The 225933-nt window shown below is 71.3% G+C and carries 201 protein-coding genes and 11 pseudogenes (1 of these 212 only partly in view); 103 read left to right on the plus strand and 109 right to left on the minus strand.

Going from position 1 to position 225933, the window contains the following annotated elements; all coding sequences use genetic code 11:
• The first annotated feature begins 265 nt into the window (after positions 1-265).
• The gene (locus ABTY98_RS22575) at positions 266-781 is read left to right on the plus strand and encodes a site-specific integrase (RefSeq protein ID WP_352222723.1); all 516 of its coding nucleotides are present in this window, start codon (positions 266-268) and stop codon (positions 779-781) included.
• Between the two features lie 161 nt (positions 782-942).
• On the opposite strand, the gene exaC is transcribed toward ABTY98_RS22575, so the two are convergent.
• The 7 genes and pseudogenes from exaC to xylB form a co-directional block, all read right to left on the minus strand.
• On the minus strand, positions 943-2466 hold the full coding sequence (gene exaC, locus ABTY98_RS22580) for an acetaldehyde dehydrogenase ExaC (protein ID WP_352222724.1): 1524 nt from the start codon (positions 2464-2466) through the stop codon (positions 943-945).
• 95 nt (positions 2467-2561) lie between these two features.
• Entirely contained in the window at positions 2562-3854 is a 1293-nt protein-coding gene (locus ABTY98_RS22585) for a GAF domain-containing protein (protein ID WP_352222725.1), read from the minus strand.
• A 52-nt stretch (positions 3855-3906) separates the two neighbouring features.
• Positions 3907-4512, minus strand: a complete 606-nt coding sequence (locus tag ABTY98_RS22590; RefSeq protein ID WP_352222726.1) for an N-acetylmuramoyl-L-alanine amidase — start codon at positions 4510-4512, stop codon at positions 3907-3909.
• A 48-nt stretch (positions 4513-4560) separates the two neighbouring features.
• Positions 4561-5004 (minus strand): annotated as a pseudogene (locus ABTY98_RS22595) (acetamidase/formamidase family protein); the annotation flags it as partial.
• On the minus strand, positions 4902-5489 hold the full coding sequence (locus ABTY98_RS22600; RefSeq protein ID WP_352222727.1) for an APC family permease: 588 nt from the start codon (positions 5487-5489) through the stop codon (positions 4902-4904). The pseudogene ABTY98_RS22595 and the gene ABTY98_RS22600, both read right to left, overlap by 103 nt.
• A 251-nt stretch (positions 5490-5740) precedes the next feature.
• A complete protein-coding gene (locus tag ABTY98_RS22605) occupies positions 5741-6949 on the minus strand; it encodes an ROK family protein (protein ID WP_352222728.1) in 1209 nt (402 codons plus the stop codon).
• A 66-nt stretch (positions 6950-7015) separates the two neighbouring features.
• Entirely contained in the window at positions 7016-8461 is a 1446-nt protein-coding gene (xylB, locus tag ABTY98_RS22610) for a xylulokinase (protein WP_352222729.1), read from the minus strand.
• Between the two features lie 195 nt (positions 8462-8656).
• Between xylB and xylA the strand changes: the two genes are divergently transcribed.
• Together xylA and ABTY98_RS22620 are read left to right on the plus strand one after the other, a co-directional pair.
• Positions 8657-9823, plus strand: coding sequence for a xylose isomerase (gene xylA, locus ABTY98_RS22615; RefSeq protein ID WP_352222730.1), 1167 nt, complete (start codon positions 8657-8659; stop codon positions 9821-9823).
• A 184-nt stretch (positions 9824-10007) separates the two neighbouring features.
• Positions 10008-10586 carry a hypothetical protein gene (locus ABTY98_RS22620; protein WP_352222731.1) on the plus strand — a complete coding sequence of 193 codons (579 nt, stop codon included), beginning with the start codon at positions 10008-10010 and terminating at the stop codon, positions 10584-10586.
• Here ABTY98_RS22620 and ABTY98_RS22625 read toward each other — a convergent pair.
• On the minus strand, positions 10572-10991 hold the full coding sequence (locus ABTY98_RS22625) for a hypothetical protein (protein WP_352222732.1): 420 nt from the start codon (positions 10989-10991) through the stop codon (positions 10572-10574). The genes ABTY98_RS22620 and ABTY98_RS22625 overlap by 15 nt on opposite strands.
• A 464-nt stretch (positions 10992-11455) precedes the next feature.
• On the opposite strand from ABTY98_RS22625, the gene ABTY98_RS22630 reads away from it, so the two are divergent.
• Entirely contained in the window at positions 11456-11638 is a 183-nt protein-coding gene (locus tag ABTY98_RS22630; protein ID WP_181809683.1) for a tail-anchor membrane protein, read from the plus strand.
• Between the two features lie 50 nt (positions 11639-11688).
• Here ABTY98_RS22630 and ABTY98_RS22635 read toward each other — a convergent pair whose 3' ends face one another.
• Positions 11689-12531 carry a hypothetical protein gene (locus ABTY98_RS22635; RefSeq protein WP_352222734.1) on the minus strand — a complete coding sequence of 281 codons (843 nt, stop codon included), beginning with the start codon at positions 12529-12531 and terminating at the stop codon, positions 11689-11691.
• A gap of 144 nt (positions 12532-12675) precedes the next feature.
• Positions 12676-12972 carry a hypothetical protein gene (locus ABTY98_RS22640; RefSeq protein ID WP_352222735.1) on the minus strand — a complete coding sequence of 99 codons (297 nt, stop codon included), beginning with the start codon at positions 12970-12972 and terminating at the stop codon, positions 12676-12678.
• Positions 12973-13149: 177 nt separating this feature from the next.
• Here ABTY98_RS22640 and ABTY98_RS22645 point away from each other — a divergent pair.
• Positions 13150-13383: pseudogene (locus ABTY98_RS22645) on the plus strand (alpha/beta fold hydrolase); the annotation flags it as partial.
• Here the strand turns inward: ABTY98_RS22645 and ABTY98_RS22650 are convergent.
• Positions 13380-13979: a class I SAM-dependent methyltransferase gene (locus ABTY98_RS22650; protein WP_352222736.1), complete on the minus strand. Its 600-nt coding sequence runs from the start codon at positions 13977-13979 to the stop codon at positions 13380-13382. The pseudogene ABTY98_RS22645 and the gene ABTY98_RS22650 sit on opposite strands and share 4 nt — an antisense overlap.
• Positions 13980-14129: 150 nt before the next feature.
• Here ABTY98_RS22650 and ABTY98_RS22655 point away from each other — a divergent pair, with 150 nt between their 5' ends.
• From ABTY98_RS22655 to ABTY98_RS22675, 5 genes are all read left to right on the plus strand, one after another.
• Positions 14130-14903 (plus strand): MHYT domain-containing protein, encoded by a 774-nt coding sequence (locus ABTY98_RS22655; RefSeq protein ID WP_352222737.1) that lies wholly within the window; start codon positions 14130-14132, stop codon positions 14901-14903.
• Positions 14904-14951: 48 nt separating this feature from the next.
• Positions 14952-17462: a sensor histidine kinase gene (locus ABTY98_RS22660; protein ID WP_352222739.1), complete on the plus strand. Its 2511-nt coding sequence runs from the start codon at positions 14952-14954 to the stop codon at positions 17460-17462.
• Positions 17459-17896, plus strand: a complete 438-nt coding sequence (locus tag ABTY98_RS22665; protein WP_352222740.1) for a roadblock/LC7 domain-containing protein — start codon at positions 17459-17461, stop codon at positions 17894-17896. The genes ABTY98_RS22660 and ABTY98_RS22665 overlap by 4 nt, the downstream gene beginning before the upstream one ends.
• A 16-nt stretch (positions 17897-17912) precedes the next feature.
• Complete coding sequence (locus ABTY98_RS22670) at positions 17913-18326, plus strand: DUF742 domain-containing protein (protein WP_352222741.1); 414 nt, start codon at positions 17913-17915, stop codon at positions 18324-18326.
• Positions 18327-18553: 227 nt separating this feature from the next.
• A complete protein-coding gene (locus ABTY98_RS22675; protein WP_352222742.1) occupies positions 18554-19159 on the plus strand; it encodes a GTP-binding protein in 606 nt (201 codons plus the stop codon).
• 3 nt (positions 19160-19162) lie between these two features.
• Here the strand turns inward: ABTY98_RS22675 and ABTY98_RS22680 are convergent, their stop codons facing one another.
• A complete protein-coding gene (locus tag ABTY98_RS22680) occupies positions 19163-19591 on the minus strand; it encodes a PPOX class F420-dependent oxidoreductase (protein WP_352222743.1) in 429 nt (142 codons plus the stop codon).
• 95 nt (positions 19592-19686) lie between these two features.
• Between ABTY98_RS22680 and ABTY98_RS22685 the strand changes: the two genes are divergently transcribed.
• Both ABTY98_RS22685 and ABTY98_RS22690 read left to right on the plus strand, forming a co-directional pair.
• Entirely contained in the window at positions 19687-20100 is a 414-nt protein-coding gene (locus ABTY98_RS22685) for a roadblock/LC7 domain-containing protein (protein WP_352222744.1), read from the plus strand.
• 127 nt (positions 20101-20227) lie between these two features.
• Positions 20228-21157 carry a DUF6397 family protein gene (locus ABTY98_RS22690; RefSeq protein WP_352222745.1) on the plus strand — a complete coding sequence of 310 codons (930 nt, stop codon included), beginning with the start codon at positions 20228-20230 and terminating at the stop codon, positions 21155-21157.
• On the opposite strand, the gene ABTY98_RS22695 is transcribed toward ABTY98_RS22690, so the two are convergent.
• Positions 21094-21960 (minus strand): acyl-CoA thioesterase, encoded by an 867-nt coding sequence (locus tag ABTY98_RS22695; protein WP_352222746.1) that lies wholly within the window; start codon positions 21958-21960, stop codon positions 21094-21096. The two genes, ABTY98_RS22690 and ABTY98_RS22695, sit on opposite strands and share 64 nt — an antisense overlap.
• Positions 21961-21994: 34 nt before the next feature.
• Positions 21995-24508, minus strand: coding sequence for a DEAD/DEAH box helicase (locus ABTY98_RS22700; protein WP_352222747.1), 2514 nt, complete (start codon positions 24506-24508; stop codon positions 21995-21997).
• Positions 24509-24653: 145 nt separating this feature from the next.
• On the opposite strand from ABTY98_RS22700, the gene ABTY98_RS22705 reads away from it, so the two are divergent.
• Complete coding sequence (locus tag ABTY98_RS22705; RefSeq protein WP_352222748.1) at positions 24654-25448, plus strand: metal-dependent hydrolase; 795 nt, start codon at positions 24654-24656, stop codon at positions 25446-25448.
• A 17-nt stretch (positions 25449-25465) separates the two neighbouring features.
• Here the strand turns inward: ABTY98_RS22705 and ABTY98_RS22710 are convergent, their stop codons facing one another.
• The 6 genes from ABTY98_RS22710 to ABTY98_RS22735 form a co-directional block, all read right to left on the minus strand.
• Positions 25466-25726: a type B 50S ribosomal protein L31 gene (locus ABTY98_RS22710; protein ID WP_352222749.1), complete on the minus strand. Its 261-nt coding sequence runs from the start codon at positions 25724-25726 to the stop codon at positions 25466-25468.
• Between the two features lie 60 nt (positions 25727-25786).
• Entirely contained in the window at positions 25787-26257 is a 471-nt protein-coding gene (locus tag ABTY98_RS22715; protein ID WP_352222750.1) for a DUF5709 domain-containing protein, read from the minus strand.
• Between the two features lie 195 nt (positions 26258-26452).
• Positions 26453-28234, minus strand: a complete 1782-nt coding sequence (locus tag ABTY98_RS22720; protein ID WP_352222751.1) for an ABC transporter ATP-binding protein — start codon at positions 28232-28234, stop codon at positions 26453-26455.
• Complete coding sequence (locus ABTY98_RS22725) at positions 28231-30078, minus strand: ABC transporter transmembrane domain-containing protein (protein WP_352222752.1); 1848 nt, start codon at positions 30076-30078, stop codon at positions 28231-28233. Before ABTY98_RS22725 ends, ABTY98_RS22720 begins: the two co-directional genes overlap by 4 nt.
• A gap of 972 nt (positions 30079-31050) precedes the next feature.
• A complete protein-coding gene (locus tag ABTY98_RS22730; protein WP_352222753.1) occupies positions 31051-33042 on the minus strand; it encodes an N-acetylmuramoyl-L-alanine amidase in 1992 nt (663 codons plus the stop codon).
• A gap of 227 nt (positions 33043-33269) precedes the next feature.
• Complete coding sequence (locus tag ABTY98_RS22735; protein ID WP_352222755.1) at positions 33270-34796, minus strand: M1 family metallopeptidase; 1527 nt, start codon at positions 34794-34796, stop codon at positions 33270-33272.
• Positions 34797-34926: 130 nt separating this feature from the next.
• On the opposite strand from ABTY98_RS22735, the gene ABTY98_RS22740 reads away from it, so the two are divergent.
• Together ABTY98_RS22740 and ABTY98_RS22745 are read left to right on the plus strand one after the other, a co-directional pair.
• On the plus strand, positions 34927-36522 hold the full coding sequence (locus ABTY98_RS22740) for a peptide-N4-asparagine amidase (RefSeq protein WP_352222756.1): 1596 nt from the start codon (positions 34927-34929) through the stop codon (positions 36520-36522).
• 169 nt (positions 36523-36691) lie between these two features.
• Positions 36692-38044, plus strand: a complete 1353-nt coding sequence (locus ABTY98_RS22745) for a cation:dicarboxylate symporter family transporter (RefSeq protein ID WP_352222757.1) — start codon at positions 36692-36694, stop codon at positions 38042-38044.
• Between the two features lie 75 nt (positions 38045-38119).
• Here ABTY98_RS22745 and ABTY98_RS22750 read toward each other — a convergent pair whose 3' ends face one another.
• Complete coding sequence (locus ABTY98_RS22750; protein ID WP_352222759.1) at positions 38120-38572, minus strand: MarR family winged helix-turn-helix transcriptional regulator; 453 nt, start codon at positions 38570-38572, stop codon at positions 38120-38122.
• Positions 38573-38667: 95 nt separating this feature from the next.
• Here ABTY98_RS22750 and ABTY98_RS22755 point away from each other — a divergent pair, with 95 nt between their 5' ends.
• A complete protein-coding gene (locus tag ABTY98_RS22755) occupies positions 38668-40572 on the plus strand; it encodes an ABC transporter ATP-binding protein (protein ID WP_352222760.1) in 1905 nt (634 codons plus the stop codon).
• A gap of 99 nt (positions 40573-40671) precedes the next feature.
• A complete protein-coding gene (gene mltG, locus ABTY98_RS22760; RefSeq protein WP_352222762.1) occupies positions 40672-41580 on the plus strand; it encodes an endolytic transglycosylase MltG in 909 nt (302 codons plus the stop codon).
• A 12-nt stretch (positions 41581-41592) separates the two neighbouring features.
• On the opposite strand, the gene ABTY98_RS22765 is transcribed toward mltG, so the two are convergent.
• Positions 41593-42669, minus strand: a complete 1077-nt coding sequence (locus tag ABTY98_RS22765) for an NAD(P)-binding domain-containing protein (protein ID WP_352222763.1) — start codon at positions 42667-42669, stop codon at positions 41593-41595.
• A gap of 125 nt (positions 42670-42794) precedes the next feature.
• On the opposite strand from ABTY98_RS22765, the gene ABTY98_RS22770 reads away from it, so the two are divergent.
• Positions 42795-43223: a secondary thiamine-phosphate synthase enzyme YjbQ gene (locus ABTY98_RS22770; RefSeq protein ID WP_352222764.1), complete on the plus strand. Its 429-nt coding sequence runs from the start codon at positions 42795-42797 to the stop codon at positions 43221-43223.
• Between the two features lie 325 nt (positions 43224-43548).
• Here ABTY98_RS22770 and ABTY98_RS22775 read toward each other — a convergent pair whose 3' ends face one another.
• On the minus strand, positions 43549-44289 hold the full coding sequence (locus tag ABTY98_RS22775) for a class I SAM-dependent DNA methyltransferase (RefSeq protein WP_352222765.1): 741 nt from the start codon (positions 44287-44289) through the stop codon (positions 43549-43551).
• A 147-nt stretch (positions 44290-44436) separates the two neighbouring features.
• Between ABTY98_RS22775 and ABTY98_RS22780 the strand changes: the two genes are divergently transcribed.
• Positions 44437-45672, plus strand: coding sequence for a DUF4241 domain-containing protein (locus tag ABTY98_RS22780; protein WP_352222766.1), 1236 nt, complete (start codon positions 44437-44439; stop codon positions 45670-45672).
• 8 nt (positions 45673-45680) lie between these two features.
• Here the strand turns inward: ABTY98_RS22780 and ABTY98_RS22785 are convergent, their stop codons facing one another.
• From ABTY98_RS22785 to ABTY98_RS22795, 3 genes are all read right to left on the minus strand, one after another.
• Positions 45681-46607 carry a helix-turn-helix transcriptional regulator gene (locus tag ABTY98_RS22785; protein ID WP_352222767.1) on the minus strand — a complete coding sequence of 309 codons (927 nt, stop codon included), beginning with the start codon at positions 46605-46607 and terminating at the stop codon, positions 45681-45683.
• 120 nt (positions 46608-46727) lie between these two features.
• On the minus strand, positions 46728-46910 hold the full coding sequence (locus tag ABTY98_RS22790; protein ID WP_352222768.1) for a hypothetical protein: 183 nt from the start codon (positions 46908-46910) through the stop codon (positions 46728-46730).
• Between the two features lie 160 nt (positions 46911-47070).
• Positions 47071-47463 carry a DUF5997 family protein gene (locus ABTY98_RS22795; RefSeq protein ID WP_352222769.1) on the minus strand — a complete coding sequence of 131 codons (393 nt, stop codon included), beginning with the start codon at positions 47461-47463 and terminating at the stop codon, positions 47071-47073.
• Between the two features lie 83 nt (positions 47464-47546).
• Between ABTY98_RS22795 and ABTY98_RS22800 the strand changes: the two genes are divergently transcribed.
• The gene (locus tag ABTY98_RS22800) at positions 47547-48320 is read left to right on the plus strand and encodes a LysR family substrate-binding domain-containing protein (RefSeq protein WP_352222771.1); all 774 of its coding nucleotides are present in this window, start codon (positions 47547-47549) and stop codon (positions 48318-48320) included.
• A gap of 430 nt (positions 48321-48750) precedes the next feature.
• Here the strand turns inward: ABTY98_RS22800 and ABTY98_RS22805 are convergent, their stop codons facing one another.
• The 4 genes and pseudogenes from ABTY98_RS22805 to ABTY98_RS22820 all read right to left on the minus strand — a co-directional run bounded on the left by ABTY98_RS22805 (position 48751) and on the right by ABTY98_RS22820 (position 51471).
• Entirely contained in the window at positions 48751-50193 is a 1443-nt protein-coding gene (locus tag ABTY98_RS22805) for an MFS transporter (protein WP_352222772.1), read from the minus strand.
• A gap of 305 nt (positions 50194-50498) precedes the next feature.
• Positions 50499-50909 (minus strand): annotated as a pseudogene (locus ABTY98_RS22810) (LamG-like jellyroll fold domain-containing protein); the annotation flags it as partial.
• A pseudogene (locus ABTY98_RS22815) lies at positions 50872-50979 on the minus strand (HAD hydrolase-like protein); the annotation flags it as partial. The pseudogenes ABTY98_RS22810 and ABTY98_RS22815, both read right to left, overlap by 38 nt.
• A gap of 15 nt (positions 50980-50994) precedes the next feature.
• Positions 50995-51471 carry an Lrp/AsnC family transcriptional regulator gene (locus ABTY98_RS22820; RefSeq protein WP_352222773.1) on the minus strand — a complete coding sequence of 159 codons (477 nt, stop codon included), beginning with the start codon at positions 51469-51471 and terminating at the stop codon, positions 50995-50997.
• Between the two features lie 214 nt (positions 51472-51685).
• Between ABTY98_RS22820 and ABTY98_RS22825 the strand changes: the two genes are divergently transcribed.
• Positions 51686-53173, plus strand: a complete 1488-nt coding sequence (locus ABTY98_RS22825) for an FUSC family protein (RefSeq protein WP_352222931.1) — start codon at positions 51686-51688, stop codon at positions 53171-53173.
• On the opposite strand, the pseudogene ABTY98_RS22830 reads toward ABTY98_RS22825, so the two are convergent.
• A pseudogene (locus ABTY98_RS22830) lies at positions 53171-53281 on the minus strand (DNA-3-methyladenine glycosylase I); the annotation flags it as partial. The gene ABTY98_RS22825 and the pseudogene ABTY98_RS22830 sit on opposite strands and share 3 nt — an antisense overlap.
• Positions 53282-53594: 313 nt before the next feature.
• On the opposite strand from ABTY98_RS22830, the gene ABTY98_RS22835 reads away from it, so the two are divergent.
• Positions 53595-54626, plus strand: a complete 1032-nt coding sequence (locus ABTY98_RS22835; protein ID WP_352222774.1) for a lactonase family protein — start codon at positions 53595-53597, stop codon at positions 54624-54626.
• A 60-nt stretch (positions 54627-54686) separates the two neighbouring features.
• Here the strand turns inward: ABTY98_RS22835 and ABTY98_RS22840 are convergent, their stop codons facing one another.
• Together ABTY98_RS22840 and ABTY98_RS22845 are read right to left on the minus strand one after the other, a co-directional pair.
• A complete protein-coding gene (locus tag ABTY98_RS22840; protein ID WP_352222775.1) occupies positions 54687-55613 on the minus strand; it encodes a sirohydrochlorin chelatase in 927 nt (308 codons plus the stop codon).
• A 142-nt stretch (positions 55614-55755) separates the two neighbouring features.
• A complete protein-coding gene (locus ABTY98_RS22845; RefSeq protein WP_352222776.1) occupies positions 55756-56796 on the minus strand; it encodes an N-acetylglucosamine kinase in 1041 nt (346 codons plus the stop codon).
• Between the two features lie 226 nt (positions 56797-57022).
• Between ABTY98_RS22845 and ABTY98_RS22850 the strand changes: the two genes are divergently transcribed.
• Both ABTY98_RS22850 and ABTY98_RS22855 read left to right on the plus strand, forming a co-directional pair.
• Positions 57023-57700: a uracil-DNA glycosylase gene (locus ABTY98_RS22850; protein ID WP_352222777.1), complete on the plus strand. Its 678-nt coding sequence runs from the start codon at positions 57023-57025 to the stop codon at positions 57698-57700.
• A 219-nt stretch (positions 57701-57919) separates the two neighbouring features.
• Positions 57920-58345 carry a hypothetical protein gene (locus ABTY98_RS22855; protein ID WP_352222778.1) on the plus strand — a complete coding sequence of 142 codons (426 nt, stop codon included), beginning with the start codon at positions 57920-57922 and terminating at the stop codon, positions 58343-58345.
• Positions 58346-58393: 48 nt separating this feature from the next.
• On the opposite strand, the gene ABTY98_RS22860 is transcribed toward ABTY98_RS22855, so the two are convergent.
• Entirely contained in the window at positions 58394-59467 is a 1074-nt protein-coding gene (locus ABTY98_RS22860) for an alkene reductase (protein WP_352222779.1), read from the minus strand.
• Positions 59468-59580: 113 nt separating this feature from the next.
• On the opposite strand from ABTY98_RS22860, the gene ABTY98_RS22865 reads away from it, so the two are divergent.
• Positions 59581-59958, plus strand: a complete 378-nt coding sequence (locus ABTY98_RS22865) for a MerR family transcriptional regulator (protein ID WP_352222780.1) — start codon at positions 59581-59583, stop codon at positions 59956-59958.
• A gap of 154 nt (positions 59959-60112) precedes the next feature.
• On the opposite strand, the gene ABTY98_RS22870 is transcribed toward ABTY98_RS22865, so the two are convergent.
• Genes ABTY98_RS22870 through ABTY98_RS22890 form a run of 5 tightly spaced genes read right to left on the minus strand, consistent with a single transcriptional unit; the run spans position 60113 to position 65433 of the window.
• Positions 60113-61321 (minus strand): MFS transporter, encoded by a 1209-nt coding sequence (locus ABTY98_RS22870; protein ID WP_352222781.1) that lies wholly within the window; start codon positions 61319-61321, stop codon positions 60113-60115.
• Complete coding sequence (locus ABTY98_RS22875; protein WP_352222783.1) at positions 61321-61869, minus strand: GNAT family N-acetyltransferase; 549 nt, start codon at positions 61867-61869, stop codon at positions 61321-61323. Before ABTY98_RS22875 ends, ABTY98_RS22870 begins: the two co-directional genes overlap by 1 nt.
• The gene (locus tag ABTY98_RS22880; RefSeq protein WP_352222784.1) at positions 61866-63035 is read right to left on the minus strand and encodes a type III PLP-dependent enzyme; all 1170 of its coding nucleotides are present in this window, start codon (positions 63033-63035) and stop codon (positions 61866-61868) included. Before ABTY98_RS22880 ends, ABTY98_RS22875 begins: the two co-directional genes overlap by 4 nt.
• Positions 63032-64351: a DUF6271 family protein gene (locus ABTY98_RS22885; RefSeq protein ID WP_352222785.1), complete on the minus strand. Its 1320-nt coding sequence runs from the start codon at positions 64349-64351 to the stop codon at positions 63032-63034. The genes ABTY98_RS22880 and ABTY98_RS22885 overlap by 4 nt, the downstream gene beginning before the upstream one ends.
• Positions 64333-65433, minus strand: coding sequence for a phytanoyl-CoA dioxygenase family protein (locus tag ABTY98_RS22890; RefSeq protein ID WP_352222786.1), 1101 nt, complete (start codon positions 65431-65433; stop codon positions 64333-64335). Before ABTY98_RS22890 ends, ABTY98_RS22885 begins: the two co-directional genes overlap by 19 nt.
• 282 nt (positions 65434-65715) lie before the next feature.
• On the opposite strand from ABTY98_RS22890, the gene ABTY98_RS22895 reads away from it, so the two are divergent.
• Together ABTY98_RS22895 and ABTY98_RS22900 are read left to right on the plus strand one after the other, a co-directional pair.
• Positions 65716-67227, plus strand: a complete 1512-nt coding sequence (locus ABTY98_RS22895; protein WP_352222787.1) for a glycoside hydrolase family 3 protein — start codon at positions 65716-65718, stop codon at positions 67225-67227.
• A 108-nt stretch (positions 67228-67335) separates the two neighbouring features.
• Positions 67336-68805: a glycoside hydrolase family 76 protein gene (locus ABTY98_RS22900; protein ID WP_352222788.1), complete on the plus strand. Its 1470-nt coding sequence runs from the start codon at positions 67336-67338 to the stop codon at positions 68803-68805.
• 153 nt (positions 68806-68958) lie between these two features.
• On the opposite strand, the gene ABTY98_RS22905 is transcribed toward ABTY98_RS22900, so the two are convergent.
• The gene (locus ABTY98_RS22905; RefSeq protein WP_352222789.1) at positions 68959-70044 is read right to left on the minus strand and encodes a WD40/YVTN/BNR-like repeat-containing protein; all 1086 of its coding nucleotides are present in this window, start codon (positions 70042-70044) and stop codon (positions 68959-68961) included.
• 273 nt (positions 70045-70317) lie between these two features.
• Between ABTY98_RS22905 and ABTY98_RS22910 the strand changes: the two genes are divergently transcribed.
• Together ABTY98_RS22910 and ABTY98_RS22915 are read left to right on the plus strand one after the other, a co-directional pair.
• On the plus strand, positions 70318-70911 hold the full coding sequence (locus ABTY98_RS22910; RefSeq protein ID WP_352222790.1) for an Rv1733c family protein: 594 nt from the start codon (positions 70318-70320) through the stop codon (positions 70909-70911).
• 221 nt (positions 70912-71132) lie between these two features.
• The gene (locus tag ABTY98_RS22915) at positions 71133-71672 is read left to right on the plus strand and encodes a GNAT family N-acetyltransferase (RefSeq protein ID WP_352222791.1); all 540 of its coding nucleotides are present in this window, start codon (positions 71133-71135) and stop codon (positions 71670-71672) included.
• Between the two features lie 116 nt (positions 71673-71788).
• Here the strand turns inward: ABTY98_RS22915 and ABTY98_RS22920 are convergent, their stop codons facing one another.
• Together ABTY98_RS22920 and ABTY98_RS22925 are read right to left on the minus strand one after the other, a co-directional pair.
• Positions 71789-73768: a HEAT repeat domain-containing protein gene (locus tag ABTY98_RS22920; RefSeq protein ID WP_352222792.1), complete on the minus strand. Its 1980-nt coding sequence runs from the start codon at positions 73766-73768 to the stop codon at positions 71789-71791.
• A 128-nt stretch (positions 73769-73896) separates the two neighbouring features.
• Positions 73897-75558 carry an acyl-CoA dehydrogenase family protein gene (locus ABTY98_RS22925; protein ID WP_352222793.1) on the minus strand — a complete coding sequence of 554 codons (1662 nt, stop codon included), beginning with the start codon at positions 75556-75558 and terminating at the stop codon, positions 73897-73899.
• Between the two features lie 71 nt (positions 75559-75629).
• Between ABTY98_RS22925 and ABTY98_RS22930 the strand changes: the two genes are divergently transcribed.
• The 3 genes and pseudogenes from ABTY98_RS22930 to ABTY98_RS22940 form a co-directional block, all read left to right on the plus strand.
• Positions 75630-76385 (plus strand): PaaX family transcriptional regulator C-terminal domain-containing protein, encoded by a 756-nt coding sequence (locus ABTY98_RS22930; RefSeq protein ID WP_352222794.1) that lies wholly within the window; start codon positions 75630-75632, stop codon positions 76383-76385.
• A gap of 194 nt (positions 76386-76579) precedes the next feature.
• Positions 76580-77857 (plus strand): lanthionine synthetase LanC family protein, encoded by a 1278-nt coding sequence (locus ABTY98_RS22935; RefSeq protein ID WP_352222795.1) that lies wholly within the window; start codon positions 76580-76582, stop codon positions 77855-77857.
• Between the two features lie 171 nt (positions 77858-78028).
• Positions 78029-78211 (plus strand): annotated as a pseudogene (locus ABTY98_RS22940) (SGNH/GDSL hydrolase family protein); the annotation flags it as partial.
• Here ABTY98_RS22940 and ABTY98_RS22945 read toward each other — a convergent pair.
• Both ABTY98_RS22945 and ABTY98_RS22950 read right to left on the minus strand, forming a co-directional pair.
• Positions 78212-79570 (minus strand): nucleobase:cation symporter-2 family protein, encoded by a 1359-nt coding sequence (locus ABTY98_RS22945; protein WP_352222796.1) that lies wholly within the window; start codon positions 79568-79570, stop codon positions 78212-78214.
• Positions 79571-79697: 127 nt separating this feature from the next.
• Complete coding sequence (locus tag ABTY98_RS22950; protein ID WP_352222797.1) at positions 79698-81044, minus strand: FAD-dependent oxidoreductase; 1347 nt, start codon at positions 81042-81044, stop codon at positions 79698-79700.
• A 186-nt stretch (positions 81045-81230) separates the two neighbouring features.
• Here ABTY98_RS22950 and ABTY98_RS22955 point away from each other — a divergent pair, with 186 nt between their 5' ends.
• The gene (locus ABTY98_RS22955; RefSeq protein WP_352222798.1) at positions 81231-81767 is read left to right on the plus strand and encodes a DUF6214 family protein; all 537 of its coding nucleotides are present in this window, start codon (positions 81231-81233) and stop codon (positions 81765-81767) included.
• Here the strand turns inward: ABTY98_RS22955 and ABTY98_RS22960 are convergent, their stop codons facing one another.
• A complete protein-coding gene (locus tag ABTY98_RS22960) occupies positions 81768-82451 on the minus strand; it encodes a TetR/AcrR family transcriptional regulator (RefSeq protein WP_352222799.1) in 684 nt (227 codons plus the stop codon).
• A gap of 136 nt (positions 82452-82587) precedes the next feature.
• Complete coding sequence (locus ABTY98_RS22965; protein WP_352222800.1) at positions 82588-83310, minus strand: HAD family hydrolase; 723 nt, start codon at positions 83308-83310, stop codon at positions 82588-82590.
• A gap of 49 nt (positions 83311-83359) precedes the next feature.
• Here ABTY98_RS22965 and ABTY98_RS22970 point away from each other — a divergent pair, with 49 nt between their 5' ends.
• The gene (locus ABTY98_RS22970) at positions 83360-83578 is read left to right on the plus strand and encodes a hypothetical protein (protein ID WP_352222801.1); all 219 of its coding nucleotides are present in this window, start codon (positions 83360-83362) and stop codon (positions 83576-83578) included.
• A gap of 212 nt (positions 83579-83790) precedes the next feature.
• Here the strand turns inward: ABTY98_RS22970 and ABTY98_RS22975 are convergent, their stop codons facing one another.
• The 3 genes from ABTY98_RS22975 to ABTY98_RS22985 all read right to left on the minus strand — a co-directional run bounded on the left by ABTY98_RS22975 (position 83791) and on the right by ABTY98_RS22985 (position 86092).
• Complete coding sequence (locus ABTY98_RS22975; RefSeq protein WP_352222803.1) at positions 83791-84459, minus strand: phosphatase PAP2 family protein; 669 nt, start codon at positions 84457-84459, stop codon at positions 83791-83793.
• 56 nt (positions 84460-84515) lie between these two features.
• The gene (locus ABTY98_RS22980) at positions 84516-85451 is read right to left on the minus strand and encodes a M56 family metallopeptidase (protein WP_352222804.1); all 936 of its coding nucleotides are present in this window, start codon (positions 85449-85451) and stop codon (positions 84516-84518) included.
• Positions 85452-85546: 95 nt separating this feature from the next.
• The gene (locus ABTY98_RS22985; protein ID WP_352222805.1) at positions 85547-86092 is read right to left on the minus strand and encodes a DUF5134 domain-containing protein; all 546 of its coding nucleotides are present in this window, start codon (positions 86090-86092) and stop codon (positions 85547-85549) included.
• A gap of 196 nt (positions 86093-86288) precedes the next feature.
• Between ABTY98_RS22985 and ABTY98_RS22990 the strand changes: the two genes are divergently transcribed.
• Positions 86289-87944, plus strand: a complete 1656-nt coding sequence (locus ABTY98_RS22990) for an FUSC family protein (RefSeq protein ID WP_352222806.1) — start codon at positions 86289-86291, stop codon at positions 87942-87944.
• Positions 87941-88489, plus strand: a complete 549-nt coding sequence (locus ABTY98_RS22995; protein ID WP_352222807.1) for a MarR family winged helix-turn-helix transcriptional regulator — start codon at positions 87941-87943, stop codon at positions 88487-88489. Before ABTY98_RS22990 ends, ABTY98_RS22995 begins: the two co-directional genes overlap by 4 nt.
• Before the next feature lie 36 nt (positions 88490-88525).
• On the opposite strand, the gene ABTY98_RS23000 is transcribed toward ABTY98_RS22995, so the two are convergent.
• Positions 88526-89290 (minus strand): VOC family protein, encoded by a 765-nt coding sequence (locus ABTY98_RS23000; protein WP_352222808.1) that lies wholly within the window; start codon positions 89288-89290, stop codon positions 88526-88528.
• Between the two features lie 77 nt (positions 89291-89367).
• A complete protein-coding gene (locus ABTY98_RS23005; protein WP_352222809.1) occupies positions 89368-89760 on the minus strand; it encodes a VOC family protein in 393 nt (130 codons plus the stop codon).
• A 125-nt stretch (positions 89761-89885) separates the two neighbouring features.
• Here ABTY98_RS23005 and ABTY98_RS23010 point away from each other — a divergent pair, with 125 nt between their 5' ends.
• Positions 89886-90425: a GNAT family N-acetyltransferase gene (locus tag ABTY98_RS23010; protein ID WP_352222811.1), complete on the plus strand. Its 540-nt coding sequence runs from the start codon at positions 89886-89888 to the stop codon at positions 90423-90425.
• Between the two features lie 22 nt (positions 90426-90447).
• Here ABTY98_RS23010 and ABTY98_RS23015 read toward each other — a convergent pair whose 3' ends face one another.
• On the minus strand, positions 90448-91131 hold the full coding sequence (locus ABTY98_RS23015) for a glycerophosphodiester phosphodiesterase (protein ID WP_352222812.1): 684 nt from the start codon (positions 91129-91131) through the stop codon (positions 90448-90450).
• A 413-nt stretch (positions 91132-91544) separates the two neighbouring features.
• Here ABTY98_RS23015 and ABTY98_RS23020 point away from each other — a divergent pair, with 413 nt between their 5' ends.
• From ABTY98_RS23020 to ABTY98_RS23040, 5 genes are all read left to right on the plus strand, one after another.
• Positions 91545-92942 (plus strand): DUF6421 family protein, encoded by a 1398-nt coding sequence (locus ABTY98_RS23020; protein WP_352222813.1) that lies wholly within the window; start codon positions 91545-91547, stop codon positions 92940-92942.
• A gap of 38 nt (positions 92943-92980) precedes the next feature.
• Positions 92981-93739 carry an SDR family NAD(P)-dependent oxidoreductase gene (locus tag ABTY98_RS23025; RefSeq protein WP_352222814.1) on the plus strand — a complete coding sequence of 253 codons (759 nt, stop codon included), beginning with the start codon at positions 92981-92983 and terminating at the stop codon, positions 93737-93739.
• Entirely contained in the window at positions 93736-94806 is a 1071-nt protein-coding gene (locus ABTY98_RS23030) for a threonine aldolase family protein (RefSeq protein WP_352222815.1), read from the plus strand. Before ABTY98_RS23025 ends, ABTY98_RS23030 begins: the two co-directional genes overlap by 4 nt.
• 85 nt (positions 94807-94891) lie before the next feature.
• On the plus strand, positions 94892-95485 hold the full coding sequence (locus ABTY98_RS23035) for a transglutaminase domain-containing protein (protein WP_352222816.1): 594 nt from the start codon (positions 94892-94894) through the stop codon (positions 95483-95485).
• Positions 95486-95495: 10 nt separating this feature from the next.
• Positions 95496-96197 (plus strand): B3/B4 domain-containing protein, encoded by a 702-nt coding sequence (locus tag ABTY98_RS23040; RefSeq protein WP_352222817.1) that lies wholly within the window; start codon positions 95496-95498, stop codon positions 96195-96197.
• A gap of 3 nt (positions 96198-96200) precedes the next feature.
• On the opposite strand, the gene ABTY98_RS23045 is transcribed toward ABTY98_RS23040, so the two are convergent.
• Positions 96201-96929 carry a lysophospholipid acyltransferase family protein gene (locus ABTY98_RS23045; protein WP_352222818.1) on the minus strand — a complete coding sequence of 243 codons (729 nt, stop codon included), beginning with the start codon at positions 96927-96929 and terminating at the stop codon, positions 96201-96203.
• 186 nt (positions 96930-97115) lie between these two features.
• On the minus strand, positions 97116-97532 hold the full coding sequence (locus ABTY98_RS23050; RefSeq protein WP_352222819.1) for a DUF4395 domain-containing protein: 417 nt from the start codon (positions 97530-97532) through the stop codon (positions 97116-97118).
• A 105-nt stretch (positions 97533-97637) separates the two neighbouring features.
• On the opposite strand from ABTY98_RS23050, the gene ABTY98_RS23055 reads away from it, so the two are divergent.
• The 4 genes from ABTY98_RS23055 (at position 97638) to ABTY98_RS23070 (ending at position 100801) form a co-directional block, all read left to right on the plus strand.
• The gene (locus ABTY98_RS23055; protein ID WP_352222820.1) at positions 97638-98060 is read left to right on the plus strand and encodes a thioredoxin family protein; all 423 of its coding nucleotides are present in this window, start codon (positions 97638-97640) and stop codon (positions 98058-98060) included.
• A 209-nt stretch (positions 98061-98269) separates the two neighbouring features.
• Positions 98270-98779: a flavin reductase family protein gene (locus ABTY98_RS23060; RefSeq protein WP_352222821.1), complete on the plus strand. Its 510-nt coding sequence runs from the start codon at positions 98270-98272 to the stop codon at positions 98777-98779.
• Positions 98780-98997: 218 nt separating this feature from the next.
• Positions 98998-99786 carry an electron transfer flavoprotein subunit beta/FixA family protein gene (locus tag ABTY98_RS23065; RefSeq protein WP_352222822.1) on the plus strand — a complete coding sequence of 263 codons (789 nt, stop codon included), beginning with the start codon at positions 98998-99000 and terminating at the stop codon, positions 99784-99786.
• Between the two features lie 52 nt (positions 99787-99838).
• Positions 99839-100801 (plus strand): electron transfer flavoprotein subunit alpha/FixB family protein, encoded by a 963-nt coding sequence (locus ABTY98_RS23070; protein ID WP_352222823.1) that lies wholly within the window; start codon positions 99839-99841, stop codon positions 100799-100801.
• A 58-nt stretch (positions 100802-100859) separates the two neighbouring features.
• On the opposite strand, the gene ABTY98_RS23075 is transcribed toward ABTY98_RS23070, so the two are convergent.
• Positions 100860-101810 (minus strand): endonuclease/exonuclease/phosphatase family protein, encoded by a 951-nt coding sequence (locus ABTY98_RS23075; RefSeq protein WP_352222824.1) that lies wholly within the window; start codon positions 101808-101810, stop codon positions 100860-100862.
• 210 nt (positions 101811-102020) lie between these two features.
• On the opposite strand from ABTY98_RS23075, the gene ABTY98_RS23080 reads away from it, so the two are divergent.
• Complete coding sequence (locus ABTY98_RS23080; RefSeq protein WP_352222825.1) at positions 102021-103325, plus strand: DUF6986 family protein; 1305 nt, start codon at positions 102021-102023, stop codon at positions 103323-103325.
• Positions 103326-103551: 226 nt separating this feature from the next.
• Here ABTY98_RS23080 and ABTY98_RS23085 read toward each other — a convergent pair whose 3' ends face one another.
• Positions 103552-104349 (minus strand): hypothetical protein, encoded by a 798-nt coding sequence (locus tag ABTY98_RS23085; protein ID WP_352222826.1) that lies wholly within the window; start codon positions 104347-104349, stop codon positions 103552-103554.
• Positions 104350-104356: 7 nt separating this feature from the next.
• The gene (locus tag ABTY98_RS23090; protein WP_352222932.1) at positions 104357-105406 is read right to left on the minus strand and encodes a LacI family DNA-binding transcriptional regulator; all 1050 of its coding nucleotides are present in this window, start codon (positions 105404-105406) and stop codon (positions 104357-104359) included.
• Between the two features lie 222 nt (positions 105407-105628).
• On the opposite strand from ABTY98_RS23090, the gene ABTY98_RS23095 reads away from it, so the two are divergent.
• A complete protein-coding gene (locus tag ABTY98_RS23095; RefSeq protein ID WP_352222827.1) occupies positions 105629-106585 on the plus strand; it encodes an ROK family protein in 957 nt (318 codons plus the stop codon).
• A gap of 68 nt (positions 106586-106653) precedes the next feature.
• On the opposite strand, the gene ABTY98_RS23100 is transcribed toward ABTY98_RS23095, so the two are convergent.
• Positions 106654-106992 (minus strand): hypothetical protein, encoded by a 339-nt coding sequence (locus tag ABTY98_RS23100; protein ID WP_352222828.1) that lies wholly within the window; start codon positions 106990-106992, stop codon positions 106654-106656.
• Between the two features lie 348 nt (positions 106993-107340).
• On the opposite strand from ABTY98_RS23100, the gene ABTY98_RS23105 reads away from it, so the two are divergent.
• The 7 genes from ABTY98_RS23105 to ABTY98_RS23135 all read left to right on the plus strand — a co-directional run bounded on the left by ABTY98_RS23105 (position 107341) and on the right by ABTY98_RS23135 (position 115270).
• Positions 107341-107532 carry a hypothetical protein gene (locus tag ABTY98_RS23105; protein WP_352222829.1) on the plus strand — a complete coding sequence of 64 codons (192 nt, stop codon included), beginning with the start codon at positions 107341-107343 and terminating at the stop codon, positions 107530-107532.
• Positions 107533-107677: 145 nt separating this feature from the next.
• Positions 107678-108718: an NUDIX hydrolase gene (locus ABTY98_RS23110; protein WP_352222831.1), complete on the plus strand. Its 1041-nt coding sequence runs from the start codon at positions 107678-107680 to the stop codon at positions 108716-108718.
• 256 nt (positions 108719-108974) lie between these two features.
• A complete protein-coding gene (locus tag ABTY98_RS23115; protein WP_352222832.1) occupies positions 108975-110792 on the plus strand; it encodes an ABC transporter family substrate-binding protein in 1818 nt (605 codons plus the stop codon).
• Positions 110793-110864: 72 nt separating this feature from the next.
• On the plus strand, positions 110865-111851 hold the full coding sequence (locus tag ABTY98_RS23120; protein WP_352222833.1) for an ABC transporter permease: 987 nt from the start codon (positions 110865-110867) through the stop codon (positions 111849-111851).
• Positions 111844-112764 (plus strand): ABC transporter permease, encoded by a 921-nt coding sequence (locus ABTY98_RS23125; protein WP_352222834.1) that lies wholly within the window; start codon positions 111844-111846, stop codon positions 112762-112764. Before ABTY98_RS23120 ends, ABTY98_RS23125 begins: the two co-directional genes overlap by 8 nt.
• Before the next feature lie 341 nt (positions 112765-113105).
• On the plus strand, positions 113106-114221 hold the full coding sequence (locus ABTY98_RS23130) for an ABC transporter ATP-binding protein (protein ID WP_502994325.1): 1116 nt from the start codon (positions 113106-113108) through the stop codon (positions 114219-114221).
• A complete protein-coding gene (locus ABTY98_RS23135) occupies positions 114218-115270 on the plus strand; it encodes an ABC transporter ATP-binding protein (protein ID WP_352222837.1) in 1053 nt (350 codons plus the stop codon). The genes ABTY98_RS23130 and ABTY98_RS23135 overlap by 4 nt, the downstream gene beginning before the upstream one ends.
• Here ABTY98_RS23135 and ABTY98_RS23140 read toward each other — a convergent pair.
• From ABTY98_RS23140 to ABTY98_RS23150, 3 genes are all read right to left on the minus strand, one after another.
• The gene (locus ABTY98_RS23140; RefSeq protein WP_352222838.1) at positions 115243-116298 is read right to left on the minus strand and encodes a protein kinase family protein; all 1056 of its coding nucleotides are present in this window, start codon (positions 116296-116298) and stop codon (positions 115243-115245) included. The genes ABTY98_RS23135 and ABTY98_RS23140 overlap by 28 nt on opposite strands.
• 10 nt (positions 116299-116308) lie before the next feature.
• Positions 116309-117031: an MBL fold metallo-hydrolase gene (locus tag ABTY98_RS23145; RefSeq protein WP_352222840.1), complete on the minus strand. Its 723-nt coding sequence runs from the start codon at positions 117029-117031 to the stop codon at positions 116309-116311.
• Positions 117032-117092: 61 nt separating this feature from the next.
• Positions 117093-118448 carry a dipeptidase gene (locus tag ABTY98_RS23150; RefSeq protein WP_352222841.1) on the minus strand — a complete coding sequence of 452 codons (1356 nt, stop codon included), beginning with the start codon at positions 118446-118448 and terminating at the stop codon, positions 117093-117095.
• Positions 118449-118658: 210 nt separating this feature from the next.
• Between ABTY98_RS23150 and ABTY98_RS23155 the strand changes: the two genes are divergently transcribed.
• Entirely contained in the window at positions 118659-119945 is a 1287-nt protein-coding gene (locus ABTY98_RS23155) for a geranylgeranyl reductase family protein (protein WP_352222842.1), read from the plus strand.
• Here ABTY98_RS23155 and ABTY98_RS23160 read toward each other — a convergent pair.
• Positions 119935-120384, minus strand: coding sequence for a nitroreductase family deazaflavin-dependent oxidoreductase (locus ABTY98_RS23160; protein ID WP_352222843.1), 450 nt, complete (start codon positions 120382-120384; stop codon positions 119935-119937). The genes ABTY98_RS23155 and ABTY98_RS23160 overlap by 11 nt on opposite strands.
• Before the next feature lie 202 nt (positions 120385-120586).
• Between ABTY98_RS23160 and ABTY98_RS23165 the strand changes: the two genes are divergently transcribed.
• Positions 120587-121279 (plus strand): TetR/AcrR family transcriptional regulator, encoded by a 693-nt coding sequence (locus ABTY98_RS23165; protein ID WP_352222844.1) that lies wholly within the window; start codon positions 120587-120589, stop codon positions 121277-121279.
• Positions 121280-121385: 106 nt separating this feature from the next.
• On the opposite strand, the gene ABTY98_RS23170 is transcribed toward ABTY98_RS23165, so the two are convergent.
• Positions 121386-122489: a medium chain dehydrogenase/reductase family protein gene (locus tag ABTY98_RS23170; protein WP_352222934.1), complete on the minus strand. Its 1104-nt coding sequence runs from the start codon at positions 122487-122489 to the stop codon at positions 121386-121388.
• A gap of 243 nt (positions 122490-122732) precedes the next feature.
• On the opposite strand from ABTY98_RS23170, the gene ABTY98_RS23175 reads away from it, so the two are divergent.
• The 3 genes from ABTY98_RS23175 (at position 122733) to ABTY98_RS23185 (ending at position 125419) form a co-directional block, all read left to right on the plus strand.
• Entirely contained in the window at positions 122733-123386 is a 654-nt protein-coding gene (locus ABTY98_RS23175) for a TetR/AcrR family transcriptional regulator (protein ID WP_352222845.1), read from the plus strand.
• A gap of 96 nt (positions 123387-123482) precedes the next feature.
• On the plus strand, positions 123483-124757 hold the full coding sequence (locus ABTY98_RS23180; protein WP_352222846.1) for a sensor histidine kinase: 1275 nt from the start codon (positions 123483-123485) through the stop codon (positions 124755-124757).
• A complete protein-coding gene (locus ABTY98_RS23185; protein ID WP_352222847.1) occupies positions 124754-125419 on the plus strand; it encodes a response regulator transcription factor in 666 nt (221 codons plus the stop codon). The genes ABTY98_RS23180 and ABTY98_RS23185 overlap by 4 nt, the downstream gene beginning before the upstream one ends.
• Here ABTY98_RS23185 and ABTY98_RS23190 read toward each other — a convergent pair.
• Both ABTY98_RS23190 and ABTY98_RS23195 read right to left on the minus strand, forming a co-directional pair.
• Positions 125380-125664 (minus strand): DUF6332 family protein, encoded by a 285-nt coding sequence (locus tag ABTY98_RS23190; RefSeq protein WP_352222848.1) that lies wholly within the window; start codon positions 125662-125664, stop codon positions 125380-125382. The genes ABTY98_RS23185 and ABTY98_RS23190 overlap by 40 nt on opposite strands.
• 71 nt (positions 125665-125735) lie before the next feature.
• Positions 125736-127220 (minus strand): MFS transporter, encoded by a 1485-nt coding sequence (locus tag ABTY98_RS23195; protein WP_352222849.1) that lies wholly within the window; start codon positions 127218-127220, stop codon positions 125736-125738.
• Positions 127221-127306: 86 nt separating this feature from the next.
• Between ABTY98_RS23195 and ABTY98_RS23200 the strand changes: the two genes are divergently transcribed.
• Positions 127307-127699 carry a MarR family winged helix-turn-helix transcriptional regulator gene (locus ABTY98_RS23200; protein WP_352222850.1) on the plus strand — a complete coding sequence of 131 codons (393 nt, stop codon included), beginning with the start codon at positions 127307-127309 and terminating at the stop codon, positions 127697-127699.
• A 9-nt stretch (positions 127700-127708) separates the two neighbouring features.
• On the opposite strand, the gene ABTY98_RS23205 is transcribed toward ABTY98_RS23200, so the two are convergent.
• From ABTY98_RS23205 to ABTY98_RS23215, 3 genes are read right to left on the minus strand one after another with little or no spacing between them, the layout of a single operon-like run.
• Entirely contained in the window at positions 127709-128443 is a 735-nt protein-coding gene (locus tag ABTY98_RS23205) for a maleylpyruvate isomerase family mycothiol-dependent enzyme (protein ID WP_352222851.1), read from the minus strand.
• A 60-nt stretch (positions 128444-128503) separates the two neighbouring features.
• Positions 128504-129208, minus strand: coding sequence for a CPBP family intramembrane glutamic endopeptidase (locus ABTY98_RS23210; RefSeq protein ID WP_352222852.1), 705 nt, complete (start codon positions 129206-129208; stop codon positions 128504-128506).
• A gap of 17 nt (positions 129209-129225) precedes the next feature.
• The gene (locus tag ABTY98_RS23215) at positions 129226-129681 is read right to left on the minus strand and encodes an arginine deiminase family protein (RefSeq protein ID WP_352222853.1); all 456 of its coding nucleotides are present in this window, start codon (positions 129679-129681) and stop codon (positions 129226-129228) included.
• A 121-nt stretch (positions 129682-129802) separates the two neighbouring features.
• Between ABTY98_RS23215 and ABTY98_RS23220 the strand changes: the two genes are divergently transcribed.
• Positions 129803-131548: an alpha/beta hydrolase gene (locus ABTY98_RS23220; protein ID WP_352222854.1), complete on the plus strand. Its 1746-nt coding sequence runs from the start codon at positions 129803-129805 to the stop codon at positions 131546-131548.
• A gap of 129 nt (positions 131549-131677) precedes the next feature.
• Here ABTY98_RS23220 and ABTY98_RS23225 read toward each other — a convergent pair whose 3' ends face one another.
• On the minus strand, positions 131678-132829 hold the full coding sequence (locus ABTY98_RS23225; RefSeq protein ID WP_352222855.1) for an MFS transporter: 1152 nt from the start codon (positions 132827-132829) through the stop codon (positions 131678-131680).
• Positions 132830-133089: 260 nt separating this feature from the next.
• Here ABTY98_RS23225 and ABTY98_RS23230 point away from each other — a divergent pair, with 260 nt between their 5' ends.
• From ABTY98_RS23230 to ABTY98_RS23240, 3 genes are all read left to right on the plus strand, one after another.
• Positions 133090-134331, plus strand: a complete 1242-nt coding sequence (locus ABTY98_RS23230; protein WP_352222856.1) for a serine hydrolase domain-containing protein — start codon at positions 133090-133092, stop codon at positions 134329-134331.
• 51 nt (positions 134332-134382) lie between these two features.
• Positions 134383-134649 carry a PfkB family carbohydrate kinase gene (locus ABTY98_RS23235; protein ID WP_352222857.1) on the plus strand — a complete coding sequence of 89 codons (267 nt, stop codon included), beginning with the start codon at positions 134383-134385 and terminating at the stop codon, positions 134647-134649.
• 182 nt (positions 134650-134831) lie between these two features.
• Positions 134832-135227: a luciferase domain-containing protein gene (locus ABTY98_RS23240; protein ID WP_352222858.1), complete on the plus strand. Its 396-nt coding sequence runs from the start codon at positions 134832-134834 to the stop codon at positions 135225-135227.
• Positions 135228-135267: 40 nt separating this feature from the next.
• Here the strand turns inward: ABTY98_RS23240 and ABTY98_RS23245 are convergent, their stop codons facing one another.
• Positions 135268-136047, minus strand: coding sequence for a DeoR/GlpR family DNA-binding transcription regulator (locus ABTY98_RS23245; RefSeq protein ID WP_352222859.1), 780 nt, complete (start codon positions 136045-136047; stop codon positions 135268-135270).
• A 122-nt stretch (positions 136048-136169) separates the two neighbouring features.
• Between ABTY98_RS23245 and ABTY98_RS23250 the strand changes: the two genes are divergently transcribed.
• Together ABTY98_RS23250 and ABTY98_RS23255 are read left to right on the plus strand one after the other, a co-directional pair.
• Positions 136170-137063 carry an SIS domain-containing protein gene (locus ABTY98_RS23250; RefSeq protein WP_352222860.1) on the plus strand — a complete coding sequence of 298 codons (894 nt, stop codon included), beginning with the start codon at positions 136170-136172 and terminating at the stop codon, positions 137061-137063.
• 2 nt (positions 137064-137065) lie between these two features.
• On the plus strand, positions 137066-137926 hold the full coding sequence (locus tag ABTY98_RS23255) for a class II fructose-bisphosphate aldolase (RefSeq protein WP_352222935.1): 861 nt from the start codon (positions 137066-137068) through the stop codon (positions 137924-137926).
• Here ABTY98_RS23255 and ABTY98_RS23260 read toward each other — a convergent pair.
• Complete coding sequence (locus tag ABTY98_RS23260; RefSeq protein ID WP_352222861.1) at positions 137913-139043, minus strand: methyltransferase; 1131 nt, start codon at positions 139041-139043, stop codon at positions 137913-137915. The two genes, ABTY98_RS23255 and ABTY98_RS23260, sit on opposite strands and share 14 nt — an antisense overlap.
• A gap of 68 nt (positions 139044-139111) precedes the next feature.
• On the opposite strand from ABTY98_RS23260, the gene ABTY98_RS23265 reads away from it, so the two are divergent.
• Positions 139112-139762, plus strand: coding sequence for an alpha-ketoglutarate-dependent dioxygenase AlkB family protein (locus tag ABTY98_RS23265; RefSeq protein ID WP_352222862.1), 651 nt, complete (start codon positions 139112-139114; stop codon positions 139760-139762).
• A gap of 136 nt (positions 139763-139898) precedes the next feature.
• Positions 139899-141134, plus strand: coding sequence for an ROK family protein (locus tag ABTY98_RS23270; RefSeq protein ID WP_352222863.1), 1236 nt, complete (start codon positions 139899-139901; stop codon positions 141132-141134).
• A 61-nt stretch (positions 141135-141195) separates the two neighbouring features.
• Here ABTY98_RS23270 and ABTY98_RS23275 read toward each other — a convergent pair whose 3' ends face one another.
• From ABTY98_RS23275 to ABTY98_RS23290, 4 genes are read right to left on the minus strand one after another with little or no spacing between them, the layout of a single operon-like run.
• Positions 141196-142137 (minus strand): phosphotriesterase family protein, encoded by a 942-nt coding sequence (locus ABTY98_RS23275; protein ID WP_352222864.1) that lies wholly within the window; start codon positions 142135-142137, stop codon positions 141196-141198.
• Positions 142134-142718 (minus strand): DUF4865 family protein, encoded by a 585-nt coding sequence (locus ABTY98_RS23280; protein WP_352222865.1) that lies wholly within the window; start codon positions 142716-142718, stop codon positions 142134-142136. Before ABTY98_RS23280 ends, ABTY98_RS23275 begins: the two co-directional genes overlap by 4 nt.
• A 43-nt stretch (positions 142719-142761) precedes the next feature.
• A complete protein-coding gene (locus ABTY98_RS23285) occupies positions 142762-143160 on the minus strand; it encodes a (R)-mandelonitrile lyase (protein WP_352222866.1) in 399 nt (132 codons plus the stop codon).
• Positions 143161-143165: 5 nt separating this feature from the next.
• Positions 143166-143720, minus strand: coding sequence for a TetR/AcrR family transcriptional regulator (locus ABTY98_RS23290; RefSeq protein WP_352222867.1), 555 nt, complete (start codon positions 143718-143720; stop codon positions 143166-143168).
• Between the two features lie 206 nt (positions 143721-143926).
• Between ABTY98_RS23290 and ABTY98_RS23295 the strand changes: the two genes are divergently transcribed.
• Both ABTY98_RS23295 and ABTY98_RS23300 read left to right on the plus strand, forming a co-directional pair.
• A complete protein-coding gene (locus tag ABTY98_RS23295; protein WP_352222868.1) occupies positions 143927-144217 on the plus strand; it encodes an SHOCT domain-containing protein in 291 nt (96 codons plus the stop codon).
• A complete protein-coding gene (locus ABTY98_RS23300; RefSeq protein WP_352222869.1) occupies positions 144207-144410 on the plus strand; it encodes a hypothetical protein in 204 nt (67 codons plus the stop codon). Before ABTY98_RS23295 ends, ABTY98_RS23300 begins: the two co-directional genes overlap by 11 nt.
• Before the next feature lie 45 nt (positions 144411-144455).
• On the opposite strand, the gene ABTY98_RS42385 is transcribed toward ABTY98_RS23300, so the two are convergent.
• Positions 144456-145115, minus strand: coding sequence for an ATP-binding protein (locus ABTY98_RS42385; RefSeq protein WP_502994321.1), 660 nt, complete (start codon positions 145113-145115; stop codon positions 144456-144458).
• Between the two features lie 183 nt (positions 145116-145298).
• Positions 145299-145622 (minus strand): hypothetical protein, encoded by a 324-nt coding sequence (locus ABTY98_RS23310; RefSeq protein WP_352222870.1) that lies wholly within the window; start codon positions 145620-145622, stop codon positions 145299-145301.
• A 357-nt stretch (positions 145623-145979) separates the two neighbouring features.
• Here ABTY98_RS23310 and ABTY98_RS23315 point away from each other — a divergent pair, with 357 nt between their 5' ends.
• The gene (locus ABTY98_RS23315; protein ID WP_352222871.1) at positions 145980-147107 is read left to right on the plus strand and encodes a PLP-dependent cysteine synthase family protein; all 1128 of its coding nucleotides are present in this window, start codon (positions 145980-145982) and stop codon (positions 147105-147107) included.
• A gap of 398 nt (positions 147108-147505) precedes the next feature.
• Here the strand turns inward: ABTY98_RS23315 and ABTY98_RS23320 are convergent, their stop codons facing one another.
• On the minus strand, positions 147506-147985 hold the full coding sequence (locus ABTY98_RS23320) for an SRPBCC family protein (protein WP_352222873.1): 480 nt from the start codon (positions 147983-147985) through the stop codon (positions 147506-147508).
• A gap of 51 nt (positions 147986-148036) precedes the next feature.
• Positions 148037-148867: a DeoR/GlpR family DNA-binding transcription regulator gene (locus tag ABTY98_RS23325; protein ID WP_352222874.1), complete on the minus strand. Its 831-nt coding sequence runs from the start codon at positions 148865-148867 to the stop codon at positions 148037-148039.
• 293 nt (positions 148868-149160) lie between these two features.
• On the opposite strand from ABTY98_RS23325, the gene ABTY98_RS23330 reads away from it, so the two are divergent.
• On the plus strand, positions 149161-151470 hold the full coding sequence (locus ABTY98_RS23330) for a hypothetical protein (protein ID WP_502994322.1): 2310 nt from the start codon (positions 149161-149163) through the stop codon (positions 151468-151470).
• Here ABTY98_RS23330 and ABTY98_RS23335 read toward each other — a convergent pair whose 3' ends face one another.
• The 4 genes from ABTY98_RS23335 to ABTY98_RS23350 form a co-directional block, all read right to left on the minus strand.
• Positions 151471-153909, minus strand: a complete 2439-nt coding sequence (locus ABTY98_RS23335) for a right-handed parallel beta-helix repeat-containing protein (RefSeq protein ID WP_352222875.1) — start codon at positions 153907-153909, stop codon at positions 151471-151473.
• A 173-nt stretch (positions 153910-154082) separates the two neighbouring features.
• Positions 154083-154688 (minus strand): Rv1733c family protein, encoded by a 606-nt coding sequence (locus ABTY98_RS23340; RefSeq protein ID WP_352222876.1) that lies wholly within the window; start codon positions 154686-154688, stop codon positions 154083-154085.
• A 423-nt stretch (positions 154689-155111) separates the two neighbouring features.
• Positions 155112-155936, minus strand: a complete 825-nt coding sequence (locus ABTY98_RS23345) for an MOSC domain-containing protein (protein WP_352222877.1) — start codon at positions 155934-155936, stop codon at positions 155112-155114.
• A gap of 42 nt (positions 155937-155978) precedes the next feature.
• Complete coding sequence (locus ABTY98_RS23350) at positions 155979-156434, minus strand: DUF6643 family protein (protein WP_352222878.1); 456 nt, start codon at positions 156432-156434, stop codon at positions 155979-155981.
• 276 nt (positions 156435-156710) lie between these two features.
• On the opposite strand from ABTY98_RS23350, the gene ABTY98_RS23355 reads away from it, so the two are divergent.
• Positions 156711-158063 carry a TerD family protein gene (locus tag ABTY98_RS23355; protein ID WP_352222879.1) on the plus strand — a complete coding sequence of 451 codons (1353 nt, stop codon included), beginning with the start codon at positions 156711-156713 and terminating at the stop codon, positions 158061-158063.
• A gap of 15 nt (positions 158064-158078) precedes the next feature.
• Here ABTY98_RS23355 and ABTY98_RS23360 read toward each other — a convergent pair whose 3' ends face one another.
• Positions 158079-159272 (minus strand): glycosyltransferase, encoded by a 1194-nt coding sequence (locus ABTY98_RS23360; RefSeq protein ID WP_352222880.1) that lies wholly within the window; start codon positions 159270-159272, stop codon positions 158079-158081.
• A gap of 39 nt (positions 159273-159311) precedes the next feature.
• Between ABTY98_RS23360 and ABTY98_RS23365 the strand changes: the two genes are divergently transcribed.
• Positions 159312-160103, plus strand: coding sequence for a glutamate racemase (locus ABTY98_RS23365; protein WP_352222881.1), 792 nt, complete (start codon positions 159312-159314; stop codon positions 160101-160103).
• Positions 160104-160192: 89 nt separating this feature from the next.
• On the plus strand, positions 160193-160750 hold the full coding sequence (locus ABTY98_RS23370; protein ID WP_352222882.1) for a hypothetical protein: 558 nt from the start codon (positions 160193-160195) through the stop codon (positions 160748-160750).
• Positions 160751-160830: 80 nt separating this feature from the next.
• Here the strand turns inward: ABTY98_RS23370 and ABTY98_RS23375 are convergent, their stop codons facing one another.
• Positions 160831-161859: an O-antigen ligase family protein gene (locus tag ABTY98_RS23375; protein WP_352222883.1), complete on the minus strand. Its 1029-nt coding sequence runs from the start codon at positions 161857-161859 to the stop codon at positions 160831-160833.
• 184 nt (positions 161860-162043) lie between these two features.
• Between ABTY98_RS23375 and lnt the strand changes: the two genes are divergently transcribed.
• The 4 genes from lnt (at position 162044) to ABTY98_RS23395 (ending at position 167139) form a co-directional block, all read left to right on the plus strand.
• Positions 162044-163657 carry an apolipoprotein N-acyltransferase gene (gene lnt / locus ABTY98_RS23380; protein WP_352222884.1) on the plus strand — a complete coding sequence of 538 codons (1614 nt, stop codon included), beginning with the start codon at positions 162044-162046 and terminating at the stop codon, positions 163655-163657.
• Between the two features lie 67 nt (positions 163658-163724).
• Positions 163725-164204 carry an NUDIX hydrolase gene (locus tag ABTY98_RS23385; protein ID WP_352222885.1) on the plus strand — a complete coding sequence of 160 codons (480 nt, stop codon included), beginning with the start codon at positions 163725-163727 and terminating at the stop codon, positions 164202-164204.
• A gap of 54 nt (positions 164205-164258) precedes the next feature.
• On the plus strand, positions 164259-165071 hold the full coding sequence (locus ABTY98_RS23390) for a 3-hydroxybutyrate dehydrogenase (protein WP_352222886.1): 813 nt from the start codon (positions 164259-164261) through the stop codon (positions 165069-165071).
• 76 nt (positions 165072-165147) lie between these two features.
• Positions 165148-167139, plus strand: coding sequence for a helix-turn-helix domain-containing protein (locus ABTY98_RS23395; RefSeq protein WP_502994323.1), 1992 nt, complete (start codon positions 165148-165150; stop codon positions 167137-167139).
• A gap of 27 nt (positions 167140-167166) precedes the next feature.
• Here ABTY98_RS23395 and ABTY98_RS23400 read toward each other — a convergent pair whose 3' ends face one another.
• From ABTY98_RS23400 to ABTY98_RS23415, 4 genes and pseudogenes are all read right to left on the minus strand, one after another.
• Positions 167167-168540: an MFS transporter gene (locus tag ABTY98_RS23400; protein WP_352222887.1), complete on the minus strand. Its 1374-nt coding sequence runs from the start codon at positions 168538-168540 to the stop codon at positions 167167-167169.
• 145 nt (positions 168541-168685) lie between these two features.
• Positions 168686-169126, minus strand: a pseudogene (locus ABTY98_RS23405) (restriction endonuclease); the annotation flags it as partial.
• 324 nt (positions 169127-169450) lie between these two features.
• Positions 169451-170719 carry a S53 family peptidase gene (locus ABTY98_RS23410; protein WP_352222888.1) on the minus strand — a complete coding sequence of 423 codons (1269 nt, stop codon included), beginning with the start codon at positions 170717-170719 and terminating at the stop codon, positions 169451-169453.
• A 447-nt stretch (positions 170720-171166) separates the two neighbouring features.
• A complete protein-coding gene (locus ABTY98_RS23415; protein WP_502994324.1) occupies positions 171167-172210 on the minus strand; it encodes a PucR family transcriptional regulator in 1044 nt (347 codons plus the stop codon).
• Positions 172211-172467: 257 nt separating this feature from the next.
• Between ABTY98_RS23415 and ABTY98_RS23420 the strand changes: the two genes are divergently transcribed.
• The 3 genes from ABTY98_RS23420 (at position 172468) to ABTY98_RS23430 (ending at position 179995) form a co-directional block, all read left to right on the plus strand.
• Positions 172468-172881, plus strand: a complete 414-nt coding sequence (locus ABTY98_RS23420) for a hypothetical protein (RefSeq protein WP_352222890.1) — start codon at positions 172468-172470, stop codon at positions 172879-172881.
• Positions 172882-172970: 89 nt separating this feature from the next.
• A complete protein-coding gene (locus tag ABTY98_RS23425) occupies positions 172971-175037 on the plus strand; it encodes a flotillin family protein (RefSeq protein WP_352222891.1) in 2067 nt (688 codons plus the stop codon).
• Positions 175038-175117: 80 nt separating this feature from the next.
• Positions 175118-179995 (plus strand): DNA repair ATPase, encoded by a 4878-nt coding sequence (locus ABTY98_RS23430; RefSeq protein WP_352222892.1) that lies wholly within the window; start codon positions 175118-175120, stop codon positions 179993-179995.
• A 292-nt stretch (positions 179996-180287) separates the two neighbouring features.
• Here the strand turns inward: ABTY98_RS23430 and ABTY98_RS23435 are convergent.
• Positions 180288-180599: pseudogene (locus tag ABTY98_RS23435) on the minus strand (CBS domain-containing protein); the annotation flags it as partial.
• A gap of 183 nt (positions 180600-180782) precedes the next feature.
• Between ABTY98_RS23435 and ABTY98_RS23440 the strand changes: the two are divergent.
• From ABTY98_RS23440 to ABTY98_RS23450, 3 genes are all read left to right on the plus strand, one after another.
• Positions 180783-181400, plus strand: a complete 618-nt coding sequence (locus ABTY98_RS23440; RefSeq protein ID WP_352222938.1) for a TerD family protein — start codon at positions 180783-180785, stop codon at positions 181398-181400.
• Positions 181401-181542: 142 nt separating this feature from the next.
• Complete coding sequence (locus tag ABTY98_RS23445; RefSeq protein ID WP_352222893.1) at positions 181543-182631, plus strand: PP2C family protein-serine/threonine phosphatase; 1089 nt, start codon at positions 181543-181545, stop codon at positions 182629-182631.
• A gap of 34 nt (positions 182632-182665) precedes the next feature.
• Positions 182666-183205, plus strand: a complete 540-nt coding sequence (locus ABTY98_RS23450) for a MarR family winged helix-turn-helix transcriptional regulator (RefSeq protein WP_352222894.1) — start codon at positions 182666-182668, stop codon at positions 183203-183205.
• An 84-nt stretch (positions 183206-183289) separates the two neighbouring features.
• On the opposite strand, the pseudogene ABTY98_RS23455 reads toward ABTY98_RS23450, so the two are convergent.
• The 4 genes and pseudogenes from ABTY98_RS23455 to ABTY98_RS23470 all read right to left on the minus strand — a co-directional run.
• A pseudogene (locus ABTY98_RS23455) lies at positions 183290-183962 on the minus strand (DUF4142 domain-containing protein); the annotation flags it as partial.
• A 227-nt stretch (positions 183963-184189) separates the two neighbouring features.
• Positions 184190-184435, minus strand: coding sequence for a hypothetical protein (locus ABTY98_RS23460; RefSeq protein WP_352222895.1), 246 nt, complete (start codon positions 184433-184435; stop codon positions 184190-184192).
• A gap of 104 nt (positions 184436-184539) precedes the next feature.
• Positions 184540-186219: a chloride channel protein gene (locus ABTY98_RS23465; protein ID WP_352222939.1), complete on the minus strand. Its 1680-nt coding sequence runs from the start codon at positions 186217-186219 to the stop codon at positions 184540-184542.
• 297 nt (positions 186220-186516) lie between these two features.
• Positions 186517-187917, minus strand: coding sequence for an APC family permease (locus tag ABTY98_RS23470; protein WP_352222896.1), 1401 nt, complete (start codon positions 187915-187917; stop codon positions 186517-186519).
• A gap of 304 nt (positions 187918-188221) precedes the next feature.
• Here ABTY98_RS23470 and ABTY98_RS23475 point away from each other — a divergent pair, with 304 nt between their 5' ends.
• Positions 188222-189508 (plus strand): FAD-dependent monooxygenase, encoded by a 1287-nt coding sequence (locus ABTY98_RS23475; RefSeq protein ID WP_352222897.1) that lies wholly within the window; start codon positions 188222-188224, stop codon positions 189506-189508.
• Positions 189509-189955: 447 nt separating this feature from the next.
• On the opposite strand, the gene ABTY98_RS23480 is transcribed toward ABTY98_RS23475, so the two are convergent.
• The 5 genes and pseudogenes from ABTY98_RS23480 to ABTY98_RS23500 all read right to left on the minus strand — a co-directional run bounded on the left by ABTY98_RS23480 (position 189956) and on the right by ABTY98_RS23500 (position 197217).
• Complete coding sequence (locus tag ABTY98_RS23480) at positions 189956-190477, minus strand: hypothetical protein (RefSeq protein WP_352222898.1); 522 nt, start codon at positions 190475-190477, stop codon at positions 189956-189958.
• Positions 190478-190613: 136 nt separating this feature from the next.
• Positions 190614-190871: pseudogene (locus ABTY98_RS23485) on the minus strand (sensor histidine kinase); the annotation flags it as partial.
• 5 nt (positions 190872-190876) lie between these two features.
• Positions 190877-193204 carry a GH92 family glycosyl hydrolase gene (locus ABTY98_RS23490; RefSeq protein WP_352222940.1) on the minus strand — a complete coding sequence of 776 codons (2328 nt, stop codon included), beginning with the start codon at positions 193202-193204 and terminating at the stop codon, positions 190877-190879.
• Positions 193205-193516: 312 nt separating this feature from the next.
• Positions 193517-195394: a CocE/NonD family hydrolase gene (locus ABTY98_RS23495; RefSeq protein WP_352222899.1), complete on the minus strand. Its 1878-nt coding sequence runs from the start codon at positions 195392-195394 to the stop codon at positions 193517-193519.
• Between the two features lie 584 nt (positions 195395-195978).
• Positions 195979-197217 carry a L,D-transpeptidase gene (locus ABTY98_RS23500; protein ID WP_502994327.1) on the minus strand — a complete coding sequence of 413 codons (1239 nt, stop codon included), beginning with the start codon at positions 197215-197217 and terminating at the stop codon, positions 195979-195981.
• Between the two features lie 790 nt (positions 197218-198007).
• Between ABTY98_RS23500 and ABTY98_RS23505 the strand changes: the two are divergent.
• Together ABTY98_RS23505 and ABTY98_RS23510 are read left to right on the plus strand one after the other, a co-directional pair.
• Positions 198008-198348 (plus strand): annotated as a pseudogene (locus ABTY98_RS23505) (oxidoreductase); the annotation flags it as partial.
• Between the two features lie 758 nt (positions 198349-199106).
• Positions 199107-200723 (plus strand): glycoside hydrolase family 27 protein, encoded by a 1617-nt coding sequence (locus tag ABTY98_RS23510; RefSeq protein WP_352222901.1) that lies wholly within the window; start codon positions 199107-199109, stop codon positions 200721-200723.
• A gap of 112 nt (positions 200724-200835) precedes the next feature.
• Here ABTY98_RS23510 and ABTY98_RS23515 read toward each other — a convergent pair whose 3' ends face one another.
• Complete coding sequence (locus ABTY98_RS23515; protein ID WP_352222902.1) at positions 200836-200967, minus strand: hypothetical protein; 132 nt, start codon at positions 200965-200967, stop codon at positions 200836-200838.
• A gap of 62 nt (positions 200968-201029) precedes the next feature.
• Positions 201030-201761, minus strand: a complete 732-nt coding sequence (locus tag ABTY98_RS23520; RefSeq protein ID WP_352222903.1) for a DUF4232 domain-containing protein — start codon at positions 201759-201761, stop codon at positions 201030-201032.
• 185 nt (positions 201762-201946) lie between these two features.
• On the opposite strand from ABTY98_RS23520, the gene ABTY98_RS23525 reads away from it, so the two are divergent.
• The gene (locus ABTY98_RS23525) at positions 201947-203257 is read left to right on the plus strand and encodes a helix-turn-helix domain-containing protein (RefSeq protein ID WP_352222904.1); all 1311 of its coding nucleotides are present in this window, start codon (positions 201947-201949) and stop codon (positions 203255-203257) included.
• A 436-nt stretch (positions 203258-203693) separates the two neighbouring features.
• On the opposite strand, the gene dacB is transcribed toward ABTY98_RS23525, so the two are convergent.
• Positions 203694-205019: a D-alanyl-D-alanine carboxypeptidase/D-alanyl-D-alanine endopeptidase gene (gene dacB, locus ABTY98_RS23530; protein ID WP_352222905.1), complete on the minus strand. Its 1326-nt coding sequence runs from the start codon at positions 205017-205019 to the stop codon at positions 203694-203696.
• Positions 205020-205350: 331 nt separating this feature from the next.
• Here dacB and ABTY98_RS23535 point away from each other — a divergent pair, with 331 nt between their 5' ends.
• Positions 205351-205554 (plus strand): hypothetical protein, encoded by a 204-nt coding sequence (locus ABTY98_RS23535; RefSeq protein WP_352222907.1) that lies wholly within the window; start codon positions 205351-205353, stop codon positions 205552-205554.
• Positions 205555-205589: 35 nt separating this feature from the next.
• Here ABTY98_RS23535 and ABTY98_RS23540 read toward each other — a convergent pair whose 3' ends face one another.
• Positions 205590-207413 (minus strand): sigma-54-dependent Fis family transcriptional regulator, encoded by a 1824-nt coding sequence (locus tag ABTY98_RS23540; RefSeq protein ID WP_352222908.1) that lies wholly within the window; start codon positions 207411-207413, stop codon positions 205590-205592.
• Between the two features lie 321 nt (positions 207414-207734).
• On the opposite strand from ABTY98_RS23540, the gene ABTY98_RS23545 reads away from it, so the two are divergent.
• From ABTY98_RS23545 to ABTY98_RS23585, 9 genes are all read left to right on the plus strand, one after another.
• Positions 207735-209378 carry a ferritin family protein gene (locus ABTY98_RS23545; protein ID WP_352222909.1) on the plus strand — a complete coding sequence of 548 codons (1644 nt, stop codon included), beginning with the start codon at positions 207735-207737 and terminating at the stop codon, positions 209376-209378.
• Between the two features lie 66 nt (positions 209379-209444).
• On the plus strand, positions 209445-210467 hold the full coding sequence (locus ABTY98_RS23550; protein WP_352222910.1) for an FAD-binding oxidoreductase: 1023 nt from the start codon (positions 209445-209447) through the stop codon (positions 210465-210467).
• 44 nt (positions 210468-210511) lie between these two features.
• Positions 210512-211642, plus strand: coding sequence for an aromatic/alkene monooxygenase hydroxylase subunit beta (locus tag ABTY98_RS23555; protein WP_352222912.1), 1131 nt, complete (start codon positions 210512-210514; stop codon positions 211640-211642).
• A complete protein-coding gene (gene mimD, locus ABTY98_RS23560; protein ID WP_352222913.1) occupies positions 211639-211992 on the plus strand; it encodes a propane 2-monooxygenase effector subunit MimD in 354 nt (117 codons plus the stop codon). The genes ABTY98_RS23555 and mimD overlap by 4 nt, the downstream gene beginning before the upstream one ends.
• Before the next feature lie 20 nt (positions 211993-212012).
• A complete protein-coding gene (locus ABTY98_RS23565; protein WP_352222915.1) occupies positions 212013-213017 on the plus strand; it encodes an amidohydrolase family protein in 1005 nt (334 codons plus the stop codon).
• A complete protein-coding gene (locus tag ABTY98_RS23570) occupies positions 213014-213730 on the plus strand; it encodes an iron-sulfur cluster assembly protein (protein ID WP_352222916.1) in 717 nt (238 codons plus the stop codon). The genes ABTY98_RS23565 and ABTY98_RS23570 overlap by 4 nt, the downstream gene beginning before the upstream one ends.
• Positions 213727-214752 carry an NAD(P)-dependent alcohol dehydrogenase gene (locus ABTY98_RS23575; RefSeq protein ID WP_352222917.1) on the plus strand — a complete coding sequence of 342 codons (1026 nt, stop codon included), beginning with the start codon at positions 213727-213729 and terminating at the stop codon, positions 214750-214752. The genes ABTY98_RS23570 and ABTY98_RS23575 overlap by 4 nt, the downstream gene beginning before the upstream one ends.
• A gap of 138 nt (positions 214753-214890) precedes the next feature.
• Positions 214891-216543, plus strand: a complete 1653-nt coding sequence (gene groL / locus ABTY98_RS23580) for a chaperonin GroEL (protein ID WP_352222918.1) — start codon at positions 214891-214893, stop codon at positions 216541-216543.
• Between the two features lie 14 nt (positions 216544-216557).
• Positions 216558-217898 carry an Nramp family divalent metal transporter gene (locus tag ABTY98_RS23585; RefSeq protein WP_352222919.1) on the plus strand — a complete coding sequence of 447 codons (1341 nt, stop codon included), beginning with the start codon at positions 216558-216560 and terminating at the stop codon, positions 217896-217898.
• Positions 217899-218018: 120 nt separating this feature from the next.
• Here the strand turns inward: ABTY98_RS23585 and ABTY98_RS23590 are convergent, their stop codons facing one another.
• The 6 genes from ABTY98_RS23590 to acs form a co-directional block, all read right to left on the minus strand.
• Positions 218019-218285: a hypothetical protein gene (locus ABTY98_RS23590; RefSeq protein WP_352222920.1), complete on the minus strand. Its 267-nt coding sequence runs from the start codon at positions 218283-218285 to the stop codon at positions 218019-218021.
• Positions 218286-218366: 81 nt separating this feature from the next.
• A complete protein-coding gene (gene fabG / locus ABTY98_RS23595) occupies positions 218367-219197 on the minus strand; it encodes a 3-oxoacyl-ACP reductase FabG (RefSeq protein ID WP_352222921.1) in 831 nt (276 codons plus the stop codon).
• Positions 219194-220258 (minus strand): alpha/beta fold hydrolase, encoded by a 1065-nt coding sequence (locus tag ABTY98_RS23600; protein ID WP_352222922.1) that lies wholly within the window; start codon positions 220256-220258, stop codon positions 219194-219196. The genes fabG and ABTY98_RS23600 overlap by 4 nt, the downstream gene beginning before the upstream one ends.
• Positions 220255-220602 (minus strand): hypothetical protein, encoded by a 348-nt coding sequence (locus tag ABTY98_RS23605; protein ID WP_352222923.1) that lies wholly within the window; start codon positions 220600-220602, stop codon positions 220255-220257. Before ABTY98_RS23605 ends, ABTY98_RS23600 begins: the two co-directional genes overlap by 4 nt.
• Positions 220602-221807: a beta-ketothiolase BktB gene (gene bktB / locus ABTY98_RS23610; RefSeq protein WP_352222924.1), complete on the minus strand. Its 1206-nt coding sequence runs from the start codon at positions 221805-221807 to the stop codon at positions 220602-220604. The genes ABTY98_RS23605 and bktB overlap by 1 nt, the downstream gene beginning before the upstream one ends.
• Positions 221808-221854: 47 nt before the next feature.
• Positions 221855-223825, minus strand: coding sequence for an acetate--CoA ligase (gene acs, locus ABTY98_RS23615; RefSeq protein ID WP_352222925.1), 1971 nt, complete (start codon positions 223823-223825; stop codon positions 221855-221857).
• A 239-nt stretch (positions 223826-224064) separates the two neighbouring features.
• Between acs and ABTY98_RS23620 the strand changes: the two genes are divergently transcribed.
• The 3 genes in view from ABTY98_RS23620 to ABTY98_RS23630 are tightly spaced (each overlapping or abutting the next) and all read left to right on the plus strand, a layout consistent with a single transcriptional unit that may run on beyond the window.
• Complete coding sequence (locus ABTY98_RS23620; protein WP_352222926.1) at positions 224065-225138, plus strand: sensor histidine kinase; 1074 nt, start codon at positions 224065-224067, stop codon at positions 225136-225138.
• Positions 225135-225911 carry a LytR/AlgR family response regulator transcription factor gene (locus tag ABTY98_RS23625; protein WP_352222927.1) on the plus strand — a complete coding sequence of 259 codons (777 nt, stop codon included), beginning with the start codon at positions 225135-225137 and terminating at the stop codon, positions 225909-225911. The genes ABTY98_RS23620 and ABTY98_RS23625 overlap by 4 nt, the downstream gene beginning before the upstream one ends.
• Positions 225908-225933 carry the start of a hypothetical protein gene (locus ABTY98_RS23630; RefSeq protein WP_352222928.1) on the plus strand. It continues 322 nt past the right edge of the window, so the window shows 26 of its 348 coding nt (coding positions 1-26); its start codon is at positions 225908-225910; its stop codon lies beyond the right edge, outside the window. Before ABTY98_RS23625 ends, ABTY98_RS23630 begins: the two co-directional genes overlap by 4 nt.

The following is a 225933-nucleotide window of genomic DNA, read 5'->3' on the forward strand; positions in this document are numbered from 1 at the left end:
CATGCACTGGCACCGCTGGCGCACCCGCCACCAAGTCCGAGCCCGAACCAGCCACTACCGCACCCGCGCTGCCCGCGCTCACTCACCGTGAAACCGCCGGCTGTAGTACTAGGTACTTCGGCTGCTCGAGGCCGTTGCTCGCCAGCGGGGGCGGGGTCCTCATCTTGAAGCATTCTTCGGTTGCATGTACTTCGCGGCTATGCGGCCAGCTGAGGTCATCCACCTTCGGATCGATCAATGCCACTTGCCTAAGACGGGATGGGGGATGCTGAACCTCTCGGGCGGGGTTGTCACGTCTGGCAAGGACTGGACCGACGACGGTGAGGTGCACGAGGTGCACTCGCTCAAGCGTCGTGCGGCAAGCGCGACGCGGCCTGTTCCCATCCCACCGCAGTTCGTGCGCATGCTGCGTGCCCATGTGAATCGGTTCGACGTGGCATCTGACGGTCGGCTCTTCCGGAACCAGGCTGGTAACTACGTGGACGCTGCCGCCTACGGCATCACGTGGGCACGGGCCCGGGAATATGCCCTGACTCGTACTGAGCGCTCTTCTCGCCTGGCCAAGCGGCCTTACGATCTCCGGCATGCCGGGATCTCGTTCTGGCTCTACTCCGGAGTGGACCCGGCCGAGTGCGCCCGCCGCGCCGGCCAGAGCATCGAGGTTCTCTTCCGCCACTACGCCAAGTTCCTTGACGGCCTTCGAGAGCAGGCGAACCGTCTCATCGAGCAGTCCATGAACGAGTGGCAGCGCGTCAGTCAAGGTGACGTACCCGAGCGCTGAACCAGGGTTTGGTCCGTGACTGGTCCGGAGGCACTGGTCAGGAGGGGTGCAGTCGTGGGAGGAATTGGGAGTTAGCGCGCAAGCCGGGCTCGGTCGAGGGTGGCCTGAGCGAAAGGCGCCTGACGGTTGAAAGCCCTGGTCAGGCGCCTTTCTTGGTGTGTCTAGAAGAATCCCAGCTTCTTCGGCGAGTACGACACCAGAAGATTCTTGGTCTGCTGGTAGTGCTCCAGCATCATCTTGTGGTTCTCGCGGCCGATCCCCGACTGCTTGTAGCCGCCGAACGCCGCGTGCGCCGGGTACGCGTGGTAGCAGTTCGTCCACACCCGGCCCGCCTGGATCGCGCGGCCCGCGCGGTACGCGGTGTTGGTGTCGCGGGTCCAGACGCCCGCGCCGAGGCCGTACAGCGTGTCGTTGGCGAGCTTGATCGCGTCGTCGAAGTCGTCGAACGACGTCACCGACACCACCGGGCCGAAGATCTCCTCCTGGAAGATCCGCATACGGTTGTCACCCTCGAAGACGGTCGGCTGGACGTAGTAGCCGCCCTTCAACTCGCCATCGCACTCGACGCGTTCGCCGCCCGTGAGGATCTTCGCGCCCTCCTGCCGGCCGATGTCCAGATAGGAGAGGATCTTCTCCAGTTGGTCGTTGGAGGCCTGCGCGCCGATCATCGTGTCGGTGTCGAGAGGGTGGCCCGGCTTGATCTGCTGGGTGCGGGCGACCGCCGCCGCCATGAACTCGGCGTAGTGGCCGCGCTGGACGAGGGCCCGGGACGGGCAGGTGCAGACCTCGCCCTGGTTGAGCGCGAACATCGTGAAGCCTTCGAGGGCCTTGTCCCGGAAGTCGTCGTCGTGCGCCCAGACGTCGTCGAAGAAGATGTTCGGGGACTTGCCGCCCAGTTCCAGGGTGACCGGCTTGATGTTCTCCGAGGCGTACTGCATGATCAGCCGCCCGGTGGTGGTCTCCCCGGTGAACGCCACCTTCGCCACCCGCGGGCTGGACGCCAGCGGCTTGCCCGCTTCCACACCGAAGCCGTTGACGATGTTCACCACGCCCGGCGGCAGCAGGTCCGCGATCAGACTCATCCAGTAGTGGATGGAGGCGGGGGTCTGTTCGGCCGGCTTGATGACGACGGCGTTGCCGGCGGCCAGGGCGGGCGCGAGTTTCCATGTCGCCATCAGGATCGGGAAGTTCCACGGGATGATCTGGGCCACGACCCCGAGCGGCTCATGGAAGTGGTACGCCACCGTGTCGTCGTCGATCTCGCCCAGCGAACCCTCCTGCGCGCGGATCGCCCCCGCGAAGTAGCGGAAGTGGTCGATGGCGAGCGGGATGTCCGCGGCCAGCGTCTCCCGCACCGGCTTGCCGTTCTCCCAGCTCTCCGCGACCGCGAGCGGTTCGAGGTAGGCCTCCATCCGGTCGGCGATCTTGAGGAGGATGTCGGAACGCTCCGTCACCGACGTACGGCCCCAGCCCGGCGCTGCCGCGTGCGCCGCGTCCAGCGCCCGCTCCACGTCCTCGGCGGTGCCCCGCGCGACCTCGGTAAACGGCTGTCCGTTCACCGGCGACGGATTCTCGAAGTACTGCCCCCGGGCCGGCGGCACGTACTCGCCGCCGATGAAGTGGTCGTAGCGCGCCTGATAGGAGACGATCGCACCCTCGGTGCCGGGTGCCGCGTAACGGGTCATGGTGGCCTGCCTCCTCGCAGATGCGCTGCCCGCCGTTGGGCAGCTCCGGCGCGCAGGCTAGAGAAGCGAACGTTGCCCCCACGTTGCACCGCAGGTCAGCGCGCGGGCACCGCCAACTCGGACTCCAGCGCGGTCAACCGGCTCCGTACGACCGCCGTCGGCCGGACCGCCGCGAGGGCCCGCCACACCTCGATGTCGTCGTCGCCCCACGGAGCGTGTGCCCAGTCCGCGAGCAGATCGGGGTCACGGTGCGCGATCAGCGCTGCCCGCAGACCGTCCGCCAGCCGCTGCCTGAGCAGTACGACCGCGGGCGCCTGCGAAGCGGGCAGCAGCGGACCCGGGTACGCGGTCATGGCCGCCGCCACCGCCTCCGCCTCCAACCGCCGCTCGACGACGGTCGCGTCGCACTCGACCGGAGCGGTCAGCCGGTACGGCCGGGAGGCGAGCAGGCCCGGGCCCAGCAGCCGCCGCAGCCGGGTCAGTTCGGCCCGCAGTGTCACCGGTGTCACCGACTCGTTCTCGTAGAGCGCGCACAGCAGCTCGTCGCCGGTCAGCCCCTCCGGGTGGCGGGACAGCAGCACCAGCAGCTCGCTGTGCCGGCGGCCGAGCCTGATCCGCCGGCCATCCAGGCGGAGTTCGGCCTCGTCACGGCCGAGCGCCGTCAGCGCGGGCGCCGCGTCGGCGGGCGTGGGCGGATCCAGCAGCGCCAGCTGCGACTCGGCGGCCCGCGCCACCGCCTGGACGAAGCCCAGGCTGTGCGGATGCGCCAGCCGGTCGCCACCGGTGATGTCGACGGCGCCCAGCAGCCGCCCGGTGCGTGGATCGTGCACCGGTGCAGCCGCGCACGTCCACGGCTGCACCCGGCGGATGAAGTGCTCCGCCGCGAACACCTGCACCGGACGGTCCACGGCCACCGCCGTCCCCGGCGCGTTGGTGCCGACCGCGGTCTCCGACCAGCGCGCGCCCGGCACGAAGTTCATCCGGTCCGCCCGGCGCCGGGTCGCCGGATCCCCCTCCACCCACAGCAGTCTGCCGTCCGCGTCGCACACCGCCAGCAGATGCTCGCCGTCCGCCGCGAACGTGCCCATCAGCTCACGTACCAGCGGCATCACCCTGGCCAGCGGATGCTCCGCCCGATAGGCCCCGAGATCGCCGTCCGTCAGCTCCACCCGCGCCGCACCGTCCGGTCCTACCCCGGCCCGTGACGAACGCCGCCACGACTCGGCCACCACCGACCGCACCGGGCGCGGCACGGTACCCACCGTGGTGAACGTCTCATGCGCCCGCCGCAGCACCCGGACGCGCTCGGCAGGGTCGGCGCCCGGCTCCAGGGCCACCCACGGATCGGTCAACTCGGCCTCCCCGGACGGCGATGCGGCTGGGGACATCGTCACTCGGGGTGTCCGCGCCGACAACCGTTTCGACCACTCTCACTCGCTCTCACTCCGAGGACTGGCCGACCAGTCTCATGTAGCGGGCCCAGTCCCAGTGCGTGCCCGGATCGGTGTGGTCGGTCCCCGGCACCTCGACATGGCCGATGATGTGGTCGCGGTCCTTCGGGATGCCGTATCTGTCGCAGATCGACGCCGTCAACCGTGCCGACTCCGCGTACAGGGCGTCGGTGAAGTACTCGGGCTTGTTCACCCAACCCTCGTGCTCGATGCCGACACTGCGTGTGTTGTAGTCCCAGTTCCCCGCGTGCCAGGCGACATCCGACTCCCGGACGCACTGCGCCACATGGCCGTCGGCCGAACGCACCAGATAGTGCGCGGAAACCCGCTTCTTCGGGTTCTGGAAGATGGACAGCGTGCCGGCGTACGACTGCTGTGTGACATGGATGATCACCCGGTCGATGTCGTACTCGTCGGGACGCTGGGCCGACGTGCGGTTCTCACCGCTCGCCGCCTGCCACTCGGCCTTCGGATAGTCGACGACTCCGGTCTGCGCGCCGGCGCGGCTCTCGGGGAGCAGCGCGTACGGGAGGGCGGCGAGGGCCGCACCCTTCAGGAGCAGTCGCCTGCTGGGGAGCGGTCGTGCCCTGTCCATGGATGAGGTGCCTTTCGGAAGCGTGCCTGAAGCATGGGGGAGTCGTGGTCAGCGGCGCAGGGCCGCGGCCGACTCGCGCAGCCGCGCGTGCAGTCCGCGGTAAGTCTCGCGCGCGGGCAACCACTCCTTGCGGAGCTTGGCCGCACACGTGTAGTTGGTGTCGCACACGTTGGCCAACGGCGATTCCACCGTCTGAGTGGCGTACTGGTAGGCGTCCATTTCGGCGAACCCGTAGTCGCGCACCAGCCACTGCACCAGGTCGAGCTGGGATATTCGGAAGGCGTCCTCCAGGGGGCGCGCCGACCCCGTCGAGACGATGTGCGTGTCCGACTCCAGCCGGGGCCACGGCGTCGCGAGCCCCTTCAGGAGCTCGACGATCACCACGGTGTTCATCGCGCACTCGACGGCCACGCCGCAGCTCTCGCCCTCGCCCTGCCGGGCGTGCCCGTCGCCGAGACTGAGCAGCGCCCCCGCGATCTCGAAGACCCCGAGGACCGTCCCGAAACGCGCCGAGGCTCGCACCCCAGATACCCGGTGACGGCTATGACGGCGGCACCGGCGAGCGACCACGGCCACCACAGATCCGCCGGCCAGGAGGCCCACTCGTCATGCAGGGTGCCCGCCGCGGTGAACCCGAGCTGGAGCAGCAGCAACGGCGGTACCAGCGCCTCCACGAACACATGGCCCCAGCCGACCAGGAACCCCACGGCCGGACGCAGTCCCCGCGCCGCATACGTGGCCACGGAGCCCGCCGCCGGTAATTCCCGAGCCGGCTCGGCCACACACGACGCGGTGAACAGGCAGGCCACCAGAGCGATTACCACCGCCAGCGGCAGACTGCCCCCGGCGAAGGCCGCCCCTGACGGAATGGACGCGGCGACAGCGGCGGCAGGCGCCATCGCCGTGATGCTCTGGAACAGAACCTCCCGCAACCCGACCGCGTCCCGTCGCAGCCCTGCGGTCACCTCTCCGGCCATACACACCCCCCGACGTGCGTGAACTCATCGGTCCCACGGACCGCCTCGCGTGAATCACGGTACGGCGCTTGCGGGTTGGGCAGAAGGGCGCCGAGTGATTCCGTGGACGGGGCGGCGGTTGTGGAAAACCTTGCCACCCGAACGGGTGAGGCAAGAAGCGCGGGCGCCCGGCCGGCCGCGGACAGCCGCTGGTCGGACGGGCCTCGGACCGGTGGGGAAGCCAGCCCTCAGACCGGTTGGTCAGTCGGCCCTCAGACCCGTTCCGCCACCTTCGCCGGATCGTCCAGTACGGCACGGACCACCGAGTGGGCGGCGCCCAGCAGGGGGCCCTGAGGGCCGAGTCGGGAGACGGTGACCGGGCAGGCCGGGCCGGTGGTGCGGTCGGCCAGTTCGGTCATCAGGGACGGGAGGAGCCACGGGGCGAGGCCGGCCAGGGCGCCGCCGAGGACCACCGACTCGGGGTCGAGGAGGTTGACGGCGCCGGTCAGCGCGATGCCCAGGGCCGTACCGGCGTCGTGCAGGGCGCGCCGTACCCCCTTGTGGTCCTCGCCAGCCTGCTGCGCGAGCAGGCCCACCGCGTCCTCACGGGGTTCGAGACCGGCCGCGCGCAGCACCGCCTCCTCACCGGCGTACTGCTCCAGGCACCCGCGTCCGCCGCAGGCGCAGCGCGGCCCGTCGGGGTGGACCGGCACATGGCCGAGCTCGCCCGCGAAACCCCGCTTCCCGCGCAGCAGCTGGCCGTCCACGACGACCGCGGCGCCGATACCGATCTCCGCGGAGACATGCAGGAAATCCGGTGGGGTGGCGTCACCGAGCCACAGCTCCGCCAGGGCACCGAAGTTGGCCTCGTTGTCGACCGTCAGCGGGAGGTCCGCGGGCAGCAGCGCGCCGAGGTCGGTGTCGTGCCAGTCGAGGTTCGGGGCGTGGACGACCGTGTGCCCGTCACGGGCCACCAGGCCGGGAACGGCGACCGCGAGACCGGCAGGCCACAGACCGTCCCGTTCCGCCTCGGCCACCACCCGCCGGACCAGCGCGGTCAGGTCCTCGAGCACCGGCCGTGGATCCCGGCCCCGGTTCGTGCCGTGCCGTACGGCGCGTGTGCGTATCTCGCCGCGCAGATCCACCGCGCACACGGCGAGATGGTCGACCCCGACCTCCGCGCCGATACCGGCCGGCCCGCGCCCGCTCACCGCGAGCGCGGAACCCGGCCGTCCGACGCGGCTGGGCCGCTCGGGGCCCAGCTCCTCCAGGAGGCCCCAGCGGATCAGCTCGTCCACCAGGGTCGACACCGCCGCCCTGGTCAGACCGATGCGCGAGGCGACCGCGGCCCGCGACAGCGAACCCTCGTCACTGACCGCGTGCATCACGCGCGCGAGGTTGCGCCGGCGCATGCCCTGCTGGGTGTCCGGCAGGGCGCGGCCGGTCGCCGTGGGGCGGGCCTCGTGCAGCGGTGCGGTCATGCCTCCATCAATCCTCAGTCCCCTGGAAAGTTCCCCGGGCGGTCCTGCGACCGGCGTCCCGCCCGGTCAGCGGTCCTCCGGTGCCCGCTCCAGCAGTGGGGCCGCGTCGGAGAGTACCCCGGAGATCCTGTCCAGCGTCGCCGCGTCCCGCTCCACCGCGTCCAGCACCGGCCCCGCGGCCGTGTTCCAGCGCCGTGCCACCGCCGCCGGGTCCTCGCCGGTCAGCAGCCCGGCCGCCTGCGCGGCGGCGCCGAGGGCGACCAGCTCCTTCGCCTCGGGCACCTGCACCGGGCGCCCCGACAGCCGCCGTACCGTCTCCTGCCAGGCCCGGCCCCGGGCGCCGCCGCCGATCAGCAGCAGCGGCGTGGTCCGGTCGGCGTCCTCGTCGAGCACCAGGTCCAGGGCGCCGAGCAGGGCGTGCACGGCGCCGTCATAGGCGGCCTGCAGGAGCTGACCGGCGGTGGTGTCATGGCGCAGGCCGTGCAGCAGACCGGAGGCGTTCGGCAGGTTCGGGGTGCGCTCGCCGTCCAGGTACGGCAGCAGGGTGACCGAGGTGCCGGGCTCGACGGCCTCGCGGTCCAGGCCGAGCAGCGCCGCGACCCAGTCGACCGCCAGGGTGCAGTTCAGCGTGCAGGCGAGCGGCAGCCAGTCGCCGTGCGCGTCGGCGAAGCCCGCCACGGTACCGGTGGGGTCGGCGGGACGGTATTTCGAGACCGCGTACACCGTGCCCGACGTGCCGAGGCTCAGCACCGGGGTGCCCGGACGCAGCCCGAGCCCCAGCGCCGCCGCCGCGTTGTCGCCCGTACCGGGCGCGACCAGGGTGCCCTTGGAGAACGGCAGCTCGTGGCTGTCCCGCACGGTGCCGGCGACCTCGCCGGGGCGGACCATCCGGGGCAGGAACGCCGGGTCCAGGCCCACGTGCGCAAGAGTCTCCTCGTCGTACGCCTCGGTCGCCGACGCCCACCAGCCGGTGCCGGACGCGTCACCGCGGTCGGTCGTGCCCTGCCCGGTGAGGCGCTCGGTGAGGTAGTCGTGGGGGAGTCGTACGGCCCTGGTCGCGCGGACCGCCTCCGGCTCGTGCTCCGCCAGCCAGGCCCACTTGGTGACCGTGAACGAGGCGCCAGGAACACTGCCGGTGCGCTCCGCCCAGGCCTTCGGGCCGCCCAGCTCCTCGATCAGCCGCCGCGCCTGGGGCGCCGAACGGACGTCGTTCCACAGCATGGCCGGCCGCACCGGCTCGCCCCGCTCGTCCAGCGTGACCAGACCGTGCTGCTGCCCGCCGATCGACACGGCAGCCGCCTCGTGCGCCGCGTCCCCGCACTGGCGCAGCGCCTCGCACAGCGCGTCCCACCACTGACGCGGATCGCTCTCCCGGCCCGCGCCGGAGGACACGGTGTGCGGCGCCTGACCGCTCGCCACCACCTGGCCGGTGGACGCGTCGACCACCAGCGCCTTGGTGGACTGGGTGGACGTGTCCACGCCGACGACGAGCGGACCCTCGGCTGCTGACATCGGGCTCTCCCTTTTCCGCGGCTCGCGGTTGACCTGCAGTTTTCCCGGTTCGTCGGGGTGTCGCGACCCGGATTTCGTCCCTCGGGGCCATGGTGACCCTTCCCAGGGATGCGTCGGCATACTAATTTGTAAACGGCCATGACGAAATAGCCGGCAGACAGCCAGCAGCACAGTCACCAAGCAAGGAGTCGCGGCATGAGCTTCCAGCCCACCCCCGAGGACAGGTTCACCTTCGGCCTGTGGACCGTCGGCTGGCAGGGAAGGGACCCGTTCGGTGACGCCACCCGCCGCGCCCTCGACCCGGTCGAGACGGTGCAGCGCCTGTCCGAACTGGGCGCCTACGGTGTGACGTTCCATGACGACGACCTGATCCCCTTCGGGTCCTCCGACACCGAGCGCGAATCGCACATCAAGCGCTTCCGCCAGGCCCTCGACGCGACCGGCATGACCGTGCCGATGGCCACCACCAACCTCTTCACCCACCCGGTCTTCAAGGACGGCGCGTTCACCGCGAACGACCGTGACGTCCGCCGCTACGCCCTGCGCAAGACCATCCGCAACATCGACCTGGCCGCCGAGCTGGGCGCGAAGACGTACGTCGCCTGGGGCGGCCGCGAGGGCGCCGAGTCCGGCGCGGCCAAGGATGTGCGCGTCGCTCTCGACCGCATGAAGGAGGCCTTCGACCTCCTCGGCGAGTACGTCACCTCCCAGGGCTACGACCTGCGCTTCGCCATCGAGCCCAAGCCGAACGAGCCCCGCGGCGACATCCTGCTCCCCACCGTCGGTCACGCGCTCGCGTTCATCGAGCGCCTGGAGCGCCCCGAGCTGTACGGCGTCAACCCCGAGGTGGGCCACGAGCAGATGGCCGGCCTGAACTTCCCGCACGGCATCGCCCAGGCGCTGTGGGCGGGCAAGCTCTTCCACATCGACCTCAACGGCCAGTCCGGCATCAAGTACGACCAGGACCTGCGCTTCGGCGCCGGCGACCTGCGCGCCGCATTCTGGCTCGTCGACCTCCTGGAGAGCGCCGGCTACGAGGGGCCCAAGCACTTCGACTTCAAGCCGCCGCGGACCGAGGATCTCGACGGTGTGTGGGCCTCCGCCGCCGGCTGCATGCGCAACTACCTGATCCTCAAGGAGCGCACGGCCGCCTTCCGCGCGGACCCGGAGGTCCAGGAGGCCCTGCGCGCCTCCCGTCTGGACCAGCTGGCCCAGCCGACGGCCGCGGACGGCCTCCAGGCGCTCCTCGCCGACCGCACGGCCTTCGAGGAGTTCGACGCGGACTCGGTTGCCGCGCGCGGCATGGCCTTCGAGCAGCTCGACCAGCTGGCGATGGACCACCTGCTGGGCGCCCGGGGCTGAACGCCTACGCGCGCGTGGGGGCCGCTCTCGGAGCGAACGCCCGCACGCGCGCGTGTCGTTGCCGGTACCCGCTCGACCGGTTCGCGAGGGAAATGCTCCGGAATCGTGCGGTCCGTTGCATGAGTCCGTATCAACTCCCACGTGGGGCTCGCAGGATGACCGGTGCGCGGTGACTCTTGGCGGTATGGCCATGCCACCCGTACCGCCACGCCCGCCCGGCCCGCCGAACGGCCCCCCGCCTCCGGACGGGGGCTACGACCCGCCTCCGTACGGAGGTTTCGGACCACCGTCGGGAGAGGGCTTCGGAAAGCCTTCGGACGACGGACACGACCGGCGTCCGCATGGCGGCTCCGGGGCGCCCGCACACGACGGCTACGACCCGTCCACGCAGGGTGGCTTCGGCGCTCCGCCCGGGGACTACGACCCGCCCACCGCCGTGGGCTGGACGCCTGCGCAGCCCCCGGAGCCGCCCCGCCCGCGCAGGGGCCCGCTGTTCGCCGTACTGGCCGTGCTGGTGGCCGCCGCGGCCGTCGTTTCCATCGTCCTGATGGCGTCCGGCGGCGACGGCTCACCCGGCGACAAGTCCAACACGAGCAGCCCGAGCGCCTCCGCCTCGTCGCGGCCCTCCTTCAGCCTTCCGACGGAGCTGCCCAGCAGTCTGCCCTCGCGACTGCCGAGCGAACTCCCGTCGGACTGGCCGTCCCAGCTCCCCGGCGAACTACCCAGTGGTCTGGACTCGTTGCTGCCCTCACTGCTGGGGTGAGTCCAGCCGACTACAACTCACTACAGCCCGTCGGGCAAGGGTGGGGGCCGGGACCCAGGCCCAGACCGAGGTAGTCGGGGAGCACCGTGGCGAAGCCGGCCGCAGCGTAGTCAGGGCGGCGGCCTGGCCCCAGACATCCGCCGAGACGGAGGCGACATCGCTCTTGAACAGTTCGGTGCCGTGGGTGAACGACACGCTGCGCAGACGCCGTTCACCGTTGCGCGGCAAGGCCAGCAGCCCGCTCGCGATCGTGACCCGGCCGTCGGGGTCGACCGTGCGGTACACGATCCGGAAGGTGTCCAGGCCGTAGCGGACGGCGCCGGTGTCCCAGGCCCCTTCCTCGTCCCCCGACAGTTCGGCGGCGACCTGCCGGGCGGTCAGCGTCCGCAGGTGCTCGACGGACACGAGCTCGCCTCGCGACACGTCCGCCCCGGCCCTCGTCGGCGCGACGACGGAGGCCCGCGGTGCCCCCGATCCCTGTGCGACCACGGCTGTCGCGCTCCTCGCAGTCAGCGCCACCGACACCGCGGAATCACCAGTATCCTGCTCATTCGCTTCATACCGTGACCGTACGAATCCCCGGTGCCACCGGCCATCCGGCCAACCGGCCTGTGCGAGTGGGGTTTTCCGCAGGACCGGCAATCGTCGTCCGCAGGGCCGGCAACCGGGGAACAGCCCGTCCCCCCCGACAGTCGTCCGGGAGTGACTACGCTGAGAGCGGGACGGCTTCACAACCTGTTCGACTCGGTCTCAGGGACCAGTAGGGGTCGCTCGTCAGGGATGTCTCAGGGTCGCGGTCCGGAACCGCGGGAGGCGCCGGCCCGTTTTCAGATCAGAGAGCGGCAGTGGCCGCGAAGGAGGCGTCGCTGATGTCGAAGAACGCGAAGATCGCCGCAGGAGGTGTGGCGGTCGGGCTCATCCTGCTGATATGGCTGCCCTGGTGGGTGACGTTCCTGATCGTGGTCGGCGTCCCGGTGGCCGCCTACCTCACCCTCGACCCCTCGCAGCGGCGCAGGCTGCGCCGGGTGACACGCAAGGAGATCGGCCGCTGAGCCGCCCGCCCGAGGCCGCGACCCCCTGGCGGGGTGCGGCCCGGGAGGGCTCACAGGGGCCGTACGGCCATCTTGTCGAGTGCCTCGAGGAGGCCGGGGAGCTCGGGACCCCGGCCGACGGGCAGGACCTCGCCGGGCTCGTCGTCGAGGAGCACGAAGGCGATGTCGTCGGTGCGGGCCACCATCGACCAGCCGGGCCCGTCGGCGCGCAGCGTACGGGCGTCGCCCGGAGCGAACGACGAGCGGACCCGGCCCAGCGGCGGAGGCGTGTCCACATAGGCCCGCGCCTCGGTCAGGACGCGCCGGATCCCGCGGTGGCCCTTCGGGGCCGCCTCGCCGTCCTCGGGGGCCTTCTCGGCGGCTTCCGGGGCCTCGTGCGCCGGTGCCGGGAAGTGGTCGTCGCCGATCTGCTCCCGCCAGACCGCCCACTGAAGGGCGATCTCGTCCGCACCCAGCCGTCGCTGCGCCGGGCCCCAGGAGCTGGTGTCCGGCGGGGTCAGCGGGACACGGTTCGCCATCTCGGGGCCGGGGTCGTGCGGGGCGGGCACGTTCGGGGCCGCCACGGCGACCGCGAGCGGCCAGCCGGGCAGGGCGGCGACCACCGTGCGCTCGTCCGGGGAGAGGTCGTGCTCCATGCCGCAGTCCCAGGACGCGATAGCGACGGCGACCAGCGAGACGTCGTCGACGACGACCGTCCAGCGTGCCCCGCCGCCGTCCTGGCCGAGCACCAGGCCGTAGCCGTCGGCCCGCGGCGCCAGCTCCAGTGCCGCGCAGGCCTCCGGGTAGTCGTCGCCCAGCACGCTCGGAAACTGCGCCGGCGTCAGCAGCACCGCTGTGAGCACGTACAGCGCCTCGTCCGCGGCGGCGAGGGCCCCCTCGTCCGTCCCGGCCATGCCTGCCTCCCCAGTCGTTCGTCCAACGGCGCGCACCCTAGTGTGACCGGAAGGCCGTTGTCACGACTGTCACGACCGGCCACCACACGCGGAGCTGCAGTTTTCCACCGGGAAGGGACGAAACGACCTCGGCGGGAGCGAACTTCAGGCGACCGGCAGCCCGAGGAGGTCGCGCGCCACCGTCCGCGGTGACTCGTCGCGCTCCCGCGCCAGCGCGACGACGGCACGGCAGGCCAGTTCGCTCACCCCGAACGACAGCGCCTCCGGCGACACCCAGCCTGCCGCCTCCTCGATCCGGTCCTGGTCGTCCGCCGCGCGCGCCGCGACATAGGCGGCCGCGGCCTCGAACAAGTTGTGCGCACGCCTCTCACGTCGCTCCGGCACCGCCGCGCCCCCGGTGCCACGAAGCCTGTCTGCGTACTTACGCATACGGTCGAACATGCTGGCCACCTTCCCCCTGTCGGCTGTCGCTTGCGAACATTCGTCTTCCTCTACCGAACGTAGGGTTGAAGTCCCGGCGACAGAAGAGGGCACCGACGGGACGCCTCAGCCGGCCTCGGCCTCAAGTGACGCGACGGTGGTGCGCAGCCAGGCGAGTTCGGCGCGGCTCGTGGCGCGCGCGCTCTGCACCGCAGCGCCGTGGGCCTCCGGCGTGGCTCGGATCCTGTCATGCGCACCTTGCTGGAGGGGCTGACGGTCGACCGTGTCTACCTCCAGGGCGAGCTCAGCGGTGAACTCGCCGGGCGGGACCGGCTGGAGGCGTCCGGAGTGCGGGTGGTGACGGTGCCCGGCGCCGGGCACAACATCATGTTCGACCGTCCCGACGCCTTCGCCGCGGCGGTCGTCGGCTAGCCTCCGCGGACCGCCAGCGCGAGGAATCGGGTGTCGTCGTCCGTGTACGAGGCCATGCGCCAGCCCGAATCGGCCAGCAGTGGGCCGAGGTTGCCCTCAGCACGCAGGTCGTCGGCTGTGATCCGCCGTCCCTGGCGCGCCGCCAGAGCGGCCCGGCCGATGGGATGGAACAGGGCGAGGGTGCCGCCGGGTCGGACCACGCGCGCCAACTCCCGGAGATTCTGCGCGGGCCGGGGCAGGTGAGCGATCAGACCCGCGGCGAACACGGCGTCGAGGGACTCCGAGCGCACCGGCAGCGCCGCGACGTCGGCGAGCAGCAACCGCCCGTCACGGTGTCGGCCGGCCCGCACGGCGGCCTGGAGCATCGCCGGGGTCAGATCCATCCCGAGGACCGCGCCCGAGGGCCCCACGGCCGCGCGCAGCGGCGGCAGCGCGCGCCCCGTGCCGCAGCCCGCGTCGAGCACCCGGTCACCCGTGCGCAGCCCCAACTCGGTCACGGCCGCCGCGTACGCGGGACCGTCGTCGGGGAACTTGCTGTCCCAGTCGGCCGCTCGCGCGGTGAAGAACTCCTGGACGTGCGTGTGGTCATCGCTCATGTTCCGCATGTTCCCTCACCGTCAAGGAGGACGACCCTGCGCGCATGTTCGAGCCGGACGCGATCGTTCCGGCACATCTCCGAGTCATATTGCAACACCTTTCGAAATGCGCCCCCTTTGTGCTTCCGTGCCCCCTAGCGTCCCTTGGCCATGGGACACCTGGACCACGCCACCTTCGGCTGGCTGACCCCCGTGCTGTCGTACGTCATGGCCTGCATAGGCGCCGCACTGGGGCTGCGCTGCACCGTCCGCGCGCTCGGCAGCACCGGCCGCTCGCGCCGCAACTGGCTCCTCACCGCCGCCTCCTCGATCGGCACCGGCATCTGGACCATGCACTTCGTCGCCATGCTCGGCTTCGGTGTCAGCGGCACCGACATCCGCTACGACGTGCCGCTGACCATCCTCAGCCTGCTCGTCGCCGTGATCGTGGTCACCGCCGGCGTCTTCGCCGTCGGCTACAGCCGCGACCACAACCGAGCACTTCTGCTGGGCGGGCTCACCACCGGTGTGGGCGTCGCCAGCATGCACTACCTCGGCATGGCGGCCGTCCGGCTGCACGGCGACGTGCACTACGACCCGATGCTTGTCGGGCTCTCCGTGCTCATCGCCGTGGTCGCCGCCACCGCGGCCCTGTGGGCGGCGCTGAACATCAAGTCACCGGTCGCCGTCACCATCGCCTCCCTGGTCATGGGGGCGGCCGTCAGCAGCATGCACTACACCGGAATGTTCGCGGTCAGCGTGCACGTCACGCCCTCCGGCACCCCGCTGCCCGGGGCCACTGCGATGCAGTTCATCTTCCCCCTCGCCGTGGGCCTCGGGTCCTATCTCTTCCTCACCTCGGCCTTTGTCGCACTCTCGCCCACGGCCGGGGAGCGCGAGGCGTCCGCCTCGGCCCAGCGGCCCGTCACGAGCGCCGCACGCTGACCCGGCCCGGCCCCGCGGCGCCCCGACCCACTCCCGAGCGAGGAGTCCATGCGTACACCCCGTAGGACCCCCACAGCAGGCCCGCAGACACCGTCCCCGCGGCCCGCACGCGGCCGCCGCGCGCACGCCGGACCACCCGCCGACGAACCGGTCGACGACGTCCTCGGGACCGCGGCGGCGGACAACGCGCCCACGCCCCCCCGAGGCTGGCGGATCCGTCCCCGCACCGTGCGGGCCAAGGTCGTCTGCCTGCTCATGGTGCCGGTCATGTCCCTGCTCGCCCTGTGGGGGTACGCCACGGTCACCACCGCACAGGAAGTCTCCCGGCTGCGCCAGTCCCAGCGCGTCGACGCCGCGTTGCGAACCCCGGTCGCCGACGCCGTGGCCGCGCTCCAGGCCGAGCGCACCGCCGCGGTCCGATACGCGACCGAGCCCACTGCCGAACAGGCCGGCGACCTCAAGGCCCTCGGCGCGGACACCGACCAGGCCGTGGCCGAGCTGCGGCTCGGCAAGGACAGCACCGTCGCCGACAGCGAGGAGCTGCCCGCCGGTGTCGCCCAGCGCCTCCAGACCTTCGTCACCGGTGCCGATCGGTTGCGCACGCTGCGGACGGCGGTGCGCAGCCGCGGCGCCGGCTGGGAGGAGACCTACGGGCGGTACACGCAGACCATCGCCATGGCCTTCGCCGTGGACGGCGCCCTCACCGGCGTACAGGCCGACGACATGGGCGCCGACGCGCGCGTGCTGCTCGAATTCTCCCGCGCGGGCGAGGCGTTGGCACAGGAGGACGCAGTCCTCGCCGGAGCCCGGCTGGCCGGCGGCCTCGACGGCGAGCGACTGCGGCTGTTCACCGGTGCCGTCGACACCCGCCGTGTCCTCACCGACGCGGCCGCCGCCGACCTGCCCGGCGCACAGCGCACCGCCTGGCGCCGGCTCGCAGGCGGCGACGACTACACCGCGCTGGGCGACGCCGAGGACAAGATCCTCGCAAGCGCACCCGGCGCCAAGGCGGTCGACGCGGCCCCGGAAGCGACCTGGAGCACCGCTCACGCGCGCGTGCAGGACGGAATGCGAGCTGTCCAGACCGGTACGGCACAGGCGGTCGCGGGCCGGGCGGATCCGTTCGCACGCGGTCTGCTCACCCCGGCCGGAGCCGCCGTCCTCCTCGGCCTCCTCGCCGTGGCCGCCTCGCTCGTCATCTCCGTACGCATCGGACGCGGCCTCGTGGTCGAGCTGGAGAGCCTGCGCAACAGCGCCCTGGAGATCGCCCGGCGCAAGCTCCCCGAGGCCATGCGCAGACTCCGGGCCGGCGAGGAGATCGACATCCGCGCGGAGGCACCCTCGGGGCCGCCCGCGGAGGACGAGACCGGACAGGTGGCGGAAGCCCTCGGCACCGTGCACCGTGCCGCCCTGCGTGCCGCCGTGGAGCGCGCCGAACTCGCAAGCGGCATCTCGGGTGTGTTCGTCAACCTCGCCCGCCGCAGCCAGGTCCTGGTCCACCGCCAGCTGAGCCTGCTGGACAGCATGGAACGCCGCTCCGACGACCCCAACGAACTGAGCGACCTCTTCCGCCTCGACCACCTCACCACCCGCATGCGCCGCCACGCGGAGAGCCTGATCATCCTCTCCGGGGCGGCCCCCGGCCGGGCCTGGCGCCTGCCGGTCTCCCTGACCAACGTCGTCCGGGCCGCCGTATCCGAAGTCGAGGACTACGCGCGCGTGGAGGTACGCCAGTTCCCCGAGGCAGCCGTCGTCGGCGCCGCTGTCGCCGACCTCACCCATCTGCTCGCCGAGGTCGTGGAGAACGCCGCCCAGTTCTCACCGCCGCACACGCGCGTGCGCATCACCGGGGAACCCGTGGGCAACGGCTACGCCCTGGAGGTCGAGGATCGCGGACTCGGCATGGGTCAGGAGACCCTCGCCGAGGCCAACCGGCGCATCGAGCAGTCCGAGGCCCTCGATCTGTTCGACAGCGACCGGCTCGGCCTCTTCGTCGTCAGCAGGCTCGCGGCCCGACACGACATCAAGGTGCATCTGCGCACCTCCCCCTACGGCGGTACCACCGCGGTGGTCCTGCTGCCGAAAGCCCTGCTGCACGGTGGCGCGGCGGAACGATCCGGCCGTCCGGCGGCCGGCACCGAACAGGCACCGGAACGCGAGTACGCGCGCGTGCCCGGCGCCGCCCTTCCCCAGGCCGCCCCCGCCACCCGGCCCGCTCTCGCCACCACCGCCCACACCTCCCCGCACCAGGCGCCCGAGCCACCACCCCCCGGAGTCACGACCTTGAGGCCGCACCGCCCGCCGCACGACTCCGAGCCCCGCGACGACGACCTGCCCCGCCGGGTACGCCAGGCGAGCCTCGCCCCCCAACTGCGCGATCCACGCACCGAGGAACCCGCGCCCGCCCGGCGACGGGACGAGCGCACCCCCGAACTCGTCCGCGACCGCATGGCGGCCTACCGCGACGGCTGGGCGCGCGGCGGCGGCAGGCAACCCGGCTGCGGAGCCACCCCGGAACCCGAAGAGGGCACCGACAGCACCGAAGGAGACCGCGCATGATCCAGGACCCGAGCATGAGGCCAGACCGGCCCTCCGGCGAACTCGACTGGCTGCTGGACGACCTGGTGCTGCGCGTCGACGAAGTACGGCATGCCGTGGTGCTCTCCAACGACGGCCTCGCGGTCGGCGCCTCGACCGGCCTCAGACGTGAGGACGCGGAGCACCTCGCCGCCGTCGCCTCCGGCTTCAACAGCCTCGCCAAGGGCACGGGACGGCACTTCGGGGCGGGCGGGGTGCGCCAGACCATGGTCGAGATGGACGACGCCTTCCTCTTCGTGGCCGCCGCCGGCGACGGCTCCTGCCTCGCCGTACTCACCGCCGTAACCGCCGACATCGGCCTGGTCGCCTACGAGATGGCACGCCTGGTCAAGCGCGTCGGCGAGCATCTCTACACCGCGCCCCGGGTCGCCGCCCGGCCGCCCGCCGCCGGATGAGCCGGAAGCGTCACCGATGACCGAGTACACGACCGACGCCCCGCGCGATCCGGGCAGCCAGTGGTACGACGGCGAGGCCGGGCCCCTCGTCCGCCCCTACGCCGTGACCGGCGGTCGCACCAAACCCGGCCCCACCGGAGTGCGGTTCGACCTGATCGCCCTGGTCACACTCGACCCGGGCGCGCCCGGCGCCGACGGCGACACCGCGCTCGGCCCCGAACACCGGGCGCTGATCGACCTGTGCCGGGTGGAGACACAGTCCGTCGCCGAGCTCGCCGCCGGCGCCGACCTCCCCGTGGGCGTGGTCCGGGTGCTCCTGGGCGACCTGCTGGAACTGAGCTGCGTCACCGTGAGCCGACCGGTGCCCCCGGCCCAGCTTCCCGACGAACGGATTCTGCGCGAGGTCATCGCGGGATTGCGGGCACTGTAGATGAGCATCCGGAACCAACCGGACGCGCACCGGTCAGATCAGACGCGTTACGGTCCTACCGCCCCCGACGGGACCGCAGTTGTCATGATGCTGGCTTCGCGTCCCGAGTGCACGGGGCACACAGGGCGCACCGAGTGGTGTCCCGCGCATTCCGGGCCACGGGCCGCCGAACATCCCGGACCTCCAGAGCATGCCGACCGCAGCCGGCCCTCCCGAGAGAAGTGATCATGGTCTCCGAGTACTCCGAGCCCGCCGCCGACGACACGTCGGCCATGGCGCTCAAGATATTGGTCGCCGGCGGCTTCGGTGTCGGAAAGACGACCCTGGTCGGCGCCGTCAGCGAGATCCGGCCGCTGCGCACCGAGGAAATGCTCAGCGAAGCGGGCCAGCTGGTGGACGACACGGACGGCGTGGACCAGAAGGTCACCACCACCGTCGCCATGGACTTCGGCCGCATCACCATCCGCTCCGGACTCTCCCTGTACCTCTTCGGCACCCCGGGCCAGGACCGCTTCTGGTTCCTCTGGGACGAGCTGTCGCAAGGAGCACTCGGCGCCGTCGTCCTCGCCGACACCCGCCGACTGGAGGACTGCTTTCCGGCGGTCGACTACTTCGAGCACCGGCACATCCCGTTCGTCGTCGCTGTCAACTGTTTCGTCGGCGCCCGTAGCTACGGCGCGCACGATGTCTCCCGGGCCCTGGACCTGGACCAGGGCACGCCCGTGGTGCTGTGCGACGCCCGTGACCGGGACTCCGGCAAGGAGGTGCTGATCCGGCTCATCGAGTACGCCGGGCGCATGCACACCGCCCGGCTCCTGGACTCGGTGGGCTGAGTCTCAGCCCGTGAGGTCCTTGAGCGCCACCACCTTCTCCACGGTGACACGGACCAGCAGCTCGCCCGGGACGCCGTTGCGGGCGCCGAACTCCTCCGCGCGCTCCTCTCCCATGTAACGAGCCGCGATCCTGGTGGCCGCATCACGCAACTCACCCGGTTCCTCGGACAGCCGGGCGTGCCCGTTCAGCACCACGAAATGGAAGGGGGGCCGGTCGTCGTCCACGCAGAAGGCGACACGCCCGTCGCGGGCGAGATTGCGCCCCTTCACGGTTTCCTTGCCGGTGTTGAAGACCAGGTCGTCCCCGTCCAGCAGGAACCAGACGGGGGCCACATGCGGGCTGCCGTCGGCGTTGACGGTGGACAGCTTGCCGGTGCGGGTGCCGTGCGAGACGAACCCCCGCCATTCCTCGTCGGTCATCTTCTGTGCCATGTCCCCATCCTCCTTGCCCGGACGCCGGTGGTGGGGAAGGCTGGCGGGGAGATCCTCCAGCCAGGGGGAGACGGCACACGGGGAGACGTTACGACATGGCGCAGAACCAGGGACTCGGCTGGCTGCTCGACGACCTGACCGAGCGTGTGGAGCACGTACGGCACGCGCTGGTCCTGTCGAACGACGGGCTGGTCACGGGAGCGAGCACGGGCCTTCGCCGGGAGGACGCGGAGCATCTGGCCGCCGTCGCCTCCGGGCTGCACAGCCTTGCCAAGGGCTCAGGACGCCACTTCGGCGCGGGCCAGGTACGCCAGACGATGATCGAGTACGACGACGCGCTCCTGTTCGTCACCGCCGCCGGAACCGGCAGCTGTCTGTGCGTGCTCAGCGGCGCGGAGGCGGACATCGGCCGGATCGCCTACGAGATGACACTGCTCGTCAACCGCGTCGGCGAACACCTCGGCGTGGATGCCCGGCAACCGGAGCGTTCCTCAGTAGTCGACCTCTGACCTGCGGGTTCACCCTCTGCTGCGGAGTTATCCACAGGCCCGCCATCAGATCCGCGGGAGCGGCTACGGTCTTTTCCACGGCGAGCGCACCGGGCGCGAGCCACCCGCTCCACGGGGGAGAACGACCATGTCCACCAACACCATCGCCCGACCCCGCCCGCTCACCTGCACGTTCAGCCGCGCCGCCCGTGAACTGGGCCTCAGGCGAGGCGAGTTCGACCTCGCGGTGCATCTTGGCCGGATCCGCACGGTGCCCGACGAAGGCGGCGGAGGCCGTCGCGTGCCCCGGGCCGAGATCGTGCGGCTCCAGACCCAGGCCGAAGCCCTCCGCGAGAGCGTGCGAGTTGTCGGTACGACCCAGGGCGCGGCCCTGATGGAGATCCCGGCGGGCAGGTTCACCCGCTTCGCGAAACTCGGCCTGGTGACTCCCGTAACCTGGTACCCGAACCGCTATCGGGCCGTGGTCTGGCTCTATCTCGCCGAGGAGCTACGGCAGTTCGCGGCTGACGAGAAGAACGCACGCCTGCTCACCGGCCGTACGCCCGAGGAGTTGCGTGACCGTCTGAGGGCGGGAGCGGACCAGCGGGCTCGCAACTGGCGCGGACGCCACTGCGGTTTCCTGCTGCGGGGGGCGGACGGCCCGTGGGAGCGGGCCGGAGTGGTGGCCGGCTTTCTGGACCCCGGGGAGATCGACGACGCGCTGACGAACGCCCACGAGCGAGCCTACGTAAAGGGCTTCCGGCCGGCTCCGCCCGCCCACGGCGCACCTGGCTCGCCTGCCGCGCTGCTCGCCGAGGAGCTGATGACCGCGGACGAGCCGGACGAGATCGAGTGGTTCCGGAACGACCTGGCACGGGCCGTGGCGGAGGCCCGCACGTTTCACCCCGCGCCTCGCCCTGCCGAGCAAGCGCACCCCCCTGCCATGCCATCGCAGCACCCAGTACCGGAGCGACCGGGGCATCCGCGCGGCCTGCGCGGCTGGCTGCGTCTGTACTACAAGGCCCGGAACAGCCCCTCCTGGACGACCGACACCAGCAGCCGCCCCTCCAGGTCGTAGACCTGCCCGCGGGCCAGGCCCAGGCCACCCGTGGCGACCGGGGACTCCTGCTCGTACAGGAACCACTCGTCGGCGCGGAACGGGCGGTGGAACCACATGGCGTGGTCCAGCGAGGCCATGTCGAAGTTCCGTGGCCCCCACAGGGGCTCGACGGGGACCCGCACCGCGTCCAGGAGGGTCATGTCGCTGGCGTAGGTCAGCGCGCAGGTGTGCACCAGCGGATTGTCACCCAGCGGACCGACGGCGCGCATCCACACGGCGCTCCGCGGCTCGGCGCCCGCTATCTCCTCGGGATTCCAGCGCAGCCGGTCGACGTAACGGATGTCGAAGGCCTGGCGGCGCGCCATCCGCTCCAACTGCTCGGGCAGCTCGCCCAGATGCTTGCGGATCTCCTCGGCGAGCGGCGGCAGCGACTCCGGGTGCGGCACCTCGCGGGCCGGCGGCAGCTGATGCTCGAAAGCTCCCACCTCAGGCTTGTGGAAGGAGGCGGTCAGATTGAAGATCGTACGGCCGTGCTGCACGGCGGTGACCCGGCGCGTCGTGAACGACCGCCCGTCCCGCACCCGTTCGACCTGGTACACGATCGGCACGCCCGGCCGGCCCGGGCGCAGGAAGTACGCGTGCAGCGAGTGCACCGGGCGGTCGCCCTCCGTGGTGCGGCCGGCGGCGACCAGTGCCTGGCCCGCCACCTGGCCGCCGAAGACCCGTTGGATGGACTCCTGGGGGCTGCGGCCACGGAAGATGTTGACCTCGATCTGCTCCAGGTCGAGCAGGTCGACCAGTCTCTCGGCCGGGTTCGTCATGGGTGGTGTTCTCCTGTGGTCAGAGCGGGCCGGGTCAGAGCTGGCCGACATCGGTGACACGGACGACCGCGCGGCCCTCGGCGTCGGAGGCCGTCAGGTCGACCTCCGCGCTGATTCCCCAGTCGTGGTCGTCGTTGGGGTCGTCGAAGATCTGCCGGACGAGCCACAGCCCGTTCTGCGGCTCCTCCTGGATCACGAGCAGCTTGGGACCACGGGCGTCGGGGCCGGTGCCCAGGTCCTCGTACTCGTCCCAGTACTTGTCCATCGCCTCGCCCCAGGCGTCGGCGTCCCAGCCGGACTCCGCGTCCATCTCGCCCAGCTCGTCGACCTGGTCGAGGGCGGCCAGCTCCACCCGGCGGAAAATGGCGTTACGGACCAGGACCCGGAAGGCGCGCGCGTTGGCGGTGACCGGCTTGACCTCGTCGGCCTTCTCCTGGGCCTCCTCGGCCGTCATCTCCTCCGGGTTGGCGAGCTGCTCCCACTCGTCCAGCAGACTGGAGTCGACCTGGCGGACCATCTCGCCCAGCCACTCGATCAGGTCCTGGAGATCCTCGGACTTGAGGTCGTCCGGGATGTTGTGGTCCAGCGTCTTGTACGCGCTCGCCAGGTAGCGCAGCACGATGCCCTCGGTGCGGGCCAGCTCGTAGAAGGACACCAACTCCGTGAAGGACATCGCCCGTTCGTACATGTCCCGGATCACCGACTTCGGCGACAGCGGATGGTCGCCGACCCAGGGGTGGCTCTTGCGGTAGGTGTTGTACGCGTGGAAGAGCAGCTCTTCCAGGGGCTTCGGGTAGGTGACGTCCTGGAGGCGCTCCATGCGCTCCTCGTACTCGACGCCGTCCGCCTTCATCGCGGCCACCGCCTCGCCCTTCGCCTTGTTCAGCTGGGCGACCAGGATCTGCCGCGGGTCATCCAGCGTGGACTCGACGACGGACACCATGTCGAGGGCGTACGAGGGCGATTCGGGGTCGAGGAGTTCGAACGCGGCGAGGGCGAACGTGGACAGCGGCTGGTTGAGCGCGAAGTCCTGCTGGAGGTCGACCGTGAGGCGGACGATGCGACCGGTCGGGTCCGGCTCGTCGAGCTTCTCCACGATGCCGCCGTCCAGGAGCGAGCGGTAGATGGCGATCGCCCGGCGGATGTGCCGCAACTGCTGCTTGCGCGGCTCGTGGTTGTCCTCCAGCAGGTGGCGCATCGCCTCGAAGGCGTTGCCCGGGCGGGCGATGACCGACAGCAGCATCGTGTGCGTCACCCGGAAACGCGAGGTCAGCGGCTCCGGCTCGGACGCGATCAGCTTCTCGAACGTGGTCTCCGTCCAGCCGACAAAGCCCTCCGGCGCCTTCTTGCGCACCACCTTGCGCCGCTTCTTCGGGTCGTCGCCCGCCTTCGCGAGCGCCTTCTCGTTCTCGATGACGTGCTCGGGCGCCTGCGCGACCACCAGGCCGGCCGTGTCGAAGCCGGCCCGGCCCGCCCGGCCGGCGATCTGGTGGAACTCACGGGCGCGCAGGGTGCGCACCCGGTTGCCGTCGTACTTGGTGAGGGCGGTGAACAGGACCGTGCGGATGGGCACGTTGACGCCCACGCCCAGGGTGTCGGTGCCGCAGATGACCTTCAGCAGGCCGGCCTGCGCGAGCTTCTCGACCAGGCGCCGGTACTTGGGGAGCATGCCGGCGTGGTGGACGCCGATGCCGTGCCGGACGTACCGGGAGAGGTTGCGGCCGAACTTGGTGGTGAAGCGGAAGTTGCCGATCAGTTCGGCGATCTGCTCCTTCTCCTCCTTCGAGCACATGTTGATGCTCATCAGCGCCTGCGCCCGCTCCACCGCCTGCGCCTGCGTGAAGTGCACGATGTACACCGGCGCCTGCTTGCTCTCCAGCAGTTCGGTGAGCGTCTCGGTGAGCGGGGTGAACTTGTACTCGTAGGAGAGCGGCACCGGGCGGGTCGCCGAGCGGACCACCGAGGTGGGGCGGCCGGTGCGGCGGGTGAGGTCCTCCTCGAAGAAGGAGACGTCGCCGAGGGTGGCGGACATCAGGATGAACTGCGCCTGCGGAAGTTCGAGAAGCGGGATCTGCCAGGCCCAGCCGCGGTCGCCCTCGGCGTAGAAGTGGAACTCGTCCATGACGACCTGGCCGATGTCCGCCTGCTTGCCGTCGCGCAGGGCGATGGAGGCCAGGACCTCGGCGGTGCAGCAGATGACGGGCGCGTCGGAGTTCACGGAGGCGTCGCCGGTGAGCATGCCGACGTTCTCGGTGCCGAAGATCTTGCAGAGCTCGAAGAACTTCTCCGACACCAGCGCCTTGATCGGCGCCGTGTAGAAGGTGACCTCGTCACGGGCCAGCGCGGCGAAGTGCGCGCCAGCGGCGATCATGCTCTTGCCGGAGCCGGTCGGTGTCGACACGATCACGTTCGCCCCGGAGACCGCCTCGATCAGCGCCTCCTCCTGGTGGGGATAGAGCGTGAGACCGCGCTCCTGCGCCCAGGACTCGAAGGCTTCGTACAGGGCGTCGGGGTCGGCGGTCGGCGGCAGTCGATCGATGAGGGTCACGCACCCATCTTGCCTGGCCCACCCCCCGAGGGGGGAATCGGCTGCGAGCCCGAAGATCAAGACCCCTATGCTGTGTCGCCGACGGAGCGTCATCGCACCCGGTCAACTGGACAGCGGTATACGAGGAATGGGGCGGACAGCGGCCATGATGGGACCAGCACACTCACTGTCGGGAGCCGCTGCCTGGCTCGGCGTCGGAGCCGCGGCCGCCGCGGCCGGGCATGGGATGCCCTGGCCGGTGCTCCTGGTCGGGGCACTGATCTCCGCCGGCGCCGCACTCGCCCCGGACCTCGACCACAGGGCCGCCACCATCTCGCGCGCCTTCGGACCGCTGTCGCGCTGGCTGTGCGAGATCGTGGACAAGCTGTCGTACGCCGTCTACAAGGCGACGCGGAAGCCGGGCGACCCGCGCCGCTCCGGCGGCCACCGAACGCTGACCCACACCTGGGTGTGGGCGGCGCTGATCGGCGCGGGCTGCTCGGCCGCCGCGATCCTCGGCGGCCGCTGGGCGGTGCTGGCGATTCTCTTCGCGCACATGGTGCTGGCCATCGAAGGCCTGCTGTGGCGAGCGGCCCGCGGCTCCAGCAGCGACGTGCTGGTGTGGCTGCTGGCGGCGACCAGCGCCTGGATCCTGGCGGGCACCCTGGACAAGCCGGGCAACGGCTCGGACTGGCTGTTCACCCAGCCCGGCCAGGAGTACCTGTGGCTGGGGCTGCCGGTGGTGCTGGGAGCGCTGGTGCACGACATCGGGGACGCGCTGACCGTCTCCGGCTGCCCGATCCTGTGGCCCGTCCCGATCGGCCGCAAGCGCTGGTACCCGCTGGGCCCGCCGAAGGTGATGCGGTTCCGCGCGGGCAGCTGGGTCGAGCTCAAGGTGCTGATGCCCGTGTTCATGGTGCTGGGCGGCATAGGCTGCGCCGCCGCCCTGAACGTCATCTGACCGCGGGGTCCACCGGGTCAGCCGGTCTTCCCCGAGCCACCGCCGTAGCGTCGCTCGAACGCGGCGACGCGGCCCTCGGAGTCCACCGTGCGGGCCTTTCCGGTGTAGAAGGGGTGGCTCTCGGAGGAGATCTCCACGTCGACCACCGGGTAGGTCTGGCCGTCGTCCCAGTCGATGGTCTGGTCGCTGGTCGCGGTGGACCGGGTCAGGAAGGCGTATCCGGCGGCGCGGTCGCGGAAGACCACGGGGTGGTAGTCGGGGTGCTTGTCCTGCTGCATGGCGGCTCCTCGGACAGGGCGGACAGGGCGGACAGGGCGGTCGGGCAAGGGGGTCCGGCGTCAGCCGTAGGTGATGTCCTCGTCGACGATGTGCATCGCGGCCTCCTCGGCGGAGGCCCCGGCGCCGTCGATGCCGACGTCGGTGGCGACGAGACCGTTCTCGTCGTCCTCGTGGGTCCCTTCGTCGGGTGCCACGAGGCGGCCGGAGCGCAGATCGCCGACCTCGTTGTCCAGGAGTTCTCCGTCGCTGCCCTGGCAGTCGCCGATGCCGTCGCCGTCGGGGGCGGCCGGATCGGGCAGTTCCTCGGCGAGCCGCTGGTCCAGGGTCTCGCCCCGGTGGCCCTCCGCCGCCGTCACCCCGGTGTGCTCCACGGCCCACGGCCGCTCGGGCGGCGACCAGCCCCGGTCCAGGGGATCGCTGACGCCGTCGGACTCCAGCGTGTCCTCCACGTCGAGCAGTCCGGTGTCCTCGCGGATCTCGGATCCGTCGGGCTGGTAGACGTCGTCCCCCCATCCGTCGGCGGTGGTCACGGCTACCTCCAGGGAGTGAGGCGGCGGTCCGAGGGGCGGGCCGCCGGCACGCGCGGCACGGGTCTCACACGCCGCGAACCCTGCGGTTCCCGGCCCGTCCCCGAACCGGTGCCGCTATCCAGCCTTCCACCCCTGCTCGTACCCGCGCAACGGCACGGGGCGCGACCTGCGGCGCGCACCCCGTGCCGAGGCCCGTCACCCGTGCCACGACCGCCACAGCGCCGCGTAGGCACCGTCGGCCGTCACCAGCTCGTCGTGGCTGCCGAGCTCGCTGATCCGGCCGTTCTCCACCACGGCGATGACGTCCGCGTCATGGGCGGTGTGCAGCCGGTGGGCGATGGCGACCACGGTGCGGCCGTCGAGGACCCGGGCCAGGGACCGTTCCAGGTGGCGGGCCGCGCGCGGGTCGAGGAGCGAGGTCGCCTCGTCCAGGACGAGGGTGTGCGGGTCGGCCAGCACCAGCCGGGCCAGCGCGATCTGCTGGGCCTGCGCCGGGGTCAGCGTGAGGCCGCCGGAGCCCACCTCGGTGTCCAGGCCCTGCTCCAGGGCCCGCGCCCAGCCGTCCGCGTCGACGGCACCCAGGGCCGCCCACAGCTCGGCGTCCTCGGCGCCGGTCCGGGCGAGCAGCAGGTTGTCACGCAAGGAGCCCACGAAGACGTGGTGCTCCTGGTTGACGAGGGCGACATGGGAGCGGACCCGTTCGGCGGTCATCCGGGACAGCTCCGCGCCACCGAGGGTGATCCGGCCGTCGCGGGGCGCGTAGATGCCGGCGAGCAGCCGGCCCAGCGTGGACTTGCCCGCGCCCGACGGGCCGACCAGGGCCAGCCGGGTGCCGGGCGCGACCTCCAGGGAGACCGCGCGCAGCACGTCGACGCCCTGCAGGTAGCCGAAGCGGACCTCGTCCGCGTACACCTCCCGGCCCTCGGGAGCCAGCGAGGCGTCACCTGCGTCGGGTTCGATGTCCCGGACGCCGACCAGGCGGGCCAGCGACACCTGGGCGACCTGGACCTCGTCGTACCAGCGCAGGATCAGGTTGACCGGTTCGACGAGCATCTGGGCGATGAGCGCGCCCGTCGTCAGCTGGCCGACGTCGAGCCGGCCGTCGAGGACGAAGACACCGCCGATCATCAGCACAGAGCCCAGCACGACGGTGTGGGTGGCGTTGACGGCCGGGAAGAGCACCGACCGCAGCCACAGCGTGTAGCGCTCCCATGCCGTCCACTCCTTGACCCGGCGTTCGGACAGGGCGATACGCCGGGCGCCGAGCCGGTGCGCCTCTACGGTGTGCCCGGCGTCCACGGACTCCGCGAGGGCGGCGGCCACCGCGGCGTACCCGGCGGCCTCGGAGCGGTAGCCGGAGGGCGCCCGCCTGAAGTACCAGCGGCAGACGACCACCAGGATCGGCAGGGCGAGCAGCACGGTGGCGGCCAGCGGCGGCGCCGTGACCACGAGACCGCCGAGCAGCAGCACGACCCACACGATGCCGATCGACAGCTGAGGTACGGCCTCCCGCATGGCGTTGGCGAGTCGGTCGATGTCGGTGGTGATCCGGGACAGCAGATCGCCCGTGCCCGCCCGTTCCAGGACGCCCGGCGGCAGCCCGACGGACCGGACGAGGAAGTCCTCGCGCAGGTCGGCCAGCATCCGCTCGCCGAGCACGGCACCCCGCAGCCGGACCTCGCGCACGAAGACCGCCTGGACCGCGAGCGCGAGTACGAACAGGCCGATGGTCAGGCCCAGATGGAGTTCACGGGCACCGTCGGAGACCCGCTCGACGAGCCCGCCGAGCAGGTACGGGCCGGCCATGGAGGCGACCACGGCCACCGTGTTGACCATGACGAGGGCGGAGAAGGCCCGGCGATGCCGGCGGAACAGTTCGGCCACGTAGGCGCGCACGGTCGAGGTGGCGCCGACGGGCAGGGTGGTGGCCGTCGTCGGGGCCGCCGGGTCGTACGACGGTGGTGCGACGCCGATCATGCGCTTTCCTCGATCTCTTCCAGCGCGCCGCTTCGCAGCGCGGCCTCTTTCTCCTCGACCGCGCCGCCTAGCAGCGCGACGTCTTCGTCCCTCGGGTTCCGTAGGGCGGCCTCGTCGTCCGTCTCCCGGGTCACCATCGCCCGGTACCGGGGTTCGGTGCGGACCAGTTCGCGGTGCAAGCCGACCGCCCCGACCTCGCCCTCGTGGACGAGGACGACCCGGTCGGCCCGGTCGAGCAGCAGCGGTGAGGAGGTGAACACCACGGTCGTCCGGCCGGACCGCACCTCGCGGATTCCCTCCGCGATCCGCGCCTCGGTGTGCGAGTCGACGGCGGAGGTCGGCTCGTCCAGGACGAGCACCTCGGGGTCGGTGATCAGCGACCGGGCCAGCGCGAGCCGCTGGCGCTGGCCGCCCGACAGGGAGCGGCCCCGCTCGGTGATCCGGGCGTCCAGCGGGTCGGAGACGTCCAACGAGCCCTGGATCAGGGCCTCCAGGACGTCGGCGCACTGGGCGGCGGACAGCGCGTCCTCTGCTCGCACGGCGCCGGAGGCCGGCACGTCGAGCAACTCGCGCAGCGAACCGGAGAGCAGCACCGGGTCCTTGTCCTGGACGAGCACCGCGGTGCGGGCGGTCTCCAGAGGCAGTTCGTCGAGCGGCACGCCGCCGAGCAGCACGGAGGCGGCGGCCTCGGCGGGGTGGCCGCCCAGCCGTTCGGCGAGGTGGCCGGCGGCGTCGGGGTCGCCGCAGACCACGGCGGTCAGCCGGCCCGCGGGTGCCAGCAGACCGGTGTCCGGGTCGTACAGGTCGCCGTCCGGCACCGCGCCCGCGCGCGAGCCGCCGGTGTCGGTGGCCCGTTCCAGGGAGAGCACCCGGGCGGCCCGTTTCGCCGAGGGGCGCGAGAAGGAGTACGCCATGGCGATCTCGGTGAAGTGCTGCAACGGGTAGTTGAGGATCATGACCGAGCTGTAGACGGTGACCAGTTCACCGACGGTGACGCGGCCCTGCCGGGCGAGGTGGACGCCGTACCAGACGACCGCGATCAGCAGCAGCCCCGGCACCAGCACCTGGATGGCGGCGATCAGGGACCACATCCGGGCGCTGCGCACGGCGGCCCGCCGCACCTCCTGGGAGGCACGGCGGTACCGGTCGAGGAAGAGGTCCTCGCCGCCGATGCCACGCAGCACGCGCAGCCCCGCCACGGTGTCCGAGGCCAGCTCGGTGGCCCGGCCGGCCTTCGCACGCTGGATGTCGGCGCGCCGGGTCGCCCGGGGCAGCAGCGGCAGCACGGCCAGCGCCACCAGGGGCAGCCCGGCGGCGACCACCCAGCCGAGCGCGGGCTGGTAGAAGAGCAGCCCGACGCCGACCACGACGACCGTCAGCGCGGCCGCGGTGAACCGGGAGACAGCCTCGACGAACCAGCCGATCTTCTCGACGTCGCCGGTGGAGACGGCGACGACCTCGCCGGCCGCCACCCGCCGGGTCAGCGCCGAGCCCAGCTGGGCGGCCTTGCGGGCGAGCAGTTGCTGGACGCGGGCGGCCGCGGTGATCCAGTTGGTGACGGCGGCGCGGTGCAGGAAGGTGTCGCCGACGGCGATCGCCGCGCCGCACAGCACGAGCAGACCACCCGTCAGCGCCAGCCGGGTGCCGGAGCGGTCGACGACGGCCTGGACGGCGAGCCCTACACAGAAGGGGAGCGCGGAGACGGCCACGAAGTGCAGCACCCCCCAGGCCAGCGCCTTGAGCTGGCCCCCCAGCTGATGTCGCCCGAGCCACCACAGGAATCGGGGACCCGAGCGTGCGTCGGGCACGCCCGGATCGGAATACGGAAGATCTTGAATCTGCATGACGTCCCAGTGGCTCGTGTCGGGGGGAAGGTGGCGACAAGCCGTGAAAGGTTCGCGTCGGAGCGTGGTCGAAATCAAACGGTTTTCCCCGGCGGTCAGCGAAATCCGCTGTCTTCAGGCCAGGGGCTTGCCGCCCAGCACGCCCTGGATGTCAGGAAACTAGATCAATGAGCCGGTATGTGATGTCAGGATGACCGGGTGCAGATCAAGAGCGTTCGGCGTGCGACCGTTGCGACGGCGGTGGTGCTCGGAACCCTCCTGGCGACCCTGAGAGCGTGCCGGGGGACCGGACAGCGGCGGCGGTGCGAAGGGTGGCGCCCAGGGGCCGCCCGGCACAGCCGAGGCCGGCCGTCCCCGTCGGCGCCCCGAGCGCGCTGCCAGGCGTCGGCGAGCGGCTGCACGCGGAGATCCCTGCCGACTCCGGTCAGGTCCTGGCCGGGTACGGCGAGGGCGAGGACTCGGCGGACTCCACGGTCGTGCTGTACGGGCTGCAGGACGACGGATGGCGGCCGGTGGGCAGTTGGCTCGCGCACAACGGGCGGAACGGCTGGACCACCGATCACTACGCGGGCGACGGACGCAGCCCGGTCGGCGTGTTCACCCTCACCGGCGCGGGCGGTGTGCTCCCCGACCCGGGCACCCGGCTCTCCTACACCCAGGGCGAGGACGTCTACGCGCCCCCGTACTACTGGGACCCGGCGCACCAGCACGACTTCGACTACGTCGTCGCCATCGACTGCAACCGGCTGCGGGGCGCGCCGTCGCACGACATCACCCGTCCCTGGGGCGCCGAACGGGGCGGTGGCATCTGGCTGCACCTCGACCACGGCAGCGGCACTTCGGCCTGCATCGGCCTCTCCGAGGAGGCCATGAGGTTCCTGCTCCGCACGCTCGACCCGGACCGCGATCCCGTGGTGGTGATGGGGGACAGGATGGACCTGCCGGCCTGGCGAGGCCCCGGGCGCCGTGGGGTCACCGGCCGGCGGGGCCGGGCTGTTGCTCGGGCGCACCCGCCGAGCCGGCGCTCGCGTGCACCAGGTCCACGTCGTTCGCCCGGACGTAGGCGAGCCGGTGGCCGAACTGGATCTCGTAGTACCTCTCCTGGCCCAGGACAACAGGCTGGGGCAGGTCGGAGAAGGACGACCTGTCGACGTAGGAACTGCCGACGCCGGACTGCGTCACATACCGCTGGCCCGCCCGGAGGCTGTACGGGAGCGGCGAGTCGGCCTCCTCCTCCATTCCCTCCGGGTAGGCCTCCTCCTCCGGCAGGGCACGCCCGTACACCGGGATCTCGTCCAGGCCCTCCTTCGGCGTCACCATGCGTCCGCTCGCGCCGACGGCCGTCGGGTGCTCCTTGGGGTTCTTGAACCAGGCCTTGTTGCCCTGGTACCAGATCGCCGTCCACTCGCCGCTGCGGTCGGCGACGGCGAAGGTCTGTCCGGTGGAGACACGCGAACCGAGGTCGCTGACGTCCTCCGTGGACTCCTCGCCGTCCGGCCTGCGGCCCGGGTCCTGGATCAGCGGGGCGTCCTCGGCCGGTGCGGTGTGGAGACGGACGGCGCTGGAGCCGTGCGGCTGGCACCGCTTTCCGGCACCCTCGCACCCGGTGTACCGCGGCTTGTGGGTGGCGTAGTCCGGCAGGATCATCACCACGTCGCTGTCCGGTCCGGCCGTGGCCTTCAGCGGCGCGCCGAGCAGGTCGAAGTAGTGCCGCCAGTCCCAGAAGGGGCCGGGGTCCTCGTGCATCTCGGGGATGCTGTCGCCGGTCGGAGCCGGCACGTTGTCATGGCCGAAGATGTGCTGCCGGTCGAGCGGGACGCCGTACTTCTTCGCCAGGAAGCGCACCAGACGGGCCGAGGACCGGTACATCTGCTCCGTGTACCAGGTGCCCGGGTGGGTGAGGAACCCTTCGTGTTCGATGCCGATCGAGCGGGCGTTGACGAACTTGCTGCCGGAGTGCCAGGCCTCGTCCTTCGTCCTGACGTGCTGGGTGACATGGCCGTCGCTGGAGCGGACCGAGTAGTGCCAGGACGCCTCGGTCGGGTCCTGTACGGTCTTGAACATGTTCGGCAGCGTCGACTCGGTGTCGTGGATGACGATGTAATCGATCTTCTGGTCCCGGGGCCGGTCGGCAAGGTCGTGGTTGCCGTAGTCGCCGTCCTCGTCGATCTCCTCGTACGGCGCGGCCAGCCAGTCGCAGGCCAGTTCGGGAGGGCACTCGACCTCCTTGGGCCGTGGTGAGACCTGTGGGCCGGGGTGCGGGCTGACTCCGGGCATGGCGGGGAGCGTGACCTCCTGCCCCTCGGCGGTGGTCCGGTGTGCTCCCCGGCGGATCAGGGTGAAGACGTCGTTGGCGTACGTCGTCGCCGAGGTGACGTCAGGTGTCCCGGGGAAACGTTCCACCGCCTGCCACCAGGCCTTCGGGTCGTTGCTGAGCGGCTTGCCGAGCTGCCGTTGGGCGGAGGCCAGCAGGGCCGCGCCGCCGCGTACGTTGGAGGTGGCGTCCGTCCGCAGCTCCGCGGCCGGGACCTTGATCAACCGTGCGGCGCGGTCCAGGTCCGCCGGCTGTACGGCGTGGCCGCCCGAGGCGAACACCGTCCCCGCGAGCTGGCTGTTCTTGCGGCCGTTCGGCGCCGGCGGGGCCGCCGCCGGTGCCGGGGCGCGGCCGCGGGCGGGCTCCACCAGGTGCATCGGCCCGTAGCCGCCCGCGACGCTGGGGGTGCCCGGGTGGGAGTCCCAGCGCGACTGCATGTAGGACACGCTCATGAGCACACTGCGCGGCACATGGAACTCGCGCGCGGCATCGGTGAAGGCGTTCTGCAGGCGCTGGTCATCCGCCTCGTCGGCGCCCGACGCCGGGAGGATCAGCAGCGGTGGCAGCAGCGCGGCCGTGGCGAGCAGACAGGCCGTCAGGCGGCACGTCCGCAGGCCGCCGGGCACACGTGGGGCGACAGTTCTTCTCATACCGGAGGGTCTCCAACCGCTTGCTGAGGGTCTCCAACCACGCTCGTCGCAACCAGGGCAAAGGGATTGCCCTTAACGTCACCCCTCGTACGTTTCCGTGTTCTGCGCGGCACGGCGCGCCGAACGTCAACCGGGTGGACCAGCGGTCCGGCAGAGGCCACCCGGTCGGCGGCAGCGGATCGACATCCGGGGGGCGGCGTCGCGGGCGAGCCACACACCGTCCGGACTCAGTCCTCGACCGGGTCCACCTGCCAGTCGGGATGGCCGGGCATGGGTGGGGTCTTCGGCCCGTACAGCCAGGGCGTCAGAAACGGCGTCAGATCCTCGCCCGCGACCTCGGAGGCGAGCGCGACGAAGTCCGTGGTGCCGGCCGCACGGCCCCGGTACCTGTTCACCCAGGTGTGCTCGATCCGGTCGAACGTTTCGTCACCGACCTTCTCCCGCAGGGCGTACAGCACCAGCGCCGAGCCGTCGTACCGCATCACCTTGAAGAGTGTCGGCTCCGTCGGCTCGGCGGGGGCTCCGTCGTCGTGGCGCCACTGGTCGTGCTGCTCGTACGCCGCCCGCATGGCGTCCTCCATGCCGACGCCGCCGTGCTCGGCGGAGTACAGCCGCTCGTAGAAACGGGCATGACCCTCACTCAGCCACAGGTCGGACCAGCGCCGGATGGCGACGCTGTCCCCCGTCCAGTGGTGGGTCAGCTCGTGGACCAGATTGCGTTCGGCGTCGACCTGGTCGCCCAGCAGGTCGTCCTTCGGTACGACGGAGAGCGACTGCGTCTCCAGCGCCACCGGCAGATCGGTGTCCCCGACCAGCACGCCGTAGCGGCGGAACGGGTACGGGCCGAGCCGCCGTTCCAGCCAGGCGAGGTGCTCCGGGGTGAGCGAGCGGTCGGCCTCGGTCTCCGCGACCAGGCCGTCAGGTACCACGTCCCGGACGGGCAGTCCGCGCGGGCCCGTGCTGTCGACGAACGCGAATCTCCCGATCGCGACCTGAACCAGTTGTGCCGCGATGGGCTCCTCGGAGTCGTACGTCCAGCGAACGCGTCCGCCGGGCCGCTGGACGCGGTCGACGAGCCGGCCGTTGGCCGCCGCGCGCAGCCCCGCGGGGGTGGTGATGCGGAAGGTTACCGGCGCCCGCAGGCTGGGGTGGTCGTCGACCGGGAAGACCAGCTTGGCGCCGTCGGGCTGCAGACAGAGCAGGGTGCCGTCGGCGGTGGGCACCCAGCCGTACTCCCGGATCGCGTCGCCGCGCTGCCGACGCTGGGTGGGGTCGGCGGTGTAGGTGACGCGGACGGCGAAGGTGCTGCCGCGCGGGATCGGTCGGGCGGGTGTGACCACGAGTTCGTCGCCGTCCCGGACGGCGGCGGCCGGCGCGCCGTCGACGGTGACCTTGTGGAGGGTGTTGCCCGCGAAGTCCAGGTCGAAGCGGGACAGGGCCTGGGTGGCGGTGGCGCTGATGGTGGTGCCGGCCTCGAACGGCGTCTCGGGCGCCCGCCAGTCGAAGTCGAGCGTGTAACGGCGCACCGTGTAACCGCCGTTGCCGTCCAGCGGCATCAGGGGGTCGCCGATGCCCGGTGCGCCGGGGGCCGGGGCCGAGGCAGGGCCGGAGGAGGCGGCCGAGGGGCCGGGGGCGGGGGAGTCGTGGTTCCGGTGCGGGAGGCCGGCGAGCACGGCGTCGCAGGTGAGGGCGACGGCACCGCCGAGGGCGAGGGCGAGGGCCGTGCGACGGACGTGAGCGGTCGTGATCTCCATGGGAGCACTGTGGCAGCAAGATCCGCTTATAGCATCATATGTGCAGCCGGTGTGCGTCCGCACGGGTCAGGGGGTGGTCGGCCGGTCTCCCCGTTGCGGCCGGCGGTCAACTCCCCGTAGAACACCGGCCATGAGAAGACCGATCGTCATGTCCATGCTTGCCGGGGCGACCCTCCTGGCGAGCGCGCTCCTTGGTGCGGGTGCCCCCGCCGCCGTAGCCGCCGACGTCCCGGCGGAGTTCGGCACCGACTGGCACGACCCGGTGACCGCCGCCCCGCCGGTGTCCGTGCCCAAGGGTGCCAAGTCCTGCCAAGTCAACCTGGCCCAGGCCCAGTTCCGTGACTTCACGCCGTACAGCGGCACCTATACGCCACCCCAGGGCTGTGGCGACCGGTGGAGCAAGGTGGTGCTGCGGCTCGACGGCAAGGTGAAGGGCCGTCAGTACGACCGGCTCGGCTATCTGCACGTCGGAGGCGTCGAGGTGCTGCGCACCTCCACCCCCGAGCCCTCGCCGGACGGCATCGAGTGGCACGTGGAGAAGGACGTCACCCGCTACAGCGACACCTTCCGCGGCGCGCAGGACGTCGAGATGCTCATTGGCAACGTCGTCGACGACACGTACACCGGCGTGATCGACGTCAAGGCCACGCTCACCTTCTACGAAGGACGCCCCCGGGCCACCGTCCCCGACAAGGTGCTCACCCTGGACCGCGGTACCACCCTCACCACCCCGCGCAACAGCGAGCGCATCGTCGCCGAGGTGTACGCCACCGGATCCGGCGGCGGTTGCGAGGAGTTCTGGTATCTGACGGTGGCCGACTTGGCGTCGTACTCCTGCAAGGCGGACAAGGGACCCTACCGGGAGGTGCAGATCAAGGTCGACGGCCAACTGGCCGGAGTCGCCTCGCCGTTCCCGAACGTATGGACCGGCGGCTGGTCCAACCCCTTCCTCTGGTACGTCGTTCCGGGCCCCCGCGCCTTCGATGTCAAGCCGATCGAATACGACCTGACGCCGTTCGCCGGACTGCTCGACGACGGTCGCCCACACCAGGTCGAGGTCTCCGTCGCCGGGGTGCCCGAGGGTCAGGCCGGCTGGAGCGCTCCCGTGAACGTGCTGGTCTGGCAGGACGCGCACCGCGCCCACGTCACCGGGAAGCTCACCGAGGCCAAGGCCTCCGAGCCCGTCAACTCCTCGGTTTACACACCGGGTTCGGGGGAGTACCGGGTCGACACCGACGCCGGGCACCGGCTCACCGTCTCCGGATACGTCGACACCTCGCACGGCAGGGTGACCACCACCGTCAGCCGGACACTGGCCAACACCTCGGCGCACCGCTGGAACGACGGCGAAACGACCGACGCGCTCGACGCCACCTGGACGGACGACCAGGACGTCACCGTGAAGGCGGGTGGCGCGCCCCGCGCGACGCGCACTCACCGGACGTACACGATGAACGGCGCCACCACCATCGGCACCGACAACCGGCTGCGTACCCAACTCACCCTCGGCGACCGGGCGGCGGTCACCGGGCCCGCGGGCGGCTGGTCGCGACTGGACGACACCTACCGCGGTGACGCGACGTACACCCTCGATGTGCCGCGCGACCAGCGGCACGCGGTCGGCACGTCGAGCGAGCGCTACCGGCTGTACGGGCCCGGCGGGTGCTACGACCGTTCGCTGGCCACCGAACAGGGGGTGCTGACGGAGGATCGCAGCGGCTGCTGAGCCGAGTTGTGTGCGACGCGTCACCCGGCACGTGATTTACACGGCTGATACACGGTGGTTTCGGAAAGGATCAAGAAGGCCTCAAGAGTGATCGACACGGAAACCGCTTTCCGTATCGCAGAAGTCCCGCTCGGCTTCGGCGAGTCGACGCCCCCCTCCAGGAGTGCCCGTGCCGCAGTCCGTACCGTCCCTGCCGCGACGCGTCGCACGCATACTGCGTACCCCCCTCTTCGCGCAGGTCGCCTGCGCGATCGTGCTCGGAATCGTCGTCGGGAAGCTGTGGCCCGGCTTCGCCTCGGACCTTCAGCCGCTCGGCGACGGTTTCACCCGGCTCATCAAGACGATCATCTCGCCGCTGGTGTTCTGCGTGGTCGTCGTCGGCATCGCCAAGGCCGGTGACCTGAGGGCCTTCGGGCGGATCGGGCTCAAGGCCCTGGTCTGGTTCGAGGTGGCGAGCACGCTCGCGCTGGTCATCGGGCTGGTCGCCGCCAACGTCGTCCAGCCCGGCTCGGGGATGCATGTCGACCCGGCCGCCCTCAGCGCCAAGGCGGTCGACGCGAAGACGGGCGGCGGCTCGCTGCCCTCGACGACCGAGTTCATCCTCGACGCGCTGCCCACCAGTTTCATAGGCGCCTTCGCCGAGAACTCCCTGCTCCAGGTGCTCGTCCTGGCCTGCCTGGTGGGTGCGGCCCTGCTCCACCTCGGCCACACCAAGGTGCCGCAGGTGCTGTCGGCCATCGAGCAGGCCCAGGAGATCATCTTCGCGATCGTCGGCTTCGTGATGCGCCTCGCCCCGATCGCCGTCTTCGGCGCGATGGCCGTCCTGATCGGCCAGTACGGCCTCGGTGTCATCGAGACCTACGCCAAGCTGATCGTCCTGTGCTACGCGGCCGCCGCCCTCTTCGTCGCGCTCCTCGCCGTCGCCCTTCGGACGGTCACCGGGCTGAGCCTCTGGAAATTCCTCCGCTACATCCGTGAGGAGATGCTGCTCGCGCTCGGGACCGCCTCCACGGAGTCCGTGCTGCCGCGAGTGATGCAGAAGCTGCGGAGGGCCGGCGCCCGCGACGACGCCGTGGGCCTGGTGCTGCCCACCGGGTACTCCTTCAACCTCGACGGCGCCTCGCTCTACCTCTCCATCGGCACCCTGTTCATCGCCCAGGCCGTGGGTGTCGACCTGAGCCTGAGTCAGCAGATCACCGTGGTCCTGGTGCTGATGCTCACCAGCAAGGGCATGGCCGGCATCCCCGGCTCGGCCTTCCTGGCGCTGTCCGCGACCGCCTCCTCGCTCGGGGCGATCCCGGCCGGTGCCGTCGCCCTGCTGCTCGGGGTCGACCGCATCATGGACTCGATGCGTGTCGTCACCAACCTGCTCGGCAACTGCGTCGCCGTCTTCGCCGTCTCCCGCTGGGAGGGCGCGCTGGACGTCGAGCGGGCGAAGAAGGTGCTGGGCGGTGAGGTCGCGGTCACCGAGGCCGAGATGCCCGCGCAGGCGCCGGCCAGGGAGCCCGTGTCCGAAGGCTGACGTACAGAAGCAAAGCGGCTCCCCTCCGGAATCCCGGAATCCCGGAATCCCGGAGGGGAGCCGCTTCGTCAGGTCTCAGCAGCGCTTCGTGGCCGCCGTCCCGTCGACCAGTGTGTCGAGCAGGCCGCCCAGCACCTCCCGCTGCTCCTGCGACAGTGGAGCCAGGATCTCCTCGGCGGCGGACCTCCGCGCCGCCCGCAGTTCGCGCAGGGTCTCGCGCCCCTCGTCCGTGATCTCGATCCGGGTCACCCGGCGGTTCGTCGGATCCGGCACCCGGCACACCTTGCCGCTCGCTTCCAGGCCGTCGACCAGCGTCGTCACCGCGCGCGGCACTACCTCAAGTCGTGAGGCGAGGTCGGCCATGCGCGGCGGGGTCTCGTAGTGCGCGAGGGTGCGCAGCAGTCGAGACTGGGCCGGGGTGACGCCCAGATCGCGCGCCTGCAGATGGTGCTTCTGGATCCGCCACACCCGGCGTGTGAGGCGTAGCAACTGCTCGGCGAGCGGGCCGTCGGAGTCGGGGGTGCTCATACGGGAACAATATCAGGACTATGTTCATTGTGAGTATAGGTAACAGTGAGCTATGCTCCGTCAGTCCGTACACACCACACCCATCCGTAGGAGCCATGCCCCGAGACGAGATCAACTGGACCCCCGACGGCACTTCGGCCGGGCAGCCCCGCCAGGTGCGCCGCATCCTCGCCCTCTTCCGTCCCTACCGCGGCCGGCTCGCGATCGTCGGCCTGCTGGTCGGCGCCGCCTCGCTGGTCTCGGTCGCCACGCCCTTCCTTCTGAAGGCGATCCTCGACACCGCGATCCCGCAGGGCCGCACCGGACTGCTCGGCCTGCTGGCGCTGGGCATGATCCTCAGCGCCGTTCTCACCAGCGTCTTCGGTGTACTGCAGACGCTGATATCGACCACCGTCGGCCAGCGCGTCATGCACGACCTGCGCACCGCCGTGTACGGCCGCCTCCAGCGCATGTCGCTCGCGTTCTTCACCCGCACCCGCACGGGCGAGGTCCAGTCCCGCATAGCCAACGACATCGGCGGGATGCAGGCCACCGTCACCTCGACGGCCACCTCCCTGGTCTCCAACCTGACCAGCGTGGTCGCCACGATCGTCGCGATGATCGCTCTCGACTGGCGGCTCACCATCGTCTCGATGGTCCTGCTCCCGGCCTTCGTGTGGATCAGCCGCCGGGTCGGCAACGAGCGCAAGAAGATCACCACCCAGCGCCAGAAGCAGATGGCCGCAATGGCCGCCACGGTCACCGAGTCGCTCTCCGTCAGCGGCATCCTGCTCGGCCGGACCATGGGCCGCGCCGACTCGCTCACCTCCTCCTTCGCCGACGAGTCCGAGCAGCTCGTCGACCTGGAAGTGCGCTCGAACATGGCCGGCCGCTGGCGCATGGCCGTGATCACGATAGTGATGGCCGCGATGCCCGCCGTCATCTACTGGACCGCCGGCATGGCCCTCCAGCTGGGCGGCCCGCAGATCTCGCTGGGCACCATCGTCGCCTTCGTCTCCCTTCAGCAGGGCCTGTTCCGCCCGGCCGTGAGCCTGCTGCAGACCGGCGTCCAGATCCAGACCTCGCTCGCCCTCTTCCAGCGCATCTTCGAGTACCTCGACCTGCCCATCGACATCACCGAGCGGGACGAGCCGGTCCACCTGGACCGGGTGAAGGGCGAGGTGCGCTTCGAGAAGGTCGAGTTCCGCTACGACGACAAGAGCGGGCCCGTCCTCGACGGCATCGACCTCACCGTCCCGGCCGGCGGCAGCCTGGCGGTCGTCGGCCCGACCGGCGCCGGCAAGTCCACGCTCGGCTACCTGGTTCCCCGGCTCTACGACGTCACCGGCGGCCGGGTCACCCTGGACGGCGTCGACGTCCGTGACCTGGACTTCGACACCCTCGCCCGCGCGGTCGGCGTCGTCTCCCAGGAGACGTACCTCTTCCACGCCTCGGTCGCCGACAACCTGCGCTTCGCCAAGCCGGACGCCACTGACGAGGAACTCCACGCTGCCGCCCGCGCGGCCCAGATCCACGACCACATCGCCGCACTGCCCGACGGCTACGACACCGTCGTCGGTGAACGCGGTCACCGCTTCTCGGGCGGTGAGAAGCAGCGGCTGGCCATCGCGCGCACCATCCTGCGCGACCCGCCGGTCCTCATCCTCGACGAGGCGACCAGCGCCCTGGACACCCGCACCGAACACGCCGTACAGGACGCCATCGACGCCCTGTCGGCCAACCGGACGACCGTCACCATCGCCCACCGGCTGTCCACGATCCGCGGCGCCGACCAGATCGTCGTCCTCGACTCCGGACAGGTGGCCGAACGGGGCACCCACGAGGAACTGCTCGAACTCGACGGACGGTACGCGGCGCTGGTGCGCCGGGACGCCCGAGTGGAGACGGCGGGGGAGCAGCCGGCCGGAACCGGCGAGGCGGCCCAGTGGGAGTCGGCGAGACGGCCGGGGCGCCGGCGGGGCGACCGGGAGCGTCAGTGGGTGACTCCACCGGCAAGCTGAAGTCGGCGAGCTGGAGTCGGCGAGCTGGAGTCGGCAACGTGGAGCGGACAAACTGAAGATATGCCGGGTTTGTAGCGGTACGCGGGCTAACGTGCCTGCATGCAGACGAACACTCCGCCACGGAAACCGATCCGGCGGAACGCGATCCGACCGAGGTCGATTCGACGGAAGACGATCCGGCTGACGCGCCGCGGCAGGCTCCTCCTCGTTGCCGCCGGCGTCGTCGTGGCGGGCGCCGCCGTGACGGTGCCGCTGCTGTCCCTGGTCCACGGCGCGCCCGCCGGGCCCGCCACCCTGGTCATCCCGGAAGGCTGGCGGGCGTCCCAGGTCTACGACGCCGTCGACAAGGCGCTCGACCTCCCCGTCGGCAGCACCAAGAGGTCCGTCGGCACCGCGGGCCTGCACCTGCCCGGCGACGCCGGGGGCAACCCGGAGGGCTATCTCTTCCCGGCCACCTATCCCCTGGAGAAGGGTGCGACCCCGCAGTCCGTGCTGCGGTTCATGGTGGACACCGCCAACCAGAGGTTCGACGGGGCGCCCGTCGCGGCCGGTGCGCAGCGCAACGCGCTGAATGTCCACCAGGCGGTGACCATCGCCAGCATCGTCCAGGCCGAGGCGGCGGACAAGGCCGACATGGGGAAGGTGGCCCGGGTCGTCTTCAACCGGCTGCAGAGCGGCATGCCGCTGCAGATGGACTCCACCCTCAACTACGCCCTCAACCGCACCACCGTCGACACCACGCTGAACGACACCCGTATCGAGAACCCGTACAACTCCTACCAGCGCATGGGTCTGCCGCCCACCCCGATCGACAACCCGGGCGAGGACGCCATGCGTGCCGTGATGAACCCGACGCCGGGCAACTGGCTGTACTTCGTCACGGTCAAGCCGGGGGACACGCGGTTCACCGCCGACTACGCGGAACACCAGCGCAATGTCGCCGAGTTCAACGCGGTGCGTAACAGCAAGGGCCCGCAGTCGCAACCGGTCTCGCAGCCACCTCGCTGATCCAAGGGGACGTCATGCGGCCATCGGCTCCCCTGCGAGCAGCCGCCTGATGTCCCGGACGGCTTCGCGGCCCGCGCGGTTGGCGCCGACAGTGCTGGCCGAGGGTCCGTACCCCACGAGGTGGACCCGCGGATCCGCGACCGAACGGGTCCCTTCGACGCGGATCCCACCGCCCGGCTCGCGCAGCCGCAGCGGCGCCAGATGGTCGAGAGCGGCGCGAAAACCAGTCGCCCAGAGGATGACGTCGACGTCGGTATGCCGGCCGTCGTGCCACTCCACCCCGTCCGGAGCGATGCGGTCGAACATCGGCTGCCGGTCCAGGACACCGTCCCTCAGGCCCTGCCGGATGGCATCGTTGAGAGGCAGCCCGGTCACCGAGACCACGCTTCTCGGTGGTAGTCCCTGCCGCACCCGCTCCTCCACCAGCGCGACCGCGGACCGGCCCGCGCCCTCGTCGAAGGGCCCCTCACGGAAGACCGGCGGCCGCCGGGTGACCCAGAGGGTGGCGGCCGCGTACGGGGCAAGCTCCAGCAGATGCTGGGTGCCGGAGGCCCCACCGCCGACGACCACCACCCGCTTCCCGGCGAACTCCGCGGGCCCGGCGTACTGCGCGGTGTGCAACTGTCGCCCACGGAACGTCTCCTGGCCCGGATAGCGCGGCAGGAACGGCCGGTCCCAGGTGCCGGTGGCGTTGATCAGCGCCCGTGTCGACCAGTCCCCGGCGTCCGTCTCCACGAGCAGCCGTCCGCCGTCGCCCTCGCGCACCGCGCGGACGTTCACGGGCCGCCGTACCCGCAGGTCGAAGGTGCGCTCGTAGGCCGCGAAGTACTCACCGATGACCTCGGCGGACGGTCGCGCCGGGTCGGCCCCGGTCAGCTCCATGCCCGGCAGTGCGTGCATCCCGTGGACCTTGCCGTACGTCAGCGAAGGCCACCGGAACTGCCAGGCGCCGCCCGGGGCGGGGGAGTGGTCCAGGACCACGAAGTGGCGGTCCGGCTCGAAGCCGGTGCGCCGCAGGTGATAGGCGCTGGACAGACCGGCCTGACCAGCGCCTATGACGACTACATCGACCTCGCGCACGTTGTTCACGCTTCTACCAACAGGGTGCCGGGCGGGGATCTTCCCGCCCCGGTCGCTCGCACCCGCGGCCCGGTGGCCCGGCGGATGGGCGGATGGGCGGATGGGCGGATGGGCGGATGGGCGAGGATGAGGGCATGTCGGATGCCTTCACCACACGAGTGCTCCAAGTCGCCACCGGGACCCGCGAGCGGGTCGTCGACCTGACCGCCGACTGCGAGGCCTTCCTGCGCGAGGCCGCGGCCGGCCGTGACGGCCTGCTGAACATCTTCACGCCGCACGCGACGGCCGGGATCGCCGTCATCGAGACCGGCGCCGGCAGCGACGACGACCTGCTGGCCACCCTGCACACCCTGCTCCCCGCCGACGACCGCTGGCAGCACCGGCACGGCAGCCCAGGCCACGGCCGCGACCACGTCCTCCCGGCGCTGGTGCCCCCGCACGCCACCCTTCCGGTGATCGACGGCCACCTGGGACTAGGCACCTGGCAGTCGGTGTGCCTGGTCGACACGAACAAGGACAATCCCGAACGAAAGGTGCGTCTCTCCTTCCTTGCGGGCGCCTGATCCCGGCCGTCCGGAATGGCCAGGCCAGGGCCGGACGAGGACGGCGTCTCACCCGACCGGTACAAGGGGAACTCGGCTCTCATCGACCTGTCGTGAAGGCGCGCACGCTGAGCCCTTCCACCCCGAGTCACCGTGTGACGGGCTGTCCGCGCCTGGGTCTCCGGGTCCGGAGGCGAGATCCGTGCCGCCGCCGGCCTCGATCAGCCAGGACAGCGAACCGCTGCCGAACGGCCATCCGGCGGGGGCGCTTGCACCGAGCCGCCACCCGGCTCAGCGGTCAATCGTCACCGGTCCCTTCCGCTGTCGGGCCGAGAGCCGGGATCCGCTACGCCGGCCTGCGCCAGACGGAGATGTGTTTCGTCGAGTCCTGTGCGAACGGGGAACCGTCCCAGTCGGCGACCCTACGCTCCAGTTCGAGCCCCGCGATCCTGGCCATCAGATCCAGCTCGGCCGGCCACGCGTACCGGTGCCGGGAGTCGCCGCGGCGGTAGCGGCCGTCCTCGCCGTCGCGGGTGAGGTGGTGCGAGACGAGGATCTGCCCGACCAGGTCGAAGGTGTCGAAACCGATGTGCCCCGCGGAGACGTCGAACGGCACCGCGACCTGGCCGGGCGGCAGCAGCCGCAGCGGTGGCAGGCCCAGCTCGATCACGAACCGGCCGCCGGGCGCCAGATGCCGGGCCGCGTTGCGGAAGCACTCGACCTGCTCGTCCTGCGTGAGCAGGTTCGAGATCGTGTTGTAGACGAGATAGACCAGGGAGAACTCGCCGGGCACGGTGGTCGTCGCCATGTCCCCGATCACCACCGGCAGCGTCCTGGCGTCGACCTTGCGGCGCAGAACGGCCGCCATGTGCTCGGAGAGCTCGATGCCCACCACGGGCACCCCGCGCTCCCGGAGCGGGACACCGACCCGGCCGGTTCCAATGGCGAACTCCAACGCCCTGCCGTCTCCGGCGAGTTCGGCGAGGAAGTCGACGGTCGGCCCGAGCACGGCGGCCGAGGTCATCCCGGTCTCCTCGGCGTCGTAGCGGTCGGCCTCGGCGCGGCTCCACAGCTCACTGCTCGTCATGGGCGGCCACTCTGCCGGGCGGCCGGCGCCGTCGTCCACGCAATTTCCCGGCCCCCAGGGCTCCTCGAACCGCTGTTGTCAGTGGCGGTCGGTACGGTTTTTCCACAGCGGTCGCACGGACGGATCACGGCGGATCGGGTGGGGAACATGACCATGGTGGACATCTCGTACGCGGAGGGCTGGGATGCCGAGACCCGCCGCGCGTACCGGCCGCTCTCGGCGGCGGGGGCACGGCGGCGGAACGACGAGGGCGAACCGTATGTGGTGATCCACCGGGAGCCGGGACGGCCCGAACCCGTGGCGGTGTACCTCGTGGCCTGGTCCGACCACCACGTCGGGCACTGGATGTACGACGAGTCGGGGCGCCGCACCCGCGAGTACGACCTGCGGCTGCTGGAACCGGGCCGTCTGTTCGTACGGCAGGTCGTGGAGCGGCGCTACGCCACACCGGACCAGCCCGACCGGGCCCGCGACGCCTGGCGGACCACGCTCAATCTGACGCCCGGCGACAAGGCCGAGTACATCGTCCAGGAACAGGCCGATGCCGGCTCGACCCGGCACGGCTGGAGGGAACTGCCGGAAGCACAGTGGTGGATTCCCCGGGAGGCCTTCGGCGTCGGTACCGCCCGTGGCCGGGACGAGTCCCCGGCTGCCGATCCGGACGGGACCGGCGACGGACCGGAGCCGCCGGCATCCCTGTGGAGAGCGCCCCGGCCGTACCGGCCGGAGTTCGATGTGCAGGAACTCCTCAAGCCGGGCAACCGGTTCGCCTGCGACAGCTTCGTCACCGAGAACGAGGGCGAGGTGACCGTCGACCGGGTCGAGGACGTCACCACGCTCCGGGTGCCCAGCGGCCGGCTGGTGGTCGCCGACCCCTTGACCGGCACTCCCAGGGAACTCACCGAGCGTATCCCGCCCGGGGAATACCCTCTGCAGACGGCCGTGCTCGTCGGCGAGGGCGATTACCACGGTGAACCCTTCGCGGTGTCGGAAGAACCCCTGATACGACTGCTCATCTCCGACGAACCGGCGGTCACCTGGGAGTTGGGACTCGGGGAGGGCGAGGACCCCCGGCTGCTGCTGGACGGCCATGCCTACGGATTCGGCACCGACGCGGCACAGGGCTCTTTCGCCGACGCCTCCGGCTGGGACACGCTGGCCGGGACCTTTCGGCGCTACTTCGACGGGGACGGCGACGGCGGAGTCGAGGAGGTCAGGACCGGCACCCTGCGGGTCGCCGACGAGAAGACCGGCGGCGACCTGGTGACCTTCTGCACCGGGGGCGACGGAACCTGGTCGGTGTGGCTGGGCCGGGCGGCCTCCGGAGACGTGGTCTCCATCGTGGTGCCCACCGGCTGGCTCTCGGACTACCGGCCTTTGTGATCCTCCGGCTACCGGCCGTCGTGATCCTCCGGTGGCCGCCTGCTGCCCTGTAGCTGCCCGCGGCCCGGCGAACGTCCATGGCCCGGCGGACGCCTTCTGCCCTCCGACCGGTCGGGTGCGGGTACCAGGCCCAGGCGCTGGGCGTGCAGGACCGTGCTGAGACGGTCGCGGGTGCCGAGTTTGCGGTAGATGTTCTCGACGTGTTTGTGCACCGTGCGGGCCGAGATGCCCAGACGCCGGCCGATCGCGTCCGCCGTCAGGGCGTCGGTGAGCAGGAGCAGGACGGTGAGTTCACGGGGCGTCAGCGCGCAGTCAGCCGCGATTTCCTCCGGCTCACCGGCGTTCGCGGCCAACCTGCGCCACTGTTCCAGCAGTTGGCGCTGCTGTTCCACGGCGGCGAGCAGCGGCTGGGCGCGCTCGGCGGTCCGTAGGTGGTCGTCGGTGAAGTCCGCGCCGGAGCGGTAGACCAGACAGCCCGTGATCGGCGCGACCGTCCCGGGCAGCGGGAGCGCCAGGACCTGGTCCAGGTCCAGGGAACGGCCGAGGATCCGCGCGGTCTTGCTCGCCTTCCAGGCCTCCCGTGCGAGCTGACGGGCCGTGACGGGGGCACGGCCGAGGCCGGCCGCGTAGTGGTGGGCGAACGGGTAGCCCGAGCGCAGCACGCTCAGTGCCTCGTCGCCGAGCCGGCCCAACTCGGCGGCGGCAGCGGCCGACATACCGAGTGTGCCCTCGCCCTCGTTCCAGTCGTCCAGCTTGTAGATCAGCGTCTCTCCGCCGCACAGGTCGGCCAGCGCGTCGGCGAGCAGTGGCCACAGCCGTTCGGGCTCGCGCTCGTTCAACGCGGCCACGGCCAGCCCGGTGAGGCGTTCGTAGGCCCTGTCCAGCCGGTGTGACACGTGTTCCTCTCTGCCCTTGCCGTACGCAGTTATACGCATACCCACACGACAGCCCGCTGTCGCATGCTTCAACCGGGCACCGAGATCGGGTCCGACGACTCCGGTGATGAGGGCCGCCGGCACGGGGGAGTGGCGGCCCACATCCGGTCGTCGGCCCGGTCACCCGTCCCAGGCCGCGGCGCACAGCGCACGGTCCACCTCGTCCGCGTAGCGCGCCGCGGTCATCCAGGCCCGGGCGAACCGGCCCGTGTCCGCCGGAAGCGGCCGGGCGAAGGCGTCGCGTGAGCGTTCCGCCGCGGCGGCGAGCAACCCGTCGAGGATATCGGCCGCAGGGGAGACCACTGACAACGCCCTTCGCGGTCCTCAACGACGGGCGAAAAGCACAGTTCAGCGGGGGCAGCGGGGATGGCTGAGAGGCGTACGGCGAGGTACGGGAACGGCCCCGGTCCGCAGGCGGTCACGCCTGGACCGGGGCCGTAGGAAGGTCACGTGGGCGAGGACCTCAGCCCTGCCCAGCCTCCTTCTCCCGCATCAGGTTCTTCAGGCGCGCGCCCTCCTTGCGGACCTCGGCCTGCGTGGCGCGCTCCTTCTCCAGCCACTCGGGCCGCTCGCGCTTGAGTTCCTCGATCTGCTCGGTGGTGAGCGGCTCCGTCACCCCGCCGCGCGCCAGCCCCGCGATGGACACGCCCAGCTTCTCCGCGACCACCGGACGCGGGTGCGGCCCGTTGGCCCGCAGCTCGCGCAGCCACTCGGGCGGGTCGGCCTGGAGCTCGGTCAGCTCGGCGCGTGAGACGGCACCCTCCTGGAAGGCGGCGGGCGTGGCGGGCAGGTACACACCCAGCTTCTTGGCCGCGGTCGCGGGCTTCATCGTCTGGGTGGTCTGGTGCGAACTCATGAGGTCAAGGGTATCGGCCGGGTACGAAAGCGCCGACCACGGCCGATGCGGGGCCGCCGCCCCCGGCCGGTTAACCTGGCCTGGTGACAGGCTCGGAGGAAACACCGTCGTTCCGGCTCGCGTACGTCCCCGGCGTGACGCCCGCCAAATGGGTACGGATCTGGAACGAGCGCCTGCCCGACGTCCCCCTCAGCCTCCACCAGGTCACCGCTGCGGAGGCGTCCGACATGCTGCGCGCGGGCGACGCGGACGCCGGTTTCGTGCGGCTCCCGGTGGACCGTACGTTCTTCAGCGCGATCCCCCTCTACACCGAGGCCACGGTGGTCGTCGTACCCAAGGACCACGTGATCACGGCGGCCGAGGAGGTCACCGTCGCCGAACTCGCCGACGAGGTCGTCTTCCACCCTCTGGACGACGTCTTCGACTGGGAAGCACCGCCCGGCGAGCCCGCCTTCGAGCGCCCGGCCACCACCGAGGACGCCGTCGAACTGGTCGCCGCCGGCGTCGGCCTCCTGGTCGTCCCGCAGTCGCTGGCCCGTCTCCACCACCGCCGGGACCTCACCTACCGGCCGCTCACCGACGCCCCTCAGTCGACCGTGGCCCTGTCCTGGCCCGAGGAAGCCACCACGGACCTGGTCGAGGACTTCATCGGCATCGTCCGCGGCCGCACGGTCAACAGCACACGCGGCCGCCAGCCCGAACAGACGCCCCAGGAGTCGCGGGCCTCGCAGTCGCAGCCCAAACGGCCGCAGAAGGCGACCGCGGCAAGCCGTGGCGCACAGGGCCGGGCCGGCGGACCCAAGCGCACCCAGTCCGCCAAGCCCGCGAAACGCGGAAAGCCCCGCCGCCGGTCGTAAGCCACGAGTCGTAAGCCACGAGTCGTAAGCGCCGTGCTGTAACCCGGAAGCCGCAAGGCGGCAAGGCACACGCCGAGGCCGGGCCCCATGCCCGTTGCCCGCTCCCGGTCCGCTTCCGCGCGCCCCGATCGCCTCCCCGGATCCTGCACGACCGGTTCCCGGCCCACCAGGGCCGCCATCAGCAGCTGGTCGAGCGCCTTGGCCTGATGGGGTGCGTTGCCCGGCGGAACCACCGCGTCCACGGCTAGGATCCGCCCGCCCGGCGCCACGCACCGAGCCGGAGCCGCCGCGGTGTTCCAGTCCGCGGGTCTGAAGCTGTCGAAGGTCGTGCCGACGTCGACCGTGCTCTCGGTGATGGAAGCGGTGGCCGCCCAGCAGATCCCGGGCCAGGCCTGGCAGGCACTGGGCCAGGTCCGGCGGCAGCCGGGGCTCAGACGTCCTCCGGCTCCTTCGACCGCTCGCGCAGATCGGCGACCGCAACACACAGCGCCACCAGGATGAACCCGACGGACGTGAGCAGGCCCAGCTGGAGAGCCTCGGTGGCCGGGCCGCGGTTCGCGAGGTGGGCGAAGTACACCGAGCCCACCACGGCGATCCCGGCCGCCGAGCCGAGGCGCTGGCCGGTCTGCAGCACCCCGCCGGCCGCGCCGGCCCGCTTCACCGGGACGCGGGTGAGCGTGAGCGTCGTGTTGGGGGAGACCGTGAGACCGGAGCCGATCCCGCCGACGATCATCGGCACCGCCGCGGCCCACCCCACGCTCTCCAACGGCACCAGCCGCACCACCGCGACGATCCCGAGCAGCCCCAGCGCCACCCCACTGAGGCCGATGACGATCAGCTTGCGCCCATGGCGCACCACCAGCCGGCCCCCGAGAGCGGCACCGACCGCCGAGGCGGCCGCGAACGGCAGCACCGTGAGACCGGAGGCCAGCGCGCTGTATCCGGCCGCGTTCTGCAGGAACAGGGCGAGGACGAAGAAGACCGTGGTGAAGCCCGCGAAGTAGGTCAGGCTGATCAGCGCGCCGAGGGTGAAGGACCGCAGCGAGAACAGGTTCAGGTCGACCAGGGGCGCCCGTCCGAGCCGCCCCTGCCGCCGCTCCCATGTCCAGAACAGGCCAAGCAGCACTCCGCCCACCGGCAGCAACGCCCACTTCAGCCGCCCGGTCCACTGCTGCTCCTGCACCAGCGGCAGCATCAGTGCGAGCACACCGGCTCCGAGGAGCATCACCCCGACGGGGTCGAACTCCTCCCGCCGGCCCGGCGATCCGGGGAACCGGGGCAGCAGCCGCAGCCCCGCGAAGAACGCGGCGACGCCGATGGGCAGGTTGACGAAGAACACCCAGCGCCAGCCGTCGCCGGTGCCGACCGCGTCGATGATCAGACCGCCCGCCAGCGGGCCCACCGCCGTCGAGACCCCGATGACACTGCCGAGCAGACCGAAGGCCTTGGCCCGCTCGGCGCCCTGGAACATCTGCTGGATCAGTCCCGAGGTCTGCGGGGCCACCATGCCCGCCGCCGTGCCCTGGATCAGCCGGCACACCACCAGCCAGTCGGGGCTCGCGGCGAGCCCGCAGGCCGCCGACGCCACCGTGAACACGGCCAGGCCGAACAGGAAGGCCTGGCGCCGCCCGTGCATGTCGCCGAGCCGGCCGGCCGGGACGAGCGCCAGCCCGAAGGTCAGGGCATAGCCGGAGACCACCCAGGCCTGGGCGGCCTCCGTCGCGCCCAGCCCGTGCTCGATCGAGGGCAGTGCCACGTTCACGATCGAGGTGTCGAGCAGCGAGATGAAGCCGGCCGCCAGACACACCCCGAGCGCCCGCCACCGCCGGTCCTCGGTGGCCGGTAGCTGTGGCTTTGCCCAGGTCGTGGTCATGCGGCCACGCTATGCAGCCATCACGGACATCGCACGACCGGCGGAGCGAACGGCTGGCCGCACTGACCCTTCCGGGTGACAGCGTGGATACCAGCGACCGTACGAACCCGTCCACCCGATGTCAGCGCGCGTACGACGCCTTTCCCGCTGTGGCCACGATCCGGTCCCCGTCGGCCCGGCCAGCAGCCCTCCCGCCACCCACGCGGCCACCACCGCCCGCACCCGCGCCAGCAGCGCCCGCTCGTCGTGGAACGGTGCCCCGGCCCAGACCTCGTCCAGCAGCGAGCCGCCGTCCGGCTTCGCCGGGTTGGCGACCCCCGAGTCGAGGCCCCCGAACACCACCATGGGTTCTCCGGATAGGCCGCGAGGAATCCCGGGTGACCGGGCCCGCCCCAGGTCCTGCGCAGGGCGGCGTCGAGGCCGCGTCCCGGGGCGTCCGCGAGCGTCGAACCCGACGTCTCGCCGAAGGTGTACGAGACCAGGTCGCCGCTCAACGCCCTTGACCACACGTCGAAGCCACCGAAGGCGCCGGCGAAGACGGGGTCGGCGGAGTAGTGGGAGCGGCCGAGCCAGTGGTGGGCGAGGGTGCCGAGCGCGGCCGGGGTGAGGGACATGGCCGTGTTGCGGGCCACGGCCGTGCCGTTGACGTACAGCGTGCCGGTGCCGTCGCCGATCGCGGCCGTGTGCGGCCAGGGTCTGCCGGGTCGCCTCGTAGTAGTTCGGCTCGCTGTCCACGAGGGTTCCGTCGAGATCGAAGATGACCGAGAGGCCGCCGAGATCGCTCATGGGACCAGGATGCCGTTACGCGCGTGCCGCCCGGCCGATGGATTCCACCAGCGGCAGCAGCCGGTGCGGAACGCGCTCGCGCAGGGCCACCTCCGTGCGGGTGCGAACCACGCCCGGCAGGCTGATCAGCTTCTGGATCACGTCCTCCAGGTGCGCGTTGTCCCGCGCCACCACCCGGGTCAGCAGATCACCGCCGCCCGTGATCGAGAACGCCTCCACGATCTCCGGCACGGCGGCCAGCGCCTCCCCCACGTCGTCCAGATGGCCCTGGGTGACCTCGATGTGCACAAAGGCCAGCACCGGGTGGCCGAGTGCGGCCGGGGAGAGGGAGGGGCCGCCGCCGATGATCACGCCGTCCCGCTCCAGCCGGTCCAGGCGGGCCTGCAGAGTGCCCCGGGCGACACCGAGGACCCGGGCGTACTCGCGCACGCTGGTGCGCGGCTGCTCAAGGAGCAGCCGAAGAATGCGGGTGTCGAGCTCGTCCACGGTCACGGCGTACGACTGTACCAATGGCTCATGGCCACTCCTTGCCGAGCTGGACCACTGGCGTTCCAAGCGGAGTGAGGCCTGGGACAAGAGTAGACCAATGGCCCAGTGAAATCGGAGACACTTGAGCCAGTCGCTCCGGCGATGCTCTCATGTGTGGTGTCGATGGCGCTGCGGACCCCGCGGCGCCATTTCTGTGCCGTCCGTGAGAGGGGAAGCAGTGCTGAAGAGGGCGTTCACGGCTCCGGACCCGGGGCGGGTGCGGCTGCGCTTCGCCGCACGGGCCGTGCTGGGCATCGGCCTCGCCGTCGTGCTCTGCGGGCTGGCCGGACACTCCGTCACGGGCGCCGTCGCCGGGGGGCTCGCCGCGCTGCTCGCCCTGTTCACGGTCGCCGACGCCACCGTGCGCGGGCAGGCCGTCACCACCGCGCTGCTGCCCGCCGTGGGCCTGCCGGTGCTGGCCGCCGCGGCCGGGCTGCACGACGCGCCCGTCGCACGGGACCTGGTCTTCCTCGCCGTGGTCGGCGCGGGCGTGTACGCGCGCCGCTGGGGGCCGCGCGGTCACAGCCTCGGCGTGTTCGCGTTCATGACCTACTTCGTGGCCCAGTTCCTGCACGCCACGCCCCGACAGCTGCCCGAGCTGTACGCCGCCGTCCTGCTGTCCGTGCTCAGCGCGGCCACCGTGCGCTTCGGCCTCTGGTGCTACGAGCGCCACCTCCCCCCGGCGCCGGTACCCGCCCCGCCCGCCGGCACCGGCCTGGCCCGGGTGACCACCCGGCAGGCGGTCCAGGCGACCGCGGGCGCGGGTTTCGCGCTGGTCGTCGGTCAGGCGGTGTCGGGTCAGCGCTGGTACTGGGCGGTCGGCGCCACCTGGTGGATCTTCGTCAACACCGCCTCGCGCGGCGAGACCCTGGTGAGGGGCTTCCGGAGGGTCCTCGGCACGGTCATCGGCATCGCGCTCGGCCTGCTCGTCGCCGTTCCCGTGCACGGCGCCCCCGTCCCCACCGCCGTCCTGGTGTCGGCGGCCGTCTTCGGCATCTTCTACTCGGCCGCCGTCTCCTACACCTGGATGATGCTCTGGGTGACCCTCCTGGCGGAACTCCTCTACGGCCTCCTCGGCGTCCTCACCCCCGGCCTCCTGGCGCTCCGGCTCACCGAGACCGGAGTGGGCGCCCTCGGCGCCGGACTCGCCGTGCTGTTCGTACTGCCGGTCACCACCCACCTCACCACCGACGCCTGGATCCAGCGCGCCCTGCGCTGTGTCCACGCCTGCACGGCCGAGGCCGCCGCCCGGCTCGCGGGGTCCGCCACCGCCGACCCGGCACCCCGGGTGGCCGAACTGGAGCAGCTGCTCGGCCGGGTACGGCTCTCGGTCGCACCCCTCGTCCATCCGCTTACCCCGATGCGCGGCCGAAAGCGCCGCGCCCGACGGGTCCTCGCCCTGCTCGACGACTGCGCGCGGGAGGTCCGCGGCCTGGTCGCCGTCGCCGCCGACCCCGAGGCCTCTCACGACGCCCGGCTGGCCGCCGCCTGCTGGCGCGTGGAGGCGGCCGTGGAGGCGCTCACCCGGGGCTCCGCACGCATCACCGGCCCCACCGATCCGCCCACCGAGCCCGCCCTGGCCCATCTGCACGGCCTGGAGCGCGCCCTGGCCGAACTTGCCGAGCCGCTGCGCGCACCCTCGGGCTCACCCCTGGTCGGCGCCTGAGAGCTTTTCGATACGGAAGTCGGCGAACGCGGCCCGGAAGCCGGGGCTGCGGCGGAGGATCGTGATCCAGGAGGGGCCCGGCTGGAAGGCCTCCAGGCTGAGGCGTTCGTCGCAGGCGGCCGCCGCGACCGACGCCCGCCATGTGTCCACGCTGATGACGATGTCGGGTGCGAAGCGCCGTCGTGTGGCTCAGCCGGCCGGCCCGAGCCGGAGGACCGGCCGTGACCGGCGGAGCGGTCCTGGCAGGGCCGGACGGCAAGCTGCGCTGCCCCTGGGACCTGTCGCTGAATCATTGCGCCTGCTGCGCCCGGGCGGCCTGACGCGCCGCCCCGGAAGTCTTGGTCTAGACCGCAAACTGCTACCGTCGGCCCCGGACTGGCTCGTACTGACTCGTACCGGCTCGTATGGAGAGGGGACACCGGTGACAGACGGCGGCAGGCGGCGGAGGGCGTTCATCGGGTCGTTCACGGCGGCGGGCGGGCCCGGCGTCGTCACGGCGGCGGTCCATTCACGCAGCGGCGCCCTGGCCCTCCTGGAGAGCGTTGACGGCATCCCCGACCCGTCGTATCTCGCGCTCGCGCCCGGCGGGCACACCCTGTACGCGGTCAGCGAGACCGCCGACGGTGCCGTGGCCGCGTACCACGTCCACGACGACAAGCCACGGCTCGCCGGACCGCCGGTCCCGGTCGACGCCAGCGGCCCCACCCACCTCAGCGTCTTCGACGGTCACGTCCTGACCGCCAACTACGGCTCCGGCAGCGTCAGCGCCGTCCCCGTCCGGCCCGACGGCACCCTCGCGGGCGCCGCCTCCGGGGTGCTCCGGCACAGCGGTTCGGGCCCGCACGAGCGCCGCCAGCGCGGCCCGCACGCCCACCAGGTACAGCCGGACCCGAGCGGCCGCTGGGCGGTCAGCGTCGACCTCGGCACCGACTCGGTCCGGGTCTGCACCCTGAAGGACGGCACCCCCGCCGTCCACCGCGAGTTCGCCCTGCGTCCCGGATCCGGCCCCCGCCACCTGGCCTTCCACCCCGGCGGCCGGTACGCCTACGTGGTCAACGAACTCACGCCCACCGTCACCGTCTGCCGCTGGGACGCCGACACCGGCGCTCTGAAGCCACTGGCCGAGACCCCGGTGCTGCCCGGCGCCCCGGCCGGCGACGCCTACCCGTCGGGCATCGTCGTGTCGCCCGACGGCCGCTTCGTCTGGACGGCGACCCGGGGCGAGGACGTCCTGACGACGTTCGCGGTCGACGAGGACCAACTGCGTCTCACGGCGACGGTCCCGTGCGGAGGCCACTGGCCGCGGGCGCTCATGGAGTCCGACGGCTTCCTGTACTCGGCGAACGAACGCTCCGGCGACATCACGTGGTTCGCCGTCGACCAGGAGACGGGCGTACCGCGTTACGACGGCTCGGTGGAGGTCCCGGCAGCGTCCTGCATCGTTTTCGACTGAGACCGCGTGCGGCGACGGGCCCCTTCCAGGAAAGGACCCGTCAGGACACACACGCCGACCTCAGCGCACCGGCGCACCCTGTGCCTGCTGCGGAGCGATCCCCAGCGACGTCGTGTACTTGGCCAGCGCCAGCTTGCCGATCGCCGGATACGGTCCCAGCGGCTCGGCGGTGGCGCACCCCGCTTCCTCGGCGGCCGCTGCCAGCAGGCCACCGTCGATCTCGGGACCGATCAGATACGGCGCCAGTGCCAGCTGCTGCGACCCCGAGCCCCGCAGCTGCTCCGCGACGGAGGCGATCGAACCCTCCTGGTCCAGCGCCGCGGCCATCACCGGCACGGCCAGGCGGGCGGCGAGCAGCATGCCGGTGATCCCGGCGGCCTGTACGGCCTCCTCGCCGCCCACGGAGGCGAGGATGATGCCGTCGGCGGCCGTCGCCACGGTGAACAGGCGGGCGCGGTCGGCGCGGGCCAGGCCGGCCTCCGACAGGCGCACGTGCAGCGCCTCGGCGAGCAGCGGGTGCGGGCCGAGGACATCGGTCAGGTCGGCGGCGACCCGGCTCTCCATGACGGCCTGGCGCACTTGGCGCAGCAGTGCGCTGTCCGGACCGGCCAGCAGCGGTACGACGACCGCCACCGGGCCGTCGGGCGCCTTGACGCCCTCGACACCGGCGGCGACGGCCTGCTCGTAGCGGGCGGCGCGCCCCTCCGCCGCACCGGTGAGCACGGACTGGAGGGTGGGGAACTCCGCGTCGTCCCCGTCCAGGTACCCGATCCGGGCGTCCAGGCCGGGCAGCTCGGAGCGGGCGATGCTCACGACCTCCTCGGCGAGGCCGCGCGTGGCCGCGCTGGGCCTCCCCGGCACCGCGAGGACGAGCGCGGGCGCGTCCTGGGGAGCCACCAGCGGCTCGGGTCGGCGGTGCCGCCCGGGCTGGCGAGGTCGCGGCATTCGTACTGGCAGGCCGGACGCGGGCCCAGTGGGGGAGCTCATGGCGACGCATGTTACTGGCTTATTGGGCTCCCCTGTTCGGGGAGGGTGCACGTGAGCGGTATCCGTCCGGTTTTGTCTGATGAGTTACGCATGATTCGGGGGTGATCCCGCCACCTGTCGAACACTTCATGTCCTAGTCGGATCAATCACCTTTTGTGTGCGCCACGCAGAGCAGCCTTGTGTCACCCGGAAGAGTGAGCCGTCCGGTGATCAGATCACTTGCGACGCGTACCGCTCCGTGCAGCGGATCGCCCTCTGCCGGAACCAGCCGTGCCTGCGGCAGCAGTCTCGCCAACTCCTCGGCCAGCGGTACGACAAGCGGGTCGCCCAGCTGCAGAAGGCCGCCGGTGAGGGCGACTCTGGGCTCACCGGCCGTCGGGCAGACGGCGGCGGCCGACTCGGCCATGTGCCGGGCCGCCGCGCGCAGGATCCCGGCCGCGACCGGGTCGTGTGCGGCGCAGTCCGCGACCTGCGGGGCGAAGGAGGCCAGTACGGCGGGCCGGTCGGCGCGCGGATAGAGCTGCCCGGGCAGTCCGGCCAGCGGCCCGAACCGCTCCTCGGCGCGGGCCCGCAGAGCGGCCGAGCCGCCGTCCCGCCCGTCGAAGGCGCGCAGTGCCGCCTCGAGGCCCGCCCGGCCGATCCAGGCGCCGCCGCCGCAGTCGCCCAGCAGATGCCCCCAGCCGTCCGCCCGCCGCCACCCGGTCAGATCGGTGCCGATCGCGATCAGCCCCGTACCGGCGGCGACCACCGCGCCCGGGCGCGGGCCCAGGGCCCCGACGTACGCCGTCACGGCGTCGGCGGCCAACGCGACGGTCCGCGCGCCGAGTTCGCGGGCCAGCGCGCCCGGCAGTTCGGCCCGCAGAGCGTCGCCGAGACTGGCCAGCCCGGCGGCGCCGACGACGACCGTCGTCACCCCCTCCAGCCCGTTCTCACCGATCAATGCCCGCGCCATGGGCAGCAGTTGCTCCAGCAGATGCCCGGGATCGATACCCTTCGCACCCGTACGCACCGGCTCCCGGGACTCGCGCGGCACCGACGGCGCCCGCCCCGGCAGGCCTACGACGGCCCGCAGCCCGGAGCCGCCGGAGTCGACGGCGAGAAAGCCGGCCCCGGAGCCGCCGGAATCGAGAGGGGCGACGGCGGGACTCTCCGCGCCACGGCCGTCGCCGTCCTCTCCGCTCATGGCCGACGCCAGTAGGCCGACATGGGCGAGGGGCGACCGTGGCGGAGCGGCTTGGTCACTGGATCCAACGGGGCTCCCCTCCTTCCCGGTGACCGGCGGCGCGATCTCCCTGGACCGGCTCGATGACCTTGATGAGGAGGAAGAGTAGCGCCGAGGACGGTGTCTGCGCGTGGGAGGCTTCCGCGGCTGTGCGGAAGCCCCGCGTGTGCCAGTAGGGTGACGCTCTGTGGCACCACGACCCTTGCATGAACTTGTTGAGGCAGGCTGGGCGAAGGCTCTTGAACCTGCGGCCGAACGTATCGCCGCGATGGGGAACTTCCTGCGGTCCGAGATAGCGGCCGGCCGGACCTACCTTCCGTCCGGAGCGAATGTCCTGCGGGCCTTCCAGCAGCCCTTCGACGACGTGCGTGTCCTGATCGTCGGCCAGGATCCCTATCCCACGCCGGGGATGGCCATCGGGCTGAGTTTCGCGGTCTCGCCCGAGGTGCGTTCGTTGCCGGGCAGCCTCGAGAACATCTTCCGGGAGCTGAACACCGACCTGGGGCTGCCCAGGCCGTCCAACGGCGACCTCACCCCCTGGACCCAGCAGGGTGTGCTCTTGCTGAACAGGGCACTCACCACGGCTCCGCGCAGTCCGGCCGCGCACCGGGGCAAGGGCTGGGAGGAGGTCACCGAGCAGGCCATCCGGGCGCTGGCGGCGCGTGGCAAGCCGCTGGTGTCCATCCTCTGGGGGCGTGATGCCCGAAATCTGCGGCCGTTGCTCGGGGAGCTTCCGGCGATCGAGAGTGCTCATCCCTCGCCGATGTCGGCGGACCGCGGTTTCTTCGGTTCGCGTCCGTTCAGTCGGGCCAACGACCTGCTGGTGCGGCAAGGGGGGCAGCCGGTGGACTGGCGTCTGCCGTAAGCCGTGGTGCGTGTGATGGCCCGGAGGACGGCGGCCGTTCGGCCCACTCCCGTCCGGCGCGGGCCTCGCGCGTACGGCCCCGCAGCCGGATCGGGTGGTGACACCGGCTGCGCTGCCGAACTGAAATCGCGGTACCGCCGACGCCTGTGCCCTTGCGGTGCCCGCGGAGGGACCGGTGCGGAGTGCGTGTAAAACGGGATCCTGGAGGAGGCGACGAACGTGGCCGAGGGCGGCATGTGGCACTTCGGCTTCTTCATGGCCCCCAAGGTGCCCGAGATGCTCTTCGACGGGCGCGAACTGGAGTTCATCACCGCCACGTTCACCGCCATGTCGACCCCCGGCACCTTCAGCCCCGAGGACCTCGCCTATGCGGAGTCCTACAGCGGGCGGGAGCGGCTCCGCGGTGGCTTCGAGCACTGCCGCGCGCTCCCCGAGGACGGGCGGGAGAACCGCACCCTCCTGGCCGGCCGGCCACTGCCCATGCCCGTCCTGGCCATCGGCAGCGCACACTCCGGCACGGCCGCCGCGCAGGCCCTCGGTCCCCACGCGGACAGCGTGCAAGGCAAGGTTGCACCGACGGGACACCTCGTCGCCGAAGAGGACCCGCACTGGTTCACCAGGACCGTCACCCACTTCCTCGCCTGACCCCCGAGCGCCACGGCCGAGGTCAGAGGCAGCGGGGAGCGGAGGTTGTCAGGCCGTGTGCTGGTAGGCCGGGTACGTCAGATATCCGGCGTCACCCCCCTGGTAGTACGTGGCCTCCTCGACGGGAGCGATCGGGACACCGGTGCGCAGGCGCTCGACCAGGTCGGGGTTGGCGATGAAGCCGCGGCCGAAGCTGATGAGTTCGGCCCCCAGCCCGAGCCAGTGGTCGGCGTCGGCCCGGCCGGCCTGCTTGGGACCCATGGGAAGCACCGGGTTCATGATGAGGGTGCCCGGCCAGGTACGGCGCAGGCCGACGAGTACGTCTTCGGGGGCGGTGGCCGTCAGATGGACGTAGGCCACGTCGAGGCGGGCCAGTTCGGTCAGGAGGGCGGTGTAGAGCTCGGGGACATCGCCTTCCTCGACGCCCCAGAACGTGCCGCCCGGGGAGAGACGGATGCCGGTCCTGGCCCCGCCGACCGCCTCGACGGTGGCCGCCACCGCCTCGACGGCGAACCGGATCCGGTTGGTCACCGAGCCGCCATAGCGGTCCGTGCGGAGATTGGCGTTGGAGGAGAGGAACTGTGAGATCAGATAGCCGTTGGCGCCGTGCAGTTCCACGCCGTCGAATCCGGCGTCGACGGCGTGCCGGGCCGCCTGGGCGTACGACCGGGTGTGCTCGGGCACTTCGGCGGTGTCCAGGGCGCGTGGCGTCGGCGCGGGCTGGGGCCCGGTCGGGGTGAACACCTCGCCGACGGCGGGGACGGCCGAGGGACCGACCGGCTGCGTTCCGGTCGTGTCGGGGTGCGAGACCCGTCCGCTGTGCATGATCTGGGCGAAGATCCGGCCGCCGTTGGCGTGTACGGCGGCGGTCACGGGGCGCCACGAGGCGACGTGCTCGTCGCTGTGCAGTCCTGGCGTACCCGGATTCGACTGCCCGACCAGACTCGGCTGCACCCCCTCGGTCACGATCAGTCCGGCCGTCGCCCGCTGGGCGTAGTACGTCGCCATCGACGGCGTGGCCAGTCCGCCGGCGGCGGCCCGGACCCGTGACATCGGGGCCATCACCACCCGGTTGGGCAGCCTCAGTTCGCCGAGCTGGTAACTGTCGAAAAGGGTCGTCACGTCAGGACTCCATCGCGATCCACCGTGCCCGGCTCTCGGGCACGGCAGTTACGCTAAAACCTCACATGGATGTCAGAGGCAAGGCCTGTGTCGCAGGTCATATAGGGGGCGGTATGCGTATCGGAGAACTCGCGTCGCGAACGGGAGTCAGCGTCAGGTCCCTGCGTTACTACGAGGACCAGGGGCTGCTCAGCAGCTCCCGCAGCGTCAGCGGGCAGCGGCACTACAGGGAGGAGGAGGTCGAGCGGGTGGCGTTCATCCAGCGGCTGTACGCCGCGGGTCTGTCCAGCCGCACCATCGCCCAACTGCTGCCGTGCGTCGACGCGCCCAGCGAGGAGAACTCGGACGCCGCACTGGAGCGGATGGCACAGGAACGCGACCGGCTCTCCGAGCACATCGCCGACCTCATACGCACCCGGGACACCCTCGACGCGGTGATGGCCTCGGCCCGAAAGCACCGGGAAGGACTGCGGCCGGCAGTGGTCCGGTGATCGAGCAGCGTCCGGGCCGGTCGTGGGAGGCTGGGCGGACGTGCCGGAGGCCTCGGGCGCGGCTTCCGTGGATCGTCGGGGGAGAGACCGACGCAGTCGGTGCCGAGGCGCGTGAGCAGGTCCAGAAGCCGGTGTCCGATGAGGCGGCCCTCGGTCAGCCCCCGGCCGGCGTCCAGCGGATGCGCGTACTGGCCAGCGAGACCACGAGCGCCGCTGCCGCGACGACCGCCAGTCCCCACACCAGGCTGCTCGAGTTCGCCACGAACCCGATGAGCGGTGGCCCGGCCAGCAGGCCCGTCGTACCCATCGCGGCGACCAGGGCCAGCGCATCCGAGCCCTGTTTCGCCGCGGCCACATAGACGCACGGGGTGACGGCCGCACAGCCCAGCCCGACGCAGGCGAACCCGACGAGGGCCGCCGCCACGCCCCCGCTCACCAGGGCGAAGGCCAACCCTGCGGCGGCCAGCGCGCTGCCCGACAGGACGACCCGTCCGTCGCCCCAGCGGGTGCGCCAGCCGTCGGCGAAGAGACGGGCCACCACCATCATGCCCGACACCACGGCGATGCCCGTCGGCGCCAACTCCGCGGAGGCGTTGGCGACTTCCCTCAGGTAGAGGGCGGACCAGTCGTTCATGGCGCCCTCGGTCACCGTGCCGAACGCCATGGCGCAGCACATCCAGAGCGTCATACGGGACGGCAGGCTCCATGCGCCGCCGCTCTTCCTCTCCTTGGCGGGCTTCCCCTCGGCGGATGCGGCGGATGCGGCGGATGCGGCGGATGCGGCGGACGCGTCCTCGTCGAGCAGACCGGGGCGCGCCACGGCGGCCAGCAGGACGAGCAACACGGCGGCCACACCGAAGTGCACCGCCACCGACGAGGTCGCCGCGTTCATGCCGGAGGCGAGGAGGGCCGCGAGCAGGGAGCCGGCACTGAACGTCGCGTGCAGTCGGGCCATGGCGTTGCGTTCGTACCGGGTCTCCAGGGCCGCTCCCTGCGCGTTCATGGCCACGTTCAGGCATCCCACGAACACCCCGTCGGCCAGCATGACCAGCAGGGCGACGGGATAGTCCGGCGCCGCGGCCAGTGCGACCAGCAGCACGGTCAGACAGAGGGCCGACAGCAGCGCCAGCCGTGCCGAGCCCAGCCTCTTCGTGAGCACCGGCACCAGCGGGAACGACGCCACGGCACCTATGCCCGCGGCCATCAGCAGAACCCCCACCTCGGCCGCGGTCAGGCCGAGGTCCGCCTTGAGGGCGGGTATCCGTGAGGCCCAGGTCGCGTACTGGAAACCGAGGGAACAGAACAGTGCGGCGATGGCCAACTGGGCGCGGTGGAAGGGATCATGGACACGGAACACGCACATCAACTCGCTTGGTCGACTCGGCCGTCGCCTCGGGCATGGAGACGGGACATGGAGCGGGACATGTAGACGGCGTTCGCGCCGTAACCGCCCGGGGAGATCCCCGGGTACGCGGTGAATCCGCGCGCCGACCAGAACGGCTCGCTACGGCCGACGGCGATCAGCGAGATCCGCTCGAACCCGCGCGAACAGGCGGTCAGCGTCAGGTGGTTAAGGAGCCGCTGGCCCAGTCCCCGGCCGCGCAGCCGCTCCGTGACCACGATGTCGTGCAGGTGCAGATTGCGCGCGGAAGGCGAGGGCAGCACAGCCACCTCCGTCCGTTCGAGGTCCGGGTATCCGAAAGGCGGATACGGCAGCGCCAGCAGGTACCCGGCCGGCACCGAGTCGGCGTCCAGGACGAAACACGTGTCCGGCGCCGCGTCCGCCCGGGACCGCAGCGCCGCGCGTCCCTCCGACAGGCCGAGTGCCGTGTAGGCACGGGACTCCATCGCGACGATGGCGTCCCAGTCGGCGTCGGTGATGGGGCGTATGCGTATCTGTTCGCCGCTCATGGTCGTCCCCCGCCCGTGCAGACGTACGGGAGCGGGTCGAAGCCGTTGAACCCCTGGGTCGTGTAGCTGATCGCGTAGGCGCCGCTGGACAGCACCCAGACCGGATCTCCCGACGCCAGATCCACGGGGACCTGTACGAGACCGTGCTCATGGGGGTAGGCGTCGTCGCTGTCGCAGGTGGGACCCGCGACCACGGCCGGGACGGACTCGGCGTCACGGTGCGTGGGGAAGACGAGCCGGTACTGCAAGGCGTCCATCTCGTACAGGCCGTTGAACTTTCCGCAGCTCAGGAAGAGCCAGTACTGCGGCTCGCCGTCGGGCCGCCGCCGCTTCGACAGCCTCGCCACATGGGCCCGGATGACCCCGTGGTCGGCGACGAGGTGGCGCCCCGGTTCCATGACGAACCCGAGGTGCTCGCCGTGGACCTTCCTGAGGTGGCGCATGCCCTCACGGATCACGGCGAAGATCTTGTCCAGCGGGGGGTCCAGCGGCGTGCCGTAGCGGTCGAGGTATCCGAGGGCCGGCAGACCGCCGCCGAGGTTGACGTGATCCAGCAGGATCCCTCGCCGGCCCAGGGCGGTCAGGACGTCCGCCAGGCGCTCGACGGCGCTGTGCCAGGCGTCGGCCGTCATCTGCTGGGAGCCGACGTGCACGGACAGCCCGGCGGGGGTCAGTCCCTTCTCCCGCGTCGCCGCGAGGATCCGCACCGCATCCGCGGGCGCGCAGCCGAACTTGTCGCTGAGCCCCCACAGCGCCCCTTCTCCGCCGGTCGCCAGCCTGACGAACACCCGGGCTCCCGGAGCGTGGGCCGCGATCGCCGCCATGTCCTCCAGGCTGTCGGTGGCGAAGTCCCGGACCCCGAGCCGGTGGGCGGCGGCGATGTCCCGGTCCGACTTGACGGTGTTGCCGTAGTGCATCCGGTCGACGGGCACGCCCGCGCGCAGCGCCTGCTCCAGTTCGCGGGGGCTTGCCCCGTCGACTCCGGCGCCCTTCCCCGCGAGGCACGCGAGTACCTCGTCGACCGGGCAGGCCTTCATGGCGAAACGGATGTCAACGCCGGGCAGTTCACGCCGCAGCCGGTCGTAGCCGTCCTCGATTCCGGCCAGGTCGAAGACGATCCGGTCCTCGGTGGCGCCTTCCAGCACGGTGGTCAGGGGTGATCTCACCGCTGCTGCCCGGGCGTCGCAGGGACGGAGGTGAGTCTCGCCGCACGCACCAACGGTTCCCAAGCCTCCGTCAGCAGGGCGAAGTCCTCGATGTCGCGGCGCGCTTCGTCGAGGAGCCGTTCGCGGCGCTGCCACAGGAGATCGGCGAACTCGGCGTATCTCCCGCCCAGTTTCCGGTAGGCCGAGTCGAGGACGTCCAGCCGTCGGACGTTCTCACCCGGATCCAACCGGGCGCTCTCCCGCGCCAGCCGGACGACGGCGGACGCGCGCACCTGTCCTTGGTCGCCGACCAACTGCGCATCCGTGCGGGCCATTTCGGCGTAGATGAAGTTGAAGTAGAGCATGGACAGAAGGAACTTGACGAAGCGCAGCTGGTAGGCGATCAGACCCGAGTCGGTCCTGCGCTCACCGGTGTAGAAGTTGACGATGTTCCGGTTGTGCAGGACGCCCGGCAGTGCGGCGTCGTGGACCAGGTGGATCAGGAAGTAGTCGCTGCCGATCGTGTCGGTCGCGGGCGGCAACGGCACGCGTTCGTGTACTCCGTGGAAGCTGATGTTGCACATGTCCACGCGCATGGGATCGACCAGGGCCAGCGTGGAGTGATCCGCGGTGAAGGCGGCCGAGCCCGCGCCTCGGAAGGACTCGTCGACCAGTTGTCGCCTCTGCTCGTCGGACCAGTCGCCGGGCGCCCACAGACCGACCACCTCGTGGTAGACGGCGGGGTCGATCCGGAGTATCTCGCCGATGTCCACGGACAGTTCACCCACGAACGAGCTGCCCACCATCGCGACCCGCTTGTTCATGTGTTCGGCGGCCAGCGCATTCTCGGTGACGTCGTGCGCGGCGTCGGTCGCGCGCCTGCCGAGCGACAGGAGTTCGTGGTGGACGGGGAAAACGTTGTCGCCGTTCACGACCTGATAGCGGCTGTCGGAGTCCCTGCGGTGGACGGACTCGCAGCCGAGCGCGGCGGCGATGAGGAACGCGCGGTTGGTGCAGGCGCCGTAGGAGACGCCGGCCGGGAGCATCAGGTCCAGCAGCAGATCGGGCTTCATGACTCCGGCCCGCTCGATCAGCCGCCGGAGAAAGTCCCGCTGCCGGTCCTCGTCGAGATGGTGTGCGACGATCCGCGGATCGCCCGGGATGCGGCGCACGGCCTCGGCATGTTCCGCATGGACCGGTGGGGTGCAGGAGTCCAGGATCAGCAGGTGCACCTCGATGTCGAAGTGCTCGGCCGCGTACGCCGCTTCCTCGGCAACGGCGGCGATCGTCGCGGAGCAGGCTCTGTTGGTGGGCAGGGTCAGACAGATTCGGCGCATGTCTCTTCTCCGACCGGTATCTCTCCTCCGACCGGCTCAACCGGCTCGAGCGTCTCGTCGGGTTCCGTCCCGTGCCAGGACGTGCGGCCCAGCAACTTCGCTCCCAGGTCGGAGAGTTCGGCCCGGCCGTACCGCAAGGACTCGTGCCGGGTGGCGTCGCCGAGCAGCGTCGGGTTCCAGTCCGGTGTACTGAGCGTGCGCCATGACTCGATCCGGGAACGCCTGAGCGCCTGGTGCGACTCCAGCGCCGGCATCATCGACAGGTACTGGGCCGCACGCACCGCCCCGTCGGAGGTGTTGGGCGCCACGCCGTGCGCCAGCAGGCCGTTGAAGATCAGCAGATCGCCGGCCTCGAGTTCCGGTCGCACCACGGGGAACTCCGCACGGTCGATGCTGGGCCGGATCGGGTCGCGGTCGTCGGGCTGGAACGCCTTCCACTGGTCGAACCGCTTGAACAGCTCGGGGCAGCACTGGAATCCGCCGAGTTCCGGCCGGGTGTCGGTCAGGGCGATGATTCCCTGGACCCGCTGCGGCAGCACCCCGAGGGTGGTGTCGACATCCCAGTGGAGCTCGATGTCGAACCCCTCCTGCGTGCTCGGGATCAGCGCCCGGTCGCGGTTCTTGATGTTCGGCGGGTTGAGGTTGAGCCGGTCGAGCGTCACCCACAGCTCTTCGCAGTCCCACACGTCGACGAACGCGTCGTAGACGCGCTGCGTCTGGCGGCTGTCCCACAGGAGCTGGTGGTGGTAGGCCTCGACGAAGCCGTAGATGTGCAGTTCCCGGTCCAGGTCCGAGCGGTATTCACGGTCCTCGTACCAGGTCTCCGGACGATCGGGGTCGAGACCCTGGAACTCCCAGGCGAAGTCCAGCAGCCGACGGGCCGACGAGGCGGGGATCGCCTCCTTCACCACGACGTATCCGTAGGTCTGCCAGAAGGCGAAGTCCTCCTCGGAGAGGACTCTGAGGGGGCGGGTCTTCTGCAGGTCCCGCAGGGGTGTCTGGGCGAGATAGGTCTCGCCGTCCGAACTGAAGTAGGGGAGGTTCGACGGGGCTCGATGGAGATAACGGTCAGTCGTGGGCATGCGGTGCTCCAGACCTCGATCTCAGGTGGCGGCGACCCCGACCGGGTCACCAGATGCGCGGAGCGAGGGCGGTGGTCGTTCCCGCAGGGTCACTGCACCACGTGACACACCAGCCCCGGTTCGAACTCGCGCAGCCCTAACTTGGACTAGACCATCTCGCTATGTCAAACATGGCAGTTGAGGGCGTGTTTTCGTCAAGAAGGCGGAAATCGAACCCACTTGACACGAGCGGTTAGCCTGAGCGGAGACTCATTGGTCTGTACCAACAGAAGGGCACGCTCGATGGTCTCCAGCACACACGGCAAGGGCCTGCGGCGACTTGCGCTCTCCGTCCTGCAGCCGGGGTTCGTGGGCACCGACGCGCCGGACTGGGTGCTGCGCGACATCGGTGACGGGCTGGCCTCGGTCGTGCTCTTCGCCCGGAACATCGTCTCGATCGACCAGGTCGCCCGGCTGACCGGCCGACTACGCGCGGAAAACCCCGAGTTGGTCATCGCGATCGACGAGGAGGCCGGCGACGTCACCCGGATCGAGTCCGCGACCGGCTCCACCCGGCCGGGCAACTTCGCCCTCGGCACCGTCGACGACACCGACCTGACCGAGGCCGTCGCCGCCGACCTGGGCCGACAGCTGCGCGCCGCCGGCATCAGCCTCGACTACGCGCCCAGCGCGGACGTCAACTCCAACCCCGACAACCCGATCATCGGGGTCAGGTCCTTCGGCGCCGACCCCAAGGTGGTGTCCCGGCACACCGGCGCATGGATCCGGGGCCTCCAGTCGGCCGGGGTCGCCGCCTGCGCCAAACACTTCCCCGGCCACGGCGATGTCGCCGTCGACTCCCACCACGGCCTGCCCACCTACGGCGCCGACCGCGAACAGATCGCCGCCCAGGCCCTGCCGCCGTTCCGCGCCGCCCTGGAGGCCGGCGTGCGCGCGGTGATGACCGGCCATCTGCTGGTGCCCGCCTACGACACCGACCTGCCCGCCACGCTCAGTCGGCGCATCCTGGACGGACTGCTCCGGCAGGAGCTCGGGTTCGACGGCATGGTCGTCACCGACGCCATCGAGATGGGTGCCGTCGCCGACCGCTACGGCATCGGCGGGGCCACCGTCCGAGCCGTCGCCGCCGGTGCCGACGCCGTCTGCGTGGGCGGCGAGAACGCCGAGGAGGCCACCGTCGGCCTGCTCGCCGACGCCCTGGCCGACGCCGTGGCGTCCGGGGACCTCACGGAGGCGCGGCTCGCCGAGGCGAGCGGTCGCGTGCGGGAGTTCGCGGCCTGGTCGGCAGGCCTGCGCCCGGCCGGCCCCGTCGACACGAACGGCAGCCGAATCGGCTTCGCGGCCGCCCGCCGGGCCATCCGGCTGACCGGCGCCGTGCAGGACACCGTACCCCTGTCCGCCGCGCCGCACGTAGTGGAGCTGGTGCCCACCACCAACCTGGCCATCGGCAAGGAGACGCCCTGGGGCGTGGCCGCCCCGCTGGTCGAGCGACTGCCCGGCACGACGTCCGTCCGGGTGCGCCACGAGGACCTGCGGTCACGCACCGCCACCCTGGAGACGCACGCCCTGACACCCGCCGCGGGACGCCCCCTGGTCGTCGTCGTCAGGGACGCCTCCCGGCACGGATGGATGGCGCGCGCCCTCGCCGAACTCATCGCCGCCCGGCCCGACGCGATCGTCGTGGAGATGGGCCTGCCGGGCGCCCCCGTCCCCGCGGCCGCCCAGATCTTCACCCACGGCGCCACCGCCGCCTCCGGAGTTGCCGCCGCGGAAGTCCTGGCGGGGGTCCGTTAGCGCCGGCAGGGTTCAACTTCCTTAATCACCCGCAACGTTGACGCGCGCACGGCTCTTTCCTACCTTCTGGGAGCGCTCTCACATCCATCGCCAGAGCAGGCAGGTGTCATGACCCCCTTACAGAGACCAGCACGTCGCCGCCTTCGCCGGATCACGGCCGCACTCGCCCCGGTGCTACTCGCCGTCCTCGTCCCCCTCGCACCGCCGGCGTCCGCCGCCGGCACCATCTGCAACAAGTACTGCGACACCCGTGACCCCGCCCTCTCCCCGGGCGACCGCGCACCGGTCACGGCGAGCATCTACTCACGATCCGTCGCCCTGCACTTCGACGACGCCGACGCCATGGGCTGGGCTTCCATCGACAACGGCAACCCAGGCGACGAGGTGTGGCTCGACCGCTCCTTCGACGGCGGCCGCAGCTGGAGTTCCGGCAGCAAACTCGGCGACACCAGCGTGCCCACGGGGCAGCGCGGCTGGCGCACCCTCATGTACAACGTGGACGACTGGAACAACCTCGGCGTCGGCGCCCTGCGCGCCTGCGGCAAGGCCGGGGACCGCGCCGAGATCGCGTGCACCCCCTGGGCCCGCACCACCTGGAACGCGGGCGAGCCGCGCACCGCGGCGGCCACCGGCCTGATGACGTTCTACGACTACGGAACCGGCCTGTTCGACACCACCGGCTGGTGGAACTCCGCGAACGCCCTGACCGCGCTCATCGACAACATCCGCGTGACGGGCATGGGTAGTTACCGTTACGCGATCGCCCGTACCTACGACCTGAACATCAACGCGCAGGGCGGGCAGTTCCGCAACGACTACATCGACGACACCGGCTGGTGGGGCCTGGCCTGGCTGGCCGCGTACGACCTGACCGGCGACAGCCGCTATCTGAACACGGCCCGCGCGGACGCCGACCACATGGCCGCCTACTGGGACGGCACCTGCGGCGGCGGAGTGTGGTGGAGCACGGCGAAGACCTACAAGAACGCGATCGCCAACTCCCTCTACATCCAGCTCAACGCCGCCCTGCACAACCGTGTCCCGGGCGACACGACGTACCTCGGCCGGGCCCGGGCCGGCTGGACCTGGTTCCAGGGCAGCGGCATGATCAACGGCTCGCACCTGGTCAACGACGGCATCGACCTGTCCACCTGCGGGAACAACGGCCAGACCGTCTGGTCGTACAACCAGGGCGTCCTCCTCGGCGCCCTCGCCGAGCTGTACCAGGCCACCGGCGACGGCGGACTGCTCACCAGCGCACGGCAGATCGCCGACGCCGCCACCACGACCTCCCTGCTCCACACCTCCGACGGCATCCTGCGCGATCCGTGCGAGGGCGGCGACTGCGGAGGCGACGGCCCGTCCTTCAAGGGCGCCCATGTGCGCGGCCTCGGCAAACTCAACTCCGTGCTCCCGGACCACCCGTACACCACCTACCTCAAACGCCAGGCCGACCGCACCCACGCCAGCGACCGCAACGCCCTCGACCAGTACGGGCTGCGCTGGTACGGCCCGCTCGACCAGGTGGACGCCGCCCGTCAGCAGAGCGCCCTCGACCTGCTCAACGCCGCGTCCTGACCGGGGTCGACAACGTTATCCGGGTGCGACCACCCACGCCTGCCGGAGCCGCCTCGCGGCCCGGCACGGTGTCCAGCGGTGATCTTCCCGGCCACGGGTTTGCAGGGCCTTGGCCCGGCCCGGACGGCACCCCCCTTCTTTACGGTCCCTGGCTCAGGCGACGACCGCCGCCCGGACGCACAGCACGTCTGGCAGATGGGAGGCCAACTGGCGCCAGCTGTCACCGTCGTCGGCCGAGGCGAACACCTCGCCGTTGCGGTTGCCGAAATACACCCCGGCCGGATCCGCGTCGTCGGTGCAGAGCGCGTCGCGCAGCACGGTGCCGTAGTGGTCCTCCACCGGGAGCCCCGCCGACAGCGGCTCCCAGGTGCCACCCGCGTCGGGGGTACGGAAGACCCGGCAGCGGTGCTGGGCCGGCACCCGGTCGGCGTCGGCGTTGATCGGGAAGACATACGCCGTCTCCGCACGGTGCGGATGGGCGGCCGCCGCGAACCCGAAGGTGGACGGCAGCCCCTCGCCGATGTCGGTCCAGTGCGCTCCCGCGTCGTCGCTTCGGTACACGCCCCAGTGGTTCTGCAGATACAGCCGGTCCGGACTGCCCGCGTCCTGGGCGATCTTGTGCACGCACTGGCCGAACTCCGGGTCGGGATCCGGCAGGAACACCGCGGAGACACCGGAGTTGGACGGTGTCCAGCTCGCGCCGCCGTCGGTGGTGCGGAAGACCCCGGCCGTCGAGACGGCGACCGTCACCGCCTTGGGGTCGCGCTGGTCCGTGACGACGGTGTGCAGGCCCTCACCGCCGCCGCCCGGCACCCACTTGTCGCGCGTGGGGTGCTCCCACAGCGGCCGGACGAGGTCGAAGCTCTCCCCGCGGTCCTCGGAGCGGTACAGCGCGGCCGGTTCCGTGCCTGCGTACACCACGTCCGGTTCGGCGGCCGCCGGGTGCAGCTGCCAGACGCGCTCCAGCGAGGCCAGGGTGTCCTTGGGGAACTTCACGGCGGGCCGGGCCGGTTCCGTCCAGGTGCGGCCCAGGTCGTCGGAGTGGAACACCGAAGGCCCCCAGTGCGCGCTGTCGCCGCCCGCCAGCAGCCGGGGCCGCTCGCCCCGGGTGTCGATGGCGACCGAATAGATCGCCTGTGCGTTGAAGTAGGGACTCTCGTCGAAGTCCCAGGTGCCACCTCGCCGCCGCCCCAGGAACAGGCCCTTGCGGGTCCCCACAGCGAGCAGTACCTCGGTCATGCCCATCACCTCCATTACGTCTTTGTCACACCGGCCCTCAGATATCGGCCAGTCTGCACCCCACCACTGACAACGACCTTTGGACCGTCCGTCTTCGCAGGTGGGAGCCGTCGTGTCGGCCCGGTCGAACAGGGTGACGGCACTCGTTCCGGAAGACGCCTGCGCGAGCGGGGTCAGTCGTGCGACCGTCGAGTAGGAGGTTCGCCGTGAGCAACGGGGCGGCCTCTCCCGTATGGGAGGGCGGTCCGGGCTGTCCGTGCGCGCGTGAGGAGGATGCCTTTGAAGGCGTTCCGTGGTCCGAAGGTCTGGTTGTGGCGCTGGCGGCGCAATCCGCTGAAGCGTCGCGCCGACACGCTGGAGGCCTGGGTGCTGCTCGGCGCCTGGCTGTTCACCGTCCTGGCCGGGGTGCTCGGCGGGCTCGCGGCGGCCCGGTCGGTCGAGGACAGCCTGGCCCGCGAGCGCGTGGAATGGCACCCGGTCGTGGCCCATGTCATGGACAGGGCCCCAGGAGGGTCCGGGCCGAAGTCCGAGGCCTCCGGCGGCGAACGGGTCTGGGCGAGGGTGGGCTGGACCGTCCCCGACGGCTCCGCGCACACCGGCCAGGTCCGGGTCGCGGCCGGCAGCAAGGTCGGCACCCCGGTCACCGTCTGGTCGGACCCCCAGGGCCATCTCGTCACCCGGCCCGTCACCGCGTCCGAGGCCCACTTCCGCTCCGCGCTGATCGGCGGTCTGGTCGGGCTGAGCGCGGCCGCCGTCCCCTTCGTGGCCGGGCTCGTCCTGCGCGGCCGGCTGGAGCGGCGGCGGATGGACCGCTGGGACGCGGAGTGGTCGCGGCTCGGGCCGCAATGGGGCCGGACGACAGGCTGAGGCGTCGGGGGGGGCGTCCGGCAGATCATGCCGGCGCAGCGGGCCTTGGGGCACGCACTCCCTCGGAGGGACCACCCCCAGCCGCGTTGTCGTCACTCGCAGATGCCCCCAGCCCTGGGCCGGGGGCGCCCCCACCGCGGTAGTGGCTGATGTCCACGCCTCCTTTCCGCCTTGCGTCTGACGCTCCGCCACTGCTTCGACCACGCTGTTAGCGTGGGCGGATGGAAGATCTGGGACCCGTGGCCTGGCCGCCTGAGCCGATCAGGACCGAGAGGCTCGTGCTCCGTGAGCCCGAGACCCGGGACCGAGCGGTGTTCATCGAGCTGCTCGCCTCGCCAGAGGTGCACACCTACCTCGGCGGCCCCCGGCCGCGTGACGAACTTGAGCGTGAGATGCCCGGGGTGCCCGAGCGGTGGCCCGGGAGCTTCGTCGTTGATCTCGACGGGTCGATGATCGGCCACATCCTGCTCAGAAGAGCAACGGGGCACCGTCGCCCGGCTGCCGCAGGGAAGGCCGATCTCGGCTACCTGTTCCTGCCGAGGGCGTGGGGATTCGGGTACGCCGCCGAGGCGTGCGCGGCGGCACTCGGCTGGCTCGCCGGCGCGCTTCCCGACGAGCCGGTGGTGCTCACCACCCAGACCGCCAACGTCGGCTCGATGCGTCTCGCGGCGAAGCTGGGGTTCACCGAGGTAGAGCGGTTCGAGGCCTGGGGCGCCGAGCAGTGGCTCGGCATGTGGTCCCCGGTCACACCGTCCAGGTGAGTAACCGGCAGCGGTTGGCGCGATGTCCCGGAGGTGGTGATCATGTGGTTGGGGTGAGGAGCTTTACTCACATGATCGAGCCGCGGAGCTCCCAGTCCGCTCCGGGGGCTCCGAGGTCAGTGACTCGCCAGCGCCGTACGGCAGTTGGCGAGCAGCCGCTCGTCCTGGGCGATGTCGTGGCTGCCGTACCCGCCCGGCCGTGCCGTGTGCCGTCGGGCGGTGGCGAGTTCGGCCGTCACCAGGTCGTGCAGCGGTGCGCCCGCCGGGCCCATCGCGGCCAGGCACTCGGCGATCGCGCCGCGGGCGTACGGATTCTCCGACCAGGCGGCCCGGAACACCGGCAGTACGGGATCCGCGTCCCCGTCGATCCGCCACAGCGCCTGCGCCGCCGCGGTCCGTTCCCGCACTCGGCCGGATCCGGCCAGGGCGCGCAGCGCGGGCAGCGCGTCCCGTGCGGCGTTGCCGAGCCGCCCCAGCTGCTCGGCCGCCGTACGGGTACTGCGGCTGCGACTGTGTGTCAACTCCCGCAGCAGCGCGGGGAGTACGGCGTCCGCGTCGCCTTCCGCCGACCACAGGGCCCCCGCCGCCAGGGCCGCGTGCCGGGTGTCGAGGAGCCCGCGCAGCACCGGCGCCGCCGCCCGGGAGGCCGTGCCCAGGGCGTCGAGCGCCCGTACCGTCTGCCCGACGAGGGCCTCCCGGGTCCCGAGCCCGTCCGGTGCGCCGCGCAGCAGCCGCAGCACTTCCGGCACCGCCGCCGGGTCCTTGAGTGCGGTGAGCGCCGCCAGCAGTGGAGCGGCCAGCTCGGCGGCCTCGGGCGAGTCCAGCGGGACCTGGCCGAGCCGGTGCCGCAGCGCGGGGGCGAGCGGAGTCGCCGCCGGGCCCAGATGCACCACCTCGGAGCCCAGACCGGCGGGAACCACCGGGCCCGCCAGTAACTGCGCCAGGACTGGGACCGCGCGCCGGTCCCCGCTTCTGGCCAGTCCCTTGAGCGGCCCGCCCAGCGAGGGTCTGCCGCGCTCCCAGGTATGCACCCACAGGTCGGGCCGTGTGATCACCAGCGCGTACAGCTCGTCGGCGGCGGGCGCGGCCAGCCCGAACAGTTTCGCGAGCACCGAGCCGGCCGCATCGCGCAACTGGTCCTCCTGGCAGCCCAGTTGGGAGCCGATCAACGAGACGGGCGCGCTGAAGTCCGCCCGCCACTCACGGAACAGCCCGGCCGACATCCGCACCGCGTTGCACCGGTCCATCGCGTCCGGACTGCTCAACTGGCCCACGAGCAGGGCGATCCGGTCGGCCACCCGGCCGTCCAGCGCCCGGTGGAGGGTGCGCAGCAGATACGAACCCTCTTCGTCCGACGGCCGCAGCCGCCGTATCCGGCCGACGAGCGTGTCCGGGTCCACCCGGTCCTGACCCGTCGCGCGCTGCTCGGACCGCTCCCTGAGCAGCCGGACCGCCGTCGGCACCACATCGGCGGGCAGCCGCTCCGGCGCGCCCAGCGCCAACTGGCCGAGCGCGGCGAGCCGCATCCCCGGGGAGTGCGGTGGTTCGCTCTGCGCGGCCAGCAGTTCCACCGCCCCGGCCGCGTGGGCGGGATGGCGCCGTACGAACAGGCCGAGAGCCGCGGCCAGGGTCGGCAGCACCTGCTCGTCGCGCTCCACCGTGATCCGCCGGCGCAGCAACTCCAGCACCCGGGCGGGTGCGTCGAGGAACCGGACCAGCGCCCCCGCGGCCGCCCGCCGCACCCCGGGGCACGGGTCGTCGGCCAGCGGCACAAAGGCCTCCGCACCCGCGCGCACGGCGGCCTGAGCGGGCGGACCGGCGCTCTCCGCCCCGATGCTGACCAGCAGTTCGACTATGGCGCCCCGGTCCCGCACCTCCGCGCGGGAAGCGAGCGCGAAGAGGAACGGGACGCAGGCGAGCGTCGAGTCGTACACGTACCCCTGGTGGTGCACCGAGCCGTACATCCCGTCGAGCGCGGCCTCCCGTTCGGCCGCGTCCGCCGAGGCCAGTCCGCGCAGCAGACCGGGCACGTCCTCCGCGCTGCCGTACGCGTGCCGCAGCGAGGCCCAGTCGACCTCGTCGATCCCCGTGAACACGTTGTCCTCCCCAGGCGAGTACCACCTGATCAGGAGTCTGCACCACGGCACTGACAACGATGCGGAATCGGACGACGACTGTGTGCGATCCGTCGACGCTCACCGGCCAATGACACCCCGCGGAGGGATCAGTTCCCGTCAGGCAGCGCCCGCTCCAGGATCGCGTCCAGCCCGGCCCCGGCGGGCAGCGTGCCGAACGCGTGGCCCCAGTCGCCGTCGAGCCGGGTCGCGCAGAAGGCGTCCGCGACGGCGGCGGGGGAGTACCGGACCAGCAGGGAGGCCTGGAGGGCGAGCGCCATCCGCTCGACCAGCCGGCGGGCGCCCACCTGATCGGTTTCCGCCCATTCGGTCTTCAGCCGGCTCACGGTGGCGTCCAGCCGCGCGTCCGCCCCGCGCGCGTGGGCGAGTTCCCCGAACAGGGCGTCGGCGGCACCGGCTTCGCGGGTGAGGGCCCGCAGCACGTCGAGCGCGTTGACGTTCCCGGAGCCCTCCCAGATCGACAGCAGGGGCGCCTCGCGGTAGTGGCGGGGCATACCGGAGTCCTCTACGTAGCCGTTGCCGCCCAGGCACTCCAGGGCCTCGGCCGTGAACGCCGGGCCGCGCTTGGTGACCCAGTACTTGCCGACGGCGGTCGCGATCCGGCGGAAGGCCCGCTCCTGTTCGTCCCCGCGCACCGCGCGGTCGGCGGCTCCGGCCAGCCGCAGCGTGAGGGTGGTCGCGGCCTCCGACTCCAGAGCCAGGTCGGCGAGAACGTTGCGCATCAGCGGCTGGTCGACGAGCCGCGCGCCGAACGCGCTGCGGTGCCGCACATGATGACCGGCCTCGACGAGTGTCTTGCGCATCAGGGTCGCCGAGTTCATCACACAGTCCAGCCGGGTGCAGTTGACCATCTCGATGATGGTCTTCACACCCCGCCCCTCGGGCCCGACGAGCCATGCCACGGTTCCGTCGAACTCCGGCTCGGAAGACGCGTTCGACCGGTTGCCGAGTTTGTCCTTGAGCCGCTGGACGCGGAACGTGTTGCGGCTGCCGTCCGGCAGCACGCGCGGGACGAGGAAGCAGGACAGCCCGCCCGGGGCCTGCGCCAGCACAAGGAAGACGTCGCACATGGGCGCCGACGTGAACCACTTGTGCCCGCGCAGGGTGTAGACGCCCGGCTCGGCGGTGGGCGTGGCGGCCGTCGTGTTCGTCCGTACGTCCGAGCCGCCCTGCTTCTCGGTCATCCCCATCCCGGCGAGCAGCCCCGGCTTCTCGGTCGGCACGCGCAGCTCCGGGTCGTACTCCCGGCTGGTCAGCAGCGGTTCGTACACCTTGGCCAGTTCCGGGGTGGCGCGCAGCGCGGGGACGGCCGCATAGGTCATCGAGGTGGGACAACCGTGGCCGGATTCGGTGTGCCCCCACACCAGCCCGCCGGCCGACCGCGCCACGTGGGCTCCGGGCCGGTCGTCCGCCCAGGCGGCCCCCGCCAGCCCCTCGGCCACGGCCGTCCGCATCAGCTGATGCCAGCTGGGGTGGAAGTCGACCTCGTCGATCCGGTTGCCGTACCGGTCGTGGCTGCGCAGCTCCGGCTCGTGCCGGTTGGCCAGCTCGCCCCACTCCTGGGCCTCCGCGCTCCCGGCCCGCACCCCGAGCCGCCGGATCCCCTCCTCGGCCCACTCGGCGCCCTCCCGGCGCAGTCCCTCAAGGAGGGCCCGGTCGTCGGAGGCGTCGTACGGGGCGAGCGGCGGCGCCTGATTGGTGACGTCGTGAGTGGCGTACTGCTGCTGCGGAAACGCGGCGGTCGAGTCCATGCCTCCATGTTGCACTCTCACTACGGCTGTAGCAATGATGCAATAATGAGCCGCACGTACAGTACGTGACCATGCGCATGAACGTGTCCGCCGAGCCCGCCGGCGTCGACCTGCGGCCGATGTCCGCCCGGTCGGTCGTGCTGAGCCTGCTGCTGGGTACGCATCCGCCACAGCTGCCGGTGAAGGATCTGATCCGCCTCGTGGAGCCGTTCGGCGTCGGCGGCTCCGCACTCCGGGCCGCGCTCAGCCGTATGACGGCGGCCGGTGACCTGCGTCGCACCGACGACGCCGTCTACGGCCTCAGCGACCGGCTCCTTGCCCGCCAGCGCCGCCAGGACGAGGCGGTACGGCCCCGCACGCGCGCGTGGCACGGCGACTGGGAGATGCTGATCATCACGGCCACGGGCCGTGGCCCCGCCGAACGAGCTGACCTGCGCACCCGTTTGACCTCCCTCCGCCTGGCAGAACTCCGCGAGGGCGTCTGGCTCCGCCCGGCGAACCTGGTCAGGCCCCTCCCCGGTGACGTGCTGGCGATCGCCGAGCCCTGCACGGCCCGTCCGTCCCGTCCCGCCCGGGAACTGGCGTCCGGACTCTGGCCGCTGACCACCTGGGCCACCACCGCCCGCACCCTCCTGACCCACGCGGCCGAATCCCACCGCCCACCCGACCGCTTCACGGTCTTCGCGGCGGCCGTACGCCACTTGCTGAGGGACCCTGTCCTGCCGCCGGAACTCCTGCCCCCCGACTGGCCGGGCGACGAACTGCGCACCGCTTACGCGGCCTACCGGACGGAACTGGGGGAGCCGAGAGGGGACCCGGCCGACTGACGTCACCGGAACACGCCACCTCAGCCAACGCGGCCACCTCAGCCAGTGAAGAGCTTCGGGACCGGGCAGGGCTCCAAACCGCCGTACAACCCTCGGGCCGATCCGGTGTGCGGCGGCGGAGTTGGCCGCGGAGATGGCGGCGGGAGTGCCTTCGCCCCCTGGGCGGGTCCGGAAGATCATGCGAGAGTGGGCCCATGACGGCACCACAGGCCACGGTTGTGGCGGTCGACGAGGTCGAGGGACTCGCGGTGGACGGGCTGCGGTGGCTGGCCGAGTCCGCGCGAGAGACCTCCGGAGGAGGGCTCGCCTGGACGACCCGGCGCTCCGACGACGAACTCGACCCCATGTTCTACGGCGGTACGCCCGGGGCCGTCCTCGTACTCCTGGAGGCGTGGCGGCACTTCGGCGACGACTCCTACGCCGACACCGCCCTCCGCGCGGCCCGCGGCATCGCGGACGCCGTCGACGGCGTCGACCACGACTCCCTCTACTTCGGTCGTACCGGAATGGCGCTCGTCCTGCGGGCCCTGCACGAAGAACTCGGCGACACGGGCGCAGGCGTCGCCGCCGACCATGCGTTGGCGGTCGTGCGGTCACACTTCGACGGCACCCGCTGGGGCGAACTGTTCGAGCTGATGGGCGGAAACGCGGGGATCGGCCTCGGGGCACTCGCGGCCGGCGACCCCGAACTGGCCGTCCTCGCCATGGAGCCGTATCTGCGGACGGCGGAGCAGACCCCGGCGGGCGTCCAGTGGGCCCATCGCACGGGTGTCGACTCCCGGCTGCATCACGTTTCGCACGGCACGCTCGGTATCGTCCTGGCGCTGGCGCGGGTCGGCGGGGCCACCGGACGTGCGGACCTGCTCGAGCTGGCGCTGGCCGGTGCCGCGGACGTCGTGGCGCGTGACGAAGCCGGGCCGGAGGGCTTCCTGGTGCGGCACTCCACCCCTCCGTACCGCTCCGCTGTGATCGAGCCCATCAGCTACGGCTGGTGCCACGGGCCGGCCGGCGACGCCCAGGCCTTCCGGACGCTGCGGGACGTCACCGCGGACCCCGTCTGGACCGCCCTCGCCGACCGCTGCTGGCACACGGTCACCCACTCCGGCCTGCCCCAGCGGCTGCGCCCCGGCTTCTGGGACAACAACGGCCGCTGCTGTGGCACCGCGGGCGTCCTCGCACTGGCCTCGGACCGGATCGCCGAACAGCAGGACCCGTACGACTTCGCCCACGTCCTCGTCGCGGACCTCGCCGCCCGAGCGATCCGGGATCAGCACGGCGCTCGCTGGTCCAACGTCGAACACCGGGCCACCCCGAGCGACCTCGAACCGCGCACCGGCTGGGCGATGGGCAACGCGGGCATCGTCCGTGAACTCCTGCGCTTCGTACGGCTGAGCCGCGGCGGCGATCCCCGGTACGCGCTCGCCTGGCCGGACCAGCCCCCGGTGCCCGCCCAGGCGACCATCCGCCACTGACCTCTCTGCACACCCCGCCCGGCCTCACCCCGTCCCCTGCCGGGGGCGGCCTGTTCCATGGCGTTGTCCAGACGCGTGATGACGGCCGGGACGTCGGCGCTCTCGGTGCGCCGGATCAGCTCCAGGGCCGGCCGGACCAGGCCGCCCGGTCGCGCGATCAACCGCGCGAGCACCGCCTGGATCCGCGGTCACTTCGACGCCGTGATCGACTTCGACCGGGTGGTACGGGATCCGGCCGATCCGAGCCGACTGCGGGCCGACCTCCAGGTGGGGGACTGGCTGCACCTCAACCCGGCCGGGTACGGGGCGCTGGCCGCCGGGGCGGTGCCGACGAGGCTCTTCGGCCAGAGGTGATCAGGCGGGCTCGGCTCCGGTCGGCACGCTCTCCGGGGCCGGACCCGCCTTCGCCGGAAGGTGGTTGAAGAGCAGGTTCAGGACGATCGCCGTCAGACAGCCCGCGCTGATACCGCTGTTCATCACCGTCTGGAACCAGTCGGGGAACTTCTCGTAGACCGTCGGCACACCCACCGGAAGCACCCCGACCGCCACCGAGACGGCCACCACCGTCAGGTTGTTGTTGCCCTTGAAGTCGACGGTCGCGAGGGTACGCAGGCCGCTCGCCGCGACCGTTCCGAACATCACCAGGCCAGCGCCGCCGAGCACCGGCGCCGGTATCGCCGCGACCACCGCGCCCAGCTTGGGCAGCAGGCCGAGCAGCACCAGGATGCCGCCGGCCGCCGCGACCACCCAGCGGCTGCGCACCCGGGTCATGCCGACCAGGCCCACGTTCTGCGCGTACGCCGTGTACGGGAACGTGTTGAAGACACCGCCCAGGACGGTCGAGAGGCCGTCGGCGCGCAGACCGTCGGAGAGGGAGCCCGGCTCGACCTTGCGGCCGGTCATCTCGCCGACCGCGATCAGGTCACCGGTCGTCTCCGTCATGGTGACCAGGGCCACCACCAGCATGGAGACGATCGCGGACGCTTTGAACGTCGGCGCGCCGAAGTGGAACGGCGTGCTGATGCCCAGCCAGTCGGCGTCGCCGACCCCGCCGAAGTCCGTGAACCCGAAGGGGACCGCCACGGCCAGGCCGACCGCGATGCCGATCAGGACCGCGATCCGGGCGAGGTAGGCCGGGGCGAACCGCTGCACGCCTATCACCACCGCCAGCACGAAGGCCGCGAGCGCCAGGTTCTTCGGCTCCCCGAAGTCCTTCGTACCTGCGCCGCCCGCCGCCCAGTTGCCCGCGACCGGCAGCAGCGAGACCCCGATGATCAAGATCACCGTGCCGGTGACCAGCGGCGGGAAGAGGCGCAGCAGCTTTCCGAAGACCGGGGCCAGGAGCATGATCGCCAGACCCGCGACGATCACCGAGCCGTAGATCGCGGGCAGTCCGCCGCCCGTCGTACCGATGAGGACCATCGGCGACACCGCCGCGAACGTGCAACCCTGCATGATCGGCAGTCGGACACCGAAGCGCCAGAAGCCGACGCACTGGATGAGCGTCGCGATCCCGCACACCAACAGGTCGGCGGTGATCAGATACGTCAGATCGGCGGGCGACAGCTTCATCGCGCCGCCCACGATCAGCGGGACGGCGACGGCACCCGCGTACATCGCGAGCACGTGCTGCAGGCCGAAGGCGGCCAGCTGCCGCACGGGAGGGACCTCGTCGACGGGATGGACGGGGACGGGGGCGGTGGTCGTGGACACGGGAACTCCAGAGCGGCGGCGGGGGACGACATCCGGTCAGGACGAGACCGTAAGCGGATTGAACAGTTTGTTGATTTCCGCGGTGTTGCCGCTACGTGTCCTGCCCACCTGGTCGCGGTCGACTCCGCTACGACCCTGATCGCGCCGCCGTCAGCAGGGCGTCCCAGTCGGCCAGCTTGACCACACTGCGGCCCAGCCGGGCGCCGAGCGCCGCCTCGGCCCGCTCGATCGCCTGCCAGCCCGACCACTCGACCGGCTGGACGCCCAGCGAGCGCAGCGCGGTGACCGGGTCGTCCGGCACCTCCCTGCCCAGCAGCATGGGCGCGTCCGCCAGGAGGGACGTCACCGTCTCCTTGGCGTCGGGACGGTTGGTGCCGATGACGCCGGTCGGGCCGCGTTTGATCCAGCCGGCCACGTAGTCGCCCGGCACCTGGGCCGGACCGTGCAGGACACGGCCGGCCGCGTGGGGCACGGTGCCGGTCCCAGGGTCGAACGGGAGGCCGGCCAGCGGTACTCCGCGATAGCCCACCGAACGCAGTACCAGCTGGGCGTCGAGGGTCTCGTACCGGCCGGTGCCCCGCACCCCGCCGCGCTCGTCCGGCTCCGTCCGCTCGAAGCGCACCGCGCCCACCCGCCCTCCGTCCGCGAGCAGTTCGACCGGGCGCAGGAAGAACCGCAGCCAGATGGCGCGCTCCGCGCCACGGGCGCCGGCCTCGCTCCAGCCACGCAGCACCTCCACGTTGCGGCGCTGGGCGGCGGGCAGCGCGGACGGGTCGGCGTAGGCCGGGTCGAGTGCCAACTCGGCCGGATCGACGCGGACCTCGGTGTCCGGCAGGGCGCCCAGCTCCCGCAGTTCCTTGGTGGTGAAGCGGGCCTGGGAAGGGCCGCGCCGGCCCACCACGTGGACCGCTCTTATCCGGCTCGCCGCCAGCGCGGTCAGCGCCGCCTGCGGCATGTCGGTCGGGCTCAGCTCGGCCACGCCCCGGGCCAGCATCCGGGCCACGTCCACCGCGACGTTGCCGACGCCGATGACCACCGCCGAGCGGGCGTCGCGCACGAAACCGGTGTCGATCGCGTCCGGATGGGCGCTGTACCAGGACACGAACTCGGTCGCCGACCAGCTGCCCGGCAGCTCCTCGCCCGGGATGCCGAGCCGCCGGTCGCCGGCGGCGCCCACGCAGTACACCACCGCGTGGTACAGCTCGCGCAGTCGCTCCACCGGGAGCTCGCCGGGACCGCCGCCGATCCGGACCCCGCCGAGGAACCGCACCCGCTCGTGTTCGAGGACCGTGCGCAGATTGCCCTGCAGCGACTTGATCTTCTCGTGGTCCGGGGCGACTCCGTACCGCACCAGTCCGTACGGGCACGGCAGCCGGTCCAGGACGTCCACGACCACTGTGGGGTCGAGCTGGACGAGGCTCTGGGCGGTGTAGCACCCGCTCGGCCCGGAGCCGACGACGGCGACACGCAACACGGGGGGACTCCTTGCCCGAGGGGCTGGTGGCTCCAGCATCCCACCGGCATGGCCGCCTCGACAGGGGCCGCTGGGGTGAAGCGGACGCGTGTCCCTTCGCAGGGAGTGTGATCATGCGGTTACGTTGCGTGTGTGCTAGAAGCATCCTTTCTTAATCTTTCTGATCGGCGTGCGGAGGACGGCACGGTGTCCGTGACGCCGGCCTGGGAGGTGCAGGAGCACACCGGGGCCACGTCGTGGTTCCAGGTCAGCCTCTCCTTCGGGGACGGCGCGCAGGTCGACGCGCTCGCCGTGGTGGCCGAGGGGCGGGTGTCGATCGAGGACGTCAAGGCGCGGCCCGCGCTGTCCCTGGCCGATCTGACGGCGCTCGCCGACTGGATCGAGGAGCCGCTGTTCAGGGCGTGCGGGATGGAGTCGTACGCGGACGAGGAGCCCGCCGGGGAGGATCCCGAAGACGACGCCGAGGGCACGGAGGGCGCCGAGTGCGCCGAAGGCGCGGAGGGTGCGGAGGCCGTCGGACCGCGGCGCGCCCGGGCCGCCTGGCCGCGGGGCATCGAGGGGCGGTGGCTGGTCGCCCAGAACTACCGGGCCGCGCAGGAGAAGGGCATCGACCCCGTCCTCGCCGTCATGTGGGCGACCGGGCACAGCCGCCGGCGATCGCTGCGGCTCATCGCGCAGGCGCGCGACGCGGGCTTTCTGACACCCCGTCACGCACGCCGCTGACTACGACGGCCCGGCCTCGGTCCGGTCCTCCGTCGCGAAGAACCGGGACAGGTCCTGCTGCCCGGCCGCGGCCGCGGCCGCGGACTCAGGGGACTCCGGGGGGACGCCCAGCTCCCAGTCGAGCCCGTAGCGCTCGAACAGCTCCGCCCGCAGCACCGGGACCGGCATCGGTACCCCGGGCACCAGTGCCGCGTACACCGCCCCCATCAGCAGGGCGCGCAGCATCGGGTAGTCGGCCGTCACGTTCTGCGAGCCGTAGCGGGCGACGGTGTCGCCCAGCAGCTCCGACAGCCGGCGCTGCTCCGGGCACTGCACGAAGCCCTCCGCCTGGAGCAGGCCCGCCATGTGCTGGCGCATCAGCACCGGCCGGTCGCGTGCGAGACCCAGGATCGCGTCGATGGCCCGGGCCAGCCGCTCCCGGCCGTCCTCCGTGCGCGGCTCGCGCTCCAGGCCCTCCTCCAGCGTGCGGTGCATCAGCCGGTGCACCGCGGACTGGACCAGCTGGCGCTTGCCGGGGAAGTAGTACGACACCAGTCCGCGTGCCGACCCGGCCCGGTCGGCGATGGCACCCAGCGTGGTGGCCTCGAAACCGTGCTCGTCGACCAGCTCGACCGCGGCCTGCAGAAGCCGCTCCCGGGAACGCCTCCGCAACTCTTCATTGACCGAGGCGCTGCGAGGGGACATGCTGGAACTCCTGCGTTGACTGGCTGCCAGCCAACTATAATCGACGCAGCGGGCACCGCCTTGCGCGGGGCCTGTTCAGGGCTGCCGTCCGTCCGGGGCGACACGGGGGAGCGTCTCGGGCGGACGGCGCAGCAGGTCAGGCCTGCGTGGGCGTGGCCGGTCGGCGGGCCACGCCCACCAGGTCGAGCACCGGCAGCAGCGCGTCGGGCCGTTCGGTCACCGGCAGATGGTCCACGAAGTGCACCCGGCAGCCCAGCGCCGCCGCCCCGCCGTCGGCGGGCCTGCTGTCCCCGACCATCAGCGTTTCGGCGGGCGCGGCCCCGAGCGCCTCCAGGGCGACCGTGAAGAGCCGCGGATCCGGCTTCTGCACGCCGTGTTCGTACGACAGGACGTACGCGTCCACATACGCGTCGAGCCCGTGGGTGCGGAACACCGGGCGCAGATCCCAGCCGATGTTGCTGATCACACCGACCCCGATGCCCTGCGCGCGCAGCGTTCGCAGCACCTCGGCGGCGTCCGGGTACGGCGTCCAGGCGGCGGGGGCCATGTGCCGCTCGTACAGCGCGTCGTGCAGCGCCGGGTGAGGCAGCGGCACCCGGCGGGACAGCCCGGTGTAGGCGGCCCGGTGCAGCTCCGCGCTCTCGTCGCGCACCGCCCACACGCCGGCCAGGTCCTCGGGCAGTTCCACCGGGTTCACCCCGCCGGGCTGGGCCCCGGCCACCTCCAGCGCCCGCGCGGCCGCCGCCAGTTCCGCCTCGGCGAGCTTCGCCTCGGAGTCGGCGAGCACGGCCCGCAGCCAGGATTCGGTGGACTCGATACGGAAGAGGGTCCCGGAGAAGTCGAAGAGCACGGCAGCCATGCGCTGGACCTTACCCGGGAGTCTGTCCGCGTACGGCTGCCGTCGTGGGATGTCAGTTCAGCTGGGCCGGCGGCGGTGTGCCCCGGAACGTGATCGGCGGCCGGCCTCGCGTGGCGGCGAAGTCATTGAGCAGATCGTCGATCTCCAGGGGCTGATCTGGTTCGCCGACGGCGCTTCGGCCGTGCTGCCGCTGAACTTGATCTCCAGGTGGGATTCGCCGTTGCCGAGGTTGGCGGACCCGCTGAAGAGGGTCCGCTCGCTGAACTGAGTGGCCGTGGTGTCCGCGGCCTGCGCCTGCTGTGCAGACGCCGCTGTGCCGACCACCGCTCCGGCGGCGGCCGTCCCCGAGTATCCGAGCGGGGACCGTCTGGAAATGCTGGACAAAGACCCCTACTTCGGTGGCGCTGCTGGAGTCTCCCGAGGCCGCCACGTGATCGTGGGCACCGTGGCCGGCCGTCCGGTTCTGAATGAGATCGTCCGCTAGTGAGGGTGCCCCCCGCCGCCGCGCTCCCACTCGTACGCCACCACCGCCAGCGCCACCACCAGGGCGCCGAGCAGCCAGCCGCCCAGTACGTCCGAGGGCCAGTGGACGCCGAGCCACACCCGGGTCAGGCCGACGCCGAGGACCGACACCCCGGCCGCGATCAGCGCCGTACGCCGCAGTGCGCGGCCGGTGCCGCAGCGGTGCAGCAGCCACAGCAGGAGGCCGCAGACCACGGTGGCCGTCATGGTGTGCCCGGAGGGGAAGGCGGCGTAGCGGGCGGAGTCGACCGGGTCGGGCCACTCCGGGCGCGGGCGGCCGACGGCGGCCTTCAGGGTCTGCTGCGCGACCGTGCCGAGCGCGCAGGTCAGGGCCAGCCACAGGGCGGTCCACCACGCCGAGTGCCGCCACACCAGCCATACCGCGACAGCCGCGCACAACAGGCGCATGGCCAGCGGGTCCCAGACCCGGTCCGTCAGGATGCTCAGGACACGGGTGGTGCCGTGGTGTGCGACGGCCCAGCCGTGGGCGGTGTCGGCGATGTCCTCGTCCAGTGCGACCAGGGGAGGCCACTCGCCGGCGACGAGGGCGAGCAGCAGCGCCGAGGAGAGCGCGAGGACGGCGGTCACGAGAAGCGGAGCAGGACGGTCGCTGGACGGGGGGCGCATGACGTGATCTTTGCCGAATCATTGCCCGAAGGGCAATTCCTCTGACGGGTACGGCTTTACCCGAGCGCGCGCAGTCCCGGCACGAGCGCCACCAGGACCGGGATCACGGGGACCAGCGCGGCGGTCGCGGTCAGCCGCAGCCGGTGCCGGGCGGGGAGCCGGTCCGGCGCGGTGAGCAACCGGTGCACGCGCTGCGGAACATGGGCGTGCGGGGCCGGTCCAGGGCCGAACACGCCGCGGTCCTCGTTGAGTTCGACCAGGGCGAGCGCGGTGGTGAGGCGCCCGTGGCGCCGGGAGGCCATGTCGTCGGCGGCCAGTTCGACCAGCCGGTGCATCTCGTCCCGGAACGCGGCGAACACCGGAATCTGCGGAAATCCCCCGGCCAGTGCGGCCGAGCAGTGCAGCAGCCAGTCGTGCCGGGCCTGGGCGTGCCCCTGTTCATGGGCGAGGACCGCGTCCAGCTGACGCCCCTTCAGCCGACGCAACGCGGCGGTGGTCACGACGAGTCGGGGTGCCGCGCCGGGCAGCCACCAGGCGTCGGGGCGCTCGCCCTCAAGGACCACGAGGCGGTCGGCGGACCTCTCCTCGCCGGGCAACAGAGGCGCGTGGACCAGCAGTTCGGTCCGCCGCTGCCGGCGCCGGGCCCTGGCCCGTACGACCTCGCGCACCAGCATCGCCCCGCTCCACAGCCCGGCGCAGGCGAGGGTCACCGCGGTCGTCGCCGCCCAAGGGCCGGTCGTGGCGAGCGGATAGGCGTCAGCCACCCCGCTCGGGGCGGTAGCGAACAGATGCCCCCGCGCCGCCTGCCAGGCCGCCGCCGCGCTCAGTGTCATCGACAGTGCACAGCACAGCAGTACGGCAGCCACCACGCACTGCCACACCCACAGGGCGACCACCGGCTCGCGGTCCGTCCAGTCGGCCCGGGCGAGCAGCCGGGGACCGGCCACGGCCGTCAGGGTGGCGAGCAGCAGCAGTGCCACGGGGACCATCATGGCCAGCACCCTATGAGCGGGGAAGCGCTCAGGGGTACAGCCCATTGCGCCAAAGTGACGCAAGCAACGTGTGCGCCGCGCGTGCCGTCATCCGCTCACAGCGCCAGTAGCATCGCCACCATGCCGATCCCCATCGACAGCCGGCACGCCCGCGCCAGCTCGGGTCGGTCGGCCCATCCTGCCGTCCCGGTCCCGGACGCCGCCACCGCGACCGGAACCAGACGTGCACCGGACAGCAGGACGTAGCCGGTGAAGTAGAGGAGCAGCAGCCCGGTCACCGGCGGGACTCCGGCGCCGCCGTGGTGGTGGCCGCCGGGGGAGGCGGCCATGACCACGGCCATGTAGACCATCGCGGTCGCCCCTACCAGGTGGTGCAGATGGTGCATGCCGGCGCGGGCGCTCCACAGCGCACGCAGGGCGGCCGCGCCGAACACCGCCGCGTACAGCGGCCATGTCCAGGCCGGCGGGGTGAAGACGGTCGCGGGCACGGCCATCGCGGCCATGCCGAACCCCATCAGCGCCTCGCCGCCCGCGGCGCGCCGCTGTTCCTCGACGCCGCTGCGCAGGCGCAGCAGACAGTAGGCCCCGGTCGCCGCGCACAGCGCGACCAGCAGCCAGCCGGGCGAAGCCGGTCCGTGCACGCGCACCTCCCCGCTCGACGACGCGTCGATGGATGCGATGCCCCGCCCGCACGGCGCGCACGCGAGCGCAAGGGTGTACACGGGGAGCACTCGGCGGAGCACAGCAGGTGAGAGGACCTTTTTCCGACTGGCCGACAGCGGACCGGGCGGTGCGTCCAATTGCTTTACGAGTAAAACACATGCTAAATTGATGACTATGAGCACCGCGCCCCCGACCACCCGCCGTCTGCCCCTCGCCGGTGCGTTGCGCCTCGGCCGGCCCTCCGACATTTGGTTCAAGCCCGCCCTCAGCGCGGTCGCCGCGGTCGCCCCGCCCAACCTGACTCTGCTGGCCCTCGGCCGCCTCGACCTGGCGATGTACACGATGGCCGGATCGCTGTGCGCCCTCTACGGCCACAACCGTCCCTACCCCGCCCGCGCCCGCACCCTGGCCCGGGTCGTGCTCGGCATGACCGGCGGTCTGGCCGTCGCCCTGCTCGCCGCCTCGCTCACCACGAACGCGGTCGCCCTGGTCACCGTCGGCGCCCTGATGGCCGCCGCGCAGAAGGTGCTGTGCGATGCCACCCGGGTCGGGCCGCCCGGGAACGTGGTCCTCACCTTCATCAGCTCCGCCTCCCTGTTCGCCCCGCAGACCCTCGGTCAGGTCCCCGGCCATGTCGGACTGGCCCTGCTCGCGGGTGCCTGGGCCTGGCTGGTCGGCATGGCACCCGGGCTGCTGCGCCCGTACGGCCCGGAGCGCCGGGCCACCGCCCAGGCCCTGAACGCCACCGCCGCCTACGCCGACATCCGGGGCGCCGGGGAGGGCCAGGCCCGAGCCCGGTCCGCCGCGGCCGCCGCCGTACAGGCCGCCTGGCAGTCCCTACTCGCCACCGGCGCCCGCACCGACCGCACCCGCCGCGCCCTCGAACACCTCGTCGTCCGCGCCGAGGTCGCCCTTGCCGCCCCCGCCGACGCCGACCCCGAGCGGCTGCGCGGCTGGGCGCGGGAGCTGCGCGGCACCGGACGCGTCCCACGGGTGGCCGGGGCCGACGACGAACTCCTCGGCGTCGACGCCGAACGCGCCGCACCGCACCGCCCGCTGTGGCGCCGGCTCGGCCCGCTCGCCCCGCTGGCCGCCCGCACCGCGCTCGGCTGCGCCCTCGCCGGATACGCCTCACTGGCCCTCGGCGTCGGCCGCCCCTACTGGGCGCTGGTCACCGCCGCCTCCCTCTACCAGGCCAACGTCACCCTCACCTGGAGCCGGGGCGTCCAGCGCGTCGTCGGCAACCTTCTCGGCGTCCTGGTCTTCGCCGCCGTAGTGCCGCTCGCCCATCTGCACCCGGCTGTCCTGGTGCTGGGCTGCCTCCTCTTCAACTTCGGCGCAGAGGCGCTGATCGGCCGCAACTACTGGCTCGGCAGCGTATGTGTCACCCCGATGGCCCTGCTCATCACCGAGTTCGCCCGCACCCAGGACTCCGGCCGGCTGATCACCGAACGGGTCCTGGACACCCTGGTCGGCGCACTCGTCGGCTTCGTCGCCGCCGTCGTGGTCACCAACCGCCGGGCCGGCGACCGCATCGAAAACGCCCTGGCCGCCGTGGAGCGGGCCAGGGAGGAGGCCGCCCGGCTGCTGGCCGAGCCGCACCCGGCTCCGCGTGCCCTGGAGACGGCCCGACGCACCCTGTCCGCCGCCCTCGCCGAACTGCGCGCCACGGCCGACGCCGCGTCCGGCGAGTGGTGGCAGCGCGCACTGCCCCAGGAACGGGTCGTGCTCGCCGAGCAGTCCGGACACCGTACGCTCGCCGCGACGGTGCGACGCCAGGGACCGCACTCCTGGGACGGCACGAGGACCACGGAGGACGTACGGCCATGACGGCGACCAACGGACGACCGGCGGCCGACGGCGACGCGGGCAGAGACGACACGGTCGCCGCCGTCGTGCGGCAGTGGCAGGCCGTCCATCCCGAACTGGACACCGGGCCCATGGAGGTCATCGGCCGGATCAACCGCTGCGCCGCCCTGCTCCAGCAGGCCGAGGACGCCCCGCTGCGCCGGGCGGGCCTCAGCCGCCCCGAGTTCGACCTGCTCGGCGCGCTGCGCCGCACCGGCCACGAACTGACCCCGAGCGAGCTCGCCAAGGAGACCTTCTCCTCCGGCGCCGCCGTCACCAAACGCCTCAAGCAGCTGACCGAGCGGGGCCTGGTCGAGCGGCGCGGCGACGCCCGGGACCGGCGGGTCGCCCACCTCCGCCTCACCGACGCGGGCCGCGACCTGGTCGACGGCATCCTGCCCGAGCAACTCGCCTACGAGACGGCGGTACTGTCCGTCCTCGCTCCCGACGGACAGGGCGAACTCGCCGGTCTCCTCGCCGAGTTGCTGGGGCGGCTGGAGGGCAGAATGGGCGCACTGCGGGCCTGACCGCGGGAGGCCGTGGACGGTACGGTGATCCCCGGCTCAGCCCTTCTCGTCCGCCCGGAAGACGCCGAACACCGCGCCCCGCGGATCGGCCAGTACGGCGATACGCGGGCCGTCCGGCACCGTCATCGGCTCCGTCCGCACGGCACCGCCCGCCGCGACCGCCGCCTCGGCCGTCGCGTCCACGTCCTCGACCGCGAAGTACGGCAGCCAGTGCGGCGGCACCTCGGGCGGGAACCGGTCGCCCATGTCGGCCATCCCCCCGAACTCCTGCCCGCCGACGGCGAACTCCGTGTACCACTCGGAGGCCTCGGCACTCCAGCCGAAGACCGTGGTGTAGAAGCCCCTGGCCCGGGCGGTGTCCCGGGTCGCCAGCTCCACCCAGCCCAGCGCACCCGGTGCGTTGAGCAGCCCGGCGCCCGGGAAGGCCCCCGCCTCCCACAGCTGGAAGGCGGCGCCGGTGGGGTCGAGGGCGACCGAGAAGCGGCCCACGTCGAAGACGTCCATCGGGCCGACCACCACCGTGCCGCCGGCCTCCTCCACCAGCCGCGCGGTCGCGTCGGCGTCCGTCACCGCGAACGACACGTTCCACGCGACCGGTTGGGACTCCTGGTACCGCGGGGTGATGGCCGCGACCGCCGCGTCCCCGAGATGCGCCACGGTGTAGCCGCCGGCCTCCTGCCGGGGATCCGTCTCCGGACGCCAGCCGAACAACTCCGCGTAGAACCGCTTGGCGCCCTCCAGGTCGTCGGTCCCCAGCTCCGTCCAGCAGGGCCCGCCCGTCACCGGCTTGTCGAACTCCATGGCCACTCCTCCAGGGGGATCTCTCCTCCGAACGCTAGACCCCGCCACTGACAGCGGCCATCGGAGCTTCCGCGTCCTCAGATCCCCGGCCGGTACCGCATCGGATGGTCGGCCGGCACCTCCACCAGCACGATCCTGATGCCGTCCGGATCCGCGATCCACATCTCGACCAGACCCCACGGCTCCTTCACCGGCGGACGCACGATCTCGACGCCCTTCGCCACCAGCTCCTCGTGCGCCGCGCCGGCGTCCGCGACCTGCAGCCACAGCTGCACGGCGGGGGAAGCGGGAGCGTCCGTGCGCCCGGAGACCTCCAGGAAACCGCCGCCCAGGAAGTAGACCGTGCCGCGCTCGGGGCCCGTACCGAACTCGCGGTGGACGGGGAGGCCGAGCTGCTCGCCGTAGAAGGCGCGGGAGCGCTCGGGGTCGGTGGGGTGGACAAGGGTACGACTGCTCAGTACGTGCACCATGCGACCGGAGCGTAGTGCCACCCGGAGCCGGCAACCCGCACCCCGGACCACCGGTCGACCGGCGTCCGACCGGCGGCGATAGGGTCGTGCCCGGCTCAGCCTGCCCGAGATCGGAGAACCCGCCCATGGAGAACGCCGCAGCCGGACTGACCTTCCGCGACGCCACCGACGCCGACGTGGACGTACTGGTCGCGCTGATCGAGGCGGCGTACCGGGGCGATGCCAGCCGGGTCGGCTGGACCACCGAGGCGGACATCCTGGAGGGACAGCGGACCGACCCAGAGGGCGTCCTCGACGTCATCAAGGCGCCGGACGGGAAGCTGCTCACCGTCGAGCGGGACGGCCGGGTCGTCGCCTGCTGCCAGCTGGAACACCGCGGTACCTACGCCTACTTCGGCATGTTCGCGGTCAGCCCCGACCTCCAGGGTGCCGGGCTCGGCAAGGTCGTCATCGCCGAGGCGGAGCGCCGGGCCCGGCAGGACTGGGGCGCCACGGAGATGCACATGACGGTGATCTCCGTGCGCGACGACCTGATCGCCTGGTACGAGCGACGCGGCTACCGCCGTACGGGAAAGATGACCCCGTTCCCGTACGGCGACGAGCGCTTCGGTATCCCGCAACGCGCCGACCTGCGGTTCGAGCTGCTGGTCAAGCCGCTGGTGTGACACACACCGCCGGGCTGACGGCTCATGCGGTGAAGCGGGCGGTGCGCTTGATCTCCGGGTAGTCGGTCGTCGCGCCGTCCAGCTGGAGGGCGCGCACCAGCCGCAGGTGGTCCTGGGTGTTCACCACCCACCCGATCACCCTGAGGTCCGCCTTGCGGGCGTGCTCGACGACCTCCAGGGTCAGCCGCCGGATGTTGAGGCAGAGGGTCGCCGCCCCCGCCTCCCGGGCCCGCTCCACCACGTCTGTGCCATAGCGGCTGGCGATCAGCGCGGTGCGCACCCCCGGCACCAGCCGGCCGATCTCGGCGACGGCCTCGTCATGGAACGAGGACACCTCCACCCGGGACACCAGGTCCCGCCGCTGCATCAGCCCGGCCAGCGTGCGGGCCGCCGCCACGTCCTTGATCTCGGCCTGCAGCGGCGTCCGTACCGCGTCCAGGACCTCCTCGAACACCGGCACCCGCTCACCGCGGCCCGCGTCCAGGGTGCGCAACTCCTCCAGGGTCTTCTCGGCGATCGGGCCGGTGCCGTCGGTCGTGCGGTCCACCTCCGCGTCGTGCATGACGACCAGGGCGCCGTCCTTGCTGAGGTGCAGATCGAGTTCGATCAGGTCGAGGCCGGCCTGCTGGGCGGCGACGAAGGAACGGAGGGTGTTCTCGGGCTCGACGCCCATGACTCCGCGGTGACCGATGGTAAGGAAGTTCAAGATTCAACTCGCTTCCGTCGACGGCGGCGGTGGCTGCACGCGCGCGGACCGTACGACGGGACGTCGCTGTCCACGCGGCTGGGCGCAGCCTAATGGCCGTCCGTCGCGATGAACCCGTACGTACACCGAGGATCGGCGCGCCGGGCGCGCGGTGTCTGGCTCGTGCCCCCGTCGGCGGTCACCCGGGGGTGGGCGCGTCCCGCCGCGTATTGACCGGCCGGATCCATGCGCCGCCCCGGAGCTGACACTTCATCACCGGTCGCAGTGAATGTGAGCGCCCTCACGGTTTCAGACGGGAAAAAACGCGGTGAAGGAAGGGGGTCGCAGGATAATTTCCTGAGGTCCCCCTTGCTGGGAGAAAGCCCGTATGCATACGGTGTCCTAACGCGAGGTTCTCCCGTGAAGGATGGGTCATGACGGAAATTCTTGTGCAGGTGGGTTCGGAGGAACAGGTTCCTTCCGTGACCAGGGTGGTGGAGCACCCGGCATGGCCCGTGCTCAAGGATGGCGTGGAGCGAATCCGGCCATGGCAGTCCAAGGACGGGTCGATCGACTTCGATGCCGAGGGCGCCCCGGCACGTGCCGACGCCGAGCGGGCCGTCGACGCGGTGATCGCCGCCGTCGAGGAGCTGGCCCCGCTGCTCCCGCACGACGCCGACTACCACCGCGCCCTGGTGACCGACCTGCGGCGCTGGGCCGTCGGCGGCTTCCAGGTGCCCGACTTCCTCGACTCGCTGCTGGCCTTCCAGCCCGCCGCGAGCCGCGCGGACGGACTCCAGCATCTGGTCGTCTTCCCGATGTACACCCAGAACGGCAACCCGGACCGCAACCTGGAGGCGGTCGTGCTGCGCATGGTCTGGCCCGACTGGCTGGCCGAGCTGGAGCGCACCCGCTACGACAACCCGCTGTTCTGCGGCATCACGTTCGAGGACTTCACGGCCGGCTACGACACGAACTCCGCCGTCCTCTTCCCCGAGACCATCGCCGTACGCCAGGCGCCGGAACGATTCTCCTGGGGCGGTATCTTCTGTGACCGCGAGGCCGCCCGCTTCCGCCGGGTCACCGACGCGGCCGTGGACCTCCTCGGCCTCGAACTTCCCGAGGACATCGCGGCGATGGTCCACGACCAGAAGCGCTGCGAGGAGGCCTTCGTGCTGTGGGACATGGTCCACGACCGCACCCACAGCCACGGCGACCTGCCGTTCGACCCGTTCATGATCAAACAGCGCCAGCCGTTCTGGATGTACGGCCTGGAGGAGCTGCGCTGTGACCTCACCGCCTTCAAGGAGGCCGTGAAGCTGGCGGCCGACGGTGTCCCGCAGGCCCGTGACGTGCAGTACGCGGTCCTCTTCGACCGCATGTTCCGCTTCCCGGTCACCGGCGACCGCGTCCGCAACTACGACGGGCTCGGCGGCCAGCTGCTCTTCGCCTACCTGCACAAGCACGACGTGGTCCGCTGGACCGACAACAAGCTCTCCATCGACTGGGAGCGCGCCCCGCAGGTCACCAACCAGCTGTGCGCCGAGATCGAGAAGCTCTACCGTGACGGCATCGACCGCCCGAAGCTCGTCCACTGGTTCGCCGGCTACGAACTGGTCGCCACCTACCTCGCCCCGCACCCCGGCTCCAAGTGGGCCAAGGGTCCGGACGCCCTCGACCTGACCCTGCCGCCGCGCAAACTCGTGGACGACGTGCTTCCGGACGAGTTTCCGCTGAGCATGTTCTATGAGGCCCTGTCCAAGAAACTGAAGAACGTGATCGCCGCAACCAAGGGGATCACGGCGGACAGCGCCGAGCCGGTCGCCGCGTGAGCGACAGTCTCCGGAACACTGCTCAAGAGGGGAAGCACATGGCGCACAACGGGTCTCTCAGTGGTGCGGTGATCGCGGTGGCCGGGGCGGGCGGACCCGCCGGGCGGGCCACGCTGTTGCGACTGGCCGAGGCCGGCGCGACCGTCGTCGGGGCGGACAACGATCCGCAGCGGCTGTCGGAGGCGGTGGACGCGGCTCGCTACGCGTCCGGTGGCGCGTCGGTCATCGGTGACACGGTGGATCTGCTCGACGTGCAGTCCACCCGGGACTGGGCCACCCACATCGAGAAGGACTTCGGTCGCGTCGACGGTCTCGTCCACCTGGTCGGCGGCTGGCGCGGCAGCGAGACCTTCGCCAAGACCAGCCTGGACGACTGGGACTTCCTGGAGCTGCTGCTGGTCAAGACCGTGCAGCACACCTCCCTCGCCTTCCACGAGGCGCTGCAGCGCAGCGACCGCGGTCGGTACGTTCTGATCAGTGCCGCCGGTGCTTCCAAGCCGACCGCCGGCAACGCCGCGTACGCCGCGGCCAAGGCCGCCGCCGAGGCATGGACGCTTGCCATGGCCGACTACTTCCGCAAGGCCGGGATCTCCCAGGGCGCCGAGGGTCCCACCTCCGCGGCTACGATCGTGGTGGTGAAGGCGTTGGTGCACGACGCGATGCGTGCCGAGCGACCCAACGCGAAGTTCGCGGGCTTCACGGACGTCAAGGACCTGGCCGAGGCCGTCGAGGGCGTCTGGAGCAAGTCCGCCGCCGAAGTGAACGGAAACCGTCTGTGGCTGACCGAGAAGCCGTGAACCCTCCGAAGACCGACGCGCGTCGCCACCACGACCCGGAGGTCCGCGGTTTCGCAAGTGACAACTACGCCGGAGCCCACCCCGAGGTACTGGCCGCCCTGGCCCTCGCCAACGGCGGCCACCAGGTGGCGTACGGCGAGGACGAGTACACCGAGAACCTCCAGCGGATCGTCCGCAGCCACTTCGGCGCGACCGCGGAGGCCTTCCCGGTCTTCAACGGCACCGGCGCCAACGTCGTCGCCCTCCAAGCGGTCACCGACCGCTGGGGTGCGGTGATCTGCGCCGAGAGCGCGCACATCAACGTCGACGAGGGCGGCGCCCCCGAGCGCATGGGCGGGCTCAAGCTGCTCACCGTGCCCACGCCCGACGGCAAGCTCACCCCGGAACTCATCGACCGGCAGGCGTACGGCTGGGAGGACGAGCACCGTGCGATGCCGCAGGTCGTCTCGATCACCCAGAGCACCGAGCTGGGCACCCTCTACACACCCGACGAGATCCGCGCGATCTGCGAACACGCCCATGAGCACGGCATGAAGGTGCACCTGGACGGCTCCCGGATAGCCAACGCGGCGGCCTCCCTGAACGTCCCGATGCGCACGTTCACCAACGCCGTCGGCGTCGACATCCTCTCCTTGGGCGGCACCAAGAACGGTGCCGTGTTCGGCGAGGCGGTCGTGGTGATCAACCAGGACGCCGTCAGCCATATGAAGCACCTGCGCAAGCTGTCCATGCAGCTCGCCTCCAAGATGCGGTTCGTGTCGGTGCAGCTGGAGGCCCTGCTCGCCAAGGACCTGTGGCTGCGCAACGCCCGGCACGCCAACGAGATGGCCCAGCGGCTCGCCGAGGGCGTCCGTGCGGTGCACGGCGTCGAGATCCTCCACCCGGTGCAGGCCAACGGCGTCTTCGCGCGGCTCCCGCACGACGTGAGCCTGCGCCTGCAGAAGCGCTTCCGGTTCTACTTCTGGGACGAGGCCGCCGGAGACGTGCGCTGGATGTGCGCCTTCGACACCACCGAGGAGGACGTGGACGCGTTCGTGGCGGCCCTCAAGGAGGAGATGGCGCGCTGAGCAGCAGACAACAGCTGTGCATAGATATGCGGCCAACTGAAAAGTCATTGACGCTCGGGTGGTCGCATTTCTATGCTCTGCGGCCATGGAGCTGATCCAGAACACCGCCGATCTGTCCGCGTACTTGTCCGCTGATGAGGCCATCGACCACCACCATCCGGTGGTCCGGGAGATGGTCGCCCGGCTGGCGGCGGGAGTCGAGGACTCGTATGCCTATGCGCGGGCCGCGTATGAATTCGTACGGGACGCCATCCCGCACTCCGCCGATGTCGGCGATCCCCGTGTCACCTGGCGGGCCTCGGACGTGCTGGAGCAGCGCACCGGCATCTGCTACGCCAAGGCCCATGCCCTCGCCGCCCTGCTGCGCGCCGAGGACATCCCCACGGCCCTTTGCTACCAGCGACTGGCGGACGACGACGGAGCCGGTCACGTCGTGCACGGACTGGTCGCCGTCCGCTTCAACGGGGCCTGGCATCGGCAGGACCCGCGAGGCAACAAGCCCGGCGTCGACGCCCGGTTCTCCCTCGACGGTGAGCGGCTGGCCTGGGTCCCCGACCCGGAGTCCAATGAGATGGACTATCCGGTCCTGTACGCTGAACCTCATGCGGTCGTGCTCGGCGTGCTGAAAGCGGCACCCGACTGCCCGTACCTGTGGAAGACGCTCCCCACCGCACTCTGAGGCAAGGCAGATGACTCTCACGCTCACCGTGTCCGACGAGGTGCGCGCCCTCGCGCCCGGCTTCACGCACCTCGCGATCGAGGCCCATGGACTGGTCAACGGGCCCAGCACCGAGGCGAGTTCGGTCCTCCTCGACGACGCGGCACGGCGTCTCGCCGTACGCCTCGACGGGCGCGCTCCGCACGAGGACCCGCACATGCTGGCCTGGCGCGCGGCCTACACGGCGTTCGGCTCCAAGCCGTCCCGCACCCGGAACTCCGCCGAGGCGCTGGCCAAGCGGGCCCTCGCGGACGGCGGGCTGCCCCGCATCAACCTGCTCGTGGACCTCTACAACGCCGTCAGCGTCGCCCATCTGATCCCCGTCGGCGGCGAGGACCTCGACCTCATCCAGGGCGGGATGCGTCTCGTGCGCGCCACGGGCGAGGAGGACTTCGTGACGGTCGCGGGCGGCGAGGAGGCCGTCGAGCACCCGGACGCCGGCGAGGTCGTGTGGTGCGACGAAGCGGGCGTCACCTGCCGACGCTGGAACTGGCGCCAGGGTCCCCGCACCCGGCTGACCGAGCGGACGACCTCGGCCGTGTTCCTCCTGGAGAGCCTCGCCCCGATGCCGGTGGCCGAGGTCGAGTCGGCGGGGACCGAACTCGCCGAACTGCTGGAGAAGTTCAGCCCCGGGGCGCGTATCGAGATGCGGGCACCCGAGTCGGCGGGCTGAGGCTCAGATCGCCTCGGCCGCCTTCAACTGCTCCTGCGTGGGCGCCGTACCGCCGAGATGGGTCGGGAGCCACCAGGTGTCGGTCGTGTCCTTCGGGCGGGCGGGGTAGGCGCGCTGGGCCGCGTCCAGCAGGTCCTGGACGCAGTCGCGCAGGCGGCGGGTGATGGCGCCCGCGTACTGGTCCCGCGGGGCATCGACCGGCTCGCCCACCCGGATGGTGACGGGGATGTGGCTGCGCTTGAAGTTGCGCGGCTGGCCCTTGGTCCACAGCCGCTGCGTGCCCCACAGGGCCATCGGGATCAGCGGGACGCCGGCCTCCTGGGCCAGGCGCGCCGCGCCCGACTTGAAGCTCTTCAGCGTGAAGGACTGGGAGATGGTGGCCTCCGGGAAGACCCCCACGATCTCACCGGACTTGAGCGAGCTCAGCGCGTGCTGGTAGGCCGCCTCGCCCTGCTCGCGGTCCACCGGGATGTGCTTCATCCCGCGCATCAGCGGACCGGAGATCCGGTGCCGGAAGACCGACTCCTTCGCCATGAAGCGCACCAGGCGCTTCTGCGGGAGAGCCGCCAGACCGTCGAAGACGAAGTCCAGATAGCTGATGTGATTGCTCACCAGCACGGCGCCGCCCGAGCGCGGGATGTTCTCCGACCCCTGGCAGTCGATCTTGAGATCCCAGACCTTGAACAGCGTCCTGGCGAAACCGATGACGGGACGGTAGACCAACTCTGCCATGGGCGGGGCGGACCCTTTCTGCTCTGCCTGGGAAAGGGGCTCCCGGCGGGAAGTTACGCAGCCGTAGGTTTACGGCGTATCGCAGATCGTGCCCGAAGAACGGACGGGGAGCCAGCCCTGGTGCCCCGGAGTGGCGAGATCCTCGTCACGTCGGCCTATGATCCACCTCGGATTTTTAACCTTCCTTTACTCCGCGCGTACCGCGAATCGGCGGACGAGCAGGAACATCTCGCACCCAAGGCAGTACCCGAACGCCGCGTTCAGGAAGGCCGCGGCGAGCGCGATCCCGGTCGCCGCGAGACCCAGCCAGCCGGGACCCAGCGCGAAACCGACCAGACCGAGTCCCGCGAACACCAGTCCCACCGCCTGGGCGAACCGCGGGGGTTCCGGTGGTTCGAACTCCGCAGGGGCAGCGAGCCGCGGTCGTACGACCGTCCGGAACGCCCAGCCGTACGGCGAACGGCTCACGCCCCCGGCCGCGCCGAGCGCGAACGCCAGGGTCTGCCAGGCGAGGATCCAGGGGCTACGGGTGATCAGCGCGGCGGCCAGCACGACCGTCGTGACCGCCGCCGCAAAACGCGGCCCACGTGCGTCGATGTCCATGAACCAAGGATTCCGCCCCGAAGGCCGATACGGGAGCCGGGAATCTTTGCAGTCTCGTGAACGCTGGTCCCAGTGGCGAGCAGCGTCGTGAATGCTGGTGCGGTGATGACCGGACTGGTGATGTGCCTGGCGGTGCTCGCGGCGGCGAGCGTCTACGGAGTGCTGCACAAGCGGCGGAGCGGGAGGGTACGAGTGCGCGGGCGGGACGACGGCAAGCGGCTCGGAGCGGCTGACCTCGGTGAACTGGGCGGCGAACTCGGCGGGCGGGCAACGCTGGTGCAGTTCTCCAGCGCCTTCTGCGCCCCCTGCCGGGCCACCCGGCGGGTGCTGGGCGAGGTCGCCGCCATGGTCCCCGGGGTCACCCACGTCGAGATCGACGCCGAGGCCCACCTTGACCTGGTACGCGAACTGCAGATCCTCAGGACGCCCACCGTGCTGGTGCTCGACGCGGACGGCCGGGTGGTGCGCCGGGCCACCGGACAGCCCAGGAAGGCGGACATCATCGCGGCGCTGGGAGAGGCGGTCTGACGGACGTGCCGATGACGGTGAGGCAGCTCCCATATCCCGGAACGTACTTGACTGGATGTACCACCTATCGTCAGCCTGACCGTATGTCTCATGAACTCCTTCTCTTCGGGCGGGTCCACGTCGACCTGGCCCGCACCGCGAGCGCGCGCTGTCCGGGTCGCTGAACGGCCCAGGACCTGAACGCCGCCTCCCCCCAGAAGGACAACTCCATGACGGCCACGCCCGACCTCGGTACCCCTCAGCTCGCCTCTCCCGACCTGCTCCGCTCCGCCTTCCGGCGGCACGCCGCCGGAGTCGCGGTGATCACTGCCCGCGGTGCCGGCGGCCCGGTCGGCTTCACCGCCACCTCCCTCACCTCCGTCTCCGCCGAGCCCCCGATGCTCTCCTTCGGCGTCGGCACGGGCGCCTCCAGCTGGCCCGCGATATCCACCGCCGAGCACATCGGCGTCCACATCCTCGGCGAGCACCAGGCCGAGCTCGCCGCCACCTTCGCCCGCAGCGGCGCCGACCGGTTCGGGGCGCCCACCGGTTGGCGCGAGGGCCACGCGGGGGTCCCGGTCCTCGACGACGTGCTGGTCTGGCTGGTGTGCCGGGTCGTCGCACGGGTGCCGGCCGGCGACCATCGCATCGTGCTCGCCGAGGTGGTCGTGGGAGATCCCTCCCGCGCCGGCCGGCCGCTCCTGTACCACCAGGGCGGTTTCAACGGACTGCGCGACTGATCACACGCCCCTCGTTCTGCGAAGGCGTCGAGTTCCGATTACGCTGCGTTGCGAAGGTCACAGTTCAAAGCGCTTGCTTAGCGGGAACGAACTGGGTGTACTGGCGAGTAATATTTCGTTCGGAGCGCGCGGCCGCCCCGACCGGGATGAGCCGCTTGGGGCGCCTATGCTGCCTTCAAGAGGCAGCCCAGAAAAGACGATGCAGTAGGAGAGCCGGCGTGAGTCTGAGGATCGTTGTCACTGTCAAGTACGTGCCCGACGCCACTGGCGACCGGCACTTCGCCGATGACCTGACCGTCGACCGTGACGACGTGGACGGTCTGCTCTCCGAGCTGGACGAGTACGCGGTCGAGCAGGCGCTGCAGATCTCCGAGAACTCCGACGACGACGTCGAGGTCACCGTCCTCACCGTCGGTCCGGAGGACGCCAAGGACGCGCTGCGCAAGGCGCTGTCGATGGGTGCGGACAAGGCGATCCACGTCGAGGACGACGACCTGCACGGCACCGACGCCATCGGTACCTCCCTGGTGCTGGCCAAGGCGATCGAGAAGGCCGGCTTCGACCTGGTGGTCTCCGGTATGGCCTCCACCGACGGCACCGCCGGTGTGGTCCCGGCGCTGCTGGCCGAGCGGCTGGGCGTTCCGCAGGTCACCCTGCTCTCCGAGGTTTCCGTCGAGGACGGGGTGGTGAAGGGGCGTCGTGACGGCGATGCCGCGTCCGAGCAGCTGGAGGCCTCCCTGCCGGCGGTCGTCTCGGTGACCGACCAGTCGGGTGAGGCCCGCTACCCGTCCTTCAAGGGCATCATGGCCGCGAAGAAGAAGCCGGTTCAGTCCTGGGACCTGTCCGACCTCGACATCGAGGCCGAGGAGGTCGGCCTGGAGGGCGCCTGGACCAAGGTCGAGGCCGCCACCGAGCGCCCGGCCCGCACGGCCGGCACGATCGTCAAGGACGAGGGCGAGGGCGGCAAGCAGCTCGCTGAGTTCCTGGCGGGCCAGAAGTTCATCTGAGCCCAGCAGTCGCTGACCGCCCCTCAACTTTCGCAAGTAGGAGAGCATTCCCATGGCTGAAGTCCTCGTCTACGTCGACCACGTGGACGGTGCCGTCCGCAAGCCCACCCTCGAGCTGCTGACCCTGGCCCGCCGGATCGGTGAGCCCGTCGCCGTCGCGCTGGGCAACGGCGCCGCCGACACCGCCGCCACCCTCGCCGAGCACGGCGCGGTGAAGGTCCTCACCCACGACGCGTCCGAGTACGCCGACTACCTGGTCGTTCCCAAGGTGGATGCGCTGCAGGCCGCCTTCGAGCAGGTGTCCCCGGCCGCCGTGCTGGTCCCCTCCTCCGCCGAGGGCAAGGAGATCGCCGCCCGTCTGGCGCTGCGCATCGGCTCCGGCATCATCACCGACGCCGTCGACCTGGAGGCCGGCGACGAGGGCCCGGTGGCCACCCAGTCGGTGTTCGCCGCGTCCTTCACCACCAAGTCCCGTGTCGCCAAGGGCACCCCGGTCATCACGGTCAAGCCCAACAGCGCCGCCGTCGAGGCCGCCCCGGCCGCCGGCAGCGTCGAGGCCCTGAACGTCACCTTCTCCGACAAGGCGACGGGTACGAAGGTCACCGGCCGGACCCCGCGTGAGTCGACCGGGCGTCCGGAGCTGACCGAGGCCGCGATCGTGGTCTCCGGCGGCCGTGGCGTCAACGGCGCCGAGAACTTCGCGATCATCGAGGCGCTCGCCGACTCCCTCGGCGCCGCCGTGGGCGCCTCGCGTGCCGCGGTCGACGCCGGTTGGTACCCGCACACCAACCAGGTCGGCCAGACCGGCAAGTCCGTCTCCCCGCAGCTGTACATCGCCAACGGAATCTCCGGCGCGATCCAGCACCGCGCGGGTATGCAGACCTCCAAGACGATCGTCGCGGTCAACAAGGACGCCGAAGCCCCGATCTTCGAGCTGGTCGACTTCGGTGTGGTCGGCGACCTCTTCGACGTCGTCCCCCAGCTCACCGAGGAGATCAACACCCGCAAGGGCTGATCGCCGCACGACTGTCCGAGGCCCCCGTGACCGACCCGGTCACGGGGGCCTCGTGGTGTCAGCGCAGGCTCAGTGAGGCCTGCACCGGCAGGTGGTCGCTGGGGAACTGACCGTGCATCGAGAAGGTGTTGATCGTCGCCTGGTGCGTGGTCACACCCGGCGAGGTCAGGATCCAGTCGATACGGTCGCCGTCCCGCTGGAGCCTGTGGTAGCCGTGGAAGGTGCCGTACAGGGTGCTGCGCCGCTCCGCCGCCTCCCAGGTGTCCAGGAGCCCGGAGCCCACGAGGGTGTCGTAGGCCGGGTTCTTGTGCGCGGCGGCGTTGAAGTCGCCGGTCACCACGACCGGCAGCGCGGGGTCGAACTCCGCGATCCGCTGGGTGAGCAGGGTCGCGCTGCGCTCGCGGGCGTACTGGCTCCGCTGGTCGAAGTGGGTGTTGGCGACGTAGAACTCCCTGCCGCCGTCGGCGAGATCGCGGAAGCGGACCCAGGTGACGATGCGGGGGAAGGCGGCGTTCCAGGTGTTGGAGCGGATGACCTCCGGGGTGTCGGAGAGCCAGAAGGTGTAGTGCTCCACAGGGGCCAGGCGCCGGATGTCGTAGTAGATCGCCGTGGACTCGTCCCGGCTGCCGCCCTCGCGGCCGGTGCCGATCCAGTCGTAGTGCGGTCCGAGGTCGGCGTCGATGTCGCGCAGCTGCTGGTAGAGGCCTTCCTGGGTGCCGATGACCTGGGGGTGCGCGCGGTGCAGCAGCTCGCGCATCACGGGTCGGCGATCGGCCCAGCTGTTGGGTTCGGCGGTGCTCGCGTACCGCAGGTTGAAGGTCATGACGTCGAGCCGTGGTGCGCGCCGTGGCGGGGCCGATGGGGTTACCCGGCCGGCCCGCAGGGTCGCGGACGGCACGGAGGAGGCGGACGAGGCGGAGATCGCGGCGCTGGAGAGGGGCACGGTGACCGCCGCGGCCAACAGGACCTTCAGGCCCAGACGGCGGGTGACTCGGCGCTGGTTCGGCACGGGGGCTCCTTCGGTGGCGAGGGCCGGACGAGGCGTGCGTAAGGCGAGTCCTGCGCAGAGAGTGTGCTACCCAGGTGTGAGTCAAGCGTGAACATGCCCAGATGGGGGCGTGTCGCCCCGTGGACATGGTGTTGACCATCCCGAAGGCGCCCGGATAACTTCATTCAACGGATTGTTGATTCCGTACAGTGGAAAACAGGAGGGTGTGGGATGGGTCAGGGCCAGCAGCAGAAGGTGGCGACGAGTCTCGCGGGCGCCGTCAGCGAGGAGATCAGCGCCTCCCTCGCGCCGGTCGACGCGGAACTGGAGCGCCGCTATCCGGGCGACCCCGGCACCCGCCAGCCCGTCCACACCGTGTACGTCCCCGGCGACGCCTTCGCCGCGGACACCGTCCGCTCCTGGGGCGTCCGGGCCCTCACCGCTCTTGACGAACACGCCCCCGACGCCGCCTCCTTCGCCGCCGTGCTCGGCCTGTCCGACGAACTCGCCGAGCCGGTCTACTCCCGGGTCCGCGCCAAGCTGGAGCGCGAGCCGATCGAAGACCTGCGCGTCGACTTCGAGGACGGCTACGGCTCCCGCCCCGACGCCGAGGAGGACGAGACGGCGGCCCGCGCGGCGCGGCTGATCGCCGAGGCGTATGCCGGCGGTACGGCGGCGCCGTACATGGGCATCCGGATGAAGTGCATGGAGGCCGCGGTGCGCGACCGGGGCATCCGCACCCTCGACATCTTCCTCACCGGGCTGATGGCGGCCGGCGGCCTGCCCGCGGGCCTGGTGCTGACCCTGCCGAAGGTGACCTACCCCGAGCAGGTCACCGCGATGGTCCGGCTCCTGGAGGCCTTCGAGAAGGCGCACGGCCTGGAGCCGGGCCGGATCGGGTTCGAGATCCAGATCGAGACCAGCCAGTCCATCCTCGCGACCGACGGCACGGCCACCGTCGCCCGGATGATCCAGGCCGCCGAGGGCCGCGCCACCGGACTGCACTACGGCACCTTCGACTACAGTGCCTGCCTCGGCGTCTCCGCCGCCTACCAGGCAAGCGACCACCCGGCCGCCGACCATGCCAAGGCGGTCATGCAGGTCGCTGCCGCCGGTACGGGCGTACGCGTGTCGGACGGTTCCACCAATGTGCTGCCGGTCGGGCCCACGGCGAAGGTGCACGACGCCTGGCGGCTGCACTACGGGCTCACCCGGCGTGCCCTGGCCCGCGCCTACTACCAGGGCTGGGACATGCACCCCGGTCACATCCCCACCCGGTACGCGGCCGTGTTCGCCTTCTACCGCGAGGGCTTCGAGCAGGCCGCCGCCCGGCTCGCCCGGTACGCCAACCGCACCGGCGGTGACGTCATGGACGAGCCCGCCACCGCCAAGGCCCTCAGCGGCTATCTGCTGCGCGGCCTGGACTGCGGCGCCCTCGACATCGCCGAGGTGGCCCGGCTGACCGGTCTGACCCGGGCCGATCTGGAGGGCTTCGCGGCGCCCCGGCGCGGCGATCTGACGGCCTCCGGCAAGTAGCGGCCCTGTCACAGCCGCCCCCGGGCGACTTGAGCTGTCGGCGCCGCCCCGTACGCTGGACGCGGTTCACGGACCTGTCTGAGGAACGGGGCGGCGGTGTCTTCGGGTTCGGGGGAGTACGGACAGGCTGACGGGACCGGTCGGCTGCTGGCAGGGCGGTACCGGGTGACGGCCCGCCTCGGGCGCGGCGGCATGGGCCTAGTCCCGGTCTCTACGTCAGCGACGTCTACATCAAGGGCGGCGACAACGACTCCCCGGTTCCCGGACTTCCCGTCTGCTGAGTGCGGACGTACCGCTCCAGGCCCGACGCGACCGCCCACTTCCGCTCCGCGAACAGCCGGGTGCCCCGACGGCACAGTTCGGCGTCGGCCCGCGCACGCGCGCAGAACTCCTCGGGTGTCACACCGAACAGCTCCCTCAACTCGGTTGCTTCACCCAGAAGTTCGGTGAGGAGGGTGCGCTCACCGGGGTGGCGGCGGGGCGTGCCGGTGCCGTCGTGCAGGACGCCGTGCCGGTTGACGTAGGCGTGGACGCCGGGCAGCGTCGTGCCGTCCGCGAGGCCGACGCGTACGTCCGGGGCGGGCAGCCAGGCCCGGCCGAAGTTGCCGCCCGGCAGCGGTACGCCCTCGCTCGCGTCGATCACCTCCAGCTGCCGTCCGTCCAGCCAGAGGACGAACAACTGCCTTACAGCCGTGGGGGATTGGACCGGGGACGCCGAGACATAGCCGAGGCGGCTGACGTGCGCGGAGACGCCCACGTCGAGGCCGGTCACCCGGGTGCGCACCATGGGGATCGGCTCGGTCACCCCGGACTCGGCCATCTTGTGCTGGAGTTGGGCGGGAGAGGCGTTGGAGCCGACCGCGAGCACCGGTACCCGGCCGTCGTCGTACACCAGCCGGTCCAGCGGCAACAGCAGGTCGCCGTCGAGGAGTCCAGAATCGGCGGGCCAGACGCCGGGATAGGTCAGCGGGTGGTCGCGCGGTGCCTGGTCGAGGCCCAGTTCCGTGAGCGTACGGCCGGTCATGCGCGGCTCACTCCGAGGGTGGCAGCTCGCCCGAGCCGCGGGTGACCAGCCGGGTCGGCAGCTCGATCCGCTCCGGTGCCAGAAGGGTGCCGTCCAGTTGGCGGAAGAGCCGCTCGGCAGCCGTACGGCCGAGCAGGGCCGCGTCCTGGGCGACGACGGTGAGGCCTGGATGCAGCAGATCGGCCAGCTCGATGTCGTCGAAGCCGACGAGTGCGACCGGACGGGTCCGCTCGGCGAGAACCCGGATCACGGTGACGGTCACCCGGTTGTTGCCCGTGAAGATCGCGGTGACCGGGGCGGGCCCGGACAGCATCTCCTCGGCGGCCCGGCGCACCCGCTCCGGGTCCGTCACACCGAGGGAGGTCCACGCCGGCTCGACGGATATCCCGGCGTCCTCCATCGCGGCCCGGTAGCCGCGCAGCCGCTCGGCCGCGGTGTGGATGCGGGGCATGTCACCGATGAAGCCGATCCGGTGGTGGCCGTGCGCGATGAGATGGGCGACGCCGTCACGGGCCCCGCCGTAGCTGTCGGACAGCACCACGTCGGCGTCGATCCTCCCGGCCGGGCGGTCCACGAACACCGTGGCCACACCCGCCCTGATCTCCGGCTCCAGATAACGGTGGTCGTCCCCGGCCGGAATCACCACCAGCCCGTCCACCCGCCGTGCGCACAGCGCGAGCGCCAACTCCTGCTCCCGTTCCGGGTCCTCGGCACTGGACCCGTTGATCAGCAGCGCCCCATGGGCCCGGGCCACCTCCTCGACCGCCCGGCTCAGCGGACCGTAGAACGGGTCGGCGAGGTCCTCAAGGACGAGACCGATGCTCGCGGTACGGCCCTTGCGCAGCACCCGCGCGCTGTCGTTGCGGCGGAAGCCGAGCGCGTCGATCGCCTCCTGGACCCGGCGCTCGGTGTCCGGGGTCACCCCGGGCTCGCCGTTGACCACCCGGGACACCGTCTTGAGGCCGACACCGGCGCGCGCAGCCACGTCCTTCATCGTCGGCCGGGTCCCGTAACGGGAGCCTGGGAGACGGTCTGCGCGGCGGGAGGTCTCGGGCACGATGCGGCGTCCTGTCCTGTCGTCCACGGTGGTGATTCCCGTTGTCCACGGGGGATGCACAGGTCCATGGGTTTGTATGAGGATGTGGCGTCGAGCATAGAGCCTGGACAACGTTGTCAGATGCGGGGGAGACTGTCCACCGCAATCTCCGGCCCGCGCCCCCACCGCTGGACGGCTGCCTTTCACTCGGTTACTCATGGTTGACGGGGAGATCTGACTCTGATGCACACCGACCTCGTGGCGGCCCTCGACATCGGCGGCACAAAGATCGCCGGCGCACTGGTGGACGGTCACGGACGGATCCAGGCACGGTCCCAGCGCGCGACGCCCGCCCAGCAGGACGGCGAGACGGTCATGAGCGCCGTCGAGGAGGTGGTCGGCGAACTCGCCGGTTCACCCCTGTGGGGGCGGGCCGGCTCGCTCGGGATCGGCAGCGCGGGTCCCGTGGACGCCTCCGCCGGCACCGTGAGTCCGGTCAACGTGCCGGGCTGGCGGGACTTCCCGCTCGTCGAGCGGGTGCGCGCGGCCGCCGGTGGACTGCCGGTCGAGCTGATCGGCGACGGTGTCGCCATCACGGCAGCCGAACACTGGCAGGGTGCGGCCCGCGGCCATGACAACGCGCTGTGCATGGTGGTGTCGACGGGCGTCGGCGGCGGCCTGGTGCTCGGCGGCAAGCTGCACCCGGGGCCGACCGGCAACGCGGGCCATATCGGCCACATCAGCGTCGACCTCGACGGGGACCCCTGCCCGTGCGGGTCGCGCGGCTGCGTGGAACGCATCGCGAGCGGGCCCAACATCGCCCGGCGCGCGCTCGAGGGCGGCTGGCAGCCGGGTCCCGACGGCGACACCTCGGCGGTCGCGGTCGCGGCCGCCGCCCGGACCGGCGACCCGGTCGCGGTAGCGTCCTTCGAGCGGGCCGCACAGGCGCTGGCGGCCGGGATCGCGGCCACCGCGACCCTTGTCGAGATCGACGTCGCGGTGATCGGCGGTGGCGTGGGCAAGGCGGGGGACATCCTCTTCACGCCGCTGCGCAAGGCCCTCACCGACTACGCGACGCTCTCCTTCGTGCAGCGTCTGACGGTCGTGCCGGCCCAGATGGGCACGGACGCGGGTCTGGTGGGCGCCGCGGCGGCCGCGCTGGCCCAGAGGGGCACGGACGCGACGGCGGCGGGCGTCTGAGGCGGCCGGACTCAGCAGGAACGTTCAGGCCCGGTCGGCCGGTGTTCAGGTCCGGCCGACCGGGCCGGTCAGGGGTGTCTGACGTGCGGGTCGTGGTACGTCAGCAGGTGATCCGCGCGTCCGCCCAGTCGCCGTGGTCGGAGGTGACGCCGTCCCGCCTGCTGGACGGGGTAGCGGCGGACGAACTCGGTGTCGACCTCGAAGCGGGTCACGAAGCCGGCGCCGTCGTGCTTGACGTTCCAGTCCCTGGCGATCTTGATCGCGTAGTCCTCGTCGAGCACCGGGTAGAAGATCGGCTGCTCGGGCAGCCGGGGCGGCCAGGCGCGCCTCTCCAGCTCCCGGACCAGTTCGATCTCCACGGGCCCGGTCGGGCGCCAGAGGGTCGTGGTCGGTCGCGGGCTGGTCATGGCGTACGGCTTCCCGTGCGGGCGGGGTTGGGGCTCCCCGACGTCAGGGCCTGTCCGGCGGATCATGCCGCAGACGCGGTGCCTGGCACGCCCACCTGCGGCGTCCCCAGCCTTCGGCCGGGGGTGCCCCCACCGCGTTGCCGCCCTCCTCCGCCCTGCAGCTGGACGCACCAGGCACCGCTCGCCGGCGCTGATGAGGCGCCGTTGATTTCCTGCGACCTGATCCGCCGGACGGGCCCTAGCCGCGCCGTGATCCTTCCGGCCATCCGGTTTCCGTGCCGATGTGCCGTGTTGCTCCCCTCGTGGGTTCGCCCGTGACCCCGGGCCGCCCGCACAGTTGAGACGGGCATGAAGAAGCGCAGCATGCTCGCCATCGCCAGCCTGGCCACCGGATTCGTCGTGGCCGCCATCACCCCGTCCCACGCCGCCGCCGACGGTCCGTTCGACGACCTGCCCGTCGCGGACGCCCTGGAGCACGTCGGACACCTCGTGGGCAACGACAGCTTCGAGACCGACGGGGATTTCCTGGGCCAGGAGTAGTCCGGCCGGGCTGGAGCGAACGACGGTGCCGGTGTTCCGCGGAGGGAGCACCGGCACTCCGTTTTGCGCGTCCTCAACGGGAACTGGTTTCCGTGGCAGTGTGGAGCGGGCAAGCCTCAGGGGGCCAAGAGAAGAGGGGGAGTCCGTGATCGTCTGGGTCAACGGCGCGTTCGGTGCGGGTAAGACGACCACCGCACGTGAACTGATCGAACTGATCCCGAACAGCACGCTCTTCGACCCCGAGGTCATCGGCGGGGCACTGACACACCTGCTACCGGCCAAGCGCCTCGCCGAGGTCGGCGACTTCCAGGATCTGCCGATCTGGCGACGACTGGTGATCGACACGGCGGCAGGGATGCTCGCCGAGCTGGGCGGGACCCTGGTGGTTCCCATGACGTTGCTGCGCCAGGAGTACCGCGACGAGATCTTCGGCGGCCTCGCCGCCCGCCGGATCGCCGTCCGGCATCTGTGCCTCACCCCGGCCGAAACGATCCTGCGCGAGCGAATATCCGGCCGGGAGCTCCCGCCCGACCTGCCCGACGGCGAGATACGTGTCCGGCAGTGGTCGTACGACCAGATCGAGCCCTACCGTGCCGCCCTCGCCACCTGGATCGGCGCCGACGCCCATCTCGTCGACACCAGCGCCCTCACCCCGTACGAGACGGCCGTGTACATCGCCGAGGCCGTCGGTACCGGTGCCGCGCCCGCCTGTGACATCGTGCAGACGCCGGAGCCCACCGCCGAGACCCTCGCGGCCGGGGTCCTGCTCTTCGACGAGGACGACCGCGTCCTGCTGGTCGACCCCACCTACAAGGCGGGCTGGGAGTTCCCCGGCGGTGTCGTCGAGCCCGGCGAGGCACCCGCACAGGCGGGCGTGCGTGAGGTCGAGGAGGAGACCGGCATACGGCTGGAGAAGGTCCCGCGGCTGCTGGTCGTCGACTGGGAGCAGCCCGTGCCGCCCCGCTACGGAGGTCTGCGGCTGCTCTTCGACGGCGGCCGGCTGGACTCCGCCGAGGCCGGACGGCTGGTGCTGCCGGGGCCCGAGCTGCGCGGCTGGCGGTTCGTCACCGAACAGGAGGCCGCCGAGATGCTGCCCCCGGTGCGCTACGAACGGCTGCGCTGGGCGCTGCGGGCCCGCGAGCGCGGTGCCGCGCTCTATCTGGAGGCCGGCGTCCCGGTCGGTTGACAGTCCCTGACTGCATGTCAAGTATCCGCATTCTGAGCGAGGTTGGCGGGGACCTTGGCATTTCCCGGGGTTGTGTAGGGACTTTGCGTGGAGTGGAAGGTTCCAAGGGGTAATCGAGGGTGAATTGAAGCCGTCCCGGTATGAACGAGAACGTGAAGAAGGTACACAAGCGTTCTAACGTCGGTGCGCAGCTCAACTTCCTCGCGGCCGCTGGCCGCCGTGCACAGGCCGGACATCCACCGGTCGAAGGAGGGACATGCGCGCGCACTCTTCGGCCCCCACAAGGGGACTCGCACTCGCCGCCGGGCTCATCCTGGCGCTCGCCGCCTGTAGCAGCGGCGGCGGTGGCGGTGGCAGCGGCGACAAGGGCACCTCGGCGGATCTCGCCTCCTGCTCCACCCAGGGCAAGGCCGACACCTGCAACTCCGGTACCACCAAGGCCGGCGGCACGTTCACCTATGTCATCGAGAAGAACATCCAGCAGTGGAACGTGCAGGACACCAACGGCAACACCTTCGAGAACGCCGAAGCGCTCAGCCCCGTCCTGCCGCAGGTCTTCATCCCGCAGCCGGACTTCAGCGTCAAGCTCAACACCGACCTGGTGACCTCGGCGACCCAGGCGAGCACCAGCCCGCAGACCATCGTCTACAAGATCAACCCCAAGGCGTCCTGGAACGACGGCACCCCGATCACCGCCGACGACTTCGTCTACGACTGGCGGACCAACGACGGCAAGGACTGCCCGCCGCCGCCCGCCGGCGACTCCACGCAGACCAAGGGCTGTCTGCCGGAGAGCACCGCCGGCTACGACCGCGTCAAGTCGGTCACCGCCTCCGACAACGGCAAGACCGTGACCATGGTCATGGCCCAGCCGTACTCCGACTGGAAGTCGCTGTTCGGAGGGGGCTATCCGCTGTATCCGGCGCATGTCGCGGAGAAGCTCTCCGGCGCCAAGACCGGTGACGCCACACATATGACGGCCGCTCAGATGACCCAGGGATGGCAGTACTTCCAGAAGACCCCGCCCAGCAAGTACGCCACCGCGGGCCCGTACAAGATGACCGAGTGGGTCGACAACGACCACGCCACCTACGAGCCCGACCCGAAGTGGTGGGGCGGGCCGGCCACCCTGCAACGGCTGATCTTCAAGGTGATCTCCGACGCCACCCAGGAGCCGATCGCCCTGCGCAACAACGAGGTCCAGGGCATCTACCCGCAGCCCGAGGTCGACCTCGTCAACCAGGTCAAGGCCATCCCCAATGTCACCTACACCATCGGCAGCGGGCTGACCTGGGAGCACTTCGACCTCAACCTGCACAACCCGGTGATCGGCAAGTACCTGCCCCTTCGGCAGGCGATGTTCACGGCCATCAGCGTCAAGGACATCATGGCCAAGACGGTCGCTCAGTTCGACCCCGGTGTGAAGCAGCTCTACAACCACAACCTCGTGCCCGGCCAGGCCGGTTACCAGGACGTGGTGAGCGCCGGCGGCCAGGGCTCGGGTGATCTCACCAAGGCCAGGAAGTACCTGACCGACGCCAAGTTCACCGGCGTCGGCACCGCGCTGAAGACGCCGGACGGCACGGCCGTCGGGCCCTTCAACTGCCGGTACACCACGGGCAACCAGATCCGGCAGAGCGAGTGCCAGATCCTCCAGAGCGACCTCGCCAACCTCGGCATCAAGGTCACGATCAAGCCGATCGGTGCCGCCGACCTCGGCACGGTCCTGGCCGGCCACCAGTACGACATCATCGTCTTCGCCTGGGTCGCGTCCCCCTTCCCGACCAGCAACGCCCAGCAGACCTGGTCGACCGGGGGTGGCGGAAACTACGGCGGCTACAGCAACAAGAAGGTCGACGCACTGATCAGCCAGGCCGTCGGCGAGACGGACACGGCCAAGGCCGCGTCCCTGCTCAACCAGGCCGACCAGATCATGGTGAACGACGCCTATGTACTGCCGCTCTACCAGAAACCCACCTTCCTCGCGGTGCAGACCCGGTTCGTGAACATGCGCAACAACTCCACCAACGTCGGACCGCCGTACAACGTCGGCGAGTGGGGCCTCAAGAAGTAGCCACGGGACCAGTCGGATCCGATTCCCGGCCCCGGCGACCCCGGGGCCGGGCCTCCGCGAGAGAAGACCCGCATGCTCGCCTACACCGTGCGCCGCATCCTTGTCTCCATACCCGTCCTGATCGTCTCGACGTTCATCGTCTTCCTGGTCGTCGTCAACTCCGGCGACCCGGTGGCCAACTTCGCCACCTCGCGCCAACCGCCGCCCAGCAAGGCCGCCGTGACCGCGTTCGCCCGGCACATCCACGCCGACCAGCCCGCCGTGGAGCGGTACTGGAACTGGATCACCGGAGTTCTGCACGGCGACTGGGGTCCGTCCGTGCAGGCCAACCTGGACATCGGACACGACCTGTTCACCCGCTTCCGGGTCACCGTCACCCTGGTCGCCGCCGCCATGCTGCTCGCGCTGGTGATGGCCGTGCTGTTCGGCGTGTTCAGCGCGATCCGCCAGTACAGCGCCGCCGACTACGCCATCACCTTCTTCGGCTTCCTCTTCCTCGCCATGCCCGTGTTCTGGTTCGCGGTGCTGCTCAAACAGGCCGGCATCTGGTTCAACCAGGAGACCGGCAGCCAGTTCCTCGGCACCATCGGGGAGAAGTCGCCGTACCTCGAAGTGGACACCACCTGGAACGAGTTCACCGACCGCATCGGCCATCTGATCCTGCCCACCATCACCCTGGCCCTGGTCTCCTTCGCCTCCTGGACCCGCTACACCCGCGCCTCCATGCTGGAGGTCCTGGACAGCGACTACGTCCGGCTCGCCCGGGCCAAGGGGCTGCGCCGCGGCCGGGTGCTCACCCGGCACGCCCTGCGCACCGCGCTGATCCCGCTCGCCACCGTCACCGCTCTCGACGTCGCGATCATCCTCGGCGGTGCGGTCATCACCGAGACGATCTTCCAGTGGCACGGCATGGGCGAGATGCTCGTCCAGGCCGCCACCACCCTCGACGTCTACCGGACCATGGCCTGGCTGCTGCTCTCTGCCGTCGTCGTCATCGTCTTCAACCTCTTCGCCGACCTGCTCTACGCCGTACTCGACCCGAGGATCCGCTATGACTGACATCGGGGCACTCGGGCCGACCGGCACCCAGACGCCGGGCGCCGACCACGAGTTCGCCGTCGTACAGCGCAGCCAGACCCGGCTGGTGCTGCGGCGCTTCCTGCGTCACCGGGCCGCGATGATCAGCCTGGTCGTCTTCGTGCTGATCGTGCTGTGGGCGTTCGCCGGACCGCACTTCTGGCACTACTCGTACGCCAAGTACACGCCCGACAACTCCCAACCCCCCTCCTGGAAGCACCCGTTCGGCACCGACTCCTCCGGGTACGACGCCTACGCGCAGGTGATGCGCGGCACCCAGACCTCGCTGAAGATCGCCATTCTGATCGCCCTGGGCTCCACCCTGGTCGGTGCCGTATGGGGTGCCGTAGCCGGCTTCTACCGGGGGTTCGTCGACGCCCTGATGATGCGCATCGCCGATCTGGTGCTGACACTCCCGCTGTTCGCGATCGCGCTGGTCATCTCCTCGCGCAGCGGCGGCTCCTGGTACTGGATCGCCGTGGTCGTCGCCGGACTCACCTGGGCGTATGTGTCACGCGTGGTGCGCTCGTCCGTACTGTCGCTGCGCGAGAAGGAGTTCGTGGAGGCCGCCCGGGCGCTCGGCGCCTCCGACACCCGGATCATCTTCCGGCACCTGCTGCCCAACGCGCTCGGCCCGATCATCGTCAACGCCACGATCCTGGTCGCCACCGGCATCCTCACCGAGACCGCCCTGTCCTTCCTCGGCTTCGGCGTCCAACCACCCGACACCTCACTCGGGCTGCTGGTCGCCCAGGCGCAGACGGCGGTCGACACCCGGCCCTGGCTCTTCTACATCCCCGGCGCCTTCATCATCGCCATCGCCCTCACCATCAACTTCATCGGCGACGGACTGCGGGACGCCTTCGACCCCCGGCAGCAAAGGGTGCGACAGTGACGGCCACCGACAAAGGAAACGGCAGCGACGCGAGGCAGGGCAGCGACGCGGCTTACGGCGACGGAAACGGCGCGAGCGACGACGGTGGTGCGAAATACGGCGACCGTCTCGGCGACGGCGACGGCGACGGTGACGGTGACGGTGACGGCGTGAGCGACGGCGCCGGCCCCGGTGGGGGAGCGGGTGAAGGCGGCGGTCTTGTGCGCGACGGCGCTGGTCTCGACGGGGGCGTGAGTGATGGGCTCGGCCGGGGTGCCGACGGAGCCGCCGGCCCCGGCGGGGGAGTTCGCGGCGCCGGCGCCGGCGGGGGAGTGAGCAATGGCGGTGGCCGCGGCCGGGGCGTGAGTGATGGGCTCGGCCGGGATGCCGGCGGCGCCGCCGGGAAAGGGGAGGAGTCCGGTGCCGTGCTCGAAGTCGAGGAGCTGAGCGTGGAGTTCCCGACCGAGGACGGTGTCGTACGGGCGGTCCGCGGCGTCGGCTACCGGCTGGAGCGGGGCGAGGCGCTGGGCATCGTCGGCGAGTCCGGCTCCGGCAAGTCCGTCACCGCGCTGGCCGTGATGGGGCTGCTGCCCGGCTCGGCCCGGGTGCGCGGCTCGGTGCGGTTCGAGGGCTCGGAACTGCTCGGGATGTCCGACGCCCGCCTCTCGGACGTACGCGGCAGCGGCATCGCCATGGTCTTCCAGGACCCCATGACCTCCCTCAACCCCGTCTACACCGTCGGCTACCAGATCGCCGAGACCCTGCTCCGGCACAACCCCCGGCTCGGCAAGCGCCCGGCCCGTGAGCGCGCCGTGGAACTCCTCGGCACGGTCGGCATCCCCAGCCCCGAACGACGCGTCGACAGCTACCCGCACGAACTCTCGGGCGGAATGCGCCAGCGGGTCGTCATCGCCATCGCGATCGCCAACGACCCGGACGTGATCATCGCCGACGAGCCCACCACCGCCCTCGACGTCACCGTCCAGGCCCAGATCCTGGAGGCCCTGGAGGCCGCCCGCGCCGAGACCGGCGCCGCGCTCGTCCTGATCACCCACGACCTCGGGGTGGTTGCCGGCCACACCGACCGGGTCGCCGTCATGTATGCCGGGCGGATCGTGGAGACCGGCTCGGTCGAGGACATCTTCTACACCCCGCGCATGCCCTACACCCTGGGCCTGCTCGGCTCCCTGCCCCGCCTGGATCGCGAGGAGGACCGCCTGACCCCCATCACCGGTTCCCCGCCATCCCTGCTCAACCTGCCCCCAGGCTGCCCCTTCGCCCCGCGCTGCCCGATGCGCCGGGAGCCCTGCGACAGCACGGAACCCGCCCTGCGCCCGGTCGGACCCGACACCCACCGCAGCGCCTGCCACTTCGCCGACGAACTCGTCGACACGGCGGCCTACGAGGTCTTCGACGCCGTCGGCGCCGACACCGCGGCCCTCGCCCGGTTCGCGGACCAGGAGGACGATGCCCGATGACCGGCCCCCTGCCCCCGCTGCCCGGTCACGACGGCACCGGCGAACCCGTCCTCCAGGTCCGCGACCTCGTCAAACACTTCCCGGTGATGTCCCGGGGCGTCGTCCGCCGCCGGGTCGGGGACGTCCACGCCGTCTGCGGGGTCTCCTTCGACCTGTACGAGAACGAGACGCTCGGTCTCGTCGGCGAGTCCGGCTCCGGCAAGACGACGATCTCCCGAACCCTGCTCAACCTGGAGAACGCCACCGCCGGTACGGTCCGCTACCGGGACCACGACCTCACACAGCTGAGCAGACGTCAGATGCGGCCGCTGCGTCGTGAGTTGCAGATCGTCTTCCAGGACCCGTACGCCTCCCTGGACCCCCGGATCTCCGTCCACGAGATCGTCGCCGAACCCCTGCGCATCCACGGCCGCTACGACTCCGGGGCAGCCGACGAGGTACGCGAACTGCTGCGCCTCGTCGGCCTCAACCCCGAGCACGGCAACCGATTCGCCCACGAGTTCTCCGGCGGCCAGCGCCAACGCATCGGTATCGCACGGGCGTTGGCGCTCCGCCCCAAGGTGATCGTCCTGGACGAACCCGTCTCCGCACTGGACGTGTCCATCCAGGCCGGCGTCCTCAACCTGCTGATGGACCTCCAGAACGAACTGGGCCTGTCCTTCCTCTTCGTGGCGCACGACCTCTCCGTGATGCGCCATGTGGCCCGCCGGGTCGCGGTGATGTACCTGGGCCGCCTGGTGGAGATCGCCCCCGCCCGGCAGCTCTTCGCCCGCCCGGCACACCCCTACACCCAGGCCCTGGTCTCCGCGATCCCGCTGCCCGACCCGCGCAAGGAGCGGGCCCGCAAACGGATCACCGTCCAGGGCGACGTCCCCAGCCCGGTACGGCCGCCCAGTGGCTGCCGCTTCCGCACCCGCTGCCCCAAGTTCGCGAACCAGCTCACCGACAGCGAACGCACCGCCTGCGTCGAACAGGTACCGGACCTGGTCGACCGGGGCGGCGGCAACCCGGTCGCCTGCCACTACGCGGAGAACGTGCAGCTGTTGTAGCCGTCGCCGTACGGAAACGGTGTCAGCCGGCTCTCTCGCTCCAGCCGTCGGCAGAAGACCTCCATGGTCACCGCGACGGGAGCGTGCCGGACCAGCAGCTCGGCGGCGGCCCGGGGGATGCCCTCGGGCCGCCGGCCGCCCGCGCAGGCACGCACGAACTCCGCACGCTCCTCGCCCCGGTACCCGTACAGGGCGGTGACCAGCCAGATCACCAGGTAGTAGGTGGTGTAGGCACGGTCGTAGTGCCGATGCCGGTCGATGAAGTCCTGCTCATCCGCCGCAAGTTGGAAGCGCGGGCTGAGCGAGAGCCCGAAGTCGGTGAGGTACAGCCGGCGGCCGTCGGTGAGGATGTTGCCGAAGTGGGCGTCGAGGTGCAGGAGTCGGCGGCTCGCGAGGAAGGCGGTCAGCTCCTCCAGACTCCGGGCCGTGGACGTGCAGGCCGCATCCGCCCGGTCCGTGCGCAGTTCGGCGTCCAGCCAGTCGTGCAGGGTGGACGGGAAGTGCTCCAGGAACAGGGTCAGGCTCGCCGAGGCGTCCCGCAGACCCTCGATGCGGTCACGTACGCCCGTGGAGCCGCCCCAGTAGGCCACCGCCCTGTCGATGTGGGCGAGTTCGCCTGGCAGCGGAGTGGGTGTGTCGGGCAGTACCCGCCCGTGGTGGAGCAGCGGGAAGCCGGGGAACCGGCCCGCCAGTACCCAGTTCGTCGTGGCCGCGTGCGCGGCCAGCTCCCGCCAGGCGCCGAACCCCGGACCGCCGATGGCGCCGACGCCGTAGTGGCAGTACGGCGGCAGGCCGAAGAGGTTCGCGGTGGAGCGGGCGTGCCGTGGGTCCCGCTCCCGGTCGGTCAGGGGGATCCGCTTCACGAACACCGGCCTGCCGTCCACCGTGATCCGCATCGCTCTGCCGCCGATCCCGGTGCCGAGCGGCTCGCCCGCCGCGACCAGCTCGGTCAGCTCTACATCGCTCAGCAGGGCCAGCGAGGTCGCGATGTCGGTGTGGGCTGCGATCCGGCGCGCGGTGTCGGTCATGCTCCCATGGTCAGCGCGGCGGCCCGTAGGTGTCCGCGGATTTCCGCAGCACCTGGGATGCGTCCGGGGTCACCGGATCACCGTGGCCGAAGCAGGCCACCTCCGCGTCCAGGGCGGCCAGCCGCCGGAAGGACGCGACGGCCTGGGCGCGGTCCAGGTTGAACACTCCCAGTATCACCGAGCCGGTGACCGGTGAGACCGCCACCGCGTCCCCGGTGAACAGCACGCCGTACGAGGGGAGATGGAGCGCGATGCTGCCGTCGCTATGACCCGGGACGTGGACGACCCGGGCGCCGCCACCGAAGTCCAGAACGTCACCGTCGGACAACTCCGTCACCGCGTCCGGGCGAACCGGCTCGTCGGCGGGCAGCCGCTTCGCGGCCTCGGCGTGGATCGGCAGCTCCCACTCCTCGAACACCGGGGGCGCACCAGGGAGTTCGCCCCGGATCACCGGTGCGTCCAGGCGGTGGGCCAGCACCTCGCCTCCGCTCAGGGCGGCGAACTCGGCCGCCCCGCCGACGTGATCCTCGTGGAAATGGGTGAGGACGATCCGTCGTACCGACGAAGGGGAGCGACCCAGCGCGGTGAGCGCGTCGGCGATCGGCCGGCCCGAGCCGACCGGGCCGGCGTCGATCAGCGTCGAGGCGTCGGCGTCCGGGTCGTGCCAGAGGTAGGCCTGGCCGACCGGGAAGCGCAGCAGATGCAGCCGGGGGAACAGTTCGATGACGTCCACGGTCCGACCGTAGGAGGACCCCCGTCCGCGGACGAGGGTCCTCTGCCGTGGGCAGAGCGGTTCAGCCCGCCGCGTAGTTCCGCAGGAACAGCGCCTCCGTCACGGACAGGCGCTCCAGCTCCTCCGGAGACACGCTCTCGTTGACCGCGTGGATCTGCGCCTCCGGCTCGCTCAGACCGATCAGCAGGATCTCGGCGCGCGGGTAGAGGCTCGCCAGGGTGTTGCACAGCGGGATGGAGCCGCCCTGACCGGCGTACTGCATCGTCTCGCCCGGGTAGGCGACCGCCATCGCGTCGGCCATCGCCTGGTACGCCGGGCTGGTGGTGTCGGCGCGGAACGGCTGGCCCTGGCCGACCGCCTCGGTCTGCACCCGGGCGCCCCACGGCGTGTGCGCCTCCAGATGGGCCTGGAGCAGCTTGCTCGCCTCGGCCGCGTCCACGCCCGGCGGCACCCGCAGGCTGACCAGGGCACGGGCGCTCGCCTGGACCGACGGCGTGGCGCCGACCACGGGCGGGCAGTCGATGCCGAGCACCGTGACCGCCGGACGCGCCCAGATGCGGTCCGCTACCGAGCCGTCACCGATCAGCCCGACGCCGTCCAGCACCTTGGCGTCCTTGCGGAACTGCTCCTCGTCGTACTCCAGCCCCGCCCAGTGGGACTCCGGCGCGAGCCCGTCGACCGTCGTCGAACCGTCCTCGGCGCGCAGGGAGTCCAGGACCCGGATCAGAGCGGCCAGCGCGTCCGGGGCGGCGCCGCCGAACTGCCCGGAGTGCAGATTGCCCTGAAGTGTGTCGATCTGGACCCGGAGCATGGTCATGCCACGCAGGGTCGTGGTCACCGTCGGCAGGCCGACACGGAAGTTGCCCGCGTCGCCGATGACGATCGTGTCCGCCGCCAGCAGTTCGGGATGCTGCTCGGCATACCGCTCCAGGCCGCCGGTGCCCATCTCCTCCGAGCCCTCGGCTATCACCTTGACGTTGACCGGGACGCCACCGTTCGCCTTCAGCGCGCGCAGTGCCAGCAGATGCATGATCACACCGCCCTTGCAGTCGGCGGCACCGCGCCCGTACCAGCGGCCGTCCCGCTCGGTCAGCTCGAACGGAGGGGTGGTCCAGGCGGTCTCGTCCAGCGGCGGCTGCACATCGTAGTGCGCGTACAGCAGGACCGTTTTGGCACCCTCCGGCCCAGGCAGATAGCCGTACACCGACTGCGTCCCGTCCGGTGTGTCCAGCACGGCGACGTCCACGAAGTCCTCGGCGCGCAGTGCGTCGGCGACCCAGTTCGCGGCGCCCTCGCTCTCGCTCCTCGGGAACTGGGCGAAGTCCGCCACCGACTTGAAGGCCACCAGCTCGGCGAGTTCCGCCTTCGCCCTGGGCAGCAGGGCGGTGACGGTCTCGGCGACCGGATTGGACGACATGGGCACGCTCCTCGTGGGTGCGACGTTGAACTGGTGAGTACACCGATCCTCCCACAGTGGCCTGCGGCGATCTCCGCCGTAGGATGCGGGGGGACAGGTGACAGGTGTCGGCCTACGGACGGCCAGGGCCTGACCCACGGCTTGATACGGCACCTACGGCTAGATACGGCACCTACGGCTTCTACGGCTTGATCGGAGCAGCGGACCATCGTGAGCGGTGAGATTTCTTCGGCGGACGACGTGCAGCGGGTGTGGGACGTCGTCGTGGTGGGCGCGGGACCCGCGGGGGCCTCGGCCGCCTACGCGGCGGCGGTCGCGGGACGGCGCGTGCTGTTGCTGGAGAAAGCCGAGCTGCCCCGCTACAAGACCTGCGGCGGCGGCATCATCGGCCCCTCGCGCGACGCGCTCCCGCCCGGCTTCGAGCTGCCCCTCAAGGACCGGGTGCACGCGGTCACCTTCTCCAACAACGGACGGTTCACCCGCACCCGCCGCTCCAAGCAGATGATGTTCGGGCTGATCAACCGGCCCGAGTTCGACCAGCAGCTGGTCGAGCACGCCCAGAAGGCGGGCGCCGAGCTGCGCACCGGCGCCGCCGTGCAGCGCGTCGAACAGCACGGCGCGGCCGTCCCCGACCGGCGCACGGTCGCGGTCGTCCTCCAGGGCGGCGAGACCCTGCTGGCCCGCGCGGTGGTCGGCGCCGACGGCAGCGCCAGCCGGATAGGCGCCCACGTCGGCGTGAAGGTCGACCAGGTGGACCTCGGTCTGGAGGCGGAGATCCCGGTGCCGGAGACGGTCGCCGAGGACTGGAAGGGGCGGGTCCTCATCGACTGGGGCCCGATGCCCGGCAGCTACGGCTGGGTCTTCCCCAAGGGCGACACCCTGACCGTCGGGGTGATCTCGGCGCGCGGCGAGGGCGCGGCCACCAAGCGGTACTTGGAGGGCTTCATCGCCCGGCTCGGCCTCGCCGGCTTCGAACCGAGCATCTCCTCCGGCCACTTGACCCGCTGCCGCGCCGACGACTCGCCGCTGTCCCGGGGCCGGGTGCTCGTGTGCGGTGATGCGGCCGGCCTGCTTGAGCCGTGGACCCGCGAGGGCATCTCCTTCGCACTGCGCTCGGGGCGGCTCGCGGGGGAGTGGGCGGTGCGGATCGCCGAGGCCCACGACGCCGTGGACACCCGCCGCCAGGCGCTGAACTACGCCTTCGCCGTCAAGGCGGGCCTCGGTGTCGAGATGAGCGTGGGCAAGCGGATGCTGGCGGTGTTCGAACGCAGGCCCGGCCTGTTCCACGCGGCCCTGACCGGCGTCCGCCCGGCCTGGCGCGCGTTCAAGGAGATCACCCAGGGCCGGACCTCCCTCGGTGAGCTCGTCCGCTCCCACCCGCTCGCCCAGCGCGCCCTCACCACACTGGCCCCGGAGCCGCCCGCGTCGGGGAAGACCGCCGAGGTGGACGCGGACGACCCGGGCGACACCGACACCGAGGACTCGGTCACTTCGTGACGCTGATCTGGAAGACCGGGTGGTCGGGGGCGATGCGGCGCAGGTCGGCGTCGGGCGAGTCGGGGCCGACCCCGTTGAAGAAGACGCCGACCTCCGCCTTCCAGCGCTTCAGGTAGGCCCGCAGCAACTCGACCTTGTCGTCGTCGGCGACCTCGGCGGCGGTGAAGACGTCCACGTTCTTGCCGAGCCTCAGTTCGCCGCCGCCGGCGGCGCGCATGTTGTGGGTCCACTGGACGTGGCCGCGCGGCGCGAGCAGGTACTGCTGTCCGTTCACCGTCAGCAGGTTCACGGGGGTGGTGCGCCACTCCCCGCTCTTGCGTCCGCGGACGGCGAGGACGCGGGAGCCCCAGATGCTGATACCGCGGCGGGTGAGCCAGGACACGGCCTGGTTGAAGATGTTGACGGTGAACCAGCCGGGCTTCTGGACGTGTGTCGACACGGGGACCCCCACAGTTTGGAGAGCGGTGCTCTCGCTTGACTCCAGTGTGGGGAGATCGGCGCTCCAAAGCAAGAGCGGTGCTCTCTTTTTTGTGCGACGCGCTTGAATTGGGGTCGGAGCACTGAAAGGAGATCGGTGCTCAAGTTCGAGTGCAGTGCTCCGAAGTGTGTGCACTGCTCCGCCCTCGTGGCACACTGCTCGTATGAGCACCTCACAGGGCGCCCGCGCGCGAGCCAGGATGGAAGTCACCGCGGCCATCAAGGACGAGGCGCGCAGACAGCTCGCGGCCGAGGGCGCGGCCAAGCTGTCGCTGCGTGCCGTCGCGCGCGAACTCGGCATGGTCTCCTCGGCGCTCTACCGCTACTTCCCGAGCCGTGACGACCTGCTTACCGCGCTGATCATCGACGCCTACGACTCCCTCGGCGAGGCCGCCGAGGCCGCGCACGCCGCTGCCGCCGATGCCGTCCCGGCGGAGCGCTGGGTCACCGTGTGCGAGGCGGTGCGCGGCTGGGCGCTGGCGCACCCGCACGAGTACGCGCTGATCTACGGCTCGCCGGTGCCCGGCTACTCGGCGCCGGACACGACCATCATGCCGGCCGCCCGGGTCGCCCTCGTGCTGATCGGCATCCTGCGCGAGGCGTTCGAGCGGCGCGGTCTGGCCCGCACCCCCGTGCCCGCCGAGCTCGCGCCCGAGGCCCGCCGGATGGCCGACGAGCTGATGCCCGGACTCCCGCCGGAGGTGGCTGTGGCCATGGCCGCGGCGTGGGCGCAGCTGTTCGGGCTGGTCGGGTTCGAACTGTTCGGGCAGTTCAAGGGCGTCGTGGACGACCGTGACCTGTTCTTCCGGCACGCGGCCGCCCAGCTCGCCCACGGGGTGGGCCTGGTCTTCCCCTAGCGGGCTCCGGCGGGCGAGGCGACGGGCGCGACGCCGCTTCGACCTCGGCACTCTTCGCGGACGACGGGGCGTTCGCGGAGAGCGGCCGCCGCAGAGCCGACGGTCTTCACTGTGCCGGGGCTGCCGACGTCCCGTCGCCGTCCTCCGGGACGAGTACGACCTTGCCGGCGACCGTCCCGGACTCGGCGAGCCGCAGGGCTTCGGCGGCCTGCGTGAGGGGAAGCCGGGCGGCGATGCGGGCGGTGACCTCGCCGCGCTGGAGGGACCGGAACACCTGGGTGAGGTCGGCGCTCAGCCGGGCCCGGAAGCGGTCCTTGTTCAGGGCGCGGCCCTCCCAGACGTTGAAGAAGTACGCGTGCCGGCCGTTGGGCAGCGCGTTCCACAGCCACACCCGGCCGAGGATCTTCAGCACGGGCAACTGCTTGGAGCCCGAGTCGTCCCGGGTGGTGGCGCTGCCGTAGGCGACGAGGGTGCCGCCGGCGGCGAGGAGCTTCCAGGAGTCGATGACGCTGCGGCCGCCGAGGTGGTCGAAGACGGCGTCGACACCGCCGGGAGCCAGTTCGCGGACCCGGGCCGGGACGTCCTCGGCGCGGTAGTCGACCGGTGTGACGCCCAGTTCCCGCAGCGCGTCGTGATGGCGGGCGGAGGCCGTGCCGATGACGTGCAGGCCCGCCGCACGCGCGAGCTGGACGAGGACCGTGCCGACCCCGCCGTTGGCGCCGTGCACCAGGATCGTCCCGCCCTGGCGCACCTTGGCCTTGCGGTGGAGCATCTGCCACGCCGTGATGCCGTTGACGACCAGCGTCTCGGCCTCCGCCGCGCCGACCCCGTCCGGCACCGTCACGGCGTCGGCCGCGTCGAGCACGACGTGACTGGCCCAGCCGCCCACCTTGACCAGGGATGCCACCCGCTTGCCGACGAGCCCGGGCGCGACCCCCTCGCCGGCCGTGAGCACGGTACCGACCAGGTCGTAGCCGGGGACGAAGGGGAAGGGCGGCTGGTCGTAGTAGCGGCCGCGGCGCATCTGCTGCTCCGCGAAGGAGACGCCGGTGGCCTCCATGCGCACGACGATCTGGCCGGAGCCCGGGACAGGGATCCGACGGCGCCGGACCTGCAGCCCTTCGGGCTCTACGACGCCTGGCAGGACGACCTCGACGAGCTGGGTGCTTGCTGCGGTGCCCTTGGGGGTGACGGTTCCTGCGGTTTCCATGGCGTCCTCCATGACGATCTCCTTGTAGATGCATTCACGAACGGAAGAGGTGCTCTCTTTCGTTAGAAGCTATAACGAACATTACTAGGCATCGCCTTAGTGTCAAGGCATCGTTTTGGAGGGGTTCCTAACTACCGTTAGATGCAGTCTCGAAGGTGATAGGGTGAAACGGCAGGTATGGCCCTGAGGGACAGACCGCAAGATCAAAGGTCGGACGTCAAGAGCGAGAGGAGCGTGCAGGTCATGGCGGCAGAAGCGGTGAGCCCCCGCGAGCGATATCGGAGCCAGGTACGGGCCGACATCAAGGCGCGCGCCTGGGAGCAGATCGCCAAGTCCGGCGCCTCGGGCCTGTCCCTGAACGCGATCGCAAAGGAACTGGGCATGAGCGGCCCCGCCCTCTACCGCTACTTCGACAGCCGGGACGAGCTGATCACCGAGCTGATCCGGGACGCCTACCGCAGCGTGGCCGACACCTTCCGCGCCGCCGCCGACTCCCACGCCGGCGTCGAGGGCCTCGCGCGAGCCCTGCGCCGCTGGGCGCTCGACGACCCCCAGCGGTACTTCCTCGTCTACGGCACGCCGGTCCCCGGCTATCACGCGCCCGACGACATCACCGCCATCGCCCGGGAGGTCATGGCCGCCCTGCTCGACGTCTGCGCGGCGGCCGAGCCCGAGGCGCCGGCCTCCGCCGGCTTCACCGCGCATCTCGCCCAGCACCGCGAGTGGGCCGAGGGCCACCCCGCGTCGCCGGGGGTGCTGCGCCGGGCGCTGGCCTTCTGGACCCGGATGCACGGCGTGCTCTCCCTCGAACTCGCCGGGCAGTTCGCGGGGATGGGCTTCGACCCGGAGCGGCTGTTCGACGCCGAGGTGGCGGAACTGGCACCCGGCCACCGCTGACAGCACCCCGCCCGACGGCCTACTTCCCCGGGAGTACGCGTGATCACCTCACCGGGCTGACGCTCGCGCGGGCCGGTGCCGTCTAGCGTGGCGGACATGGACGAGCAGCGCGTACGGGAGCGCGGCCCCGCGCACTGGTGGCACCACGGCCCCCCGTGGTGGCACCGCGACGACGACGGCGAGGACGGGCCGTCCCGCGGCCGGCTGCCGTGGCGCACCACCGTGCCGTTCACCGTCCTGGTACTGGTGGGCTCGAACTTCGCCGCCCACGAGCAGCCGCACCGCGAACACCTGGACGGGTACGCCCGCCTGCTGCTCCTGGCCACCTGCGCGCTGCTGCTGTGGCGGCACCGGCACCCGGTGCCGGTGGTGTTCGGCACGGCGGCGCTCGCCCTGGTCTACCTCGCGGCCGGCTATCCGTACGGGCCGGTCTTCGCGGCCGTCGCCGTGGCCTGCTTCAGTGCCGTCGTCGCGGGGCGCCGCCGGGCCGCGTGGGCGGCTCTCGGGATGCTGTGGGGCGGCCATCTGCTGATCTCGCTCTGGCTGTACCGCTGGCTGCCGCCGCCGGGTGACGCGGGGTCGAGTCCCGGCCAGGAGATGATCATCGCCACCTGGGTGCTGATCATCGTCTCCGTGGCCGAGCTGGTCCGGCTGCGGCGCGAGCAGTGGGCGCGGGAGCGGGCCGACCGTGCCCAGGCGGCCCGGCGGCGGGCGGACGCGGAACGGCTGCGGATCGCCCGCGAGCTGCACGACGTGCTGGCACACAGCATCTCGGTGATCAACGTCCAGGCGGGTATGGGCCTCGCGCTCCTGGACTCCGACCCCGAGCAGGCCCGGTCGGCGCTGACCACCATCAAGGCCGCCAGCAAGGAGGCGCTCGGCGAGGTGCGTCAGGTGCTCGACACCCTGCGCGCCCCGGGAGACGCGCCGCGCGCGCCCGCCCCCGGCCTCGGGCGGTTGCCGGAACTTGTCGAACAGGCGGCGAGCGCCGGACTCACCGTGGCGGTGGAGGGGGAGCCGCCGCGGCTGCCGCCCGGAGCCGACCTGGCGGCCTTCCGGATCGTGCAGGAGGCGCTCACCAATGTCGTACGGCACTCGGGTTCGCGGCACGCGCGCGTGCGGTTCGGACACGAGGGCGGGGAGCTGCGGTTGCGGATCGACGACGACGGTCCCGCGACCGGCGCGGACGCGGGCGGCAGCGGGAACGGGCTGGCCGGGATGCGGGAACGGGCGGCCGCCCTGGGTGGCACCATCGAGGCGGGACCGCGCGCCGACGGCGGCTTCCGGGTGCTCGCCGTACTGCCCTTGACCGATGCCGTAGTGCCCATGACCGATTCCGGGCTGCCCACGACCGACCGGGAGGACCGATGATCCGGGTACTGCTCGCCGACGACCAGTCGCTGGTGCGGGCCGGTTTCCGGGCGCTGCTCGACGCGCAGCCGGACATCGAGGTGGTCGGGGAGGCGGCGGACGGCGAGGAGGCGCTGCGCACGGTCCGTGAACTGCGTCCCGATGTCGTCCTGATGGACATCCGCATGCCGCGTCTCGACGGCCTGGCCGCGACCCGCCGTATCACCGGCGAGGAGGAGCTGAAGGACGTCAAGGTGGTGATGCTGACGACGTTCGAACTGGACGAGTACGTCTTCGAGGCGATCCGCTCCGGCGCCTCCGGCTTCCTCGTCAAGGACACCGAGCCGGAGGAACTCGTGCGCGCCGTCAGGGCGGTGGTAGGTGGGGACGCACTGCTGTCGCCGGGGGTGACGCGTCGGCTGATCGCGGAGTTCGCCGCCCGTTCCAAGGAGCCGGCCGCCGCCGACACCCTCGCTCAGCTCACGGAACGGGAACGGGAGGTGATGGCCCTGGTCGGCATCGGCCTGTCCAACGAGGAGATCGCCCGTCGCCTGGTGGTCAGCCCTCTCACCGCCAAGACCCATGTGAGCCGCACGATGGTCAAGCTGGGCGCCCGAGACCGGGCCCAACTGGTCGTCCTGGCCTATGAGTCGGGGTTGGTCCGGCCGGGCTGGCTGGGCTGAGGCGCGCGCCGGAAGCGGACGAGCACGCTGACGACCCGGGCGAAGAACAGCACGATGGCCAGCGTCAGGCCCACCAGCGGCAGCGCACGTTCGAGACCGCTGGGCAGATCGAAGAGCAGTGCCGGTCCCGCCACCGCTGCGAAGACCACCGCCGCCGCGAGCACCCCACTGCACAGCGCGTATCCGATCTCGACGGTGATCGCGTCCCGCTCGGCCTGACCGCGCCGTCCCCCGTGACTCGTCATTCCGGCAGTGTCACAGCCGTGCGCCCGGCGGGGCAACCGGGCCCGCCGGGCGCACGTGTGGAGCGTCCAGGTCAGTCGCGCACGGACGCTCGCTCCGCCTCCAGGGACGTGGAGTTGGCGATCACGACGGTCTGCTGCTTACGCGGGGTGCGCAGTCCGGTGAGTGTGATCAGGAGGCCGGCGAGGGCCACGCCCGCGACCACCAAGAAGCCGGGGCGGTAGCTGTCGAGCATCGTCTGCGGGGTGGCATGCGCCGGGGCGCCCGCGGTGACCACGGCGGTCACGATCGCCAGGAAGATCGCGCCGCCCACCTGCACCGAGGTGTTGAGGAGCCCGGAGACCATGCCCTGCTCGTGGTCGTCAACCCCGTTGGTGGCCTGGATGTTGAGCGAGGGGAAGACCAGCGCACAGGCCGCGCCGATCAGCAGCATCGACGGCAGGATCACCGCCGCGTACCCCGGGTCCAGGTCGATGCGCAGGAACAGGGCGTATCCGACGACCATGAACGCGAAGCCCGCCGCTATCAGCCGCGGGGTGCCGAAGCGGTCCACGATCGCACCGACCTTGGTGGAGGACACCGCCACGAGCGCGCCCGCGGGCAGGAAGGCCAGGGCGGTGTGCAGCGCCGACCAGCCGAGCAGGGACTGCATGTACAGGGTGGTGAGGAACTGGAAGCCGACATACGAGCCGAAGAAGGCGACCGCGCCGAGCTGGGCGCCGACCTGGCTGCCCGAGCGCAGTACGCCGAGCCGGACGAGCGGGCCGGGGGAGCGGCGTTCGACCCGGACGAAGACGGTCAGCAGGACCGCGACCGCGAGGAAGGACAGCAGGGTGCGGGCCGATGCCCAGCCCACCTGCGGGGCCTCCACCACGGTGAACACCAGGAGCAGCATGGAGGCGGTGCCGAGGACCGCGCCGGGGATGTCGTAGCCGTTGTGGTCGCGTTCGCGGGAGCTGCGCGGCAGCAGCTTGAGGCCGGCGAGGAGCGCGATCAGGGCGATGGGGGCGGGCAGCAGCATGGTGAGGCGCCAACTGGCCTCGGTGAGCAGGCCGGACAGCACCAGCCCCATGGAGAAGCCGGTGGCCGCGCAGGTGGTGTAGATGGCGAGGGCACGGTTGCGCAGCGGGCCCTCCGGGAACGTGGTCGTGATGATCGAGAGGCCGGCCGGAGCGGTGAATGCCGCGCTCAGGCCCTTGACGAAGCGGCTGGCGATCAGCAGCGGGCCCGAGTCGACCAGGCCGCCGAGCAGCGAGGCGAGCGCGAAGACGCCAAGGGCCACGAGGAACACCTGGCGGCGGCCCAGCAGGTCGGCGGTACGGCCGCCGAGCAGGAGCAGGCCGCCGTATCCCAGGATGTAGCCGCTGACGATCCATTGCAGCGTCGAGGTCGACAGCTGCAGGTCGGAGCCGATCGACGGCAGGGCGACGCCGACCATCGACACGTCCAGGGCGTCCAGGAACATCGCGGCGCAGAGCACCAGCAGAGTGCCCCAGAGGCGCGGAGTCCAGCGGCCCCCCGCGGGCGGGGCGGCAGGGGCGGTGAGCGGAGAGGTCATGCCCACAGACACTACATGCACACGCATCCAATGCAGGCGCATTTAATTACGATGCAACAATCTCATTCCTCTGCTACGGTGCGGGAATGGCGGCGAAGAAGCCCGAGCAGGCACTCGTGGAGCAGTGGCGGGACATTCTCGCCCTGCACGCCCGCACCCAGTGCGAACTCGACCGCGCCCTGCACGGCCACGGCCTGTGCGCCAGCGACTTCGAGGTGCTCGACCTGCTCTCCGACGGCCCGGCGGCGGACAGTGCCTGCAGCTACCGCGTCCAGGAGATCGCTGAGCGGGTGCACCTCAGCCAGAGCGCGCTGTCCCGGCTGATCGCCCGGCTGGAGAAGGACGGCCTGGTCGAGCGGGCCATGTGCCCGGAGGACCGGCGGGGCGTGCGGGTGGCGCTCACGGGCAAGGGGCGCGCGCTGCACGGCGAGGTGCTGCCGGTGCAGCGCGCGGTGCTCACCCGGATGCTGGCCGGTTAGAACCGGCGGTCAGATCCCGGAGCTGGTGCGCCAAAGGTCGACCAGTTCCGGGTCGCCGATCACCTTCGGTACCGGTACCCGGTTCCACAGCGCCAGATACAACTCGTCGGCAGGACCGGAGAGTTCGGCCGTCGCGTCATGGAGTGCGCCGACTTCCGTGACGGGCGGCTGCTCGGACAGACGTATAGTCCAGGCCGCGTCCCCGTCCTCGGCGCACACCCGGAGCACCCGCGGGTATGGGGAGCGGAGCCGACTGCGGGAGCGGGCGTGGAAGCCGCGCAGCAGTTCGTCGATGCCGTCGACCGCGAAGTCTGTGCCGATCGGGGAGACGGGCCCGCCCCGGGCGGCCTCGGCGTCGTACCGGTGGACGGTCGTCTCATGAGCCTGCCGGCGCAGCCAGAAGATCAGTGGTGAGGGGACGGGGGCGGGGTGGAACGTCCAGCACGTCACGTTCTGCGGCGCAACGGCCAGGGTGTCGACGAGGTCACGGTGGCCGTCCCGGAACCAGGTGGTCAGTTCGGTGCCGTCGAGGTCGGGCGGGTCCGGGATGGGCCGGGGGCCGGGATGGGCGTCGGCGACGACACCGGCCGCCCACCGGTGGATGGTGCCCGTGTGCCGCAGCAGGTCGCGCACCCGCCAGTCCGGGCAGGCCGGCACCTCCGCGTCGAGGCCCGCCTCCGTCGCGGCCGCGGCCAGCGACCGGCCCTCCCGGTCCAGGATCTGAAGAAACTCGGCAGTCTCCATGCCGCGAGTCTGCCTGATACGGCGCACGCCAGTGCGGCAGGCCCCGGCGCGGCACATGCCTCAGCGGAGCAGGAACCCCACCGCGTACCCCAGCGCGTTGACCGCCCAGTGCAGGGCCATCGGTGCCAGCAGGGAGCCGCTGCGGTCGCGGAGCCAGCACAGCAGGCAGCCCGCCACGGCCGTGAACAGTACGGCCCCGATGTCCACCAGGACCGCGCCGGCGACCGACTGCCCGAAGATCGAACCCAGAGTCGGCTTGTCCTTGTTGAGGTTCAGCGAGGGCAGGATGTGCCAGAGGCCGAACAGTACGGAGGAGAGGACGGCGGCGGTCGTCGCCGTGCGCAGCCGGCGCAGCAGAGCGAACAGCACCCCGCGGAAGGCGATCTCCTCCAGCAGTACGGTCCCCACGGGCACCGCGACCAGCGCCTTGAATGCGACCTCCGCACCGCTCAGCGCGGCGGTCCGCTGGTCCGCGAACAGCCCGCGGGTGACCGGGACCAGGGCCCCGCACAGATAGACAGCCGCGACGATCCCGATCAGGGTGAGGGCCCAGCGTGCCCCGTCCGCGAGCGTGTTCCGGCCCAGCCCCAGCTCCGCCCAGCTGCCTCCGGCCCACAGCAGCAGCGTCACCAGGACCGCCGAGGCGACGACCGCGGTCAGCAGGATCCACGACCGGGCCCAGCGGTTGTCCAGCAGGTTGGCCGCCACCAGGACGGCCACCGCCGCCGCCAGGGCGGCCCGGGTGGGGAGCCCGGGGACCGCCATCTCCGGGCCGCGCGCTGTCAGAACTCGACCGGGTCGCGCGGCAGCGGGCAGGTCATGCAGTGCCCGCCGCCGCGCCCCCGGCCCAGTTCGGCGCCGACGATGGTGAGGACCTCGACGCCCGCCTTGCGCAGCAGGGTGTCGGTCTGGGTGTTGCGGTCGTAGGTGAAGACCATGCCCGGCTCCGGCGCGACCGCCCCACCCCCCTTCGCGTAGGCGTACACACCCGCGTCCAGGTCCGCCCTGCGCAGCGCCGGCGTCTGGAAGACCAGGGCCGGCATCAGCATGCCGACACCCGCGATCACCCAGGCGATCAGTGCGCCCGCGGCACCGGTCTCCTCGGCGAAGCGGCGCGGCGGCGAGAACACACCGGCGCCGACCTTCGAACCGGCCACCATCGCGGTCAGCGTCGGCAACGCCGGCTTGGCCGCAGGTGGCGAGAAACGGGGACTTTCGGTCGTCTGGGCCTGGGCCATGCCCACCACGATGGGATATCCGAGGGTGCTCTGCACCTTTTGTCGCCCAAGGGGATGGGCTTGGGGATCTTCCGGATGCGGTGGCCGGTGCGGTGGCCGATCGTGGTCCCGAGGTGGCCAAGTGGGTGTTGCGGGCAAGGCGCTGAATCGTACGAGGGACTGGACCCGGCGGGTCACGGAAAGGGTGCGCCGGCACTCGGGCCCCGACCGGGTGGTCCGGCGGCGGCCGTGCTGGGGCGGGATCGCCGTGGCGGTGCTGTGCTACTGCCTGTCCCTCACCCCGTCCCTGCTCCCGCGCGCCTGGTGGCTCCAAGGTCTCGTCGCCGGCGTCTCGGCGGTCGTCGGATACGCCGTCGGCGCCGTACTGGAGACACTCGTCCGGTTTCTGCTCCGCTGGGCCGGCTTCCGTATCCGACCGCGTGTCCGCAGGACCGTCTGGTCGGCTCTCGCGGTCCTCGGGGCCGCCGCGGTCGTCACCGTCACCGCCTGGAGTGTTCGTTGGGAGGGCGAGGTCCGCCGCGCGGTGGCCCTGCCCCCGCAGGTGGCCGGGTGGCAGTGGGTGCTCGTCCCGGTCGTCGCCGCGTTCGTCGGGACGCTGCTGCTCCTGATCGGCCGTACGGTACGGCTCGGCACCCGCCTCGTCGCCCGCCCACTCGGCGTCCACGTCCCACGCCCCGTCGCGTACGCCACCGGGGTCGCCCTCGCCGCGTTCGTGATCGTCGGAGTCGTCCAGGGCTTTCTGCTGCGCGCGGCACTGGACGCGATCGAGAGCGGTGCGTCCCTCACCGACCAGGGCACCACCGAGGGCGTCCACCAGCCCGGCCTGCCCACCCTCTCCGGCACTCCCCGGTCCGCCGCCCACTGGGACACCCTCGGCGCCAGGGGCCGCGACTTCGTCGGCGCGGCCACGGCCCGTGCCGACATCACCGCCTTCACCGGCCGGTCAGCGAAAGACCCGGTACGCGTCTACGTCGGCCTGCGCACCGCCGACACCCTCGACGAACGCGCCGCCCTCGCCGTACGCGAACTCGAACGCACCGGCGGCTTCTCCCGGAAGATCCTCGCCGTGATGGGCACCACCGGCACCGGCTGGATCAACGACCAGGGCAGCAAACCCCTGGAGTACATGTGGGGCGGCGACACCGCCGAGGTCGCCATGCAGTACTCCTACCTGCCCAGCTGGGTCTCCGCGCTCACCGAGGACGAGGCCGCCGACACCGGGCGCGCCCTCTTCGACGCCGTCTACGCCAAGTGGCGGACCCTCCCCGCGGACTCCCGCCCCCGGCTCCTCGTCTACGGCGAGAGTCTCGGCTCCTTCTCCATGGAGTCCGCCCTCGACGGCTCTCTCCCCACGCTCACCTCGGAAACCGGCGGCGCGCTCTTCGTCGGGCCGACCTACGACAACCCCCTGTGGAAGAGGGTCACCGCGCAGCGGCAGCCCGGCAGCCCCGAGTGGCGGCCGGTGGTCGGCGACGGGGCGCATCTGCGCTTCGCGCAGGTTCCGACGGACTACGGCATCCCGCCCGCGCCCTGGGGAGAGCCCCGCGCCGTCTACCTCCAGAACGGCTCCGACCCCGTCGTGTGGTGGTCACCCCACCTCGCCCTCCACCAACCGGACTGGCTGGACCGCCCGCGCGCCCGGGACGTCTCACCGGCGATGCGCTGGTATCCGCTGCTGACGTTCTGGCAGGTGGCGTGCGATCTGGCCGGGGCGGACAGCGTGCCCGACGGGTACGGGCACCGGTACGGCACGCTGCCGACGAGCGCGTGGGTGGAGATCACGCAGCCACCGGACTGGACGGCGGCCGACACGGCGAGACTGGCCGGCCTGCTGGAGTCGGTACGGGAACCGGGGTTGCTGGACTGATGGTCGCGCGCTTCTCCACTGTTGTGGTGCGGCGTCGCTCGCCTCTTTCTCGTCGGCCACTTTGATCCGCCGCAGCGGTGCCCGGCCACGACGGTGGCACTTCGGCGGTGCCGGACAGCCCCTGGTCCGTCACTTGCTCGTCGCACCTATCAGCGTCGCGATCCCCGCCAGTAGCGCCACGCTCGTCAGCGCCGTGGGCAGTGATGTCCAGCCAGCCATGAAACCGATCGCCGGCGGGCCCAGCAGCATGCCGCCGTAGCCGAATGTGGAGGCCGTCGCGACGCCCGAGGGACCGGCCAACGCGCCCGCGCGCTCCACCGCCACCGGGAACAGGTTGGCCAGGCCCAGGCCCGTGATCGCGAAGCCGAGCAGTGTCGCCCATATCCAGGGTGCGAGGGAACCGAGGAGCATGCCGGCCGCTGCCGTGCCGCCGCCGAAGACCACGGTCTTGGAGCGGCCGAGCCGCTCCAGCAGCCGCGTTCCGCTCGCTCGGCCGATCGTCATGGCCAGCGCGAAACACGTGTAACCGGCCGCCGCGAGACCCGGCGACGCATCCAGGTCCTGCCGGAGATGGAGCGCGCCCCAGTCGGCCATCGCCCCCTCGCCGTACGCCGTGCACAGGGCGATCAGGCCGAAGACGATGACCATGCGGCGGGTACGGATGTCCGGGCGACGCGGGGCGGCGTCGGTGTGCTGCTCGGTGTGCGGGACCGGGGCGTCGTACCGCAGGAGCGTGCGAGCGGTGATGGCCGTGACCAGCAGGCCGATCACGGTGAGGGCGAGCAGGTGGCGCGTGGGGGAGAGGATGCCGGCGACCAGTCCGCCCAGGCCCGCCCCGATCATGCCGCCCAGGCTGAACGCCGCGTGGAAACTCGGCATGATCGGGCGGCCCAGGGCGGCGACCAGGTCGACGGCCGCGCTGTTGAAGGCGACGTTCAGACCGCCGTACGCGGCGCCGAACACGAGCAGTACGGCGCCGAGTGCCGCCACCGAGTGGGTGAGCGGGGGCAGCGCGACGCTCAGTGCGAGCAGGGTCGCGCAGACCAGCGTCACCGGGTGGCTGCCGTACCGGCGGCAGAGCCGGCCCGTGAGGGTCATGGTGATCACGGCGCCGGCCGAGACGCCGAGCAGTGCGAGCCCCAGCGCGCCGACCGAGGCGTGGGTCTGATGCTTGATGTCGGGGATCCGGACCACCCAGCCGGCGAAGACGAAGCCGTCCATGGCGAAGAGTGCGGTGATGGCGATGCGGAGGCGGGTGAGGGCGGCGGTGCTACCCGGCACGACGGTGTGCGATCGGGTTTTGTTTATTAGCGGCACAAAATCAGCGTAGGAGGTGTGCCGGGGTGCCGCAAGGGGAGTGTCGGTCGTTGTGGTGGCCGCCGCGTGCCCGCGCGGAGGCTCGTCGGTGAAATGCGGAAGCAGGTCATAGGGGGCCTGCATACACCCCTGACTCGGAGGTCAGCCCCATCCTCACGCGCCCGCGGATCCGGTTGGCTGGTGATCGTCACCGAACAGGACCCACAGCACCGGGGGATTCGATCATGAAGATGCCGCCGTCGAGGAAGACCAGGACCGCCGTACTGACCGCAGCGCTGCTCGCGCTGGCCGCACCCACGGCCGCGACCGCCGTCGCCGCCGGGCACCCGGCGCCGGGACGCTCCTGCAGCGAGGACGAGCTCCGCCAGGACCTGGCGGCCGTACGGAAGGCCGGCGGCGGCGATGTGAACGTGCTGGCCAGGGTCGACGGACCGCACGGCGTGCCGCTCATGGCACGGATCGGTACCCGGACCGCCGACTCCTCGGCCCCGATCCCGTGGAACGCGCACTTCCGTGTGGCGAGCACGACGAAGACGTTCGTGGCGACCGTGGTCCTGCAACTCGTGGCGGAGAAGCGGCTGTCGCTGGACGACACCGTCGGGCACTGGCTGCCGGGGGTCGTCGCGGGCAGCGGCAACGACGGGAGCCGCATCACCGTCCGCGACCTGCTCCGCCAGACCAGCGGCCTGTACGACTACATCGACGACCCGGAGATCCAGGACCGGCTGATCAACCACTTCGACGAGAACCGCTACGACACCACGCCCGCTGCCGATCTGGTCGCCGTGGCGATGCGGCACGCGCCGGCGTTCCTGCCCGAGCCGGGCGGGGCGACCCGGTGGGCGTACTCCAACACCAACTACCTGCTGGCCGGGATGATCGCCGAGAAGGCCGGCGGCGCGCCCTGGGACGAACTGGTCGAGCGCCGGGTGATCGCCAGGCTGGGACTGCGGCACACCTCCATTCCGGGGCTCGACCCGCAGTTGCCCGACCCGCACGTGAACGCATACCTGACCGGCGCCGACGGTAAGCGTCTCGACGTCACCGAGCACAGCTTCCAGCACACCGCGGACTCCGGTGTGGTGAGCACCACCGCCGACCTGAACACCTTCTTCCGCGCCCTGGCCGGAGGGAAGTTGCTGCCCGCCGCGCAGTGGCGTGAGATGCGGCAGACCGTCGAGCGGACCGACGACCCGGAGGACGTGGCGGAGATGCGCGAGGGCACCTACGGTCTCGGGCTGCGCAGGGTCCCGCTTTCCTGCGGCGGTTTCTACTACGCTCACGAGGGTGACGGAGCGGGCGTCAACACCCGCCCCGCGGTGGGCGCGGACGGCAGGCGAGCGGTGACGATCTCCATAACGACGACGACCGCGCCGCCGAACCTGGCCGCCCTCAACCGCGCCACGGGCACCCTCGTAGACCACGCGCTGTGCGCCGCCGGGCCCGCCAAGGGCTCGCGGCAATAGCCTCCTCTTCGGGTGCGGCTCTCCGCGGGCCGGTGAGGACCTGGGCCGCGCGTGCCCAACGGCCGTCGCGCTCCTGGTCACCGCCGCACCGAGGCCGTCACAGCCTTCGAGATCCACGTGGTGGACACCACGGGTTGCGGCGACGCCTTCTCCGCCGGCTTCGTCCACGGCATCGGACTGGGCCGCAGTCCCCAGGAGGCCGCCGTGCTCGGCAACGCCGTGGCGGCTCTGGTCGCCCAGGGCCCCGGCAGCGACTACGGGGACTTCGACCTCGCCGCCGCCGTCACGTTCGCGGCGACCGGCGTCAGGCGTGCGTAGGACGTGACGTTGACCACGCCCGTCCCGGACGTCCGAGAGGTACCTTCCGTCCCTCGAACCGGTGAGATCCTGCGGATATTCACTCGGTCAAGGTGTCTGTGTTCGGGAAGAGTCCGGCAACAGCTCGGTTAATAACTGCCCGCTGATTGGTTACCGGAGAGTGAGCGGTCCATGATGGCCCCATGACGTTGGCCTCGCGCGCTCTGGCGCAACTGGCGACCTGGCCCGACCTGACCCAGGCGGTACCGAGCTGTGGTCTGGGGCAGGCGGTGAATTCGCCAGAGGGCGAGATCGCGCACTTCCACTCCGACCGCGATGTGGACCTGCGTCTCACCACGCGCGCCATCCGGCACTTCGCCACGGATCTCAAGAGCACGGGAGCGATTCGCATCGTCCCGGCTTCGCAGTGGGTGACGATACGACTCGACGCCGCGAGTGACGTCGATCTGCTGCTGACCCTGGTGAGCGTCGCCCTCCAGGCCCAGCAGAGCTGGCCCGACCCGGCCGACCGGCCCGTGTTCGGCTGCAACGACCAGCGGGGCGCGGGCTTCGTCAGCGCGGACACCAGCCGCATGTGAGCGGAGGGCCGGCGTCATGTGACAGGGTCCCGCGGCAGCGTCACACGGTCACGACCCGGATCCCCGCCTCCTCGAACCGGCGCACCGCCCCGGGCGTGGCCGCAGTGTCCGTCACCAGTGTGTCCACCAGCTCCGCCGCGCAGATCCGGGCGAACGCCCGCCCGCCCAGCTTGCTGGAGTCGGCGGCGACGATCACGCGGGCCGCGCGCTCGCACAACAGCCGGTTGATCGCGGCCTCCGCCTCGTCATGGGCCGCCGCCCCGTGCACGACGTCGAAGGCGACCACCCCGAGCACCGCCACATCCAGGGTGATCTGACCCAGCACACCGTCGGCGAGCGGCCCGATGAGCTCGTACGACTGCGGGCGCGCCACCCCACCCGTCACCACGATCTTGAACTGGGGCCGCACGGCTAGCTCGTTGGCGATGTTCAGCGCGTTGGTGACGACCGTCAGCGCCGGCGTGCCGGTGGCGAGGTCGCCGCGCACGGCCAGGGCGCGGGCCACCTCCGTGGTGGTCGTCCCGCCGGTCAGCCCCACCGCCTCGCCCGGCGCGACCAGTTCCGCGACCGCCTTGGCGATCCGCTGCTTCTCCGAGTGCCGCCGGGCGGTCTTGTAGCGCAACGGCAGCTCGTACGACACCCCGTGCACCACCGCCCCGCCCCGGGTGCGCACCAGCATCTGCTGCTCGGCGAGCTGGTCGAGGTCCCGGCGGATCGTCGCCGCCGACACTGCCAGCTCGGCCGCCACCTCCTCGACCTCCAGACGGCCGCGCTCGACGAGCAGCTCAAGCAGCGCCTTCCAGCGGGCGTCGCGCGACATCCGCCGCCTCCGTTCCTCGATCTCCCGGCGACCCTAACCCACCCCGCCTTTCGCAGAGTGCTTGATTGTGCTCGAAAACTGCCTCTATCTTGCAAGAACAATCAAATGTGGGAGGGTCCGGCATGACGTATGTCGAGGACGAGCTGTACAGCCAGCCCGAGTGCTGGATACGGGCGGCGGAAGAGGCGGGGCGGTACAGGGGGGTGTTGCCGGCGGCGGGGGAGCGGGTCGCCATCGTCGGATGCGGCACCTCGTACTTCATGGCCCAGGCGGCGGCCGTACTGCGCGAGTCAGCGGGGCAGGGGGAGACGGACGCGTTCCCCGCCTCGGAGTTCCCGCACGGGCGGTCCTACGACCGGGTGCTCGCCCTGACCCGGTCCGGCACCACCACCGAAGTGCTGCAACTGCTGGGGCAGTTGAAGGGGCGAGTGGGCACGTCCGCGATCACCGCCGACCCCGACACCCCCGTGCTGCGGGCCGCCGACGACCTCGTCGTCCTGGACTTCGCGGACGAACGCTCCGTCGTCCAGACCCGGTTCGCCACCAGCGCCCTCACCCTCCTGCGCGCCCACCTCGGCCTGCACACCGACGCGGTGGTTGACGACGCCCGCACCGCGCTCTCGACCCCCCTGCCCACAGGGCTCGTCGAGTGCAGGCAGTTCACCTTCCTGGGGCGCGGCTGGACCGTCGGACTCGCCAGCGAGGCCGGGCTGAAGATGCGCGAGGCCTCGCTGTCCTGGACCGAGGCCTACCCGGCGATGGAGTACCGGCACGGCCCGATCAGTGTCACCACCCGCTCCACGGCCACCTGGATGCTCGGCCCGGCGCCCGCCGGACTCGCCGAACAGGTCCGCGCCACCGGCGGTCTGTGGATCGAGGGCGCCCTCGACCCGCTCGCCGAACTCGTCCGCGCCCAGCGCCTCGCGGTCGCCGTCGCCGCCGCCCGGGGCCTCGACCCCGACCGGCCACGCCATCTCACCCGCTCGGTGATCCTCGCCCCGACCGGGGAGGCGTGACCGTGCCCCTCGCCGCCACCGGTGAGCTGCTGACCCGGGCCGCCGAGGCCCGGTCCGCCGTCGCCGCGTTCAACGTCATCACCCTGGAGCACGTGGAGGCCGTCGTCACCGGCGCCGAGGCGGCCGGTGCGCCCGTGGTCCTCCAAGTCAGCGAGAACGCCGTCAAGTTCCGCTACGGAAGGCTGCTCCCGCTCGCCCGCGCCGCCACCGCGGCCGCCGAACGTGCCGGCGTGCCGGTCGCGTTGCACCTCGACCACGCCCAGAGCGACGAGCTGCTCCGGCAGGCACCCGAGGCCGGCTTCAGCTCCGTGATGTACGACGCCTCCCGGCTGCCGTACGCCGAGAACCTCGCCGCGACCGCGGCGGCCGTCGACTGGGCGCACACCCAAGGTCTGTGGATCGAGGCCGAGTTGGGCGAGGTCGGCGGCAAGGACGGCCGCCCGCCGCAGGACGCCCATGCGCCCGGCGCACGCACCGATCCCGAGGAGGCACGGGCCTTCGTCGCCGGGACCGGGGTCGACGCGCTGGCCGTGGCGATCGGCAGCGCGCACGCCATGACCACCCGCACCGCGGCCCTCGACCACGACCTCCTCACACGCCTGTACGCCGCCGTGCCCGTCCCGCTCGTCCTGCACGGCTCCTCCGGAGTCCCGGACGACGGCCTGGTCGCCGCCGTCGCCGGCGGCATCGCCAAGGTCAACGTCGGCACGGCGCTCAACATGGCGATGACCACCGCGGTCCGCCGCTTCCTCGCGGACCACCCCGAGACGGTCGACTCCCGCAAGTACCTCAGCGTCGGCAGGGAGGCGATGGTCCGGGAGGTCACGAGGATCATCGGCGTCCTGCGGACTACCCGCGCTTGATGGCCTTCAGCACCACGAACTTCGGGTCGCTCGCCACCAGTTGGCTGTTGCCGAACAGCCGGCGCAGCTTCACGTGATAGCCCAGGTGCCGGTTGCCGACCACCCACAGCTCGCCGTCCGGCCGCAGCGCCCGCTTCGCCCCGGTGAACATCCGCCACGCCGTCGCGTCGGTGGTCGCCTGGTGGGAGTGGAACGGCGGGTTGTTCAGCACCACGTCCACGCTTCCGGCCGCGACCCCGGCCAGCCCGTCCCCGACCCGGAACTCGGCATGTCCGGGCACCCCGTTGGCCTTGTACGTGGCCTCCGCCGAGGCCACCGCCTGGAACGACTCGTCGACGAACAGCACCTCGGCCGTCGGATCGGCCAGCGCCACCGCCGTACCGACGACCCCGTTGCCGCACCCCAGATCCACGATCCGCCGGCCGCCCTCGGGCAGATGCCGCAGGAAGAACCGGGTACCGATGTCGAGCCGGTCGGCACAGAAGACGCCCGCGTGATTGACGACCGTACGCCCGGAGACCGCGCCGATGCCGTCCGGGAGCACGTAGCTGTACGGCCACGGGTTCGCCGGCCTTCGCAACGACGGGTCCGGGACGCAGTGGATCAGCCGGGCCTTCTGCTCGGCCGGCGAGGTGCGGGTCGGGCCGAGGATCCGCTCGAACAGCCGCAGCGTCGACGTATGGATCTCCTTCACCATGCCGGTGCCGATCACGACCGTGTCCTTGTGCACGGCGGGCGCCAGCCTGAGCAGCTGGTCCTCAAGGAGCGCCAGGCTCTTCGGCACCCGCACCAGCAGCACATCCACCCGCTCCGGCGGCGGATCCTGGGTGGTGAGCAGCTGTACCGCCCCCGTCTCGACACCCGCGCGCGCCAGGTTCGCCCGGGTCGCCTCCTGGCTCAGGTACGAGTCGGTGATCTGCGCCGGCCGGTACTCCGCCAGCGCCGTGACCAGTGCGCCCCACCGGTCGCCGAGGACCACGACCGTGCCGGACAGCCCGGTCCTTTCCTCGGCCAGATGCCTCAGCAGATACGCGTCGGAGGCGTCCCAGGCACGCAGCCGGTCGCTCGGATCCCGGGGGAAGCGGGACAGCTCGTACTCGCCCCACGCAGTCGTCATACGGTCGCTCATCGTGCGTCCAGGCTAGCGGAGCCGCAGCTCAGACCCGGTCGGGCAGGATGGGGGGCATGGAGGACGAGTTGTTCCCGAGGGCGTGCGCCCAGGTCGCGCCGGGCGCCGTGCACGTCCCCGACTGGCTGAGCGCGCCACGGCAGCGTGAGCTGCTGGACGCCTGCCGGGAGTGGGCCCGGCCGCCCGCCGGGCTGCGCACGGTCCGCACCCCGCAAGGCGGCACCATGACCGCCCGGCAGGTCTGCCTGGGCTGGCACTGGTACCCGTACGCCTACGCCCGCACGGTCGTCGACGGCGACCGCAGCCCCGTGAAGCCGTTCCCGGCCTGGCTCGACGAACTGGCCCGCCGTGCGGTGACCGACGCGCTGGGCCCACAGGCGGTCGGCGGATTGTCGTACGACATCGCGCTGATCAATTTCTACGACGCCGGCGCGAGGATGGGCATGCACCGGGACGCCGACGAGAAGTCGGACGCGCCGGTGGTGTCACTGAGCCTGGGGGACACCTGCGTGTTCCGCTTCGGGAACACGGAGACCAGGGCGAAGCCGTACACGGACGTGGAACTGCGGTCGGGCGACCTGTTCGTCTTCGGGGGCGAGAGCAGGCTGGCGTATCACGGGGTGCCAAGGGTGTACCCGGGCACGGGTCCGCGGGAGCTGGGCTTGACCGGCCGCTTGAACGTCACGCTTCGCACGAGCGGTTTGTGAAGCGCGCCCCGAAGGGGCGCGGGGCTGAATCGATGTGCGGCTCCGCCGCGTGGGCGCGACCAGCCACGACGGCGTCGTACCGTTCGCACGGCGCTCCCGGCTCAACCAGTCTACGGATCATGGCAGACTCGCTCTCATGAGCGGCAAGGCGGCCCCCCGCCCGACGGGGGAAGGGACCTCGAAGACGAGACTGGACCGAGGACGCGGCGCACTCGGCCCCGCACTGGAACTCGTGCACACCGGCCGCGCTCCCACCCGCGCCGTGCTCACCGCCGAACTCGGCGTCACCCGGGCCACCGCCGGCGCCGTCGCCGCCGAACTGGAGGCCCTCGGCCTGATCAGGGTCGACGCACACCCGGGCGCCGCGGCCGGTTCACAGGGCCGCCCCTCGCACCGCCTCGAGGTCGCCGAGCACGGCCCGGTCGCGCTCGCCGCACAGGTCCACGCCGACGGTTTCCGTGCCGCGCTGGTCGGCCTGGGCGGCCGTATCGTCGCCACCGCCCCAGGCTGCGAGACCGTCGACGCCGACCCGGCGAAGGTGCTCGGCTCGGTGGTGGAAGCGGGCGCCGACCTGCTGCGCACCACCGGCCTGCGCTGCGTCGGCGCCGGTCTCGCCGTGCCGTCCGCCGTCGCCGAACCGGAGGGCCTGGCCCTCAACCCCCTGCACCTGGCCTGGCCGGTGGGCGCGCCCGTCCGCCGGATCTTCGCGGAGTGCGTCCGCGCGGCCGGGATCACCCGCCCGGCCTTCGCGGGCAACGACGTGAACCTCGCCGCGCTCGCCGAGCACCGGCACGGGGCGGGCCGGGGCGCCCGCGATCTGCTGTGCGTGGCCACCGGGCACCGAGGGGTCGGTGGCGCGCTGGTCCTCGACGGCCGTCTGCACACGGGGAGTTCGGGACTGGCCCTGGAGGTCGGCCACCTCACCGTCAACCCCGAGGGCCGCCCCTGCCACTGCGGCAGCCGGGGCTGTCTGGACGTCGAGGCGGATCCGCTGGCGCTGCTCATCGAGGCGGGCCGCGACCCCGGCCCCGAGGTGTCGCTGCTCCGGCAGGCCGAGGACCTGGTCCGCGACCACTACGCCGACCCGACCGTGCGCCGGGCCGCCGAGGCCCTGATCGACCGCCTCGGCCTGGGCCTTGCCGGCCTGGTCAACATCCTGAACCCCGACCGCATCATCCTCGGCGGCCTGCACCGCACCCTGCTGGACGCCGACCCCGAGCGGCTGCGTGCCGTCGTCGCCGACCGCAGCCTGTGGGGCCAGAGCGGTGGCGTACCGATCCTGCCGTGCACGCTGAGCCACAACAGCCTGGTGGGAGCGGCTGAGTTGGCGTGGCAGCCGGTGCTGGACGATCCGCTCGGTGCGCTGCAGTGACGGTCCACCACTGAGAGGTGAGGCCGGCCCCGCGCTTCCGGACGGCCTACGAGCAGATCGCCTACCGGACCGCCGAACTCCCCGCGCACCAGGCCTGACGCCAGTCGACGGCGAAGGCCCGGGCCGGGTTCTCGGTGAGGATGCGTTCTACGTGCTCCGCATCCAGCTCCGCCGCCAGCCGCGGCCGCACCCGGCGCAGCAGATACGGCATCCCGGGTCCGCCGTCCACCGACCGGGCCCCCGCCACCACGGTGTCACCGCCGAGCAGCAGCCGGTCCCCGAAGCCGGCCTCGGCCAGAGCCCGGACGGCCTCCGGCATGCGCCAGTCGGTGGCGTGGTTCGCGCGGGACGGTCCGTCGAAGGCCAGCCAGCAGCCGGAGGCGGCGGCCTGACGCTGGACGACGGGGTCGGGGGAGCGGTTGAGGTGGCCGAGGATCACCCGGTCGCCGGGGACGCCCAACGCCCCGCACAGCAGGTCCAGTACGTCGAGCGCGCCGGTGCCCAGCTCCAGGTGCACGGCGACGGGCGCGCCCGTCGCGTGGTGGGCCTCGGCCGCCGCCGTCATCGTCCAGCGGGCGTGCGCGTCGAGGGCGTGGAAACCCCCCGCCACCTTGATCAGACCGGCGCGCACCCCGGATGTGCCGATGCCCTCGGTCAGCTCGGCGACGAAGACGTCGGCGAGCCTCCCGCCCAGCCCGTCGAGCAACTCCGGCGCGTAGTGCGCCGCTTGGTGCAGTCCCGTCGCGCAGACGAGATGCACCCCGGTGGCCCGGGACAGCAGGGGCAGGTCGGCGGCCCGCCGGCCCATCCCGTACGGCGTCCACTGCACCACGCTCGCCCCGCCCGCCGCGCGGAACGCCGACAGCTCCGCCCGTGCGGCGGTCGCGTCGTCCAGCTCCTGGCCCGGGAGTTGGGGACTGCGGAGGAAGACGTGGTCGTGCGCGTCGCACACGCCCAGGTCCTCGGGTCGCAGATCCCCGAGGACCGTACGGACGGTGCTCACCACTGCCGCCCGCGCGGCAGCCGGTCCCGGCCGGGCGCCGACATGTGCAGCACCTGGAACACGTCCCCCTCGGCCTTCGGGGCGTCATGTGCCCAGAGCGAGAAGTGGACCAGCTCCCAGCGGGCGGTGTCCACGGCGGCCGCCGCCAGTACGGCGCCGTCCTCGCCCGCGGCCCGCCGCGTCTCCCGCACCACGTCCGCCATCAGCCCGGACAGCTCGGACCCGTCCGGCACCGACTCCCGCCGCCGGACCGCGAAGGCCGCGCGTACGTCGGCCGCGCCCCCCTCCTCGTACGCCAGGCCCGACCACTGCCGTGCCTCGGGCCGCCCGAAGCCGTTCACAAGACCCTGGAAGGCGCCTCCCCACAGGAAGCGGTTCATGCCCTCCATGGTGTTCCAGAGGTAGAAGGGCGCGTACTGGTTGACGGGTGAGCCGTGGACCCCGCGCTCGCGGAGCAGATACGTCTTGAAGCCGAGTCCGTCCCAGTCGTCGAGCACATGCCCGACGCGGGCCACCCGGTCACGGATGATGCCTGTGTCGTAGTCGGCGGGCAGGGTCAGCTCGTACTGCAGGGCGTGCATGGCGGAAGTCCTTCCCTGGAAGTCCTCGAGGCCCCCGGGTGCCTCAGGCGGTGGGGTAGTCGGCGACGGACACGTGTGCGTCCCACTCCGTGGTGGTGCCGTCCTGCGCGGCCTCGACGATCGCGAGATGCGTCATGAAGGTGCGGGGCCCGGCGCCGTGCCAGTGCCATTCGCCCGGCTCGATCCACACCGTGTCCCCCGCGCGGATCGCCTCCGCCTCGCCGCCCCTGCGCTGCACCAGGCCCTCGCCGTCCAGGACGTGCAGTACCTGGCCGTACGGGTGCCGGTGCCAGGCAGTGTGGGCGCCGGGCGCGAAACGGACGTTGAACACGCGCAGCCGGGACGGGGCGGCGGGCGCGGCTATCTCGTCGAGCCACACCGAGCCGGTGAAGTTCTCCGCCGGGCCCTGCTGTGTGTCCTGGCGTCTTGTGGTGATGTGCATGTACGTCAGCTCCTCAGCAGCGACAGCAGTCCGCGCACGCCGGCGTCGAACGCGGCGGGCGAGCCGGAGGCACGGGCGAGGACGTACCCGCCCTGCACGGTCGCGAGGACCGTCGCGGCGATCTCCTCGCCGTCCACCTGGGGCCCGAACTGCCCCTGCTCCTTGCCCTCTTCGACGATCCCGGCGATCAGCTCCCGGATCCGGTCGAGCGTCTCGTCGACGGGCGCCCGCAGTTCGTCGCTCGCGATGATGTCCGGGTCCATGGTCAGCCGTCCGACCGGGCAGCCGCGCAGCACATCGCGCTCGCGCCGCAGGTACGCCTGGATCCGCTCGTACGGCGTGCCGGGCCCGGTGAGTACGCCCTCGGCGGTGGCCAGCAACTCCTCGGCGGTCCGCCGGATGGCGGCCAGGGCCAGGTCCTGCTTGCCCTTGAAGTGGTGGTACATGCTGCCCTGGCCGGCCCCGGCGCGCTCCAGGATCGCCTTCGGACTCGTGCCGACGTAACCGCGCTCCCACAACAGTTCACGGGTGGACTCGATCAACCGCTCCGACGTGCTCATGCGCCCACTGTACATACTAGTAGGTACAGAGCGTCAACCGTGTGGGGAGCAGACGCCCTTCGCCCGCGTACTCCCCGGGAGGTACGGCCACTGCCGCCGGTCGCACGACGACCCGGACCCCTCCCCGGAGCCAGTCTCTAGGCGTCAGACCAAAGCCTCTTTCGGCAAAGTTCGACAAGGGGTGACGACAAGGGAGTTGAAGCGAGATGGAGACCCTGGCGAACTGGGACGGCGGGCCCGGCCCGTGGATCCTGTTCTTCCCGCTGATCTGGGCGGCCGTCGTGATCGGCGTCGTCACCGTCCTGCGCCGCACCGCGTGGCGTGGGCGAGGTGGCCCCTGGCGCCCGATGGACGCAGGGCGCCCGGCCGGCGACTCGCCGCTGGCCGTCCTCGGCCGCCGCTTCGCCTCCGGCGAGATCGACGAGGACGAGTACTGGCGGCGGCTGTCCGTCCTGGAGGAGCAGTTCGGCCGTATCGGCAAGGGCGGTGCGGCATGACCACGGCGCCCACGACGCGGGCCGCGTCGTGGGCGCCGTGAGGGTGTGCGGCGGTGGCGACATCGCCGTACGCGCCCTGGACGTTGTGGTCGTCATGGTGTTGATGGGCGTGGCGGCGGGCGCCCTGGCGGGCCTGTGTCCGGCCCGCCGGGCCGGACTGCGGGGCCGGGCTGCGGGCCATCGCCTGGAGTAGCGCCTGAGGGGAAGACTCACCCTGAGGGGAAGACTCACCGCCCGCTCAACTGGCGACAGCCGAGCGGGCGGGAGCGTGTGCGGTGTCAGGGGCACCGGCGGTCGCGGGTACGGCAGCGGAGGGAGTGGCGGTCACGGGTGGGGGAGCAGGTGCGTCGGCGGCCATGTGGACTGCGACAGCGGAGACGCCGACGGTCGTATGCCCCGCAGCGGGCGCACCGGTGGCCGCCGGTCCTGCTGTGACGACCCGGCGGGGTGCCGACTCGGCGGTACGGTGCAGTGGGCGGTCCGCCTTCGGCGTGGCGGTCGGCGCGGGCAGGGTGAACCACACGACCTTGCCGTCGTCGTGCGGCCGTACCCCCCAGCTCTCGCTGACCGCGGCCACCATCGCCAGCCCCCGTCCGCAGGTGGCCATCGGCGCGATGTCCGTTCCGTCCTCGATCACCGGAAGGCGCGGATCGTGGTCACGGACCGACACCGTGAGCCGGTCGAGCTGAAGCTCGATCTCCACGGTGCAGTTCTTGTCGGGCTGGGCGTGCCGGTGGACGTTGGTCAGCAACTCGGTCACACCGAGCGCGGCCCGGTCTATCAGCGGGTCCAGATGCCAGTAGCGCAACTGTGCAGATACGATTCTGCGGATCTGGCCGATCCGCGAGGGCAGGGCTTGGAGCTCCACCGAGCAGTGTCTGCTTGGGTGTTCGATCACGACTGCGACTCCCCGACGTGAGGTCCGGAAGAACACGGAGAACGGATCCAGCAGGGCGCCGCCGTCCATGGGGCCGCCTGCTGTCGTGGCCGGCGGGCTGGTTCGCAGCGTTATCGCCGGTAAACCCAGAGTGACGTGAGACAAGCGTGACCCAGCGCGTAGGGTCCCGCAACTCGCCGTGGTTCAGTGGTCACGCCCGGCGGCCCGCCGGACCGCCTCGATGAAGCGGCGCGCCGCGGGCGGCCCGGGTTCGCCGGGCGCCGGATCGTGGTCGCCCAGGGTGAGTGAGTACCGCTGGCCGTTGAGGTCGGCCAGGGCCCGGTCCTCCGACGCGAACCACGGCTTGGAGGCCCGCACCGCCTGCACTGGCGCGCTGTCGATCTCGCTGCCGTAGCTGGTCAGCAGCTGCAGCCTGCCGTCGCTTATCCGGACCTGCCCGGCCCGGGTGAGCGAACGCAGCCGTTTGTCGATCCGCACGCCCTTCGCCGTGAACTCCGGCTCCGCCATCCTGCCCCGCCCCTTTTCGCGTGCATCGGTCACCGGCCTGGAAGCTCGTGGCCCCGGCCGGCGCGCTCCGGCTCGTGTCGTGATCCAGTGTGCGCCCCCGTTCGGGACGTTCGTCCCGTCCGGTGGCAGTCTGCCCGGCCTCGGCGACGAGCACCAGTGCGCACGGGCCGCCGGGCAGGGGGCGCCCGGAGCACTCGCCGCAATGCGCCCCCGAATGATTCGCGCCATTGTTCCCCAGGGCGCCTTTGAGGCGCTCAAAGATCCGTTTATGCAGGTGAGGAGCGGTGCGGAAGGTGTTTATGATCGGTGTGTCGGCCGCGCTCCGACGCCGTCGGCCCCAGCGTAAGGAGTCCCGCCGTGAGCACCACCACCCCGCAGATCCGCACCGGCGCCACCCTCGACGTCGACCACAGCGACACCGGGTACCGCGACTGGCTCAAAGAAGCCGTCCGCAAGGTCCAGGCGGACGCGAACCGCTCGGCGGACACCCACCTGCTGCGCTTCCCCCTGCCCGAGGTGTGGGGCATCGACCTCTACCTCAAGGACGAGTCGACCCATCCCACAGGAAGCCTCAAGCACCGGCTGGCCCGCTCGCTCTTCCTCTACGGACTGTGCAATGGCTGGATCCGGCCCGGCCGTCCCGTGATCGAGGCGTCCAGCGGCTCGACGGCCGTCTCGGAGGCGTACTTCGCCAAGCTGATCGGCGTGCCGTTCATCGCCGTCATGCCGCGCACGACCAGCTCCGAGAAGTGCAGGCTCATCGAATTCCACGGCGGCCAGTGCCACTTCGTGGACGACTCCCGGAAAATGTACGAGGAATCCGCGCGCCTCGCGGTGGAGACCGGCGGCCACTACATGGACCAGTTCACCTACGCCGAACGGGCCACGGACTGGCGCGGCAACAACAACATCGCCGAATCCATCTTCCGCCAGCTGGAGTTGGAGCGGTTCCCGGAGCCGGCGTGGATCGTGGCCACGGCGGGGACCGGCGGTACGTCCGCGACCCTGGCGCGCTATGTCCACTACACCCAGCGCGATACTCGGATCTGTGTCGCCGACCCGGAGAACTCCTGCTTCTTCGAGGGCTGGACCACCGGCGATCCGGACGTCACCTGCGACTGCGGGTCCCGGATCGAGGGCATCGGGCGGCCCCGGATGGAACCGAGCTTCGTGCCCGGGGCCATCGACCGGATGATGAAGGTGCCGGACGCGGCGAGCGTGGCGGCCGTGCGGGCACTGGAGCGGGCGATCGGGCGGAAGGCGGGCGGTTCCACCGGGACCGGGCTGTGGAGCGCGCTGAAGATCGTGTCCGAGATGGTGGCGGCGGGGCGTACGGGGAGCGTGGTGACGCTGCTGTGCGATCCGGGGGACCGGTATCTCGACAAGTACTACTCGGATTCGTGGCTGGAGGAGCAGGGGCTGGACATCGCACCGTACTCGGCGGCGATCGAGGCCCTGCTGGCGACCGGAGTCTGGCCGGGATAGGCGCGGGTGGTCTGCGGACCGTTGGGGGCGGCGTGCGGACCGCGGGCCGTTCGGGGGCGGTGCGGGGGGTCTGGGCTGTTCGGGTCGGCGGCGCGGGTGGTCTGCGGGCCGTTCGGGGGCGGTGCGGGGAGTGCGGGCTGTTCGGGTCGGTGGCGCGGGTGGTCTGCGGACCGTTGGGGGCGGCGTGCGGATCCCGGGCCGTTTCGGGGGCGGTGCGGGGGTCCTGGGCTGTTCGGGGTGGTGGCGCGGGTGGTCTGCGGACCGTTGGGGGCGGCGTGCGGACCGCGGGCCGTTCGGGGGCGGCGGTGCGGGGGGTCTGCGGGGTGTTCGGGGGTGCGAGTGGTCCGTGGCTGGGCACGCCCGCTCGGCGGAGCCGCACATCGACACGGTCCGCGCCCCTAGGCTCTGTCGGCCTGAAGGGACAGCCGCCGGTCCAAGGTCTTGACCGCCGTGCGGAACGCCCGGCCCATGCCCGGCGACGCCAGCCTGCTCACCGCCCGGAACAGCGCCGTACCGTCCAGTGCGAACGTCATCCGTACCCGCGTGCCGGTGCCGGACGGCACCAGGCGCCACTCCTCCACCCACGCCCTCGGACCTGGCACGTTCGTCATGTCCACCCGGTAGGTGTACACCTCGGGGGCCTTCGCCTTGAGCACTGTCTCCTCGAAGCGGACGCCGCCCCGGAGCCGTACCTCACGGCCGTCCGCCGTCGGCCGGGCCGACCGCACCGCCGAGAACCACTCCGACCATCCCGGCACGTCCTCCGCCAGGGCCCGGAAGACCGCCTCGGGCGCCGCCGTCATCTCCTGCCCGAACACGAGCCGTATGGGTGCGGTCTCGACGAAGCCGAGTCCCACCGGGCACAGTTGGTGAGCCACCGGGCCGACCTCCTCGTGAGACGCTGTCCCGAAAAGGTAGCTGACGGCCCGTCAGCTGTCTGCCCCTCGGTCGGTTTCGCCCGCCACCACCAGACGGCGCAGGTGCTCGGAGATCTCCGCGCGCGCCGCGGCCGGCAGCCCGGCGTCCGTGACCAGCGTGTCGACCTGTTCCAGCTTGGCGAACGAACTCAGGCCCACCGTGCCCCACTTGGTGTGGTCGGCGACCACCACGACCCGCCGGGCCGACTGCACCAGACGGCGGTTGGTCTCCGCCTCCGCGAGGTTCGGCGTGGAGAGTCCGGCCTCGACCGATATGCCGTGCACACCGAGGAACAGCAGGTCGAAGTGGAGCGCCCCGATCGCCTGGTCGGCCACCGGGCCGACGAGGGAGTCGGACGGGGTGCGCACTCCGCCGGTCAGCACGACGGTCGCCGCGCCCTGCCGCTGCCCGGAGACGCGCTGCGCCGCGTGAAAGACGTCCGCGACCCGCACCGAGTTCGTCACCACGGTCAGATCGGGGACCTCCAGAAGCTGATGGGCCAGCGCGTATGTCGTCGTACCGCCGGACAGGGCGATCGCCGTACCCGGCACGACCAGTTCGGCGGCGGCCCGGGCGATGTCCTCCTTGGCGGTCAGCTCCAACCCCGACTTGGCCTCGAAGCCCGGCTCGTGCGTGCTCGCCTCGACCACCGGCACCGCACCGCCGTGCACCTTCTCCAGCACGCCCTGCCGGGCCAGCGCGTCCAGGTCCCGGCGTACGGTCATGTCCGACACACCGAGCTTGCGGGTCAGCTCGTTGACCCGCACGCCACCCCGGCGCCGGACCTCGTCCAGGATCAGGGCGCGGCGCTGCTCCGCGAGGAGGTTCTGGTTCTCGCTCACGTACGCTCCGGTCCTCTCGCCTCAAGCCGTCCGACACGCCCTGCGTACCGGCTCCGACCAGGGCATTCCGCCCGGCTCCGGTGCGTGGGCGCCCCATCCTTTCACGGGACTACGCCGGTTGCGCCACCCCCTGTGGCGGTGCGCACATGTCATTCGGTCGGCACGTGTTCCCTCAGGTGTCACACACAACGGGGAGATTCCGTGACGAGTGGTGTGTGTCACACCGGAATCGGCGATCCTGAAACCCGCACGGACACAGACCATCGGCGCGTCACGGGGGAAGTGCGAGAAGAGTGGAACGCGCGCAGGAACGTACCGCGGGCGACCCCGCCGAGCGGTCCGCCGTACCGGAGATCGACCTGGAACTGCTGGTGCACGGCGTCGGCGGCACCACGCCCGGGAAGATGCTCGACGATCCGCGCACGGTGCGGATCACCGGCGACGACACGGCCGCCGTCTTCCGCCGCGCCGAGGACGTCGACGCGGAGTCCCGGCCCGGCGACTACCGGGACCGCCCGGTGCCCGAGGCGTACGTCTGGTGCAACCTCACCTCCGGCAACGCCTCCCGCGCCCTGTGGCTGCTGCTTCTGCCGTTCATGGTGGTCAACCTCGCCCACTGGATGCGCCCCGCCGCCCAGAACCGGCCGCGCACCGTGCGTTTCTACGGCCTGCTGGTCCGGCTCGTCGGGCTCACTCTGACGGTGCTGCTCGTCGCGGCCGCCTGCGAGGTCGCCCTCGACCTGGCCGCCTGGCAGTGCGCGGGCGTCACCGCCTGCGCCCGCCGGCACTCCTGGCTCGGTTTCCTCTCACCGGCCGGCTCCGACGGCGGCTGGTGGAGCGCCCCCGGCCGCCGCCTCGCCCTGGCCGCCCTGGTGCCCACCGCCCTGACCGGCCTGCTCTGGTATCTCTCGCACCGCACCTGGAGCGCCTACGAGTCCATCCGGCCGCTGGCCCACAACCCCGAGCCCGGCCACACCTCCCTCGGTAGCCCCGGCTTCTGGTACGGGCGCCGGCTGGTGGCCCGGCTGCGCGCCGCCCACACCGCGGCGGGCCTGCTCACCGTCGCCGCCGCGGTCCTCGCACCGGCGGCCTCCTTCGACCGCCGGGCCGGCGGACCCGCCGTACTCGACGCCGCCGGGTGGCTCCTGTTCGCCGCGTTGGCCGCCCTGGCGGTCGCCGCGGTGTGGGTGGTCTGCCGCCGGGGCCGCAGCGAGAACCTCCTCGACCAGGAACTCGACCGGCATCTGGTACGACGCCTGCCGCTCGGCGCCCTCACCCTGCTGGCGCTCGCCGTGCTGTACGCGGGCTGGTCCCGGCCGGGGTGGCGCTCCGTGGGGCGGCTCGCCGGGGACACCGCCTTCGGAGGCCTGGCCCTGGCCCAGGGCATGCTGGTGATCGTCCTCGGGGTCGTCGCCCACGAACTGCACCGCCGGCTCCCCGCTCCGCGTGCCGCGATGCGCGGTCTCGGCGGGCCCGCGGTCGCGCTGCTCGCCTGCGCGCTGGGCGGGGTGATCTCGGGCGGCGTCGCCCAGCGGGTCTCCGACTGGCTGGACGGCACCGGGACCTCCCTCGCCGGGCCGCCGGTACTGCTGACCTGGCAGGCCTCGGTGATCCCGCCCGTTCTCGTGGTGCTCCTCGCCGCGGTCGCCTGGCTCTCCTGGCGCACCTCGCGACTGGCCCACGCCGAACGCGCCGCCGTCGACCTCGACCACGCCGGCGAACCGGAGGACCTGGCACGTACCCGCCGTATCGCCGGGGTCCGCGCCATGGCCGCCCTCACCGACCGGACACCGCTCATCGTCACCGTGCTCTGCGCGACCACGCTGGTGCTGGGCGCCGGGGCGCTGGTGGGCGCGCTCGCCACCGGGAAGACACCGGACGCGGCCGCCGACCGGACCTACGCCCTGGTGCACGGCGCGGCCCAGGCCTCGCAGGCGCTCGGCTCCTGGTTGGTCGGGCTCGGCTTCATACTGTTCGTCACCTGGGGCCGGCGCGCCTACAAGGACGCCTCCGCCCGGCGCACCATCGGCATCCTCTGGGACGTGGGCACCTTCTGGCCGCGCGCCGCCCATCCCTTCGCCCCGCCCTGCTACGCCGAGCGCGCGGTCCCCGACCTGACCTGGCGCGTGGTCACCTGGACTGGCCGCACCGGCGGCCGGCTGGTCATCTCAGGCCACTCCCAGGGCAGCGTCCTCGCGGCAGCGGCGGCCTGGCAGCTCGCCCCGTCGGTGCGCAAGCGCGTCGCCCTGCTGACGTACGGCTCCCCGCTGGAGCGCCTGTACGGCCGCTGGTTCCCCGCCCACTTCGGCCCGGCCGAACTCGGCTCCCTGCACCGCGAGGTCGCCTGCTGGCGCAACCTCTACCGCCTCACCGACCCCATCGGCGGCCCCGTCCGCATCCCCGACGGCGACGGCCCGGAGGTCGACCACACCCCCCTGAAGGACCCCCTCGCCTACGGACGCACCCCTGAGCACCCGCTCCCCGCCCCGATCCTGGGCCACTCCGACTACCAGGCGGACCCGGTCTTCGCCGAGGAACGGGAACGGCTGCTGGCCCGGCTGCGCCCGGAGCTGCCCGGGCAGCGGCCGCAACCGGCGGGCTGATCAGGAGAGTTCGGGGAGGTCCTCCGCGTACAGCAGGGTGAGGTCGTCGGTGCTCGGGTCGGCTAGCTGGGCGACCCGGCTCGCGTGCCGCTCGACCATCGCCTCGAAAGTCTGCCGGGCGGTACGGCCGTTGCCGAACGCGGGGCCCTTGGGGAGCACCGTGAAGTACTCCCGCAGTGCCTCGGAGGCGCCCGGCGCCAGCCGGTACTCGTGCTCGTCGGCCTGCTGCTCCACGATCCGCAGCAGTTCGTCCGGGCCGTAGTCGCTGAAGGTGACGGTCCGGGAGAACCGGGACGCCACTCCGGGGTTGACCGAAAGGAAGCGCTCCATCTCCTCCGTGTAGCCCGCGACGATCACCACCACGTCGTCCCGGTGGTCCTCCATCAGCTTCACCAGCGTGTCGATGGCCTCCTTGCCGAAGTCCCGCCCGGCGTCCTGCGGCGACAGCGCGTACGCCTCGTCGATGAACAGCACACCGCCGTGCGCCCGTTGGAAGGCCTCCTGGGTGCGGATCGCCGTGGAGCCGATGTGCTCACCGACCAGGTCGACCCGGGACACCTCGACCAGATGGCCCTTCTCCAGCACCCCGAGGGAGGCGAGGATCTCGCCGTAGAGCCGGGCGACCGTCGTCTTGCCGGTGCCGGGGGAGCCCGTGAACACCAGGTGCCGCTTGACCGAGGCGGCCTTCAGACCGGCCTGCTGACGGCGCCGGCCGACCTCGATCATGTCGGTCAGCGCACGGACCTCGCGCTTGACGCTCTCCAGGCCGACCAGCGCGTCGAGTTCACCGAGCACGGCCTTGGAGGCGCGGGTCGGCTCCTGGGGTGCGGCGGGGGTGAGGAGCGGCTCCTGCTCGGTGCTGCGCTGGCCGGGAATCGCGCCCAGCAGGCCGGGGGTCTGGCGCGCGGTCTGTACGGCCGGCTCGTGCGCCGCGGGCGGCCGCAGGCTGCCGCTCTCGTCGCTGGTGCAGTCCTCCACCACCGGGCCGGTGCCCGAGCCCGCGTCCGGGCCACCGTCGGCGAACTCGTAACCTCCGCGCGCACACCGCTCCGTACGGCACTTGCGCAGCGTCGTACGGCAGCCGTCGATCACATGGAACCCGTAGCCGCCACTGCCGGTGACCCGGCAGCCCTCGAAGGTGCCGCGGCCGCCCGCCGACACGTAGAAGCCCGCCTCGGCCGGGGAGTCCACCGTGCAGCGCTCGATGGTGGGGTCGGCGCCCTTGGTGACGATCACTCCGGTCTGGGTGCCGTCCACCGTGCAGTTGTTGAGGGTGCCGCCGCTGCCGTGGTCACGGAACCAGGCACCGGTGGCCGCGTCCCGGATCCGGCAGTCGTCCAGCTGCGCGGTCGCCCCGTCGCTCACCGACACCGCCGTGTTGCGCACCTGGGAGAGGTCGCTGTCGACGACGTCCGCGCGGGAGCCGCGGTCCAGTACGAACAGCGCGTCCGGCACGTCGTGCACCCGGCAGGAGTCCAGGACGGCGGTGGCACCGTCGCTCACCCACACCGCCGGATAGTCACCCGTGCTGTCGAAGATCTCGCACTGGTTGGCGTCCACGCGGGTGCCCGGGTCCCACACCGACAGCCCGTTGCGACCGAACTGACGCACGGTCGTCCGCGTCAGCGTCAGCACCGAGCGCGAGCGCAGGTCGACCGCGTTCTCCGGGATGTCGTGGATGCGGCAGTCGGCGAGGGTGAGCACCGCGTCGGTGTCGAGCGTCACGCCGTCGGCGGTGGTGCGGTGCACATCGCAGTCGGTGAGGTGCGCCGTGGCCCGTGCGGTGACCTGCACACCGGAGCCGCGCACCTCGTAGATCTCACAACCCACGGCCTCCAGCGCGGAGTTCTCGCCGGTCGCCGTCATCCCCGTGCCCGAGGCGTGGTGGATCCGGCAGCGCTCCAGCCGCGGACGGCCGCCGCCGCGCACCGCCACCCCCGCCTGACCGGCCGCCACGACCTCGCACTCCTCGAACACCCCACCGCCGCCGTCGAGTACGGCGATGCCGATGCCGGCCGGGTTGTCCACGGTGCACCGCCGCACGGTCGGCCGCGCTCCGCCGCGCACCTCGATGCCGGCGGCGGAGCGGGTGACGATCCGCACGTCCAGCAGTTCCGGCGCGCCCTCCTCGACGAGCAGCGCGGGCGCGGCCGCGTCCTGGCCCTCGACATGCAGGTCCTGTACGACCGCCGAGGCCCGCACCGTCAACGGCACCCCGTCCGCGGGCGCGATGCGCACCGAGCCGGGCGAGCCCTCCGGGCCGCGCAGCGTCACCGCGCGCTGGACGACGAGGTTCTCCCGGTAGGTGCCGGGCGCGACCGTCAGGACGTCGCCGTCGGCGGCGGCCTCCAGGGCGGCGGCGAGCGACGCGTACTCACCCGTGCGGCGCCGCCACCTCGATGTGCCGGTGTGCGTCACCTGGACCGTGCCCTGTGCCATGGCGTTGCTGAGCCCCCACCTCGTCGTACAGATCGCTTGCTCGCCATGGGGGCCACCTCGGAGGGTGTCCGGCCCCTGCGGTCCGCTCGCGCGCGGGTCGATACCGAATGCGCTTCGGCCGGTCCACCGTAGCGTGCGCCGAGGTGGTGGATCGACCAGAGACGGAAAGGCCCTCAGCTGCCGGTGCCGGCCTTGCCCCAGTCCGGGCCCGCCCGGTCCCAGGCCTGATCCCAACGCTCGTATCTGCGACGGACCATACGCCAGACGATCATCCGTCTGGCGCCCTCGACCAGGCCCGCGGTGAGCAGGGTCGCGCCGAACCCGGCCAGCACGGCGTGGGTCGTCGCGGTGGCGGAGTCCAGCGGGCGGGCCGTCAGCAGGCCGTGCCGGTCCGTCCAGATGCCGAAGTGGTCGCCCTTGTGCGGGGACTTGAGGGTCGTCAGGGCAGCGCCGAACTGCCGGGTGCCGTCCGGTGCGGTCCAGTTGGCCAGGACGCGGCTGCGGGTGTCGTGGGCACTGGTGGCGTCGGGGTCGGGCTCGACCAGGGAGCCGTCCAGCTTCCGTACGACGGTGGCCGTGACCAGATGCCGGTCGTGGTGCTGCTGCCGGACGGACCGCTGGAGGGTGTCCTGGGCGGCGGCGCCGACGAGCGAGCCGAGCACGGGCGCGGCCACCACGATCAGCAGCAGTGCCACCAGGGCGACCCAGGCCTCGACCAGGTCGGTCGCGCGGCGCAGCGGATTGCGCCGCCAGCGCCACAGGCCGCGGATCGCTCGCACCGTCCACCACCCCCTTCCCGCTCCGTGATAACCCCCGCCCGAGCCGTTCACCCGTGAGCCCGGCCGAAGAGAGAGCGAAATCACCCCCGGCCGGGGCTTTCATGAACTTCCCACGACCCCAACGACCGGGCCGCGGGCTTGGGTTCCCGCGAGGGCGGAGATCACTCGAGTCCGAGTCGAAGCCGGCCTGGGCGAGGGCGGCGGGGGCGGTGCGGGGGCGTGGCTCGGGCGAGGGTGGTGCGGGTGGTGCAAGGGGTGTGGCTCGGGCGAGGGCGACTCGGCGGAGGGCGGCGGCTACGGGGTGAGCGCAGGGCGCAGGGCGCAGGAAGCTGGGGCGACTAGGGCGCGGCCGACGGCCGTCAGGGGAGGGGAGCCGGTGAGAGTGCGGGTGGCTCCGTCCAGGACGGGTCGGCCGTGGCGACATCAGCCGAGGACGCGCACCGGGTCCCCGACCCGGATCGTGCCGGGGGAGCACGGCACCAGGTTCTGGCCGAAGACGAGTCGGTTGCCGACCCTGCGATACCGCGCCAGCGTCCGCAGCGGTTCCCGGCCGCGCTCGGCGGTTTCCTGGTCGGTCGTGGTCACGACGCACCGCCCGCACATCTTCGACATCCGGAACTCGACCTCGCCGATGGCGATCCGTGTCCAGTCGTCCTCCGCCCACGGCTCCGTGCCCCGGACGACCACGTTCGGCCGGAAGCGGTTCATGGGGAGCGGGCCCTCGTCGGCGTGGTCGCCCTGCGCTATGAGGGAGTTGAGGGCGTCGAGCGAGGCCTGTGTGGTGAGCAGCAGGGGATAGCCGTCGGCGAAGCTGACGGTCTCGCCCGGCAGCGCGTGGTCCGGGTCGATCGGGCGGCGGGTGGCTGGATCGTCCATGTGGACGAGGCGGACGTCGGCTCCCAGATAGTCACTGCACCAGGCGTGCGCGGTCTCGGCCGCGAGGAGCGCCTCCACCTTCGTACCGAAGACGTCCACCGGCACCGTGGCCGCCGGCTTCGGGACCGGCACCTCCAGTGGGGGCCGCCCGGGCGCGGACAGGCGGATGCCGCCACCGGACAGCAGCCCGGCGGCGGCGGGCGCGAGGCGCGGCTGTTCGCGCTGGGTGACGACCTTTCCCCCGTCGTCGATCAAAGCCCAGCGCCGGTCACCGGCCAGCCCCCAGGGCTCCACAACGGCCTGCCGGGGCGAGAAGCCCCGGAGCGCCTTGACCGGGTGGACGTGTATCGACTGCAGATCGGCGATCCCCATGACGCCATCGTGCCAGGCGGCGCCGACATCAGGGGATGCCGATCAGTAGCCGCGGTACTGCTGCTGTTGCTGGTTGTTGTACGGGTCCTGGTACGGAGCCGTGGGCGCGGGGCGCGGAGCCGCCGGGCGCATCGCCTCGTACCCGGTGCCGCCCATCATCGGGCGCGGCGGCTGCGGCTGCTGCTGGCCGGGGTAGCCGCGCGGTGCCGTCGCCTGCTGGGGGATGTACGCCGTGGGCGCCTGCTGCAGCGGAGCGGGCTGCTGCATCTGCGGGTAGCCGTAGCCGGGGGCCGGCTGGGAGGGGCCCGCCGGGAGGGCGGGCAGTGCCGACGGGAGCGCGGGCAGGTTCATGCTGCTGGGCGCGTCGTAGGCGGGGGGAACCCGGATCGGGGCGATCTGCGGGGTGCCCCGCTCGGCCACGAGGGAGTCGTAGATCGGGGTGTCCGGGAAGGAGGCGGAGTAGTAGCCGCCGCCATAGGTGGAGCGGGGGGAGGTCATGGCACATAAGTTAAGCCCACGATGTGCTGGTTGGGGAGACCGATAAGAGGGTTGTTTTCCGTGTCGGCAGTGACGCCGCATCCCCAATCCGAGCGAACTCGGCAAAAAGGGACGGCAATCAACGTTCTGATCGTGTAAAGGCCGAGTTCCGCGCCGGTTACCGGCAGTTGGACAGGGATCTTCCTGTGCCTCATGGGACTTCTCTGTCCCCGGGAATAGGTTGTGCGGGTAGGGATGATCTGGGACCGCCGGGCGCGCCCGGTATGCCGACACGTGATGGGGGCGGACATGTCAATGTCGAAAGGATCCAATGCGCCGGTGCCGACCGCGGCGCTGCGTATCGAATTGGGCTGGCGCTCCGGTCCGGGTGTCCCCGACGCGGACGCCTCGGCGCTGCTGCTGGTCGCCGGAAAAGTGCGCTCCGACGGCGACTTCGTCTTCTACAACCAGCCCGCGCACACCTCCGGTGCGGTCCGCCACGAGGGCAAACGGCACTCCGGTGATCAGGTCACCGACACCCTTTTCGTCGACCTCGCGCGCGTGGAGGCCCCGATCGAGCAGATCGTCCTGGCGGCCTCCGCCGACGGCGGAACGTTCGGCCAGGTCCCCGGTCTCTACATCGAAGTCCGCGACGCGGCGAACGGGAACGAGGTCGCCCGGTTCGACAGTACCGGCGCCACGGTGGAAACCGCTTTCGTACTCGGTGAGTTGTACCGACGCCAGGGCGGCTGGAAATTCCGTGCCGTGGGACAGGGCTACAGCAGCGGGCTCGAAGGACTCGCCACCGACTTCGGGATCACGGTGGAAGAGCCGCAGCACCCGGCACCGCCGCCCGTGCCCCAGGCCACCCGGCCGGCCACCCCCGCGGTGACCACGCCCCCCGCCGCCCCGCAGGCGCCCGCCCAGGTGCCCCCGCCGCAGCCCGGCGGTCTCCCCTCCCCTCAGCACCCGGCGCCGACCGCCGGCGGCCTGCCCGTCCCGCCGCCACCCTCACCGGCCGCGCCCGTGCGCCTGTCCAAGGTGACGCTCACCAAGTCGGCGCCCTCCGTGTCCCTGGCCAAACAGGGCGGCACCTCCGGCTCGTTGCGCGTCAACCTCAACTGGCAGGTCCGCAAGCAGTCCCCGGGCTGGGGCGCCCGGCACGGCGGGGCCGACCTCGATCTCGACCTGTGCGCCCTGTACGAGCTCGCCGACGGCCGCAAGGGCGTCGTCCAGGCACTGGGCAACGCCTTCGGCTCGCTCGGCCGCCCCCCGTACATCCATCTCGACGGTGACGACCGCACCGGTGCCGTGGCGAGCGGGGAGAACCTCACCGTCAACCTCGACCACAAAGAGGACTTCCGGCGCATCCTGGTCTTCGTGACGATCTACCAGGGCGCCAGCTCCTTCGCCGACCTGCACGCCACCGTCACCCTCCAACCCCAGCACGGTGCCCCGATCGACTTCTCCCTGGACGAGTGCACTGTCCCCTCGACCGTGTGCGCCCTCGCCCTGCTCACCAACACCGGTGGCGACCTGGTCGTGCAGCGCGAGGCGCGCTATCTGGTCCCGGATCGCGGGGTGAGCCCCCAGCGGACCGTCGACCGCGCCTACGGCTGGGGCATGAACTGGACGCCCGGCCGTAAGTGACCGTGAGGGAGCGGTTCAGCCCTCGTCGGCCACGGCGCCGGGACGCGCGTACGTACGGCCCTTCCAGGCCGCCCCGCGCCCGCGGTAGTGCTGCACCGCCGAGTCGACCGTCATCAGGAGATAGAGGAACGCGGTGAACGGCAGCAGAGGGGCGAGCCACAGCGGCTGCCGGTAGTAGCGGAGCATCGGCACGTACGTCGCGGTCATCACCAGCCAGGCCGCGGCCCCGACGAGTGCCGCCGCCGCGCTGCCGGCTACCGCGCCCGCCAGCACCGCCGCCGGGGGTACCAGGTACACCAGCGCGAGACCGGCGACCGTACCGAGGAGCAGCAGCGGGTTGTGCCGCAGTTGCGCGTACGCGCTGCGGGAGACCATCCGCCACAGGTCGTGCAGTCGTGGATAGGGCCGGACGCTGTCCACCCGGTCCGCGAGCCCCAGCCAGATGTGGCCGCCGGAACCCTTCACGGCACGGGCGAGCGCCACGTCGTCGATCACGGCGTGCCGGATCGCGTCCGGGATGCGCGCCCTCTCCGCCGTATCGGCGCGCAGCAGCACACAACCGCCCGCCGCTGCCGCCGTACGCGACCCCCTCCGGCCGATCCGGCGGAACGGGTACAGCTGGGCGAAGAAGTAGACGAAGGCGGGGACCACGAGCCGTTCCCACAGGCTCTCCACCCGCAGCCGGGCCATCTGCGAGACCGCGTCGAAGCCCCCCGTGCGCGCGCCCGCCACCAGCAGCCGCAGGCTGTCCGGCTCGTGTGCGATGTCCGCGTCCGTCAGCAGCAGATACTCGGGGTCACGCGCGCGTGCCAGAGAGATGCCGTGCCGTACCGCCCACAGCTTGCCGGTCCAGCCCGCCGGCGGCTCGCCGGGCGAGGCCACGGTCAGCGTCAGCCCGCCGTGGCGCGCGGCCAGCTCCCGGGCCAGCTCACCGGTGCCGTCCGTACTGCCGTCGTCGACCAGGAACACCTCCACCCGCCCCGGGTAGTCCTGCGTCAGCAGCGACGGCAGACTCAGGGGGAGTACGGCGGCCTCGTCCCGGGCCGGCACGACCACGCACACATCCGGCCACTTCTCAGGATCGTGCCGGGGTGGCAGCCGGACGTCGGTGCGCCAGAAGAAGCCCTGGCAGAGCAGCAGCCACAGCCAGGCGGCGAGGGATACGGCGGCGGTCCACACGATGGCGCTCACCCGCGCAGTCTGCACCATGGGACCTGACCCCAACGGCCCATCGTCTATCGTGGCCGGGTGAAGATCGCGCTCATCGACTCCGGCATCGGCCTGCTGGCGGCCACCGCAGCGGTACGGCGGCTGCGCCCCGACGCGGATCTCGTCCTCTCCTTCGACCCCGAGGGCATGCCCTGGGGGCCCCGCACCCCCGAAGGCATCACCGAGCGCGCCCTGGCCGTCGCCGAGGCCGCGGCAGCCCGTCACCCCGACGCGATGATCGTCGGCTGCAACACGGCGACCGTGCACTCCCTGTCCGCACTGCGCGCCCGCCTCGAACCCGGCATCCCCGTCGTCGGCACCGTCCCGGCGATCAAGCCCGCCGCGGCCGGTGGTGGCCCCGTGGCGATCTGGGCGACACCCGCGACCACCGGCAGCGCCTACCAGCGGGGCCTCATCGAGGACTTCGCCGACGGCGTGCCGGTCACCGAGGTGCCCTGCTGGGGCCTCGCCGAGGCCGTGGAGCACGCCGACCAGGCGGCCGTCGACGCCGCCGTGAGCGCGGCGGCCCAGCTCACACCGGACGACGTAAGGACTGTCGTCCTGGGCTGCACCCATTACGAACTCCTGGCGGAACGTATCCGCACCGCCGTCCAGCGCCCCGGCGCCGCACCCGTCGCCCTGCACGGGTCCGCCGGAGCCGTGGCCGCCCAGGCGCTGCGCCGGATCGGTGCGCAGCCGGCCCCCGACGCACCGGCCACCGGCACGGTGACGGTGCTGCTCAACGGCCGCGAGGGCGGACTCCCCGAGGCCGCGCTCAGCTACGCCGAGGCCCGCCTGCTGCGGACGGTCAGCCCCGCCGCGTCCCAGTGAACCCTCCGGGGCCGCCGATACCGCCGATGTGAGCAGTCGCCCTCCGCAACGTAGTACCCGCGCAGCGAAACCTGAGTAATCTCGTAGACATGAGGGACCACCCCCACGACCGCTCCCCGGACGAGGACGCCCCGCACCCGGATGTCTGGACGGGGCGCGCCACCAACCGGGTCCAGTGGCTGCTGGCGCTGGTCGGCGCGGCCTGCATGGCGCTCGGCATCGAACTGGCCGTGGACTCCGCCTGGACCTCGGGGATCGCCCCGCTGGTGATGTCCGTCGTGGGCTGCATCGCCGCCGGGCTGCTGGTCCTCTTCGGCACCCTCGCCTTCGTGCATGTCGATCTGAAGCTCGACAAGGAGTGCCTCGAAGTCCGCTGCGGCCATATAGGGGTGCCGCGCCGCCGTATTCCGCTCTCCCATGTGGTCGGCGCCGACTTCACGCCGCAGATCACTCCGCGTCACTGGGGCGGCTGGGGCTACCGCTGGCGGCCGGAGAAGGGCACGGCCGTCGTCGTCCGCCGCGGCGAGGGCATCGTCCTGAGCCTGTGGGACGGCCACACCTTCACGATCACCGTGGACAACGCCGAGTCGGCGGTCCGGGTCATCAGGGAACGCCTGCGGACGATCGCACCGGGCACCGCCCACTGAGATGACTCGCGTGCCTGTATGGCCCAACCACATGTGTCCGGAGCACATGGGCGTGTGCCGGGGGCACATGGACGTCCGCCTCAGCTCTGTGGAAGACCCGCCACCCACGGCCGGGCCGTCGCCAGGCCCGCCAGTAGGCCGGCGCCCGCCGACACCGTCGTGAAACTCAGGGCGTTGCCGACCGCGGCGATCGAGGCCAGTGCCGTGAGCGCCGCGACCGCGGTGAGCACGACCGGCGTGGAGCGGGGTGAGCGCCACAGGGCGTAGAGAATCCAGCAGAACGCGGCGGCCAGCAGGAGGGCACCGACCAGACCCTGTTCGGCGGCCTGCTGGAGCGGCGCGGAGTGCGGCTTGCCGTCGGGCAGCAGGGCCTCGGACGCGGTGCCGCTCAGCTCGCCGAACCGGCCGGGGCCGACGCCCAGGGCACTGTTCCGGCGGGCGAGATGCAGGGCGTCCCGCCACAGCTGGACGCGGTGCTCGGTGAGGGGGCCGACCAGGGCGGTGCTGAGGCCGGTGGGCAGGACGTTCGCGGCGACCGCCCAGACCGTGCCGGTCACCAGCGCGGCCACCAGGGCCAGGCCCGCGATGCCCGGGCCCCGACGGCGCATTCGGCCGGCGGCCAGGGAGCACATCAGCACGGCGGCACTGGCCGCGCACCCCATCACCGAGCCCATGGCCGCACCGGTCACCCCGATCCCGGCGGCCAGCGTCCGCAGTCCGAAGCGCAGTGCCGGAACCGGTGTCGCCCAGACGGCGCAGCACACGCCACCCGTCGCGAGGACCAGCAGCGCCGCGACGGCACCGGCACGGCCGAGCGGCGTCGTGAACTGGGGGCCTGCCGCCACCTCGGGCATCGCCACCGCCAGGCCCAGCCCGGCCAGCGCGCCGACACAGGGCGCGGCCACCGGCCACAGCGCCCCCGACATCCGGCCCGCGGCATAGCCCGCGGCCACGGCGAGCACCGCCAGCAGCATGCCCTCGGGCCGTCCGTCACGCCCGGCCGCCGAGAGCAGCGGCCACCCGGCGCACGCCCCGAGCACCACGACGCCCACCGCATCAGAAACGTTTCGTCTCTCGTTGTCCGCGTCCGTGCCGGCAGCGGACATCATCCCGGTCGACCCCACCGTCGCCCCCCGTACCCGGTCCCCCGACCTGTGGCAGGCCCCGCCGCCCGCCTCGGCACACGGTAACCGGTGATGCCCGCTTTGTGGACGACTTGAGCGGGAACGGTGTGATTCCTGCATGCCGAGACCGTGCTGTCGGCCGCAAGGCCAGCCGCCGTACACTCCCGGAGTGACCGTCACCGCAACTTCCGTCGACCAGTCGGACCAGCTCACACCGCGCCTCGCGCCCCGCGCACGCGGCCTGCGGCTGCTCCGCCGCCTGGTCCCGGCGGCCGCCGCCGCGCTCAGTGGAGTGCTGCTGTACGTCAGCTTCCCGCCGCGCACCCTGTGGTGGCTGGCCGTGCCCGCCTTCGCCGGACTCGGGTGGGTGCTGCGCGGCCGTACCTGGAAGGCGGCACTCGGCGTCGGCTATCTGTTCGGACTCGGTTTCCTGCTGCCCCTGCTGGTGTGGACCGGCGTCGAGGTCGGCCCCGGGCCGTGGCTCGCGCTGGTGGCCATCGAGGCGATCTTCGTCGCCCTGGTCGGTGTGGGCGTCGCCGCCGTGTCCAAACTACCGGTCTGGCCGGTATGGGCGGCCGCCGTGTGGATCGCTGGTGAGGCGGCACGCGCGCGTGTGCCCTTCAGCGGCTTCCCCTGGGGCAAGATCGCCTTCGGCCAGGCGGACGGCGTCTTCCTGCCGCTCGCCGCGGTGGGCGGCACCCCCGTGCTCGGCTTCGCGGTCGTCCTGTGCGGATTCGGTCTGTACGAGGTGGTGCGCCTGGCCGTCGAGGGGCGCCGTACGCGTGAGATCCGGCGCGCGGCGGCGGCCGCGGCCCTGCTGAGTGTGGCCGTCCCCGTGGTGGGCGCGGTGGCCGCTCGGACGCTGGTGAGCGACAAGGCGGAGGACGGCTCGGTCACCGTCGCGGTCATCCAGGGCAATGTGCCGCGCGCCGGCCTTGATTTCGCGTCCCAGCGGCAGGCCGTGCTCGACTACCACGTGAAGGAGACGCTCAAGCTGGCCGCCGACGTCAAGGCGGGCAAGGCCGCCAAGCCGGACTTCGTGCTGTGGCCGGAGAACTCCTCCGACGTCGACCCGTTCGCCGACGCCGACGCGGCCGCCGTGATCGACGAGGCTGCCACGGCGATGGGCGTGCCCATCTCGGTCGGCGGGGTCGTCGAACGCGACGGCAAGCTCCTCAACGAGCAGATCCTCTGGGACCCGGTCAAGGGCCCGACGGCGACGTACGACAAACGGCAGATCCAGCCCTTCGGCGAGTACCTTCCGCTACGCGGTCTGGTCGGCGCCATCAACAAGGACTGGACCAGCATGGTCCGGCAGGACTTCAGCCGGGGTTCAAAGCCCGGCGTGTTCGACATCGACGGAACCAAGGTCGGCCTCGCCACCTGCTACGAGGCCGCCTTCGACTGGGACGTGCGGGACACCGTCACGCACGGCGCCGAGATGATCTCCGTGCCGAGCAACAACGCCACGTTCGACCGCAGCGAGATGACCTACCAGCAGCTCGCCATGTCCCGTATCCGCGCGGTAGAGCACAGCCGGACCGTCACCGTGCCGGTGACCAGCGGCGTCAGTGCGATCATCATGCCGGATGGGAAGATCACCCAGAAGACCGGCATGTTCGTACCCGCCTACCTGGTCCAGAAGGTGCCGCTGCGCACCTCCGAGACCCCCGCGACCAAGCTGGGCATCCTGCCCGAGATCGCGTTGGTGCTGGTCGCGGCGGGTGGGGTCGGCTGGGCGATCGGCTCCGGGCTGCGCTCCCGGCGCGCCGGTGACGCGTAGCCGTACACCCGCTGCACGCCCCGTGGCTTCGACCGGTGCGGTAGGACCGGGCGGTTAGGGTCGGCGCATGGCTACTCCTGACTTCATCCGCACGATCCGGGCCTCGGCGGGCCACCAGTTGCTGTGGCTGCCCGGGATCACTGCCATCGTCTTCGACGACGAGGGCAGAGTGCTGCTGGGCCGTCGTACCGACACCCGCAAGTGGTCGGTCATCGGCGGCATTCCGGAGCCCGGGGAGCAGCCTGCCGCCTGCGCCGTGCGGGAGGTCTTCGAGGAGACGGCGGTGCGCTGTGTCGCCGAGCGGGTGGTCCTCGTCCAGGCGCTGAACCCCGTCACCTACCCGAACGGCGACATCTGCCAGTACATGGACATCACTTTCCGATGCCGGGCCGTCGGCGGCGAGGCCCGCGTCAACGACGACGAGTCGCTGGAGGTGGCCTGGTTCGACGTGGACGCCCTGCCGCAGCTGAACGAGTTCGGTGTGCACCGGATCAAGCAGGCCATGTCGGATGCACCCACATGGTTCGACGCTACGGCTTTCAGCTGAAGTATGTGCGCTGACCCTATGTGGTCCCGGGGGAGGGCCGCCTAGGGTCGGATCATGAGCTCGCCCAGTGCCCTTCCCGACCCCCGCCCTCCCGCGCTCGACCTGCGCGGCCGCACCGCCCTTGTCACCGGTGCCGCCAGCGGCATCGGCCGCGCCTGCGCGCTGCGCCTCGCGGCCGCCGGAGCCGCGGTGAGAGCCGTGGACCGGGACGCGGCGGGGCTGGCCGAACTGACCGAGGCGGCCCAGCGGGTCGCGGGCCCGGCGGGCGGTCCCGTCGAGCCGTACGTCCTCGACCTCACCGACCTGGACGCGGCCGAACGCGCCGCCGCCGGCACCGATGTCCTCGTCAACAACGCGGGCATCCAACTGGTGCGCCCCATTGAGGAGTTCCCCCCGGACGTCTTCCACACCGTGCTGACGGTGATGCTGGAGGCCCCGTTCCGGCTCATCCGGGGTGCCCTGCCGCACATGTACGGGCAGGGCTGGGGGCGGATCGTGAATGTGTCCTCCGTCCATGGGTTGCGCGCCTCCGCCTTCAAGTCCGCCTATGTGGCCGCCAAACACGGTCTGGAGGGGCTGTCCAAGACGGCCGCCTTGGAGGGCGCACCCCATGGCGTGACCTCCAATTGTGTGAACCCCGGCTATGTGCGCACCCCACTGGTGGAGAAGCAGCTCGCCGACCAGGCCCGGGCCCACGGCATCCCCGACGAACGGGTGCTGTCCGAGGTGCTCCTGACGGACACCGCCGTGAAACGGCTCCTCGAACCGGACGAGGTCGCCGAGGCCGTGGCCTATCTGTGCGGTCCTCACGCCTCGTTCGTCACGGGCACCTCGCTGGTGCTCGACGGCGGCTGGACGGCCCACTGAAGGCCCGGGCAGCCGCCGGTCCACGAGTTTTCCACAGGCCCGACGGGCCGGAGCGGCGATGCGGAATCCTGTGACCATGTCCCGCAATCACGCGCAGTCCGCCAGGTGGCCGGCCCCGGCAGAAGCGGTCGGCGCTCTCGCCGAGGGTGCCGAGATGCCCGGGGGCGCCGAGGTGCCCTCCGGCGCCGAGTCGGCGTACCTCGAACTGCTGGCCAGGGGCGCCTCGGCGGAGGCGTACGAGCAGCCGCTGCTGGTCGCCCGTGCCGAAGGCCGGCCGGCCGAGCGGATCGCCGAGCTGGAGCGGGCCAGACTCCTCGCGCTGCGGGTCCGCACCGAGCTGGAGGGCAGACGGCGGCGCGAGGCGGAGCTGTCCGCGCTGTTCGAGACCGCGCACGACCTGGCGGGGCTGCGGGACGTGGACGCCGTGCTCCAGGCGATCGTCCAGCGCGCCCGCTCTCTGCTCGGCACGGACGTCGCCTACCTGAGCCTCAACGACCCGGCGCGCGGCGACACCTACATGAGGGTCACCGAGGGATCCGTCGCGGCCCGCTTCCAGCAGCTGCGGCTCGGCATGGGGGAGGGACTCGGCGGGCTCGTCGCACAGACCGCGCGGCCGTACGTCACCGAGGACTACTTCAAGGACGACCGCTTCCAGCACACCCTCACCATCGACGCCGGGGTGCGCGACGAGGGCCTGGTCGCCATCCTCGGGGTGCCTCTGATGCTGGGGCCGCACGTCATCGGTGTGCTGTTCGCGGCGGACCGGCGGGCGCGCGTCTTCGAACGGGAGCAGATCGCGCTGCTCGGCTCCTTCGCCGCGCTGGCCGCGGCCGCCATCGACGGGGCGAACCTGCTCACGGAGACCCGTTCGGCCATGGCCGGCCTGGAGCGTGCCAACGAGATCATCAAGGACCGCAGCGCGGTCATCGAACGCGCCTCGGACGTCCACGACCGGCTCGCCGAACTCGTGCTGCGCGGCGGCGGAGTCCATGACGTGGCCGCCGCCGTCTCCCAAGTCCTCGGCGGCACGGTCGAGTTCACCGACACCGACACCGCCGGCACGCGCTCGCTGGCGACCTCGCGCACGGAAGGTCACGCGGTCCGGCACGGCGAGGACTGGATCGCTGCGGTCGCCGCCGGCGGCGAACTGCTCGGCGCGCTGGTGCTGCGCGGCCACCCCCGCCTTGACCCCGTCGACCAGCGCACCCTGGAACGCGCCGCCATGGTCACCTCGCTGCTCCTGCTGGCCCGCCGCTCCGCAGCCGAGGCCGAACAGCGCGTGCGCGGCGAGCTGCTGGACGACCTCCTCCACGCACGCGACCGCGACCCGCGCCAACTGCGTGACCGCACCGCCCGGTTGGGCGCCGACCTCGACGCCACCCACGTCGTGCTCGCCGCCCGGCTGGACGGCCCGGCGGCCGACGCCGAGGACGAGGCGGCCGCCCGCCGCCGGCTCTGGTCGGCCGCCTCCCACCTCGCCACCACCCGGCACGGCCTGGCCGCGGCCCGCGACGGCGGCATCGTCCTGCTGCTGCCCCTCGGCCCCGGTGACACCGCCGCCGGCGTGGCCCGCCGCACCGCCCGCCACCTCGGCACCGCCGTCCACCAGCCGGTGACCGTCGGTGCATCCGCGCCCGTCGCCGACCTCGCCGCCCGTCCCGACGCCGTGGCCGCCGGCTATGCCGAGGGCCGCCGCTGTCTGGACACGCTCAACCTCCTGGGCCGGGGCGGGGACGGGGCCGCCGCCGAGGACTTCGGCTTCCTCGGCCTGCTCCTCGCCGGGGAACGGGACGTCGCCGGATTCGTGGAACGCACCATCGGCCCGGTCGTCGCGTACGACGCACGGCGCGGTACAGAACTGCTGCGCACCCTCGACGCGTACTTCGCCTGCGGGATGAGCCCGGCCCACACGAAGGACGAGCTCCACGTCCACGTCAACACGGTCGCCCAGCGACTGGAGCGCGTCGCCCGCCTCCTCGGTGACGACTGGCAGAGCCCCGCGCGGGTTCTGGAGGTCCAACTGGCGCTGCGTCTGCACCGGTTGGGGGCGCCACCGGAGCGCCGCTGATCCCCCGGGGGGACCTGCGGCGCATGCTTACGCGGTGTGCGCGTCGGCCTTGCTGCTCGCCGTTACGGTGCCGGCGTCGTCGTCGGCCAGGTCCCGCTGCCGGGTCTCCTTCGCCACGGCCACCGCGAGCAGAGTGAGCAGGGAGGCCGCGATGACGTACAGGGCGATCGGGGTCGAGCTGCCGTAGTCGGACAGGAGCGCGGTGGCGATCAGCGGGGCCGGTGCCCCGGCGGCGACGGAGGCGAACTGGGCGCCGACGGAGGCACCGGAGTAGCGCATCCGGGTCGCGAACATCTCGGAGAAGAAGGCGGCCTGGGGCGCGTACATGGCGCCGTGCAGGACGAGACCGACGGTCACCGCAAGCACCAGGCACCCGAACCGCCCGGTGTCGACCAGGGAGAAGAACGGGAACATCCACAACCCGATCCCGGCCGCACCCAGCAGATACACGGGCCGCCGCCCGACCCGGTCGGACAGTGCGCCCCACGCCGGGATCACGGCGAAGTGCACGGCGGAGCCGATGAGTACGGCGTTCAGGGCCGTCTGCTTGGAGACACCGGCGGAGGCGGTGGCGTAGACCAGGATGAAGGCGGTGATGACGTAGTAGCTGATGTTCTCCGCCATACGCGCGCCCATCGCCACGAGCACATCGCGCCAGTGGTGCCGCAACACGGAGACGAGTGGGGGCGGTTCGGCCGCCCCGTCCCCGCCCCGCGCCTCGGCCCGCGCCAACGCCTCCCGGAACACGGGTGACTCGTCGACGGAGAGGCGGACCCACAGACCGACGACGACCAGGACACCGGACAGCAGGAACGGGATCCGCCAGCCCCAGCTCGCGAAGGCGCCGTCCGAGAGCACGGCGGTGAGCAGCGACAGCACACCGGTCGCGAGCAACTGACCGGCCGGCGCCCCGGTCTGCGGCCACGACGCCCAGAACCCGCGCCTGCGCGCGTCCCCGTGTTCGGACACCAGCAGGACGGCGCCGCCCCACTCACCGCCGAGCGCGAACCCCTGGACGAGCCGCAGGAGCGTCAGCAGAACAGGCGCCGCACTGCCGACCGTCGCATGGGTCGGCAGCAGCCCGATGGCGAAGGTCGCCCCGCCCATCAGCAGCAGACTCAGCACGAGCAGCCGCTTGCGCCCCAGCCGGTCCCCGTAATGCCCGAACACCAGCGCCCCCAGCGGCCGGGCGGCGAACCCGACGGCGTAGGTCAGGAACGACAGCAGGGTGCCGACGAGCGGGTCGGAGCCGGGGAAGAACAGCTTGTTGAAGACGAGGGCGGCCGCGGAGCCGTACAGGAAGAAGTCGTACCACTCGATGGTGGTCCCGATGAGGCTGGCGGCGACGATACGGGGGAGGCTGGCGGGGGGTGGGGGAGCGGTTGTTGCTTCGGGTGCCATGTGCGCCACTTCCTCGTGTGCGGTGGGGACGGGTACGTGTCGGCACACCGTAGGAAGATGCAGGTCAGGGGCACATGTGGTGGGGCAACATAGTTCGCGGGTTGGCTATGCGTGTGGCCACCATGCCGACTCATGGAAGGGCGGTTCAGAGGCTCGAAGGTGGTTGAAACGAGTGCCGTCCGGGACGCCTGGTTCGGGGTGAGTTGACGGTGCGGTGCTGACCCCCGTGGAGTTCGAGGATGTCGAACAGGGGATTCGCCCCAGGTGGCCCAGCGCACGGCACCCACCAGCTGAGCAGGATGATGTCCTGCTGACGCGCGAACTCTTCGGCGGCCTTGGTGAAGGTGCCATTGGTGATCACGATCGCGATGTCAGCGTTGTGGACAGGGCCAGCGGTGCCGTTCAGCTCGCGGATGGTCGGCACTCCCACGGGCTTCGCCTTGGTGGTGTGCTTGCACTGGAAGACCAACCTGTCGCCGGCGGGCGTCGTGGCGATGACGTCGGCGCCCCCGTCGTGAGGTCCGCCGTGCCGTCGTTCGACGTCAAGTCCGTCGCGGGCTGCCAGGTCGGAGACCAGTCGTTCGAACCGGCGGTGGGTGTTCCAGGCGTCCTGCTGAGAGGTTTGCCATGGAGACCCACATCCTCGCGTCCATCGCGATCACCTCGAGCTGTGGCTCAGTGTGCGCCGTTGCCGCTCGGTGCGGTGAACGGCTCGACAGCGGTCCGTCGGCGGAGCCGACGGACACCCGCTTCGGCGCTGGTGTCCTGAGCAGGTTCCGTATCCGCCTGGCCAGTCACGGCATGGAGCGTGCGGTCTGCGGCCGACTGGGGCTGAGATGAGGCAAGCGTTGGGCTCGTGCCGCAGTAGTGCGACGCGAGCCCAGCCCTTGCCGGTCAGATAGAGCCGCCGTCAAAAGGCGCCGGTGCCGTTGGGTGTGCCGAGGCCGGTCGGCCCGTCGTATCCCGGACCCGCGGTGCACAGGTAATTGCCGCCGCAGGAGCCGTTGCTGTCCGAAGTGACGTCGTTGAGCGCCGATGTGTGGTTGTACGGATACGAGCCGTTGACGACCTGAGAGGTGTTTCCGGCCAGTGCGTAGACGCTCGCGATGATCGGCGACGAGACGCTGGTGCCGCCGACTTCGACCCATCCGTCGGCACCCTGTGCGAGACCGAGTTGAAGCTCGGTGTCGCACAACAATCCGCCGCCGCAGCTGTTGTACGTGTCGTGGACCGCCACCCCGGTGTTGGGGTCGGCGACCGCGGCCACATCGGCGACGGCGCGCTTGGCGCATCCGGAGTCGTGCTGCCAGGACGGCTTGGCCTCATACGCCGAGCAGCCCGAGCCCGCACCGCTCCACGCCGTCTCGGTCCAGCCGCGGGAGTTGGACGCCCTGCTCAGCGAGGTGCCGCCCACGGCGGTGACGTACGGAGAGGAGGCCGGCCAGGAGACGCCGTAACCGGAGTCACCCGAGCTCGCTGCGATCGCGACGCCGGGATGGTTGAAGTGCGAGTCGACGGAGGTGACGGTGTTGTCCTCGGACCCACCCCAGCTGTTGGAGACGGAGACGACGCCCGATGTGGTGGCGGCGGTGTCCTCGGCCGTCATGAGATCCGAGACGTTCGCCGAGTCTGCCTCGACCAGGACGATGTGGCAGCCAGGGCATGTCGCCGAAACCATGTCGAGGTCGAGGCTGGTCTCCTCGGCCCATCCGTAGTCACCGGAGGGCAGTGGCGATGCATGGCCACTCTGGTTCACCTTGCGGAAGCAGCCGTTGGCTGTGGTGCACGACGGCAGACCGTAGGCGCTGCGGTAAGCGGCCAGATCGGACTCGGCGTTCGGATCGTCCATGGCGTCGACGATGGCCACCGTTCGACCGGATCCCGAGGTACCGCCCAGCTTGTAGGCGGAACGCAGATCAGACGGTACGTACCCCATCGTGGTCGGGGATCCGGTGGTGAACGGTGACATGCGGCCCGAGGTGGTGCGGTGGGCCTTCATGACGCCGAAACAGTGGGCCTGTCCCGGTTGCAAGGGACGGAAGCAGCCGAAGTCCGTCGTACCCGCGGAAGCGGACGCGCGCGGAGTGGACGAGAGAGCGGCGGCCTGGACACCGGTGGCCAGGCCGATGGTGAGGGCAGTGACGACCAGTGTGCACATCGCGGTGAGGGCAGCTGCCATCCTCCGCGCCCGGCGTCTCAGTTGATGGTGGTGGATCACCGGGGATCCGGAGGGTATCTCGCTGCCTTGCATCAAGCCTCCGTGCGGTTTGAGCCGGTTCGGAAGGGCCACATGACCAAAAATCAGCGATGACAGACGGAATGTCAGGTCAGTTGCGGCCGATTGGATTCACCATGCTGCCCCCTCTCGCACTGGTCAAGATCATGCCAATGCAGATCTTGTGAGGCTGCTGCGGTAAGCGAGTGAACCGTCATTGACGCTGACGTGTCCGCGCCAGTACTCACTACGGGCCACGAAAGCTTCTGCGCCACCCGTGGGATTGGTTACGGCGGTGCTGCTGTTGTCCGGAGCCAGGCGTTCGCTCCAACTCGCCGAGAACCTGGGCGAGGGCGACGGGCCGGCCGCGCGCTGAGGGCTCCGGCCCGCGCTCATCCGGCGCACAGGGTGTCACAGAGCCGTGGTGGGCCAGTCCAGCAGTCGTGCCCCGATGACCGCGGTCTGGAGCATGTAGCGGTGGGTCGGGTCGGCGGGGTTGGCGCCGGTGAGTTTGTGGATGCGTTCCAGGCGGTACGTCAGGGCGCGGACGCTCAGGGACTGGCGGCGGGCGGCCTCGGTGGCCACGCAGCCGGAGTCGAAGTAGGCGGTGAGGGTGTCGATGAGGGGCTCGGCCCCGCCACGGGCCGTGGTGAGAGGGCCCAGGGTGTCCTGGACGAGGTCGGCCATGGCCTGCCGGTCGCGGGTGAGGACCGGGTAGACCAGCAGGTCGGCGGCGCGCAGGACAGGGTCGTCGAGGTCGAGTCGCTCGGCCAGTTCGAGCGCGTTGAGTGCCTCCTCGTAGGACTGGACGACGCCTCCGGGGCCGGGCTGGGGGCGGCCGATGGCGACCCGGCCGCCTTCGGTGGCGGCGTGTGCCTGCCTGGCGAAGTGGGTGAGCACGTCGGCCTGATGGCCGGGTGCGATACACAGCAGTCGGCCGTCCTTGGTGGTGAGCAGGACGCTGCGGTCCCCGAACCGCCCGATGACGGCCTGTTCCACCTGTCTCGGCACCGGGTCGCCCTCCCCGTATGCGGTGGCGCCCTGCGCGACGGCGACCGCGTGGGCGTGGGACAGGCGCAGGCCGAAGCGTTCGGCGCGTTCGGAGAGGCGGCCCAGGTTGCTGCGCCCGTAGAGGAGGTCGTCGATGAACTCCCGGCGGGCCGCCTCCTCCTGTCGTACGGCGAGCAGCTGGGCGCGCTCGAAGCCCTCCGCGAAGGCGTCGACGACCTGCTGGACGGCGGCGAGCGCCTCGTCGGCGGAGCCGGTCGCGGCGGGCCAGGCCGTGCGGGCGGCCGTGAGGTGCGCGCTGACCAGGGCGCGCAGTCCGTGGCCGGCCTCGGCGGCCTGTTCTCCCAGGGCGCGGCGGGAGGCGATCTCGTCACGGGTCAGGCGCCGGCCGGTGGCCGAGACCTCCGCCAATATGTGGTCGTAGCCGTCGAGGTACTGCTCAGGCATCTGGCTGTCCGTCACGTCGTCCCCCGGAATCCTGACGTGCCGCTGACGGTTTCTTAGCGGTCACCGGCACGCAGACCTTAGTGAACACTGCCGGGAACCGGCAATGCGCGGGTCGGCCCCGATCGTGGAGCATGGCTCGCGGGGAGCACGGCGGATGGTTCCGGTGCCGGACACCGGCAGGTGCCCGCACCGGAAACCGGAGTTGATCCGCGCCCCCATGGACACGAGCGGCGCGGGCCTAGCGGGGGGCAGGGAGCATGCGGATATTTCTGGTGGCCGACGCTGGCCTGCCCGCCATCGTCCTGACCACGACCCTGGCGGCGGTGGCCTGCCTCCGGCTCCTGGCGCCGGCGCGTCCGACCGATGCCGGGAGCTGCGACGCGAACGTGGATCCGCTGGCGTGGCGCATGGTCGGGGTGCCCGTGGCGGTCGCCTTTTCGCTGCTGACGGTGCTCGCCTGGACCGTCGGTGTCTCGGCCGTGGTGCTGCTCACCGCGATCGGGCCCCCGGGCCCCGTCGCCGGGCCGATGCGCCTGGTCGCCCCCGCGGGAGCGCTGCTCCTCGCCTGGGCTGCCGCCCGGCTGCTCGTGCGGCCGTCGCACCGGCTCTTCCCAGACGAACCGGACGAATCCGCGGCGGCCGTGCACCGGCCGCGGGACCACGCCGCCTAAGCCACGCGCGCACCGGGACCTCCTTCCTCCCCGGCGTCTCCCTCGCGCCCGAGAACCTCGAACTCCCTTACGCCCCAAGGACGTATGCCATGACTCCCATGACCGTGGGCATCGGCGTGCTCATCGCCGTCTGCCTGCTCGCCGTCGCCGTCGTCTCCCTGCTGTTCCGCAAGGTGGAGCAGGGCAAGGCGCTGATCGTCTCCAAGCTGCGCAGGGTCGACGTGACCTTCACCGGGCAGATAGTGCTGCCGGTGCTGCACAAGGCCGAGGTGATGGACATCTCGGTGAAGGCCATCGAGATCACCCGGGCCGGCCGGGACGGGCTGATCTGCCGGGACAACATCCGCGCGGACATCCGGATCTCGTTCTTCGTGAAGGTCAACAAGACCGCCCAGGACGTCGTCAAGGTCGCCCAGGCCGTCGGCACCGCGCGGGCCAGCGACCAGAGGACGCTCCAGGAGCTGTTCCACGCGAAGTTCTCCGAGGCGCTGAAGACCGTCGGCAAGCAGCTGGACTTCACGGACCTGTACACCAAGCGCGAGGAACTCCGTTACAAGATCATCGAGTTGATCGGTATCGACCTCAACGGCTACCACCTGGAGGACGCGGCGATCGACTACCTGGAGCAGACGCCGCTGTCCCAGCTGGACCCGGCCAACGTCCTCGACGCCCAGGGCATCCGGAAGATCACCGAGCTGACGGCCGTCGAGCACGTACGCACCAACGAGGCCCAGCGCACCGAGGAGAAGGAGATCACCCGGCAGAACGTCGACGCCCGCGAGGCCATCCTGGAGCTGGAGCGCCGGCAGACGGACGCCGAGATCAAGCAGCGGCGCGAGATCGAGACCGTACGGGCCCGTGAGGAGGCCGAGACGGCCCGGGTGGCGGAGGAGGAGCGGCTGCGGTCGCAGGGGGCCTTCCTGAAGACCGAGGAACTGCTCGGCATCCAGCGCGAGAACCAGGCCCGCGAGGTCGCCGTCGCCGCGAAGAACCGTGAGCGGGTCATCGCCGTCGAGAACGAGCGCATCGAGAAGGACCGCCTCCTTGAGGTCATCGCCCGGGAGCGGGAGACCCAGCTGACCCGGATCGCCGCCGACAAGGAGGTCGAGGCGGAGAAGCGGGAGATCGCCGAGGTCGTCCGGGAGCGGGTGGCCGTGGACCGCACGGTCGCCGAGCAGGAGGAGGCCATCAAGAAGCTGCGGGCCGTGGAGGAGGCCGAGCGGGGGCGGCAGACGGTCGTCATCGCCGCCGAGGCCGAGGCTCAGGAGAAGCTGGTCAAGGACATCAAGGCCGCCGAGGCCGCCGAACAGGCCGCCGTGCACCGCGCCGCGCAGGAACTCACCCTCGCCGAGGCCCGGTTGAAGACCGCAGACCTGGACGCCCAGGCCAAGCTGCGCCTCGCCGAGGGCGTCCGGGCCGAGTCCGCCGCCGAGGGGCTGGCCGCCGTCCAGGTCCGTGACAAGGAGGCCGAGGTCGTCGAGAAGGCCGGGCGGGCGGAGGCCGCCGCGTCCGAGGCACGGCTGCGGGCCGACGCGGAGGGCACCCGCGCGAAGGCGCTCGCGGAGGCGGAAGGCACCCGCGCGAAGGTGCTCGCCGAGGCCGAGGGCATCGGCGAGAAGCTCAAGGCGGAAGCCGCCGGCCTCACCGAGAAGGCCGCGGCGATGGCCGCCCTGGACGACGCCTCCCGCGGCCATGAGGAGTACCGGCTGCGCCTGGCGGCGGAGAAGGACATCCGGCTCGCCGGGCTGGACGCGCAGCGGCAGATCGCCGAGGCGCAGGCCACCGTGCTCGCCACCGGGCTGGAGAACGCCGACATCGACATCGTCGGCGGGGAGTCCGTCTTCTTCGACCGGCTCGTCTCCGCGATCTCGTTCGGCAAGAGCGTCGACGGTTTCGTTCAGAACTCCGCCACCGCCCAGGCGCTCGCGGGGCCCTGGCTGGACGGCACCGCGAGCTTCCCCGACGACCTCGGCCGTGCCCTCGGCTCCGTCTCCACGGCCGGCATACGGGACCTGACCGTGTCCGCGCTGCTGACGAGGCTCATGACGTCGGGCGCCGCGAACCCCGGGCAGCTTCAGCAACTGCTGGACAGGGCGGGCGAGCTGGGTCTCGCCGACACCTCCCTCGCCGTCCTCAACGGCAGCGCCAGAAACTGACCGGCCCGTGGTCCGGAGCCGCCGCACAGGGGACGGCGGCTCCGGACCACGTATCTCCTTCGACCTGCTGAGAGGGATTCATGAGCACCGGTCAGGACACCGGTACGTACGAGGCTCCGGGTACCGGCACACCGGACGCCGGCACCTACGAGGTGCTGCGCGGCCGTCTCACCGCGCAGGCCGCCGAACTCGCCCGCCGCGCGCAGGCCCTGAACGCCCGTCGCACCGAGGAGTTCGGTTCGACGCGGCTCGAACTGGCCGGCACCGGGCGGCTGCGCACCGGGCACGCCAGTGTGCCCCGCGACATCGTCGCCGTCGGCGACACCCTGCTCCTCGGCCACAACCCCGGGCCCGGGGGTACGGCCGGCGACGTCTTCGCCCTCTACGACCGGGAGCTGAACCGGCTGCCCGACGGCACCGTGCCCGGCCTGCTCGACGACCCGGCGTTCGTCCGCGAGATCGCCGACCTCCACCGCTACTACCGCCAGGCCCGCCTGCTTCGGCTCCACCGGGCGGACGGCAAGTTGCTCGCCGTCTTCCAGACCGGCGAGAAGGCCGACGACACCCGCGTCCTGCGCTGGACGCTCACCGACGACGGGCGGGCGGCGTTCCTGGACGCACGCGGCGACCGCGACCACGTCCTGCCTCCCTCCCACGACGTCGAGTGGACCGCGACGACCCGCGAGGACCACGTCCTGGGCCGTCACCCGCACGTCTCGGTCGAGGGCGAGGTCTTCGTCGGGACGGTCGGCGGGACGCTGACCGTCAAGGTCGAGAACGACACCGAGACGGGCGAGGGCATCCACTCCGAAGCGGTCGACGAACCGTTGCAGTCCCTCGCCGACGCGGACATCGCCTACGCCCGCGTGGGCGCGCTGATCCTGCTGCGGATCCGCCCCTACAAGGAGGACTCCGACCGCCACCTGGTGTTCAACACCCTGACCAGGACCGTCGTCCGTCTCGACGGCATCGGCCGGGCCTGCCGCCGGCTGCCCGACGACCAGGGCGTCGTCTTCCCCGGCGGCTACTGCCTGGCCACGGGCACCCACAAGACGTACGACCTCGACATCGCGGATCTGGAGTTCGAGCGTGAGGTGCGCTCCCCGAACGGCGAGGACGTGCTGTACGCCTTCCACGCGCGCGTGTCGGGCCGCAGCCTGCTGCTGCCGTACAACATGATCCGCAAGGAGGTCGCCGCCCCGCTGTCCTGCCACGGCTGGACCCTGTTCGACGACGGCGCGCTGACGGTCCTGCACGCGGACGGCGACGAACCGCAGCGGGTGCACCCGCTCCAGCTGTGGAACTCACCGTACGTCTCCGGCACCCACGCGGCCGCGCAGCCCCTCGGCACGGGTCCGCTCGCCCGCGTCGGCAACGCCGACCTGGTGCGCGGCATCTCCGACTGCCTGTCCATCACCCGTGCCGTCGCCGAGTCGACACCGACGGGCGAGGTCTACGAGGCGCTGGCCGCCGCGTGCGTCCGGGCGGCCGACACCCACCACTGGTTGGGCGAGCCCGAACTCGGCGACTTGCGGGAACCGCTCACTCAGGTGCGGGCCACCGCCGAACAGGTGCTGACCGAGTTCGAGACTGTCCAGGCCCTCACCCGGCAGGCCGCCGACGCGCTCACCGAGGCCGACGCGCGGATCGCCGCGGTCGTACGACGCCTGCGCGGCGAGGCTCCGCGGGGCGCCGCCGCGTGGGTCACCGGCCTGACCGAACTCCGGCACGCTCAGGGGCACCTTCTCACCCTCAAGGACATGCGGTACGCGGACACCGCCCGCATCGACGAACTGGCCACCGCCACCGAAGCCGACCTCGCCGCCTTCGGGCAGCGGGCCGTCACCCACCTCGCCCGCGAGGAGGCCTTCGCCGAACACCTGGCCGACGTCGAGCAGTTCGTCGCCGAGGCCGAGTCGATCGCCACCGTCGCCGAGGCCACGCCCGTCTCCGCCCGTCTCGACGAACTGACCGACGGGCTGCACACGGTGACCGAGGTCGTCGCCGGGCTCGACATCGGCGACGCCACGGTCCGCACCGCCGTCCTGGAGCGGATCGCCGAAGTCCTGGGCGGGGCCAACCGCGCCCGCGCCACCCTCGACGGCCGCCGCCGCGACCTCCTCGACCGCGAGGGACGCGCCGCGTTCGCCGCCGAGTCCGCCCTGCTCGGGCAGACCGTCACCGGAGCACTCGCCGCCGCGGACAGCCCGGAGACGTGTGACGAGCAACTGGCCGGGGTTCTGGTCCAGATCGAGAACCTGGAGTCCCGTTTCGCCGAGTTCGACGACTTCCTCGGTGCGCTCGCCGACAAGCGCGACGAGGTCCACGAGGCGTTCGCCGCCCGAAAGCAGACCCTCGCCGACGCCCGCGCCCGCCGCGCCGAACGCCTCGCCGACTCCGCCGCCCGCGTTCTCGGGACGGTGACCCGGCGTGCTGCCGCCCTCGCCGACGCGGACGCCGTCCCCACGTACTTCACCTCCGACCCGCTGCCCGCCAAGGTCCGCCGCACCATCGACGAACTGCGCGCCCTCGGCGACCAGGTACGGGCCGAGGAACTGGACGGCCGCCTCAAGGCCGCCCGTCAGGAGGCCCTGCGCGTCCTGCGCGACCGCGGCGACCTGTACAGCGACGACGGCCGCACGCTTCGCCTCGGCGGCCACCGCTTCGCCGTCAACAGTCAGCCCCTCGACCTCACCCTGGTCCCGCACGGCGACGGCCTCGCCTTCGCCGTCACGGGCACCGACTACCGCGCGCCGGTCACCGACCCGGACTTCGCGGCCACCCGCCCCTACTGGGACCGCCCGCTGCCCTCGGAGTCGCCCGAGGTCTACCGCGCCGAGCACCTGGCGGCCCGGCTGCTGGACGAACACGGCCCGGCGGCGCTCGCGGAGGCCGATCTGCCTGCCCTGGTCCGGCAGGCAGCGGAGGCGGCCTACGACGAGGGGTACGAGCGAGGCGTCCACGACCACGACGCCGTACTGATCCTCATGGCCCTGCTATGCCTGCACGAGAGCGCGGGCCCGCTCCGCCACGAGCCCGCCGCCCGCGCCGCCGCCCAGCAGTTCTGGGCACACGGCACCACTGCCGACGAGCGCGCGGTGTGGACCCGCCGAGTCGTCTCCCTCGCCCGCGCCCGCGAGACCTTTGGGCTCGTCCCGGCCATCGCCGACCTGGAGCGGGAACTGGCGTCGGCGATCGGGGGGCCGTCCGCGACCGCCGCCGCCAGCTACCTTTTCGAGGAACTCACCACCGGCCCGGACGGCTTCGTCATCGGCTCCGGCACCCGCACGCTGCTCGACAAGTTCCGCCGCACGGTGGGCACTTCGGCGTACGACGACGGCCTCTCCGCCCTCGGTGAGTCAGCCGCCCGACGGCAACTCGTCGAGGCGTGGCTGACGTCGTACGCCGCGGCAACCGGGGTGGACATCACCCCCGGCGACCTGGCGGAGGCGGTGGCGGCCGAGCTCTGCCCGGACCTGCCCCGCTACGAATCCGACGCACCGCTGACGCAGACCGTCGAAGGGCTGCTGGGCACCCACCCCCGCATCAGCCGCCGTACGCTCACGGTCCGGATCGACGAACTCCTCGCCCGCACCCGGCGGTTCCGCACCCACGAGGTCCCCGCGCACCGTGCTTACCAGCGGCACCGCACGGCACTGGTGGCCGCCGAGCGTGCGCGGATCCGGCTGGCCGAGCACCGGCCGCGGGTGATGTCGGCGTTCGTCCGCAACCGGCTCATCGACGAGGTCTACCTGCCGTTGATCGGGGACAGCCTGGCCAAACAGCTCGGCACCACCGGCGAGACGAAACGCACCGACACCGGCGGGCTCCTCCTGCTCGTCTCCCCGCCCGGCTACGGCAAGACGACCCTCATCGAGTACGTCGCCGACCGCCTCGGCCTGCTCCTGGTCAAGGTCAGCGGCCCGGCGCTCGGGCACGCCGTCACCTCGCTGGACCCGGCCGAAGCCCCGAACGCCACCGCCCGCCGGGAGGTCGAGAAGATCAACTTCGCGCTGGAGGCCGGCAACAACACCCTCCTCCACCTGGACGATATCCAGCACACGTCGCCCGAGCTGCTGCAGAGGTTCATCCCGCTGTGCGACGCCACCCGCCGCATCGAGGGCGTACGCGACGGTGGGCCGCGCACCTATGACCTCAGGGGCAAACGCTTCGCCGTCTGCATGGCCGGAAACCCCTACACCGAGACCGGCAGCCGCTTCCAGGTCCCCGACATGCTCGCCAACCGCGCCGACGTGTGGAATCTCGGCGCCGTCCTGACGGGCAAGGAGGACGCCTTCGCGCTCAGCTTCGTGGAGAACGCCCTGACCGCCAACCCGGTCCTCGCCCCACTCGCCGCCCGCGACCGCGCGGACCTCGACCTGCTGGTCCGCATCGTGGAGGGCGACCCCACGGCCCGCGCGGACCGCCTCGTCCATCCCTACCCGCCTGCCGAACTGGAACGCATCCTGGAGGTGCTGCGCCATCTGCTGACCGCCCGCGAGACGGTTCTCACGGTCAACGCCGCCTACATCGCCTCGGCCGCCAAGTCCGACGCCACCCGCATCGAACCGCCCTTCCGGCTCCAGGGCTCCTACCGCAACATGAACAAGATCGTCCAACGCATCCAGCCGGTCATGAACGACGCCGAAATCGCCGCCGTCCTCGACGACCACTACACCGCCGAGGCCCAGACCCTCACCACCGAGACCGAGGCCAACCTGTTGAAACTGGCCGAGCTGCGGGGCATGCTGACGGCCGAACAGGCGGTCCGCTGGGGCGAGTTGAAAGCCGCGTACGTCCGAACCCTGACCCTCGGTGGCCCGGAGGGTGACCCGCTCACCCGCGCGGTCTCCGCGCTCGGTCTGCTCGTGGACCGGATCGCGGCCGTGGAGACGGCGATCGACAGGGCCGCCGCCCCCGGCACTCGGCACGTGTCCGAGCGGGAGGAGAGGGCATGACGTCCTTCCTGATCCCCGTCGCCGCCGCCGTGCTGATCGTGGCAGCCTGCACCGGCGCGCTGGTGCGTCGGGACCGGCGGTGGATGGCGAGCGCCTGCCGGAACCAGTTCCGGCGAACAAGATTGACCAGGTGTGGCTGTCCACCGGTCTTCGGCGGCCACGACGTACTCCCGTGCGTGGCGCTCGTTGCCGGGCCCCGGCAACGAGACGTCCGCGACGGCGCGTGTAAGGGTTCTGTCAAAGACTCACCAAGAACGGGTAGGGGTTCCAGCGGTGTGCCGGGAAGCCTGGTCGGCGAGGCGATCGGCGGCGCGCCGGCGGAGCCGGACAGGCAGTCGCCCACGCGGTGCCCGGCCAGCGCCTGGCAGAGCCGGTCGGCGTGCTGCTCGTCGACCACCGCCGCGAGCGCGGGGTCTTCGACGACGTACGCCGGGAGCAGCACCTTGACTATCTGGGACGCCGGCAGGATGGCCTTCGGCTCCCCGCGCTCGTCCCGCAGGAGCAGCGCCGGCACCTTCTGCTCGGCCATCAGCCGTGCCGCGTCCAGAGCGTCGCTGTCGACGCTCACCGACTGGTACTCCACCGCCAGATCACGTGCGCGCACGGCCGGCTCCCGTCTTCCAGAAACGTTCCTGCGCCCAGGTTCGTACCCAGCCCGCCCGGCGCGCCAGGTCATCGGCGGAAACATACGCAACCCGAACTCCATCACGGGTGATCCACGTCCCACTTCTCCGTACCGTCCGATGAGAAGTGCGTCAACGAAGCATCAATTCGCTGGTCACAGGCCATACTTCACGGATGGGGGCCGGGTGGTCCTCAGTGGTCCGGTGAGGGGAGGCGACATCCGGTGAGCAGTGTCGGCGAGGTGCTCGGGAAGGTCGAGGTGCGGTTGAAATGGGACCCGAGCCCCCTGGGGGAACCGGCCCGGCACCTCGACATCGTCGCGGCGACCTACTCCGCGGACGATCCCCACGGGCGGCCGGTGTACATCGTCCACTACGACAGCCGGTCTCCCGACGGCACGATCAACATGACCCGGCACAGTCAGACCGGCCAGGGCTTCGGCTACGTCGAGGTGATGGTGCTGGAGTTGGACCGCCTCGCGGCCACCTACGGGCGGGTCGTGGTGGGGGTGGTCATCCACCAGGACGGCGCACGCCGGACCTTCCGTGACATCTCCAACGCCGGGGTGCTGGTCGTCCAGCGCTACACCGAACTGCTGGCGGACGACTTCACGCAGGTCGCCGACTCCACCGCCACGACCGTGGCCGAGTTCGTCAGAGACGGCTCGGGCGAGTGGGAGATGCACGAGATGGTCCGGGGATCCGACAGCGACCCGGTGCCCTTCACCCTGGAGATGGGCGGTGTGGCCCGCGGCACGGGCGGTGCGGTCGTCGCGGATTGAACGCGTGTACGGCATGCCGAACGACCGTTCAAGCGGGAACTTTTGCATAGCCTAAAGACGGGGAGGAGAGGGTGACTGTGTCCAAGGCATGCAGAGACAGTGAGGGCGGCCGGCGGGCAGCGCCGTATTGCTGGAGGACGTCATGACCGAGCGCACGCCGGTTTCCGGGGGTGCCGTGCTGTCCTGGATGCCGGTGGCGGCGATGGCCGTGGTGGCCGTGGCGGATCTGTCCGCCGGGCCCGGGGTGGGATTCCTGCCTCTGGTCTCGCTCGGCCCGGCGTTCTCCGGGCTGGTGGGAGGGTGGCGGCGTACGGCGCTGATCGGCGTGGTGGCTCTGCTCCTGTGCGTGGGGCTCGGGATGTACGACGGGCTGTTCGAGGAGCGCCGGGGGTTCACGGCGGTGGTGTCGGTGGCGGGTGTCACCGGCGTCGGCGTCGCGGCCGCGGTGATGCGCTCCCGTAGGGAGGCGGAACTGGCCAGTGTCCGGTCCATCGCGGAGGTGGCCCAGCGGGTGCTGTTGCGGCCGGTGCCCCGGACCGCGGGCCCGCTGCAGGCTGCGGTGTCGTACACGTCGGCCGTCGCGGAGGCGCGGATCGGCGGGGACCTGTACGAGGTGGTCGCCTCGCCGCACGGGATCCGGGTGATCGTGGGGGACGTGCAGGGCAAGGGGCTGGCCGCGGTGGAGACGGCGGCCGTGGTGCTCGGCGCCTTCCGGGAGGCGGCCCACGACGAGCCCGACCTGGTGGGGCTGGGGGAGCGGCTGGAACGCAGTGTGGCCCGGGAGTTGGAGGGGGAGAAGTTCGTGACCGCCGTACTCGCCGAGATCGGTTCGGATCACGGGGTCGTCTTTCTCAACTACGGTCATCCGGCCCCGATGGTCGTGCGCCGGGACGGCACCGCCGACTTTCCGCAACCGCTCGCGTACGCCCTTCCGCTGGGGCTCGGTGCCCACGGCGGCGAGGGGCCCAAGCCCTACCGGGTGGACTTCGCGCCGGGCGAGCAGCTGCTGCTGTACACCGACGGCGTCACCGAGACCCGCGACGAGAGCGGCTGCTTCTACCCCCTCGGCGACCGGGCGCACCTGCTCAAGGAGCCCGACGCCGACCGCGCGCTGGAGGCAGTGCGCGAGGACCTGGTACGGCATGCCGCCGGACCGCTGCACGACGACGCGGCGATGCTCCTGCTGCGCTACCACGGTCATGGGGAAGGAAAATCTGTTCCCATCGCGTGAGAGGGCACCGGCGTCGGCACGGTAGAAAGGACGTATGCCGGAGAGTGAGAACCCCGCGGGGGCCATGGACGACGTCGACGCGGTGACCCGGGCGGTGCTGACCGCCTCCCGCCTGCTGGTGGCGGTGTCCGCCCGTTCCCTCGCGGAGGTCGAGGAAGGGGTGACCCTTCCGCAGTTCCGGATGCTGGTCGTGCTGGCCACCCGGGGGGCCACCAAGCTCGTGGTGCTCGCCGACCTGCTCCAGGTGGCGCCGTCGACGGCGATGCGGATGGTCGACCGGCTCATCGCGGCCGGACTCGCCGACCGGCAGACCAACCCCGACAACCGTCGCGAGACCCTGCTGCAGCTCACCGACGAGGGACGGCGCACGGTCGAGGACGTCACCGCCCGGCGCCGTTCCGAGATCGCGACGATCGTGGCCCGGCTCGGCCCCACGCAGCGCCTCGCGCTCATCGAGGCCCTGGGTGCCTTCAACAGGGCGGGAGGAGAGCCGCCTGCCGCGCCCGCCGTCGACGATCCCGAGCCGCATCCGCTCGGCTGGATCGTGGACGGTGCGCTGGCGCACGACGCCTGACCTCCCGCTGCCCGACTGGTCTCCAACGTTACGGTCGGCCCTTTCCACGCTCGATGGATTTTGCATAATGCAATGAAATCGGGACGAGGGCTTTGCCGTCGGCTGCGGCACGGGCAGGCCGCCGAGCGGCAGCGGAGAAGGGCGCAGGCTGGGGGGCACCGTGAGTACGACCATGGGCGCACCCGGCTGCGGCACAGGCGGCGTCACCTGGTCGGCGGGGAGCTTCGGCGGGGTCGTCTCCTGGAAGTTGACCTGGTCGAAGTTGACCAGTCCGGTGTTCTCCATCTGGGTGATGTGGTCCAGGACGACGTCGTTGGCCTGGTCGGCCAACGCGCGTACGAGCGTGTTCTCGGTCGTGGAACGGATCTTGGCGATGGTGTCGAAGATCGACCCGTGGGCGACGCGCAGGATGTTGGCGAAGTCGGTGTCGAACTGCTTGCCCGTGTCCGACTGGAACGTCGCCAGGAAGCCCTGCTGCTGCGGAGTGGACTGGTTGGGGATGGTGATGTTCAGCATGGGGGCGATTTTCCGGCAGCTGGCGTCGAGGGCTGCGTGCCCGATGACCAGGTGCCGCCCGGCTTCACGCACGGCCGCGGTCGTCCCCTTCTTCATGGCCAGGTCCCCCGAGGGGCCCTCCCAGAGTCCGGCGGAGCGCACGAAGACGACGAAGTTGCGGTCGGCCTCGGTGAGTGGTCCCCACTGGGTGCCGGTTGATGAGCCGGGACGCGTTCGAGGAGGCGGTCTGGATGCCCAGCATGCTCGGGTAGGCGAGGGCGGCGAGGGTGGCGGTGAGCGTCCCGCCGACGGCGAGGGTTCCGAACGTGTTGCGCGAGATGGGCGCTGTGCCTCCTGCTGCGGGACGGAGTGGGCGTCGTCGGCAGGTACGTGTCCGAAGCACAAAAGAACCTTTACTCAAGGTAAAGGTTGCATGATGCCAAATTGGAAGGTCGCCTCCCCTCGGTCGGCGATGTCGCTGGGTCGTCGTCACCTCTCGTGGAGGTGCGCCGTCGCCACCCGCCCCGGCCGCATGATGCGGATCTTGCCGCGCTCACAGGCGGGGCAGCGCGGCGACTGCAACGGTGACTGCACGGCCTTTCCGTCGAGGTGGTACGTGGCGATGATCCGTGCCTGGTCGTCCACGGTCACGTCGATGTCGTACGTGTCTTCCCAGCCGTGTCCGCAGTCGAGGCATACGAACGAGTAGGCGCGCCGGACGTGCTCGGTGTGCATGGCCACCTCCTGGAGCGATCTGTCCTTCGGGGCCCCGGGTATCCATTGTTGCACCATGCAAAATGAGATGTGGGTCAGACCGGAACACCCCCGTGGCCGAGCCCTCAGGCCGGAGTATGCACGGCGCGCAGCGCGCTCTGGTGACTGAGCCAGCCGACCGGCTTGCTGCGCGCCTGGTCGAGGACCGGCAGGCCGGTGCCCGCGGCTGCCAGCAGGGTGTGCAGGGCCTGGGCGAGGGGCTGGTCGGCGGTGACCGGGGCGGGCGGTTCGGCGAGCTGGCCGACCCGGGCCGGGGCCGCCTCCGGTTCCTCCGCCAAGGCCTCGGCGACCGCCTGGGCGGTCACCACACCGACGTACTCCCCGGCGTCGTCGACGACCGGGAGCGCGCCGTGGCCCGAGAGGCTCAGCAAGTCGGCGGAGTCCGCGAGCGTCGTCGACGCGGGCAGCGGGGACGGCAGGGGCTCCATCACGGAACCGACCGACTGGCCTCCGATCCTCGCGCCCTGGGCTGGGCCTTCGAGGTCGATGCCGCGGCGGCGGAGTTTGAGGGTGTAGACGGTGTCGTGGGTCAGCAGATGGCTGGCGGCGGTGGCCAGCACGATGGCCAGCATCAGCGGCAGGATGATCGAGTACTCGCCGGTGAGCTCGAAGAGGATCACCACGGCGGTGATCGGCGCCCGCGCCGCCCCGGCGAAGACGGCGCCCATGCCGACCAGCGCGTACGCGCCGACCGCGCCGGCCGAGGCGGGCAGCAGGTGGTGGACGCCGATGCCGTACGCCGAACCGAGCATCGCCCCGACGAACAGGCTCGGGGCGAACACCCCGCCGGAGCCGCCGATGCCGATCGTCAGGCTGGTCGCGAGCATCTTGCCCACCAGCAGCAGGATCAGGAAGCCGACCGCGTAGCCGCCCGCGGTCGCCTTCTGGAGCACGGGGTAGCCGACGCCGTACATCTCGGGCAGGGCCAGCAGCACCAGGCCGAGTGCCAGCCCGCCGACCGCCGGACGCAGCCACTCCGGGCCGCGCCACAGCCAGTCGCAGGCGTCCTCGACGAGGTACAGGAAGCGGGCGAAGCCCACCCCCACCACGGCCGCGACCAGGCCGAGCCCCGCGAACAGGCCGTACTGGGCGAGATGGTCGACGTGGAAGTCGGGGAGGTTCAGGAACGCCGTGTCACCGAAGGAGGCGCGTCCGATGACGCTCGCGGTGACGCTGGCCAGCACGGTGGCGCCGAAGGCTTCGGCGCTGAAGGTGCCGAGGATCAGCTCCATGGCGAAGAAGACGCCGGCCAGCGGGGCGTTGAAGGTCGCGGCGATGCCGCCCGCCGCACCACAGGCGACCAGGAGCTTCATCCGGGCCTCGGTCACCTTCGTCATCCGGCCCAGGGTGGAGCCGAGCGCCGAGCCGATCTGCACGATCGGTCCCTCACGGCCCACCGAGCCCCCGGTGCCGATGGTCAGGGCGGAGGCGAGCGTCTTGACGACGGCGACCTTCGGGCTGATCCGTCCGCCGCGCTGTGCGACCGCCAGCATCACCTCGGGCACACCGTGTCCGCGCGCCTCCTTGGCGAACCGGTTCACCAGCGGCCCGTACAGCAGGCCGCCGATCACCGGGGCGAGGAGGACGAAGTACGGGCCCAGCCAGGGCACGTGCGGATTGGCCGCGCCGGGGGAGGCCGCGTAGTCGGCGTGGCCGGAGAAGAGATGGGTGAAGGTCTTGATGCACCAGCGGAAGACGACCGAGCCCGCGCCGGCTCCGGCGCCGACCACGACGGCCAGCGCCATCAGGCCCCATGGAGCGGTGCGCAGTGCCGGAAGTCCCGGTGTCGGCCTGAGGCGGGTCGTCGTACTGCCGGGCACTTGCTTACCGTCTATCGCCGCTCGTATGGCACTCATCGTTTCCCCTTCATACCTTTGCATTATGCAAAAGAGTCAGGGGGGCGTGCCACGGGGGTCCTCATTGCGTACCGGTCGTGGTGGGAGCGAGCGGCCTCCGTCGTGCGCGGCGGCGGATTCTGCTCCGCCGGAGTGAGGCCGCGCCGAGGACGTCGAAGCGGCCGTGGGCGCGGCCGTCGGGCGACGTCAGGTCGCTTCGGCGCGGGCCTCGACGTCCTCGATGTCCGTGGGGCGCCCGGCTCGTGCCCACCGGGCGTACAGGCCGCCCGCGACGAGCAGGGTCGCGGCAAGGGACAGCATCGGCCAGCCGCGCAGCAGGTTCACCGCGAGGGTGAAGGCGACGGCCACGGCGGCAAGGCCGTTCAGCCAGGTCAGGGTGGTCTTCCGCTCCCGGTGGGCGAACCGGGCCATGGCCAGCAGCCCGATCAGGAAGCTGACGAAGACGGCGACCGCGTAGAACAGCACGAGTTCCTGCTCCTGGCCGGCCGCAGCGATGATGATCAGTGCGGCGGCGACCAGGTAGACCACGACCGACCAGTACGGGGTGTGGTGCCGGTTGGTCCGGCCCAGGACCGGCGGCAGCACACCGGGCCGCTCGGCCGTACCGGACAGGGCCTTCAGCAGCCCGGGTCCGGCCTGGAAGGACGAGCTGGCCGCGGCGAGCAGCAGCAGCGAGCTGGTCAGCTGGAAGGCGCCGTACAGCCAGCCCGGTCCGGCGGCGGCGTGCGCGATGTCGGCGATCTGGGTGGAGTCGGTGCCCGGGACACCGACGTGCAGTCGCACGGCGAGGGCGGTCAGGGCGAGGGTCAGGCCGCCGACGATGACCAGCAGCAGCGCGAGCGTGCCGCGGCCGAAGCGCCGGCGGTGGGTGTCGTCGAGCTGGCCGAGCTGGGCGATCGCGGTGGAGGGCGCCTCGATGCCGGTGGCCAGTGCCATGGCGACCGGGAAGGCCAGCACCACTGCGAGCACGGCGGAGTGACCCGGGTCGGTCGTGGCGACGGCGTGACCGGTGCCGTGCGGGGACGTGAAGCCCAGGACGAGAACGGCCACCGAGACGAGGACGAAGGCGACGGTCATCACGGCGAACAGCAGCCGCCCGCCGTGCCCGAACCAGGTCAGCCCCGCCACCACCGCGAGCAGCAGCAGCGCGAGCGGGATCCGGAACGGGGCCAGGCCCGGGAACAGGGCGATCACCGCACTCGCCGCCGCGGCGATCGAGATGCCGATGGTGAGGACGAAGTCCACGACCAGGGCGCCGATGGGCAGGAACGTCCAGCGCGCGCCGAAGGCCCGTCCGGCCGCGGCCGCCGCGCCGCCGCCCTTGGGGAAGCGCCGCACGAGCTGCCAGTAGTTCGCGGTGACCAGCCCGACGAGTCCGATGACCAGGCTCATCGTCGGCAGCAGCAGGGCGAGGTCGCCGTGCAGGGCGCGCAGCGCGGCCTCGATCGCGTAGGCGACCGAGGAGACCGGGTCGGCGATCACCGCGAAGGCGAACGCGAAGAAGAGAACGGAACGGCGGGGGCCGCGTCCGGACAGGACCTGGGGCGGGGCGGCCGCGACGGCGGCGGCCGACTTCGACGGGGTCACGCGAAGACCTTCCTCGATGCTCCGAAACGGAGGACTCACCTGGGGACACTTCGCCGACCCGTCTTCCCGGCACACCGCTTTCGACCGTACGCCAAAGAGTCATCAGGAAGGCGTTAGGGAAGTGTCAAGTCGCCCAGGCGGGCCGTCGGCCCGCGGAGGGGGTGCCCTGGCTCGGCCGGGGGAAACGGCCACTGGTGCGTGCGGTCGGCCGTCGGAGGGCTTCTTGCCCGCGAGGTTTGCATAATGCAAAAGTATGGGGAAAGGTGCGTGAGTGTCCCGGGCGTGGAAGAGGCGATGCACACCGATGAAGGTAGTGATCTGCGGAGCCGGTATCGCCGGACTGTCGCTCGCCGGCCGCCTGCACAACGTGCTCGGCTGGGAGGTCGTGGTCGTCGAGAAGGCGCCAGGACCGCGCACCGAGGGTTACATGATCGACTTCTTCGGCCCGGGCTACGAAGCGGCCGAGGCCATGGGTGTGCTGCCCTGGCTGGAGGAACTGAGCCATCCGGTCTCCGGGGCGGTGTTCGTCGACGACGACGGCCGGTGCCGGGCCCGGCTCGGGTACGACCGGTTCGCCCGGTCCCTGAACGGGCGCCTGCTGAGCATCATGCGGCCCGACCTCGAACTCGCCCTGCGGGAGCGGCTGTCCTTCGCCGTGGGTCTGCGCTTCGGTGTCGGCGCGGCACGTATCGACGCGCGTCCCTACGGCGTCCGCGTCACGCTCACCGACGGCAGCAGCCTCGACGCCGACCTCCTTGTCGGGGCCGACGGCATCCACTCCACCGTGCGGGCGCTGGCCTTCGGCGAGGAACGACGGTACGTCCGGCATCTGGGCTACCACACCGCCGCGTTCACCTTCGACGACCCCGCCGCGCACGCCGAACTCGGAGACCGGTTCTGCCTCACCGACACCGTCGGCAGACAGATGGGCCTCTACGCCCTGCGGGACGGAAAAGTCGCCGCGTTCGCCGTGCACCACGCCACCGAACCCCGGCTGCCCGACGACACCCGGGCCGCGCTGCGCCGCGAGTACGGCTCGGTCGGCTGGCTGGTTCCCCGTGCCCTCGCCAACTGCCCGCCGCCCGCACGGATCTACTACGACCAGGTCGCCCAGACCGACCTGCCGTGCTGGAGTCGCGGGCGGGTCGTCCTGGTCGGCGACGCCTGCCACGCCGTGTCCCTGCTCGCCGCACAGGGCGCCTCGCTGGCGATCGCCGGAGCCTACGTCCTGGCCGACCAGCTCGCCGGAGCCGGCAGCACCGAGGAGGCGCTTGCCGGATACGAACGACTCTGGCGACCGGTCATCACGCGCAGGCAGCGATCCGCGCGCAGAACCGCCCGCTGGTTCGTCCCCGCCTCGGCCCGGCAACTACGCCTGCGCCGACTGGGCCTGAGGTCTGTCGGCCTGCCCGGAGCGAGCCGCATCGCGGGCACGGCACTCGCCGGCCGGCAACGACCGTACTTGCGCCAACTCGCCTCCGTACCTGCCTGGGCGGGAACATCGGACGCGAGCGCACAGCGCTCGTATCGCAGCAAACCTGCGCGGGCGGCGAAGAGTTCCGGCGAGCAGACCCGTAGCGCGGAGAGCTAGATGTCATCAAGTCCCTGCCCCGGCCAGCGTGTTGTCACCGCCCGGCTGCGCGAGGCCCTTGAAGCCGCCGACTGCCGACTGCTCGCCGACCTCCTGCATCCGAACGTTCACTGGAGCCCACCAGAGGGAGGCGACACAGGCTGCCACGCCCGCTCCCACGTCCTGAGCCGCTGCTCCCGTCTGCACGCGCTCGGACTGCGGGCATACCTCGAAGAGACCTTCACATACCCGGCGGCCGTCGTCCTCGGCCTGCGGATCCACGGCACGGTGCCGCCGGCCGACCCGGAAAGCGTGAGATACCACGTCTTCGACGTCACCGGCGGCCTCATCACCCGGATCACCGGCTACACCGACCGCGCCCAGGCGCTTGAAGCGGCCTTCACCGGCGCCACCGCGGGATACGCGATGCAGCGGGGAGCCGTCGTACGCGGACCCCGGACAGGCACGTCAGGACCAGGCGACCCGCGCCTGGAACCTGACCAGTCCGGCCACGCCGAACTGCAGGACCACCGCCAGTGTGTGCGCGGCGGTGACGCCGTGTACCCCGTGCAGCAGGACGCGAGGATCCCCCTTGTCGCCGAAGCTGACGGTGGTGCCGCTCAGCAGCAGGATGCCGGCGGTGGACAGTGAACCGTCGCCCTTGGCCGACTTCCCGCCGATCAACTCGCCCCGCCCGCCGTCCGGGGTCGCGACCATGCCGAGGTGCTCGGGGACGCCGTCGTCGTTGCGCACCTCCATGCTGAGAGAGCCGTCGCCCGAGCGATCGAGGTGGGCGACGGCATCCGTGATCGTCATGTCGACGTCGCCGACGCCCACATGGACGTGGCCCGGGCTGCCGGTGGACACGGCAGCGGAGGCGTCGGCGTGCGGAGAGGAGGGACTTCCTGCGCACCCGGCTGCCAGGACGGCGAGTGCCACGGACAGGGACGCTGCGAGAGGAATGCGGACACGCGGGATTGTGTCTGTCATCTTTGCAGTATGCCAACATTGGTTCGCGGGCCGGCCGCCGCCCCGGTACGGGCACCGACGGAGTGGGGGCGCCATGGGTTTGGCCATGTCATCCCGCTCAAGGCTTACGCGGGCTCAGCCCGTGCCTGAACGCTCGTCACACGGGCAGACGGACCGTGAAGACCGTTCCTACCCCGAGGGCGCTGGTCACGGACACCGTTACACCGTGCGCCTCGGCGAGCTGACGGACGATGGCAAGGCCGAGCCCGCTGCCGCCGGTCCGGCGGCAGCGGGACTTCTCGGCGCGCCAGAACCGGTCGAAGACTCGGGGCAGGTCGTCGTCGGAGATGCCGCTGCCGGTGTCGGCGACCTTGATGACCACCTCGTCCCCGACGCGATGGCACGTCAGGGTGACGTGGGTCAGTTCAGCGCAGGCGGCCCGGCCTCGGCGGTCGTTCCCCATTCGGACGGCTCGGCGCCGACCGTGAACGCGAGCGACCGCGCGTCACGCAGGGCATCCGTCGTCAGATACGTGCGGCCGTACGGGGAGCCGTCGACTCGGGCCGACTGGATGTAGCGGCGGCTGTCGGACGTCCCGGGTGCCGTCACCGTGAGCGAGCCACGCGGGTAGTAGCGGCGGTCGAGCGTGAGGTCGATCCGCTCGAAGACAGGTGTGGACAAACCCCAGGTGTCGTAGCCGGGCTGCACCGGGAAGATACCGATGGACGACAGCACGTTCCAGGCGGACATGGTGCCGAGGTCGTCGTTGCCGGTCATGCCGGTCGGGGTGTCCGTGAAGAGGGTCAACGCGGCGTGCACCACGTCGGTGGTCTTCCACGGCTGGCCGGTCGAGAGGTAGGTGTACGGCGCGATGAGGTCGGGCTCGTTCTGCGGGTTGTACTTGTCCGCGTTGTAGTAGGCGTACGGGCCGTTCACCCACACCTCGCGGGCGGTCTTCGCGGGATCCTTCACGAGCTGCCCGTAGGCGAAGAAGGAGTCCAGCCGGTCGTTGGCCGCCTGCTTGCCGCCGATCAGGTCGACCATTCCCGGCAGGTCCTGCGGCACGAGCCACTGGTACTGCCAGGACGTGCCCTCGTGGAATCCCTCGCTCTTGGCCGGGTCGACCGGCCCGGTGAAGGCACCGGAGGCGTCGCGCGCGCGGAAGAAGCCGGTCGAGGCGTCGAAGATCCTGCGGTAGTTCTGGGCGCGGGCGGCGTAGCGCGCCGCGTCCGCGTCATGGCCGAGATCTCGGGCCATCTCACCGAGCATCGCGTCCGACAGCGCGTACTCCAGAGTCGCGGACGCGCCGTGGTCGTAGTCCGAGTCGCCGGGCTTCGCGTGCGGGCGGTTCTTGATGTACGGCGCGAAGCCGTCGGCGATGTACTCCTTGTTGGCCTCGCGGCCGACGGCCGGCGAGTCGGCGGGCGGCACCCCGTCGGCGTTCTTCTTGAGGGCGCGGTAGGCCCGTTCCTCGTAGCCCTTGAGCAGGCCCTGCTGGTAGGCGTTGGTGAGGAACGGGGTGACCGGGTCGCCGGTCATGATGTTCGTCTCGACCGTGCCGTACCCCCACTTGGGCAGCCAGCCGCTCTCCTCGTCGATCTTGATGACGGAGATCGCCATGTCGCGCGCCTCGCGTGGCGCGAGCAGCGACAGGAGCTGGGACTGGGTGCGGTAGGTGTCCCACAGGGACCAGTTCTGGTAGTACGTGAAGCCGCGAGCACGGTGGATCCTCTGGTCCCAGCCCGTGTAGCGTCCGTCCGCGTCGCTGCCGATGTTGGGCGCGAGGAAGGACCGGTACAGGGAGGAGTAGAACGTGCGGCGGAGTGTGTCGCTCCCGCCCTGGGCGCGGACGTCGTCGAGCCGGTCCTCCCAGGCTCGCCGAGCGGCACGGCGGACCTGGTCGAAGGAACGACCGCCCTCGGCACGGAGGTTCAGGTCAGCGCCGTGTGCGTCTACGTACGAGAGTGCGGTCGTGGCCTCGACGGTCCGGTCCCTGCTGGTGTCGAAGCGGACGTACGCACCGTCCCGTCCGGTCCTCGACCCGTCGGTGACCGTGGAGCCGTCCCAGGTGCCGAACGCGGTGAACGGGCGGTCGAAGCGGGTGATCGTGTAGACGGTGTACGGCTTGGTGTCCTGGCAGAATCCGCTGCCGGTGATCGCGGTGCGCACGGTCCGGTTGTCGAGTACCTCGACCTTGGTGGCGACCGTGCGGTGCAGTGACTGCCCCGCGTTGAGCAGGACGTTGGCCTTGTCGGTGGCGGGGAAGGTGTAACGCTGTACACCGGTGCGGGCGGTCGCGGTCAGCTCGGCGTCGATGCCGGTCTTCAGGCCGACCTTGTAGTAGCCGGGGCTCGCCGTCTCCGCGTCGTGGCTGAACTCGGCCTGATACTTGGCGTAGTCCGTCTCGGTGACGTCACCGGTGGTCGGCAGCACGGGCAGGTCCCCGCCCAAGCCGCAGCCGACGCCGGAGAGATGGACGAGTGAGAAGCCCCGGATGTGGTTCTGGGAGTAGTCGTAGCCGGTGTTGTGCCCGGTGTCCGGTGAGAGCTGCACCATCCCGAAGGGCACGGCCGCGCCGGGATAGGTGTTGCCTTCGTTCTGGGTTCCGATGAAGGGGTTGACGAGATCGGTGAGTTGGCCGTCCTGCGGGGCGGCGGCCTGGGCCGTGGGCGCGGCAAGGGCGGCCCCGAGCAGGGCTGCCGCTGCGACCACCGTGCCTGCACCGCGTATGCGTCGGGTCCAACTTATGGGCGGATGGGTCCATCTCATGGGCGGAAGCGCCTCCCCGAAAGCCAGACAACGTTGTCAGACAGAGCGCGCTCATTCTTTGTGCTGTACGTGTACTCGTCAAGAGTTCGCGTCGACCGGGGAGTTGGGCGTCAGGTTCGGCAGAGGTCATTGCTGCGCCGTCGCGAGTGAGTCACTCTCCCTGCTACAGACGATCAGGACAACGAGGCACTGATCGGGGGAGACGTCGCCCGGCTCCTGGGCCGGTGCCGGACGGTGCTCCGGAGTGGGGTCGGGAGCCGTGCCGTCCGGCGCCGGCCGGTGGGCGTGGGATCAGATGTGCCCGCCTGGCGTCACGGTGAAGGATGCCGGACCGGCCGGCAGGTCCACCGTGTACTGGCGCAGGTAGGTGTCCAGGTACGGTGAGCGGTCTCCCTGGGTGGCCACGTCGTCGGACGGGTCGTCCAGGGAAAGCCTCAGCACGGCGCCCGAGACATTGACGGTCTGACCCGATGGGGTGTCACGCCACGACCCGGTCTGGATCGAGCCGATCTCCACGGCCAGGACATGCCCGGCGGCCAGCGTCCAGTCGGTCGCCTTGAGGTCGACGCTCATCCGCCCCGCCTTCAGCAGGGAGACCTGCTCGTCGAACATCACGGCCTTGCGGTCCGGGCCGACGTCGTAGAGCTTGAGCATGACGTTGCCCTCGCCCCTGGCGGTCAGCGAGATGTTCGGTGTGGCGGTCAGGCGTACGTCCTGGGCGAGCGGTTGCGACCAGACGAAGAAGCTGGAGCCGACCTTACCGGCCTGCTGCCTCTGCGCGATCCCCTTGGCCAGTCCCTTGGGCGCCGGCTGCTCGGTCGCCGGGGCGTTCTCCATGTCCCAGTTGCCCGACGGCTGCACCGCCTTGGGGGCCGGCGTGCCGGCTGCGGCGAGGCCGGCGCGGGCGGAGGCACCGCCGTCGTCGAGGTAACTGCCCCTCCCCAGCGGGAGGGTGACGTGGCGCTCCACCACCGGCCAGGTGCCCTGGGCCCGCCAGTGACCGGTGGAGTCCTCGACGGAGTACGCCGGGTAGTGGACCGAGGGCTGAACTCCCTTGAGGTACTGGTCGTAGAAGGACAGTGTCTCGTCGTACCAGCCTTCGCGGCCCATGGCCAGGCGACCGTCGCTCACCCGGTCGCCACCACGCACGTGGTCCCACTGGCCGACCCAGCCGCGCTCGGGGCCCTTGTGGTTGGTGAGGTACTCCTGCATCTCCTCGGGCTTGGTGTTGTTCTCGATGAAGCCCTGGGTGACGAAGAGCGGCGTGTTGGTGCCCCGAGCCATCTTGGCCAGGTCACGGGAGGTCCAGAACGGGTCGTTCTGGTCGGATATCCGGTAGCCGGCCGAGTTCTCGGTCAGGCACCCGGGGTGGGTGTCCTCGTACCGGGCGTTCGCCTGATAGTGCTCGTCGTCGTCCGACAGCGGGGCCATCGTGGCAATGCCGTTGTAGGCATTCGCGGTTCCGGTCACATTGGGGCGGGGGACGCCGTTGGAGTAGATGTACTGGTACATGTCCCACAGGGGCTCCCCCGCGACGACGGCCCTCAGCGCGGACTGCTTCAGGTCGTTGCCGATGAGGCCGGTGACAGCGTCGTAGGACTTGCCGTACATGCCCACCGCGCCGGTCGACCATGGCTGGCTCGCGGCCCAGTTGATCGCGGCCTTCACGTCGGCCTGTTCACCGGGACCGCCCCAGTCGAGGCAGCCGGTCGAGCCGCCGAAGCCGCGCAGGTCGACCATGAGGAACGCGTAGCCGTGGGCGAAGAGGTCGCTGCCCTCGATGAAGTCCTGGAAGCGATTCGAGGGACCGGTGTGGGTCCAGCCTTCGGGGTTCGTCTGGCCCGCGTGCCCGAAATACGGGCCGATGGAGAGGATGACCGGCACCTTCTGCGTGGCGGGTACGCCTTCGGGCATCAGCAGGTCGCCGTGCAGTTCGGCACCGGAGCCGTCCGAGGACGGGAAGTAGTGCTGGGTCCAGACCGAGCCCTTTGGGACACGGTCGTTCTGCTCGTGCGTGATGCCGTCGGTCGCGGTGGCGACGGGCGTGGTCGGGGTCTGAGCGGAAGCGGCGGCCGGTGACGCGCCGACGGGGCCGGCGAGTGCGCCGGTCAGCGCCAGAGTGGTGACGAGTGCCGAGGCGGCCCAGCCGGGCGCGCGACGTCTGTTCACATGCTCTCCCGAGTCGTCGGAACGGAGCGGAACGGCGTTTCCGGTCGAGCGGCAGCACCCTGCCCGCCATCGCGGCGACGACGGACGGTCGCACGCATGTCAGGAACGGGGTCATGTGTGCGAACCCTGGCCGGAACCGATGGCGAGCGAGCCTAAGGTCAGCACCGAAACGCGTCAATGGTGCTGTGTATCAGTCGCGTTACTGATGGGACGGGGCCAAGTCGGTTTCCGCCAGGGGAGGTTGCAGAAAACGACAGTGGAAGACGTCTGCTGCATCCCAGCGGACGGGGCTGGTTCGCCATGTCGGCCGGGGCTTCGCCGGCCCGCCGCCACGACCCTGAAGGGGGCAGCTGGGAACGCCCTGGCCGCCTGTCGGCCCGACCGCAGGATGCACCGTGGAGGGAGGACAAGATGGACGACGCCGCGCATGACCTGTGGCCCCGGGAGATCTTGAACGCCGCGCGGTCCACATGCGGCGTGGGCTGCTCGAGCGACCTGACGCCGCAGGCGGCGGGCGACACCGTGTCGCCCGCCGCCTGCGGCGTCAGGGATTCAGATTCGGATGTTCGGGGAGTGGCGTGCCGTCAGCTGGTCGCGCTGCCCGCGACCCACTCGCTCCACGGCATGTTCCAGTCGCTGAGGCCGTTGTCCGGGGCCGGCATGGTCTTGTCTGCGGAGTTCTTGACGATGACGACGTCACCGGTCATCGAGTTGTCGAAGAACCACGCGGCGGGCTGCTTGCCGTCACCGCCGCCCTTGACGTCCTTCATGCCCACGCAGCCGTGGCTGGTGTTGACCTTTCCGAAGACCCGGTCGGCACCCCAGTAGTTGCCGTGGATGAAGGTGCCCGAGTCGGTCAGGCGCATGGCGTGCGGTACGGCCTTGATGTCGTAGGCGGGCTTGCCGTCCTTGTTCGTGAGACCGACGGTCGCACCGTTCATGTGGATCTGCCTGAACTTCTCAGAGATGACCATCTGGCCGTTGTACGTCGGGTGCTCGGTGCTGCCGGACGAGACGGGGATGGTCCTGATCGTCTTGCCGTCCCGTACGACGGTCATCAGCTTCGTCTTGGCGTCGACCGTGCTGATCTGGCTCCGGCCGATCTTGAACGTGACCGTCTTCTGGATGCCGTTGAGGTTGAGCGTGACGGTGACGGTGGAGCCGGGCTTCCAGTAGTTCTGGGGGCGGAAGTCCAGGCGGTCGCCGTTGAACCAGTGGCCGACGACCTTCTGGCCGCTGCTGGAGCTGACCTGGATCTTCGACTCCACGGCGGCCTTGTTGCTGACCGCCTTGTCGAAGTTGACCGTCACCGGCATGCCCACGCCGACGGTCGAGCCGTCCTCGGGGGAGAGGTGCCCGATGAAGTCGTTCGCCGGGGAGACCGTGGTGATCGTGGCGTTTCCGGTGGCGGAGCGGCCCTTGGCGTCGTCGGCCTCCGCGGCGACCTGATACTTGGTGGCCCGCTCCAGCCGGCCGTTCGGCTTCCAGGACGTGCCGTCGACGGACAGGGTGCCCGGAACCTCGGCACCGGTCGCGACGGCGGTCATGGTCACCTTGGTGAGCTTGCCGTTGCTGACGGTGACCTTGACGGGGTCGTTGATCCCGACGCCGTAGGCACCTTGCCCGGGCGTGATCTTTATTCGGGCGTCGGAAGCCTCCTGGGCGGCCGCCTGATCCGCTCGCGCCTGCGATTGCGGGTGCTTCCCGCCATCGTTACCGCTGGTAGCAGCGTTGCTAGTACCGCCGAGGGCCGTGAGTGAGAGCGCACCGGCGAGTACGCCGACCGCAGCCACCAGCCGGGTGCGTCCTTTACGTGCCGTGATCAAACGCTTCTCCGTATCACTGGTCGTCGGGGATCCCTGGAGCTGGATGTCGAGGGAGTGCAGCTAGCTATGAAACTAGTTATATGGGTCCATCTGTCCTTAAATGAGGAAACTGTGGTGAAGGCCACGCGCTGTCGAGCGCGTCGCTGAGACCCTGCTCGGCTGAGGGATGGCGTTTGGCTGGGGGTGTTGTCCAGACCGGTGCGCCTCTGCCGGTGGGCGAGGCGTTTTGCCGCGGCCCTTGTCGGTCCGCTCATCGTCGTGTCCGGGCGGTTGGCGTGGCGGGCTTTGGTTTCCGGCGCGGCGTTCATGTGGCTGATCGGATCGTGCCTCCGTCGACACGGATGGTGGCGCCGCTGATGGAGGCGGCGCAGGGGCCGGCGAGATCGGCGACGGCTGCGCCGATTTCGACCGGGTGGCCGGATCGGTCAATGTGGTTGGGTGCGAAATCGTCGGCGTCGTTGTGTTCGATCTCCTCCCGGGTTTGGCCACGACGTGACGCCCGTGCCCTTCGGCTCCCGCGCGAGGGAGACGGCGAGAATTGTGCCGGGCGGCTACCGAACTCGAATTCGCGATGTCGGTCAGCCATCCGTGCGTGACGCCGATCGATGGTTGGCCATCTGGGTCCGTAGTTGGCCATCGCCCCGTTTCTACTGCCCATGACAGGCAAGTGTCTGTAGGAGGCTCGGCCGTTCGTCCAGGTTCGGTGACCCGCATCACATCCGGCTCCTGCCGGCAATCGGGGCGCCGTCTCGTTCAAGGGGCACGCGAAGGAGACAGGAGCACCGTCATGAAGCACCGCATCGTCGTACTCGGCGCTGGATACGCCGGGCCTTCACCGCCGGAAACCTGGCCCGTCGGCTCTCCCCTGCCGACACCGAGATCACCGTCGTCAACGCCGTGCCCGACTTCGTTGAGCGGATGCGGCTCCACCAGCTCGCGGCCTGCCAGGATCTCGCGTTCCGCAAGCTCACCGACGTATTCGCGGGCACCGGCGTGCGGCTGAGTCTGGCGCGCGTCACCGGCGTCGACCTCGAGCGCAGGACCGTCGCCGTGACCGGCACCCCGGCTTCGGTCGAGGCGGGCAGGACCGCGCAGCTCTCGGGCAGCATCGTGCAGCCGCAGGGCGTGGGGACGGGCACCCGTGTGGTGCCGCCGCGGTACCCGATGTCGGTCCACTGGAGCGGCTCGTCCAGATTGGCGATCGGCAGCGGAAAGCACGCCATCGACCAGGCCCGCGGCGAGGGCAAGGTCGCGATCCTCGACTCGCAGACCCGGACGCTCACCGCCCTGCGCAGTGGCTCGGTGACCGTGTCGGTGACGACCGACTCGATGCGCGCCCACACCGACGACAGCTCGCTCGCGCCGATCACGACCTCGAAGACCATCGAGATCCTGCCGGCCGCCTCCGAGTGAGCCTGATCCCCAGGGCACGCAGCCGTCGCGGATCGGCTCCTGAGCGGTCCGGTCAGGCCGCTGTGCGGCCGTGGCGCGCCTCGGCTTCGGATTCCGCGTCGCAGTCGGCTGCTGGACTCGTTTTGAGGGGGCGTCAGTCGTCACCGTCGACTTCCGGTGCCGGTTCCGTGCTGTGCCGATGAGGGCGGCGGCGACGATACGACGGAGGTTGGCCGGGGGGAGGGGGAGGGGAAGCGGTTGTTTGCTCGGGTGCCATGTGTGCCACTTCCTCGTTCTCGGCCGCCGCGCCGCCCGGATCCTGCTGGACCGCATCGACGGCGCCGAACCTGGGCGTCGTCAACGCCTCTGGTGGCACCGCCTGTCCAGTTTTGCGAGAGTTTGGTTCAGACCATTGACGACTGGGGTCGACCAGTGGGACGTTGCCGGGCGCTTGAGTTCGTCCGGCCCCACACGGCGAAGCAGGAGACATCGAGATGACCGTGGTCCCGTCGCCCCTCACGAGACGCCTGAGCGCCGCCCTCACGGTGGTGCTTCTGCTGGTCCTCGCCCCGTCCCTGTTGGTGCTGCGCGCCGCACCGTCCGCGCAGGCCCTCGACAACGGCCTGGCCAGGACGCCCCCGATGGGCTGGAACGACTGGAACTCCTTCGGCTGCAACGTCACGGAGCAACTGGTCGAGCAGACCGCCGACTATCTCGTCTCCTCCGGTCTGAAGGACGCCGGGTACCAGTACGTCAACATCGACGACTGCTGGATGAGTTCGGCCCGCAACTCGGCGGGCCAACTGGTGCCGGATCCGGCCAAGTTCCCCGACGGCATCAGCGGCACCGCCGCCTACGTCCACGGCAAGGGTCTCAAGCTCGGCATCTACGAGAGTGCGGGCACCGCCACCTGCCAGGGCTACCCCGGAAGCCTCGGCCACGAGCAGACGGACGCCAACAGCTTCGCCGCCTGGGGCGTGGACTACCTCAAGTACGACAACTGCAACCACCAGAACGTGCCCGACCAGCAGCGCTACACCGCGATGCGGGACGCTCTGGCGGCCACCGGCCGCCCGATCGTCTACAGCCTGTGCAACTGGGGCCTGGCCGACGTGTGGACCTGGGGTGCGGGGGTCGGCAACAGTTGGCGCACCACCGATGACATCAACGTCAACTTCTCCACCGTGGTGTCGATCTACAAGGCCAACGTCAAACTCGCCCCGTACGCCAAGTCCGGCGCCTGGAACGACCCCGACATGCTCGAAGTCGGCAACGGCATGTCGTTCACCGAGGACCGTTCGCACTTCAGCCTCTGGTCGGAGATGGCCGCGCCGCTGATCGCCGGCACCGACCTGCGCAAGGCCTCCGCCGCCACCCTCTCCCTCTACGGCAACAAGGACGTCATCGCCGTTGACCAGGACTCCCTGGGCAAGCAGGGCACCGAGGTGTCCTCCTCCGGCGGCCTCCACGTCCTGACCAAACCGCTGGCGAACGGCGACGTGTCGGTGGTGCTCTTCAACGAGAACTCCTCCGCCGCCACCATCACCACCTCCGCCACCGCGGTCGGCCTCCCCGCGGCGTCCTCGTACCGGCTCGACAACCTCTGGTCCCACGTCGTCAGCAGCACCACCGGAAGCATCTCGGCCCGCGTTCCCGGCCACGGCTCGGTGATGTACCGGGTTTCCGCGGGCAGCGGCACCAGCGTCGGGAGCACCCACCGGCTGGTCGGCGCATCCTCCAACCGCTGCCTGGACGCCTACGACAACCAGACCGCCCCCGGCACCAAGATCGAGATCTGGGACTGCGGCTCAGGCGCCAACCAGGCCGTGACCATCACCGCCGCCGGTGAACTCCGGCTCTACGGCGGTACCCAGTGCCTGGACGCCTACGGCAACGGCACCGCCTCCGGGACCAAGGTGCAGCTCTACACCTGCAACGGCGGCGCCAACCAGAAGTGGGGCCTCAACCCCGACGGCACCATCACCGGCACCCAGTCGGGCCTCTGCCTCGATGTCACGGGCGGCGACCAGGCCTCCGGCAACGTCAACGGCACCGCGCTCGAACTGTGGACCTGCAACGGCGGCGCCAACCAGCAGTGGCGCCTGGGCTGACCAGCTCCGCTCTGGTCAACGACGGCGTCAACCGTCCGCCGGCCCGGGCGGCCCTTCACCCATCTCCACGCCGGGTGCTGCCGGACGAGGTCCGCACCGGCAGCCAGCGTGTTCAGGCCGGGTGGCGCCGCCGGACGACCCCTGCCTCCTTGGCGAGGTCGCCGGTGCCGCCCAGGACGATCACCTGGAAGGCCGCGCCGACGAAGATGGTCACGAAACGGGAGATCTTGCGGGTGCTGCTCATGTGCGGAACCTGCCTGACCGGGTTTGTGGGCCGCTGTTCTTCTTCGAGCGCGTTCTCGGACATCACCAGCTGATGGCGTCGTCCATCGACTGCTGCCAGTACGTGACCTTGAGCGAGTCGTCGACGTAGACGCCCTTCGCGGGCAGGGACGGACGGGCGGCCGCGCCGACGCTTCCGCTGAGGGAGGGGCCGTAGAAGTAGACGGTCAGGGACTTCGCGGTATAGCCGTTCGAGCCGCTGCCGTCGGCGGCGGACAGGTTCACGGAGGCGTAGCCGGACTGGCCCGGCTTGAGCGTGACCACCGCCTGCGGCTGGGAGTCGTCGATGACCGGGGGCACGGCCTGGGCCTTGCCGAAGCTGACGGCCGGGTAGCCGTGGAGGAAGCAGCTCTTGCTGCCGGTGTTGGTCACCGTGAGCAGCATGTGGTTCACGGGGCGGGTCAGCGGGGCCGCGACCGTCTTGGTGTTCGACCCCTCGCAGGTGACCGGCTTGCCGGAGGAGACGACGGGTGTCTTCGCGGCGGGGGTGTGCGTGGCGGTCCTCGAACCGGCGGGGACCGGCTTGGCGTCCGAGTCCGAGGAGGAGGCGTTGGCGCCGGCGCCAACGCCGGCGTCGGAAGAGGGGGACGTGGTCGCGGAAGCGGTGGAGTTGTGGAAGGTGCTGGAGGTGTTCGCCGCGGCGCCGTGGTCCTTGGTGCCTGTTCCGTCGTTGCACGCGGTCAGGGAGAGCGCCGCGAGTACGACGGTCGCGGCGGCGGCGACGAGGCGGGTGCGGGAGGTGCGGATGTCGGACATGTGACTGATCCCCTTCGGTCTTGGGGCGGGGTGGTGATTGGATGACCGAAGCTTGTGAGGTGATCCGTCCCATCCGCCACGCCTGGCGGGCAGTTGGGGACACTGGAACGGCGAAATGGGCTCTGACCAGGGAGAAAGCACTGGCCTTGGTACGCGCGACTGGGACACGGGGCATGGAGGAACGGGTGTCGGAGGCAACAGGGGCCGAGGAGACGGAGGCCTTCGCACGGCAGTTGCGCGAGCTCAAGGACCGCTCGGGACTGAGCTACGGGGCGTTGGCCAAGCGGCTGCACATGAGTACGTCGACGCTGCACCGCTACTGCAACGGCACCGCGGTGCCGAACGACTACGCACCCGTGGAGCGCCTCGCGAGGCTGTGCCGGGCCACGCCGCAGGAGCTGGTGGAACTGCACCGACGTTGGATCCTGGCGGACGCGGCACGGGGGCGCAGGGGGGACCAGGCGGCCGCGCCGACGGGTTCGACCCAGGGGCCCGGTCCGGCCGGTGCGACTGCTGTGGCCGACGCGCCGGCATCGAACGAAGGGGACGGTGACGGCGACGGCGGCGCGGTTGTCGTGGCCGCAGCCCGCCCCCGCGGGCCGTCACGTCCGCGCCCTGGTCGTCGTTCCGTGCTGGTCGCCTCCGCCGCGGTGGCCGTGGTGCTGGGAACCGTGGCGCTCGCCATACGTCTGCCGGCCGGCGGGGACGACACGGGGGGCCGCCAGGAGGCCGGCGCCGCAGCATCGATCACCGGCACGGCGGACCCCGGGAAGCCGTCCGCCACCCCGACCCCGAGCGGAAAGAGAATCAAGCCGTCCGCATCCACAGCGGCCGACCCCTCGAAGGACGACGGCAAGCAGAAGACGGCGGAGCCCACCGCCCCCACCGCCGTCACCACCACTGTGCCGCTCACCGTCGGCACCCGCCCCTACGTCTACGACAACCCGTGCAGCCAGCACTTCCTCGTCGACAGCGAACCCGAGCAGGTCGGCCCGCCGGCGAACGAGCAGGACGCCCCGCGCTGGGCCGCCGCGTACGGGGCGGTGTCCTCGGGCGAACAGCGGGTCGCCCTCACCGTCCAGGGCACCGGCGAGGAGACGGTCGTCCTGGAGGCATTGCACATACGTGTCCTCGCCAAGGGCGCGCCGCTCGCCTGGAACGACTACTCGATGGGTGTCGGCTGCGGCGGCGGCGTCGACACCAAGTCGTTCGACGTCGATCTCGACAACGGCAGTCCCACCGTCACCGTCAAGAACGGCCAGCGCGACTTCCCGTACAAGGTCAGCGAGTCCGACCCGGAGGTCTTCTACGTCACCGCCCACAGCAAGGCGCACGACGTCCGCTGGGACCTCACCCTGGACTGGTCCAGCGGCAGCCGCCGCGGCACCGTCCGCATCGACAACAACGGCACCGCGTTCCGCACCAGCGCCGACACGGCCCGCCCGGGCTACGACTACCCACTGGGCGGCGGCGAGTGGATCAAACGGGAGAGCTGACAGGGTCCGGGCGGCCCGCGCCGAAGACGGCCCGAGGCCACGGCGAGGCCGTGCTGGTCGCCGCCGCGGACGAGCGGATGATGACTTGCCCTTGCGCGTGGACGTCGCCGTTTTTGATCCAGAGGGCGACGGCACCGACGTCAGGGAAGCGGCGAGGTCTGCTCCACAGGTCGGAGCGGAAGGCCGCTTCATGCTGAAGGTCCAGGTCAAAGAGGGTGGCCGGCATCGCCATGGACGACAGCCAGTCCGTGGTGGGCCGCGGTGGCGACGATGACGAGGTCCACCGCCGAGGCGTTGCGACGCTCTCCGGACCGGGCCATGTGTGGCGGGCCGGCCGGACGCCATGCAGACGTCTGTACGGACGGCCCCGACCGTCGGCTTCGACAGCGCACGGGATCCGCCACATCGCTGACGGATCCCGTAGCACTGCCGCGTGTCACGCCCAGCAGCCGTTGACGGTCGCGGCGAGTCCGTCCAAGGCGTCCTTGATGTCGCCCGGGTTGGCGGTGGAACCGTTCTCGACGAAGGAGAAGATCTTCCAGCGCCCGTCCTGCGCCTTCGTCATGCCGCTCAAAGCGATGGCGCCGGTGAGGGTGCCGGTCTTGGCCATGACCTTTCCGACGGCACACTGGGAGTCCGGGGTGTCGAACCGGCCCCACTCGGGCCCGAGGGTGGCTCCCGCCTCGCCCGCCACGGGCAGGCCGTCCACGATGGACTTCAGGGTCTGGCGGTAGCGGGGGTCGATGGTCAGATCGAGGATATCGGCAAGGGTCTGGGCCGGGATCCGAGTGGAGCGGGAGAGGCCGCTGCCGTCGTACATCTCGAAGTTGTCCAACGACACGCCGTACGTGTGGCTGAGTACCTTCCGTACCACCGCCGTTCCGTCCTCGAACGTGGCCGGGCGGTCGGCGCCGAGCGCGGTCATCCGTAGCAGCGTTTCGGCGATGTTGTTGTCGCTCACCTTGAGCATGTGCTTCACGATCGCGGACAGCTTGTCGGACTGGTGCTGAGCCACGGGGACGTCTCCGTCCCCGGCCACACCGCGGGTGACATCACCGGTGACCGTGACACCCCGGTCGGCGAGGAGCTTGGCGAAGGCCTGCCCCGCGTCCAGGGAGGTGTCCGTGACGGCGTGTCCGTCCACCACCAGGGCCCGGACCGGCGCGACCTCGGTCGGGTAGTAGCCGGTGTTCCAGCCGTTGGCGAGTGTCGGCTCGGGGAAGAGGCTGTCGTCGACGCGGACCTTCACCGAGGTGAGGCCGGCGTTCTTCAGACCCGCGGCCGCGGTCTTGGCCAGGGCGTCGAGGTCCTCGGTGGACAGCGTGCGGTCGCCCCCGCCGACGAGGGTGAGCGTGCCGTCGCCGTAGACGACCTTGGTGGTGAACCGATGGCCAGGGCCGAGCACGGTCAACGCGGCGGTGGACGTGGCGAGTTTGGTGTTGGACGCGGGCATGAGCGCGGTGGTCGCGTCGTGGCCCCAGACCACCTTGTCGGACTTGGCGTCGACCACGACACCGCTGAGCGTGCTGCCGAGCCGTGCGTCCTGGCTACGGGTGTTGAGATTGTCCGCGATCTTCTGCTCGGCGGCATCGAGCGCGGTGACGGTCGTCCTGGAGACGGCCTTGTCGGCGGCGAAGGCCGACGGAGCGGCCAGGATGGACCCCGCGATGGGGCCGGCCGCCACGACCACGAGTGCTCGGCGGACCGCCGGGCTCATCGCTCTGGGCTTGCGGTGACGGCCACCGACAGCGGCGGCAGGCATGAATCTGGGCACAGTTGAGCCTCAAGAGTGGGTTCGAGAACTGACGAGCCAAAAGATATTGAAAGCGAAAGTAGCAAGAGCGGCGATGGTTACCGCTGGGTACTTGGTGAAGAAGGTGCGTAATGACGGCCACGTACAGGGCTCCCGGTGCTGGTTCGGTGCTGGATCCGAGGCGCACAGCGAACGGTGGCTGGGCCGATGGAAGCGGTCGATACGAGCGTCGGCAACCCTCTGCCGCGGCCGCCGGGAGCAGGGAGTCTCACGGTGAGACTCCCGCAGGGACGGTCGTCCGGCACGATCGCAGCGACGACCGGAGACAACGGAGGTCACGATGGCGACACGGTCATGGGGGCATCGGGAGCGGTTGCTGGCGCTGTGCGGACTAGGGGCCCTGATCGTGTTGTGCGGTGCCGTCGCCACGGCGGCCGGTGCGGCGGCCGGGCCCGGTGTCGCCCTCACGGGCACGGCGCTGTGCTGCTGGGAGCTGATCGGTCTGTGGATGCACACCGCGTACCGCGGGGGATGCCATGAGTAGCGATCGGCGTGGACCGCTCCCCGCCCAGCCGGATGTCACCGGCTGTCCGGGCCCAGGCGGATCCCGTACGCCGTGATCTTGCGGTAGATCGTCGCCCGGGAGATCCCGAGGGACTTCGCGGCCCCCGCCTTGTCGCCGCCGTGGTCGAGGAGGGCCTGGACGATGAGGTCGCGTTCCGTGGATTCCCATGCGGACAGGGGGTGCTGGGCCTGGCAGAGCAGGGACGGCGGAAGGTCGGCCGCCTCGATCCGCGGGCCCGAGCGGTGGGCCTCGGCATAGCGGAGGGAGCCGTCGAGCTGGCGGACGTTTCCCGGCCACGGCGCCCGGGACAGGGCCCGCAAAGCGCCGTCCGCACACTGCACGTCTGCGCCGTGACGGGCCAGCAGGCAGGTCACGAGCGCCGGGATGTCGGCCGTACGATGCCGTAGCGGTGGCACCGTGACCTCGGCCCTGAACCGGGCCCGCACGGCGGTGGGCCGCCCGGCGCCAGTGCCGTCGTCGGCGGCGATCGGCGTCGGCCGGTCCTGCACGAGGAGCGCGGCCACCCACCCCGACCGCCCCGCCGTGTTCCGCAGCACTCCGTCGAGCTGCCTCAGTACCTGCGCGGGCAGCAGATCCAGATGCCGCAACACCACCGTGCCCCGGTCCTCCGCGAGATCCTGGAACACGGCCTGCAGCCACTTCGCGGCGCCGGTCCGCCCGTCGGCCCCGTCGTGCACGGCGAACGGCCGGGTGGGCGTCACATGCCCGTGCACGGCCCTGACCAGCGCGAACTTACCGGTTCCCGCTTCACCGTCCAGCAGCGTCCAGCGGCCGTGCTCGCAGTTGCGGATCAGCTGGCGCACGACCCCCCGGTACGCGGGGCTCCAACCGGCGATGCCCTGCAGCCGTGGCACCGGGGCCGGCGCCGTCCGCGGCACGGGCTCCTCCCGCTCGGCGACCAGTCGCAGCTCGATCAGGAACGCCGCCGGACCTGTGCCGTCGGCATCGCCCTCCACCTGACGACCCCGGACCTGTACCGTCCGTCCGTCGCTCAGCAGCAGCCGCTGCTCGGGCAGCCCCGCCGGGTCGGCGGCCAGCTCCCGCAGCCTGCGATGGTCGTCCGGGCCGAGCATCTCCGTCGCGGCCGCGTCGGCGAGCAGGAGCCCGTCGGTCAGCGTGACCAGCGCCCGCCGTGAGTTCTGTCGTGACGTCAGGAAGGCGCGCAGTGCCGCTCGTTCGCGCGCCGAGCCGATGTCGAGCAACCGCTCCTCGATGTCCGCGGCGGCCTCCCGCACCAGCGCCATCATCAGGGGAGAGGCCGTGTGCCGCCAGGACGTGAGATCGATCAGCCCGATCAGCCGGCCACTGGCCGGATTGCGGATCGGCGCGGCCGCGCACGACACCCGCTGCAACCGCTCCGAGAAGTGCTCCGAGCCGAAGACATGCGCCGTACGGCCGTCCTCCGCCGCGGTGCCGATCCCGTTCGTACCGACGTACTCCTCGGCATAGCTGAAGCCCGGCGCGAGACAGATGTCGTCCAGGTGCCGGTGCAGCGCCCGGTCGCCGGTCCTGCGCTCCCGCACCCGCCCCTTCGAGTCGGTCAGGATCAGGCACATCGGGGTGCCCTGGAGCGCGTCCGACAGCCGGTCCAGGACCGGGGACGCCGCCGTGGTGAGCCGGGAGTGCGGGTCGAAAACGGCGTTGTAGGGGGCCTGGATACGGTCGGCGTCCACGCCCCAGAAGCGCGAGCGCTGCCACGAGTCCAGAATCGGCGCGCGTACGTCGGAGGCCGGGATCGCCCCGCCCTCGAGGAAACGTACCCGGGCCCGGACGGGATTGAGGTGCGCGACGGGGCGGTCCCGAGTGGGCGCGGACACGCCAGGGGACTGCTTCGTCCCCCTCGGGGGTTCCACGGATTCCACAGGTTCCATCGGCTCAGTGCCTTCTGCCGTGTGCGATGACGCCTTCTGCTGCCGTGCGTGAGAAGTCCGCATTGACGTGTTACTCGAACGTTACGTCGCGCTGACATGCAGTGGCCAGTCCTGTTCCGGGACGCCTGTCTCAACATGAGACAACGGGCCGCGCCGGGCGCCCTCACGATGGCGACACCCCGGTGACGGACGGCAGTGCGCCGCCGCACTCACCGGGTCGACCGAGGCGTTTCCCTCGCCGCCGAGTCAGCCGGAGGAGTATCACCCGTGAGCCGACAGAGCCTGAGCAAGGCGCACAAGAAGATCACCGAGCTGTCGTGGGAGCCGACGTTCGCCACGCCGGCGACCCGCTTCGCGACCGACTACCGCTTCGACAAGGCCCCCAAGAAGGACCCGCTCAAGCAGGTCCTGCGCTCCTACTTCCCGATGGAGGAGGAGAAGGACAACCGGGTCTACGGTGCCATGGACGGCGCGATCCGCGGCAACATGTTCCGCCAGGTCCAGCAGCGCTGGATGGAGTGGCAGAAGCTGTTCCTGTCGATCATCCCGTTCCCGGAGATCAGCGCGGCCCGCGCGATGCCGATGGCGATCGGGGCGGTACCGAACCCGCAGCTGCACAACGGGCTCGCGGTCCAGATGATCGACGAGGTGAGGCACTCGACGATCCAGATGAACCTCAAGCGCCTCTACATGAACCACTACATCGACCCCGCCGGGTTCGACATCTCCGAGAAGGCGTTCGCCAACTGCTACGCCGGCACCATCGGCCGCCAGTTCGGCGAGGGATTCATCACCGGCGACGCGATCACCGCCGCCAACGTCTACCTGACGCTGGTCGCCGAGACCGCCTTCACCAACACCCTGTTCGTGGCCATGCCCGCCGAGGCCGCCGCCAACGGCGACTACCTGCTGCCCACCGTCTTCCACTCGGTGCAGTCGGACGAGTCCCGGCACATCTCCAACGGCTACTCGATCCTGTTGATGGCCCTCGCCGACGAGGACAACCGCCAGCTCCTGGAGCGCGACCTGCGCTATGCCTGGTGGAACAACCACTGCGTGGTGGACGCCGCCATCGGCACGTTCATCGAGTACGGCTCCAAGGACCGCCGCAAGGACCGGGAGTCCTACGCGGAGATGTGGCGCCGCTGGATCTACGACGACTACTACCGGTCGTATCTGATCCCGCTGGAGAAGTACGGCCTGAAGATCCCGCACGACCTCGTCGAGGAGGCGTGGAAGAGGATCTGGGACCAGGGCTACGTCCACAAGGTCGCCCAGTTCTTCGCCACCGGCTGGCCCGTCAACTTCTGGCGGATCGACGGGATGACGGACGAGGACTTCGAGTGGTTCGAGTCCAAGTACCCCGGCTGGTACGCCGAGTACGGCGCCTGGTGGGAGGCGTACAACCGGCTGCGGCACCCGGGCGCCAACAAGCCGATCGCCTTCGAGGACGTCGGCTACCAGTACCCGCACCGCTGCTGGACCTGCATGGTGCCCTGCCTGATCCGGCAGGACATGGTGGTCGACAAGGTCGACGGACAGTGGCGCACCTACTGCTCCGAGACGTGCGCGTGGACCGACACGACCGCGTTCCGGCCCGAGTACGAGGGCCGCGCCACGCCGTCGATGGGGCGCCTGACCGGCAAGCGCGAGTGGGAGACCGTCTACCACGGCCAGGACCTCGCCGACATCGTCCAGGACCTCGGTTACGTCCGCGACGACGGCAGGACACTCGTCCCGCAGCCGCACCTCGACCTGGACGACCCGAAGAAGCTGTGGACCCTGGACGACGTCCGGGGCAACACCTTCATCAGCCCCAACGTGTCGCTCAACGAGATGTCCGACGAGGAGCGCGAGGCGCACGTCGCGGACTACCGCGGCCGCGGCAACATCACGCCTTCGATGCTCTGACCCAACTCTGAGGTGGGGCGGCGACATACCGTCGCGGGGTCGCCGCCCCCGGAAGGACCGGTCCCTGTGGGCGACAAACACCGCATCCGATTCGAACCGGTCGGCATCGAGATCGAGGCCGACGAGGACGAGACCGTCCTGGACGCCGCGTTCCGTCAGGGCGTCATGCTCATGCACGGCTGCAAGGAGGGCCAGTGCTCCTCCTGCAAGTCCTTCCTGCTCGACGGCGACCAGCAGATGGAGCGCTACTCCACCTTCGCGCTCGCCGACTACGAGAGCGAGGAGGGATACGTCCTGCTGTGCCGTGCGCACGCCTACGGCGACCTCAGCGTCGAACTCATCAACTACGACGAGGAGATGCTGCTCAGCGGCATCCCTCCGCGTGAGGTCCGTACGACGGTCACCGTCGTGGAGCACGTCACGCACGACATCGTCCGTCTCGCGCTCGCTCTCGACCCGGCCGACGAACTGCCGTACCGCACGGGCCAGTACGTCGACATCAACGTCCCCGGCACCGAGCACTGGCGCTCCTTCTCCATGGCCGGACTGCCCGACGGCGGCGGCCTGGAGTTCCTGATCAAACGCTTTCCCGGCGGAGTGTTCTCCGGACTGCTCGACGGTGCCCTCGCCCCCGGCGACGCGCTCACGGCCAAGGGGCCGTACGGCACCTGCGTCATGCGCGACGCACCCGACCGCGACCTGATCCTCCTCGCGGGCGGCGCCGGCATGGCGCCGATCCTGGCCCAGCTGCGCGGCCTCGCCGCAACCGGCAGCGCCCGCCGCACCCGCTTCTACTACGGCGCCCGCACCGCACGGGACCTGTTCGCCCTGGACGAGATCGGCGAACTGGGCGGCAAACTGGACGACTTCGCCTTCGTGGCCGCCCTGTCCGAGGACCCCTCGGGCACGCACGAGCAGGGCCTGATCACTGATGTCGTCGACCGCCACGAGGGCGACCTCTCCCAGGCCGACGCCTACCTCTGCGGGCCGCCGCCGATGTGCGACGCCGCACTGGAGCTGCTCACCGGCAAGGGCATGCCCGAGGAGCGGATCTTCCTCGACAAGTTCACCACCTCCACCGACACCTGAGCCGCACCAGGACCAGACCCCATCGACGCGAGGAGCCGTACGCGATGACCACGCAAGCCGACAAGCCCGCCAGGGCCGAACGCAGCTTCCCCAAGCCGCAGTTCACCGACGCCGAGGCGGGAGCGCTCACCTTCCCGAGCTCCGCTAGCCGCGCCTTCTCGTACTACAAGCCGCAGAAGATGCGGGCGACGATGTACGAGGACGTCACCTTCGACGTCCAGCCGGACCCCGAACGCCACCTCCTCCAGGGCTGGATCTACGGCTTCGCCGACGGCTCCTCCGGATACCCGCAGGACTGGACCGCCCTCAAGTCCTCCGACTGGCACCGCTTCCTCGACCCCAACGAGGAGTGGGAGCAGACCATCTACCGCAACAACGCCAACGTCGTACGGCAGGTCCAGCAGAACCTCGCGGGTGCCCGCAAGGCGCGGGCCTACGAACTGTGGACGCGGTCCTGGACCTCGTTCGTGGAACGGCACGTGGGCGCGTGGATGCACGCCGAACAAGGGCTCGGCATGCATGTCTTCGTGGCGATCCAGCGCTCCGCTCCCACCAACATGATCAACAACGCGCTCGCGGTGAACGGCGCCCACAAGCTCCGCTTCGCCCAGGACCTCGCGCTGTACAACCTCGACATCGAGGAGCAGCTCGACGGCTTCGACGGCTCGGCCCACAAGGACGTGTGGCAGAACGACCCGGCCTGGCAGGGCGTGCGCGAGAACGTCGAGCGGCTCACCGCCGTACAGGACTGGGCCGAGGCGGTGTTCGCCGCGAACATCGTCTTCGAACCCCTCGTCGGCGAGCTGTTCCGCAGCTGTCTCGTCCAGCAGATCGCAGCCCGCAACGGCGACTACACCACGCCCACCGTGATGGGCGCCGGCGAGAACGACTACGACCGCGACCTGCGCTGCACCCGCGCCCTGTTCACCGTCCTCCTCGGCGACGGCACCCACGGCGCCGCCAACAAGGCCCTCGCTCAGGAGTGGCTGGAGCGCTGGGTGCCGGTCAGCCTCGACGCGGCCCGCCGGCTCCAGCCGCTGTGGTCGCAGCCCACCGAGAAGCCCGTCCGCTTCGAGGACAGCCTCGACCGCGCCAAGGAGCGCTTCGCCCGCCTTGCCGAGGACCTGGGCCTGCGGACCCCCGCGGACCCGACGAGCGAGAGGACCGCCCAGTGAGCACCCTTCCCCAGTCCTTCAGCGCGGACCACACCTCCTCCAACCGGTGTGGCGTGACGCTGATGAACAACCAGAACGGCCATGTCGTCGCCGACGTCATGCGCGCCAAGGAGAACGTGAAGGTCACCGACTACCCGTCGATGATCCGCGTCGACGGCGAACGCGTGCTGACCTTCGACTTCGACGAGATCTCCAGGGCCCTCGGCTTCGACTTCGACCAGTCCGACTTCGAGGAGATCATGTCGACCCACTACGGGCGCATGGTCCACCTCGACGACCGCACCGTCCTCTTCGCCAACCCCGAGGACGCCGCCGAATACATCGACTTCGACCTCACCCCGGTCGACTGACGTCCCCGAGGAGGAGACCCATGTACCGCAAGGACGGCGTCGACTACTTCATCGTCGACGGACACATCCACTTCTGGGACGCGAGCGAGGAGAACACCGCCAACAAGTACGGCGAGGGCTTCATTCGCTGCTTCTACGACTACCAGCGCAACCTCAGCCCGCAGGAGTGGGTGTGGCCGCTGGACAAGTTCCGCAAGTACACCGAACAGGACCTGGTCCACGACCTGTTCGAGACCGGATACGTCGACTGGGGCATCTTCCAGCCGACCTACCTCAACGAGTTCTACCACCGCGGCTTCAACACCACCGAGACCAACGGGGTGCTGTCCCGGAAGTACCCCGACCGCCTCATCGCCAACGGCTCCTTCGACCCGCGCGAGGGCGAGGCAGGCCTGGAGCGGCTGCGGCAGTTGCACGCCGAGTGGGACCTGCGCGGCGTCAAGCTCTACACCGCCGAGTGGCGCGGCTCCTCCAAGGGCTGGAAGCTCTCCGATCCCGAGGCGTACGAGTACCTGGCGCTGTGCGAGGAACTCGGCATCCGCAACATCCACGTCCACAAGGGCCCCACCATCTGGCCGCTGAACCGGGACGCCTTCGACGTCGCCGACGTCGACCACGCGGCCAGCGCCTTCCCCGGCCTGAAGTTCATCGTGGAGCACTCGGGGCTGCCCCGCCTGGAGGACTTCTGCTGGATCGCCACACAGGAGCCCAACGTGTACGCGGGCCTGTCGGTGGTCATGCCGTTCATCCACACCAGGCCCCGCTACTTCGCCCAGGTCATCGGCGAGCTGCTGTACTGGCTGGACGAGGACCGGATCGTGTTCGGCAGCGACTACGCGATCTGGAGCCCCAAGTGGCTCATCGAGAGGTTCGTCGACTTCCAGATCCCCGAGGACCTGCAGAGCGAGTACGGCACCCTCACCACCGACGCCAAGCGGAAGATCCTCGGCCTCAACCACGCCCGGCTGTACGGTCTGAAGGTCCCCGAGAGCGCGCAGATCCCCACGCTCGGGGTGGCGGCATGACCACCGTCGCCGAGGCGGTCGACCGGGTCACCGCCGTCAACGCGGCCCTGGCCCGGGTGCTCGACCCGGAACTCGACCGGCCCATCACCGACCTCGGCTTCGTCCGGTCCGTCAGCGTGGGCCCCGACGGCTCGGTGGAGGCCCGGCTCCGGCTGCCGACGTACTTCTGCGCCCCCAACTTCGCCTGGCTGATGGTGGAGGACGCCCGGCGCGCCCTCGCCGGACTGTCCTGGACGGGGGAGTGCACGGTCGTCCTGGAGGACCACTTCGCCTCCGACGAGATCAACCACGGCGTCGGCTGCGGAAAGTCCTTCGACGAGGCGTTCCCCGGCCTCGCCGATGCCGACCGCATGGCGGAGCTGCGCGCCCGATTCCTGCGCAAGGGGCACCTCGCGGCACAGTCCCGGCTCGGCAAACGGCTCCTCGAACACGGCTGGACGATGCGGCAGCTGGCCGACGCCGTGCTCGGCGACCTGCCGGACCACCTCACGGTGACGCTCCGCCGTCGGCGCACCCTGCTCGGCCTTCCCGCCAACGCGACGGCACCCCTGTTCACCGACGACGAGGGCCGCGTAGTACCGCCCATGGCCATGGAACCGCATCTGCTGCGGGGCCGTACCGCCGGGGTCGGCATCGAGACCAACACCGAGTTCTGCGAAGGGCTGCTGGCCACCCGCTACGGCCCGGGACGGGGAGAGGAGGAAGCGTCATGAAGGCCGTACGACTGCACCGGTACGACCGCACACCCGAACTCGACGAGGTGCCGGACCCGGTCGTCAAGGGCCCGCTCGACGTGATCGTGAAGATCGGCGGCGCCGGAGTGTGCCGCACCGACCTGCACATCATCGAGGGCCAGTGGCGGGAGAAGAGCGGAGTGGACCTGCCGTACGTCCAAGGACACGAGAACGCGGGCTGGATCGCCGAGGTCGGCTCGGCCGTCACCGGGCTCCAGCCCGGCGACCCCGTGATCCTGCACCCGCTCGTCACCTGTGGACTGTGCGCGGCCTGCCGGCGCGGCGACGACGTGCACTGCACGGCCAGCGCGTTCCCCGGTATCGACACGGACGGCGGGTTCGCCGAGTACCTGCGGACCAGTGCCCGCGCGGTCGTCCCGCTCGATGCGGGGCTCGCGCCGGCCGGCGTCGCCGCGCTCGCCGACGCGGGGCTCACCGCGTACCACGCGGCGAAGAAGGCCGCCCGGCGGCTCCCGCCCGGAAGCAAGGCCGTGGTGATCGGCGCCGGCGGCCTCGGGCACATCGGTATCCAGGTGCTGCGGGCCCTGACCCCGGCCGAGCTGATCGTCGTGGACCGGTCCCCGGAGGCGCTGAAGCTCGCCGAGGAGCTAGGCGCCCACCACACCGTCGTCGCCGACGGCAGCCAGGCTGAGCGGGTCGCCGACCTGACGGGTGGTCAGGGGGCCGAGGCCGTCCTTGACTTCGTCGGCGAGGGCGGCGCCCTGGAGGACGGGGTACGGATGCTGCGCAGGGCCGGCGACTACTACGTCATCGGCTACGGCGGCACCCTGTCGGTACCCACCATCGACATCATCTCCACCGAGATCAACTTCGTGGGCAACCTGGTCGGTTCGTACACCGACCTGGTGGAACTGATGGACCTCGCGGCGCGCGGCCTGGTCACGCTGCACACCGTCACCTATCCGCTGACCGACTTCGACCGGGCCCTGGCCGACCTCGACCAGGGCCGGGTCCGCGGGCGCGCCGTGCTCGTGCCCTGAGCCGTACCCCCATGCCGGTGGCGGCGGCCGATTCATCCGTGGACCCTCCGCACGAGGGTCGGCGCACCGCGGAGAGCGTACTCCGGCCGCCGCCACCCCCCCCTGCCGCAGTCGTAGTTTCGAAGGGACGACACAGCCATGGCCAAGGAACTCCGCTTCAACGCCGAAGCCCGCGCACTCCTGGAGAGCGGGGTGAACGCGCTCGCCGACGCGGTGCGTGTGACCCTCGGACCGAAGGGTCGCAACGCGGTCCTGGAGAAGCTGACGGGGCCGCCCACCATCACCAACGACGGCGTCACCATCGCCCGCGAGATCCAGCTCAAGGACCCCTTCGCCAACATGGGCGCGCAACTCGTCAAAGAGGTCGCCACCCGGACCAACGGCGACGTCGGCGACGGCACGACCACCGCGACCGTGCTCGCCCAGGCGATCGTCCGTGAGGGGCTCAAGGCGGTCAACGACGGTGCGAACCCAGTGCTGTTGAAGAACGGCATCGAGACCGCGGTGGCGGCGGCCGTCGAGTCGCTCGGCGCCCAGGCCCGGCCGGTGGCCGGCGACGACGAACTCGTCCGGGTGGCCGCGCTGTCCGCCAACAACGACCCCGCGATCGGCGAGGCCATCGCCGAGGCCGTGGCCCGGGTCGGCCGCACCGGAGTCGTCACCGTGGAGGAGTCGTCGGCGTACGGGCTGAGCGTCGAGTACGCGGAGGGGCTGGAGTTCGACAACGGCTGGATCTCCCCGTACATGGTCACCGACCAGGGACGCATGGAGGCCGTGCTGGAGAACCCGTACCTGCTCTACTGCGACACCAAGATCACCAAGGTGCAGGAGCTGATGCCGGTCCTGGAGCAGGTCACGCGCACCGGGTCCCCGCTGGTCGTCGTCGCCGAGAACGTTGACGGGCCCGCGCTCGGCATGCTCGTCACCAACGCGGCGCACGGCACGTTCCGTTCGCTGGCCGTGCGCGCGCCCGGCTTCGGCTTCCGGCGGATCGCCGAACTGGAGGACATGGCCGCGCTCACCGGCGGCCGGGTCATCACGGGCACCGCCGGCCGAACCCTGGAGGGTGTCACGCTCGGCGACCTGGGCCGGGCCGAGAAGGTCATCGCCACCGAACGCTCCACCACCGTCCTCGGCGGAGCGGGCGGCGACGAGCGCGTGGCCGAACGCATCGAGAACCTCAAGACCGAGCTGGAGCGCACCACCAACGACCACGACCGCGACAAGCTCGGCGAGCGAATCGCCAAGCTCTCCGGCGGGGTCGCCGTCATCCGTGTCGGTGCCGCCAGCGGCGTCGAGCTGAAGGAGAAGCAGATGCGGCTGGAGGACTCCCTCGCGGCGACCCGGGCTGCCGCGGAGGAGGGCGTCGTCGCGGGCGGCGGTTCGGCACTGCTGCACGCCCGCGCCGACATCGATGCGCTCCCGCCGGCCGACGGCGACGCGGCGACCGGCCGGGCCATCGTCGCCAAGGCGCTGGCCGAACCCCTGCGTTGGATCGCCATCAACGCGGGGCTCGATCCCGAGGAGGCGGAGGCGAAGACCGCCGTCCTGCCCGTCGGCAGCGGTCTGGATGCCCTTCTCGGCGACTACGCCGACCTTCATCGGCGCGGGATCATCGATCCGGTCAAGGTCACCCGGAGCGCTCTGCTGAGCGCGGCGTCGATCGCGGCGTTGCTGCTGACGACGGAGACGTTGGTCGTCGAGGAGGTCATCGGACACCCCGGCTCGATCCACTCCTCCGAGATCGGAGATCTCGCCGAGGGGCTGCCGCGGCCTTCCAACATCCCGTAGGGAGTGGCCCCATCATGACCACCGAAGAGTCCCCGGCCCGGCCGGGACGGCTCACCCCCCGCCGCACAGCGGGCTCCGTCGGCCGCACTCCCGGCGAGCGGCGGCCCCGGCTGCGCTCGGGGCTGTCGTACACCCTGCTCGGCCCCGCCTTCGTCGCCGCCGTGGCCTATGTCGATCCGGGGAACTTCGCCACCAACGTGCAGGCCGGCGCCGCCTTCGGTCCCATGCTGCTGTGGGTGCTGCTCACCGCGAACGTCGTGGCGATGTTCTTGCAGTACCTCTCCGCCAAGCTGGGCGTCGCCACGGGGATGAGCCTGCCGCAGTTGTGCCGCGCACGCTATCGGCGGCCGGTGGTGTGGGGGCTGTGGGCGCAGGCCGAGGCGGTCGTCGTGATGACCGATCTCGCCGAGGTGGTCGGCGGCGCCATCGCCGTCCAGCTGCTGTTCGGCCTCCCGCTGTGGCTCGGCGGCGTGGTCGTCGGCACGGCGTCGCTGCTGATGATGCCGATGAGGGGTCGGGGGCGTCGCCGCTTCGAGGTGCTGATGGCCGCGGGCCTGGCCTTGCTGCTCGCGCTCTTCCTCGGTCAGGTGCTCGGCGCCGGCGCCCCGCTCGCCGGCGCCGCCGACGGGCTGATGCCACGGCTGTCCGGCACCGGCAGCCTGGTGCTGGCCGGCGGCATCGTGGGTGCCACGGTCATGCCCCACGTCATCTATCTGCACTCGGCCCTCACCGGCGACCGCTACAGCCTCTCCCTGACTCGCGGCACCGGCGGGCCGCCCGACGATCCCGACCGGCCGCTGCGCCACCGCCTCCTGCGCCATGTGCGCGCCGACGTACTGATCGCCATGGGCCTGGCGGGCGTGGTGAACGTGGCCCTGCTGGTGTCGGCGGCGACCCTGTTCCACCCCGGCGCCCCGCAGGCGGCCACATCGCTCGCGGCGGCCCACGACGCCTACGGCAGCCTCGTCGGCCAAGCCGCCGCCCTGGTCTTCGCACTGGCCCTGCTCGTGTCGGGGCTGGCAGGCAGCAGCGTCGGCATGTACGCGGGCGAGGTGGTGATGGGTGGCTTCCTCGACCGCCGGATCCCCGTACTCCTGCGCAGGACGATCACCATCGCCCCCGCGATCGCGGTCCTCGCCGTCGGCGCGGGCCCGACCCAGAGCCTGGTGCTGAGCCAGATCATCCTGTCATTCGGTATCTCCTTCGCCCTGATCCCGCTGGTCCTGCTCACCAGTGACCGGTCCCTCATGGGCCGCTGGGTCAACCGCCGAAGGACCACCTACGCCGCCTGGGTGGTGAGCGCGGTCGTGGTGGCGCTCAACGTGACCTTGCTGGGCAGCCTGTTCGCAGGCTGACCGGCCATCTCCGCAACCGCGAGCACCGGATGGATCTGCCCGAGGTGGCGGAGTGGACTCGGTCCAGCGGAAGCCGGTGGCCTGCACGGCGGCGGCCACCGGCTGGGCGAGGCCCTCGGGTCAGCCCAGGAGCTGACGGAACACGCCGAGTGAGACGGCGTTGAGTTCCTTCGCGAGGCCGGTCTGAGTGCGCACGGCGTCCGCAGCCCAGTCGGCACCCGCCTGCGAGGTCTGCTCCTGGGCGCGGACCGCGGCGACCACCGACTTCTCACAGGCCTCGACGACGGCCAGGCCGGTCTGCTTGACGGCGTGACCACACTTGTCCTGGATGTCCACCAGGTCGCGTACGGCCGCGTCGAACGTGGCGCCGTACTCTTCTGCTCTCATGCCCTGCATGAATACCTCCTGTGGGGTGGGTTGTGTGGGATGGCCCTTCCCTCGCGGGGGCGCGGGAAGGGAGTTGTCGGTTCACATGTCGAGGCCTCCGTTGACGCCCCAGACCTGTCCGGTGATGTAGGCCGAGGCGTCGTCGGCCAGGAAGCGCACCAGCCGGGCCACTTCCTCGGGACGGCCGAGCCGGCCCAGCGGGACCTGGCCGACGATGCGGTCGAGCACCTTGGCCGGGATGTGCTCCAGCATGTCGGTGGCAATGAAGCCTGGGGTGACGGCGTTGACTGTGACGCCGGGTCCGTAGGGGTCCTGGCGGCCGGACTTGGCCAGCTGGAAGGCAGCTTCCCGGGCGAGGGTCTTGGTGAGGCCGAAGAGGCCGGACTTGGTGGCCGCGTAGTTGGCCTGGCCGATGTTGCCGGTCTCACCGATCACCGAGGAGATCATCACGATCCGGCCCGAGCCCCGCTCCACCATGCGGCCGAGCGCCGCCTGTGCGAGATAGAAGGGACCGGAGAGGTTGACGTCCAGCACCTGCTGCCAGTCGTCGTCGGTCATGCGGGCCGCCGTGCGGTCGATGGTGATGCCGGCGTTGTTCACCAGGATGTCGATACGGCCGTGGCGTTCGACGACGTCAGCGACCAGGCGGCGGCAGTGGTCCGCGGAGCCGACGTCCGACTGGTGGGCGGTGACCCGCTCGTTCTCCGTCCCGAACTCGGAGCGGCACTCGTCCAGGAAGTCCCGCGCGCGGATGGTGTTGCCGGCGTAGGCGGCGGCGACCGTGGCTCCCGCGCCGACCAGGCTGCGGCTGATGGCGGCGCCGATGCCACGGGTGCCGCCGGTGACGAGTGCGACCCGGTCCTGCAGGCTCTGGCCGACGGTGGTGGGGGCGAGGGGGGCGGTGATGGTCACGAGGTGCTCCTTGCGGGGGTGGCGGCCGAGCGGACGGTGAGCCAGTCGGCGATGTCGGGCCAGATCCGGTCCCGGGCCTTGGAACCGGCCATGAGGCCGATATGTCCGCCCGGGCGGTCGAAGTGGGTGACGTCGGAGGAGCCGACGCGGTCGAGGAAGGGGACGGTGCCCGCACGCGGGGCGATGTGGTCGTCAGCCGCGGTCACCACGAGGACGGCGGCGTCGATCCTGGCGGGGTCGACCCGGCGCCCGCGCAGGCGGAGTGTGCCCGCGGCGAAGCGGTTGTCCTGGTAGAGCCAGGTGATCCACTCCCGGTAGGCGCGGGCCGGGAATGGCGGATTGTCGGCCACCCACCGTGCCATCGACTGGAACGCCTCCCGGTCGACGGAGCCTTGCTCCACCTGGTCCCACAGCCTGCGGTAGGTGGTCACGTAGTTGCCCACCGGCTTGAGCATCCTGTTCGCCCAGTCGATGGCGTGGCCGGGGATGACCCGCAGGTCCGCGAGAGCGCTCACGTCGTAGGTGTCGGCCGTGACCCAGCGTCGGTACACGCTGCCCTCGGTGTCGTACGGCATGGTGAGCAAAACGGTGTTGACGACCGGGCCGCCCGGGTGCAGTGCCGCGTACATCGCGGTGAACGCCGCGCCCATGCACCAGCCGGCCAGGGACAGCCGGTCGCTGCCGGAGCTGCGCAGCACTCGGCGTACCGCCCAGTGCAACTGGTCGCAGACGTAGTGCTCCAGGCCCCGGTCGGCGTCCTCCTCGTCGGGGACGCCCCAGTCGAGCAGGTAGACGTCGAACCCCTCGGCGAGCAGGAACTCCACGAAGGAGTTCCCCGGCCTGAGGTCGAACACGTCCGGCCTGTTGATCAGCGCGAACACCAGCAGCACCGGGACGGGGTGGCGGCGCCGGTCGCTGCGGTAGCGGTAGAGCGTGGTCGTGCGATGGGTCCAGACGGCGTCGCGGGGGGTGGCCGCGACGTTCGCCCGGTCCGCGGTGAGGATCAGGTTGGCGGTCTCGGCCAGCACTCTGGCCGGGCGCAAGGGGTGACCGGCGGTCATGGCCCCGCCTCCTCACCGGCCGCGCGGTCCGGGAGCTGGTCGCGCAGGTCCTCGACCTCTTGCAGTACGCGTTCCAACTTGTCCTCGGTGCGGGCGAGTTGGCGGCCCAGCCGGGACACGTCCGCCCGGCCCGCCAGCCGCATGTTGCGCAGCATCAGGTCGCAGGTGTCGCCGCTGATGCGGGTCAGGGCGGCGAAGTTGCCGGCGGTCAGGCCCAGCAGTTCGGCGAAGGGGCCGCCCGAGACGAGCTGCTCGGTGGTCTTGGCGGCCTGCTGCTCCATGGCCTCGTACCAGTCGCGGAACGGCTTCTGGGCCCAGTCGCCGAACGGGCTGTCGGCGGCCATCACCGGTCTCCTCCCTCACGTTCGAACAGTGCGGCGATGCCCTGGCCGCCGCCGATGCACATGGACACCACGGCGTAGCGGCCGCCGATGCGACGCAGTTCGTGCAGGGCCTTCACGGTGAGGACGGCTCCGGTGGCGCCGACCGGATGGCCGAGGCCGATGCCGCTGCCGTTGGGGTTGATGCGCTCGGGCGGCAGGCCGAGCTCGCGCGTCACGGCGAGGGCCTGGGCGGCGAACGCCTCGTTGACCTCGTACACGTCGATGTCGTCGACCTTCAGACCGGTGTCCTCCAGCAGGCGGCTGATCGCGGGGGACGGCCCGATGCCCATGTAGGCCGGCTCGACCCCGACATGGCGGTAGGCCACGAGGCGGGCCAGCGGCTCCAGGCCGCGTTCGCCGGCGGCGGCCGCGTCGGCGAGAACGACCGCCGCGGCCGCGTCGTTGATGCCGGAGGAGTTGCCCGCGGTGACGGTGCCGTCGGGCCTGAAGGCCGGGCGCAGCTTGGCGAGGTCGGCCTCGGTGATGCCGGGGCGGGTGTGCTCGTCGGTGGTGACCCGGACGGTGCCCTTGCGAGTGGGGACGTCGACCGGGACGATCTGGTCGGTGAAGCGGCCCTCGGCGGTCGCGGCGGCGGCCCGGCGGTGGCTGGTGAGCGCCAGCTGGTCCTGGTCCTCGCGGGAGATCTCCCAGCGCTCGGCGACGTTCTCGGCGGTGACGCCCATGTGGATGTCGTCGAAGGGATCGGTGAGCGCCGCGACCATGGCGTCGAGCATCCGGCCGTCCCCCATCCTGGCGCCCCAGCGGGCCTGCGGGAGCCAGTAGGGAGCGCGGCTCATCGCCTCGGCGCCGCCGCCCACCGCGACCTGGCAGTCGCCCAGTGCGATGCTCTGGGCGGCCGAGACGACAGCCTGCAGGCCGCTGCCGCACAGCCGGTTGACGTTCATCGCCGGGACCGAAACCGGCAGTCCGGCCTGCACGGCGGCCACCCGGGCCAGGTAGAGGTCGCGCGGCTCGGTGGGGATGACGTGGCCGAAGACCACCTGTCCGGTGTCCTCGGGGACGAGGCCGCTGCGCTGCAGCGCCTCGCGGGTGACCAGTGTGGCCAAATCGGCCGGGGGGACCTCGGCGAGCGCACCGCCGAACTTTCCGACGGGGGTGCGGACACCGCTCAGGACGACGATGCCGCGCTTGGTGTGCTTGTGCATGGGGATGCCAGTTCTCGTGTCGTGCGGTCAGCGGGTGGGGTGGGTGATCAGTGGGTGGGGTGGGTCACGGCGGTGAGGGCGGCCATCACGTCCGGTTCTCCGAGCGTCGTCACATCGCCGGTGGCCTGGCCGGTCAGCAGGTCGCGCAGCAGGCGGCGCATGATCTTCCCGGAGCGCGTCTTGGGCAGGTCCGCGGCCCAGACGATCCTCTTGGGGCGGGCCAGCTTGCCTATACGGATCGCGATGTGCTCGCGCAGCTCGGTCTCCAACGCCGCGTCGCCCGGGCGGCCGCCGGTCGGCGTCACGAACGCCACCACGGCCTGGCCGGTCAGCTCGTCCGGGAGCGCGACCACGGCCACGTCGGCGACGGCCGGGTGCGCGGCGACGGCCGACTCCACCTCGGCGGTGGAGAGCCGGTGGCCGGAGACGTTGATCACGTCGTCGGTCCGGCCGAGGATCCAGAAGCAGCCGTCCTCGTCCAGCCGGGCGGCGTCGCCCACCAGGTAGGTCTCCTTGCCGAAGCGGGAGAAGTAGGTGTCGAGATACCGCTCGTCGTCCCCGTACAGGGTGCGGAGCATGCTGGGCCACGGCGCGGTGAGGGCCAGGAGTCCGGTCCCGGTGGTGATCGGGGTGCCGTCGGCGTCGAGGAGTTCGGCGGACACGCCCGGAAGCGGACGGGTGGCCGATCCCGGCTTGGTCACGGTGGTCCCCGGCAGCGGGGCGATCATGATGCTGCCGGTCTCGGTCTGCCACCAGGTGTCCACGACCGGGCAGCGGCCGCCGCCGATCACCCGGTGGTACCAGTGCCACGCCGTGGGGTCGATGGGCTCGCCGCAGCTGCCCAGCAGCCGCAGCGAGGACAGGTCGTGGCGGCCCGGCAGTTCCTCGCCCCAGCTCATGGCGGCCCGGACGGCGGTGGGGGCCGTGTACAGCTGGGTGACGCCGTAGCGCTCCACCAGCTCCCACCAGATGGCCTTGTGGGGGTGGTCGGGCGCGCCCTCGAAGAGCACCGAGGTGACGCCGTTGAGCAGCGGGCCGTAGACCAGGTAGCTGTGGCCGGTGATCCAGCCGATGTCGGCGGTGCAGAACCAGACGTCGTGTTCCGGGGCCAGGTCGAAGACGATCCGGTGGCTGTAGGAGACACCGGTCAGGTAGCCGCCGGTGGTGTGGACGATGCCCTTGGGCGCGGCGGTGGATCCCGACGAGTAGAGGATGAACAGCGGGTGCTCGGCCGGCAGCGGCACGGCGGGGCACTCCGGGTCGGCCGAGGCGCACAGGTCGGCGTACCAACTGTCGCGGCCGGGCAGCATGGGGCACGGCGCCTCGGCGGCGCCGACGACCACGACGTGTTCCAGGGCGGGCAGGGTTTCCAGGACCTCCTCCAGGGCCTGCTTCACGGCGGTGATGCGGCCCTTGCGGCGGGAGCCGTCGACAGTGACCAGGACCTTGGCCGCGCAGGCCGTCATCCGTTCGCCGACCGCCCGCGGCGCGAAGCCGCCGAAGACGACGTTGTGGATGGCGCCGATCCGGGCGCAGGCGAGCATCGCCACGATGGCCTCGGGGATCATCGGCAGGTGGACGCCGACCACGTCGCCGGCGGAGACACCGAGTCCCTTGAGCGCGTTCGCGAACCGCTGCACCTCCTCCAGCAGCCCCGCGTACGTGATCGTCCGGGTCTCGCCCTCCTCGCCGTGCCAGTGGTAGGCGACGCGGTCACCGAGACCGGCGGCCACATGGCGGTCGAGGCAGTTGGCGGAGGCGTTGAGCGTGCCGTCGGTGAACCAGCGGTAGAAGGGTGCCTCGGTGTCGTCCAGCACGGTGGTGAACGGCTTGTCCCAGGTGAGGTGGCGGGCCTGTTCCGCCCAGAAGCCGAGCCGGTCGGCAGCGGCCTGGGCGTAAAGGGCCCCGGTGTCCGTCTGAGGACGTCGTGGGAAGGCGGTCGGCGCGGGGAGGGTTCCGGCTGTCGTCAGCCGGTCGCTCTGCGGAAGCGGAAGCGGATGCGGAGTGCGGTCCGTCACGGTGTTGCTCCTCTGTCCGTGGGGGTGGTCGCGGCTCCGCCGGTTCGGTCCTCTGCGGTCCTGGGTCCTCTGTGGTCCCGGGCGGAATGCCTGGTTCCGACCCTGCGCCTGCCGTCGCTCCGCCGGAAGGGCCCTGCGACGGGCCGCGCTCCGGATGCGACGAGCGGTCCCCGCGGCGCGACGAACGGCCGCCCAGGCGGTGCACGGCACGGCGGGCCGCGGGGTCGTACGGTGAGTACGTGATCGGTGTCCACCAGGCCGGGATCAGGCATCGGCGTCATCTGCTCAGAGCCGGCGGCGCCGACGTGGCCACGGTGCTGCGGTCGGCCCGCGGGATGGTCGACGAGCTCGCCGAGGGCCTCACGCCGCAGGCCGCCGACCGCGTAGCACGCCGGGCGCGCAAGCTGCTGGGCGCCGACGGGGTCGTCCTGTGCGACCTGTCCGGCCCGCTCGGCACCGCCGGAAAAGTACGCGAGGACGTGCGCGAGCTCGCGGACCGGGCTCTCGCCTCAGGTCGCCCGGCGCGGGCCGGCAGCGCCGTCGCCGCGCCGCTGCTCACCGGTACGGAGCCCACGGGGGCGCTGGTGGCGGCCGGTGACGAGGTCGTGGGCGAGCAGGTGGAGGCGCTCGCGGACTGGCTCGGCGAGGCTCTGGAGCGGGCCGTCCTGGGCCTTGCCAGAGAAGAACTCGCCCTGGCCGAGCTCGGTCGGCTGCGCGCCCAGATCTCGCCGCACTTCCTGTACAACGCGCTCTCAGCGATCGCGTCCCTGGTGCGTTCCGACCCGGAGCGAGCGCGGGATCTGCTGGTGCAGTTCTCCGAACTGGCCCGCTACGCATTCTCAGGGCGTGGACAGTTCACCACCGTCGCAGAGGAGTTCCGCGCCATCGAGGTGTACCTGCAGCTCGAGCGGGCCCGCTTCGGCTCCCGGCTGTCGACCTCGGTGCGGGTCGCCCCCGAAGTCCTCCCGGTGACGCTGCCGTTCCTCAGCCTTCAGCCGCTGGTGGAGAACGCGATCCGGCACGGCATCGAGCCGCGGTCGGGAGGCGGGACGGTGACCGTCATCGGCGCCGCCGTGGGCCCCGACTGCACCATCACCGTCGAGGACGACGGCGCGGGCATGGATCCGGAGCTGGCGGAAGCTGTGCTGTCCGGGCGGGGCGAACGCTCCGGGATCGGCATCGCCAACGTCGACCAGCGGCTTCGTACCCTGTACGGCCCGGAATACGGGCTGGTCGTGGAGACCGCGCCCGGCGCGGGCACCCGCGTCACCTTCCGGGTGCCGCTGTCCAGACCCGGGATGGCGACGAGATGACGCGGGAACTGTCCGTACTGGTCGTGGAGGACGAGCCGCTCAGCCTCGACGAACTGGTGCACCTGCTGCGCGGCGCCCCCGGTGTGGGCGAGGTTGCCGCGGCGCCCGACGCGATGTCCGCGCTCAAGCTGCTGCGGCACCGCGAGTTCGACGCGGCCTTCCTCGACATCGGCATGCCCGGACTGGACGGCATGGAACTGGCCGCGGTGCTCTCCCGGCTGGCGCGGCCACCGGCCGTGGTCTTCGTCACCGCCTCGCAGCAGCACGCGGTCGACGCCTTCGGCATCGGTGCCGTCGACTACCTCCTCAAGCCCGCCTCCGCCGGACGGGTACGGCAGGCGCTCGATCGGGTCCACCAGGCCCGCACCGCGCCCCTCCCTCCTGCCGCGACACCACCCCGACCGGCCGGCGACCTGGCCGTGCTCAAGGTGGAGTCGCAGGGGCGCACCCGCTACGTGCGGCGGGAGCAGGTCCGGTTCGTGGAGGCGCACGGGGACCACGTGCGACTGGACACGCGGGACGGGCGGTTCCTGCTCCGCATGCCGCTGTCCACACTCGAACGCAGCTGGAACCCGGCCGGGTTCCTGCGCGTGCACCGCAGCTTCCTGCTGTCCTTGCGGGCCGTCGAGGACCTGCGGACCGATGCCGTGGGCCAGCTGGTCGCGCACACGGCGGGCGGTGACGTCCCGGTCAGCCGCCGCCACTCCCGGCAGCTGAAGGAACAGCTCTTCGCCGCGGCCCGGGAGGGTCGCGTCGGCGGGGTGCGGCGATGACCCGGCCACGCCGCGTGGCGGT

The sequence above is a fragment of the Streptomyces sp. NPDC096040 genome, from assembly GCF_040303265.1.
Classification (GTDB): Bacteria; Actinomycetota; Actinomycetes; order Streptomycetales; family Streptomycetaceae; genus Streptomyces.

What these genes read in the sequence shown, in the direction of transcription:
- ABTY98_RS22575 (WP_352222723.1), top strand. Translation starts at nt 266, where the DNA reads ATGCTGAACCTCTCGGGCGGGGTTGTCACGTCTGGCAAGGACTGGACC.
- exaC (WP_352222724.1), bottom strand. Translation starts at nt 2,466, where the DNA reads ATGACCCGTTACGCGGCACCCGGCACCGAGGGTGCGATCGTCTCCTAT.
- ABTY98_RS22585 (WP_352222725.1), bottom strand. Translation starts at nt 3,854, where the DNA reads ATGTCCCCAGCCGCATCGCCGTCCGGGGAGGCCGAGTTGACCGATCCG.
- ABTY98_RS22590 (WP_352222726.1), bottom strand. Translation starts at nt 4,512, where the DNA reads ATGGACAGGGCACGACCGCTCCCCAGCAGGCGACTGCTCCTGAAGGGT.
- ABTY98_RS22600 (WP_352222727.1), bottom strand. Translation starts at nt 5,489, where the DNA reads ATGGCCGGAGAGGTGACCGCAGGGCTGCGACGGGACGCGGTCGGGTTG.
- ABTY98_RS22605 (WP_352222728.1), bottom strand. Translation starts at nt 6,949, where the DNA reads ATGACCGCACCGCTGCACGAGGCCCGCCCCACGGCGACCGGCCGCGCC.
- xylB (WP_352222729.1), bottom strand. Translation starts at nt 8,461, where the DNA reads ATGTCAGCAGCCGAGGGTCCGCTCGTCGTCGGCGTGGACACGTCCACC.
- xylA (WP_352222730.1), top strand. Translation starts at nt 8,657, where the DNA reads ATGAGCTTCCAGCCCACCCCCGAGGACAGGTTCACCTTCGGCCTGTGG.
- ABTY98_RS22620 (WP_352222731.1), top strand. Translation starts at nt 10,008, where the DNA reads ATGGCCATGCCACCCGTACCGCCACGCCCGCCCGGCCCGCCGAACGGC.
- ABTY98_RS22630 (WP_181809683.1), top strand. Translation starts at nt 11,456, where the DNA reads ATGTCGAAGAACGCGAAGATCGCCGCAGGAGGTGTGGCGGTCGGGCTC.
- ABTY98_RS22635 (WP_352222734.1), bottom strand. Translation starts at nt 12,531, where the DNA reads ATGGCCGGGACGGACGAGGGGGCCCTCGCCGCCGCGGACGAGGCGCTG.
- ABTY98_RS22640 (WP_352222735.1), bottom strand. Translation starts at nt 12,972, where the DNA reads ATGTTCGACCGTATGCGTAAGTACGCAGACAGGCTTCGTGGCACCGGG.
- ABTY98_RS22650 (WP_352222736.1), bottom strand. Translation starts at nt 13,979, where the DNA reads ATGAGCGATGACCACACGCACGTCCAGGAGTTCTTCACCGCGCGAGCG.
- ABTY98_RS22655 (WP_352222737.1), top strand. Translation starts at nt 14,130, where the DNA reads ATGGGACACCTGGACCACGCCACCTTCGGCTGGCTGACCCCCGTGCTG.
- ABTY98_RS22660 (WP_352222739.1), top strand. Translation starts at nt 14,952, where the DNA reads ATGCGTACACCCCGTAGGACCCCCACAGCAGGCCCGCAGACACCGTCC.
- ABTY98_RS22665 (WP_352222740.1), top strand. Translation starts at nt 17,459, where the DNA reads ATGATCCAGGACCCGAGCATGAGGCCAGACCGGCCCTCCGGCGAACTC.
- ABTY98_RS22670 (WP_352222741.1), top strand. Translation starts at nt 17,913, where the DNA reads ATGACCGAGTACACGACCGACGCCCCGCGCGATCCGGGCAGCCAGTGG.
- ABTY98_RS22675 (WP_352222742.1), top strand. Translation starts at nt 18,554, where the DNA reads ATGGTCTCCGAGTACTCCGAGCCCGCCGCCGACGACACGTCGGCCATG.
- ABTY98_RS22680 (WP_352222743.1), bottom strand. Translation starts at nt 19,591, where the DNA reads ATGGCACAGAAGATGACCGACGAGGAATGGCGGGGGTTCGTCTCGCAC.
- ABTY98_RS22685 (WP_352222744.1), top strand. Translation starts at nt 19,687, where the DNA reads ATGGCGCAGAACCAGGGACTCGGCTGGCTGCTCGACGACCTGACCGAG.
- ABTY98_RS22690 (WP_352222745.1), top strand. Translation starts at nt 20,228, where the DNA reads ATGTCCACCAACACCATCGCCCGACCCCGCCCGCTCACCTGCACGTTC.
- ABTY98_RS22695 (WP_352222746.1), bottom strand. Translation starts at nt 21,960, where the DNA reads ATGACGAACCCGGCCGAGAGACTGGTCGACCTGCTCGACCTGGAGCAG.
- ABTY98_RS22705 (WP_352222748.1), top strand. Translation starts at nt 24,654, where the DNA reads ATGATGGGACCAGCACACTCACTGTCGGGAGCCGCTGCCTGGCTCGGC.
- ABTY98_RS22710 (WP_352222749.1), bottom strand. Translation starts at nt 25,726, where the DNA reads ATGCAGCAGGACAAGCACCCCGACTACCACCCCGTGGTCTTCCGCGAC.
- ABTY98_RS22720 (WP_352222751.1), bottom strand. Translation starts at nt 28,234, where the DNA reads ATGATCGGCGTCGCACCACCGTCGTACGACCCGGCGGCCCCGACGACG.
- ABTY98_RS22725 (WP_352222752.1), bottom strand. Translation starts at nt 30,078, where the DNA reads ATGCAGATTCAAGATCTTCCGTATTCCGATCCGGGCGTGCCCGACGCA.
- ABTY98_RS22730 (WP_352222753.1), bottom strand. Translation starts at nt 33,042, where the DNA reads ATGAGAAGAACTGTCGCCCCACGTGTGCCCGGCGGCCTGCGGACGTGC.
- ABTY98_RS22735 (WP_352222755.1), bottom strand. Translation starts at nt 34,796, where the DNA reads ATGGAGATCACGACCGCTCACGTCCGTCGCACGGCCCTCGCCCTCGCC.
- ABTY98_RS22740 (WP_352222756.1), top strand. Translation starts at nt 34,927, where the DNA reads ATGAGAAGACCGATCGTCATGTCCATGCTTGCCGGGGCGACCCTCCTG.
- ABTY98_RS22750 (WP_352222759.1), bottom strand. Translation starts at nt 38,572, where the DNA reads ATGAGCACCCCCGACTCCGACGGCCCGCTCGCCGAGCAGTTGCTACGC.
- ABTY98_RS22755 (WP_352222760.1), top strand. Translation starts at nt 38,668, where the DNA reads ATGCCCCGAGACGAGATCAACTGGACCCCCGACGGCACTTCGGCCGGG.
- mltG (WP_352222762.1), top strand. Translation starts at nt 40,672, where the DNA reads ATGCAGACGAACACTCCGCCACGGAAACCGATCCGGCGGAACGCGATC.
- ABTY98_RS22770 (WP_352222764.1), top strand. Translation starts at nt 42,795, where the DNA reads ATGTCGGATGCCTTCACCACACGAGTGCTCCAAGTCGCCACCGGGACC.
- ABTY98_RS22775 (WP_352222765.1), bottom strand. Translation starts at nt 44,289, where the DNA reads ATGACGAGCAGTGAGCTGTGGAGCCGCGCCGAGGCCGACCGCTACGAC.
- ABTY98_RS22780 (WP_352222766.1), top strand. Translation starts at nt 44,437, where the DNA reads ATGACCATGGTGGACATCTCGTACGCGGAGGGCTGGGATGCCGAGACC.
- ABTY98_RS22785 (WP_352222767.1), bottom strand. Translation starts at nt 46,607, where the DNA reads ATGCGTATAACTGCGTACGGCAAGGGCAGAGAGGAACACGTGTCACAC.
- ABTY98_RS22795 (WP_352222769.1), bottom strand. Translation starts at nt 47,463, where the DNA reads ATGAGTTCGCACCAGACCACCCAGACGATGAAGCCCGCGACCGCGGCC.
- ABTY98_RS22805 (WP_352222772.1), bottom strand. Translation starts at nt 50,193, where the DNA reads ATGACCACGACCTGGGCAAAGCCACAGCTACCGGCCACCGAGGACCGG.
- ABTY98_RS22840 (WP_352222775.1), bottom strand. Translation starts at nt 55,613, where the DNA reads ATGAGCTCCCCCACTGGGCCCGCGTCCGGCCTGCCAGTACGAATGCCG.
- ABTY98_RS22845 (WP_352222776.1), bottom strand. Translation starts at nt 56,796, where the DNA reads ATGAGCGGAGAGGACGGCGACGGCCGTGGCGCGGAGAGTCCCGCCGTC.
- ABTY98_RS22865 (WP_352222780.1), top strand. Translation starts at nt 59,581, where the DNA reads ATGCGTATCGGAGAACTCGCGTCGCGAACGGGAGTCAGCGTCAGGTCC.
- ABTY98_RS22870 (WP_352222781.1), bottom strand. Translation starts at nt 61,321, where the DNA reads ATGTGCGTGTTCCGTGTCCATGATCCCTTCCACCGCGCCCAGTTGGCC.
- ABTY98_RS22875 (WP_352222783.1), bottom strand. Translation starts at nt 61,869, where the DNA reads ATGAGCGGCGAACAGATACGCATACGCCCCATCACCGACGCCGACTGG.
- ABTY98_RS22885 (WP_352222785.1), bottom strand. Translation starts at nt 64,351, where the DNA reads ATGCGCCGAATCTGTCTGACCCTGCCCACCAACAGAGCCTGCTCCGCG.
- ABTY98_RS22890 (WP_352222786.1), bottom strand. Translation starts at nt 65,433, where the DNA reads ATGCCCACGACTGACCGTTATCTCCATCGAGCCCCGTCGAACCTCCCC.
- ABTY98_RS22895 (WP_352222787.1), top strand. Translation starts at nt 65,716, where the DNA reads ATGGTCTCCAGCACACACGGCAAGGGCCTGCGGCGACTTGCGCTCTCC.
- ABTY98_RS22900 (WP_352222788.1), top strand. Translation starts at nt 67,336, where the DNA reads ATGACCCCCTTACAGAGACCAGCACGTCGCCGCCTTCGCCGGATCACG.
- ABTY98_RS22905 (WP_352222789.1), bottom strand. Translation starts at nt 70,044, where the DNA reads ATGACCGAGGTACTGCTCGCTGTGGGGACCCGCAAGGGCCTGTTCCTG.
- ABTY98_RS22910 (WP_352222790.1), top strand. Translation starts at nt 70,318, where the DNA reads ATGCCTTTGAAGGCGTTCCGTGGTCCGAAGGTCTGGTTGTGGCGCTGG.
- ABTY98_RS22915 (WP_352222791.1), top strand. Translation starts at nt 71,133, where the DNA reads ATGGAAGATCTGGGACCCGTGGCCTGGCCGCCTGAGCCGATCAGGACC.
- ABTY98_RS22925 (WP_352222793.1), bottom strand. Translation starts at nt 75,558, where the DNA reads ATGGACTCGACCGCCGCGTTTCCGCAGCAGCAGTACGCCACTCACGAC.
- ABTY98_RS22930 (WP_352222794.1), top strand. Translation starts at nt 75,630, where the DNA reads ATGCGCATGAACGTGTCCGCCGAGCCCGCCGGCGTCGACCTGCGGCCG.
- ABTY98_RS22935 (WP_352222795.1), top strand. Translation starts at nt 76,580, where the DNA reads ATGACGGCACCACAGGCCACGGTTGTGGCGGTCGACGAGGTCGAGGGA.
- ABTY98_RS22960 (WP_352222799.1), bottom strand. Translation starts at nt 82,451, where the DNA reads ATGTCCCCTCGCAGCGCCTCGGTCAATGAAGAGTTGCGGAGGCGTTCC.
- ABTY98_RS22965 (WP_352222800.1), bottom strand. Translation starts at nt 83,310, where the DNA reads ATGGCTGCCGTGCTCTTCGACTTCTCCGGGACCCTCTTCCGTATCGAG.
- ABTY98_RS22970 (WP_352222801.1), top strand. Translation starts at nt 83,360, where the DNA reads ATGTCAGTTCAGCTGGGCCGGCGGCGGTGTGCCCCGGAACGTGATCGG.
- ABTY98_RS22975 (WP_352222803.1), bottom strand. Translation starts at nt 84,459, where the DNA reads ATGCGCCCCCCGTCCAGCGACCGTCCTGCTCCGCTTCTCGTGACCGCC.
- ABTY98_RS22980 (WP_352222804.1), bottom strand. Translation starts at nt 85,451, where the DNA reads ATGATGGTCCCCGTGGCACTGCTGCTGCTCGCCACCCTGACGGCCGTG.
- ABTY98_RS22990 (WP_352222806.1), top strand. Translation starts at nt 86,289, where the DNA reads ATGAGCACCGCGCCCCCGACCACCCGCCGTCTGCCCCTCGCCGGTGCG.
- ABTY98_RS22995 (WP_352222807.1), top strand. Translation starts at nt 87,941, where the DNA reads ATGACGGCGACCAACGGACGACCGGCGGCCGACGGCGACGCGGGCAGA.
- ABTY98_RS23000 (WP_352222808.1), bottom strand. Translation starts at nt 89,290, where the DNA reads ATGGAGTTCGACAAGCCGGTGACGGGCGGGCCCTGCTGGACGGAGCTG.
- ABTY98_RS23005 (WP_352222809.1), bottom strand. Translation starts at nt 89,760, where the DNA reads ATGGTGCACGTACTGAGCAGTCGTACCCTTGTCCACCCCACCGACCCC.
- ABTY98_RS23010 (WP_352222811.1), top strand. Translation starts at nt 89,886, where the DNA reads ATGGAGAACGCCGCAGCCGGACTGACCTTCCGCGACGCCACCGACGCC.
- ABTY98_RS23020 (WP_352222813.1), top strand. Translation starts at nt 91,545, where the DNA reads ATGACGGAAATTCTTGTGCAGGTGGGTTCGGAGGAACAGGTTCCTTCC.
- ABTY98_RS23025 (WP_352222814.1), top strand. Translation starts at nt 92,981, where the DNA reads ATGGCGCACAACGGGTCTCTCAGTGGTGCGGTGATCGCGGTGGCCGGG.
- ABTY98_RS23035 (WP_352222816.1), top strand. Translation starts at nt 94,892, where the DNA reads ATGGAGCTGATCCAGAACACCGCCGATCTGTCCGCGTACTTGTCCGCT.
- ABTY98_RS23040 (WP_352222817.1), top strand. Translation starts at nt 95,496, where the DNA reads ATGACTCTCACGCTCACCGTGTCCGACGAGGTGCGCGCCCTCGCGCCC.
- ABTY98_RS23045 (WP_352222818.1), bottom strand. Translation starts at nt 96,929, where the DNA reads ATGGCAGAGTTGGTCTACCGTCCCGTCATCGGTTTCGCCAGGACGCTG.
- ABTY98_RS23050 (WP_352222819.1), bottom strand. Translation starts at nt 97,532, where the DNA reads ATGGACATCGACGCACGTGGGCCGCGTTTTGCGGCGGCGGTCACGACG.
- ABTY98_RS23055 (WP_352222820.1), top strand. Translation starts at nt 97,638, where the DNA reads ATGACCGGACTGGTGATGTGCCTGGCGGTGCTCGCGGCGGCGAGCGTC.
- ABTY98_RS23060 (WP_352222821.1), top strand. Translation starts at nt 98,270, where the DNA reads ATGACGGCCACGCCCGACCTCGGTACCCCTCAGCTCGCCTCTCCCGAC.
- ABTY98_RS23070 (WP_352222823.1), top strand. Translation starts at nt 99,839, where the DNA reads ATGGCTGAAGTCCTCGTCTACGTCGACCACGTGGACGGTGCCGTCCGC.
- ABTY98_RS23080 (WP_352222825.1), top strand. Translation starts at nt 102,021, where the DNA reads ATGGGTCAGGGCCAGCAGCAGAAGGTGGCGACGAGTCTCGCGGGCGCC.
- ABTY98_RS23085 (WP_352222826.1), bottom strand. Translation starts at nt 104,349, where the DNA reads ATGACCGGCCGTACGCTCACGGAACTGGGCCTCGACCAGGCACCGCGC.
- ABTY98_RS23095 (WP_352222827.1), top strand. Translation starts at nt 105,629, where the DNA reads ATGCACACCGACCTCGTGGCGGCCCTCGACATCGGCGGCACAAAGATC.
- ABTY98_RS23100 (WP_352222828.1), bottom strand. Translation starts at nt 106,992, where the DNA reads ATGACCAGCCCGCGACCGACCACGACCCTCTGGCGCCCGACCGGGCCC.
- ABTY98_RS23105 (WP_352222829.1), top strand. Translation starts at nt 107,341, where the DNA reads ATGAAGAAGCGCAGCATGCTCGCCATCGCCAGCCTGGCCACCGGATTC.
- ABTY98_RS23115 (WP_352222832.1), top strand. Translation starts at nt 108,975, where the DNA reads ATGCGCGCGCACTCTTCGGCCCCCACAAGGGGACTCGCACTCGCCGCC.
- ABTY98_RS23120 (WP_352222833.1), top strand. Translation starts at nt 110,865, where the DNA reads ATGCTCGCCTACACCGTGCGCCGCATCCTTGTCTCCATACCCGTCCTG.
- ABTY98_RS23125 (WP_352222834.1), top strand. Translation starts at nt 111,844, where the DNA reads ATGACTGACATCGGGGCACTCGGGCCGACCGGCACCCAGACGCCGGGC.
- ABTY98_RS23135 (WP_352222837.1), top strand. Translation starts at nt 114,218, where the DNA reads ATGACCGGCCCCCTGCCCCCGCTGCCCGGTCACGACGGCACCGGCGAA.
- ABTY98_RS23140 (WP_352222838.1), bottom strand. Translation starts at nt 116,298, where the DNA reads ATGACCGACACCGCGCGCCGGATCGCAGCCCACACCGACATCGCGACC.
- ABTY98_RS23150 (WP_352222841.1), bottom strand. Translation starts at nt 118,448, where the DNA reads ATGTCGTCCAATCCGGTCGCCGAGACCGTCACCGCCCTGCTGCCCAGG.
- ABTY98_RS23165 (WP_352222844.1), top strand. Translation starts at nt 120,587, where the DNA reads ATGAGCACCTCACAGGGCGCCCGCGCGCGAGCCAGGATGGAAGTCACC.
- ABTY98_RS23170 (WP_352222934.1), bottom strand. Translation starts at nt 122,489, where the DNA reads ATGGAAACCGCAGGAACCGTCACCCCCAAGGGCACCGCAGCAAGCACC.
- ABTY98_RS23175 (WP_352222845.1), top strand. Translation starts at nt 122,733, where the DNA reads ATGGCGGCAGAAGCGGTGAGCCCCCGCGAGCGATATCGGAGCCAGGTA.
- ABTY98_RS23180 (WP_352222846.1), top strand. Translation starts at nt 123,483, where the DNA reads ATGGACGAGCAGCGCGTACGGGAGCGCGGCCCCGCGCACTGGTGGCAC.
- ABTY98_RS23185 (WP_352222847.1), top strand. Translation starts at nt 124,754, where the DNA reads ATGATCCGGGTACTGCTCGCCGACGACCAGTCGCTGGTGCGGGCCGGT.
- ABTY98_RS23190 (WP_352222848.1), bottom strand. Translation starts at nt 125,664, where the DNA reads ATGACGAGTCACGGGGGACGGCGCGGTCAGGCCGAGCGGGACGCGATC.
- ABTY98_RS23195 (WP_352222849.1), bottom strand. Translation starts at nt 127,220, where the DNA reads ATGACCTCTCCGCTCACCGCCCCTGCCGCCCCGCCCGCGGGGGGCCGC.
- ABTY98_RS23200 (WP_352222850.1), top strand. Translation starts at nt 127,307, where the DNA reads ATGGCGGCGAAGAAGCCCGAGCAGGCACTCGTGGAGCAGTGGCGGGAC.
- ABTY98_RS23205 (WP_352222851.1), bottom strand. Translation starts at nt 128,443, where the DNA reads ATGGAGACTGCCGAGTTTCTTCAGATCCTGGACCGGGAGGGCCGGTCG.
- ABTY98_RS23210 (WP_352222852.1), bottom strand. Translation starts at nt 129,208, where the DNA reads ATGGCGGTCCCCGGGCTCCCCACCCGGGCCGCCCTGGCGGCGGCGGTG.
- ABTY98_RS23215 (WP_352222853.1), bottom strand. Translation starts at nt 129,681, where the DNA reads ATGGCCCAGGCCCAGACGACCGAAAGTCCCCGTTTCTCGCCACCTGCG.
- ABTY98_RS23230 (WP_352222856.1), top strand. Translation starts at nt 133,090, where the DNA reads ATGAAGATGCCGCCGTCGAGGAAGACCAGGACCGCCGTACTGACCGCA.
- ABTY98_RS23240 (WP_352222858.1), top strand. Translation starts at nt 134,832, where the DNA reads ATGACGTTGGCCTCGCGCGCTCTGGCGCAACTGGCGACCTGGCCCGAC.
- ABTY98_RS23245 (WP_352222859.1), bottom strand. Translation starts at nt 136,047, where the DNA reads ATGTCGCGCGACGCCCGCTGGAAGGCGCTGCTTGAGCTGCTCGTCGAG.
- ABTY98_RS23250 (WP_352222860.1), top strand. Translation starts at nt 136,170, where the DNA reads ATGACGTATGTCGAGGACGAGCTGTACAGCCAGCCCGAGTGCTGGATA.
- ABTY98_RS23260 (WP_352222861.1), bottom strand. Translation starts at nt 139,043, where the DNA reads ATGACGACTGCGTGGGGCGAGTACGAGCTGTCCCGCTTCCCCCGGGAT.
- ABTY98_RS23265 (WP_352222862.1), top strand. Translation starts at nt 139,112, where the DNA reads ATGGAGGACGAGTTGTTCCCGAGGGCGTGCGCCCAGGTCGCGCCGGGC.
- ABTY98_RS23270 (WP_352222863.1), top strand. Translation starts at nt 139,899, where the DNA reads ATGAGCGGCAAGGCGGCCCCCCGCCCGACGGGGGAAGGGACCTCGAAG.
- ABTY98_RS23280 (WP_352222865.1), bottom strand. Translation starts at nt 142,718, where the DNA reads ATGCACGCCCTGCAGTACGAGCTGACCCTGCCCGCCGACTACGACACA.
- ABTY98_RS23285 (WP_352222866.1), bottom strand. Translation starts at nt 143,160, where the DNA reads ATGCACATCACCACAAGACGCCAGGACACACAGCAGGGCCCGGCGGAG.
- ABTY98_RS23290 (WP_352222867.1), bottom strand. Translation starts at nt 143,720, where the DNA reads ATGAGCACGTCGGAGCGGTTGATCGAGTCCACCCGTGAACTGTTGTGG.
- ABTY98_RS23295 (WP_352222868.1), top strand. Translation starts at nt 143,927, where the DNA reads ATGGAGACCCTGGCGAACTGGGACGGCGGGCCCGGCCCGTGGATCCTG.
- ABTY98_RS23310 (WP_352222870.1), bottom strand. Translation starts at nt 145,622, where the DNA reads ATGGCGGAGCCGGAGTTCACGGCGAAGGGCGTGCGGATCGACAAACGG.
- ABTY98_RS23335 (WP_352222875.1), bottom strand. Translation starts at nt 153,909, where the DNA reads ATGGCACAGGGCACGGTCCAGGTGACGCACACCGGCACATCGAGGTGG.
- ABTY98_RS23345 (WP_352222877.1), bottom strand. Translation starts at nt 155,936, where the DNA reads ATGGGGATCGCCGATCTGCAGTCGATACACGTCCACCCGGTCAAGGCG.
- ABTY98_RS23350 (WP_352222878.1), bottom strand. Translation starts at nt 156,434, where the DNA reads ATGACCTCCCCCCGCTCCACCTATGGCGGCGGCTACTACTCCGCCTCC.
- ABTY98_RS23355 (WP_352222879.1), top strand. Translation starts at nt 156,711, where the DNA reads ATGGGGGCGGACATGTCAATGTCGAAAGGATCCAATGCGCCGGTGCCG.
- ABTY98_RS23360 (WP_352222880.1), bottom strand. Translation starts at nt 159,272, where the DNA reads ATGGTGCAGACTGCGCGGGTGAGCGCCATCGTGTGGACCGCCGCCGTA.
- ABTY98_RS23370 (WP_352222882.1), top strand. Translation starts at nt 160,193, where the DNA reads ATGAGGGACCACCCCCACGACCGCTCCCCGGACGAGGACGCCCCGCAC.
- ABTY98_RS23375 (WP_352222883.1), bottom strand. Translation starts at nt 161,859, where the DNA reads ATGATGTCCGCTGCCGGCACGGACGCGGACAACGAGAGACGAAACGTT.
- ABTY98_RS23385 (WP_352222885.1), top strand. Translation starts at nt 163,725, where the DNA reads ATGGCTACTCCTGACTTCATCCGCACGATCCGGGCCTCGGCGGGCCAC.
- ABTY98_RS23390 (WP_352222886.1), top strand. Translation starts at nt 164,259, where the DNA reads ATGAGCTCGCCCAGTGCCCTTCCCGACCCCCGCCCTCCCGCGCTCGAC.
- ABTY98_RS23395 (WP_502994323.1), top strand. Translation starts at nt 165,148, where the DNA reads ATGTCCCGCAATCACGCGCAGTCCGCCAGGTGGCCGGCCCCGGCAGAA.
- ABTY98_RS23400 (WP_352222887.1), bottom strand. Translation starts at nt 168,540, where the DNA reads ATGGCACCCGAAGCAACAACCGCTCCCCCACCCCCCGCCAGCCTCCCC.
- ABTY98_RS23410 (WP_352222888.1), bottom strand. Translation starts at nt 170,719, where the DNA reads ATGGCAGCTGCCCTCACCGCGATGTGCACACTGGTCGTCACTGCCCTC.
- ABTY98_RS23415 (WP_502994324.1), bottom strand. Translation starts at nt 172,210, where the DNA reads ATGCCTGAGCAGTACCTCGACGGCTACGACCACATATTGGCGGAGGTC.
- ABTY98_RS23420 (WP_352222890.1), top strand. Translation starts at nt 172,468, where the DNA reads ATGCGGATATTTCTGGTGGCCGACGCTGGCCTGCCCGCCATCGTCCTG.
- ABTY98_RS23425 (WP_352222891.1), top strand. Translation starts at nt 172,971, where the DNA reads ATGACTCCCATGACCGTGGGCATCGGCGTGCTCATCGCCGTCTGCCTG.
- ABTY98_RS23430 (WP_352222892.1), top strand. Translation starts at nt 175,118, where the DNA reads ATGAGCACCGGTCAGGACACCGGTACGTACGAGGCTCCGGGTACCGGC.
- ABTY98_RS23445 (WP_352222893.1), top strand. Translation starts at nt 181,543, where the DNA reads ATGACCGAGCGCACGCCGGTTTCCGGGGGTGCCGTGCTGTCCTGGATG.
- ABTY98_RS23450 (WP_352222894.1), top strand. Translation starts at nt 182,666, where the DNA reads ATGCCGGAGAGTGAGAACCCCGCGGGGGCCATGGACGACGTCGACGCG.
- ABTY98_RS23460 (WP_352222895.1), bottom strand. Translation starts at nt 184,435, where the DNA reads ATGCACACCGAGCACGTCCGGCGCGCCTACTCGTTCGTATGCCTCGAC.
- ABTY98_RS23465 (WP_352222939.1), bottom strand. Translation starts at nt 186,219, where the DNA reads ATGGCGCTGGCCGTCGTGGTCGGCGCCGGAGCCGGCGCGGGCTCGGTC.
- ABTY98_RS23475 (WP_352222897.1), top strand. Translation starts at nt 188,222, where the DNA reads ATGAAGGTAGTGATCTGCGGAGCCGGTATCGCCGGACTGTCGCTCGCC.
- ABTY98_RS23480 (WP_352222898.1), bottom strand. Translation starts at nt 190,477, where the DNA reads ATGACAGACACAATCCCGCGTGTCCGCATTCCTCTCGCAGCGTCCCTG.
- ABTY98_RS23510 (WP_352222901.1), top strand. Translation starts at nt 199,107, where the DNA reads ATGACCGTGGTCCCGTCGCCCCTCACGAGACGCCTGAGCGCCGCCCTC.
- ABTY98_RS23515 (WP_352222902.1), bottom strand. Translation starts at nt 200,967, where the DNA reads ATGAGCAGCACCCGCAAGATCTCCCGTTTCGTGACCATCTTCGTCGGC.
- ABTY98_RS23520 (WP_352222903.1), bottom strand. Translation starts at nt 201,761, where the DNA reads ATGTCCGACATCCGCACCTCCCGCACCCGCCTCGTCGCCGCCGCCGCG.
- dacB (WP_352222905.1), bottom strand. Translation starts at nt 205,019, where the DNA reads ATGCCTGCCGCCGCTGTCGGTGGCCGTCACCGCAAGCCCAGAGCGATG.
- ABTY98_RS23535 (WP_352222907.1), top strand. Translation starts at nt 205,351, where the DNA reads ATGGCGACACGGTCATGGGGGCATCGGGAGCGGTTGCTGGCGCTGTGC.
- ABTY98_RS23555 (WP_352222912.1), top strand. Translation starts at nt 210,512, where the DNA reads ATGACCACGCAAGCCGACAAGCCCGCCAGGGCCGAACGCAGCTTCCCC.
- ABTY98_RS23565 (WP_352222915.1), top strand. Translation starts at nt 212,013, where the DNA reads ATGTACCGCAAGGACGGCGTCGACTACTTCATCGTCGACGGACACATC.
- ABTY98_RS23570 (WP_352222916.1), top strand. Translation starts at nt 213,014, where the DNA reads ATGACCACCGTCGCCGAGGCGGTCGACCGGGTCACCGCCGTCAACGCG.
- ABTY98_RS23575 (WP_352222917.1), top strand. Translation starts at nt 213,727, where the DNA reads ATGAAGGCCGTACGACTGCACCGGTACGACCGCACACCCGAACTCGAC.
- groL (WP_352222918.1), top strand. Translation starts at nt 214,891, where the DNA reads ATGGCCAAGGAACTCCGCTTCAACGCCGAAGCCCGCGCACTCCTGGAG.
- ABTY98_RS23585 (WP_352222919.1), top strand. Translation starts at nt 216,558, where the DNA reads ATGACCACCGAAGAGTCCCCGGCCCGGCCGGGACGGCTCACCCCCCGC.
- ABTY98_RS23590 (WP_352222920.1), bottom strand. Translation starts at nt 218,285, where the DNA reads ATGAGAGCAGAAGAGTACGGCGCCACGTTCGACGCGGCCGTACGCGAC.
- ABTY98_RS23600 (WP_352222922.1), bottom strand. Translation starts at nt 220,258, where the DNA reads ATGACCGCCGGTCACCCCTTGCGCCCGGCCAGAGTGCTGGCCGAGACC.
- ABTY98_RS23605 (WP_352222923.1), bottom strand. Translation starts at nt 220,602, where the DNA reads ATGGCCGCCGACAGCCCGTTCGGCGACTGGGCCCAGAAGCCGTTCCGC.
- bktB (WP_352222924.1), bottom strand. Translation starts at nt 221,807, where the DNA reads ATGCACAAGCACACCAAGCGCGGCATCGTCGTCCTGAGCGGTGTCCGC.
- ABTY98_RS23625 (WP_352222927.1), top strand. Translation starts at nt 225,135, where the DNA reads ATGACGCGGGAACTGTCCGTACTGGTCGTGGAGGACGAGCCGCTCAGC.